The sequence below is a fragment of the Paenibacillus lycopersici genome, from assembly GCF_010119935.1.
In the GTDB taxonomy this organism is placed as follows: domain Bacteria; phylum Bacillota; class Bacilli; order Paenibacillales; family Paenibacillaceae; genus Paenibacillus_Z; species Paenibacillus_Z lycopersici.
This window is the reverse complement of record NZ_CP048209.1, coordinates 5187501-5418186: the sequence shown is the minus strand read 5'-3', so window position 1 is coordinate 5418186 and position 230686 is coordinate 5187501. Positions and strand designations below refer to the sequence as shown.

The following is a 230686-nucleotide window of genomic DNA, read 5'->3' as shown; positions in this document are numbered from 1 at the left end:
ATACGGCACACTTTCCATAGTACCCCCCCAAATTCTGCGTAGTTCAATTGACACACGCCTCATTATATCATTAGAAAATCGCTGTCGACTATGTCGACCATTTGCGCGCATCCTCCTCCTACTCGATCATGCGGCGATTCCGCCTTCGGCGCCTGCATGGCCGCGACCGGCCGCGATCGGCGATGGCAGTTATCGCGGTACGTACTCGGCGTTATGCCGAATTCGCGTTTGAACATGCGGTTAAAGAAGCTTAAATCCTCGAAGCCGACCTCCAGCGAGATGGCCATGATTTTGGCAGGTGACCTTTCCAGCAGCTTTTTCGCTTCCTGCAGCCGGATATGGTTGCGGAATGCGATGAACGTCATGCCGATCCGCTGCTTGAATTTGGACGTGAACGTCGTTTGGCTCATCTTGCAGAGTTGGCTGATTTGCTTCAGGCCGAGGGGCTGCGCGTAATGCTGCTTCGTGAATGCGCACACGGCGTCGAATAGCGCGGCTTCGTCGTCCATGCCGGTCATCGGCGCGAGCGCGGCACGTTCATAGCAGCGGCTGAGGGTGATGAACAGCTGCAGCAGAAGCGTCCGGACCATTAATTCGTAATTGGACTCGCGGACGGAATCCTCGCGAACGAGGCTGTCCAGAATGGCGATGGCTTGGCTGCGCTCCAGCTTGCCCAGATTCATGATCGAGCTGCCCTGCGTCTGCTCGCGGAGGAAAGGCTCCAGGTAGTAGAAGTCGATGAAGCCGTTCACGCCGGCCATATGGGAGAGCTCTTGCTCGAAATAATACGGATCGAAGATGATGTTGTTGACCGTCAGCGGCGTGTCCGGCAACCGTGTGTAGCCATGCGGCACATGGCGGTGAATGATGAAGATATCGCCCTCGCGAATCGGAAGCTGCCGATTCTGGAACAGATGAATGCCGCTCCCTTCCGTCACGTAGACGATTTCGACGAAGTCGTGAATATGCAGCTCGAAGTCCTGGTCGACCGGCGCGCGAAAGGCCCGGAAAGGAAATGCGGGGTTATCCATAAACTGCTCGTTCATGTAATGGTCCATGGCTCAGCCTCCGGCCCGTCAGAAAGTCCCATAGATTCGTGAAATCGTCCAATGCAGCAAGACTTGCGGCGCGTTAAGCTAACTATAGCAGATCGGCCGCTGACCGGAAATCGGCTGCCGCCGGTCTGGATGAGAACGCACCAATTCCAGTGGGGGGAAGCGAATGAATAGGGAGCGCGCAGCAGCGGCCGATCCGGGCGCATTCGATTTGGAATACCATACGGAGGCGTTTTTCCGGGACGGCTTCACGCTTGTCAAGCAGGTGCTCAGCGAGGAATTCGTAGACGAATATCGCATCGCGTTCGAACGGGAATTCACGGAGAAGCCGAATGACGGCTACGGCGACACCCTGCGGACGAAAATGTTCGAGCGGGGCGACGTTTTCCTGCATATGATCGACCGCCCGGAGGCCGTTGCATTCGCGGAAGCGGTGCTCGGCGCCAACTGTCATATGTTTTCGAACAACGGACTGTATACGAAACCGGGGACAGGCATCGATTCCTGGCATGTGGACGAGGATTTGTTCCTGCCCATTCCGGAAGGGGCCGAACTGGACCCGCGGATTCAGGTGCCGTGTTTCATGTTTAGCGCCATGTATTATTTGCAGGACGTGACCGAGGATATGGGGCCGACCCAGCTCGTGCCAGGCAGCCACCGGAGCGGCAGGCATCCGGATTCTCCGAAGGAAACGCCGTACTACAAGGGGCAAGGTCCTGTCTCGATCCTCGCGAAGAAGGGCGACATGCTGCTGTTCAACGGCCAGACCTGGCACAGGGGTGCCCGGAACGGGAGCGACAAGGTCCGTATGGTACAGCAGGTAACTTACGGCCGGCGCTGGGTGTCGCAGCGGTTTTATCCGTTCATCAACTACGTCATGCCGCAATCGGTTATCGAGGCGGCACGGGATCATCCGAGACTGACTCGGCTGCTGGGCTTTCATCCACGCGGTCCATACGGATAAGCAAGAAGGCTGCGCGGGTCCCGCCGATCCGCACAGCCTTTTTGTTCGTTTCGGCGCAAGGATAAGAGAATCTCCAGGCGAATGCGAAAACGAGAAATTCGTTGACAGAGCCGCCGGGCCAATCTACAATCCGGAATATGCAAGGCGGTATCGGCCTGCAGCCGCGAGGGGAGGGAGCGCCGTGAGCGTATCCGCGGTTTCGATCGGGCTTGTGCTGCTGTCGGGGCTTTTCCACGCCGCTTGGAATTTGATGGCTAAATCGAGCGTCGACAAAAATGTCTTTCTCTGGTACTGTCAGCTTATTCCCATCGCGGGATTCATGCCCTGGGCAATATTGAATTGCCGGGAGGCATCCTTTACGATAGGAGCCGTGCTGCTATTAACCGCTTCGGCCGCCATTCACGGCGGCTACACGCTGCTGCTCGCGAAAGCCTATACCGTCGGCGACCTCTCGCAAGCCTACCCGATCATGCGGGGAACGAGCCCGCTGCTCGTGCCGATCGTCAGCGTCGCGTGGTTTCACGAGTCGCTGTCACCCGCCGGCTGGGCAGGCATTGCGCTCATTCTCGCGGGGATCGCGGCGATTAACGGACTGCGGCTATCGGCAAGTCCGGCGGTAACCTTCTATGCCGTTGCGGTCGGTCTCTGCATCGCGGCGTATACGCTTGCGGACAGGCAGGCGCTGGCCTTCGTCAAGCCGCCGCTGCTCAATGAGGTGACGAACGTCGGCAACTTCATCGCCCTGTCGTTCACGGCATGGCGGCCGGCTGCCATGCGGACGGAATGGCGATTGAACAAGCGGTCGATTATCGGCGCGGCCGTGCTCGCCCCGACGGGGTATATGCTGTTTCTGTATGCGCAGCAAGGCGGGCCGCTCGCGGTGCTGGCGCCGATGCGCGAAATCGGGACGGTGTTCGGGACGGTGCTGGCCGTCGCGGTGCTGCGCGAGCAGCAAGGAATGCGCCGTACGACAGCCTCCGTGTTCATAACGGCGGGCATTATCTGTCTAGGCTTTATGTAGCTTATGCATGCATCTTACAACAGGCAGGCGCGATGGCGCCGGAAGGGGCGGTTGCCGTATGAATCATGAATTGACGCTTATCGTGGAGACGCTGGAATCCCGGCAGACGCTTCAAGCCCTCATGCCGAAGAAGGCATGGGACGCGGCGCTGGATCGGCGCATCGCGGATCTTCCGCTCATCACGTCGCGGGCTGCGGGCAGGGAACAGACGGAGCTGGTTGCCTTGATGGCGGGGCTTCACCTGCTGAACGAAAGCTTGGACGCGTCCCATAGTCATGCGCAGGAAATCGAGCACGATTCGACGGGCGCGTACTGGCACGGCATCATGCACCGGATGGAAGGCGATTTCTCGAACGGGAACTACTGGTTCCATAATGCCGGCGCGCATCCCGCGATGCGGAAGCTGCAGGAGCGGGCCGCGGATTGGATCCGGAACAGCACCGTGTTGAGCGATCTGCCGAGCGGGGCGGTTCGGGATGGCATCGCCGCGATCGCCGGCCAAGCCCGCTGGAATCCGAACGCGTTCACTTCGATGGTCGCGCTGCAGGAAAGCGGCAAGGTATCGGAGGAGACGAGAGGCGCGCTGGAGTATATCCAGCATCTGGAGCTCGAGGCACTGTTCGCGTACACGCTGGAAGCCGCGCGGGAGCGGTTGTCGTAAGCACCGGAAGCCTCGTCATCGAATGATGCCGGTATAATCGAATCGCATAGCAAAATAACAAGTCGGCGCGGATTGCAATCCGCGCCGGCTTGGCGTGCTCCAAGGCTGCGGGTTATTCCTGCCGCCTTGCCGTATTGCCGCGTTTGCCCCTGAACCAGTTCGCTTCGCCGAACAGGTTCGCGAGCGCCGGGACGACGAGTCCCATGAACACGAACGCGTATAGAATGAGACCGATGACGATGCCCGCCCCGATCTGGAGCAGGGTGTTGACGCCGGACATCATGAGCGCGGCGAACGTGCCGCCCATAATGACGGCCGCCGAGACGATGACGCCGCCGGTCGTCGACATGGCCTTCGTCATGGCTTGCCGGATTCCGCCCGGCCGGTATTCTTCCTTGAACCGGGCCATCAGGAAGATGCTGTAGTCGACGCCCAGCGCGACGATGATCAGGAAGATGAAGAACGATGCGCTCCACGACAACCCTTCCTTGCCGAGCAGCTTGACGAAAATAAATTCCACGATGCCCATCGTCACCAGGAAGTTGAAGACGAGCGAAAGCAGCAGGTACAGCGGTGCCAGTAGCGAGCGCAGCATGATCATCAGCACGATGAAGATGCCGATCAGGACGAAGCCGCCCGTTCGCAGGAAGTCGCTCTTCGAAATCGCCTTCAGCTCCGTAATTTGCGCCGAGGTACCGGACACGTACACGTTGGCGTCCTTCAAGGCGCTGCCCGCAAGGCTATGACGCAGCGCGTCTCGGACTTGACCGACGGTGTCCTGCGCTTCCGGCGAGTACGGATTGACGGCGAGCACGACGTCGAACTTCGCGGTTTTGCCGTCCTTGGCAATGTAATAGTCCAGCGACTGCTGCATCTCGGGGCTGTCGAGCGCTGCTTGCGGCAAGTTCCAGCCGGGAATTTGGCTGTCGCCGATCGCTTTCGTCGCGTCTTGGACTTGCGCGAGCCCCGTAGAGACGTCGACGAGTCCTTGTGCCCCCGCGCTCAATCCGCCGGTGAGCGCCTTCAGGCCGCCGCGCAGCTTGACGGCGCCGTCGGCGGCTTCCGTCTGGCCCGAGGACAGCTGGCCGAGGCCGCTCGCGACTTGCGCGATGCCGGGATTCAGCTGCGCGAAGCTGGACGACAACCGGTCGGCGCCGCCTTGCAGCTGCTTCAAGCCGTCCGCGAGGCCTTGCTGCTTGCCGAGCAGCTGGCGCATGGACGGATCGTCCTTCAGCTCCGGATGGCTCTTCAGCAGGGCGGTCAGGTCGGTGCCCATGGACGAGGATACGACGGCGCTTTGCTTCAGCCCGCCCGCGAGCGCGTCGGCTCCCTTGGACGACTGCTTCATGCCGTCATGGATTTGATCGAGGCCGGCTTGCGCGTCCTTGGTCTTGCCTGCCATCGTGCGCAGGCCGCCGGCAAGCTTGTCGACGTCGCCTTGCCCGCCGGAGACGGATGTTTCGGCATCGCGCAGCCCGTCTGCGACCCGGTTCACGCCGTCCTTCAATTGCCGCAAGGCCTCGGACGTCTTGGTGAGCTGGTCGGACACCGTCAGATCGGCCAACTGCGCGCCGAGCGGCCGAACCGCGCTGCGAACCTCCTTGACGCCGCTCAGCTTGGCGACGCTTGCGCTGGCCGATTCCATCGCGGCGAGCGCCTCCGGCGTGCGCATGGATACGGACGAGGTAAGCGCGATCGAGAGCGGGAACACTTCGCCGGAGCCGAAGGAGCGCTCGACCTGGTGGAAGCCCTGCACGGACCCGAGGCTCGGGCTGATCTCCGCCAGATCGTCGAAGGAACGCTTGTTGTGATAGAGCAGCGTCAGCGGCGCGAGCAGAATGACCGTGACGAGCACGATCGCCACGGGCCGGCGCGCGGCAAGCGCGGCCATCGCGCCCCAGAGCTTGGAATCGCCGTGGCCTTGGCCGCCGGCGACCTTCGACGGCCAGAACGTCGCCTGGCCGAACAGCATGAGCAGCGCCGGGGTCAACGTCAGGCCGGCGACGAGCGTCACGGCGACGCCGATCGAAACGCCGACGGCGGATTGGTACAGGCCGAACTGGGCGAAGCCGATCAGGAAGAACGCGACGAAGACGGTGCTGGCGGAGAAGGCGACCGTCTTGCCGACGGTGCGGACCGTGCGTACGAGCGCTTCGACCTTATCGCCGTCGCGGCTCAATTCCTCGCGGAAGCGCTGAATGAGCAGGATGCAGTAATCCGTCCCCGCCCCGAACATGACGGCGATCAGGAACGACTCCGTAAACGAGGAGACGGGCATGCCCCAATGCGTGGCGGCGGCGACCAGTCCTCTCGTAATGACGAGCGAGATGCCGATCGTGATGAGCGGGATGAACGGCGCGACCGGCGAGCGGAAGACGATCAGCAGAATGACGAGGACGAGCGCGACGGTCAGGAGCTCGGTCTTCTGCAAGCCGTCCGAGGAGCTCTGCTGGAAATCCTTGCCGATCGGCGCGCTGCCCGTCAGCTCGACCTTGCTCCCCGCCGGCGCATCCTTGATGCGCTCGTTTAAATGGTCAACGGCGTCCTGGGTGACCGCGTCGTTGTCGGTTCCGGCGAAGCCGACGATGAGCATTTCGGTCGTGCCGTCCTTGCTTCGGAACTTGGAGGCGAGCTCCGGCGTTTCATAGGCGGACTGGACGGACTTGAAGCCGTCCTTGCCGCTCAGGGCGGCGATTTCCGCCGCCTTGGCTTTCAGCCAAGCCCGGTCCTGGCCGGTCATGCCGCCTTCCCTGGAGTAGACGAGAATGGCGCTCGACTTGGTCGTCGATTCGGGATTGATCCGGGTCAGCAGGTTCTTGGCGACGACGGACTCGGAATCCGCCGGCACGAATTTCTGCTCGGTCTGGCGGACGATCGAGGCCAGGTCGGGCAGCGCCAGCACGGAAACGGCGGCGATCGCCAGCCATGCCAGCAGAATCGCCCATTTGGCGCGGGCGAGGCCGCGGATGAATCGTTCTAGCATTCGTATTACCTCCTCAGTCATGGCTCTGCTCTATGAATAGTTATAGCGCAGCATCAGATTGTAGTCAATATATTGAACTGACGGTCATAATTATTTCACAACCATCAAACGCTTATCATGTATATGTATTTCATGCTCAGCAAGCATTAAACCGATGAGCGGGATCAATCATATGCGGATAAAAATGACCGACAGTCATAATCGGTTTACGGAAAATGCTCCCTTATGCTACAATTGGCGTACAAGAACGCGCAATCGATGGAGGAACCGAGATATGAATCGCGAGCTTAAGAAAGAACAAACCCGGGCGCGAATCAAGGAAGCGGCGCTTTCCCTCTTCTCCGAACAAGGCTACGAGCCGGCGACGGTCGAAGCGATCGCCAAGCAGGCCGGCGTCGCCAAAGGCACGTTTTTCAACTACTTTGCATCCAAGGATGAGCTCATATGCGATCTGCAGGGCCTGTTTGCCACGAACGAAGCGGCGAAGCTGAAGGACACGCCGGGACCGCTCGTGCCGCGCCTGCAGCTGCTCATCTTCGAAATCGTCAAACGGTTCGAATTGAATAAACCGCTGACCCGCGCTTTGTTCCAAGGCATGCTCGGCAACGGCAGCTCCCTGGTCAAACATAACGAGCTGCTCGGCGCCTTGTCGGAGACGCTGCTCCCGCTTGTGCGGCAAGCCCAGGAGAACGGCGAGATCCGCAAGGATATGCCTGCGGAAATGCTGGCGCAGCAGGCGTTCCAGACGTATTTCGGCACGTTGTTCGTCTGGGCGATGGAAGCCGGCGACGAACCGCTCGCTACCCGCATGACGATGACCTTCGAGCTGTTCTTCAAGGGCATCGCCCCGCAATAGGCCGTCGCAGCCACGCGGCCATACCCAAAAAGCAGCACCGGTTCCGTACCCGCGAAGGGTCGGTCCGGTGCTGCTTTTTTTGGGATATACGCGCCGAGCTTTAGAAGCCGGGAAGCTCGCCGTCGCCGCGGATGGCCGCCGCGCGGCGCGTCGGGTTGGGATGGAAATAGCCGGTACCGGCAAGCGGCCGCCCGCCGGCCGTCACGCCGCTCAAGCCGACGCCGATGTGCTCGGTTTCGCTGAACATGCGCAGCAGCTCGTGCTGCGTCATCCCGTCGACTTCCACGTACCACAGCTTATAGCCGGCATCCGCGACGACGACGAGCCGGGCGGCGCCGAACGACAGCTTGGTCGTCTTGCCGCCGTGCGTAATCGTCAGCTCGGCCACAGGATAGGTTTCCATGGTATTGCCGCCTCCTCATTCGTTGTTCCTGACGATTTCCCCCCATTGTAATGGCGCCCTGCGGAGATTGCAACATAACCATCCGGCGATACGTCAGAAGCTCGAACGGCCATTTACAGTTTTTAACTGTCCAAACAATAAAAAGGGGGACTGAAAAATGAACATGGTTCGGAGGAAGGCTGCGGGAGAGAGCCGTACGGAGGATAGGATAGAGGACACGGAAGCGCCGGGCGTACGCGCCAAAGGGGCAGGCGGGGCGGCAAGAGGAACGGGCTTCGGCCGCATGAAGCGGTCTGCGCTGGTGCTGCTGCTGATCCTGGCGTTGGCGCTAGTACCGTTATTAGGCGGCTGCAGCTCGAACGAGAATCAAAATGCCGGCGACAACGCCGGCAAGGCAACGAGCGATTCCGCCGCGAACGCCAGCTCCGGCGACCGTTCCGGCGGCTCGGACGCGCCTGCCGCAAATTCAGGCGGCGGTTCATCTTCAAGCGCGGCGGAAGGCGGCACGTCGTCGGATGCAAGCAAGGATGGCGGCGCCGGCGATTCGTCCGGCGCGACGGAACCCGGCGGCACGGACGGCGGGCCGATCGTGGATCCGCCCGAGTGGAGCGTATCGCCGCAGTACGATGCCTCGAAGCCGGGTCAGCTGACCGCGGGCGAATGGAATGACAATCAAGCATGGAGCTCATGGGTCAACCTGCTTCAAGCCGGGGGAGGGCGGGATACGGCCTATTGGTCGATGTATCCGCTGCATCGCTTGGAGGTCGATGTCGTAGCGGGCGGCCGTCCCGTCGTGGACGCGACCGTGACGCTGACCGATGACGACGGGGAGGAAGCGTGGGAGGCGCGAACGAACAACGAAGGCGTCGCTTACCTGTACGCAGGCCTGTACGACGAACAGGGACTGCAGGCGAAATACGGCGTTGCCGTCTCGGCCGGCAATCAGCTGAAACGGTACGAGAACGTGCCGGTTCCGCGCGCTCATGCGCTGAAGGTCGAGCTTGAGAAGCCGGTCCAGGCGCCGAATGCGCTGGATCTCATGCTGCTGGTCGATACGACGGGTTCGATGGGCGATGAACTGCAATTTCTGAAGACGGAGCTGAAGGACGTCGTGAAGCGGGTGGACCGGGATAACGGGCAGGGGCTGAACATCCGGACGAGCGCGAATTTCTACCGCGACCGCGGCGACGAATATGTCGTCAAACCGTTCGATTTCACGGACGATATCGACGAGACGGTCGCGCGGCTGTCGGAACAGAAGGCTGCCGGCGGCGGGGATTTCCCGGAGGCGGTGGACCAGGCGCTCGACAATGCGATCGAGAAGCATGACTGGAGCGATAACGCGCGGGCGAGACTGCTGTTCCTCGTCCTGGACGCACCGCCGCATCATGAGCGCAAGGTGCGGGAGAAGCTCCACAAATTGACGGAGACGGCCGCCGCGGAAGGCATCCGGATCATTCCGGTCGCTTCCAGCGGCGTCGATGACCAGACGGAGTATCTCATGCGCGCGATTGCGGCCGCGACGGGCGGAACGTACCTGTTCCTGACGGACCACAGCGGCATCGGGAACGACCATCGCGAACCGGACGTAGGCGAGTACGAAGTGAAAGCGCTGAACGATTTGCTGGTCGACGTGATCAACCGGTATGCCGCTCAATAGAGCGGCTTCCCGGGGGCGAACCCCGGAGTGCCGAGAACGTCCAGCGGACTTTTCGGCACATTTATTTTTTTAGCGGCGGTTCTCAGCTAGATAATGAAAAGGTACTGTTAAACGCTATCCTTTGAATGCGATGGCATCAAGTTGGAATTGAAGTCCATCCTCCCCGCCTCGATGTGCAAACTCGGTTTGTATCGATTTCCGTGCCGGATACTTGCCATTAAATCTTTCTTTGATTACCTTTTCCATCACGGGTATGTTCCAAATATCCCTAAACATACAATCCATCTTAACGACCGATTCTAAAGGTAAACCAATTGATTCCAGCCGGCTCTCCAATTGGTCAAATGCGCCATTAATCTGATTCTCGACAGGTTGACCAATATTCCCGACGCAATAACTCAGGAATGCAAAATCGCCGGCTTCGACAATTCCGGAATGCATCCAATCCTGATTAACATCACTTCTGACAATTTCCCTCAAAAAATTTCCCTCCTATAAACAAGTGGTCATGATTGAGAAAAAAGTATAAACGAGAATGTATGTTCCCATCCGATGATACCATACATTCTCAGATTATTCCATCATTCTGCACGCTTGTTCAGCAAGAAAAAGCCCACATCTAAGCCCTGTGTTCGTATCCTTTTGAATTCGCATAGGAACTGACGCTTTACCGGCATGGCTGCCGAAACCAATTCGACCAATCGGCTTTAGGACCGCTGGGCGGCAGCACTGCGAAGCAAGGCCGGAAGTTCTTCTACACGGCGAATTACGGCCGCTTCCTGGAGCTGCGTGAATATATGGACGAGACGCTGCGCGTCATCGATTGCATCCGCAAGAGCGCGGAGCAGGTGACGAAAGCGCGGTGCGGCGGCAGGGCTAGTACGCGCAGTGAGGCGCTAGCGGCGAATCTGCTGAATCGGACAGGAGATGCGCTATTGACCGGTTTTCCTTGTTTTTCCGTGTGCTTACGGACAGGAGATACGCTATTTCGCTCGACATGCAGACATTTGGTGCTTCCCGGGGGCGATAACGGATCCTGTGTCCGGCCGGTAGCCCAATACGCCGATATAAATAGGAATAGCGGATCCAGCGTCCGTTGCCTCTGGAGGTTATCTCGTTCGGGCGACGCCTTGAAGATTCATCTATTTCCTCGACAGCCCGCTCAATAGAGCGGCTTTTTTGTCGGAAAATTGTTGTGAAAAACCATCTGAAAAGAGGCTGGACAAGTGGCGAGGAATGGTACAAACTAGAAGGGATTAGCTGAGAAAAAGCAACATTTTCCACTCTCATCTCACTTTGTCGAATTTTGGTGAAACATGGAGAATAAATTACAATTGGCGCAAAATTTGGCCTATGACATTTGGCCTTTGGGCGACCGCGCGCTCGTCATCGGGCTGAAGGAAGCCGGAACGGCTCCATTATGGCAATCCGCCGCCGATCTGGCGCGGCGCCTGCGCAGCCATGGCTTGCCGTGGATCGTCGATGCGGTGCCCGCTTACGATACGGTGACGCTCGTCTATGATCCGCTGCTTGTAGGCGGGCATGACGCGGCCGGGGCGCGGCGTTCCAGTGAGACAGTGCGGAACAAAGATCCGCAGCAGAACAAAGAAGCACTGCAAAACAACGAAGCACAGCAGCAAAACAAAAATGCGCAGCAGAACAAAACTACGCTGCAGAACACAGAAGCACTGCAAAACAACGAAGCATCGCAGCAGAACAAAGATGCGCAGCAGAACGAAGCTACGCTGCAGCAGAACGAAGCGCTGCGGCACAGTACGGCGATCCAACTGGACGAAGCACTGCGGCACAGTACGCCGACCCAGCCGGACGAATCGCTGCGAAGCGGCGGCGGGCCGCTGCCTTACGACCGGGTCGTCGCGTCTCTGCCGGCATTGCTCGCGGCGTCTTCCGCCGCGGCCGAAGAGGGCTCTCGCCTCGTGGAGATCCCCGTCTGCTACGGCGGGGCATTCGGCCCGGACCTGGCGGCATGCGCGGCACGCTCGGGCATGGCCGAAGCGGAATTCATCGCTGCGCACGCGAGCATCGATTACAAGGTTGCCCTGATCGGCTTCATGCCGGGCTTCCCTTATTTGACCGGCCTGCCCCAAGCGCTTGCGCAGCCGCGCAGGCCGTCGCCGCGCAGCCGCGTGCCCGCAGGTTCCGTCGGCATCGCCGGCGGCCAGACGGGCATCTATCCGCTCGCTTCGCCGGGCGGCTGGCAGCTGATCGGACGAACGCCGCTGCGGCTGTTCGATCCCGGACGCGGCGAGCCTTCGCTGCTGCGCGCCGGCGACGCGCTGCGGTTCGTCGCCGTCCCGGCGTCGGACGAACGGCTAAGGGGGATGGCGCCGTGAGCATGCGCGTGTTGAAGCCGGGCTTGTATACGACGGTGCAGGACCTGGGGCGGCCGGGCTGGCGGAAGGACGGCGTCGCCGAAGGCGGAGCCATGGACCGATACGCCCATCGCGTGGCGAACCTGCTCGTCGGCAACGACGCGGGCGCGGCGACGCTGGAGCTGACGCTCGCCGGGCCGGAGCTGCGCCTGGAGCGCGACCTGCTGCTCGCCGTCTGCGGCGCGGACATGCCGCCGTCGATCGACGGCGAACCGCTCCCGCTGTGGCGCCCGTTCTGGGCGCGAGCGGGCGCGGTGCTCGCGTTCGGCACCGCCGCGAGCGGCTGCCGCGCGTACCTCGCGGCCGGCGGCGGCTTCGCCGCCGAGGCAGCGCTCGGCAGCCGCGCCACCGATGCCCGCGCCGGCATCGGCGGCATCGCGGGCAGGCCGCTCCGCGCCGGCGACGCGCTGCCCTGCGGCGACGAGCCGCCCCGCGCGGCCGCCTGGCTCGCCGCGCTCGCCGCGCGCACCGCGGCCGATCCGCCGGGCCGCCGCCGCAATTGGGCGGCCCCGCGCTGGGCTGCGCCGCCGCTGGCCTATGGCGGCGCAACCGCAGCCGGCATCGAGCTGCGCGTAATGCCGGGCGCCGAGTACGGGCAGTTCCGCGAAGCGGCCCGTACGGCGCTGACGCGGGAGCGCTATCGCGCGGCTCCCGCGTCGGACCGCATGGGGGTCCGCCTCGACGGTCCCCCGCTGGAGCGGAGCGGCAGCGCGGAACTGCTGTCGCACGGCGTCGTCGCCGGCACGGTCCAGGTGCCGGCCGGCGGGACGCCGATCATCCTCGCCGCCGACTGCCAGACGACCGGCGGCTACCCCAAAATCGCCCATGTCATTATGGCCGATCTGCCGCTTCTCGGACAGTGCAGACCGGGCGATTGGGTAACCTTCAAGGAAGTGAGCCTGGCGCAGGCCCAGCGGATTCAACTCGAATTCGAGCAGGGCATGCGGGTGCTGGCCGCCGCCATTGCGATGCGTAAGATGGAAGGGGTTCAATAACGATGAAGAATGGAGCGCTGCATGCCGATATGAATACTAACGACGGTTTGGAGGCGGAACAGCGCGTTATCGACCTCAACTGCGATTTCGGGGAAGGCTTCGGCGCTTATGCCTTCGGTCAAGACGAGGAACTGCTCGCTTACGTCTCATCCGTGAACATCGCCTGCGGCTTCCATGCCGGCGATCCCCATACGATCCGCGAGGCGGTGGAGCGTTCCGTGCGCGCCGGCGTCGCCATCGGCGCGCATCCCGGACTGCCGGACCGGCTAGGCTTCGGACGGCGCGAGATGGCGGTCAGCCCGGAGGAAGTCTACGACTACGCGCTCTATCAGATCGGCGCGCTGGACGCGTTCGTTCGCGCCGCCGGCGGCAAGCTGCGCCACGTCAAACCGCATGGCGCGCTCTACCATATGGCCGGTCGTTCGCCGGCGCTTGCCGCGGCGTTCGTCCGCGCCGTCCGCGCGTACGATCCGGCGCTCGTGCTGTATGCGCAAGGGGGGAGCGAGCTGCTGTCCGAAGCTTCCCGGCAAGGCATCGGCAGCGCCGCTGAAATTTTCGCGGACCGCACCTATCGGGAGGACGGGACGCTGACGCCCCGAACGGAGCCGAACGCCGTTCACCGGACGGCCGAGGCAGCGCTGGTCCAGACGATCGGCATCATTACCGGCGGCCATGTCGCGACCGCAGGCGGGCAGCGCGTCCCCCTCCAAGGGGACACGGTCTGCCTGCACGGCGACGGACCGCACGCAGCGGCATTCGCCGCCCGTCTTCATCAAGGACTAATCGCAGCAGGAATCGGAATACGCCCGCCTCATCGTTCATAGACTCGCAAATGGGCACGTACGCACCACTGGCTAACTTGTTGAAGGAGGACCACATGTCGATAAACCGGGCGGAAAAAATAACGATGGGGACCGCGCTCGCAGCCATTCTCAGTTTTGCTCTGCTGCAAACCTTCCATCGGGGGCTGTACGGAACGCTTCCGGAGCGTCTCTACCTGTTCCTCCATTCCGGCATGGAGCTGCTTGGCTTTGCCGTCAGTTTTACGATGCTCGTGCTCGGCTGGACGTTCTTCGTGAGGACGCTGTCGAAGCATCGCCTGTATACGGCCGCGCTCTTCGGAGCCGTCGGCCTGTTTGACCTGCTGCATAGTTTAACCGCCGCAGGCATGCCGTTCTACCGGATGATCGGCGCCATGCCGATGTCGCTGCTCTTCTCGAAAGCGGCGCAATTGGCGGGCTCGCTGGGCGTGTTCTTCATTTTCCGCGCGAACGACGGGACGGTTTCCGCACGCCGCAGGCTGCCGGTGTTCCTGACCGCGTTTGTCGTGTCGGGCGCATTCTCCCTGGCGCTGTTCCGGCTGCCGTCCGGCGCGATTCCGCTGCTTGGCGCCGAGGGTCATGTGAAGCTGGTGCGATTAGCGCTGGAATCGCTGATCGCCGTCGCGTACATCGGCACGATCTTCATGGTGCTGTACCGGAACCGGAACGAGCGTCCGCAGGCGCTGCTGACGATCGTGCAGTCCCTCGTGTTCTTCCTCGTGTCGGATATGCAATTCATGCTTTGCGCGGGCGCGCATGACAGCGATCTGCTGATCGGCCACGTCTACAAGCTGGTGGGCTACTATTTTCTTATGAAAGGCATCTATTACGTGACGGTCGAGGAACCGTACCGGCAGTACAAACGGACGGAGTCCCGCATCAACTTCCTGGCCTATCACGATGAGCTGACCGGCCTCTCCAACCGCCGGCTGCTCAAGGAGCAGCTGAACGAGGAGCTGCGGCTGGCCCAGCTGAACAGCGCCCGCGTCGGCGTCTTCCTGTTCGACATCGACCGGTTCAAAACGATCAACGACGCGCTCGGGCATTCGTTCGGCGACCGGATGCTGCAGGCCGTCTCCGACCGGCTGCGGCTGGAGGTTGACGGCGCGAACCGCGTCTACCGGATGGGCGGCGACGAATTCGTGATGCTGATGCCGAATCTTGAGGACGGGGAAGGCGCGGTCGATGAGCGGGCGAAGGCGATCATGGGCATGTTCGACGCTCCGTTCGTGCTGGATGACGCGGAGTATCACATTACGATCAGTCTCGGCGTCTCGTTCTATCCGAAGGACGGGGACAGCGTCGAGACACTCTTGAAGAACGCGGATACGGCATTGTATTCGGCGAAAGCGCATCGCAACGAGTATTCCAGCTACGAGCCCGAAATGAACCGCAAGACGCATGATCGCCTCCGCCTGGAGAGCGATCTGCGGCGGGCGATCGACGAGGAGCAATTCGCCCTTGCGTATCAGCCGCTCGTTAATTTGACCAGCGGCAAAGTCGTCGGCGTGGAAGCGCTCGTGCGCTGGCATCACCCGAAGCGCGGCCTGCTTCCGCCGGGGGAATTCATCCCGCTGACGGAAGAGAACGGACTGATCCTGCAGCTCGGGGAATGGGTGCTCGGCGCCGCCTGCAGACAGAATAAGCTGTGGCAGGATGCCGGTCTGCCGCCGATGATGATGTCGGTCAATCTGTCCATGCGGCAGTTCAGGCAGCATCAGCTGGCGGAGCGGATCAAGGCGATTCTGGAGCAGACGGGCATGCCGCCGCGGTATTTGGAGCTCGAAATTACGGAGAGCATGACGAGCGACGTGGAGTTCGCGGCCGAAACGCTGGCCAGCCTGAAGGAGCTCGGCGTGCAGATCAGCATCGACGATTTCGGCACGGGCTACAGCTCGCTCAGCTCGCTCAAGCGGTTCCCGATCGATAAGCTGAAGATCGACCGGTGCTTCGTGAACGATTTGGCGAAAGGCGGCAGCGATGCCGCGATCGTCTCGACGATTACGGACATGGCGAAGAACTTGAAGCTGAAGGTGACGGCGGAGGGCGTCGAGAACGACGAGCAGATCCAGTTTCTGCGCGAACGCAATTGCGAGGAAGCGCAGGGCTATTACTATACGCAGCCGATTCCGGCCAATTTGTTCGAGAACTGGTTCCGGCATCGCAGCCAGTTGGCTTAACGGAAATGCGGCAAGCGCGCCATGGACGGCGCTTGCCGCATTTCCTATGGGCTGAACGAGGAGGTATCTCGCAGCGATGATGATACATGAAGCGACGGTGTTCGTCTACGGTACGCTGCTGCCCGGGCAGAGCAATCATCATGTCGCGGCACCGTTCGTCAGCCGGATGGAGCCCGGGACGATCAGCGGACGGCTGGTGGATGCCGGACCGTATCCCGCCATGCTGCGGGACGCCGAAGCGATAGCGGGCGACATGCGCGTGAAGGGGCTATGGATGACGGTGAGCGCGCTCGGGCTTCGCCGGATGGACGAGCTGGAGGAGTTCTACGGCATCGAAGAAGCGAATGACTACGAACGGGTATGGGCGCGGGATCTCGACTTGCCCGCAAGACAAGGATGGGTGTACGTGTGGGACCGGCCGCGCGGTTGTCCGGCCATCGATGGACTGGATTGGCCGGACTATTGGGCCCGCAAGACTCGGGTTTAACGGCTATTTGCTCCTGTAGCCGACAGGGGATAGCGTGATCGAGAACGGCAGTTTGTCATTGCGCTCAGCGGCGCCGTCGTCGCTGAGCGTTTTGGCGTTGTTCATCGTATGGATGATGCCGAACGCAAGGAGCATGAACGCCATCGTGATGAACACGATCCGCTTGATGTAATGAACGGCCGAAGTGCCGTCGTCGCGGTGAATCCGCCGGCGGCGGATGGATTGCCGCCAGATGAGAACGGCGGGCGACATGAGCACGAACAAGCCGATGATCAGCACTTGTTTGCGGTGCGCCATGCCGAGGGGGAAGACGTTAATCGCCGCGTACAGCAGCGCTTCGATGACGAGCACCTGGATCGGCACGACGAGCTTCACTTCGGATGCCGCGCGGCGCTTCGTGCGGCTGACGGCCGATTCCGTCAGCCGGGGCTGCAGCTTCGCCAGCTGGAGCAGCCGGGGCAGCGAGAATACGGCAATGGCGGCTGTCGGCGCCATGATCAGCGTCAGGAACAGAAGCGCCGAATCGAGCACGAACCAGCTGCGATAGGAATAGGTCGCGATGAGCATCGTCACTTTGCCGATGGAGATGAGCGACATCGCGCCAAGCAGCGACAGCGTGGCGATGGCGCCATGCCGCAGCGATTCTCCTGTCTTGCGGAAAGCGAGGCTTCCTGTCATGAAGCCGGCGCATAGCGCGAGGAGCAGCAATAGGACGGCAAGAGCCGCGTTAATGACGTATATTTGTTGAGACATATGGAATACCCTCTTTTCCACGTTCTAACTTCTCCGGAAGGAAACGCCTTATGCCGGCAAGATCCGGCATGCTGTTTCACCTCAAGTGTACATGGATGTCCGGTAAACGTGTTAACGGCCGCGGTCTAGTTTTGTTGCTGGACTTTGGTCCTGGCTGCCATTCGGCCGGGGCTGCTCGTGTTTTCGTTTCCGGAATTGCGTAGGCGAGACGCCGTAATAAGCGGTGAAGCGCTTCGTAAACGGATGGATGGACGGATAGCCGAGATCCTCCGCGATCGACGTGATGCTGCGGTTGCTTTCCCACAAGGCGGCCGAGGCTTGTCTCATGACCGAGCGGGTCCAATACGCTTTGGGCGAGATGCCGGCGCTGCGCTTGAACTGCGCGTGAAACTGCGTCTTCTGCAGGCCGCTCTGGGCGAGCCAGCTTTCGTAATCGGAACCGGCATGCGCTTCGCGGTCGATCCGGTCCATGATGGCGGTCATGCGGTAATCGGATGTTCGCCCTTCGGCGGACGCTTGCGCGAACGACAGCAGGAACGCTTTCAACAACCCGTGCGCCGCCTCGTCCGCGAGCGGCTGCTGCTTGCGGTGTTCCTTGACGATCTGGATGAACAGGTCGGTCAAGAAGCCGTGATGCTGCATCGGCGAATAATAAGGCCACGCATCGAGGAACGGCGCCGACCGGATTTCCGTCAGGAGCTCCGGTTCGTAGTCTTCCTCTTTCCAATACAGATGATGCTCGCTCGGCGCATGTTCCGCGTTCCACAGCTCGCAGTACAAGTTGTATGTAGACAACCGATTCTCCCGATCGGTGTAGAACGAATGCAGCTGCAAGGGAGGCACGTAGATCAAGTCGCCTTTCTTCAGCGGATACGATGCGTCGCCGACCGACAGCGTACCTTTGCCGCCGTCGACAAGATGAAAGGCGTAGCAGTAACCGCGGCGTCCGGACTCATGCGCATGGCGTTCGTAAGGAAATTGAAAACGGTGGCCGACCCGAATCGCCGGCTGCAACTGCGCCAACTGCTGCTTGTCGATGTCCAAGGGATCCACTCCTTCGGCCATGTTCAAGACGCTTGCTATCCGTATTGTACCATGAAGCAAGCCATTCCCGAAACGGCCTGCCCCTTGCGGCGAATCGCCGTTACGCGCCAAGGCGGCATGCGAAAAACCGCCCCCTGCCCAGGATACGGGCCGGAAGCGGTCTGCGGTCTATTGTCAATGGTCCTACAGATCGCCCCAGTTGAGGTTGGACGATTTGCTGTAGTTCGTGACCTTTTGTTCGAAGAAGTCGGTTTTCATGCCGTTCATGTTGCTGAAGCTTTCGACCCATTTCATCGGGTGCTCCGTAATTTCCGGATACAAGATATCCAGGTTCAGCTTGCGCAAACGTTCGTTGGACAGGAACTTGATGTAAGCGTCGATAATCTCGTCCGTCAGGCCCGGGATTTGGTTGTTCGTAATGTACTTGCCCCACTCGATCTCATGCTCGACGGCGGTACGCATCATTTGGCGCAGCTCTTCCACGAGAACCGGCGTGAACAATTCCGGATTCTCTCTGCGAACCTCGCGGAAAATCCCTTGGAACAGCGCCAGATGCGTCAATTCGTCGCGTTGAATGTATTTGATCTCGGATACCGTTCCGAGCATCTTCCCTTGACGGCCCAGGGCGTAGAAGAAGCTGAAGCCGCTGTAGAAGTAAATGCCTTCGAGAATGTAGTTCGCCATGATCGTCTTGATCAGGTTCTGCGACGACGGATTCGCGATGAAATTCTCGTACAGGTCGGTAATGAACCGGTTGCGTTTCAGCAGGTTCTTGTCTTCGCGCCACAAGTTGTAGATTTGGTCACGCACTTCCGGAGCGCAGACGCTGTCCAGGATGTACGAATAGGATTGGCTGTGAACCGCTTCCTGGAACGTCTGCACGGTCAGGCACAGATTGACTTCGGGCGCGGTGATGTATTCGTTGATATTCGGCAGATTCGCCGTTTGCAGCGAATCCAGGAAGATCAGGAAGCTGATGATTTTATCGTAGCTGTTACGCTCGGAGTGCGACAGGAGTCTATAGTCCTTGGCGTCTTGGGCGAGCGGGATTTCTTCCGGAATCCAGAAGTTGTTCATCATCGTCCGGTACATCTTGGTCGCCCAATCGTATTTCACGTTGTTCAGCTCGATGAGGTTCGTCGTGTTGCCGCCGATCATGCGGCGCTTACCCCAGTCGCGGTCGCCTTCTTCATTGAAAAGCTTCTTTTTTTGCAGTTCCATGGAACGGGCTGCCTCCTTCTTTTCCTGCTTACCTAAAGTGCTGCAGCGATTTAAGTAATACCGAGAATTGTGAGCCCGGAGGGCGGAACGGAGCCGGAGAAGCGCCAGCGTTCGCCTTTGTAACCGGATTTCAACCATTTCTGAATTTACCCATTCAGGAAATCCGGTTACAACAGCGATCGGAGGCCCGTTCCGCCTGCAGGGCGAATGCACTCTCGTTATTGATTACGAGCTGCAGCTCACGCAATCCTCGACTTCCAAGCTCTTATTCCGGCAATAGTAAACGGTCTTCAGCCCGTTCTCCCATGCGGACATGTACAGATCCATGAATTCCTTCGCCGTATAGTTCGGCGTGATGTACAGGTTGAACGACTGCGCCTGGTCGATGTGGCGCTGGCGGCGGCCCGCCGCGCGGATGCTCCAGTGCTGGTCGATATGGTGCGCTTCCTTGTAGAACCAGAACGTCTCATCGTTCAGGTTCGGCGCCGTTTGCGGAATGACCGCGTTCTTCTTCTCTTCGACGAAGAATTTGTTGAAGATCGGGTCGATGCCCGCCGTGGAGCCGGCGATCAGCGATGTCGACGCCGTAGGCGCGATGGCGAACATCCAGCCGTTGCGGACGCCGTGTTCGGCTACGTCTTGTTTTAGTTTCTGCCAGTGCGGGGCATTGTAACCGCGCGAATCGAAATACGCGCCGGTCTGCCATTCGCTGCCTTCGAAGACGCGGAACGCGCCTTTCTCCTTGGAGATTTCCATCGATGCTTTGACGGCGCAGTAGTTGATCCACTCATACAGCTCGTCGGCGCGGTCCAGATGCTCCTCGGATTCCCACGCGATGCCGTTCAGCGCCAGCCATTGATGGTAGCCGCTCGTGCCGAGGCCGACGGCGCGGTACTTCTGGTTCGTAATTTCCGCTTGCGGAATCGGATAGTGGTTCAAGTCGATGACGTTGTCCATCATGCGCATCTGGCAGGTGACAACCTCTTCGATTTCCTCTTTCGTACGCGTGCGGCCGAGGTTGAGGGAAGAGAGGTTGCAGACAACGTAGTCGCCGCTCTTCACTTGCGTCGTGATGATGCCGTCCTCGTGCGTCGTCGTGATGTATTCGGTCGGGCTCATGTTCTGGCAAATCTCCGTGCACAGGTTCGAGCAGTAGATGATGCCCTTGTGCTTGTTCGGATTCGCGCGGTTGACCGTGTCGCGGTAGAAGACGAACGGCGTGCCCGTCTCGAACGAGCTGGCCAGAATGCGCTTCATGATCTCGATCGCCGGCACTTCTTCCTTGTGCAGCTCCGGATGGTTCACGCACTCTTCGTAGCGGCGTTCCCATTCCTCGCCCCATGCGTCCTCGAGCGAGAAGCCCATGTAGCTGCGGACTTCATGCGGATCGAACAGGTACCACGATTCGCGTTCCTGTACCTTGCGCATGAACAGGTCGGGAATGCAGACGCCGGGGAAAATATCATGCGCCTTCATCCGGTCGTCGCCGTTGTTCGTCTTCAGGTTCAGGAAGTCGAAAATATCCTTATGCCAGACGTCAAGGTAGACGGCCACGGCGCCGGAACGGACGCCGAGCTGATCGACCGCGACGGCCGTGTTGTTGTAGTTCTTGATCCAAGGTACGACGCCGCCGGCAACGCCTTTGTATCCGCGGATGTTGGAGCCGCGGCTGCGCACTTTGCCGATGTAGATGCCCATGCCGCCGCCGAATTTGGACACTTGGGCGAAGCTGGAATCGACGTTGTAGATGCCCCACAGATTATCCGGAACCGTGTCGATGAAGCAGCTCGACAGCTGGTGGAACGGCTTGCGCGCATTCGCGAGCGTCGGCGTCGCGACCGTCATTTGCAGGCGGCTCAGCACGTCGTAGAACTTGCGCGCCCAGCCCAGCTTGTCTTCTTCTTTCATAGCCAGATGCATCGCTACGCCCATGAACAGCTCCTGCGGCAGCTCGAGCACGTCGCCGCCGAAGCTCTTGATGAGATAACGGTCGGACAAGGTCTTGAGGCCGATGTAGTTGAACAGGTAGTCGCGTTCCGGCACGATGTAGTTGCCAAGCTCGCGGATTTCATCGCGGCTGTAGTGTTCCAGTATGTAGCTGCCGTATAAGCCTTTATCGGTCAGGTACGTGATGAGGGAGTAGAAGTCGCCGTAGCCGAAGTAACCGTACTTGCGGTTGATGGCGGACTCTTTATAGAGATCGTACACGAGAAGCTTGGCTGCAACGTACTGCCAATTCGGCTGTTCGATGCTGGTTTTCTCGACCGCGACTTGCGTCAGCGTACGTTGAATTTCTTTGGTCGTGATGTTGTTGCGGAAGTAAGGAAGCAGGGCCGTTTCCAGTTCCAGCGGATCGCAGTCGCTGTAGCCGACACAAGAGAAATCAATAACTTTCTTCAGCTTGGAAAAGATAAGTTCTTCTTTCTGACCATTCCTTTTAATAATATCCACGGGCAGAGCCACTCCTTGTCAAAGGTTGTCGTCTGACAGCCTGTAATACACAATATGTTGTGAGTACTTACCAAAGGTACACCGATATGTAGTGGTTGTCAAGGTAAACAATTCGACATCCAGGCGCTCCGGAACCGGCGTTTCGGGCATGAAAAAACGATGAAAACGTACAGCCGCGCCCTTTGCAAACGATACCGGAAACGCCGTATCCGCGATTCATTTTTATTTGAGCTCTATAAAAAAGAAAGCAGCGAAGAACAATTATAGCACTTCCGGCAGCCGGCGTGTGGTGACAATAATAGGGACGCGGGAACGCACGGCCGATTTCGTCATACAAAAGTTGAAAATTCGGTTGGTGCTCGGCTTTCGGCTCGAGTACACTTAAGGCTAGATATCGGTTCCGGCATACGGAATACGAACAGTGCAGAAGGGACGTGACGACACAAGATGTCGATCGGCAGCAAACCTACATCCAAACACATATCGATTCGCGCCATCGTCAGGACGGCGATGTTGGGCATATGGCTGTGCGCGATGCTGCTCGGAGGAGCGACGGCCGCATTCGCGCATGCCGAGCTCGAGGGCGCCGCACCCGAGCCGAACGCCAAATATGAACAATCCCCGAGCGAAGTACGGCTCGCCTTTAATGAAGCAATCGAAGCGAAGGTCGGTTCGCTCGAAGTGCTTGACGACCAGTCCCGCCGGGTTACGAACGCGAATCCGCAGACAAGCGACGACCGGAAATCGATCTCGCTGGCGCTCCCCAAGCTGGGGGAAGGCGTCTATACGGTCTCGTACGCCATTATTTCGGCGGACGGGCATCCGGTCAGCGGCTCCTACGTGTTCGTCGTCGGCAACCCGCCGCAGGGGGTGGATGCCTCGGCGTTCGACCCGCATAAGGCATTGGGCCACGAGGGTCATGCCGCGTCGACGCAGCTGACGACCAACCAATTCATCATTTACGCGGTCCGTTCTCTATATTATGCGGCGCTGCTGTGGACGGCAGGGCTGATGATTTGGCCGCTGCTGGCGCGGAGCCGGGGAGCCGCGTTCGCGGAGCTCCGGAAGCGGTGGGAGCCGATCGCGCTTCGGACGCTCCTCGTCGCCGTTCTATTGTATATTTTCGTCCATGCGCGCGAAATATTGAAGGGCTACCCGTCCAGCGAATACGGCAAGCTGTTCCTGCAGACGTCGATCGGCCGGGAGTGGATCGCGCTGCTCGCCCTGTCGCTCGTCGGCTTCGCGCTCGTCCGGCTTCATCCGGCTGTCAGAACGGTGTGGGCCGCCGCGATCCTGGCCGTGGAGAGCTGGAGCGGGCACGCGGCGGTCTTCTCGCCGAAATCGGCTTCGCTGCTGTTCGATTTCGTCCATCTTGCGGCGGCCGCGGTATGGGTCGGCGGTCTGACGCTGCTGCTCTTGCTGTGGCAGAAGGAACGCAAGGAAGCGGGCCGGTTCGCCGTCGTGTTCTCGCGGGCCGCGCTGTTATCGCTCGTGCTGATCGTCTTGTCGGGCGTCGGCATGACGTACCTGTTCCTGCCGAGCTTGAAATATTTGTTCTATACGTCCTGGGGCACGCTCCTGCTGATCAAGACCGGTCTGGTCGTCCTTGTGTTCGGCGTAGGGGGGACGCTCCATCTGAAGGTGCGCAAAGGCGATCTGCCTACGGCCGTCCTGCTCCGCGCGGATGCCGCGCTGATGGCGTTGATCATCGTCGTGGCGGCGCTGTTCACGTATATCAGCCCGCTGCCTGCCAACGAGCCCGTCACCTATCATCAAATGGGCGACAAACTGCATGTTTCCTTCCGCGTCACGCCGAACAAGGCGGGCGATAACGAGTTCACGGTCAAGGTATGGCTGCCGGATGCCGCGGGCGCGGCGAAATCGGTTCAGCTCCGGCTGTTCTCGCTGGACCGCAAGGAGCTCGGTCCGATCGCCGTGCCGGTCCAACCGTTCGAGGACACGGAACTGACCGATTTCGACGGCTTCGTGAAATCCGCCTACCAGGCGAAAGGACCGTATATCCCGTTCGCCGGCCGCTGGGAGGCGGAAATCCGCATCATGGATCAAGACGACAACGAGACGGTGCAGAAGGTCGACTTCCGCAACTACTGATGGCAGGACGCGGGGAGGAGCGAGCGTCCGATTGAAACCCGCGCATAGCCGGAAGGGGGCATGGACATGACGTACAAGCGCATCAAATGGCTGATTCTGTGGACGCCGACGCTGACGGTCGCGCTATGGGAATATCTCCGGCATACGCTGCTGCTGCCCTATCTGTCCATGGACCTCGGCAACGCGCTTACGCCCGTCATCGTCATCACGGTGACGGCCACGCTGGTGATCAAGCTGTTTCGCATGCTGGAGGTGACGCAGGAGACGCTGCAGCGGTCCAAGTCGGCCGAGGCGGCGTTCATGGAACGCGAGCAGCTGGCGAGAGAATTGCACGATGGCATTTCGCAATCGCTGTTCTTGGTGTCCGTGAAGCTGGATAAACTGGAACATGCCAAGGATCCCGAGCATGCGGCGGAGACGGCGCAGCAGCTTCGCCGGACGGTCAAGCATGTCTATGAAGACGTCAGGCAGTCCATCGCCAGCCTGCGCAGCGAGCCGTCCCGCACCGAAGTGCAGTGGATGCAGGCGGTGCGGGAGATGGCGGGCGAGCTTGCGCTTGGCGGACTGCGCGTCGAGCTGGATTGGCAATTGGCCGACTCCCGGCTCTCGGGCAAGGAGAAGGTGGAGCTGCTGGCCATCGTGCGCGAGGCGATGCTGAACGTGCGGAAGCATGCTGGCGCGTCCCGTTTGACGGTGCGGGCCGTTCCCGGGGACCGTTCCGATGGCGCGTTCCGGTGCACGGTGAGCGACGATGGCGTCGGCGCGGAGCCGGAGCAGCTGATGGCCAAAGGCCGATACGGCGTTCGGATGATGCAGGGCCGGGCGGCCGATATGGGCTGGCAGTTCTCCGTCCGCCGGGCGGACGATGGCGGGACGATCGTGGAAGTCGTGAAGGAAGGATGAGGACGATGGACGGTAACGGAACGACGGTCAAGGTGCTGCTGGCGGACGACCATCCGCATGGGCGGGAAGGGATGCGCGAGATATTAGCCGGGGCGCCGGAGTTCGAAATCGTCGGCGAAGCGGCGAACGGCGAGCAGGCGGTCATGCTGGCCGCCGATCTCGTACCCGACCTGGTGCTGATGGACATCAACATGCCCGTCCTGTCGGGGATGGAGGCGACGCAGCTGATCAAATCGATCGACCCGTTGATCAAGATCGTCATGGTGACCGTGTCCGACGATATCGCGGATCTGTTCGAGTCCATCAAACGGGGCGCGCAGGGCTATCTGCTCAAGAACCTGTCGCCTTCATCGTGGCTCGACTATTTGCGCGCCGTGGCGCTCGACGAAGCGCCGCTGCCGAAGGAACTGGCTTTCCGCATGCTGCAGGAGTTCAACAGCGGCAGCGGCGGCGGGCAGCAGCCCGCGGAGAAGCGGGACCGGACGGCGGGCGCCGGCGGCCGGGAAGCGGATGCGCCTATCCATACCGCGCTGACCCAGCGCGAGCGCGAAGTGCTGGAGCAGGTCGCATCGGGCAGCTCCAACCGGCAGATCGCCGAAACGTTCGGCTTGTCGGAGCACACGGTGAAGAACCATCTGAAAAACATTTTGCAGAAGCTGCATCTCGACAACCGGGTCCAGCTGACGCGGTACGCGCTGGAGAAAGGGCTTGTGAAGGAGTAGCGGGTTCGGCGGCGGGCTTCGGTTGGGGAGTCGTGTCTAGCGGGCGGTTCCTTTCTCGGGACTGTATAGGCTTGCCGGCTGCCGTTCGCGGGGCCTCGCCTTTGCATCGACGTTGAATCCGCCGCTTTCTGCCTGTTCGCGGCCGATTCAGTTCGACGGGACTCACGGAGGACAGGAAATACACTATTAGCGCTGCAGCCGGTCAAATCCCTCCTGTGAATTGTTGAAAGACAATTGACGATTCGTGAACACGCGACAGCGATAATCTTTGCGCGGCGCGGGCCTTCGCTTTGAGAGTTAAGCCGTTAGCCGCGCCGACACTGGCGGGGGCTTCGTATCGCGAAGCGCACACCGCCGGGCCAGCCGGCAGCTGTGGGCTTTTGACCTTGCATACAAGCCCGCCGACACGCGATCGTAACATTCGCATAGCCCCTTCGAGTCATGCTCCCGGCAGCGCTTTGCAGTATACTCGCTCTTAGAGACGCTGCGCTCGCGACAGCGGAAATACAGGACTGACAGAGAGGGAGTTGGCGATAGGATGAATCGCATGAAGAAATTTTCGATTATTGGAGCGGCGGTAATGTCGTTGTTCCTGTTCGCTTCCATGGCAAGCGCGCATGTAACGGTGCAGCCGAAGCAGACAACGCAGGGGGCGTACGAGGTATTCACCGTTCGCGTGCCGAGCGAGAAAGAGAACGTGTCGACGACGAGCGTGAAAGTGAAGGTGCCCGACGGCGTAGCCGTCAGCCGCGTCGAGCCGAAGCCGGGCTGGAAGTACGAGCTGGAGCAGGCGGCGGATACGAAGGTTATCACGTCCATTACATGGACGGCGGAAGGCAGCGGGCTGGCGCAGACGGAATTCACCGATTTCCGCATGAGCGGCAAAGTAGCCGACGACGCGACGCAGCTGCAATGGAAAGCGTACCAGACGTACAGCGACAAGTCCGTCGTGGAATGGGTCGAAGCCGAGGGCGGCGATCATCCGGCATCGGTAACGACGGTTGCCGCGGGAACCGGCGAAGGCGACGGTCACGGCGCGCCGGCGTCGGACGCGCAAGCTGCGGCCGGCGGCGAGAGCGGAAGCGGCACGAAAGAAAATGTGACGCTCGGCCTGGCGATCGCGGCGGTCGTGCTCGGCGCATTGGCGCTGCTCGCGGCATTGACCCGCAAGAAACGCTAAGCCGGATTGATTACATGCAAATAATAAGCGGAATCCGCCGCGGACGGACTTGCGGACGGATATGGAAATTGCGTATAATAGTATGCATATAACGCAATGCGATGAGGAAGAAGAGTACGCAGTGCTTTCTTGACAGGGAGAAGACGCCGTTGATTGAGAGCGTCTTCGGGAAATCAGGCTGCCGAAGTTCGCTTCCGAGCAGGCTTCTGAACGGGTGCGTCGTCAAGGCGCATGAGGTAGGAAGCTCCGGCCGTCCGGCCGATATCCGGACTTAATGAGGAATTGCCCGGCTCTATGCACCGCGGCCGGCAGTTTGAATTAGGGTGGTAACACGGTTCTTTCGTCCCTTACAGGGAGAGAGGACCGTTTTTTTATTTGTGCACAGAAGGGGCTGGATGGTAATGAAAGAGCGTTTGGAAGCATTGCGCGCCGAGGCGCTGCAAGAGCTGCGGGATGTTGCCGGTCCGCAGCAGCTGAATGATCTGCGGGTCAAATATTTGGGCAAGAAGGGCGCGCTGACGGAAATTCTCCGCGGCATGGGAGGCTTGAGCGCCGAAGAGCGTCCGGTTATCGGGCAGGCCGGCAACGAAGTGCGCGCCGCCATCGAAGAAGTCATCGAGACGAAGCAAGCCGCGTTCCAGCAGGCGGAGACGGAGAACCGCCTCCGCGCGGAGACGATCGACGTTACGCTGCCGGGCAAGAAGACGAGCGCGGGCGCGGTGCATCCGCTGAACAAGGTCGCGCAGGAAATCGAAGACGCGTTCATCGGGATGGGCTACACGATCGCGGAAGGACCCGAGGTGGAGACCGACTTCTTCAACTTCGAAGCGCTCAACCTGCCGAAGAACCACCCGGCGCGCGACATGCAGGATTCGTTCTACATCACGGACGAAATCCTGATGCGGACGCACACGTCGCCGGTGCAGGTGCGCACGATGAAAGCGATGAACGGCAAGCCGGTCAAAGTCATCTGCCCGGGCAAAGTGTACCGCCGCGACGATGACGACGCGACGCATTCGTTCCAGTTCAACCAGATCGAAGGGCTCGTCATCGGACCGAATATCCGGATGAGCGACTTGAAGGGCACGCTGCTGCAATTCGTGCAGCTCATGTACGGCAAGCAGGCGCAGATCCGCCTTCGCCCGAGCTTCTTCCCGTTCACGGAACCGAGCGCGGAAGTGGACGTCACCTGCGTCAAGTGCGGCGGCCACGGCTGCCGGATGTGCAAGCATACGGGCTGGATCGAGATTCTCGGCTGCGGCATGGTGCATCCGCGCGTGCTGGAGATGGGCGGCTACGATCCGAACGAAATGAGCGGCTTCGCGTTCGGCATGGGCGTGGAGCGGATCGCGATTTTGAAATACGGCATTGACGACATTCGTCATTTCTATACGAACGACCTGCGCTTCCTGAGCCAGTTTGTCCGAATGTGAGAAGGAGGCCTATAAACGATGAACGTATCTTACCAATGGTTGAGTCAATATATCGATCTGGACGGCTATAACGGCAAGCAGCTGGCCGAGCTGATGACGAGCGGCGGCATCGAGATCGACGTCGTGGAATCGCGCAATAAAGGCGTGACCGGCGTCGTCGTCGGCCGCGTGCTGACGAAGGAGAAGCATCCCGACGCCGACAAGCTGAACGTCACGACGGTCGACGTCGGCGGTCCCGAAGCGCTGCAGATCGTCTGCGGCGCGAAGAACGTCGCGGCCGGACAGCTCGTTCCCGTCGCCACGATCGGCGCGGTGCTGCCGGGCGACTTCGCGATCAAGAAAGCCAAGCTGCGCGGCGTGGAATCCCAAGGCATGATCTGCTCCGCCAAGGAGCTCGGCTTGAACGACAAGCTGCTGCCGAAAGAATTGCAAGAGGGCATTCTCGTGCTGCCGGAAGGCACGCCGGTCGGCGCTTCCATCCTCGACGTGCTCGGCATCGACGACGAGGTGCTGGAGCTGGACTTGACGCCGAACCGTTCGGACTGCCTCAGCATGCTGGGCGTCGCGTACGAAGTCGGCGCGTTGACCGGCCGCTCGGTTAAGCTGCCCGACAACCGTTTGAGCGATTCCGCGGAACAAGCGTCCGCGCATGTATCGGTCCGCATCGAGGCGAAAGAACAGTGCCCGCACTACAGCGCCCGTTATATCAAAGGCGTGAAGATCGGCCCTTCGCCGCTCTGGATGCAGAACCGCCTGATGGCTGCGGGCATCCGTCCGATCAGCAACGTCGTCGACATTACGAACTTCGTCATGCTGGAATACGGCCAGCCGCTTCACGCGTTCGACGCGGATAAAATCCCCGGCGGCCGCATCGTCGTCCGCCTGGCGAACGAGGGCGAAACGATGACGACGCTCGACGGCCAGGAGCGGAAGCTCGAGCCGCATATGCTCGTCATTACGGACGGCAGTTCGCCGCTGGCGCTTGCCGGCGTCATGGGCGGCGCGGACTCCGAAGTGACGTCCGCGACGGTCAACATCCTGCTGGAATCGGCGCGCTTCGAGGGCGGCTCGGTGCGCAAGACGTCCCGCCAAGTCGGGCTCCGTTCGGAATCGAGCGCGCGCTTCGAGAAGGGCGTCGATCCGGCCCGCGTTATCCCGGCGCTCGACCGCGCGGCTGCGCTGATGGCGCAGTACGCCGACGGCCATGTGCTCGAGGGCGTGGTGGAAGAGATCGTGGAACCGGCGGCGAAGACCGTCGTGACCGTGTCCATCGACAAAGTGAACCGCTACCTTGGCACGAGCATGTCGAAGCTGGAGCTGGAGACGATCTTCGGCCGTCTGCAATTCCCGTTTCAGCTCTCCGAGAATGGGGTATTTACAATAGATGTGCCTAGCCGCCGGGGCGATATTACGCGCGACGTCGATTTGATCGAGGAAGCGGCGCGCCTGTTCGGCTACGACAACATTCCGACGACGGCGATCGAGGGCGCGGCTACGCCCGGCGCCCTGACGAAGCCGCAGGCGATCCGCCGCGAGCTGCGCAGACGGCTGACGGACGCCGGCCTGCACGAAGTGATCAGCTACTCGTTCACCCACCCGGACCGGACGAAGCTGTTCCCTGCCTTGAACGGCGAGGGCGTGCTGCCGGTGCGTCTCGCGCTCCCGATGAGCGAGGACCGCAGCGTGCTCCGCACGAGCTTGCTGCCGCAGCTTCTTGAAACGGCGGCCTATAACCGTAATCGCAAAAACGACGACGCGGCGATTTTCGAAATCGGCAGCGTCTTCCATACGGACGAAGCAGCGCTGACGCGCCTGCCGCACGAGAAGCATCGTCTGGCCGTTCTGCTGACGGGCAACCGCGCGGGCGCCGAATGGAACCGCAAAGCGGAAGCGTACGATTTCTATGATTTGAAAGGCGTGCTCGAAACGTTGACGGACGTGCTCGGCGTAAGCGGCGCGATCGGCTACGAAGCGGCGCAGCCGGCTCATATGCATCCGGGCCGCACGGCGGCCGTCGTCTTCCACGGCGAGCGCGGCTCCGTGACGATCGGCTATCTGGGCCAGCTGCATCCGGCCGTTCAAATCGATCACGATCTCGGCGACGCGTACGTGCTCGAGCTTGAGCTTGCGCCGCTGTACGAAGCGGCAGATTCCGATATCGTGTACAAGGCGCTCCCCCGCTATCCGGCTATGGAGCGCGACATCGCGGTCGTATTGAGCCGCGAGGCGGAAGCGGGCAAGCTGACCGAGGCCGCGGCCGAGACGGCGGGCGAGCTGCTGGAGTCGATCCGCATCTTCGATATTTACACCGGCGAGAAGCTGGGCGCGGATAAGAAGAGCGTCGCGCTGTCGCTCGTGTACCGTCATCCGGAGCGTACGCTGACGGATGAGGAAGTGACGGAGCTGCATGGCAAGGTTGTCGCGAAATTAGAACAATCTTTTGCGGCGGAATTGCGTAAATAGGCAGGAGATGCCCCTGGCCGCATCGAATTAGTTCCGTGCGAGGTGAAACGGCAGTCGCCATCCTTCCGATGGCGCGGCGTGTTTCATTCCGGAGAAATATAAGAAGGTATAAGCGGATGCGTATACTTCCTTATATTTCGGAACGATTCTCGATGCGGCCTTTCTATTACAGCCCGGCGATACGGGATGACGCGGGCAAGGCCGAAGGCATTCGGCCGCGCCCGGTTTGTCTTCCGGAGCCGGGTGAATTGGCGCAAATAAGGCAGCGGCCGTACGGAAATCGTTTGCGATAACGGGTATTCGAATCGGGTTTGCGGCAGACAGGCAGCAGGAGTTGACGGAGACTGGCGGAAACGAAGGATCGGAACGAGAGAAGCGCTCGGAATGGCAAGCAACGAATTTTTCACCCGGAACAATAGGAGGACGCCCTCATGAACGCTGCCGATAGGACACGTGTGACGGTTGATATATACGGTAACCAATTCAAACTGACAGGACATAACAATCCCGACTACATTAAGCGGATTGCCGCGTACGTCGACGATAATTTACATAAACTCGCCAAAGGCTATCCGCGCCTGGACCTGCCGAAGCTCGCGATGCTGGCTTCGGTCCAGATGGCGGAAGAGATGTTCCGGCTGCGCGCCGAGAACGAGCGGATGGACGAGACGGAAGAACGGCGCAAAGCGGCCGTAGCCGAGCTGGAGCAGGCGAAGCTCGTGCTGGATACGCTTCAGGGGCAGCTGGAAGCCGAGCGGATCAGCGCGGATACGGCGCTTGAAGCGGAGCGGGAGCACGCGCGCGCGGAACTGGAACGTACGAGCGCGGCGCTGCAAGGGCGGCACGAAGCGGCGCTGCGCCAGGCGGAAGCCAAGCAGGCGGAAGCGGCAGCCGCCGCAAGCGCCGAATTGGACCGCGCGCGGTCGGAGCTGGAAGCGCGGCATGAGACGGCGCTGCGCGAAGCGGAGTCGAGGCATGCGGCAGCGGAGGAGGCAGCGAGCGCCGAATTGGTACGCGTACAATCGGAGCTGGAAGCTCGGCGGGAGCAGGAGCTGGCTGCGGCGCGTGAAGAGCTGGAGCGCTTGCGGCAGGAGCATCAAGCGGAGCGCGACAAGGAGCTTGCGGAGCAGCTGCGCATGCTCGAGGAGCACGGCGCCGAGCGCGAGGCGGCGGAAGCGGCCTTCGCGCAGGAACGCGAAGCGGTGGAACAGGAGCGCGAGCTCGAACGCGAAGCCGCTCATGAAGAGCTGGAACGGCTGTCCGCGATGCTTCAAGCCCGCTTGGAGCAGGCGCTGCAAGAGGCGGATGCGAAGGCGGCCGCTGCGAGAGAAGCGGCGGCCGAGGAGCTGGCGAGCGTGCGGGCAGCGCTGGAGACCGAGCTGCTCCAAGCGAAGCAGGCGCTGGCCGAAGAGCAGGAGCTGCACGCGCTGGCCGTGCTTGCGGGCGAGGAAGCGCTGGAGCGGGCGCGGCTGTCCGCGGAATCCATGCTTGCCGCGGAACGCGAGGCGGCGGCGGCCGAAGCCGCCCGGATCCGGGAAGAGCTGGCAGCGGAACTGACGCAGCTTCGCGATTCGCTGGAGTGCGAGCTCGAAGAGCAGCGGAGGCTGCTGGAGCAGGAGCGCGAGAACCGGCTGCTGGAGACGCTCGAAGCCGAAGAGGCGCTTGAGGGCGCGAAGCGCGCTGCGGAAGCGCTGGCAGCGACCGAGCGGGAAGCAGCGGCGGCGAAGCTGGCGGAAGTGCAGGCAGAGCTGGGGGCCGAGCTGAAGCGGTTGCGCGAGGAAGCGCAGCTGGAGCTTGATAGCGAGCGCGAGATGTCGGCGTCGAAGCTGGCGGAAGTGCAGGCAACGCTGGAGGCCGAGCTGAAGCGAGTGCGCGAGGAAGCGCAGCTGGAGCTTGATGTTGAGCGCGAGACGTCAGCGTCGAAGCTGGCGGAAGTGCAGGTGACGCTAGAGGCCGAGTTGAAGCGGTTACGCGAAGAAGCGCAGCTGGAGCTGGATGTTGAGCGCGAGAAGTCGGCGTCGAAGCTGGCGGAAGTGCAGGTGACGCTGGAGGCCGAGTTGAAGCGGGTACGCGAAGAAGCGCAGCTGGAGCTGGATGTTGAGCGCGAGAAGTCGGCGTCGAAGCTGGCGGAGGTGCAGGTGACGCTGGAGGCCGAGCTGAAGCGGGTACGCGAGGAAGCGCAGCTGGAGCTGGATGTTGAGCGCGAGATGTCTGTGTCGAAGCTGGCGGAAATGCGGGCAGAGCTGGAGGCCGAGCTTGAGCGAGTGCGCGAAGAAGCGCAGCTGGAGCTTGATGGCGAGCGCGAGAATTCGGCGTCGAAGCTGAAGGAAGTGCAGGTGACGCTAGAGGCCGAGTTGAAGCGGTTGCGCGAGGAAGCGCAGCTGGAGCTGGATGTTGAGCGCGAGACGTCGGCGTCGAAGCTGGCGGAAATGCGGGCAGAGCTGGAGGCCGAGCTTAAACGCGTTAAGGAAGAAGCGGAAGCGGAGCTGGAGCAGGAGTGGGAGCGTCAGGATTTGGCTGCGCAGGCCGCGCAGGAGGCGCTCCAAGCCGTCGAAGCGCGCGCGAAGGCCGAATTGGCGGAAGCGGCGGCAGAGCGTGCGCAAGAGCGCGAAGCAGCCGCTGCAGAGCAGGAGCGCGTCCGCGCCGAGCTGGAAGCGGAGCTTGCGCAGCAGCGCCTGGCGCAGGAGCAGGAGCGCGAGCTCCGCGAATTGACGGAGCTTGAGCTGCAGGAAGCGCAGGAGCGGGCGCTTCGCGCGGCTGAAGCGTATGCGGCGCTGGAGCAAGAGCGCGAGGCGCTGGAGCAAGAGCTGCGGATCTCGCGCGAGCAAGCGGCTGCCGAGTGCGAAGCCCATGCGGCTGCATTCCGTGACGCCGAGGCGCAGGCGGCAGCCGACCGCGGCCATGCCGCGGCAGAACTGGCTGCAGCGCAGCAATCGGCGGCGGCCGAATTGGACCGTCTGCGCGCCGAGCTGTCGCTGCAGCTCGAGCAAGCGCGCGAGCTGCAGGAGCTGTCCGAGCTGGAAGCGCTGGAAGCGCATGAAGTGGAGATGCGCGAGGCGGCGGCCAAAGCGGCGGCGGAGCGCGAAGCGCTGGAAGCGCGGCTGCGCGAGGCGGAAGCCAAGGCCGCAGCGGAGCGCGAAGCCATGCAAAGCGATCTGAGCCTGGTCAGGGAAGCGGCCGAAGCGGAATTGACCGCAGCCAAGGAAGCGGCTGCATCGCAAATGGCCCGCTTGCGCGCCGAGCTGGAAGCGCAGCTGGAGCGGGAATGCGAGCAGCGGGAGCTGGCCGAGCGCGAGGCGCTCGAAGCTCATGCGCGCGAGCTGCGGCAAGCGGAAGCGAATGCCGCCGCGGAGCGCGAGGCTTACGAGGAGATGCTGCTGAGCGCGGCGTCGCGGGCGGCGGAAGGGCGCAAAGCGCATGACGATGCGCTGCAAGCCGCCGAAGCGAAAGCTGCCGCCGAGCTGGAGCAGCTGCGCGAAGCGCTGCAGGATCAGCTCGCCGAACATCGCAGGGCGATGGAAGCGCAGCTCGCGGAGCAGCGCGCAGGCGCGATTGCGGAGCTGGAGCAGGAACGCGAAGCGGCGCTGCTGGAGCTGATCGAAACGCAGGACAAGCACGAGGAGGAATTGCGCCGCGAGCGGGCGCTGCAAGAAGCAACCGCGGCGGCGGCGGCGGAGCAGCTGGCGGAGATTCGCGCGGAGCTGCTTGCGCAGCTGGAACAGGCGCGCGCGGAAGCCGAAGCGGAAGCGGACCGCATTCGCCAGGAAGCGCGGGAGCAGCTGGAACGCATTCGCGCGGAAGCCGAACGGGCCGAGGCGCAGGCCGGCGCAGCGCATGCGGCGGCCGAGGGGCAGCTGCGCGAAGCGCTGCAGCAGGAGCGGACGGAAGCCGCGGCGCAGCTTGCGCAGGAGCGCGAGACGGCGCAGCTGCTGCTGGAAGAGGCGCTGCAGGAAAGCACCGACGAAGCCGCGCGGCTTACGGCGGAGCATCAGCGGGAGCTGGAAGGTATGCGCGCGTCGGCTGCGGAGCGGGAGCAGGCGCTGCAGGCGGAGCTTCAATCACGCAGCGAAGCGCTCCGCAGCGAGAATCGTCGGCTCGCGGAGCAGCAGGATCGCGCGAACGCCGAGCTGGAACGGATGCGCAAGCAGCTGCTTGACGCGCAGGAGAACGGCGAGCTGCTGCTCATGGAAGCAGCCGAACAGGAAGAGAAGCAGCAGCTCGCGATCGAGCGGCTGCAGCAGGAGCTTCGCGAGCAGGAGTATGCCGCGGAGCAGCTGCGTCTGCATGTGGAGCAGCTCCAGCGGAGCGAACACCGCCGGACGGAGGCGTTCCGGCAGCAGGAAGCGCAGCTTGGCGAGCTGAACGAGCAGCTGGCGGAAGCGCGTCGCAGCGCCGAAGCTTACGTGCGGCTGCAAGCGGAGCTGCAGGAAGAACGCGGCCGCATGCAGCAGGAGCTCGAGCTGCTGGGCAGCCGCAACTCCGAATTGACCGCGCGGCTGCAGACCGCCGAAGACCGCGCGGCCGAGCTGATGCGCGAAGCGCGTCGCCAGATGGCGGAAGCGGAGCGCGTCGCCGATGAAGCGGCCGTGGAGTTGGAGCGGCAAGCGAAGACGGCGGAAGCCGAGCTGGAGGAGGCCCGGCAGCAAGCTGCGGCTCATGCCGAGTCGGAGGCCGGCTTGCTGGATCAGCTGCGGCTGATCGAGGCCGAGGCCAGAGAGGCCAAGCAGCAGTCGCAGCAATTCGACGAACGCTTCGCCGAGCTGGAGACGGCGCTGAACGAGGCGGTGCAGGATAAAGAAGAACTGCGGTCCGTTCACGAGCAGCTGCAGATCGAGCATGGCAAGCTAGTGACGGAGTATCGCAAGCTGCAGACGGAATTCAACGATTGGATCGAAATGATCGAGAAGAGCTGATGCTCCTCCCGATCCCGAACAACAGGCATAGGTTACGTAATCATCGCTATAAATGCGAAAACCCACCTCGGAAGAGGTGGGTCAAGCTATCGAGAAAGTTCGACGCCGCATACGCGGCATGTATTTAAAGGAAAGGTTTCTTCTCTAAGACTCGCGGACAGAGGTTCCGTCCCTCTGGTAATAATGGTTTTTCTCACGTATGCTCTCTCATTCGCAGGATTTCAAGTGCATTGGACAGGTGACAGAAGCTAGGCAAGGTAGCCGACTCCCCAAGCAAAGCGCAGGCGGGCATGCGGGAATAGAGGATGCCATAGAAGCTCCTTTGCTCCCTGCTCTGCTGCACGTTTTCTTCACGCTGGCTTGAGGGTTCACCATCCCATGTCTCTACGGGTCTACGCCCTTACCTTCCTTCGTTATACCTACCCAAGCGGTGAAGTCCGATCGCTTTTATTTGACGGGTCTGTGCCCTTGCGGAACTTCCATTCGGTACTCCGTGCTTTCTTTTTCTATCCCGCGAATGGGACAACATACGTAAGTGACGGGGGTTCGCTCTTCAGACTAGGTCGCGTTTCGCAGCGGGGCAGCCTTTTGTTCCTGAAAGGCTTCGCCGCTGTGTGCAAGGGCAACCAGAATGCGGCAGAGCTTGCCCACAAGCTTCAACACCGAGTGTATGCCTTTCTGACGTAGGGTCTTGATGTTGTACGTATGCCAGCGTTTAAAACCCGCATGGTTGCAGAGCAGCATCATGACCGCCAGGTACAGATATTTGCGCAGTTGCCTTCGCCCTCGTTTGGCAAGTTTCACTTGCCCTTTGCAGGTGCCGGAGCTGCGCTCGGCCAAGTTCAGCCCCGCCAGCGCCAGTAATTGCTGACCATGGGTGTAGCGCCGCAGATCGCCAGTATTGGCAAGGATCACGGCCATGAACCAGGGGCTGAGCCCGACTTCCTGCAAGGGACGCAGGACAGCCGGCGGTAGTCGCTCCAGCAGGGCGGCGATTTCCACATCCACCTCGGCTTGCTGAGCCAGTAGATGCTCATACCGCGCAAGGAGCCGTTGAATGCGCCGGCCAAGTTCCGCTGCCTCCGTGACTCCGATGGAGCGCCCGGCGGCCAGGAGCAACTGGCTGGCGATTTGGATGCCCGTTGTTCCTCCAGCTCGCTTCAAGCCGCTCGTCCGCCACCCTTCGATCAGCTCGGGGAGCGTGTTGGCAAGGATGTCCGCGGGCAGGGGGAAGCTGCGCAAGGTCGCTCGTGCACGACTGCCGTCCCAGTGTTTAAAGACCGACCAGAATTCCGGAAACACCTGATCGATCGCCGTCTGAAGTTGATTGTCGATGACGGTGAGGGCATCGCTCATCGCCTCGCGTTCATTGACCAAGGCGTGCAGCTGCCGGTATACCGGATCGTGAACCACCCACTCCGTGTAGTACCCGCGAGAGACGACGTCGCCGATGGTCACGGCGTCCTTTGCATCGTTTTTGGAAGGTTTGTTATCTCGGTTTTCTTTATTCCGTTTCGTCGTCAGCGGATTGACCAGAACGACGGTAAGTCCTCGTTTACGCAGGGCGAAGGCCACATTGAGAAAGTAATGTCCCGTCGATTCGGCGCCGAAGATAACCTCCGTAAACCCATACGCCCGTTGCAAGTCCTGTACCCACCGCAGCAAGCGTTCAAGGCCATCGGCATGATTGGAGAAAACGAGCTTGCGGCCTTGCTGGATCCCGCGGAAGTTCACGGCAGCTGCGACATGCGTTTCTTTGGCAATGTCAATTCCGACGATAAGATGCTGAGGGGTAATTTTTTCAATCCGTTGATTAATGGCGTTCGATGCGTTAAACTTCATGGTATGAGTGTCCTCCTGGTGGATGATGGCGATTAAGGGCTCTGACCCGTTACAATCCATCTTACCAGAGGCACTCTTTTCTGTTCCAAGACGATTTCTTAGCCTCTACAGGAATTTTATTCTGGCGGAATCTTACTTTTGGGGGCTGCGAACGGACACACGATCCGTTATTGGCCGGGATGGTTACCAAGAACATGCTAATTGGCTGATATAACGGATCTCTTGTCCGCCAGCACACGAAAAAACGTCATAAAGCAGCGAATAACGGATCTCCTGTCCGCTTCCTTGCATCGACGGACGCACCGTGAACCAGCCCGATCCGGCTGGTTCGAATCGGTTACAGCAGTCCACGCCACAAGAGGTTGACAGCCGTCATACGCCGCCGCACTTCACTCAGTAGCTGCGCGAAGTGCCGAAACGGTTACAGCAGCCCATGCACGCCGGCGAAGCGGCAGCAGGATCTGTTCGTGCGCCAGGGCGCAAATTGCCACAAGCCTGCTCGAAGCAGCGTATAGTTCTCAACAATCTGGCTAACGTCGCATGATGTCCCACCTCGGCAGAGGTGGGCTTTTTCTTATCCTGCCATCATCATCATCTATACCGGCTCAGCATGTCACAATCGTTCCCGTCGTTCCGAGCGCGGGGAGCGAGGCGAGACGTACCAAACCGGAAGTGACGCTGTGCGGATCGTTGCCCGTGGCATGCATTTCGGAACGGATCGTGCCGGGATTGAACGCGTTGACCAGGATGCCGTAGTTATGCTCCTCGTCGGCCGTCGTGCGCGTGAGCGATTCCAGGCCGGCCTTCGAGGCGCTGTAGGCGGCGTATCCGCCTGCGCCGTTGCTTGCCAGGCCGGACGTAATGTTGATGATCCGCCCGTAACGGGCGCGGCGCATGAACGGCAGAGCCGCCCGGGTCATCAGGAACGGCCCGGTTAAATTGGCCGCGATTTGCCTTGTCCACTCCTGGGCGTTCAGCTCCAGCACCGAGCCGGGCTCGAAGATCGCCGCATTGTTGACGAGGATGTCGATCGCCCCCAGCTCGGCCGCGATCCAGCCGACGGCATGCTCGACGTCCTGCTCGGAGGTAACGTCGGCCTGCACGACAAGCGCCCGTCCGGCCCCGCCCGCGGCGCGAATGGCCGCGGCCGTGCTCTCCAGCTTGTCCGGACGCCGTCCGATCAGCGCGACATGGGCGCCTTCCGCCGCGAAATCGATCGCGGTCGCCCGTCCCAGTCCGCTTCCCGAACCCGTAATAACGGCGACGCGTCCTTGCAGTATGCCAGTTGCCATATGCTCCACCCTCTTCGTTAGCGTTGCAGACATCGTATCAGACATCGGTAAGCGGTTGGAATAGGCGCTATATAAGGATTTCTTATACGCAGCCTGCGGGTTGTCCGATAAATGGACGCATAATCGCCCGAAACGCCGCTTCATCAGCGCAGCTTATGAGCGCAATCAGACAACGGTATACAGCCGGCACTTGCGGCATGACCCCTAAAAAAGCCAAACCCGAGTTCCGGGAAACAAGGACTCGGGTTTGGCTTGTACGGATGTTTGCCTTACTCAACGACGATTTTCGACACCATTTTGGCATGGCCGGTTCCGCACGGAATGTCGCATTGGAATTCGTACGTGCCCGCATCGTTGAACGTGACGACCTTCGGTTTGCCGGAGACGAGCTTCAAATCGCCGAAATCGGGAATTTCGACCCCGTGAACGCCGTCCTCGGACACCACGGTAATTTCCGTCGGCTCGCCTTTTTTGATTTTATACTCGGTCTGGTCGAACTCGAAACGTTTGGCCTTGATCGTTACCTTGGCCGCAGCCGCCGTGCCGGTTTCTTCGACGTTCGAGCTTGAGCTGTTGTTCGTATTGTTCGCGTTCGACCCGCAGGCAGCCAGAACGAAGATCGCGGCGGCAAGCATCATGGAGATGAGCAAGTACTTTTTCATGATTATCGTGTCCCCTTCTCTAGACATGGATTGTTGAACATTTCCAGTATAGCGCGAAAGGGACAAAATTGCTGTGACGATCTGTTGAACCCCTGGTTGGACGTTTAAGAACGGCCCTGGTCTCTGCCGGCCTCATATGGCGTGCTGATCGGAATGAACAAGTCGATGATCCCGATGACGAGCGCCGCCAGAATCGCCCCGAGCCACGTTACCGACACGCCGCCGACGATGAACTGCGCTACCCAGATGACGAGCGCGCTCATCAGGAAGCCGACGATGCCGCGGCCGAAGGGCGTAACTCTCTTGCCGAAAATGCCTTCCACGATCCAGCCCAGCGCGGCGATGACCAACGCCAGGAAGAGCGCGCTCCAGAATCCGCCTACGCTGAATTGCGGCACGATATAGCCGACGACCATCAGCACGATCGCGGCGACGATAAATCGAACGACATGACCTAGAAAATGCATATCGATTACCTCCTGCATAAAGTAGTGGCAAAGCTTCTGGCCTCCATTTGACGCCGATAGCTGCGCGACCTCAAGCAAGGGCCAGATTCCAAGAAGCGTGACACTTCCCGTGTACATGTAGTGTTACCTTTTTCGGCGGCGCCATTCACGGTTCGGCGATCGTGGCGTACGGAGTTCGCATCGGCTATAATAGGAAGCGAGAGGGGTTGTGCTCGCTTGGACACGAAAATACTACAGACATTGGAATATGCGAAAATTGGACATAAATTGGCACAGCATGCGGCGACGGCGCTCGGCAAAGCCGAGGTTGATGCGCTGCATCCGAGCTCGGACCTGGAGGACGTCAAGCATGCGCTGCAGGTAACGGACGAGGCCTATAAAGCCGACCGTCTGAAAGGAAGCGCGCCGTTCGGCGGCGTGGCGGATATTAAGCCGTCCCTCCTCCGTTCCAAAATCGCCGGCACCCTGAATCCGTCGGAGCTGCTCGAAATCGCCGAAACGGTGCGCGGCGGCAGACGCGTCAAGCGTCATGTGCTGCAGCTGCATGAAGACGATCCCGTGCCGTCGCTGGCGGCGATGGCCGAGCAGCTGACGGAGCATAAGGCGCTGGAGGACGCGATCTTCCTCTGCATCGACGAGCAGGCGGACGTCATGGACAGCGCGAGCGTCGAGCTGGCGAACATCCGCCGCGAGCTGCGCGCGGGCGAGTCTCGCGTGCGCGAGAAGCTGGAGAGCATGATTCGCTCGTCTTCCGTGCAGAAGATGCTGCAGGACGCGATCATTACGATCCGCAACGATCGCTACGTCATCCCGGTCAAGCAGGAGTACCGTTCGAATTTCGGCGGCATTATCCATGATCAGTCGGGCTCCGGCGCGACGCTCTTCATCGAGCCGGAAGCGGTCGTCGTCATGAACAACAAGCTGCGCGAGCTGCGGCTTGCGGAAGAGCGGGAGATCGAGAAGATTCTCCAGAAGCTGACCGCGCTCACGGCCGATTACGCCGACGAACTGCTGATCGACCTGGACCTGCTCGGCAAGCTGGATTTTGCCTTCGCCAAAGCGCGTCTCGCTCATCTGATGGGCGCTTCCAGGCCGATGATGAACGACAGGGGCTATCTGAAGCTGCGCAAGGGACGCCATCCGCTTATCCCGCGCGAGAATGTCGTTCCGATCGACGTAGAACTCGGCAACAATTACACCGCGATCATCGTTACCGGTCCGAATACGGGCGGCAAGACGGTGTCGCTGAAGACGATCGGCCTGCTCAGCCTGATGGCGATGTCCGGGTTGTTCGTGCCTGCCGAGGAAGGAAGCCAGCTGTGCGTCTTCGACGCGCTGTATGCCGATATCGGGGACGAACAGAGCATCGAGCAGAACTTGAGTACGTTCTCGAGCCACTTGACGAATATTATCCGCATTCTGAACAACATGACGCCGAAGAGCCTCGTGCTGCTCGACGAGCTCGGCGCGGGCACCGATCCGGCGGAAGGCTCGGCGCTGGCGATCGCGATTCTGGAGCATATGCACAAGCTCGGCTGCCGGATCGTCGCGACGACGCACTACAGCGAGCTGAAGGCGTACGCGTACAATCGCAAAGGCGTCATCAACGCGAGCATGGAATTCGATATCGCCACGCTGAGCCCGACATACCGGCTGCTGATCGGCGTGCCGGGACGAAGCAACGCGTTCGCGATCGCCGAGCGGCTCGGCTTGCAGCGCCACATCATCGAGCATGCGCGCGGCGAGGTGAGCGAGGAGGACGTACGCGTCGAGTCGATGATCGCCTCGCTGGAGGAAGACCGGCTGGGCGCCGAATCCGAACGGCAGACGGCCGAGGCGCTCCGCAAGCAGCTGGAAGCGCAGCAGGCGCGCCACGAAGCGGAGCTGCAGCGCTTCGAGGAGCAGCGCGAGAAGCTGCTCGAGAAGGCGCAGGAGGAAGCGCGCCAAGTTATGCAGCGCGCGAAGCGGGAGGCGGAGGAGATTATCGCCGACCTGCGCAAGCTGGCGCAGGAAGAAGGCGCCGCGGTCAAGGATCATAAGCTGACGGAAGCGCGCCGCAGGCTGGACGAGGCGACGCCGGAGTCGCGCAAGCCCGCCAAGAGCAAGGCGAAGGGCAGCAAGCCGCAGCCGATCGGGGGCGGCGACGAGGTAATGGTATACAGCCTCGGCCAGCGCGGCCATGTCGTCGAGATCACCGGAAGCGAAGCGCTCGTGCAGCTCGGCATTCTGAAGATGAAGGTGGCGCTCAGCGACCTTGAGCTCGTGAAGAGCGCCGAGACGGCGAAGACGCAGCAGCCGAAGCTGGCGGCAAGCCTGAAACGGACCCGCGACGAGAACGTCCGGTCGGAGCTGGACCTGCGCGGCTCGAACCTGGAAGAAGCGATTCTGGAAGTGGACCGGTTCCTCGACGAGTCGTTCCTTGCCGGATTCGGCCAGGTGTTCATCATTCACGGCCACGGAACGGGCGTGCTGCGCAGCGGCATCAGCGATTTCCTGCGCAGGCACAAGCATGTGAAAGGCTACCGCCTGGGACGATACGGCGAAGGCGGAGCGGGCGTTACCGTAGCGGAATTGAAGTAGGAAGGGCGGGGTCAAGCGATGGATAAGGAAGTCGACCGGCTGCTCAGCAATACGTTCGCGGCATCGCTGGCCTATGTTTCCGTAGCGGTGCTGGCGCTGCTCGTGTTCCTGTACGTTTTCGAGCTTGTCACGCGTTATAAATGCTGGCAGGAAATCAAGAAAGGCAATATGGCCGTCGCAATGGCGACCGGAGGCAAAATATTCGGCATCTGCAACCTGTTTCGCTTCTCCATCGAGGCGAACGAAACGGTGTACCAAAGCTTGGTCTGGGCGATGTTCGGCTATGCGCTTCTGCTCGCGGCTTACTTTCTGTTCGAATTTCTGACGCCGGTGTTCCGGATCGACGACGAGATCGAGAAGGACAACCGGGCGGTCGGCTTTACCGCCATGATCATATCCATATCGCTGTCTTACGTCATTGGCGCCACGATCGCCTAAGCGGGCGGCGGGCATAAGCTTGGGGGATAGTTGCACAGATGAAATATTTATGGGGAACGCTGTTCGCGTTAGCCGCGTTGTTCGTTATAATCGGTGTTATATATTTAATGCAGTAGATATTTCAAGCGGCAAGGAGCGACGTTTCTATGAGCAATCAACATAAGCATGAGGAAGCAGGACCGGTAATATGCCCGTGGTGCCAGACGGAAATCGTCTGGGACGAGGAGATCGGTCCCGAGCGGCACTGCCCGCACTGCGAGAACGAGCTGTCGGGCTACCGCACGCTGCAGCTGGATTTGAACGACGACGAGGCCGTCGAAGCGCAGCAGGACGTCGACGGCGAGGATGCGGCCTGGGATACGGATGGCCAGGACGATCTGATTGACTTCCGTGAATACAACCAAGACCGGCTCGTGCTGGAACAGTCGACGGAGCGCGTGCTGGACGACCAGCTGGAAGCGCCGGAATGCCCGACATGCCGGGAGCTGATGCTGGAGGCGGGCACGCAGATCGTCACGGGCGAGCGCTTCGCGCCGCGAATTCCGGCCGCGCTCGGCGAGCCGGTGCTGGCGACGCCGTTTGCGCTCGTGCTGTACGTATGCCCGTCCTGCTTCCATACGGAGAACCGCTTGTCGGTGGAGGATCAGGAACGGCTCGTTCAATTGCTGACCGAGTCTGCCGGCTCCGGCGAGCAGTAAGGGACGGCCGGCACAAGGCAGCATAACAAGGCAACTTAATGAAGAAGGAATTCGCTGGCAAGTTCATGCAATTCGCGATTCCCGGCATGGTTATCCGGCAAGAGGGTACCTTACTCCCATGAGTTTTGACCAAGCGGAGCAACAGGTATCGGATTGTCTTCCGCTGCGCGCATGGTCAGACTCCTGATTTCAGCAGGCAGGAGGAATGCTGCTTGGAGCAGGGTAAACATGCCGTTCAATCGCGCTGGTTCGCAGGCAAGGAGAAATCCCGTATGCGGACCGTCTCGAACGAAGGCGGCGGAAAAAGAGATTACGAAACACGCTCGCTGGACGGTCAAGCCGTCCTGCTGCTCGCCGTTCAGGCGTTGCTTGGGACGGCCAACGCGTTATCGGGGACGTTCCTGCCGATTTATCTGTGGAAATCCAGCCAATCGTTCGCCTTGGTCGGCTGGTTCAATCTGACGCAATTTCTCGTCAGCGGCTTGACGTTCTGGCTTGCGGGGAAGTGGGTCAAGGAACATAACAAGATGAACAGTCTCCGGGTCGGCGTCGCGCTGTCCGGCTTGTTCTATTTCACGGTTCTGCTGCTCGGCAAGTCGGCGGTTGCCTATGCGGTCCCGCTCGGCGTCATGATCGGCATCGGCAACGGCTTGTTCTGGCTCGCGTTCAACGTCGTCTATTTCGAAGTGACGGAGCCGGGCAACCGCGACCGATTCAACGGCTGGGCGGGACTGCTAGGTTCGGGAGCGGGCATCGTCGCGCCATGGATCTCGGGCTGGCTGATTACGATGAGCAAGGGCGAACGCGGCTATTCAATCATTTTCACGATATCGTCGGTCATCTTCGCCATCGCCGTCGTGCTCAGCTTCTGGCTGAAGAAGCGCGAGTCGAGCGGCACGTACGACTGGCTGCACGGCTTCCGCCAGCTGCGCGAGCGGGGCAATCCTTGGCGCCATGCCGTTCCGGCGATCGTGTGCCAAGGCGTCCGCGAAGGCGTCTACATGTTCTTCATCGGCCTGCTTGTCTTCCTGGCGACGAAGAACGAAGGCAAGCTCGGCAACTTCTCGCTCGTGACATCGCTTGTGGCGCTTGTCAGCTTCTGGCTGATCGGACGCTTGCTGAAGCCGGAACGGCGGCGGGCCGCGATGCTGATCGGAGCGATCGCCGTCACGGCTGCTATCGCGCCGCTCTTCTGGCCGCTGTCCTATCGGACGCTGCTCATCTTCGGCATCGGCACCGCGCTGTTCATGCCGCTGTACATCATCCCGATGACGTCGACGGTGTTTGACTTGATCGGCAGCTCGGAAGAGAGCGCCAGGCAGCGCGAAGAGTTCGTCATCCTGCGCGAAGCGGGGCTGACGGCCGGCCGCATCGTCGGCGTTGCGGCATATTTGCTCGTGCTTCCTTTCATGGAGAAGTCCGATTATGTCGTGCCATTCTTGATGCTGGCGGTAGGCGCGTTCCCGATATTAGGCTGGCTGCTGATGCGGGGCCTGCTGGGCAAGACCGTGCAAGGAAGAAAGGAACCCTCGTCATGATTGCATCGTGAGGGGTAGAGAGAGGAAGAAATCGATGCCGCGCATTGTGAACGATATTACGAAATTAATCGGGGAAACGCCCGTCGTGGCGCTCCGGCGCATGAAGGAGCGGGGAGCCGCCGAGGTGCTGGTGAAGCTGGAGCGCTTCAACCCGAGCGGAAGCGTCAAGGACCGGGCGGCATACGCGCTCATCGCGTCCGCCGAAGCGAAGGGCATCTTGAAGCCGGGCGCGACCATTATCGAGCCGACAAGCGGGAATACCGGGATCGGCCTTGCCATGAACGCGGCGGCCAAAGGGTACAAGCTTATTCTCGTCATGCCCGACAATATGACGAAGGAACGGATCGGGCTGCTCCGGGCGTACGGTGCCGAAGTCGAGCTGACGCCTGCGGCCGAGCGGATGCCGGGCGCGATCAAGCGCGCGCTGGAATTGCAGGCGGAGCGGCCGGGGAGCTACATTCCGAACCAATTCGAGAACGAAGCGAATCCGGATATTCACCGCGTCACGACCGCACAGGAAATTCTTCGCCAGACGGAAGGCCGGCTGGACGTATTCGTGGCCACGGCCGGAACCGGCGGCACGATCACGGGCACGGGCGAAACGCTGAAAGCCGCCATTCCCGGACTGTACGTCGCCGTCGTCGAGCCGCTCGGCTCGCCCGTGCTGTCCGGCGGCAAGCCGGGCCCGCATAAGCTGGTCGGCACGAGCCCGGGATTCGTGCCGCGCATCCTGAATACGTCCGTTTACGATGAAATCGTGCAAGTATCGGACGATGCGGCGATCGGTACGATGCGCCGGCTTGCCCGGGAGGAGGGGCTGCTGCTCGGACCTTCCTCCGGCGCCGCCGTCTGGACCGCCATGGAACAGGCCCGCCGGATCGGATCGGGCGGGCGGGTGCTCTGCATCGCCCCGGACAGCGGCGAACGCTATTTAAGTATGGATTTGTTTTAAGCTGCATCACATGCCGTTCGCCGCACAATGCCTGGCGGCAAACCGAGTCGTTCAGCGTCATTCATGCCGGCTTGGCTTGGAACGGCACGGCGAAGCCGTCGGCTTGGCCTTGCCGCTTACGGTCAATTCGTCCACGTACGCAATTCTTCTTTAATAATGGCCCTGCGCTCCCGGATGTAGCTGCGGAACAATTCCGGCTCGTCTTCGAAGGAGTGGAAGGGCCATTTGCGCGTGAAATCGTCCCGGATCGCCGGCGTAATCCGCTCGTACAGGCTGTCGATTTCTGGTTCGATGGCGTCGAGCGTGAATTTGCTTTCCAGCATCGCCGCCAAAATTTTGCGGTATGCCTGCCGGTAAGGTTTGAAAGCCAGCAATTTGCGGGTCAGCATGTTGTAGCCCTTTACGTCGACCAAATCGCTGCCGCAGAGCTTCCCGTAGCAGTTCCGTCCCCAAGTACCCTCGTAATCCCAAGGAATAATCCGGTATTTCCCCGTCGATGCATGTTCGTAAAGCGCGTAATTCTGATCGAACCCGTCATAGTTTCCCGTCAACACCGCGCCTGCCAGCCACTTCAAATAGACCGTTACGTCAAGCCGATTGACCAGAAGAGAACGCAGCGAGCTCTTCCGCAGGCGATTGATGCTGCCTACGAAACGAATGAGCCGCTTCTCCGTGTTCGCGTTTCCTTTCATCACCCGATAGCCTTCCAGCAGCGTTTGCTTGCGCTCGTCGGTTTCGGGATCGATCAGACCGAAATTCGCCTTGTCGTTGACCGCGTAGATCAGCGACTTGGAGCCGATGCTGCGCCTGCGGAAGAAGGCCGAGTCGACCGATTCGATTTCCAGGTACACCCCGTGCGGATAGCCGTTCCATTCCAGCCACATATGCTTCGTGCGCGGCGCCGGCACCCCCATCATATTGAAGAAACGGAACGACAGCGCATTGCGGATCATCGACGGGTCGTCGAACTCCGCGTTCCAATGGAGAATGCCGTTGTCGCCGTAATGGATCTCGTAGGATTTCTTCGGATAGTTGCGTGTGTGGCCTCCGCGAAACCGCAGCTTGGCGTCCATCGTCTTGCCGTTCAGTTCAAGCTTGACGGGCGCGAATTCATTGCTCCATACGTCAGCCTGAAGACGGCGCAGATCGTCCTCGTCAATCGTTATTTTGCGCGTAGGCAGCCCTTCCCCGGACATTAGACCATCTCCTTAGGCAAAAGATAAAGCCTATCGCATTCGATAGGCTTCAGCTTATTTACACTATGCGGGCGATCGTCTATCGGTCACTCCTTATTTGCTGCCCCAGCCGCTGTTATGACCGCGGGAACCGCCCTGAGTGCGGTTGCCCTGGGAGCGGTTGCCCTGGGAGCGGTTGCCCTGAGTGCGGTTGCCCTGGGAGCGGTTGCCGCGATCCCCTTGCGTGCAGTTACCGCGATCCCCCCGCGTGCCTTGCGTGCGATCCCCTCGCGTGCCTTGCGTGCGATCCCCTCGCGTGCCTTGCGTGCGATCCCCCCGCGTGCCTTGCGTGCGGTCCCCTCGCGTGCCTTGCGTCCGGTTCCCTTGCGTGCAGTTGCCGCCTCCATAGTTATTCTTTTGCGTCTTAGCCATCCCAACTTCAACTCCTTTTAATAGATTCTATACAAGCTATGTGTCGAATCTATCAATCGCACCGGGTTATTGACTCAACTTATTAGAAATAGATGACAATCTAGTACCCTATGGATACCGGATACATATAAATACATTATAAATTGTCTCCCATGATAGATTTCACTGGGGCAAGCATTGGAGGGATGAACGCCGAAGCGAGTAGAATGAACCGTTATGACAGCAAGTATCGGATCGTGTTTGCACCCTTTGGTCTTCATGGGGCAAAGTCAGAATCTATTAATGCGGAGGGATTTCAGTATGAGTTTATGCTGGGGTAACATGACTAACGATGCAGTCAGCTACAAACCTTACGGCATGCTTGCCGATCAAGGCATGCAGCAGGAACAAGGAAGCATGCAGCACAATCACCACAAGAGCAGCAAATCTTGCAAAAGCGGCAGCCAATTCATGAACGACAAAGTCGGCATGAACGTGCGCATCAACCGCGGCGGTCCCGAATCGTTGGAAGGTATGCTGATCGGCGTTCAACCCGGCTACCTGGTGCTTAAATCGACAGGCGGACACGTTTACGTCAACTCCAGCCATGTGAAAAGCGTAACCGACCTTGCGGCAGGCTCCGGCGGTTCCCGCGGCTCGCGCGGTACCCGCACGGGAGGAACGCGTACGTATATCATGGCGAACAGCTTCGTCGGCGTGCTTCAACACCTGACGCGCAAATTCGTTCAAATCAACTGGGGCGGTCCTGAGCGCATCGAAGGCTTCATCGCGCAAGTCGGCAGCGAAGCGCTGCTGCTCGTCGTCGGTCCGGAACTGGTGCAAATCCCGCTCTACCATATCAAGACGGTCAACACGGCCGGCATCTACGCAAGCCGCGGCAGCAGAGGCAGCAGCGGTTCCGGCGGCAACCGCAATTCCTCGTCCGGCGGCAATCGCAACTCCTCCGGCGGCAACCGCAATTCTTCGTCCCGGGGCAACCGCAACTCGTCCTCCGGCGGCAACCGCAATGCAAGCAACCGTAACACGAGCAGCCGCAACACGAGCAGCAAGAGCAGCAAATCCGGCAAGAAAAGCGGTAAAACCTCCAGTACGCTGCGGGGCAAGAAAGGCTGATTGCACGCTTCGGCGGATGACGGCAGCTCACATTGATTCGCGGCGGCGATCCGGGCCGGGTCCCTATGGGCCCGGCTCCGGGCGCAAGCCGCCGGCTGTCGAAGCCGCTGCCGGCTCCGCATCTTACCTTGCAATACGGCCGCGAATCGCTCCGTGCTGGAGATTTTGGCGGCGAAGACTCCCTGGCTTCCTCTTGTTTGCGTTCGGTATCTATGTGATTGTGGACGCCTCCGGCGGGGGGCCGGCGATTCCGTCGTCCTCCTGAACAACATGTATGTTATCGCGGCCGGGACGTAGTCGCTGACCGACCTGAATCTCCGTTCACGCCTGTGCAGCCGGCCCGCTGAATTAGAGCCCGGACGCAATTAACTGGATGAAAGGAGGTCGATTTCATGAAACACCGTCACCCGTTGCTAGACCGTTACGTCGAGCTTGATATCTCCGGCAAATCGCTGCCGATCCAAGGCAAGCTCATCGATATGGGCCAAGACATACTCGTTGTTCATAACGGTACGCAATTCCTGTACATCCCGCTCATTCATGTTCAGCAGCTGCGGCTTGCCAAACCCGACTCGCAGGAATTTCAAGTGCCGGATCTGCCTTTCGAGCCGCAGAACGATCCGATTTCCTACCGCAAAGTGCTGATGAACGCCAAGGGCATGTTTTCCGAAATCTACATTACCGGCAATCAATCGATCCACGGTTATTTGACGAGCGTCATGAATGATTTTTTCGTATTCTATTCGCCTGTGTACCATTCGGTGGTCGTGTCGCTCACGCATCTGAAATTTCTCATTCCGTACAATCCGAACGTCACGCCTTACACGCTGACGCCCGAACAATTCCCGCTCAAGCCGTCGCCGATCACGCTGGCCCGCACGTTCGACCAGCAGCTCCGCAAGCTCATCGGCGAGTTCGTCATTCTGGATCTGGGCGAGAATCCGAACAAAATCGGCGTGCTCAAAAGCATCGACCAGAACATCATCGAACTGTCTACCGCCGGCGGCAGCTCCGTTTATCTGCATTTCGACCACGTGAAGACGGTACATCTGCCGTAACGATCGGCCGCGACCGGTTCTTCCCTTCGGGGAAGAAGCGTTACATAGGAAGCAAAGCCCGGGGACATACTACACGAGGGTTAAAAATCCATGGAAACAGGAGGGATTGTCTTGATTCAAGCATTGACAGGCAAAGAGCTGGAGTACTTGGTGGACTCTATCTCGAACGAGGACTTGCTCATCAAGCAAAACGCGGTATTGGCGGCATCCGCCACGAATCCGGCTTTGAAGCAAATCGGCATGCATATGATTCAAACGCATCAACAGCATACGCAGATGCTGCTTCATGCCATCGGACAGCACCAGCAGCTTGCGCCTACGCAGCCGCAGTCGCACTGACGATTACGTACGGCTATGACGGAGTAAAACCATACTTAAGCGACCGGGAGGATTCATCGACATGCAACAACATCAAGGACAAGCCCATTCCCATCCTATGCTGTCGGACGAGGATTTGGCGTATACCGTCCTGGCGGATTTGAAACGCGTCGTTAACGAATACGCAACCGCCGCGACGGAAGCCAGCTGCCAGTCTGTTCGCCAGTTGTTCACGAACCTGCTCAACAGCACGCTGCAGATGCAGGGACAGCTGTATAAAGTCATGGAACAGAACAATATGTACAGCACCTCGTCTCCGGCGCTGCGTCAGGATATCGACAAGGCGCTGCAGCAGAACCAGCAGACCGAGCACAAGACGGAGCAGTTCCTGCATCAGATCGGCTTCGGCCAGTCCGCGTTCCGTAATTCGCAGTATCAAAATCAACAGCAGCAAATGCAGATGCAGATGCAAATGCAGCCCCAATTCATGGGACAGCAGCATATGGGGCAGCAGGGCGGGCAGCATGCGCAGGGTCACAATCCGACATACATGTAATCGGCCGGGATCCCGGAATTCGACAAGCAAAGACCCTTCGGGGTCTTTTTACATATTTTCCGGCGTGGAAACGCGCTGCCGCCGGAGTGGCTGCGTGGATTGTCGCGAATGCTGTATTGGATGATGCCGGATAGCGCAGGCAGTTCGGAGCGCGCTTCGTTAAAGCCGTCGCTTGCCTACTGAACCATTTATTCGATGACCGCCAGTCCCTGTCGATGCCATCCGAGGTGTCGGTCCGGACAGGCGATCCGCTATTGCCTGATTTTCATGTTTTTTCGCGCGCTGCCGGACAGGAGATCCGCTATTTCGCCCGAAAGACTGGTTTTCGGCTCTTTCCGGAGGCGATAACGGATCCTGTGTCCGATTGTGACGTCCAAAACGCCAATTTTGACTGAATAACGCATCCTCGGTCCGATACGCAGGATTCGCGGGATACGTAGGAGGCTATTCTTGTCTTTGCAGGACGATGCGTTCGAAGAAACCTCGCGGAGGGTATCGCTAAATAATAATAAAGTACCGAAAAGTCCGTTGGACTTTTTCGACACTTTGTGCCGCCACAATGATGGCGATAGGCGTTTCACCTTGAAACATAAGCGCCGAAAGTTCCTTTTTTTAGGCTGAGGCTTAAATTTCTCCGGAATGAAACGCACTGCCGCCATAATGATGGCAACGGCCCTCTCGCCTTGGGCGAGCCGGAACGCTTTCTGCTTTGCAGGAAGCTTGGATTCGTTGTAATATAGTTTTTATAGTTATGATCAGGAGGTTTGGCGATGGACGGACGGAAAATGCAAATACTTGAGCTGCTGAAGGAAGATGCAAGACGCACTGCGGATCTGATCGCGACGATGATCGACGCGCCGCTGGAGGACGTGAAGCAGGCGATTGCGGAGATGGAGCAGGATCATATCATCGTCAAATATGCGACCGTTGTCAATTGGAGCAAGGTTGAAGACGATAAGGTTACCGCACTCATCGAAGTACAAATTACGCCGGAACGCGGCCGCGGATTCGAAGGCATCGCGGAACGGATCTATTTATACCCGGAAGTAAAATCGGTTTATTTGATGTCCGGCGCGTACGACCTGCTCGTCGAGGTGCAAGGCAAGACGCTGAAGGACGTGGCGTCCTTCGTGTCCAACAAGCTGTCCCCGATCGATGCCGTGCTTTCCACGAAGACCTTCTTTGTTCTTAAGAAATACAAGCAAGACGGCATTATATTCGAAGAGCATGAGGATGACCATCGTCTTCTCATCTCGCCGTAAGGGGTGCATGCCTTATGATTATCGATGAGCAACAACGAAGCGCTTCGAAGCGAGCATCGATGGCGGACTACTTGGCGCCTCAAGTCAGAGCCATAAAACCGTCCGGCATCCGGCGGTTCTTCGATTTGGCTGCCGGCCGCAAGGACATCATTACGCTTGGCGTCGGCGAGCCCGATTTCGTCACGCCTTGGCATGTGCGCGAAGCTTGCGTATATGCGCTCGAGATGGGCAAGACGCAGTATACGTCCAATGCGGGCACGCCCGAACTGCGCGAGGAGATCGCCTATTACCTGCACAACGAGTTCAAAGTAACGTACGATCCGGCCAAGGAAGTGCTGGTCACGGTCGGCGGCAGCGAAGCGATCGATCTGGCGCTGCGGGCGCTCATCGCTCCCGGGGACGAGATTCTCGTGCCGGAGCCGTGCTACATTTCCTATTCGCCGATCACGTCGATCAGCGGCGGCGTTCCTGTCGGCATCGAGACGTACGCGAAGGATTCGTTCAAGCTGACGGCGGAGTCGCTCCAAGCGGCGATCACGCCTCGCTCCAAGCTGCTCATCCTGTGCTATCCGAGCAATCCGACCGGCGGCATCATGACGTACGAGGATTGGCTGCCGATCGCCAAAGTGGTGGAAGAGAACGATCTGATCGTCATCTCCGACGAGATCTACGCCGAGCTGACTTACGGCACGAAGCATGTCAGCTTCGCGGCGCTGCCCGGCATGAAGGACCGCACGATCCTCGTCAGCGGCTTCTCCAAATCCTTCGCGATGACGGGCTGGCGGCTCGGCTATGCCTGCGGTCATCCGGAGCTCATTGCGGCCATGCTGAAGATCCATCAGTACACGGTGATGTGCGCCTCCAACATGGCGCAGGTCGCGGCGCTTGAAGCGCTTCGCAACGGCATGGAGGAGAAGGACCGCATGGTGGAATCGTATAACCAGCGCCGCAGGCTGGTCGTGAAGGGCTTTCGCGACATCGGCCTGGAATGCCACGAGCCGCAGGGCGCTTTCTATGCGTTCCCGTCCATCGCCGGACTCGGAATGACGTCCGAGGAGTTCGCGACGGGGCTGCTCACCGAGCAGAAGGTCGCAGCCGTGCCGGGCGACGTATTCGGCCTTGGCGGCGAAGGCCATCTCCGCTGTTCGTACGCGACTTCGGTCAGCCAGCTGACGGAAGCGATCGAGCGCATGGGCCAATACGTTAGGAAAATAAAGGGAGAGTAAAATAGCGATAGTCAATACTGTCAGTCTTTGTTATAATTTGTTGTAAATCTTTATAAAATCTTTAGCCGTCGCTCTGCACAAGCGTCGTTGGGTTGCGTTCATTGATGACAGGAGGGATGGCAATGACTTGTGCAAAAACGGGTCTTAAGCTTGTATCCTCATCGTCCATACGTCGGTTGGAAGACGAAATCCATGCGCTGCGCATGAAGATGGAACAATCCTACGCGGAAGAAGCGACGTTCAGTTCAGAGAAGGTCATCGGTCTCAGCCGGCTGCTCGATACGAAGATCAATGAATACATGCGGTACAAGACGAATAAAGGCACGGCGCAGTTGAACTGACGGTTGACGTTCAAGCGCCTAGGAGAGGCCCCTTCCATGGGGCTTCTTTTGTTGTGTATGCCGATACGGGGGATGCGCCTGCGGCGGCAAGCCCGAACGGGACGAATTGTGCTATAGTGGAAGGTAACGAATCGGCGGCCATGGGCCGCGCTTAAAGGAGAGTCGAGCATGAAACTGTATACGCGAACGGGAGACGAAGGACAAACGTCCGTGAAGGGCGGGCGCGTCCGCAAGGACGACAGCCGCGTGGAAGCCTACGGCACGATCGACGAGCTGAATTGCTTCGTCGGTCAGGCGGCGGCCGTCGCGGCGGCAACCGGGCAGCTGGATGGACTGGTCGCGGAGCTGCTGGAGATTCAGCAGGAGCTGTTCGACTGCGGATCGGACTTGGCGTTCCGCGATCCGAAGGGGCGGGAGCTCAAGCTGACGGAGGAAGCGAGCGTCCGGCTGGAGGGCTGGATCGATGCGCATACGGCGGCTGCGCCGCCCATCACCAGGTTTATCCTGCCGGGAGGAAGCGAGGCGTCGGCGCTGCTTCACGTCTGCCGGACGGTCGGCCGCCGGGCCGAACGGCGCGCCGTAACGCTGAGCGCGGAAGTCGAGGTGCCGGCTCCAGTGATGATGTACCTGAACCGACTGTCCGACTACTTCTTCGCGGCGGCGCGGGCCGCGAACGCGAAGCTCGGCGTGGAGGATACCGCGTATATCCGCAGCGCGGACGTGTTCCGCGCAAGCGAATCATGAGCGAGACGTTATATTATCCGCCGCTGACGGTGCGCGTGGGCGAAGAAGACGCCGGCAAGATGGTGCGCACCGTCCTGGAGCGGCGACTCGGCGTCTCTCGCAAGCTGCTGTCGCGTCTGAAGCTGACGGAGCTTGGCATTACGGCGAACGGCGAGCGCGTCTACACGAACGACCGCGTGGAAGCGGGAGACGTGCTGGAGCTGCGGATGGAACAGGAGGAGTCCGACGATATTTTGCCGGAGCCGATGGCGCTCGATATCGTCTTCGAGGACGCGGACGTGCTCATCGTGAACAAACCGCCGGGTCTTATCGTCCATCCGACGCACGGCCATTACACGGGCACGCTGGCCAACGGCGTCGTCCATTATTGGAAGTCGCGCGGGGAGCGGGTGCGGTTCAGGCCGATCCACAGGCTCGACGAGGAGACGTCGGGGCTTGTCGCGATCGCGAAGACGGCTTACGTCCATCAGCAGCTGTCGGAGCAGCTGCAGAACGGGGAAGTGGACAAGCGGTACCGCGCGTACGTCTACGGCGCTCCGCCGGCGGCCGCGGCGACCGTCGACGAGCCGATCGACCGCGACAAGGAGAATCCGCATCTGCGCGTCGTTACGCCGGACGGTTATCCGTCGATGACGCACTATGAGGTGGAAGACATCTATGGCGGCGGGGCTGCCGCCAAAGTGAGCTTGAAGCTGGAGACGGGACGGACGCATCAGATTCGCGTCCATATGAAGCATGTCGGCTGCCCGCTCGTCGGGGACAAGCTGTACGGCTACGCGGGCAGCGGTGCGGCGAACGGGCGGAGCGAGCCGGATGGAGAGAACGGACTGGACAGGCAGAGCGGTAAGGATGAAGCGGGCGGGCGCGGCGGGCCATACAAGCTGGACCCTGAGCGCGAGCGCGGCATACAGAGCGGGCATGACGCCGCAGCCCGTTCTGCGTCCGCGAAGCCGCGTGTCGCGGACGTGCTGGAAGCGGCTGTCGACCGGCAGGCGCTGCATGCGGCGAAGCTGTCGTTCACGCATCCCATCACGCGGGAGCGGATGTCCTTCGAAGCGTCGCTGCCGGACGATCTCCGGCGGCTGGAAGCCGAGATGCTGAAGCTCTAACTGATGCTGCGCGCGGCGGCTGCAACGGCTTCAAACCGGTCGCTTTCACCATGGCGTTTCAATGCACAATAGAAAAGCAATTCGATAGGTTGCTACGATTGGAGATTACGTCACGATGAAGAAATTAACGATCTATGAATATCCCAAATGCGGTACTTGCCGCATGGCGATCAAATCGCTGGAGAGCAAAGGGCATGAGCTGGAGAAGCATAACGTATTCGAGTCGGCGCCGTCCGCGGACGTGCTGGCCGATCTTGTCAAGAAAAGCGGCCTGGATGTGAAGAAATTCTTCAATACGTCCGGCGAGGCGTACAAGGAAATGGGACTGAAGGACAAGCTCCCCGGCATGACGGACAGCGAGAAGATCGCTTTGCTCGCCTCCAACGGGCGGCTGATCAAGCGTCCGATCGTCACGGACGGCACCGTCGTCACGGTCGGATTCAAGGACGAAGATTTCGACCGCATTTGGGGTTGACGGAGACGGGGAGGACGAGCGTTTGACTACGAAAACATGGCGGGCGGACCGGCTGTCGCGGCTCGGGTCGTCGATCTTTGCCGAGGTTGCCGCATGGAAGCGGACCGCGATCGGCCGCGGCCTGGACGTCATCGATTTAAGCATCGGCAGCCCCGACCTGCCGCCTTCGGCCGCGATCCGGGACGCGCTGAGCCAAGCGGCGCTGCGCGATGACGCTTATGGCTATCCCGGCTCGAAAGGGACGGCGGCCTTCCTCGCGAAAGCGGCCGAATGGCTGGCGTTCCGGTTCGGCATTACCGTCGATCCCGAGCAGGAGCTGGTCTCGCTGATGGGCTCGCAGGACGGACTCGGCCACTTGGCGCTCGCCTTGTGCAATCCCGGCGACATCGCGCTGCTGCCCGATCCGGGTTATCCGGTGTACGCGGCAGGCTTGGCGCTTGCGGGCATTGAACCGTATCTGATGCCGCTTCGGGCCGAGAACGGCTATATGCCCGATTTCGGCGCGATCCCGGACGACGTCTGGCAGCGGACGAAATTCATGCTGCTCAACTATCCGAGCAACCCGGTCTCGGCCGTTGCGGATCTGGCCTTCTTCCGCCATGCCGTCGAGACGGCCAAAGCGCGCGGCGTCCTGATCGTGCATGATTTGGCCTACTCGGAGATGGCATTCGACGGTTACCGGCCTCCGAGCATTCTGGAAGTCGAAGGCGCGATCGAGACGGCGGTCGAATTCCATTCGCTGTCCAAGAGCTTCAACATGGCCGGCTGCCGCATCGGCTTCCTGGCGGGGAACCGCGAAGCGGTAGCGGCGATGCGCGAGCTGAAAGCCAACATCGACTACGGGGTTTTTCTTCCCGTGCAGGAAGCGGGCATCGTCGCGCTGGATCTGGATATAGCAGGAGCCGGAAGGAAAGTCGGGGACATGTACGAACGCCGCCGGGACGTGCTGGTAGAAGCGTTGTCAGCGCAAGGCTGGGACATCGCGCGCCCGAAAGCGACAATGTTCCTGTGGGCGAAGCTGCCGCCGATGCATCGGCAGCTGTCTGAGCCTTGGGACGCGCGTCGAATTTCCCGGGAAATGCTCGAAAGGGCGGGCGTCGCGGTCATCCCCGGCGACGCGTTCGGCGCCGAAGGAAAAGGCTATGTCCGCATCGCTCTCGTGGAGCATGAAGACCGTCTGCGGGAAGCCGCGCTGCGTATCGGCGCATTCATTCGCGGCGAGTGCTGATGCCTGCTGCACGAGGGCTGAAATTATAGTTGCAATAAGAAAGGGACATCGACGCAGCTGGGTGCTGGCCGATGTCCCTTTTGTCATGATAAGAGAGCAGGAGTGCGCTTGCGAATGCGACGCAATCACGCTTAGAGGATGCTGTTCGCCATTTCAAGGGGCGCTTGGGCGTGCTTGCCGATCAGCTTCAGCAGCGATGTCAACCGGTACTGTTCGAATACCGGCTGCGCCGTCTCCATGGGGACCGCCAATTGGCAGGCGTCCAGCTCGCAATGAATCGGCACGTCGATGTTGATGCGTGCGAGCGTGCGGGATAAGTGCAGCATGTCGAGGTCGGATTCGATCTTCGCCTTGATGCTCTTGGACAACGATTCCAGATTGTCCAGGATGCCGTCGATCGATTCGTACTCCTGCAGCAGCTTGAGCGCCGTCTTCTCGCCGATGCCTTTGACGCCGGGATAATTATCGCTCGTATCGCCTGTCAGCCCTTTCATCTCGATGATCTGGAACGGATGCACGCCTTTGTCTTCCCGCAGGAAGTCGATGTCGTACACGGCGTAGTTGCCGCGTCCTTTCTTCATGATGACGACATGGACGCTCTCCGTTACGAGCTGCAGCATATCCTGGTCTCCCGTAAGCACGTAGACATGGCCGAGTCCGCTCAGCTTCGTCGACAGCGTGCCGATGCAATCGTCGGCCTCGTAGCCTTCCAGGCCGAGATTCGGAATGCCTAGCGCGGCGACGACGTCTTTCACGAGCGTGAATTGCGGGATGAGATCTGCCGGCGCTTCCGGCCGGTTCGCCTTGTAGCTGTCGTAGATTTCGGTGCGGAAGGTTTTGCTGCCCAGATCCCAGCAGCACAATACATGCGTCGGCTCGAAGCGGCCGACGGCGTCGAACAAGTATTGCAGGAAGCCGTAAACGGCGTTCGTCGGCGTGCCGTCCGCCATTCTGCGGGCGTCGTACGACTGTGCGAAATACGCCCGGAAGAGCAGCGCCATGCCGTCGACGATCAATATTTTGTTCTCGTTCATTGCGAGATCCATCCTGTTCTATCGTAAGATACGTCTATCATAGAATAGGTCGGGCCCGGATCGCAACGAAATTGCTAGGATGATTGCATTTACATGGCATACATGCGGGGCGGTTCCTAAGGTGTGATTGCACGAACGCCGACGAAAGGAGAGCTCCCCGCTTGGAAATGTAGTGTGAAGGATCTTTGCCAATCTGCTGGGCCGGGGCCAGTTGAGCGCCGGGATTCCTGCCCTTGGGCAGCTTTTCGGGAGGTCGAGGTGGTAAAGTTGCCCGATCAGCAATTTTCCTGGCATTTTTGCCGGCCTGCGGCGATGAATTTTGGAAGGTTGTCCGAATGCAACTTTTCGACTTTTTGCTATTCCGCAGCAGGCGTGTGTGATTCTTTGCAAATCTACTGATTTGCGCGGCGATTTTAATGCTTGGGCGGGAAGGAGAATCCCCGCATGAGTGCGAATAACGAAGAAGCGTTGGAAAATCCGGCGCCAACGACCGCAGGCGACCGCTGCTGCTCCCGGATCCGCAGCTTCGTCTGAAAAGAGGAGGTGGAACGTGTTGTCTATGTTCGAACCTGCAGGAATGAAGCCGTTTATCGAGGAAGCGCGCGGTTTCCGCATGCGAGCCGGCAGCGGCGAATGCGCTTATGGCATCGGCTGCGCCTGGCTTGGACGCGATGGTATCGGCCCCGATAAGCTGAGGAAGGATCGGGCCGTTCTCGAGAGGGCTTTTGACCTCGGCTTCCGCTATTACGATACGTCGGCCGCGTACGGCGAAAGCGAATTCGTCGTCGGCAGCTTTCTCTGCGCCTATCCCGAACGACGTTCTTCGGTCTTTATCGCGACGAAATCGCCTATCCCGAAGGAGCTTTCGCCATCGGAGGCGAAGGCTTTCGTCGCCGGCAGCGTGGACGAGAGCTTGCGCAGATTCCGGACGGATTATATCGACTTGCTGCAAATTCACGACGTCTATACGCTCGGCCAAGCGTTAGGCGAGGGCGGCGCGCTCGAAGCGCTGCGGGAGGCGAGGAGCGCAGGGAAAATCCGTTACATCGGCCTCGGCACGCGTCCGCTCGATCTGTTGGCGGAGGCCGTCGCGAACGGGCACGTCGATTCGGTGCTGACCTATTCGGACTATACGCCGATCGATCAGAGCGCGGGGCCGTTGATTCGGCTTGCCGCCGAGCGGAATGCCGGCATCGTCAACGGCAGCCCGCTATCGGCCGGCCTGCTGGCGGGCGCCGACCCGCGGACGCTGCAGGTGCCGGAGGGGCACGAGGAATCCGTCGTTCGGCGCGGATTGGCTGCGGAAGTGTACGATCTATGCGCCGCGCACGGCGTTCCGGTGCTGGCCGCGGCGCTGCAGTACCCGCTGCGCTGTGATGGCATCGCGATGAATTTGACCGGCCCGAGGGACCAGGACGAGATCGTCTCGACGGCGGAGGCGCTGCGTCTGCCCATTCCGGAATCGTTCTGGCAAGCGCTGGCGGATTGGAACGAGGAGCGGAAAGCCCGTACGAAAGCTTAGGCTATAAGAGTCATGCCGAACGAAGCTTATGCTTATGAGGCGGATTTGTTCTCCGTGTCGCATCCCCGACAACGGCTTCGCCCACAAAACTTAAGCTTATGCTTACGAAGCAGTTTTGCTGTTTTGCTTTCGTTGTCGGATTCCCGACAACGGCTTCGCCCACAAAACTTAAGCTTATGCTTACGAAGCAGTTTTGCTTTCGTTGTCGGATTCCCGACAACGGCTTCGCCCACAAAACTTAAGCTTATGCTTACGAAGCAGTTTTGCTTTTGTTGTCGGATTCCCGACAACGGCTTCGCCCACAAAACTTAAGCTTATGCTTACGAAGCAGTTTTGCTTTCGTTGTCGGATTCCCGACAACGGCTTCGCCCACAAAACTTTTAGGAGGTATCATATGCGAATCGCTCTTATCGGCGCCGGTGCCATGGGCACCGTGCACGCCGAGGCTCACACTCGAAACCCGCGCGCGGAGCTTGTCGGAATCGTCGATTCCCGGGAGGATGCCGCCGCCGCTTTAGCGGAGCGGCTCGGCACGCGCGCTTATGCCACGCTGGAAGCGCTCATGGAGGCCGAGCAGCCTGATGTCATCGATGTCTGTCTGCCTACATATTTGCACAGAGACTATGTGCTCCGCGCCGCGGCTTACGGCAAGCACGTCATCTGCGAGAAGCCGATCGCCGGCACGCTTGACGATGCACGGGCGATGATCGAAGCCTGCCGCGAGGCGGGCGTTCACCTCTACATCGGCCATGTGGTGCGCTTCTTCCCGGAATATGCGCAAGTCCGGGATTTGATCAACCGCGGCGAAATCGGCGAAGTCGGCACGGTCCGTGCAGAGCGCGTCGGCTCCTGCCCGAGCGGATTCGACGGCTGGTACCGGGACTTCGCCAAATCCGGCGGCGTGCTGCTCGACCTGATCCTGCATGATTTCGATTGGCTCCGCTGGACGTTCGGCGAAGTCGACCGCGTGTATGCGCGCAGCCTGTTCGCTGCGGGCAATGACGATTTGCCGGATCATGCGTTCGCCACGCTGCGGTTCCGCAGCGGCGTGATTGGATATGCCAACGGCTCGTGGTCCTTCCCGGAAGGCTTCGCGACGCGGCTCGAGGTTGCCGGCAACGGCGGCATTCTGTCCGTCAACTCGGAGGACAGCGTGACGAACCGCTCGCTGTTGGCCGCCAAGGATACGAGCCGCCCTTCCGTTCAAGTGCCGCAAAGCGCGCTCGCCCGCAGCCCGTATGACGTAGAGCTCGAACATTTTCTGCGCTGCATCGAAGAAGGCGTCGACCCGGTCGTGACCGCGGAGGACGCATATGAGGCGCTGCGCATCAGCCTTGCTTGCATCCATTCGGCCGTAACCGGCGCCGCCGTGGAAATGGAAAGCTTCGGAAAGGAGAATGCCTAATGAAAATCGGACTGTTGGGCGTTGCCCACATGCATGTGTACGCCTACGTACATGGCCTGCGCAAACTGGGCGTCGAAATCGCCGGCGTAGCGGAAGCCGAAGAAACCCGCGGACGGCAGGCGGCGAACGATTTCGGCACCTTCTGGGAGCGGGATTACGAGAAGCTGCTGGCGTCGGATATCGACGCCGTCATCATTTGCTCGGAGAATGCCTATCACCGGGAGCTGGCCGTCGCGGCGGCTCAGGCAGGCAAACATATTTTGAGCGAAAAGCCGCTCTCGCAGACGGTGGAAGGCGCCCTCGACATGGTCGCCGCCGCGCGCAAGCATGGCGTGAAGCTGATGACCGCTTTCCCTTGCCGGTTCCACCCGGCTTCGGCGGCGATGAAGCGCGACGTCGAGAAAGGCATTCTGGGCAGCATCCGCGCCATCCAAGGCACCAACCGCGGATCGATGCCGGGCGGCTGGTTCGTCGACCGGGCAAAATCAGGCGGCGGCGCCGTCATCGACCATACCGTTCATGTCGTCGATTTGATGCGCTGGATCATGCCCGGAGCGGAAGTTACTGAAGTGTACGCCGAGATCGGGACGCGTTTCCACGACATACAAGCCGACGACTGCGGCATGCTCGTATTCTCGTTCGACAACGGCGTCATCGCCTCGCTCGATCCGTCGTGGTCGCGAACGAAGTCGTTCCCCACATGGGGCGACGTCACGTTGGAGATCGTCGGCAGCGCCGGCATGAGCAAAGTCGACTTGTTCAAGCAGAACATTGTCGTCCATAAGGACGAAACGATGAAGACGTCATGGGTGAACTGGGGCTCCGACATGGACTCCGGGCTCGTCGCTTCATTCGTTGACAGCATCCGGAATGACAAGCCGGTCGCGATTACCGGGGAAGACGGCCTGGAGGCAGTCCGCGTCGCGCTCGCTGCGTATGAATCGGCTGCGACGAGACAGCCGGTGAAGATCGTTCGATAAGCGTATCCTCGTACGAGCACATGCATAGAGGAGCGTACGAAGCAGCCGCATTCGCGCGGCTGCCCTAACAGCAGAGAAACTCGCGTTTTCATAAAATGCGGGTTTCTCTTTTTTGATTGTTTGGCAGGCACCAGCTCGGGCGAAGAGGTGTACCCGCGGGAAGGCTGAACTGCCTGCGTAACTCGCCTAAGATGTCCTGCGCTGCATCATGACGGCAACCGCCGATCTGTGCAGCGTTTTTTATTCATTTTATGCCATTGGATGCCGACAAATGGGAGAGGAACCCATCCTCGGCCGAACAAGCGCCGTATGGAAACCGAAATGAACCTGCAGAGGAGCCAGTCGCATCATGAAGAAACTGAATTTCAAATCCGCCGCCGCCGTAACCTTGGTGACCGCGCTGTTGACCGTTACGCCGGCGCTATGGACGGCGCAGGCCGCATCCGGCGTGACGGGACCAACGCCGCCGACAGCGCCCGAATCGCCGAGCGTGCCGCCAGCCAAAGCGCCAGCCTCGCCCAAGGCACCAGCCGGATCGGTCGCCGATAGCCAGACCCAAACCGTGAAGCTAAGCTACCCGTCCGCTTCGGTCAAACCGGAAATCGGAAAACAATTTCCCGTCGCTGCCAAGCTGCAATCGTCCGCGAAGGTGCAGCTGCTGTACGCGACAGGCAACCCGGCCGTCGCGAAGGTGAACGAAGCCGGCGTCCTGATGCCGGTCGCCCCGGGCGAGACGATGCTCACGATCAGCGTGTCCACGGCATCCGCGGGGTATACGGGCACCTTGAAGCTGCCGGTCGTCGTCACGAAACCGGCGTCGCCGCTCAAGCTTGCGTTCGAGCCGAAGCTTGAGACCCGCACGGTCAAGGCAGCAGGGAGCAGCTTCACGGTCAAGACCGTGACCATTCCGAAAGGCATGCCGGTCACGACCGGCTACGCCAACCGCAAAATCGGCACGACGCAATCGCTGGCCGGCATGGCCGCCGCGTACCATGCGGACATCGCGATCAACGGCGCCTTCTTCGACTCGTACAGCGGCGTTCCCGATCCGTACGGGACGCTGATCAGCGGCAGCCTGCCGCAGCATATCGGCAACACCGGCACGTCGATCGGCTTCAAATGGGACGGCAGCGCGGTGATGGACACGCTGCGGATCGGCATTCGGGGCACCGTTATCGCGCCGAGCGGCGGGACAAGCTCCTGGTACGCGTATTTCATGAACCGGCTGCCTTCGGGCAAATCGACCGCGACGATCTTCACGCCCCAGCGCGGCGATTCGCTGGGCTTCAAGGCCGAGAACGCCGTCGTCGTCAGGAAGGGCGCGGTGACAGCCATTCGCCACGGCGTCGATACCGCTATACCGCCGGACGGCTACGTGATCGTCTACCAAGGCGGCGAGGCCGGGCAAGCGGGGCGCTTCCAGGTTGGCAGCAGGGTGACCTACAAGGTCAACACGACGAATCTCACAGGCGCTTCCGTCGATTGGAGCGGCGTTCACACGGCGGTCGGCGCGGGCCCGCGGCTCGTCACGGACGGGAAAGTAACGCTCGATCCGACGGCCGAAGGCTTCCGCGATCCGAAAATTTTAACCGGCGGCGGCGCGCGCAGCGGCATCGCCATCCGCAAAGACGGTTCTGTCATGATCGCGACCGTCTCCGGCGCGACGATGAAGCAGTGGGCTGCGGTAATGGTGCAGCTCGGCGCCCGGCAAGCGATGAATCTCGACGGTGGCGCCTCCTCCGGCATGATGTTCCAAGGCAAGACCGTCACGGCTCCGGGACGCCTGCTCAGCAACGCGCTGCTGTTCGGCCAGCAGCTCCGTTTCTAGCTTGCGGATGCGCATCTAGCGCGCAAGATTCGCAGCGTCCGGCGCGAACCCATGCTGCGTCCTCTCTAACGGAGCGTAGGCGTACTAATCGGCATATGGGAAGCGCCAACACCCAGCACGCATAGCGCATAACGAAAAGCCCGCAGGCGTAAGGACGGCCATTCGGCCATCCCCGCCTTGCGGGCTTTAAGCTTCGCTTCGTTGCTTGTCGCTTCTTCTGTCGGTGCGTCGCCGCGATCGGTCAGTCAAGGTTCATCTATGGCATCCGGGTAGCTGTCCTCACCGGGGTAATCGCGGTCAATACCTTCATGCAGCTCGCGGTTCTCGTAATCGAACCGGTTCGGCGCGCGCATGTCGATCCGCCAAGGCGTGCTTTTCCCCAGTGACGCCGACTGGATTCCGGAACCGTACGGGCCCTCCGGAAATTCTTCTGCGGCGAGGTCGTTGCGTTGGGACTCGACCGATTTGAAATCCGTGTACGACTGACGATCTTCTTTTTTGAACAAGCCGGCTCCCTCCTGAAACGGATAGTGTGGGTTGTACCGTTTCAGTGTACCCCGATCAGTCGGTAAAATTCACCGTTCCCACCACGAATTCGAGAAATTGGCGAAGGTCGGCGGCTTCCTCTTCCGTCAGCTTGTAGGCGAACTCCAGGTAGCCCTCCTCGTCCAAGTCATCCTGGCCGACGATCGCGGTGCGGCCGCTTTGCAGGTCGGTAATCAGCTTCTTCCCGTAGAAGCGGTTCGTCGTCATGATAGCCAGGTCGAACCGTTTCAGGTTCGGCGTAATGAACGTAACGAAGCGGGTCGACGTATCTTCGGTCGTATCCGACATAAAATCATAATCAGGCAGCAGCATCGTGCGTTCCTCCTTTAATGCGTCTATCATAGCATCCCGCTCGCGAACCGGGCAACACGCCGGCAGGGAGGAAATGGAACTTCTCTATTGCCTATCCGAGCCGCCTTATGCTATGATGTGAACAATCAAATCGTTGAACGTGAGGAAGCACCTCTTTTCGCCATTGCCATGGCGCGAAGAGGTGCTTTTTGCGCGTTCGGCATTGCGCTGCGCGGACGCCAGGAGCAAGGACGCCGGCGGCCGGGTTTGATCAATTCTATTGCTGGAGGTGCCTGACGATGCAGGTCGTATTTTTGAACACGTTCGAGAGGGCGGGAGGAGAGGACGCGGCAGCCGGTGAAGCCAAGCTGTCGATCTGCGAGCAAGACGGCGTCTGGTCGGTCATTTGGACGGTGGAGGGGGAAGAGGCGGCAAGGAGCCAGCAGGTATGGTACGAGGGCGGGTCATGGGAGGAAATGCTGATCGCTTTCCGGCACGGCGTTTCGGTGCAGATGGGAGATGGCTATTCGCCGTTGATCGACGGCATGCTGGACGAGCGCCGGAGCGTAGAGGGAAGCGGGTCGCTGTACTCCATGATCCAGTGTTACGGCGAGCAGAACAGCGATCCGGATCTGTTCGCCGCGCTGCGCGACTGGCGGCGCGCCAAGGCGGTGGCCGTCAAGAAGTCGGCGTACCTGATCGCGACGAATCGGATGTTGTGGATGATCAGCGCCTTCGTGCCGCAGCAGCCGGAGGAGCTGCTGCAAATTCCGGGCTGGGGGGAGTCCAAACAGACGGCCTACGGGGAGGAAGTGCTGGCGATTACCGGCGCTTTCCGGCGGGAGACGCAATTCCCGCTCGACTGGGTCGCGGAAGCGCTGGATTCGAAGACGTATACGAAATGGGTATATAAACAAAAGGAAAACCGGTTCAAATCGCAGATGGACCGGCAGACGGAGAAGCGCGAGCTGCTTCGCGCGATTGCGGATGGACAATCGATCGACGAGCTGCAGGAGCGGGTCGATCTGCCGCGCCGGGACTTGATGGAGCGGATCGAGAAGCTGGAGACGGAAGGCTACGATCTGGAGCCGCTCATCGAGCGGGAGCTCGCACAGATGCCGGAGTTCGAGCAGCAGCTCGTCTGGGACGCGCTGCAAGCGCTCGGCGACCAATATTTGAAGCCTGTGCTCCGCCAGGTGTACGGGGAAGACGCGGATCAAGGGAAAGGCAAATCGCTTGATATGCTGTATGATCGGCTCAGGCTGATCCGGCTGCGGTACCGGCGATCCAAGGGCAGCCGGGAAAATGTTTCCTAGTTTCAAAGTAACGTAATTCCAAAGTAACGTGATTCCGAAGGATATCATGGTCCCGAAAGCAATCCCGAAGCATCGTAGTTCCAAGTGTCTATCCTAAGGTATGATTGCACGAACGCCGACGAAAGGAGTGCTCCCCCACTTGGAAATGTAGTGTGTAAGGATCTTTGCAATTCTGCTGGGCCGGGGCCAGTGGAGCGCCGGATTCCTGCCTTTGGGAAGCTTTACGGGCGGTCGAGGCGGTAAAGTTGCCCGATTAGCAGCTTTACCGGCATTATTGCCGGTCTGCGGCGGTAAAGCTGTCCGAATGCAACTTTTCGGCTTTTAGCTATTCTGCTGCAGGTGTGTGCGATTCTTTGCAAATCTACTTTCCGAGTGTCGAAGTTTCCTAGCCTCGTCGCTTCCTATAGTCATATCGTCATAGACTCGCAATACTATCGTCGTAACGTTATAGTTTATAGTCTCATAGCGTCCAGATCGGGTCCTCGAACCGGATGGTCAGGCCGCTGTCGCAGTCGCGGCCGGTTTCGTAGGAGCGGTTGCCGATCGCTTGCGCGGCCGTCTCGCGAAGCTGGTGCTTGGATGGCAGGCTCGCGTCCTGCAGGCTGTCCTCCTCCGCTTCGCTGCAACGAAGCCACTGCAGTACCGCCTTCACGACAGGCAGGCTTTCTTCCATTGCGCGGTCCCACAGCGTCCATACGTCGTCGGCATGCCTCGTCTGGCCGTCGGTCGGGTCAAGCCAAGGACGGCGCGACTCGTTCAGAATGTCCAGGGGCGGCAGCTTCCGCTTGTACACGAAGGGATCGATCTGGCGGAACGTCAGCAGCCGCTTGATGCCGGTCGGATCGTGGAACAGCCGCTGAGCGCGAATCATGTCGCGCATGGCGCTAAGCCACGATTCCCGGCGAATCAGCGGCGCCAATTCGGAATAATGAACGGCCGCGATCTGCTCGAAAGCGTCGACGACGGCGCCCGGAACGTCGCCGAGAATATCGATTTCGCGCCATACTTCCGTCTTCCAGGTGTCCACGCCGAGCAGCTTGCGCACGATCAGCGTATCCATCATGACCTCGAACCGTTGATGGTCCCATTTGCGGAAGCCGGAGCGGCTGAACACATAAGGATGCATGACGCGATCGAGCAGATAATGGAGGAGAAATCCGAGCGCATAAGCGAGCGCGGCGTCCTTCGTCGGATCGGAATCGCGCAGGTGATCGACCGTATCGAGCATGTCCATTATGACGGGGCCGCAGTGCCGCTCGTGCATGGCATTGCCGAGCTTCGTCATCGTCCGGTCTTTCTGCCAGGGAAGGAAATGATGATAGAACAGGAAGTCGGGCCCTTGGCAGCCCATGTTGAATAAGCGCTTCCGCGAAGGAAGCGACAGCAGGTGATCTTCGCCGAGCTCGTGCAGGCAGCGCTGCCCGAAAATCAAATGCGTCCATACGTTTGGCACGGTCATCCTCCTAATTGTATAGCCCGGCAAGGAAAGTCCGGCATTTCCTGCTAGGTCGCGAGTAGCTAAAAAAGGATATAATTCGACATTTCTCGCAAAGTTTGTCCCGATTTTATATACGAGATCTGATTTATCTAGTATAATTGGGAAAAGCTTCAAAAGACAATGTCGTAAAGGGGCGTAACAGCAAGATGAAGGCTGAGTATATCAATCCCTTCCTGGAGTCCGCTAAAATCGTGATCGAGCAAGTGGTTCAAGTCAGACCTTCCACCGGACAGCCCGGCATGAAAGAAATTGAGCTTGCGGATAATTACATATGGATTCAAATCGGCATTAACGGTCAAATCAATGGCGATATCGTATTTGGCCTGCATGAGCATGTGGCGCTTAAGATGGTGTCCGCCATGATGGGCGGCTACCCGATCGATGCGATGGACGAGATGGGCAGAAGCGCGATTTCGGAGCTCGGCAACATGATCAGCGGCAATGCCAGCACAATGCTGTTCGGCCAAGGCGTCAAAGTCGACATTACGCCCCCGAAAGTGCTTCATTCCGCGCAATCCGTGCAGTTCAATGTAACTAGAGCTCTGACGATCCCGCTTATCATGAACGGCATCGGTGAGCTGGACATCCAGGTTCTACTAGTATCCTAGCATGATTCAAGCTCCCACGGGAGCTTTTTTTTGCATTTTCGGCACCGTAAGGACTACGCTTCGTCTAAGCACGGATGGATCCCGGCTTGCCGCGCCGCGCTGTCCCGAAAGGCCTAGCCGGTCCGCTTGGCGCACCGATTCGTTTTGCCTATTCGGGTTGCTTGCAGTAAACTGAAAGGCAGGTGATGAGATGTGTTGCATGGGAAAATCGTGTTGATTACCGGCGCGGCCAGCGGAATCGGCGCGGAGACCGCGAAGCTGCTGGCCGCGCGGGGCGCCGTACCGGTCCTTACCGGCCGCAGCATGGAGAAGCTGGGACGGGTATCGCAGTCGATCCCGCAGCGGCACGGATGCTGCGAGATGGACGTGACCGATAACGATTCCGTCCAGGAAGCCTTTCGCCGGATTGCGGACGAATACGGTCGCATCGACGTGCTGCTGAACAATGCGGGCTTCGGGCTGTTCGAGCTGTTCGAGGACGCGCCGGTGGAGCGGTTCCAAGCGATGATGGACACGAACTATATGGGAGTCGTCCGCTGTGCGAAAGCGGCGGTTCCGATCATGCGCGCGCAGGGCGGCGGACATATCGTGAACGTCGCCTCCATGGCGGGCAAACTGAGTACGTCGAAGTCTTCCGGTTACGCGGCGACGAAGCACGCGGTATTGGGATTCACGAATGCCATCCGTTCGGAGCTCGCCCCTTATCATATTGCCGTATCGGCCGTTAATCCCGGCCCGATCGACACCCCGTTCCTGCGGACGGCCGATCCGGACGGCACGTACGCGAGCCGCGTACGGGGCTACATGCTGAAGCCGGAGCAGGTGGCGGCGGCGATCGTCAAGGTCATCGAGAAGCGGACGCCCGAAGTGGATCTGCCCCTGTCGGCGTCCGTCGGCATCCGTCTGTACGGGCTATTCCCGCGCCTGGCCGACCGGGTGGCGGGCAGATGGCTCAACCGCAAGTAAGTATAAGAGGAGTTTGATGCATGTGTCTTGGGAAACGTTGCAGCTGCAGCCGCAGCTGATCGAAGCGTTGCGCAACAACAAAATCGAAGAGCCGACGCCGGTGCAGGCGGAGACGATTCCGCTGCTGCTGGCGGGGCATGATATTTCCGCCAAATCGCAGACCGGCTCCGGCAAGACGCTGGCCTATATGCTGCCGGCCCTTCAGCGGGTCGATTCTGCCAGCAGCGTCGTGCAGGTCATGGTGCTTGCGCCGACGCAGGAGCTGGCGATGCAAATTTTTCGCGTGGCGGAGACGTACGGCGAAGCGATCGGCGTGCGGACGCAGCAGCTGATCGGCGGTGCGTCCATGCAGCGCCAAGTGGAGAAGCTGCGGGAGCATCCGCATATCGTCGTCGGCACGCCGGGACGGATTCACGAGCTGTTGAAGGCAGGCAAACTGAAGCTGCACGGCATCCGGTTCGTCATTATCGATGAGGCGGATCAAGTGTTCAACCTCGGTTCGACGGTCGAGGTGGAAACGCTGCTGCGCGGCATGCTGCGCGACCGGCAGATCGCGTTCTTCTCGGCGACGCGGCCGCGGGAGATGGTCGACGTCGAGGAGCGCTGGATGCGGGAACCGCGGCAGGTGAATATCGACCGGCAGACGGGCGGCTACGTCGCCCATTATTACCTCGTTTGCGACAAGCGGGATAAAGCGGATACCGCGAGAAGGCTGCTTTATTTGCTGAAGCCGGCGTCTGCGCTGCTGTTCGTCAACGATACGGACGAGATCGCCAACTACGAGGCGAAGCTGAAGTACGAGGGCTTCTCCGTGGAGACGCTGTACGGCGATGCCGACAAGCAGCGGAGAGCGGCGACGCTGGCCCGGTTCAGGGAAGGGCGGCTGCAGGTGCTGATCGCGACGGACGTTGCGGCCCGAGGGCTCGACATCGCGGATTTGCCGCTCGTCGTTCATCTCGATCCGGCATCGGATGCCGATCATTACGTGCACCGCTCCGGCCGGACGGGACGGATGGGCAAGTCCGGCACGGTCGTGTCCATCGTGACGCGGAACCAGCAGTTCATCATGGACAAGTTCCGCAAGCAGCTCGGCATCGATCTGCAGGAGCGGACGATGTACAAGGGGGAATTGTGGTCGCCGGACGAGGAACGCCGGCAGCGGGAGCTTGCGCCTGGCCGCGGCGGCGGCTCGCCGCGCCGACCTGGCGCGGAAGCCGCTGCGACGGGCGGCGGATTCGCCGCGGCGCGCAGAGCGCCTGCTCGAGCCGGCGATTCGGCGAATGCGCCTGCAGCGCGCCGCGCGGCGATTGCCGGCGGGCCGCAGGCATCGGCCGCGCCGGGCCGTGCTCCCGGCGCTCCGTCCGGCATGGGCGGCAAGCCGGCCGGAGCGCCGCGCAAGCCCGATCCGAAGCCGGCCAAGCCCGCGAAATCCAAGAAGGAGCTGGAGCGGGAGCGCAAGAACAAGGGCGCGCCGAAGTGGCTCAAAGCGAAGCAGGACGGCGGCGGGCCGCAAGCTTAAACGCGGCGGGAATCGCGCGTCCGCCCGCGAAATGCGATCGCTGACGATTCGCAATCGTATGCGAAATGCGATCCAACAGTTTTGCGGCGCAAAATTGGATGCGAACCGTTGCGAATTCGCAACCGTATTCGAATAGCATCCGTACGCGCGAAATACGCGAACAACAACCGGAATGGCATTGTGAATGCCTTCCGGTTTTTTTGTCTTTTTCGCGATGCCGCGCTTGCCGTTGAGCAGGTAAACACAAGATCCGCGCTCGTTTGCCCGGCACTCCCGGAAACGACACCGGCCGCGTTTCGCTGACAATAATTTCTCTCCGTACCCCCTGAAAGCGATCTCTAGCTCCCGAACGGTATGAGCGAACGTTAATAACGCGGCCTGGACCGCATCGCGAGGAGAGTGGCATCACCATGAAAAAAGGCATGTTGAAAAAAGCTGCAGTCACATCGATGGCGTTACTGACCTTGGCAGGAGGCGCAGGAAGCGCATTTGCCGACGGCAAAGGAAATGGACACAACGAGCGCGATAACCATAACAGCAAGCAAGAAAACAATAAGAACAACAACAATAACAACAACAATAACAACAACAAGGGCAAGAACAACGGCAATTCCGGGATCAACCTCCACTTCAAGGACGAGCAGGACCTTAAGTGGGCGATGGAATATATCATTCGTCTGGCTTCCAAAGGCGTATTCAACGGCTACGAGGACGGCACGTTCAAGCCGCAGCAGCAAATTACGCGTATCGAATCGATCGTCGCGGCCGTTCGCCTGATGGGCTTGAAGGATCAAGCGGAATCGCAGGCGGAGATGAGCACGAAGCTGAACTTCAAGGATGCGGATCAGCTGACGAAGAAATATCCTTGGGCGGTCGGTTACGTCGCTGTCGCCCTGGAGAAGGACCTGTTCTCCGAAACGGACGACGCGATCCAGCCGGACAAGCCGGCAACGCGCCTGTTCGCGGCGACGCTGCTCGTGAAAGCGCTCGGCCTGGAAGCCGAAGCGAAAGCGAAGGTCAACTCCCAGCTTACGTTCAAGGACGCGAAGAGCATCCCGGCCGGCTCCGTCGGCTATGTCGAAGTCGCGCTCGAGAAGAACCTCATCACCGGCTACGAGAACAACACGTTCCGTCCGAACCAGCCGGTAACGCGCGCCGAATTGGCTGCGCTGCTTGACCGCACGGACGAGCAGCTCCCGGACAATCACGACGCGGCCGCGATTACGGGCACGCTGAAGGTTTCCGCTTCGGCAGGAGCGATCACCGTCGTGAAAGCGGACAAGTCCGAAGTCGCGCTGGCGCTCGATCCGAGCGTGTTCATTTTCCGCAACAACGTGAAGGCGAACGTGGCCGATCTGAAAGCCGGCGACGAAGTGCTCGTGCGCACGTACCAGAACAAAGTCGTCTTCATCGAAGTGACGAAGATGGCTCCCGTGCAAGTCGTAACGACGGAAAGCGGCAAATTCGATTCCTCCACGGTGAACGCGCAGGGCAAAATAACGACGATTACGCTGACGAAGTACAAAGCGGACGGCACCGCGGAAAAAGTATCGTACGTGGTATCGCCCAACGTAACGATCGTTCCCGATACGGCGCTGCTCGAAGTCGGAAAAGCGCTTGAGCTGACGGTCACGAACGGCCTCGTCACTTCCATTAAAGTCGGTTAACATAGCATAAATCTCTTTATAAGGAAGCCGGGCGTCATCAATCGCGCACGCGGCTTCGCCTCACGAAGAACCTTCATTTCCGTCTTTCCGGCGGACGCGAAGGTTCTTTTGCCGTGTTCTTATGCAATGCGGCGGTTCGGCCGGTTTTTCATTTCTTCGTAAATTTGGTAGTATTCAAGGTAGAGACAAAGAGGTGATTGCAATGAAACCAGTATTGGAAGTCAAAGGGCTGACGGGGGGCTACAGTCCCCGCAGGCCGGTGCTGCACGATTTGAACTTCGAGGTCGCGGCTGGCGAAATGGTCGGGCTGATCGGGTTGAACGGCGCCGGCAAAAGCACCGCGATCAAGCATATCCTCGGCCTGATGCAAGCGCATGCGGGCGAGATCCGCATCGGCGGGCATACGCTGGCGGAACAGCCGGAGCAATACCGCCAGGCGCTGGCCTACGTGCCGGAGTCGCCGCTGCTCTTCGACGAACTGACGGTGGAGGAGCATTTGCGCTTGACGGGCATGGCCTACGGCGTCGAGGAAGCGAGCTACGGGACGCGGACCGGGAGCCTGCTGGACGAGTTCTACATGACGCCGAAGCGGGGGGCGTTCGCCTCGCATCTGTCGAAAGGGATGCGGCAGAAGATGATGATCATGAACGCGCTGCTTGCGCGGCCATCGCTGTATGTCATCGACGAGCCGTTCCTGGGCTTGGACCCGCTCGGCATCCGCTCGCTCCTCGATAAGCTCGTCGAGGTGACGAAGGAAGGCTCGTCGGTGTTCATGAGCTCGCATATTCTGTCCACGGTGGAATCGTACTGCAGCCGATTCATCGTGCTGCATCAAGGCGTCATCGTCGCGCAGGGGACGCTGGCCGATGTGTGCGAGACGGCCGGCATGGCGCGGAATGCCGGCGCCGGATCGCTGGAAGAAGCCTTCTACCGCCTGGTGGCGGGCGAAGGCGCAGGCGGAGGCGCAAATGGACCGGTCCGTTAGCGCGCTGTGGCGCAAGCGAGCCGGGGATTTCTGGCGCGGAGCCACTCCTTACCTGCGCGATATGACCCAGAGCGGACTGCCGGGGGTCACGATCATGCTGCTGCTCGCCGGACTTGCCGGATACGGCATGCTGCTGCGGGACATCCCGGCGAATTTCCCGTTCACGGTGGTCGGCGTCGTCGTAATGACGCCGATTCTCTGCTGGAGCCCGCTGCGCACTTGGCTGCGCGAGGCGGATATCGTCTTCCTCGTGCCGCGCGAAGCGGAGATGCCCGCCTATATCCGGCGCTCGTTCCGCTATAACGGCTTCGCCGGCGCCGCCGCGGCGCTGCTCGTCTGCGCGGTCTATCTGCCGCTGTATGCGGCTGGGCCGGCGACGACGCCCGTCATCCTGATCGTGATTTTCGCGCTGCTATTGAAGCTGATGAACATGGCCGCGGCGTGGCGCGAGCGGCAGCTGGTCGATCGGATCGGCAGGCGCGCCATCCGGGTGCTGCGCTGGGCCTCGACGGCCGTCGGCGCCGGCGCCTTGCTGCAGGCGGAGCTGTGGAAGACGCTGCTGTACCTCGTCGTCGTCGGCGGGCTCTTCGGCCTGTTGTACGCGCGGCTGTCGCGCTACCCGCTGCCCTGGATGACGCTCATCGCGGAGGAGCAAGTGACGCGCCGGCGCTATACGACGTTCTTCAGCGCCTTCGCCGACGTGCCGACGGAGTCCGCGGCCGTTCGGTCCAGGACGTACATGTCGTGGCTGGCGAAGCTTGTTCCTTATGGCAGAAGCCATGCCTTCACGTACTTATACGCGCATACGCTCGTTCGGACGGAGCTCGGCGGCATCGTTATCCGGCTCACGGCGCTCGGTATCGTGTCCGGCTTGCTGTCCGCGTACGCGGGCCTGTGGCAGGGCTGGGGCTCGGCGGGCGTCTGCCTGCTGTTCGTCTGGCTGAGCGGCATCCAGCTCGGCTCGCTCGCGCAGTCGCACAGGCATTCCGTCTGGCGGCTCGTCTATCCGCTGCCGGAGCAGACGCGGCATGACGCCGTGCTGCGGGTCGACCGCATCGCGTCGCTCGTCTGCGCGTCGCTGATCTGGCTGCCGCACGGCATTCTGCTGCCGGGGCACGGCGAACTCGTGCCCGCGCTCGCGTCGCTCGTCCTGTCCATCCTGTACGTACTGACGCTGCGGCCGTCGCGGGTGCGGAAGAAACTGAGGTTCGATCCGGATGACGATTGAACGGCGCAGGCATGATCCGCCCGCGCCTACTGCGACAATCATGAACAGGGTCGGCCGACAATGATGTCGGCCGACCCTGTTCCGATTATACGAGACCTGCTTATCCCGTCCGCACTTGGCTGCCCGCGCCCCGCCGGCCGCGTCAGCCACGACGATCCCGCCGGTTAAGACAACGGGGCCGCAGCGGCTTTCAGATCGAGCCGGTAGCATTTGACCAGCGTTTCGCCGTTCATGATATCGGCATCGACGGCGCGTTCGAAGCCGAGGCGTTCGTACAAGCCGACGGCGGAGGCCATCATATCCGACGTGTGCAGGTGCAGCCATTCGGCGCCGAGCGAGACGGAGCGGGATACGGCTTCGCGGATCAATGCCGTCGCGATGCCTTTGCCGCGGTGCTCGGGAGGCACGGCGAGATAGCGGATAATCGGGCCGGCGATGCCGAGCTCCGGCGCGCCGTAGGCGGCATCCGAACCGATAAACAGCTGCACGGAGCCGACGATCCGCCCGTCTTCGATCGCCGCGATCTTGGCGATCGGTCCTTCTTTATCGAACGAGGCGAGTATGGAGCTGCGATATGGCCCCCATCTGTCCGCAGGCAGCGCCTCCGAATATTGCGTATAAGCGTCAAGGGTGACTTGCAGCACCGCGTCGCGGTCCGCTGCCGTCGCATCCCGAATCGTCAATTCCATCGATGGTTCCTCCTTCAGCGCCGAAGCCGTTCTACGGCGGATGCTTCTAAGTATACTATAACCTGCGATTCCGGCTCTATGAATGGGTTATAAACAAATTCAATACTTCGATAGAAAATTTCTGTCTGCAGCAATACGCGGCAATGCAGGGAAGATCTTGGGCCCCCTCGGGCGGATTTGATTTGACGATCCGGGCGGGATTGCTTTAGAATACGAATAATTCCTAGTTAACTCATATGAATAATATATATTAAAGGAGCGAGCCCGGGCATGAACATTGAGAACATCGAGGCGTTCGTATACGTGAATCACTACGGGAGCTTCAACAAAGCGGCCGAGGTGCTGTTCCTCTCGCAGCCTTCGGTCACGGCCCGCATTCAGACGCTGGAACGGGAGCTGGACTGCAAGCTGTTCGACCGGCTCGGCAAGCAGATCGCGCTGACGGACAAGGGGAAACAGTTTCTGCCCTACGCCCAGCAGATCATGCAGACGTTTCAGAAAGGCAAGCAGCAGATGCAGCAGCGCAAGACGCTTCCGCACGAGCTGCGGATCGGCGCGACCGTATCCGTCTCGAACTATCTGATCCCGAGCCTGCTGCCGAGACTGAAGCAGCGGTATCCGGACATCCATTTCAAGCTGACGACGGCGGGGACGGACGATCTCGTGAACAAGCTGCTGGGCAAGGAGATCGACCTGGCGTTCGTGCGCAAGGTGGCGCATCCGACGCTGAGCTCTTATAGCTTCTACGAGGATCCGATCAAACTTTACGTGTACGAGGGGCATCCCTTTATGAGACAGGAACGCGTATCGATCTCGGAGATCAGCTTCGAGCCGCTCGTCTTCTTCGAATGCGGTTCGCTCGACTGGCTGCGGGTGCACCGGGTGTTCGACAGCCTGGACCGCCATCCGAACATCGAGTACTTCGTCGATAACTCGGAGTCGGCGAAGAAGCTCGTGCTGGAGCGTGCGGGCATCTGCTTCCTGCCGGGACTTTGCGTGGAACAGGAGGTGCGCGCGAACCGGCTGTTCCCGATCGAGTTCAAGGAGCTGGACGGCATAGCGCTGCAAACGAACCTGATTGCCCGCGGCAGCGAGCATGCGATGTTCGCGGACACGCTCCTCGAGATCGGACAAACGCTGTTTCGATAACTCCGGAAGAGTTCCAGCGTATCGATAGGTTCTCTCCATCGACATATAGAAAATCTCTATTGATGGATGGATTGACTGATGGAGACGCGGGATGATAAATTAAGTTCAATCTAATTCCGATTAAATCGATTGGAATTGTAAAATTAGCATTTGCCAGCGATCTACCATTCCTGTGGAGGTCCGAACGAGACCTTGGCCGACGAGGCGGGGATAGCATGACATGATAAACACACAGCGGAGGTAGATGGGGTTATGAGACAAAGAATGGCCGGTACGGCAGGCTTGGCATTGGTTGCATTGACGGTTATGGCGGCGGGCTGCGGCACGAAGAACGAGGCGGACAACGCAAGCGCGAACGCTGCCGGCAATCAGACAGCGAACGACGCGCAGCACGCAAGCGGCGGGAATAAGGCCGGGGACGTGAAGAAAATCATCGTCGGCACGGGCACGCAGTTCCCGAAAGTGTGCTTCCTGGACGAGAACGGCAAGCTGACGGGCTTCGACGTCGAACTGGTCAAAGAAATCGACAAGCGTCTTCCCGGTTATGAATTCGAGTTCCAGACGATGGACTTCTCCAATCTGCTGCTCAGCCTGGAGACGAAGAAGATCGATTTCGTCGCGCACGAGATGGAGCAGAACCCGGACAGGGCGGCGAAGTACCTGTTCAACAAAGAAGCGTATGCGCACTGGAAGACGAAGATCATCGTGCCGAAGGACAGCAAGAATACGTTCAACAGCCTCGACGACCTGAAGGGCAAGAAGGTGCTGACGACGGCGACGAGCGCCGAGGCGACGCTGCTGGAGCAGTACAATAAATCGCATGATAACGCGATCAAGATCGTCTACACGAACGGGGCGGCGAACGATACGGTCAGCCAGCTGACGAGCGGCCGCGTGGACGCGACGCTGGGCGCCGACTTCACGCTATCCCTGATCGATCCGCAAGGCAAGCTGCAGTCGGAGGGCGAAGCGCTCGAAGAAGCCGACGTGCAATTCGTCTTCCGCAAAGACGACGAGGACGGGCAGAAGCTGGCGGACGCCGTGGATGGCGCGCTGAAGGAGATCAAATCGGACGGCACGCTGAGCAAGCTGAGCGTCCAATGGCTGGGCGCCGACTATACCCAAGATTAATGCCGAAGGAGGGAAACGAAGATGGGCGAGAAGTTCGATATCAGCTATGTCTTCACGTTCTTCCCCAAGCTCCTGAGCACGCTGCAGACGACGCTGTTCATCGTTGCGGGGGCGCTGCTGGCCGGATTGATCGTCGGCTTCGTCGTGGCGCTTCCCCGTCTCTATAAGGTGCCGGTACTGCAGCGGCTCGCTCAAATCTATGCTTCGTTCTTCCGGGGCACGCCGATTCTTATTCAGCTCTTCCTGTTCTATTACGGCCTGCCCGAGGTGCTGAAGCTGGCCGGCATCGACGTCAGCCGCACGCCCGTGCTCGCGTTCGTCATACTAACATACGGCCTGCATACCGGGGCGTACGTGTCGGAGACGATTCGTTCGGCCGTCACGTCCGTCGACCGCGGACAGGTGGAAGCCGCCTATTCCGTCGGCATGTCCGGCTTCCAGGCGTTCAGGCGCATCGTGCTGCCGCAGGCGCTGGCGATCGCGGTGCCGGTGCTGGCCAATGTCACGCTTGCGCTGTTGAAGGATACGTCGCTCGCGTTCTCGCTCGGCGTGATGGAGATGACGGGCAAGACGCAGACGCTGGCGACGCTGACGAATCATTTCGTCGAGAGCTATATCTCGCTCGCGCTGATCTATCTGGTTATCAGCATCGTGCTGGAACGGCTGCTGCTGCTGCTGGAACGGAGGCTGCTGCGTCACGAGAAGCGCCCCGTCGAGTCCTATGCGGCGCCCCGCCGGGGCTGGTTTCCAGGATTCGGCCGGTCGGCCGGCCGGACAGCCGGACGCGAACGAAGCGTACGTCTGAGAGAGGAGGCGAGGTAAGTGAAGCTGGATCCATCGTTCATCTGGGAAGCGTTCGTCGAGCTGCTGCCGGTCATTCCGACGAGCCTGCTCATCACGGCGGTCTCCGTCATACTCGGCTTCATTATCGGGACGGCGGTCGCGTTCATTCGCATCTATCGCGTGCCGTTCCTGCATCCCGTCGCTTCCGCGTACGTCACGTTCATTCGGGGCACGCCGATGCTGACGCATCTGCTGATTATTTACTTCGGCCTGCCGATGCTTATCGATGGCTTGAGCGCGCAGTTCGGCTGGGGCTTCCGCTCGGCGTCCATTCCGTATATCAACTTCGCCTTCCTGGCATTCTCGTTGACCGCGGGCGGATATATGTCGGAGGTCGTCCGTTCAGGCCTGCTCACCGTGAACCGCGGGCAGATCGAGGCGGCATACTCCGTCGGCATGACGACGCCGCAGGCGATCCGCCGCATCGTGTTCCCGCAGGCGTTCGCCGCGAGCATCCCGAATCTGACGAACGCGGTCATCGGCATGCTGCATGCGTCGACGCTCGCTTTTACCGTGTCGGTCGTGGAGCTGTTCGCCAAGGCGCAGATCGTCGCTTCGACGAATTGGAAGTTCTTCGAGGCCTATCTGGCCGCGGCCGTTATTTTCTGGGGACTGACCGTCCTTATCGAACGGGTCGCCGTCGTCCTGGAGAAACGCATGACTATGTACAATCGAGGTGGGGTCGCATGATCAAGCTGACGGGCATTACGAAATCGTTCGGCAAGCACCAGGTGCTTCAGGGCATCGATCTCAAGGTGGACAAAGGCGAGGTCGTCGTCATTCTGGGCCCGAGCGGCTCCGGCAAAACGACCCTGCTGCGCTGCATCAATTACTTGGAGCGCCCGAACGAAGGGCGGATCGCGATCGGCGATTTCGAGCTTGACTGCGCCCGTGCCGGGAAGAAAGACATTCACGCCCTGCGCGGCAAGTCGGCGATGGTGTTCCAGCATTATAACCTGTTCAAGCACAAGACGGTGCTCGAGAACGTCATGGAAGGACTCGTCATCGTGCAGCGCATGCCCAAGGAAACGGCGCGCCGCCGAAGCGTCGAGGTGCTGGAGAAGGTGGGGCTCGGCGAGAAGCTGGACGCTTATCCGAGCATGCTCTCCGGCGGTCAGCAGCAGCGCGTCGGCATTGCCCGCGCGCTGGCGCTCAATCCCGAGGTCATTCTGTTCGACGAACCGACCTCGGCGCTCGATCCCGAGCTGGTCGGCGAGGTGCTTGCGGTCATCCGCAGAATCGCGAAGGAAGGCATCACGATGATCGTCGTTACGCACGAGATGGGCTTCGCCCGCGACGTGGCGAATCATGTGGTGTTCATGGACGGCGGCGTCATCGTGGAAGAGGGCGCGCCGAAGGATATTTTCAACAAACCGCAGGAAGAGCGGACGAAGCAGTTCCTGAAACGGATCATGCCGGAGCCGACCTATTCCATCTAAAAACAAGTCATTCGGCCAACGGTCGTCAGGAGGGATAAGCAATGGGAATCACGCTTAGCATTTTGGATCAAACGCCGATTTATCCGGGCGAGACGGCGACGGAAGCTTTTCGGCACACGGTGACGCTGGCGCAGCGCGCCGAGGCGCTCGGTTACCGCCGGCTGTGGGTCTCCGAGCATCACGACTCCGATTTCGTGGGCGGTTCTTCCCCGGAGGTGCTCATCTCGCATCTGCTGGCCAAGACGGAGCGCATCACGATCGGCTCCGGCGGCATCATGCTGCAACATTACAGTCCGTACAAGGTCGCGGAAAATTTCAACGTGCTGTCGTCGCTGGCCCCGGGCCGCGTCGATCTCGGCATCGGCCGCGCGCCGGGCGGGCTGCCGCGCTCGACGCAGGCGCTTCAGCGGGGCGTCGACCATCCGCCTACGCTGACGGAGAAGATCGTGGAGCTGGAGAAATTCATCCATGACAAGCTCGAAGACGGCCATCCGCTCGCCGGGCTGAAAGCCTCGCCGCTGCCGGAAACGGCGCCGGCGCTGTACGTGCTCGGCACGAGCGTCGGCAGCGCCGAAATCGCGGCGTCGCTCGGACTGCCTTACGTGTTCTCGCAGTTCATCAACGGCGACGAAGAGACGGCGCTGGCGGCATTCGCGGCGTACCGTTCGCAGTTTAACCGCGAGCGCGGCGATCGGCCGCAGGCGATCTTCGCCTTGTCCGTCGTCGTGGCGGACAGCGACGAGGAAGCGGCGGAGCTGGCAGGCAACCTTCAGCAGGTCAAGATTCATCTGGCCAGCGGCCGGACGCTGACCGTGGGCACGATCGAGCAGGCGGAGGAATACGGCAAGCAGTCCAACGAGAAGTACCGCATCGAGGTGAAGGAGCCCGAGGTGACGAAAGGCGCGAAGGAAACGGTGCGCGCCAAGCTGCTTGAGCTGCAGCGCAAGCTCGGCGTGGAGGAGTTCATCGTGACGACGAATATCCCGAATTTCGAGAAGCGGCTTCGCTCGTTCGAGCTGTTGAAGGAAGCGGTGTCCGAGACGGCTGCCGAAGCTTCCGCGGCGCCGGCGGCAGAGCATGGGGCGGCCGCGGTATAGGCTGCGGAGATTGGGATAAGCAGGAGGGATTCGCTTGGTAGAACGGTTGGAAACGAACGGAGCGGCCGGCGTGACGGCTGGGCAGGAGGAAGCGCTGCGGCAGCGGCTCGTCGACATTCGCCGCTGGCTGCACCGGAATCCGGAGCTGTCGCTGGAAGAGTTCGAGACGACGGCGGCCATTCGGCGCTGGCTGGAGGAAGCGGGCATCCGGATCAAGGATTACGGCCTGCGGACGGGACTGGTCGCGGAAATCGGCGGCTTGCATCCCGGCCCGGTCGTGGCGGTCCGTGCCGATATCGACGCGCTGCCGATCCAGGAGGAGACGGGACTGCCGTACGCCTCGGAAGTGAAGGGCCGGATGCATGCCTGCGGGCATGATTTCCATACGGCCGCGGTCATCGGCACCGCGCTGCTCTTGAAGGCGCGCGAGCGGGAGCTTCGCGGCACGATCCGGCTCCTGTTCCAGCCGGCGGAGGAGAAGGCCAAGGGCGCGCAGCAGCTCATCGCCGCCGGCGCATTGGCCGGCGTGAGCGCCGTCTTCGGCATGCATAACAAGCCGGACCTGCCCGTCGGCACGGTCGGCATCAAGGAAGGGCCGCTCATGGCGGCCGCGGACGGCTTCGTCGTGGAAGTCGCGGGGAAGGGCTCGCATGCCGCCGTGCCGGAAGCGGGCGTCGATCCCATCGTGGCGGCGGCCCATATCATTACGGCGCTGCAGACGATCGTGAGCCGCAACGTCGGACCGCTGCAAGGCGCGGTCATCAGCGTCACGAAGCTAAACGCCGGGACCGCCTGGAACGTGATATCCGAGAAGGCGGTGCTCGAGGGCACGGTCCGCACGTTCGACGAACGCGTCCGGGAGCTTGTGCTGCGGCGGTTCCGGGAAGTCGTCGAGGGCGTTGCGGCGGCCTGCGGGACGACGGCGGACATTCGGTGGATTCAAGGTCCGCCGCCCGTGACGAACGATGCATCGCTGGTGCCGCTGGCGCTTGAGGCGGCGGCCGGCGCGGGACTGCGGGCGGTCGCGCCGTCGCCGTCGCCCGCGGGCGAGGACTTCGCTTTCTACCAGCGGGAGGTGCCGGGACTCTTCGTATTCATGGGCACGTCGGGCAGCAGAGAGTGGCATCATCCGGCTTTCGATATCGACGAGGACGCGCTGCTGCCGAGCGCGGCGTTCTTCGCCCGAGCGGCCGAGATCGCGCTGCTGCGCCCGGCGCCGGACAACAACTAATAACGGAGGTCTGAATCATGGCTGACACTACGATCGATAAGCTGCTAGGGGATTATTCGGCGCTGCATGCGCATTTGAAGCAAGCCATCGCGAATTTGAACGAGGATCAATTGACATGGAAGGCGGCGCCCGGCGTATGGAGCGTGACGGAGGTGCTGTCGCATCTGGCGGATCATGCGATCGTCGTCGGTTTCCGGATCCGCGAAATCCTGTCGGCGTCCGTCGCCAAGCTGCCTGCGTTCAGACAGGATCCCTGGGTCGATTCCGCGCGCGCGAACGAAAGCTCCGTGGATGACATTCTCGCATTCTATGAGGCATATGTGAACTATAATCTGCTGCTGTTCAAGCGTCTCGCGCCCGAGGACTGGTCGAAGACGGGCGTCAATTTCAAAGACGAGAACGTCGCGCTTCGCGACGTCGTACAGGGCTTCGTCAAGCACGTGCATCATCATATCGCCCAAATCGAGCGTATCTCGGCGGCTTACGTGGTCGTCTGAGCAGAATCCGCCGGTCACGGGCACTCTTCACCCATTAGGAGGCGTAAACCATGAGCAAACCACGCAAGCAATTGCGATTCGGCGCGATGCTGCACGGCGTCGGCGGCAATCCCGCCCTGTGGCGTCATCCCGACATCCTGTCGGATGCCAGCGTTAATTTCGAATTGTACAAGAGCTGGGTACGGAAGGCGGAAGCCGGCAAGCTGGACCTGGTGTTCGTCGCGGACGGCCTCTATATCAACGAGAAATCGATTCCGCATTTCCAGAACCGGTTCGAGCCGATCTCGCTGCTCAGCGCGCTGGCTTCGGTCAGCACGCATATCGGCCTCGTCGGCACGCTGTCGACCTCGTACAGCGAGCCGTTCACGGTCGCGCGCCAGTTCGGCTCGCTCGACGTGCTGAGCGGCGGCCGCGCAGGCTGGAACGTCGTCACCTCGCCGCTTGAAGGCTCGGCGCTCAATTACGGCAAGAAGGAGCATCCCGAGCATGATCTGCGCTACCGGATCGCGACGGAGTATCTGGAAGTAACGCGCGGGCTGTGGGATTCCTGGGAGGATGGCGCGTTCGTGCGAGATAAGGCGTCCGGCGTCTTCTTCGATCCCGCGAAGGTGCATGCGCTGAATCACGAAGGCGAATTCTTCTCGGTCAAGGGACCGCTCAACATCGCGCGCTCCAAGCAGGGCCGGCCGGTGATCTTCCAGGCGGGCGCGTCGGAGGTCGGGAAGAACTACGCGGCGAAGGAAGCCGATGCGATATTCGCCGGTCACGAGAACATCGAGGATGCGATCGCGTTCTATCAGGATATTAAAGCGCGTGCGGTCTCGTTCGGCCGTTCCGCGGACGACGTGCTCATCTTCCCGGGCATCGGCCCGATCGTCGGCGCAACGGAAGAAGAGGCGGAGCGCAAATACCAGGAGGTCGCCAACCTGATGACGATCGAGACGGCGCTCAATTATTTGGGCCGCTTCTTCGAGCATCATGATTTCTCCCAGTATCCGCTCGACGAGCCGTTCCCGGACATCGGCGATCTGGGCCGCAACAGCTTCCAAAGCGGCACGGACAAAATCAAGCGCGACGCCAAGGAGCGTAATCTGACGCTGCGCCAGGTCGCGCTTCAGGCGGCCACGCCGCGGGGCAACTTCATCGGTACGCCGGAGAAGGTGGCCGACCGGATCGAGGAATGGTTCGTGCGCGGCGCCGTCGACGGGTTCATGATCGCCGAGGCCGTGCCGAACGGACTGGCGGATTTCGTCGATCATGTCGTGCCGATTCTGCAGGAGCGCGGCCTGTTCCGGACGGAATACGAGAGCGACACGCTTCGGGGCAACCTCGGCCTGGCGATTCCGGAGAATCGGTACGCCAGAGAGAAGGCGAAGATTTAAGATGTTGGACAGAACAGCTTCGGCAGGTCGGATGACCGAGCCGAGGCTGTTTGTTATATGCCATCGGCTTGCGGATGTAATTGGACATTATTTCCGCCCCGTAGAGTTGTATTAACGAAAGCTCGACGGGTTGAGCGGATGCGGCTTATACATCTAACACTGAGGAACGGCTATATTACGGGGCAAGGATCGAGAATTATTGCGAAAGTATTACAACATGCCTTGGAGATTCCGCTAACAGACGATGCATTGACAATAAAAATTATTCATCGTGCATTGACGGAAGCCAAGCCGCTTCCTAAGGACAAGATTTGCACGCATGAACATTTTTATGGCTTTGATGCACGACCCCTCAGCATATTCGGCGTATAAAGACATTTGGGTAACAGGGATGATTCGCCAAATCGATGAAATCGGGGGTCAGATTCATCCCGCTATCAATGCCGGAATTACAGGCCAGGCAGGACAATGAATTACTGGTACAAGGAATAAAGGTATCAGTGATGAAGCTTGGGTTGAACGAAACATAGGCAGCGGACACAGGATCCGTTAATGGTATTGAAATTGGTGTTTCGGGTTAGCGATCGGACATAGGATCCGTTATTGCCCCTTTGAAGCACCGAATGTGAGCATGTTGGGTGAAATAGCGCATCTCCTGTCCGGAAGCTCGCGGAAAACAAAGAAAACCGGTCAATAAGGCATCTCCTGTCCGTTCCGTTGCTTCGACGGCAGCGCTGCTGCCCAACTGGTCGAACAGACGACTGATCAAAATCGTTTCAGCTGCTATGCCGGGAAGCGGCAGTCTTAGAGCGTGCTGCCAAGAGGTGCGGGCATCCCGCCGGATCTGCACGAGAATGGCGGTTCAAGCCGCCCCCGCAATATAGGTAAGGCTAATAGGTGTAATTCTCCATCGATCCCACTACAATAAAAGGGGCTGTCCCATAAGTCATCGTTAGATGACAGTGGGACAGCCCTTTCAGTCTCAAACGAATCACCGAGACTTAACTGCCAGCGCAGGTTTTGCGTTAGGGAGCGACTTTGGTGCGGAGCACCACGGGAGTGCCCAACGCAAAACCGGAGCTTGATGAGCCACAGACCGGCGAAAGGAAGCGCAGCGCAGGTTTTGCGAATGGGAGCGACTTTGGTGCGGAGCACCACGGGAGCGCCCATCGCAAAACCGGAGCGCGCGACGCCCCCGACGGTCCAACAAGCGGCTAGCGTAGGTTTTGCGGTTGGGAACGTCCGGTGCGAAGCACCACGGGAGCGCCACGGGAGCGCCACGGGAACGCCCATCGCACAAACCGGAGCTCTAGCCGCGGCTTGCCACGGCCACGTCTTGCACCGCTTTGTAAATCGTATCGAACAGTTCTTCGAGGTTCTCTTCCTCGATGCAGGAGAAGGCGACGCGCAGGTCCGTTTCGCCGAGCGCGATCGTGCCGATGGCGTACTCGTCGAGCAGGCGCGTGCGCACCGTTTCGGCATCGACGCCGTTCAGCTTCAGGCACATGAAGTAGCCGGAGTTGAACGGGTAGTACGACCATACGTCGCCGTAGCGGCCGCTGTCGAGCAGGCTCTTCACCTTGTTGGCGCGGCCTTTCATGATCGCGAACTTCTCATCCTTCTGATCTTCGAATTCCGGCGACTGCAGCGCCTTCAGCACGAACGTCTGCGACGGGTGCGGACCGCTCGAGATCGTCGCGCGGATGATGCCGAGCGTCTTCTGCTCCAGCGCAGAGAGCATCGCATCGGAACCGGCTGCGTAAGTGATGAAGCCGACACGGAAGCCCCAGACGTATTCTTCTTTGGTAGCGCCGTCGACTTTAACCGGCAGGATACGCGGGTGCAGGCCCGCGAGCTGGCCGAACAGCGATTCGTGCAAGGAGCCTTCGAAGAACAGGCCGAAGTACGCATCGTCGGTCACGGCCACGACGTTGATGCCGGCGTCGGCCGCGTCCTTGAGCGCGGCGACGATCTCGACGCCTTCCTGCGCGTCCGGCGTGTAGCCCGTCGGGTTGTTCGGGAAGTTCAGGACGACGATGGCTTTGCCCTTGCTTTGCTGTGCCAGCAGCGCTTCGCGCAGTCCTTGGCTGTTGAAGCGGTTCTCGGCGTTATACAGCGGGTACTCCACGATTTCCGCGCCGCGCCGGACGCCGAAGGTCAATTCGTAGTTTTCCCAGTTTTTGTTCGGAATGATGACCGCGTCTCCCGCGTCCGCAAACAGGTCCGCGACGATGCTGAGACCGTGCGTGAGCGCGTTGGTGACAACCGGATTGCCGTAAGCCTTGTTCGCGAGCGACGGATTTTCCTTCACCATCTTGGCGCGCCATGCGGCGCGCAGCTCGGGCTTGCCGCCCGGCGGCGCGTATTCGTATAGGTCCTTCGGATTATAAGCGGAGAGCGTGTCTTGGATCACTTTCAGATGCATCGGCTGACCGTTCTCGATGGCAATGCCGATCGTTGCGTTATATTTCTTCGCCTTCGCCTTCGCTTCGGCCGATTGGCTCAGGATGCCATCCTTCGGATAGTAGATGGCTTTGCCGAGGGAAGACAACATCTGGATAACGTGACCGTTCTCGCGCTCAATCGTCGCGTTCAACTGTTGGGCAAGTGGATTCATGGACTTTTATTCATCCTTCCGGTAGTTCAGTCTCTTGGTTTGGGCTCCGATTCGGGAACCGATTAGGAGCTATTATAACACTTTACAGCAGTGAAAGGCCATGAAAGTCCATCGATTTTTTTGAATAAAGTTTGTAATTGTTGTCTACTTTATTGACGCGAGAATCGCGAAGTTGGCAAAGGATGCGCAGTGTTGTATGATGGCATCGATATTGTTTTCAAGCAGGGAGGAAGCCGGAGATGCTGCACTGTTCGCCGACATCGTTCGAATTAAAGTCCGCGTTCGCCAAAATCGTCTGCGAGCCGGGTTGGAAATGGGCCAAGCGCGAGAAGCCGCTCGCCAATTACGATTTGTTCTACGTATGGAGCGGCGTCGGGGAAGTGATGCTGAACGGCGTGCCGGTGCCCGTAAGCAAGGGCAGCTGTTTCCTGTTTCGCCCGGGCGACCATACGAGCGCCACGCATAACCCGCAGAAGCCGCTTGTGCTCACGTACATCCACTTTGACGTCTCGGAGCCGGTCGAGCACATTCCCCAGCCTTATCGGCTGCTGCACGAAACCGTCGATTTCGAATACCTTCTCTCCCGTTATGTCCGTCTGTTCCTTGTCAAAACGTATGCGGCGGAGGAAGAGGCGCAGCTCATCCTGAAGCAGCTCATGATTCATCTGCTCCGCGTCGACCAGGAAGGCCCCAGCGAAGAGCGCAAGGCGAGCAACCAGCTGACGGAGGCGATCCACGAAATCGCCAACTACATCCATCAGAACCCGAGCATCGCGCACCGCGTCGAGGATTTGGCGCAGCGCGCCCAGCTGTCGCCGCGGTACTTCTCCATCAAATTCAAGGAATTGATCGGCTCGTCGGTCCAGTCGTACATGATCCGGAAGCGGATCGAACGGGCGCAGCATCTGCTCATGCATGCCGGCATGAACGTGACGGAGGTCGCCGACGCGCTCGGGTATCGCGATATTTTCTTCTTCAGCCGGCAGTTCAAGCAGTATACGGGCAAGAACCCGTCGGAGATCAGGTAGCCCGCCGAGGGATGGCGAATGGCAAACGGCGCGTACGGCGCCATAAATCATATCATAAGGCATAGATAGAAAAAGAACCGGTCAGCGTCTAGTCGCCGACCGGTTTTTGAGCGTGCGGGCAAAATTGCTTCATGAGCGCGATCGTGTCCGCATCCATGGGCAGGCCGCGATCCGCGAGCTGCGTCGTAATCGAATCGCGCTCCGCCTGTTTGAGGTTCTGGCCGAACTTGAACTTCCCGCTGACGCGGTCCGCGTCGATGCGGACGACGGCTACGCCTTTCAGCCGGGGGATGTAATCGGGATCCGACGCATCGATCGTCTTGTAGCCGCCTTCCGGCTGCAGCTTGCGCATGAGCGCCTCCAGCGCGGCGGCCTTTTCCCGCGGATCGTCTACCACGACGGCATGTCCGTCCACCCGAACCGATTTGAAGTAAGCCGTCGCCGGGCAGGCCAGCAGCGGATCGCTGAAGTAGGAAGGGATGATCGCATACTCCTTCGCGGCCATGAAGGTAACTCGCTCGTTGGCTTTCAGCTGCGTCATTTTCTCGCCGATCCGGCTGCCGTGGAAATAGATGCTGCCGTCGACATACACGAAATTGAGCGGCGTCATCGACGGCGAACCGTCAGCCGCGACGGTGCCCAGGAAGCCGAAGCTCATTTCTTCCATGAACCTTGTTATTTCCTCCGGATTCGCATCCGCATTGACTTCGAATTCCGCTCTACGCATCGTAACGACCTCCATTGGCGATTAATAGCTCCTAGCATAACGCGCGCATTGACAACTCAAAAGATCCAATTATGATTAGTTTTATTGAGCCGCTTTGAGATTGAACGGGACTGGCGGGACTATTGGCGGGAGGCGGCAGGAATGGATTTGGATTTTCGCATTGCATACGAACGGTATTACGGCGAGCTGGGGCGCAAGACGGAGGCGTTGTACCAGTCGCTGCGGGACGCGATCGTCAGCGGGATGCTGAGCGGCGGAACCCGGCTGCCGTCCAGCCGAAAGCTCGCGGAGCTGTACGGGCTGTCGCGCGGTTCCGTGAATGCCGCCTACGATATGCTGATCGCGGAAGGCTTTGCCCGGGCCGAGGGCGGCAGCGGCACCTTCGTGGCGTCGGGCGCCTCGCTGCAAGGCAGCGGCATCGCAAGCGGCGCGGGCGCGGCGCCGCTTGTCCTGTCGGCGTGGGGCGACCGGCTCGTGGCGGGGAAGGCGCGGTTCAGCTACATCGAGCAGCATCCGCCGCTGCCGAAGGACGGTATTCGGGAACGGATCAGCTTCCGGCTCAAGGAAACGGATGCGGAGCTGTTCCCCACGGAAGCGTGGAAATCCGCGATGCATGCGGAGATTCGCGACATGATGGCGGCATTCCCGGCGATTACGACGCCCGTGGAGGGCCATCTGCCGCTGCGGGAGGCCATCGCGCGCGACCTGCGGCGCGAGCGGGGCATTCGGGCAAGCGCCGACAATGTGTTCATCACGAACGGCTCCATGCAGGCGATCGCGCTGCTGACGATGCTGCTGGTCGAGCCCGGCATGCCCGTCGCGGTCGAAAATCCGTGCTACGCCGGCATCAAGCGCGCCATTGTTTCGCAGGGAGGCGTGCTGCATAACGCGGCGGTCGACGATCACGGGATCGTGCCGGAAGATTGGGACGCCCGGCTGCTGCTCGTAACGCCGACCCGGCAGTTTCCGACGGGCGCCGTGCTGTCCGCGGCGCGCAGGGCCGAGCTGCTGGCCTGGGCGTCGCGTCACGGCGCCGTCATCATCGAGGACGACTACGACAGCGAGCTGCGCTGGGGCGGGCGGCCGGTCGAGCCGCTGAAGGCGCTGGACCGCGAGGAGCGGGTCGTCTATATCGGCACGTTCTCGAAGACGATGTTCGTGGACCTGCGGCTCGGCTATGTCGTGCTGCCGGATGCGCTGCGGGAGCCGTTTCGGCTGGCCAAGGCTTTGCTGGAGCCGCATCCGGCGGCGCTGATCGAACAGCGGGCGATGGCGCATTTCATTGCAAGCGGCGCATACGCCAAGCATGTCAGGCGTATGAAGCGGATTATCGGGCGCCGGCTGCGGGCGTTCCGGGACGAGGTGGAGGCGCGGCTTGCGCTATGGTTCCGCTTCGTGCCCGCCGACGCCGGGCTGCATATGTACGCCGAGTGGCTGGGTGAGGCCGGGACGTATGCACGGCTGCGGGAGCGCTGCGGCCGGGAAGGCGTGAGCTGGTCGGTCGGCGACTCGTTATGGGAAGGCGCCGCGCCGCGGCGAACGGCGCTGTTCGGCTTCGCTCATTTGCGCGAGGAGCAGATTGCCGAAGGCGGGGCGATTATCGAGCGGGTTTGCCGGGGAATAAGGGACTAGCGGAAGGTTGGACCGGCAGCCATGGACGGCAAGAATGCGGTAATTCTTGCCTGGTAAAGCATGGCGACGATCTTCGTGAACGATTTGGAACGGCCTCGCGCTTCATTTGATGTATAATGCTATATGGAGGCCCCGCATCGACGGCGGCTGAACGAAGGAGAACTTATGACAGCAGAATTGATGACATTCGAACAATTGCAACTGATTCCCGCCATTCTCAAGGCAATGGCCAAGGAAAATTATACGCAGCCGACGCCGATTCAAACGCAGGCGATTCCGCCGGTGCTGGCGGGCCGCGACCTATTCGGCTGCGCCCAGACGGGAACCGGCAAGACGGCGGCGTTCCTGCTGCCGATCCTCCAGCGGCTGAGCGCGAAACAGGAGCGTCCGAGCGGCAAGCGCGTCATTCGTTCGCTGATATTGACGCCGACGAGGGAGCTGGCGATCCAGATTGCCGATAATTGCAAAGCGTACGGCCGCTTCTTGAATCTGCGCAGCACCGTCATCGTAGGCGGCGTCTCGCAGAAGGCGCAGGAGCAGGAGCTCGCGCAAGGCATGGATATTCTGATCGCGACGCCCGGCCGATTGATCGATCTGATGAATCAAGGGTACGCGGATCTGCGGCATGTGCAGATTCTCGTGCTGGATGAAGCCGACCGTATGCTCGATATGGGCTTCATTCATGATATGAAGCGGATCATTGCGAAGCTTCCCGCCAAACGGCAGACGCTGTTCTTCTCGGCGACGATGCCGAATGAGATCAAGTCGCTGGTGGACTCGTTGCTGACCGATCCGGTGAAAATCGAAATCACGCCCGTCTCCTCGACCGCGGAGCGCATTCAGCAATCGCTCTATTTCGTGGATAAGCCGAACAAGCTGTCGCTCCTGATCGATCTGATGCAGGACAAGTCGATCAGCAGCGCGCTCGTGTTCACCCGTACGAAGCGCGGCGCGGACCGGGTCGTTCGCGGCTTGACCAAGGCGCATATTTCCGCGCAGGCGATTCACGGCGACAAGTCGCAGACCGCCCGCCAGACGGCGCTGAACAATTTCAAGAACGGCACGACGCGCCTGCTGGTGGCGACGGACATCGCGGCCCGGGGGATTGACATCGACGAGCTGTCGCATGTCATTAATTTCAATCTGCCGAATATTCCGGAGACCTACGTGCATCGGATCGGCCGCACCGGACGGGCGGGGCTGAGCGGAATCGCCATTTCGTTCTGCGAGCAGGAAGAAATTCCATATTTGAAGGATATCGAGAAGCTGATCAAACGGAAGATTCCGGTAATCAAGGACCACCCGTATCCGCTGGGCCAGACGGAGGAGCCTGCTCCGGCGGCGGTCGGCGCGGCGAAGCCCGGCAGTGCGCCGGTCGGGGCGGCCAAGGCCGGCAGTGCGCCGGCCGGAACGGGCGCGGCACGCGGCTCTCGCGGCGGCAGCGGGCGCGAATCTGCCGGCAGCGGAGGAGCAAACGGCGGCTCCAACGGACACCGCCATCGCAGAAGACGTCCGCAAGCTGGCAAGTAAATAGGGAGGCGACGCCATTGAAGGATCGGCAACGCATCGGCGAGGGCAATACGGCAACCGTTTACGAATGGGAAGCAGGCAAGGTGCTTAAGCTTTTTCGCAAGGGCTACCCTGTGCAGGCGGTTGAGCGGGAATTTCTCAACGCCTGCGCAGTCAATGAGCTGAGCTTCGCGAAGCCCAAGGCCTATGAAATCATTCGTTGCGAGGAGCAAACGGGGATTGTCTATGACAAAGTGGAGGGCGAATCGCTGCTGGATTGGGTGTTGCGAACCGGCGACCTCCAGGAATGCGCGTCGCAGATGGCCAGGCTGCACCAGACGATCCTTCAGCACAGCGTCAGCCGTGTACCGGACTACAAATCGTTCCTGAGCGAGCACTTGGCTAACGCAGCATCGCTGCATGCAGCGGAACGGGACCGCGCGCTGGAGCTGCTGGCACGATTGAAGGATGGAGACACGCTCTGTCATGGCGATTTTCATCCGGGCAACATCCTGCTGTCCGGCGGGCAAACGACGGTAATCGACTTCATGAACCTATGCCAAGGCGACCGGCTGTACGATGTTGCCAGATCCGTGTTTCTGGTCGAATATACGCCCGTTCCGGCAGATTCGGATCGAGCATCGTTGCTGCGGATGAAGAAGACGCTGGCCGAGTGCTATCTTAACGAAATGCAGGTTGCCCGCGAGGAAATCCAGGACTATCTATCCGTCATTATCGCAGCCAGGGCGGGCGAATGTCCGGACGAATTGCGTACGGCTCCCGGCTTGAACGCCGCAGGCGAATAGGAAGGCATAAAAGAAACCGTCAAGCTCTGGGAGCTTGACGGTTTATTCGAGGTTGAACGCTAATGTTCGGCCAGCGTGCCGAGCTTCTCGCCCATGCGCACTTTCAAGCCGGTCTTCAAATCGACGCGCGGGTAGAAGCTGTCGTCCTCGGTCAGCAGCACGACGGTGGAGCCGAATTCGAAATAGGCGAGATCGTCGCCCCGTTCCAGCTTGTCGCGCAGCGGCAGCACGTATTGGATGCTGCTGACGTTCATGGCGCCGACCTTGACGATGGCCGTCTCCGCGTTCGCATGGCGCATGTACGTGATCAGCCGTTCGTTGCGGCTAAGCACCCGGCGCATGTGGCGGAGGCCGAAGTCGTTGACGGGATATACTTTGCCCGGCACATGCTCGCGTTCCACGACCGTGCCGGCGATAGGCGTATGTATGCGGTGATAATCGGTGGGACTTAAGTAAAGGACGATATAGTAGCCATTCTTGTAATTCTCCGTACGCGGCGAGTGGTTCAGCAGCTCCTCGATCGTATAATCCTGCCCTTTGACGTTCAGGATGGTTCCCTGCTCGATCGGGCCGCAGCCAGTAATCAGCGCGTCGACCGGGCTGACAAGCGTGCTCGGCTCCGCGTTGACGGGCCTTGAACCGGGCTTCAGGCGTCTCGTGAAAAATTCGTTCAGCGTGCTATATTCATGCAGCGGTTTCTCGGCTTCCTGGACGGCGATGCCGTACATGCGGGCGAACCTCGGAATAAAACGCCGGCTGGCGGGCGACTGCGCGAAGCGGCCCGTTATGCGCGAAATCCATTTGCGCGAGCTGAGCTCGGTCATGGATCGGAGCAGCCATTTGGTCATGCCGGTAGTTCACGTCCTCTCTTGATTAGGGGCAGGTCTAGATGGTCTGGGACTAGTTTGACATATCGTGGAGCAATTATCAATAGAATACATTCCCACAGGTTTAAGGCGCGCAGCGTTGGCGAATAGTGGGGATGAGGTGATATGCGATGATGGGCTTGATACTGCTTGCCGCCCTCGCAGGCGGCGCGCTGCTGACTTGGCTGAGAGCGGCGTTCCCTGCCGCCAGGCGGCTGCTGGATCTTTTGGGCGCTGCGGCGTACATGATCTTTTTTGCGGAAACGGCGCGTGCCGTCTTGAAGACGCTGCTGGACGATACGGTGTTCATGACGCAGGTGCACGAGATATTGCTGCGGCCGCTTTTTCTGATCTGCGGCGGGTATTTGGGGCCTTATGGCCTCAGCCTGCTGCTGGCCCAGCTGTGGGCGCGGGACAAATAGTTGGGCGAGCGTGAGCGCGGAGAATCAGGCAGATGGCGGTTGCCGGCTTGGCATTGCGGCGTATGCTGTAACAGACATTTTCTATCTGGAGAGGCGGTCTGCGCGCCATGGATAAACTCAAAATCGCATTTGTGACGCCGGGTACGTTTCCCCTGCCGTCCCCGAACAGCAGCTCTGTCGAGCGTGTCGTGGAGAAAACCGTGCCGCTGCTCGTTCCGCATGTCGAAGCGCATATATACGGGCGTATCAGCCGTTCGCTCGGCAAGCGTGGACAGGTGGGCGGCGCGGCGATCGAGCGGTTCCCGGCGGCAAGCAAGCAGCGGTACATTCAATGCGTAAGACGCTCGGTCAGCAAGCTTCGGCCCGACGTGCTGCAAATCGAGAACCGCCCCCGTTATGTGCTCAAGCTGAAGCAGTCACAGCCGAACCGATCCGTGTGGCTGAGCCTGCATTCCAACACGTTCATTCGGGAGCGGGCAATTCCGGTGCAGACGCTGGCCCGCTGTTTTCATGCGGCCGACCGCATTATCGTCAATAGTGAGTTTCTGCGAGAGGATGCGGCGAGACGCGTACCTCAGTGCGCGAATAAGCTGCGGGTCGTTTACCCCGGGGTGGACGTCGAGCGCTTCCCCTCGCAGTATTCGGCCGCCGGAGCGATGCTGCGGGCGGAGCTTCGCACGAAGCGCAAATGGCTCGGGCGCAGCGTCGTGCTCTTCATGGGCCGCCTGCAGGAGATCAAAGGCGTGCATCATCTGCTCAAGCTGATGCCGCAGCTCATTCAAGCGCATCCGTCGGTGCTGCTCGTCATCGTCGGAGGAGCGTTCTACGGCTCGCGCCGGACAACGCCCTACGTCCGCAAGCTCCACCGGCTGGGGCACAAAATGAAGGGGCATGTGACGTTTGTTCCCTACGTCCCCTACTCCGAGGTGCCGAGCTGGTTCCTGGCTGCCGATGTCGCGGTCGTCCCGTCCGGCAGCCGCGAAGCGTTCGGGCTCGTCAACGTGGAGGCGATGGCCTGCGGCCTGCCTGTCGTGGCAACCCGCGCGGGCGGTATGAAGGAGATCATCGAGCACGGCGTGACGGGGTATATGGTCGACCCCGAGCATGTAGTTCCCGAGCTGCGCGCGCGGCTGCTGGAGCTCTTATGCGACGACCGGCTGCGTCAGGAAATGGGCCGGCAAAGCCGAATTCGGGTGGAGCAGCACTTCACGTGGCAGCATTCCGCGAACCGCTGGCTGCAGCTCCTATCGGAGCCTTTGTGACAGACATGACGGAATAATAGATACCGGTTTATAAGAAAAAGCTTGAAAGTTGTCGGCGTTTACCGTAAAATGAAACTAGTTTTTGGGACGAAATGGAAACTGTTGCAGCAGGAAGCACCTGTTTGCAGGCTGGTTTTATTCAGCTTGCATGCGGGTGCTTTTTTGTGCTTGCAGCATGTGTCGCGCGCGGGAAGAGAATCTTTGGCGATTCTTAAGCGCGGCAGGTATCGTCGAAATCTAGTAAACGATGGTAAAATATGTTGGTTATCTGAGTCTATGGAACCATACGCGTGAAGCATAAAAGAAGGTTGATACCAGGGAATCTCATTGGCGGCATCGGTCCGCAATAAACAATACTAAGGAGGGTTTAATGATGAAAATGAACCATTGGGTGCCGGCAGTCGCGGCTGTAGTTATGCTTGCAGGAAGTTTGAGCGGTGGCGGAGCGGCCACTGCTGCTGCGAAATCGCAGCCAAAAGCGGATATGCCGATTAAGCTGCTCTACAATGCGCGCCAGCTCCCGAGCGATGTACAGCCTGAGTCCGTGAATGGTACAACGCTTGTTCCGCTGCGCGTCGTATCGGATAAGCTCGGCGGCAAGCTGACGCTGACAGGGAAGAAGATCAGCATTGTTAAAGGGAAGAGTACGCTTGCGCTTACGATCGGAGAATCGGCGGCAACGATTAACGGGAAGACGACCAAGCTGCCCGTGCCGGTGAAGGTCGTGAAGGGACGGACGCTGGTTCCGCTGCGCGTGGTGAGCGAGGGGCTTGGGGTTGCGGTGGAGTGGGATAATGTAAGCCGGTTTGTCTGGATCGGCAGTCGAACTGTTCCGAAGCTTGAAGATGTATTAAAAGCGGTGGACATTAAACCGTACCTGGATTACTTCAAAGGCAAACAAGGGCAATTGATTATCAACGATGGTTTCAGTCCGAAGAAGACAACGGCAAGAATCATTGAAGAAATGGATTTTCCGCTAGAAATTGCAGGGGATATCTACTACCGAATGGATCTCGCATACTTTAACGGCGAAGAAGTTACGCGATCTGTAACGAATGATAAAGGTGTCATGGGGCGCAGTTTCTATGTGCTGGAAAAAGGGATGCCGGCTCGCGCTCGTTCTGAATTTTCTGGAATAAGAGAATCGATGGGTGATTTCCGTATTCACTATAATCGGATGGTTACACAAAACGACGAAATTAATTTTGGCATAAAAGACTATAAGTCATTCCGCATCAAACAAGCTGCTTTCATTGGCATATTTGCCCCGTCTGACAGTGTCATCCTCGTAGATAACTATTTTGCTCACTAGCTATTATTTACGCGTGAATGAGCACACAACTAGAAAGAAGGTAGTGCTATGAAACGTAGAAAATCAATAGCCATTTCATTGCTGGGGGCAGTATTGCTATCAGTGATGGCTCCTTTCTTTGGATTATTCAGTGCAAGTGCCGATTCCTTGGATTTTGGAAACACTGCCATTAATCCTTATAAAGACACTGCAGGCGATCCATTAAAGCGGTATGCGGTTGGCTTTATGAGTTACGATATTTGGAGTGATTCAAGCGGTAAATGGGTAACGAAGGGGCCAGGTGATCTCATAGGCACCAGTGATCTGAGTCACGCCTACTCGTTCTCTTTTCCAGGACGAACGGTTAAAAGCTTGGATGTCAAACTGTTTATCCCTTCGAGCAAATATGGAGAGTATTTTAATGGTTCCAGGAATACGGATGATTATAGTTTATACCAGCTTTATTTTTCCACTATAACAGGTGGGCCTTATAAAGGGACACCATCTGGACTGGGAACAAGCTCGGTTACTTTCGATGTTTCGCTTGCAGGGAAACTGGAATCGACAAACGTTTTTAATATTAGGGAAGACTCTGCTTCTGATCCATGCTCGGGATGCAGTAGTAATGTCAAAGGTTTACGCTATTATTATCCGATTTTGTTCGAGTTCACACTGAATGGCTATTATGAAGTTCATAGCTATTCAACGTCAGGCGACCCTTTGGATAGCTTATCATCGAGCAAGTCAGGCGATATGGTTGTTGGTCAATCCTACCCGCCTGCACCACCTGTCATTCCTGGCTATACGTACGCAGGGAAGTACAAGAAGACCGCCGATGGCAGCGATCCGCAATATGCTTCTTTTACATTGGGTACACCATCATTTTCGTATGACGGATCATTTGATACCTATAAAGTGAATTACTACTATGAGAAAGATACTCCTGTCGGAAACAAAGACGGCAAAATCATCATCAAGCACTTCGATATGGCAGGCAAAAGTCTCAACGGCGTCGCAGGACTGAATGATCGAGAGGAACCGCTCAAAGCAGGTCAATCCTACTCCTTTAATCACGCGACGAAAGATAACCCAACCAGCGGGTACGCCTATAGCGGCTATAAGAAATCAACCAACGGCAGCCTGCCGAGCGGATCCGTCACGGCCGGCGAATATAACCTCGGTACGTACACCCAGCCGCCTTTTGGCGACACGGTGTACCTGTACTATTACTATGATGCGCTTAAATCGAGCGGCGACGGCACAATTCTGATCAGGCACTTCGATGAAGAAGGTCATAGCCTCGACGGGGTTGGCGGTTTGCATGATAAGCAGCAGACGCTCAAGGCCGGGCAAACCTATGCTTCCGCCGATTTTGCCCATGACGATGCCGACGGCTATACCTACGGCGGCTATAAGAAATCGACTAGCGGTGTCACACCAAGCGGCACCATCCTATCCGGTGAATACGCGCTTGGCCAGTACAAGATACCGCCTTTCACGGACACCGTGTACCTCTATCACTACTACAAGGCGAAGCCCGGACCTTCTAATTTCACAGGCGACTTCGACGTTACCCCAGGCAAGATCGCTTACAAAGATCCGTTCAAGTTCCATCCCAAAGATTTCAAGCTAAACGGCTGCGCCTATACCTCGCATCTGTGGAAGATCGAACGGGACGGACTTGTCTGGACAAGCAGCACCATGACCAATCAGTACGGGGATACTTCGTTTACCTATCCGGGCTATCCGAGTCTTCTCGGTATCGGCGTCCAGAACGTCTACATGAAGATCACGACATCATGCGGAGAGTCGCCTTGGATCGGCCCGAAAACGCTCGAAATTACGGGGCCGGCGAACAATCACCCGCCGACGTTCCAGATCGGCTTCGTGGATCCCGGCAATCCTAAAGTTCCGCTGCATAGGATCACGGAGGGATCGATTCTTAATCTGGTCGTCATTCAGGATCCAACGATTCCGACACCGAATGATCCGGACGGCGATACGATCACCTTTAACGGGTTTGATTTTGGAGCGGGTGACAGCTGGATTAAGTCCATTCCGTCCAAAGGGCAGGATCATTATTTGGAATATGTGAACATTCCGATGGATGGTCCAGGCTATCACACGATTACGGCAACGATGAAAGATCCATTCGGAGCCGTAGCAACGGCATCCACTTATATCGAAATTGTGCCGCCGAATCCGGTGGCTGTCATCGATGGCCCGGATCGGGTCGTCCAAGGAAGACCGCTCAGCGAACCGTTCAAAGGCGATCGCAGTTACAGTCCGATTCCTGCGCGAACGATCAACCATACGCGAGATGAATGGACGAATGTCAAGAACGTATACGCAACGCCGGGGAAGGAGACGATCAAGCTTGACGTTTACGACTCTTTGGGACTGAAATCCTTAAATCCAGGCGTTCATGAGCTAACCGTGTTAGCGGATTTGCCGCCGGTTCCAGTACTGGAGTATTCGAGTCCGAGTATACGAGGGGCGAACGTTGCGTTCGCGAATCAGTCCTACTCCCCGGATGGCGATAAGCTTGTTCAGAATAGCGTATCGTTTCGCTACGACAAGGACAATGACGGGAATTTCACCGAGGAATCGTCAGTATCCATAACCATGAATGCGAAGAACGAGTTTACGTTCACGCCTACACGGGTCGGACACTACAAATTTTACGTCAATTTGAAAGAGGACTGGGGAAAAACAGCGAGCGGGGAATTTGATTTCGAAGTTATCAATGACGCACCATCAGTAGCATTCGATATTTCAACGGAAAGCAGGAATCCGGCTCCAATCGTGCCGATTCCGTTGAAAGGCAGCTCGCTGACTGATCCGGCGGGCGTTTGGAAAAACAGCGATTTTAAAAATGCTTCCAAGGGGAGCAGCTGGAATTATAATACGGCAACCGGAGCGCTTGTCCATTCCCCTACGGATTACGGAAGATTCAGCACAAGTATAGCGCCAACAAAAAATGTATCTGTGGTCGATTTGCATGAATATGCATACTACACGGATATATCCGCCACATACATAAGCGGAAGTGATTGGGATCTAGGCGGCGGATATTTCGCTAGACACGAGCTTACGGCTGACCGGGGTTCCGAAACGACAAGAATCTACCATGTGGATGCCTCCGGTACATTAACATTAGCAGCCATGCATGATAATGTTGTGCGGGTTATCGGTGTGGATTCCATCAACCAGCTTGTCTACGCCTTGGGATACAATGACGGGTTGTCAGGCAGTTCAATAGCGACATATAGAATATCTAGTTTTATAAGTCCGTCAGGTGTCCCTATGACCGTCTCCTATCAGGCAAACATTAATGGCCAGAGAATGGATACGACACCAAGCCTTATCTTGTCAAAATATTTCCCAAGTGCCTTTGGGGATGTAATGTATACTCAAACCTATTTAGGTATCGGTTATTCCTCTGGCGAGAAAAGACTATTTGATTGGGGAACGGATACCCCAGCCAAAACAATCAGCTATGGAAATATGTGGTCGTCGACAAGCAGCGTTTTTAATTATGCAGGCCTTGCCTCTATACCAGACTTGAAAATGCGATTCCATTTTTACTCGAATTACAATTATTACATGTTCGACCCTGTTACCGACGCCAATGAATATAGCGGCGCGTCTCCGTCCACTGGCGACCTTCGGGACGATATGCTGTCAACCAGCTACCCGCTATACCCGACTTATGACGGTAAATACGTTGTATCGGGTCAGGGGAAAGTATATCAAACATCCGATCAAAGACGGGTCTTTACGCTAACAGGCGGAACCTATAATTCGATTTACGGTGTAACTCCGTCCAATATCGCATACGGGTACCTCGGCAACATCCTTAAAGGATTTACGGTGAATAGTAACGGATCGTTAACGCAGATCTGGAACTATATACCGGTCGCCGGAACCACAATAGATGCCTATCTGGCCGATAATTCAGACGGGTTGATCATTTTGGAAAGAAGCTCTACGACAAGCAGCATCATTAGCCGGATAGATTTAACTACGGGGAATAAAACGGTTATCACAGCATTAAATCCGACTACCCGAACCGGAGCCCAACCGGCTGTGCTCTCCTTGCAAGACGACGGGAAGATGAAAGTGGCGTTCGTACAATCCGGATATACGCCGGGCAAGAGTAGATATAATCAAACCTTCCTCATAAGCTCGGCAGATCATACTTCGAGAAATGAAGCATTAAGTTCGCAGAACCAGCTCTTGAATAGCAGTCTGCATCTGAAAAACATCATGATCAACTACAAAATGAAAATGAATCTTGGGGTTGGAGGGGGCGTATTCTCAGGATTTAGCTTCGGCGCGCAGGATCATTCGAACATGTATCGCGTCGAGCATAATTTAGAAAAGATCCAACTGGTCAAAGTCGTAGGCGGGCATCGAACGGTTATCAAGTCCGTGCCGTTCGCCTTTAAGATGTATCAAGCCTATCCGGTGAAAATTACGGCGTTGGATAACCGAATCAAGGTTTACGTCGATGGTGTTCCGCTTATCGATACGACCGATCCCGATGCCACGTTCGGGGATGGCAGCTTTGGCCCGTTCAGCGAGATTCCGCGAACTGAATTCACTTCGATGAGCTATGCGGATTTGAAGGATCTCAGCATTACGTCGAAGCTGCAAGGCGTGGCCCTGGTCGGTCAAGATATGATCTATACGATTACGAATGACGATACCGAGAAAGATCCGATGATCAAGGATTTAACCGAGTGGACCTATACCAAGGTCAAGGAGAAGTTCCTGGATGCCGGCGACGGTAAATCCGGACCGTCCGCCTCCAACGGGATCGCGTACAAGACGCCGCTCGGCAAACTGGATAAAGTCGGCGTGTACGATGTGTCCTACAAAACGGTCGACGATCCGAATTCGGATTACTTGTATCCGTCAAGCAAGTTCGGCGCCTATCGCCAGCCTTCGAACAAAGCGGTTCGTACGCTTATCGTACACCGGCCGCCGATCGTCGATTATGACATTGGCCTGAACGTGGATCGTACCGTGAAGTGGACCGATCGAAGCCGCGATCCGGACCGGTATTTGAGCGCGGCCAACTATTCCAAGGAAGCGACGGGCATTGATTACCTCAAGTCCAAGGGCATCACCGAGAAGAAGTTCTACTATATGACGCCGTCGGGCAAATTCGTCGAACAGAAACTCGTTACGCCAACCGAGGTTGGAACCTACACGGTCGGGCTTGCCGTGAAGGATGAATACAACGCCTGGTCGGACTTTCTGGAGAAGACGATCGCGATCGGCGCGCTGCCTTCGCCGGATGAGCCGCCGCATGCCGGGTTTACGAATCCGGCAACCGCATATAGAGGGGATCCCGTCACCATTAACTCCACGGCTTGGGACAAGGAGGACGGGGCCAGAGATAATTTGCCGCATGAATACTATCTTCAAAGCCTAAGCGACGGTTCGGAGACGATGGCGAGCAATTCGCGGACGTCCTGGACCAAAACGTTCAGTACGATGGGTAAATTTCAATTCCGGCAGACGGTAGAGGACCATGTGGGCCAGGTCGATACCGTCTCTCACGCGATTGATGTCGTGAATCGAATTCCTGTCGCTTCGATCTATATACCGAGCAGTACGGATCAGAACCGTCCGGATAAATTCACGGTAACGAAACCGGTAATGAAGTGGAATTACGGGGATTCCGATAATGATCCTGAAACGAAGTACCAGGTCAAGGTGTACCGGTATGGCGGCGTGCTTGAACAAGATTCCGGCGTCAAGAACGGAAATGCCTTGAATTGGACGCCCGGCGCAGACCTTCCGGAGCGCGTGAACATGTATGTCGTTGTCCGCGTGTTCGACGGCTACGATTGGAGCAGCTACAGCGATCCGCGTTTCTTCTATATCGAGACGAACCGGCCGCCGACCGGCGATTTTGATTGGCAGCCTAAGCCGGTGTACGAGGGCGATTCGATTCGCTTCACGCATGCCGTCGGCGATCCCGATCATGACGCGCTGAGCGTTTCGTATACGATCACGGACCCGGACGGCGTTCCGGCTTCGTACGCGTATACGGTTGCCGATCCTTATTCGAACTCGTCCGGACCGCAGTTTATCGGTGCGAAGGTCGGTACGTACAAAGCGAAGATGACGATTTCCGACGGTAAGGCGCCGCCTGTCGCGGTATCGAAGGACATCGTCGTTCTGCCGCTGGCGGTCGCCGGCGAAGTCCGGCATACCGACTTGTGGGACGAGCGCCGCATCGCGTTCAACCGGAAGGAGAGCGGCAGCGACGATCAACCGCGCGCGTACAGCGTATTTTGGGCGGGAGAACGGTTTCTGCTCCGCGCTTCGACGACCGACACGCTGACGGATACCGACGCGGTCTCGGTCAAGGTGACGATGGACGGCCGGACCGTCAGCCTGACTGCCTCGGATCCGTCCCGTTCAAGCTGGAGCGGAGAGATGTGGGAGACGGATTTCGAGAAGCTGCCGGACGGTCCGCTGACGTTCGCGTTCAAGGCGACTTACAGCAACGGCACCGTGAAAGCTGCGACGGCGACGATTGTCATCGCGAGCAACATGCAGCAAACCGTAGGCGTCCATCGCCGTCAATAACGGGTTATTCCGGGCGCATTCTCGCGGTTTGCGCCTGGAATGGCCGATGTAAAAAGGAACTGCTTCCATTACGGGAGCAGTTTTTACATACAATTTGATTTTCGCCATGTGACCTGCCCATGGGTGAATGCATATGATACCTATGACAATTGAGGTGGAAGAAGGAGAGGGCTATGGCGAAGAGCAGCAAGGGAAAAAGCCCGAAAGGGCGGAAGCCGTTATTTTATGTGGATAATCCGAATGCTTCGGAGTTGAAATGGCTCGAGGAACTGAAGAAGAAGAAACCGGCGGCGGACAAAAGCGAGGAGAAACGCACCGTCCAGGTCAACGCAGCTTCCCCGGTGCTGGAGCCTCCGGCGTCGGAAGCCGCAACCCCGGTTGTCGAGGCGAAGGCAGAGGAAGCGAAGCCGGAATTGACGCGGCTGGAAGAGACGAATCCCGTCCTTGGGCAGACGGAGGAACAGCCGTCCTTGACGTTCGTCAGCACGGCTGCCGTCGAGCAGCCGGGACAGACAGAGCTGCCGCCGTCGGTGCCCGCGGCGCTTGAGCAAGAGGAAGCTGCGGCTCCACTAGCGGAAGCCGTTCAAGCGGTTCCTTCACAGGAACAACCGGAAGCAGAAGCATTGGAGCAGCCGGAAACGATTACACAGGAAGCATTCATTGAAGAGCGCCGCATGCCGAATGCGCCGCTTGCCTTCGTGCATACCGACGATATCGCGGACGATGCGGTAACGACCGAGAAGATCGCATTCGGCGCCGTCGATACGAACCGCATTAAGCCAGGCGCGGTGAAGCCGCAATCGATTGCGGATTTTGCCGTGGAGAGCATTCATATCTCCGAGCACGCCATCGTCGCGTCCAAAATCGCTCCGGAATCCATTACGGGCGAGCATTTGGCGAAGAACGCGATTTCCGGCGCCAAAATACGCGACCGTTCCGTTACCGGCGAGAAGCTGCGCGACAGCAGCATTACGTCGGAAAAGCTGGCGGACCGGACGATCAGCGCCGATAAGCTGGCGGAAGGCTCGATCGAAGCGAAGCATTTGAAGCAGCTGATCGTGACAACGGAGCTGCTCGACGATCAATCCGTTACGACCTCCAAGCTGAAAAGCGCCGCCGTCCGCACGGAAAGCATCGCGAACGAAGCGGTGAGCACCTCGAAGCTGGCCGAAGGCTCGGTAACGCGTTCCAAGCTGCGCGACGGGGCGGTCACAAGCGAGAAAATCGGTCTTGGCGCCATCGAGTCCGACCATTTGCAGCCGGGGCTTCTCCTCGCCGAGCACGTGGCGCCGGGGGCATTGCTGGGAAAGCACATCGCACCGGGCGAAATCGCGTCCAGCCATCTGGCAAAGGGCGCGATCGGAGCAAGGGAGCTGCAGGCCGAGGCCGTCACGTCCGAAGCGATCGCGCAGGAAGCGGTCGGATCGCGGGAACTGCAAGAGGGAGCCGTAAAGGCCCGGCACGTCGCGGCCGCTGAAATCGCGACCGACCATTTGCAGGATCAATCGGTCTCGACGGCGAAGATCGCCGACCTGTCGATCTCGACGATCAAGCTGGTCGATCATGCCGTCACGTCGTCCAAGATCGCCGACAAGAGCATTACCGCGGCGAAGCTGTCCGACGATGCGGTGCAAGGCAAGCATGTAAGCCGCTTCAGCATCAGCGGCGACAAGATCGTGAACGACAGCATCGAAGAGCGGCATCTGACCGAGAATGCGGTCGGCTCCAAACAGCTGATCGACGGCAGCGTCCTGAACGCCCACGTGGCCGACAGCGCCGTCACCGGCCGGAAAATCGCCGCGAACGCCATCCAGGAAGCGCATATCAGCAGCGCATCGGTCGGGCGCGCTCAGCTGCAGGATGCCGCGGTCGTCGAGCAGAAGCTCGCGGAAGGCAGCGTAAGCAGCGCTAAGCTGGCGGAACAGTCGGTGCTGACGAAGCATGTGGCCGACGAGTCGATTACGTTCGACAAGATCGCTCCCGAAGCGATCCGCGCCTTTCACCTCTCGGCCGGAGCGGTAACGGAGGAGTCTATCTCGCCGGAATCGATCAACGCCGACCATCTGCAGCCAGGCGTGATCGATGCCGTCCATATCCGCAAAGCGGCGATCGAAACGAGCGCCATCCAAGACGGCGCGGTCAAATCCGTCAAGCTGGCGAGCGGCGCGGTCACGGAGCGTCATCTCGCGGCGGGCGCGGTCTACGCGCATCATTTGGCGGATCATGTGGTGAACTCGCTCAAGCTGTCGCCGGAGAGCGTATCGACCGATAAGCTGACGGACTGGTCGGTAACCTCCGAGAAGCTGGCCGACGGCAGCGTAACGACATCGAAGCTGGCGAACGGCTCTGTCGCGGGCGAACAAATCGCGGACGGCGTGCTCGGCGCGCGGCACATCGCGCAGCAATCCATCGAAGGCCGGCACCTGGCGCCGGGCGCCGTAAGCGACCGCCATCTGGCGGCAGGCTCGGTCATCGGCGGAGCGATCGGGCAAGGGGCTGTAACCGGCGATAAAATCGCGCCGGGCGCCGTGAACGGCGGCCATCTGGCCAACGAATCGGTCGGCAGCCGGCATTTGGCGGAGCAGTCGATTTTCGGCGCGCATCTGTCGCTCGAGAGCATCCGGGATATTCATCTGGGCAACGATTCGGTCACCGAGGAGAAAATCGCCGAGGGCAGCATTGCGGGCTTCCATTTGCAGAACGAATCCGTCGGTTCGCGCACGATTGCGGCGTCGGCGGTGCACGGGCAGCATATCGCGGCGGCCGCGGTGGATGCGAACCATCTGGCCGAGAGCTCGGTAAGCAGCATGCATCTGAAGGCCGACAGCGTGCTGCGGCTGCATCTGGCCGGCGACTCGGTCGATACGGAGCAGCTCTGCGACGAGGCCGTAACGAGCTCGAAGCTGGGGAATCTGTCGGTGAGCGGCGATCATATCCAGCTGGAGACAATCGCGGGCAAACATCTCAAAGCCGAAGCGATTCAAGGCTACCATATCCGCAAAGGATCGATCTCCCAGGCGCATCTGGCCGCGGAATTCTATACGTTCGAGAAAGCGCCGGACGGCATCATCCACGGCAGCAAAATCAAACGCAGCTCCATCGGCGGCGAGCTGCTGGCGAACGGCGCCGTCGGTTCCGCGCATCTGGCTAACGGGGCGGTCGGCAGCGAGGCGCTCTCCGCAGGCGCGGTCGGCGAAGCGCAGCTGCAGCCGGGCGCGGTAACGCTCGGCAAAATCGCGGCGCGTTCCGTTGCAAGCTCGCATCTGATCGCCGGCAGCGTGAACGGCGACGCGATTGCCGAAGGCGCGGTCGGGAGCGCGAAGCTGGCGAACGGGGCGGTCGGCTCGGCGGCCTTGGCGGACGGAGCCGTGGAAAGCGCGAAGCTGGCGAACGGCGCGGTGGACACGGCGGCGCTTCATGACGGCGCAGTCGTCGGCGCGAAACTGGCGAACAAAGCGGTCGGCGCGGCAGCGCTCGGCGATGGCGCAGTCGAGCGGACGAAGCTGGCGAACGGCGCCGTCGGCACGGAAGCGCTTGGCGACGGATCGGTCGTGAGCGCGAAGCTGGCGAGCGGCGCGGTCGGATCGAAAGCGCTGGGCAGCGGCGCGGTCAACGCGGCGCATCTGGCGAGCGGCGCGGTAGGCACGGAGGCGCTCGGCGACGGAGCGGTCGTCAGCGCGAAGCTGGCGAAGGGCGCGGTAGACGCCATCGCGCTGAGCGACGGCGCGGTAGTACGCGCGAAGCTGGCCAAAGCCGCGGTCGGTACGGAAGCGCTCGGCGACGGAGCGGTCGTGAGCGCGAAGCTGGCGAAGGGCGCGGTCGGCGCGGCAGCGCTGAGCGACGGCGCGGTTGAACGCGCGAAGCTGGCGAAGGGCGCGGTCGGTACGGAAGCGCTGAGCGACGGAGCGGTCGTGAGCGCGAAGCTGGCGGACGGCGCGGTAGGCACGGAGGCGCTGAGCGACAGAGCCGTCGAACGCGAGAAGCTGGCGGACGGTGCGGTAGGCACGGAGGCATTGGCGGATGGCGCGGTCATCGGTACGAAGCTGGCGATTGGATCGGTAGGCACGGGCGCGCTCATTGACGGCGCGGTGGTGAACGCCAAGCTGGCAAGCGGCGCCGTCGGCGAGCATCAGCTGCTGGAAGGCGCGGTAACGGCGAAGAAAATCGCGCCGAAGGCGATCGGGGAGCAGCATCTCCAGAACGGCGCCATAACGGGCAGGGCGCTGAGCGACGGCGCGGTTCAGAGCGGCGCGCTGGCGGACGGCGCGGTAACGGCGTCGAAGCTCGCGGGCGTATCGGTCGGCGAGCAGCATCTGCAGGCCGGATCCGTCACGATGGGCAAGATCGCCGCCCGTTCGATCGCGACGGTGCATCTGATTCCGGGCGCGGTGGAAAGCGGTTCGCTCTGCAACGGCGCCGTAACAGCCGATAAGCTGGCGAACGGCGCAGTCGGCACGGAAGCCATCGCGAAAGGCGCGATCACCGCCGATAAACTCGCTCCGGGCGTGCTGCAGGAGAAGGAGCTCGTCATTGAGAACAACAGCGTTACCGCGGATTGCATCGCGAGCGGCGCGGTACAATCGAGCAAAATCGCCGACGGTGCGGTACAGAACGGCAAGCTGGCGGATGGAGCGGTAGACAGCGCGAAGCTGGCGGACGGCGCGGTACAGTCGAGCAAAATCGCCGACGGCGCAGTGCAAACCGGCAAGCTCGCGGACGGAGCGGTAGACAGCGTGAAGCTGGCGGACGGCGCGGTGCAGTCGAGCAAGATCGCCGATGGAGCCGTGCAGTCCGGCAAGCTGGCGGACGGAGCGGTAGACAGCGCGAAGCTGGCGGACGGAGCCGTGCAAGCGAGCAAGCTGGCTATCGGCGCAGTAGGCAGCTTGAAGCTGGCGGACGGCGCGGTGCAAACGAGCAAAATCGCCGACGGCGCGATACAAACCGGCAAGCTGGTTGACGGAGCGGTAGACAGCTTGAAGCTGGCGGACGGCGCGGTGCAAACGAGCAAAATCGCCGACGGCGCGGTGCAAACCGGCAAGCTGGCTGACGGAGCGGTAGACAGCGCGAAGCTGGCGGACGGCGCGGTGCAGTCGAGCAAAATCGCCGACGGAGCGGTACAAACCGGCAAGCTGGTTGACGGAGCGGTAGACAGCGCGAAGCTGGCGGACGGCGCGGTGCAGTCGAGCAAAATCGCCGACGGAGCGGTACAAACCGGCAAGCTGGTTGACGGAGCGGTAGACAGCGCGAAGCTGGCGGACGGCGCGGTGCAGTCGAGCAAAATCGCCGACGGAGCGGTACAAACCGGCGCCCTTGCCGACGGTTCGGTAACGACCTTGAAGCTGGCCGGTGCATCGGTCGGCGAAAGCCATCTGCTGGCCGGTGCCGTCACGATGAGTAAAATCGCCGCCCGTTCGATTACGACGGCGCATTTGATCCCGGGCGCCGTGGAAAGCGGCGCGCTCTGCAGCGGTTCCGTAACAGCCGATAAGCTGGCGAATGGCGCGGTCGGCACGGAAGCGATCGCGCAAGGCGCCATCACCGCCGACAAGCTCGCGCCTGGCGTGCTGCAGGAGAAAGAGCTCGTTATTGAGAACAACAGCGTCACAACGGATTGTCTTGCCGACGGCGCGGTGCAATCGAGCAAGCTCGCCGACGGCGCGGTGCAGTCGGGCAAACTCGCCGACGGCGCGGTACAAACCGGCAAGCTTGCCGACAATGCGGTAGACAGCACCAAGCTGGCCGATGGCGCGGTGCAGTCGAGCAAGCTCGCCGAAGGCGCGGTACAAACCGGCAAGCTCGCCGACAACGCGGTAGACAGCGCGAAGCTGGCCGATGGCGCGGTGCAAACGAGTAAACTCGCCGAAGGCGCGGTTACGGGCGCGAAGATTGCGCCGCACAGCATCACGGAAGCCCACTTTGCGCCGGGCGTTCGCCTGGCTGCGGACCAAAGCCCGGTCGTCGAAGCGGCGAGCCTGGCGGACGGCAGCATCGGCGCGGAGAAGCTGAGCTTCGCGCCGGTGTCCACGGTCAAACGCGATACGGTCGCCTTGCAGCAATTCGGCCTTGCGCCGTACAACTTCCAAGGACAGGGCGAGCAGCTCGACGTGACGATCGGCTTCGAACAGCCGTTCGCGAACAGCGCCTACGTGTTCGTGGCAACGACCGATTCGCCGTCCTGCTACGCGGTGATCAAGCAGAAGACCGCTTCGGCCGTCCAGCTGACGATCGTCCGCACGCGCATCACCCCCGAACCGATCGGACTGGTCAACTGGATCGCCATCGGAGCGCGATAACACAATCAACGCCTCCTTTTCCGCAGACGATGCGGGAAGGGAGGCTTTTTATTCGCCGCCTTTGCCACCAATGAAGAATATGGAAAAAAGGCAACCTTATTGCCGGCTCATTCGTTTAGGGAACAAATGAATAAGGAGATGAACGAATGAACATGCGGTCTATCCCGCTCAATAGAAGCGGACAAGCCGGCGCCCCAATCCGGCTGCTGCTGGCCATGCTGCTCCTCTTAAGCTTCACTGTCGCCATGATCCCCTATTCTGTGAGCGCTGCCCAAAGCGTCAAACCGATTCAATTGCGGCGCATGGACGGAGGAAGCGAATGGGCGGCCGAGCTGAAGCAGCCGATCCGAACGGCGCAAGGCCGCCTGTACATTTGGATTCAGGACGCCCGAAGCCTGTTCGGCGAGATCAACTGGGTTCAGGCGACGAACGGATCGCAGGTGACGGCAGCCTATCCCGGCACGTTCGCTGTATTTAAGCCGGGCGCCCGTTCGGCGGTCGTCAACGGTAAAGCCGTGCGGATGGACCATCCGGCGCTGCTGCTGCAAAATAACCGGATGTACGTCTCGCTTCGCGTCGTGGCCGATCTGATTCGCGCAGAGGTGCGTTACGACTCGGCGCAACGCGTCATTACGCTGACGACGTACGGCATCCGTTATATCGTCAATGCGGACCGCGACGCCGAGGGGCTGGTATGGCTGGATCCCCGGAAGCAGCAGCTTTACATCGCCAAGCCGGGTCAGGCGCCGGTCCTGGCCGGCACGACTCATGTGAAGCTCGACGGTTACGGATACATCGAATCGGAAAGGCTGGACGCGCAAAATCTCCTCGTTACGCTGAAGGATATATACGGCGAGCCGGGTTTGGGAACGAACGTGTTCAAGCTGCTCGTGCACCAAGGCAGGCTGACGCTGGAAAGCAAGGCATCGTATTACGGCATCCGCAGTACGGACAGCTTGTCCGCATACCCGGGCGGCCTTGTGTTCGTCGACGGCAGCCGTGTGCTGCTCGCCCGTCCCGACGGTACGGTAACGCAGAAGGCGGACATCGGAATGATGCTGACAACGGACGAGGCGGCGACGGTCGTCTATGCGTCCGACGACGCGCTGATCGTGAAGCTCTATAATTCGCAAATGCTTGCCGCCATCGATTTGCGGAAGCAGGCCGGCGCACTGCTGTACAAGCAGCTTCTTCCCGCGGACGAGCAGGAGAAAATCGAGGCTTCGAGCCGCTACAGCATGGACTTTGATTATGTCGGCGACGGCCTCGACTTCGATCGCAGAGAAGGGCAAACCTTTTATTTTACGCACATCGATGCTCCGGAAACGACATACGCGTGGACGTTAAGCTAGGCACTTCAAATCTATGAGCTTCAAATCTATGAACCATACCGACATGCAGCGATGTCCTCTGCAGCTTAATACCCGCCCTGCCGAATATGGCAGGGCATTTTTGCGTATTGGCATATTCGCCGGCTGCAGCGAAGAACTTTGGGGCGGTAAACGTATGCGATGCGTCAGCGTCCGTAGCTGGCGCCGAATACGGGGAACCGCGCGAATTGCAATTCTTTCAAGCAGGCGCGGAACGGTTGGCGAATGGCGGGGTTATCGGTCATCGCTGCAATCATCTCCCTCTGTCGCTCCAACATACGTGAATTGATAGTTTGTATTGATATGCCGGAGTGGGATGCCGGTCAAGGCGAGCGCCTTAACGTACATCAGCCGTTCCTCTTACTCTCATTTGTCCATACACTAACCGGTAACAAGAGATTTAGGGCAGGTGAAAACGATGCTGCAGCCACTTGGCTCCAAAACCTTCCAGCTCCATAACGGTTTGCTGATCATTGCCCAGCGGCCGCTTCATGCGCCGGCTCCGGCAGGCGCCATGCGCATGCACGCGCCTGCGCCGGTCCCGGCGAAGGCCGCGGCCGCGCCGGCGGCCGAGAAGCAAGCCGTTCGCCTGAGCGGCAAGCGGAAGCAGCGTGCGGAGGCCCGCGCGCATATGACCGCCGTACCGAAGCGGCGGACGGCAGCCAAACCCGAAAGGCCGGCTGCGGGAGGGCCGGCCATCGCGAGCAGTCCGAAGGCCGCTTCGCGGAAGTCGGCAAAGTCGGCATCCGCGGGGCGGAAGCAGGCTCGTTCGCCGGTGGCAGGCCGGAAGGCCAACAAAGCTGCCGCGGCAAGGGGAGCGGCTCCCGCAGCCATCGCCATGCCGGCGATTCGCAAGGCTGCGCGCCGCGAACCGCCGTCGGCGCCGATCTTGCAGATGCCGCCGTTCCCGCCGTCTCCGTTTCCGCTCACTCCGTCTCAGCCGCCGCAGCCATTGCAGCTGCCGGTCACGCCGCAGCCGCAGCCGCAAGGAACGGCGGAATCGCGCGGAGAGCCGCTCGTCTCGGTTATCATTCCGGTCATGAACGAGCGCCGGACGATCGGCCGGGTCGTTCGGGAAGCGAAGCGCGTTCATCCGAGCACGGAGGTGATCGTCGTCGCGAACGGCTCGAAGGACGGCTCGGCGGCCATTGCCAGAAGCAGCGGCGCGCGGGTCATCGTCTACGACGAACCGCTCGGGCATGATGTCGGGCGCGGCGTCGGCGCCAATGCCGCCAGAGGGCAAGCGCTGCTGTTCATCGACGGCGACATGGTCATCCCGGCGGCGCAGCTGCGGCCGTTCGTGCAGTCCGTTCTGCAGGGCGAAACGGATGTCGCGCTGAACGACTATTCCGGGCCGACGGATAAGCATGCCGTCCACAGCGTCGTGCTTGCGAAGCATGCGCTCAACGCGCTGCTGGGCCGGCCCGATCTGAAGGGCACCTCGATGACCGCTGTGCCGCACGCGATCAGCCGCCGGGCGCTGGAGACGATCGGCGCGGAGGCGCTCTCCGTTCCGCCGCTTGCGCACGCGAGGGCGGTCCGGCTTGGCTGCAAGGTCAGCGCGGTCAAACATATCAACGTCGGCAAGCTCAACTTGCTGCGGAAGAAACGCGAGCGCACGAACCCGCTCGAGCGGCTGATCGTCGGCGATCACCTGGAGGCGATCGACTGGATGGCCCGGCACAGCGACGAGCGCGGCGGATACGGGGATGCGGAGCGAAAACGCTATTTTGCGAGGTGATGACATGCATTCGACGAGAAGAGGCGGCGGCAGCAGAGGCAAAGGCAGAAGCAGAAACAGCCGCGGCGGCATCGGTTCCGGCGCCCGCGCCGTCATCGGCCGCGGCGCCCGCGCCGGCGCTCGCCGCGGCCGCAGCCGCACCGGTGCCGGAAACGGCGGCAGCGCCATGCCGGCGGCGGCCGCCTTCCCGCGCCCGCCGGGCCGAAGCGGGCATGAAGCGCCGTTGAAAGGCGATTATGCCGCCGGCTTCGCCGCGGCGGCGCTTCATCGCAGCGGCGCCGAGCTCGCCGGCCGGGAAGCCCGTCTGCGCATGAACGAGCATTGGACGCAGCGCTTCATGAACGGAGGGCGCGGGCAGCGATCCGGGAATCCGATGAAGCGCGGCAGGGCGTTCGCGGACGGGTTCGCCGCGGGCTTGCATCGGCCGGGAGGGAATTGGGTGCCCGTCGCGCTGACGAGAACCGCTTCCGCCGTCGTCGTTGTGGGTCCGGGCGCCGGGACGGAGGCGCTGCTGCAGCTGCTCCGGCTGCCGCTCGAAGAGATCGTCGTCGTGCTGGACGGGGCGGGCGAAGCGGATTTCACCCGCATCCGGGCGCTGCCGGACATTACGATCGTCCACTCCCCGGTGCGCATCGGCCCGGACGTGGGCCTGGCGGTCGGCGCGCGGATGGCGGCTTCGGACCTCGTGCTGTTCGCCGACGCCTATGTTCCGGTTGCGGCGGAGCAGCTGGCGGCGATGCTGGCGAAAGCCCAGGCCGGCAGCGAGCTCGTGCTGGCCGATGTCAGCGGACAGCTGGGCGCCTTCCGCAATTGGGACGATCCTGCGCGAATCCGGGCATTCATGAACTGGTCGCTCGGCCGGCCGGATCTGTCCGCCAACTCCGCGGCCGTGCTGCCCCATGTCTGGTCGCGGCCGGCGATGGAACGCATCGGGCTGCGGCTGCTCGCCGTGCCGCCGATGGCGCATCGCGCGGCGCTGGAGCAGCGGCTGCGCATTCGCTGCAGCCCCGTCGCTTCGGCGAAGCCCGCCGGCTGGAAGACCGGCGGGGGAACGGCCCCCGAAGCGCCGGAGCGGCTGTCGGCCGGCGACCATATTGAAGCGCTGCGCGCCGCGATGCGCGAGAAAGGCGCGCGGCTGGCGCTGCCCGACGAAGTCCGGCGCCGGTCGGCGGCGGGAGGAGGCGTTCCATGAACGGAGTGACGAGCATTATCATTCCGACGTATAACGGGCTGCCGCTGCTGCAGAACGCGGTTGCGGCCATTCGGTTGTATACGGACCCGGTACAGACGCCCTACGAAATCATTGTCGTCGACAACGGCTCGGAGGACGGCACGGCGGCATGGTGCGTCAGGGAAGGCGTGACTTGCGTGTCGTCCGCGTACAACGCCGGCTTTCCGAAGGCGTGCAACAAGGGCATGCGCGCCGCGAACGGCGATTACTTCCTGCTGCTGAACAACGATGTCACCGTGTCGTTCGGCTGGCTGCGCGGTTTGCGCCAGGCGCTCGACGGCAGCGCCGGCGTCGGCATCGTCGGGCCGGTCACCAACTATGCGAGCGGCCGGCAGCAGGTCGAGCATTCGTTCGGCTCGATGGCCGACTTTCACCGCGCCGCAGCCGATGTTTTCGCGCACGAAGCGCAGAGCTGGGAGCCGATTCTCCGGCTGGTCGGCTTCTGCATGCTGTTCCCGCGCGCGCTGTACGAACGGATCGGGGAGCTGGACGAACGGTTCTCGCCCGGTCATTACGAGGATGACGATTACTGCTTTCGCGCGCGCATGCACGGCTACGGCTTGCTGATGTGCAGGAACGTATTCGTGCATCACCAGGGCAGCGCGAGCTTCAAACAGCGCAGCGCCCACGAAGTTTCGCAGCTCGTCGAACGCAACAGAGCGCTCTTCATCGCCAAATGGCAGGTCGATCCTGCGAATTTCATGTAACGAGTAATCGTTGGGAGGTCATCGAATTGAAAGCTGTTATCTTGGCCGGAGGAACGGGGACGCGGCTGCGGCCCCTGACGAAACTGCTGAACAAGCATTTGCTGCCGGTCGGCAAAATGCCGATGATCAGCTACGGCCTGATCAGCCTGCAGGCCGCGGGCATCACGGACATTTTGCTGGTCACGGGTCCGGACGCGCTCGGAGATTTCGCATCGTTTCTAGGCAGCGGCAAGGAATACAATGTATCGCTGACGTACCGGGTCCAGGAGGAAGCCGGCGGCATCGCGCAGGCGCTGGAGCTGGCCCGTCCGTTCATCGGCGGCGACGATAAATTCATCGTGCTGCTCGGCGACAATCTGTTCGAGGAGCCGCTGAAGCCGCATATGGATGCGTTCCGCGCGCAGCCGGGCGGGGCGATGGTGCTGCTGAAGCAGGTGCCGGATCCGGAACGATACGGCGTGCCCGCGTTCGGTGCCGACGGACGCATCGAACGCATCGACGAGAAGCCGGCCGCGCCGCAAACGAACAGCTGCGTCACGGGCATTTACATGTACGACGGCACGGTGTTCGATCTCATCGCCGAGCAGTCGCCTTCGCAGCGGGGCGAGCTGGAAATTACGGACGTCAACAACGGTTATGCGGCCAAAGGCCAGCTGGCTTATCGTCATCTAAGCGGCTGGTGGACGGATGCCGGTACGTTCGGCTCTTTGCTGGAAGCTAGCCGGAAGCTGATGGGGGACGGATCATGAACGCAGGCGCCGGGAAATCGCCGATGGACGCAGGGAATCGTCCGGTTCGTCCTGTCCATGCGTCGGCCGCAGCGTCGCGGCCTTCCGCTCGAAGCGCCGCCGGAGGGGGAGCGGGAGCCGCCAAATCCGACGTCAACCGAATCTCGGCCGTGGCAGCCGGGCCCGCGGCCGAGACGCAGCGCACTCCGGGGACCGGTGCCGGGTCGGCCGGCGCCAAGCCGCGCAAGGCCAAATCGCCGCGATCCGAAGGGAAGAAACGGACAAGTGCCCGGAAGAGCGGCGGGCTCAAGCCGCGCGGACGCCGGAAAGGGCGCCGGTATCCGGCGCGCCAGTCTGCCGCGAATCCGCAGCAGCCGGCGGAGCAAGTTCAGGACGGGGGGCCGGTCAGGGACAACTACCAGGAGAATGCCTACACCGCGGGTTATGAGCTCGGTCTGTACGAAGGCGGCGAGCTGCTGCTGGAGCAGGCGATTCCGAGCCATCTGCTGCTGCCCGAGATCGGCCTGCGCGAAATAATCGCGATGGGGACGGAGCAGATCCGCCATCTCTGCCAGCCGCTCATGGACGCGCATCAAGTATTCGCCGAGATGGAGGCCGCTATCGCCGAGCAGCGTCCATGCTCCGTCGTTCGGCTCGGGGACGGGGAATTGCTGACGCTTGCCCAAGGGGGCGTATACGACGACGCAACCATTCAGCGTGAAGGCGGTTTTCTCCCTTACGCCGGCGTCCATCCGCCCGATACGGGCGCGCGGGATCATCTGGCGGATGCCGTCCGGCAAGCGCATATCGTCGGCGTACCGCAGTCGCGGCGGAAGCATTTTCAGCCGTTGCTGCATCCCGTGCTCCGCAGCCATCGCTTGGCGCCCGCCAGCCTGCGGATGACGAGCTCGGCCGTCAATTACAGCCTGCATCAGGCAGGCCTGCTGAACAGGCTGCTCGCCGACAAGCGGCTGCTGGTCATCGGCAACGCGGCGCCGGCGCTCGCGCATGTGTTTGGCCAGCACGGTTTTCACGTTACGGGGATGATCAGTCCGGTCAGAGGCGTGGATGACGTCGAACGGGTCATGAACGAGGTGCGAGGCTTCGATTTCAATCTGGCGATCGTATCCGCGGGCATCGCGGCTGTCATCCTGTGCGTGCGGATCGCGCATGAACTGGGCAAAACCGCGCTCGATTTCGGCCATATGGCGGACGGCATCATCCGGGGCAAATACACGCTGTAACCGACTCCGCGAGCCGGCAAGCAGAGAAGGAGTGGAGTGGAATGAGGAAGCACATGCGCTCCCGGCGCGTAAAGCCGCTTCGGCCGCGCTTGCGCCGCCGGCGCCAAAGCCGTCCGATCCGGGCCGGCGGCGGTTTCGACGCGGGCTTGGCGGCAGGGCACCAAGAGGGAGTCCGCGCGGGAATGGAAAGCTTCGGGCTGCATTTTGAAGGCACGAGCATCATCATTCCGAGCTACAACCAGCTCGATTACTTAAAGAAATGTCTTGCGAGCATCGGCGAATACACGCCTTCGCCGTACGAAATCATCGTCGTCGACAACGCGTCGACGGACGGCACGGCCGATTATCTGCGGACGGTCGGCGGCGTCGTGCGCTACCGGATTCTGGAGCGGAACCGCGGCTTCGCGGGCGCGACCAACGTCGGCCTGATGATGGCTAAAGGGACGACGCTGCTGCTGCTCAACAACGATACGATCGTCACGCCGCGCTGGCTGGACAATATGCTTGCCTGCCTGAACAGCGATCCGGGCATCGGCATGGTCGGCCCCGTGACGAATTACATCAGCGGCGACCAGCGCATCGAGGTGCCGTACACCGACGAGGCGGGCATCCTGCCGTTCGCCAAGCGGTTCAATTACAGCGATCCGGCCAAGTGGCAGCGGACCGACCGGCTGCCGGGCTTCTGCCTGCTGTTCCGGCGCGAGCTGTGGGAGCGGACGGGATACCTGGACGAAGGCTACGAAATCGGCAACTTCGAGGACGACGACTTCAATATCCGCGTCCGCCTGCAGGGCTATGCTCTCGTCATTGCGCGCGATACGTTCATTCATCACTTCGGCAGCGTGAGCATGAAGGCGCTCGGCAGCCAGCTTCCGGAAGTGAACGCGCATAACGAGCATGTCTATATGGACAAATGGGGCAATCCCCACGATTTGATTCATGCCGTCCGCAGCCGCGGCGGCGGCGAGCCGGCGCAAGGGGAGACGTCCTTCTATCCGCAGGGCGTCGTCGTCCGCGGCGTAACGGAGACGCGGTATTGGATCGAGGGAGGCGCGCGCAGGCCGATCGCCGGCGTGACGAGGCTCCCCGCCTTGCGCCTGTCGCAGATCGACATCCGCCGCTGGCCGGCGGGGGAGCCGATCGCGGCGGCGGAAGTTGAAGCGGCTTGGCACGCGCAGCCGCGGATTTGGGAAGCCGATGGCGCCATATATATGGCGGAGAGCGGCGTCCGGCGCCGCTTGTCGAGCGTCAAGGCGGCGGAAGCGTGGGGCTTGCAGCTGCGCCAGGGCGCTCCCATGACCGCCGACCAGATCGGGCGGTTGGGCGAAGGCTTGCCCGTCATCGCGCCCGCGCGCGTGGCGGAGCATTTGTAGCGGCGCCAAGGCGGTGCCGCGCCAGAGCCGCGCCAGAGCCGCGCCAGAGCCGCGCCAGAGCCGCGCCGCGCTTCTGCCGCGCTGCGGCTGGGCTGCGGTTGAGCGGTGCTTCGACCGCGAAGTGGCGGCGGCTCCGCCTCGCCGGCGGCGCCAAAGCCGCGCGAGCCGCGCCGAGGCCGCCTGAAGGCTGCTTCAAGTCCGCGCTAAGGCCGCGCCAAAGCCGCGCCAAAGCAGCGCCAAAGCAGCGCCTCCGCTTGGCGAGCCTCGCACGCGCTGCGGATTTGCTTTGGCGCCGGTTCGGTTGTGCCGCGCTGCGGCTGCCGCGCATATGCTGATAGTGACTGAACGCGCGATGAATGCCGCGTGTCCGATCGCGCGGCCGGACATCTCGTCGCCGGCAAGAATATGGGTTAGGAGGACGGCGTCATGCAGCACATCGTCACCGAAATGATCGAGCATATGTCTCATTCTCATGAGCAGCTGTCGCGTATTCTGGAAGGCAAGCGCCATGTCGCCGTCAGAATGGCGCAGCTCGTTCATGCGCTGCCCGACCAGCACCCCGGTTTCGGCGGCTTTGAAGATTTGATGGACAATTCCAGAGCGGTGACGGGCAGCGTCGTCGCTTATTTGAACAGCATTGCCGAGCTTCAGGAATCGCTTGCGGTGACCCTTGCTGCGGTCATGAAGGAATTCGCGGTCGAAGACGAGGAGTAAGGCGGAGGAAGGGAGCATCGGTTCATGAGTCGGGAAACGGCATATGTCAAAATGCTGGATGCCTCCGCCAAGCTGCAGTGGAACTTGGCGATGATTCTGGAGGCGAAGGCGCTGGAGGCCGAGAAGGTGCGGTCATGGATGATCAACCATGTGACGCCGGACGCGTTCGCTGATCAGCAGGAGCATTTGAAGGCGACGCTTAAGGTGCATGATCAGATGGTCGAAGTCATCGACGGACTGACGAAGCTCAACATGGGATTGACGAGCGTGTTGAAGGCCGTGCTGAATCATCAGGAGAACGATTCGGGGGGCGGATTCGAAGGCATGCTCGGCGGCTCTTTCGATATGGGGGATAAAGGGTAGTGGACCGGAACCGGCTAGAGCGCGAAGCGCGCATCGCACTGCTCGGCGCGCTCTCCCGCAGCCAGACGGCCGTCGCCCGGATTTTGGAGAGCGTGGGAGACATGGCGCGGATCGACCCCGGCCTGGCCATGTCCATCCGGCGCAATCTGAAATCGCTCGCGGCGATGCAGCATTCGCTCAACGGGATGGTGCGCGCCATGGAGCGCCGGCCGGCGCAGCGAAGAACAGGGAAGCCGACAGTCAACCCGGCGGCCAAACCATGGCTGAGCCGGCAAGTCAACGGCGGGCTCCGGCGGAGCGCCGCCGGCGTGCAAAGGAGGAAACCGAAATGGTCGCAGCGGCCGTAAAGGCGAATCAACGGCGCAAAGCAGCGGGATCGAAACGCAGGAGCAGCGCGAAGCCGCGGCAGCAGGGCAAACGGACCAAGTCCTCCCGTGGCAGCAGAACCTCCCGCGGCAGTAACGCCCTGCAGCGCCGCAAGCAGCGGACGCGCCGGACGCAAGGGAATGCCGGCTACAATCAGGCGTTCGACGCCGCCTACAACCAAGGCTACAACCTCGGCTTCGCCAAAGGCTTCGAGGATGGCCATCAAATCGCGTACGAGCAGCAGAACGGATAAGGCAGCGGAACGAAGCGCCCGAAGCAGCGTTCGAGCTTCGGGCGCCCTTACGGCGTGAAATCGGACAGGCTGCGAACGGACAACGAGCCGCCGGCGCGGACGTACGCCACGGCACGAACGATGCTTGAACGGACGACCGCCGCCGGAACGGGCGTATCCACCTGCACGAACGCCGCTTGACGGGCTTGCGCCGCCGGACAAACGCCCGGCCCCGGGACAAGCACCGCCGGAATGGGCGTATCCACCTGCACGAACGCCCCTTGAACGGGCTTTACGCCGCCGGACAAACGCCCCGGCCCCAGAACAAGCGCCGCCGGAACGGGCGTCCGCCGCCTGATGACGTCCCGTTCCCTGCCTAACCCATCATGTCGCTCAGCAGCGAGCCGAGCAGCAGAAGCCCCATGACGGCCGCGGCCAAGTAAGCCGAGACCGTACCGGCTGCGCCGCCGGCCGCCTTGGAGCTGGCAAGGACGGAGCGGCCGTAGAGCAGGAATCCGCCGGCGATTAGCGCGGCTTCCAGCGCGGCGCTGATCGCGGGATGCGCCCACAGGCCGAAGCCAAGCAGCGGAAGATCTCCGAGATTGCCCGGAAGGATCGGCAGGTCGGGGCGATGGACGAGGAGATCGAGCAGCCAATGGCTGAATACGACGAGCCCGATAATGGCGCCGGAGCGCCTGCCCCAGAAGCGCCGTCCCGCCCATGCGGCAAGCAATGCGATAATCAGGGCGCCGGCAAGCGAATGCGTATAGTCCGCATGGATGAGACTGCCGCCATAGCCGCCGACGCCGTCCTCGGCCGATTCGATCGTTTCCTGCCCGGTCAGCAGGAACGGTACGAACAGCACGTCCAGCAGCTGCGTGCCGAGCATCAGCGTCCATACCGGCGTACGCTTATCCGCCGCCTTCACGGCCGCGGCCAAACCGAAATGTCCCGCGAACATCAGCGCGCCTCCCTCGTGCCGGAATGCCGGCCTTTCGGCGCCTTGCCGACGCGGGCGTCGAGCAGTCCGCATACGACCGTGAACAGCAGCATGAATACAATGAAACTCATTGAGCAAGCCCTCCTTGAATTATATTATAACCAATGGTTACTAACCTATGGTTATAATATAACCGTTGGTAACTTTCGTCAACGTCTTTTTGCATAAATGCCATAACTTAAAGAAGTACGAACGACAAAAGGCCGCCCCCGTCCATAGGAAGACGAGAACAGCCTCAGGGCTAGCGGGTCATGCGATCTGAGTTTGAAGGTCTATTTGTCCATGAAGTCCGTGCGGTCCGTCCAAATATCCACAATCGGGACGCGGTTCTCGATTCTGCGTCTGCTCTCCGCAATCCAGTCGATCAGCCATGGATTGCCTGAGCCGGAGAAGGTCTCGTCGCCGTCCCAATCGCGGAACGAACCGACGTAGACGATAAGCTCCCTGAGCCTCAGAAACAGCGGAATGCGGCGCAACCAATACGCGTCCAGGTCGTGCTCGAGCCGATACCCCTTCATAAAATGCGCCATGAACCGGCCGGCTTGTTCCTCCCGCAGCGCCATTCCGTCGTCTGCGTCGCCGAATACGTAAACCAAGTAATACAGCTGAATCGCAATGTCTTCGACAAACCAGCTGTACTGGGCCTCGTCAAAATCGAACAGCGTCACCGTCCCGCGCTCGTCCACCGTGAAATTGCCTACGCCGATATCGCCGTGGATGATCCCGTACGCCTGAGATGCGGTTGGCAAGGCGCGGATCGACTCGAACAGTTCCAGACAGCTTTCGCGAACGACGGTCTGTGAGGCGGGCAGCAGATCGAGATGCCGCAGGAACCAGTTCCGCTGCCAATCATGTCTCCGGACCGCATGTTTCGGAGGCGAGTACGTTCGAGCCAGCGCGTGCAGCTTGCCCGTCAGTCGGCCAAGCCGTTCGTAGAGGCTATTGTCCTGCAGACATTCCGGGTAATGGACTTGCCGTCCCGGGGCCTTCTCGAACGAAACGCAGACGTAATCGCCTTGCGCGGTTCGAATGACTTCGGTCCAGCCGCCGTTGATGGCGGGGATCGGTGCCGACACCGGGATCTCGTTGCTGGCAAGATAAACGATCCAATCCAGCTCGCTCCGGACGAGCGATTCCGAGCGGTTGGCGCATGGCGTTAATCGCAGGATATAGTCGCGGCCGCCATGCGCATACGCATAGACGAGATTTTGCGAACCGCCGATGAACGCGGCTTGGCCGTCGGCGGAATCATGATGGTACAAGCGCATCGCGCTTTGCAGCGTTTCTGGCGAGAGCGGCGAAATAAGCATAGCAAAAAGCCTCCGTTTCATGAGTTGATGACAACGCAAATAATCCCGGCGGGGATCGATCCGAAATTTGCGGTTTAATTCCTCAACTTAATGAAATTCGGGCCTGGTGACATACAGATGCCTCTTTTCTAGCGTGAATACGCGCGTATGCGTTCTTATCGATCTTATCCAAATCATGGGAGGGGTGTCAATCCATCGTCATCATGGCTCGAATAAGCCGAGAACGTCCCGATTATCGTGCACGAGAAGCATCTTGTCCGCATACGCCCAGTTTCGGAGCAGATGGGGCAGCTTCGTCTCGTTATAATCGCGATTCCAGGCAAGCAGGTTGACAATGCCCTCGTACGTCTCGCGCTTCTTGCCCGGCACGGCGCCCGAGACGCGTTCCTCGTAGCGCTTCCAGATGCGCTCTTCCTGGACGTGAAGCGGCGTCATCAGCACGATGATGCGGTCGGAGGCGGCAAAGCTCGGCTCTGCCCACGAGCGGTATACCCCTTCGACGATCCATGCGTCGCGGCCGACGATGTCCAGCAGCCGGCGGTCCCGCTCGGCTTCGGGCGCCTTGACGCCGTACTCGTCCGATCGGGGATCCCAATGAATGTCGTCCAAGTCGTAATGCGCGATGCCCAGTTTCTCGCCAAGCAGCGCCGCGCAGTAGGACTTGCCGCTGCCGGAGCCGCCGATAATATGAATTCGGATCGCTACCACCTCTTTCTTCGCGTCTACGGGTATGTATTCGTTTCGGAGCCTCCATATCCTTCCTGCGTGCTGCCGTGCCCGCAGCCCCGCGCCTGCCGTCTTACCCGCCCATAACGAAAAAAGCTTTCCGGCCGCCGCGAACGACGGATTGGAAAGCTTTTTTTGATGCACTGCCAGCCATCTTAGCCTGTCTTATTGAAAGCCCTGCCTGGAAGCTATTGAAAGCCTCGCTTGGTGCCGTTCGTCAAGACCGGCAGGCTTTTGATGTCGCTCGTCATGCTGGAATGGCAGATCGGGCAGCTCGGGTGCTCCCCGAACGAGAAATCGCTTCGCATCCAACACGTGCAGCTGTCGTTCGTACATGTCCAGATCGGCGTGTCTTCTTCCGGAATCGGCTCCGCCTGCTTCTTAGAGAAATGAATGATCAAGCCCTCCTTCGCTCACTTTGAAACACGGCAAACGCCGCCGCAAGCACGGCGCCGGCGTTTCGATTGCCTCTTTTAATATGTGATCGCGCGACCGGAAATATACTGGTTTTTTTGAAAATATCCCCGTCCCCCGCATCATGCCGCCCAGCGGATCCGAACATGGGCGCAGGCCGCGCGGGCGTACGTTCGCCTTGGGGGGTCATCAGCCAATTTTGCTTCCCGCGCGGACAAGTGACCAAGAGCCTTGCCTGTCATTCGCATATAAATGGTGACAGAAGAAACGATGACTCCAGAGGTGGGACTGTGCAGACAAAGGGACAAACGAACGCCAAGGCGTCAGCGGCGGGATTCGCTTCAGGTTACGAGAACGGTTTGCGGGACGGCGCCTGCGAGTATTTGTACCGGCATTTGCAGCCGGCCGCGCCGCCGAGGAAGGATTGCCGCATCTTATACATCCCGCAGGGCTTCGAGGGCATCGATCAAGGCGTGATCGAGGCGCTGCGGCTGACCGTCCGCGACGTCTACGTGGCGGACCCTGCGCGGATGGCGGAACAGGCCGCGCTTATCCGGCCGGATTGGGTGCTGGTCCTGAACGGGCTGCATGTCTTCCCGGCCAACCATTTGGAACAGGTCGACGCCGTTCGTTCGCTTGGGATACGGACGGCTATTTGGTTTGCCGACGATCCTTACGTCACGGCGGACACGATGTACATCGCGCCGCGCTACGACGTCGTGCTGACGCATGAGCTGAGCACGATTCCGATGTACCGGGAGCGGGGCTGCGCCGAGGTGATTTATATGCCGCTGGCCGTCGACCACGGCCGCTTCAAGCCGATGACGGTCGAGGAACGGTACCGCAGCGACGTCTGCTTCATCGGCCAGGCGTTCTGGAACCGCGTGGAGATGTTCGACGCGCTCGCGCCGTTTCTCAAGAACCGCAAAGTGTTTATCGCCGGCGGGCTGTGGGACCGAATGAAGCATTACAAAACGATGCAGCGGTTCATCCGGCTCGGCTGGCTGCCTGTCGACGAATCGATCAAATATTACAACGGCGCCCGCATCGTCATCAATTTGCACCGGACGACCGAGGTGGGCCAAGACAACAAGAACGTGCTGAACCTGCCGGGGCGTTCCATCAACCCGCGCACGTACGAAATCTCGGCCTGCGGCACGCTGCAGCTGACGGACTGCCGCGAGGACCTGCCGAACTATTACACGCCCGGATCGGATATCGAGACGTATGCCGACGCGGGCGAGCTGAGGTCGAAGCTGGAGCATTACCTGAGCCACGAGGATGACCGAAGAACGATCGCGCTTCGCGGGTTGAAGCGAACGCTGACCGAGCATACGTACGTGCGCCGGCTGCAGCAGATCGCGGAGGTGCTGCAATGGTAACGCGCGCGGGCTTGCCGCCCGTCAGGACGAACCAAGAAAGGAGCAGGGCCATGAAACCAACGCGGATAAGACGAGGACGGCGAGGCAGAGCCGTCCGCGACGCAGGCGTCAATCGGGGCAGAACGGCAGGATTCCGGCTCGGCTGGGAGCACGGCCATTGGTTCGGCCGCTGCGAAGCCGCGCTGCAGGCCGTCGCGCCGCCTTCGCCGCCCATGAAGCAGGTGCATGTCTTGTTCGTGGCGACCGGGAAGGGATTCCCGTATTCGCCGCTTGACGTTGCCATCGCGGACGCGTTACGCGGTCAAGTGGGGCAGTTGACCATCACGGATACGAAGCAGCCGGTCGCCGAGCTTGCGCTGCGGATTCGCCCGGACATCGTTCTCGTGCTGGACGGCCTGGAATTCAACGTCGGCCAAATCGACGCGATTCGGGCGGCAGGCATTCGTACGGCCATCTGGTTTACGGACGATCCGTATTACACCGACATCACCTCCAAGCTCGCGCCGCACTACGATGTCGTCTTCACGCTGGAGCTGGTCTGCGTGGAGTATTACCGCAATCTCGGCTGCCGGGACGTGCACTATATGCCCCTGGGGGCGGACCCCGCGTCCTTCCGGCCGCGCAATCCGGAGCGTTCGCAGCGCCACGAGATTTGCTTCATCGGCTCGGCGTATTGGAAGCGGGCCGAATTCTTCGATCAAGTAACCCCGTACCTCGCGTCCAAGGACACGCATATTTCCGGCATCTGGTGGGAGCGGCTGAAGCAGTTTCACCTGTTGTCCAAGAAAATCGAGCTCGGGCGCTGGATGGGGCCGGTCGAAACGGCGGCGATGTACAACGGCGCCAAAATCGTCATCAACATGCACCGCGCGCATGACGACGACACGTTCAACAACAACACGGCGGGCATTCCCGCGGTTTCGCCGAATCCCCGCACGTTCGAGATTTCCGGCTGCGCTACGCTGCAGCTGACGGACGTCCGGAACGACTTGGCTTCCTTCTATACGCCGGGCTATGACATCGTAACCTATTCGTCCCCGCAAGAAATGATAGAGAAGATCGACTATTATCTGAGCCACGAGGAAGAACGGCAGGCGATCGCGATGCGCGGCATGCTGCGGACAATGCGCGACCACACGTACGGCCGCCGGATCGAACAAATGCTGGGGCTGCTGTTTCCGGTATGAATGCCCGCAGGGGACGATCGTACGGCGAGGACGGACGGCATTTTGTACGTTTGCTGGCGGTTCAAGTGTCGTGCCGCCATAGCGGCCTCCCAAATACTATATAGAAACTAGGATGAAAGAGTAGAGAGCGAATAGGACGGAGGTGAGCGCCTGCTCGTGTATGCGCCGCATACGGGCGAGGCAGCCGATTGAAGCAAACCAAGCCGAAAATGCTGATCTTCTCGCATATCTGCAGTCCGCAGTACGTAACGGGTGCCGAGAAGCTGTTGTTGTTCATGGTCCGCGAGCTGCTCCCGATGTTCGCTTGCACGCTAATCGTGCCTCGCGAAGGCGTCATTGCCGGCAATGCGCGCAAGCTGGGCATTCCCGTCATCGTGCTGGATATCCCGCTGGTCGTTCCGCTCTACTTGGCGCTGCCGCATATGCACGACGAAATCGCGGAGAAGCAGCGGGAGTCGTCCTGGCCCGAATTGCTCCTGCTGCTAAGCCGCGAGCAGCCGAGCTGCATCCTCGTCAACACCTGCGTGCATCCGCTGCCGGCCATGGCGGCCAATGCGCTCGGCATTCCCGTCATCTGGTCGGCGATGGAGGCGCTGCGCGAGACGCCTTACCAATCGCTGGCGGTGTCGGTGATCGAGCAATACGCCGATTTCATCGTCGGCATCTCGGAGGCGACGCTCGCGCCGCTGCGCACGCCGGGGCTGATTCCGAAGACGTCGCTTATTCCGCCCTCGTGGTACCAGCAGGAGCTGCAGCCGGATAGCTGGCCGCAGCATCGCGCGAACAGGCGCAGCCATCTCGGCATCCAGGAGCAGGAGCGGCTGGTCGGCTACATTTCGTCGTCGATCTTCGAAGCCAAGGGGCTGGAGCATTTCATGCAGATGGCGGTGCGCGTCGCGCTGCTTCATCCGAAGGCGAAGTTCCTGATCGTCGGCAATCCCGTCGACGAGCCGTATTTCGAACGCTGCCTCGACATCGCGCGCGGCCCGGGACTGATGGATCGGTTCCGCTGGCTCCGGTTCGAGGAGCAGGTGGCGACGGTCTACCCGGCGATGGATCTGCTCGTCGTGCCGAGCCTGGCGGCGGAAGGGTTCGGGATGACGGCGCTGGAAGGGATGGCCTTCGGCAAAGCGACGGTCGTCTACGGCTCCGGCGGGCTTGCCGAGATCGGCCGGGCGACCGGCAACGAGAATTACGTGGCGCCGACCGGCGACGTCGAAGGGCTGATCGTCCGCGTATCGTCGCTGCTGAACGACGAGCAGGCGCTCCAGGCCGTCGGCGCGCGCAACGCGCGGCAGGCGCAAGCCGTCTTCGGCATCGCGGCTTACCGGGACCGGCTGCGCAAGTTCGCGGACATGGTGAAGGCGCAAGGCCATCGGCGGGCCAAAGTGTTCAAGGGCAGCGGACCCGCGGTGTATATGCCGGACCGGGGCGCGCTGCGGCCGTTCCGGACGATGGAGGCGCTGGCGGGCGCCGGCTGCCGGCCGGAGGATATCAGCAGCGTGCCGGACGCCTTCCTGGCCGCGTGGCCGGTCGGCGAACCGATCGGGGAGGAGGGATCCGCCCCGAGGCAAGCGCGCCGCAGACGCGGAAGACTGCGCAGCGGCATCCGTCGCGGCAAGCGGCGGCGCGGCGGCAAGGGGCGGCGCGCCAGAAGCATCAGAAGCGTCGGAAGCGGCGGAAGGAGGGCCGCCGGCGGCAGGAAGCGGCGCAGGAAGACGTCATAGCGTCGGCACGGCGCTCAGGAACGCCAATCATTCGAAGGGGGGACGAATCATGCGCGTCGTAACGATTTTGGGTACGCGCCCGGAAATTATCCGCTTAAGCCTGATCATCCAGAAGCTCGATGCGCTGGCCGAGAAGCATGTGCTCGTGCATACGGGACAGAACTTCTCGCCGTCCTTGTCGGACGTGTTCTTCCGGGAGCTCGGCCTGCGGCAGCCGGATGTGCTGCTGAAGGGCGCGAAGCAGACGCTCGGCGGCCAGCTGTCGGTCATGTTCGCGGAGACGGAGCGCGTGCTGACGGCGCACCAGCCGGACGTCGTGCTGCTGCTCGGCGACACGAACAGCGCGCTGTGCGCGATCATCGCCGAACGGATGGGCATTCCGGTCGTGCACATGGAGGCCGGCAACCGCTGCTATGATCTGTCGGTTCCGGAAGAGAAGAACCGCCGGATCATCGACGCGGTCTCGACGATCAACATGCCGTACACCTCGTACAGCAAAGGCAATCTGCTGCGAGAGGGCTTCCCGAGCAACCGGATCGTGCAGACGGGCAACCCGATCCACGAGGTAATCGCGCATTACAAGCCGCAGATCGATGCCAGCGGCGTGCTGGAACGGTTCGGCCTTGAAGCCGGCGGCTACGTGCTCGTCACGGCGCACCGCGCGGAGAACGTCGACGTGCCGGAGCGGCTGACGGGCATTCTGGAAGGGTTGAACCGCGTGGCTCGGCGCTTCGGCAAGCGCGTCATCTGCAGCGTGCATCCGCGCACGCGCTCGCGCATCGACGGCGGCTCGGTGCAGGTCGCGATGGACCCGCGCGTGGAGTTCTACGAGCCGATGGGGTTCTTCGACTTCGTGCGGCTGGAGCAGCACGCGCTGCTCGCGATTACGGACAGCGGGACGGTGCAGGAAGAATGCTGCCTGTTCGGCGTGCCGACGGTGACGATCCGGCAGACGACGGAACGGCCGGAGACGATCGACTGCGGCAGCAACGTCGTCTGCGGGCTGAACGCCGTGCGGATCGAGGAAGCGGCGGCGGTCATGACCGCGCTGCCTGCGGCGTGGGAATGTCCGGAGGGGTATTTGGCCAAAGACGTATCGGATAAAGTGGTTAAATTTGTGCTTGGAGGGAAATGGAATGTTTACTAATCAGCGCATACTGGTCACCGGGGGTACAGGGTCTTGGGGCTATGAATTGATTCGCCAGCTGCTGCCCCAGCAGCCCAAACAGATTATCGTGTTCTCCCGCAACGAATCCAGCCAGGTGGCGATGAGCCGTTCGTTCGAGGACCCGCGCCTCAGCTTCTGCATCGGGGACATCCGCGATAAAGAAGCGCTGATGCGCGCATGCGAGCGGGTGGATTACGTGTTTCATTTGGCGGCGCTCAAGCATGTGCCCGTATGCGAGGATCAGCCTTACGAAGCGTTGAAGACGAACGTCATCGGGACGCAGAACGTCATCGAGGCGGCCATCGCGAACGGCGTGAAGCGCGTCATCTACATTTCGACGGACAAAGCGGCGAACCCGTCCAACTTCTACGGCATGACGAAGGCGATCGGCGAGAAGCTGATCGTGTACGCGAACCTGTTGAACTCGAACACGAAATTCGTCTGCGTGCGCGGCGGCAACGTGCTCGGCACGAACGGCAGCGTCGTCCATCTGTTCATGAACCAGATCAAAACGAAGAAGCAGGTGCGCATCACCGACATGCATATGACGCGCTTCTTCCTGACGCTGCAGGATGCGATCACGCTGCTGTTCAAGGCGTCCGAGGAAAGCGTCGGCGGCGAAATCTTCGTCATGACGATGCCGACCTGCCGCATCATCGACCTGGCGGCCGTGCTGATGGAGGACATGGGCATCGACGCGGAAATGGTAGAGACCGGCATTCGTCCGGGCGAGAAGATCCACGAAATCCTGCTTACGGAGCATGAAAGCACGACGACGGTCGCGTACGACGACGAATACCTCGTCATCCTGCCGACGCTCGACATTCCGGGCCTGCGCATGCATTACAGCGCGTATCCGAAAGTCGACTTCGACAGCTACTGCTCCAGCGAGCTGCTGATGACGAAGGACGAAATCCGCGCGATGCTCGTGAGGGGCGGGTTTCTGTCATGAAGCTTCTTATTATCGGCGGCAACGGTATGGCGGGACATATGCTGATCCGGTATTTCCGGGAAGCTCATTCCGGGCACGAGGTCGTCTATACGACGCGCCGGACGGACGGGCAAGGCAGCCTGCCGCTCGACGCGTCGGATGCGGACGCGGTTCTGGAGCTGGTTCAGGAGGTTCGGCCTGACGTAATCGTCAATGCGGCCGGCGTCCTGAATCAGGACGCCGAGTCGTATCCGCTCTCCGCGTACAAGGTCAACGGCTTCCTGCCGCACTGGCTGCGTTACGCGGCGGATACGGTCGGCGCGCGCGTCATCCATATCAGCTCGGACTGCGTCTTCAGCGGTGCGCGCGGCGCGTATACGGAGTCCGACGAGCCGGACGGCACGTCGGTCTACGCCCGCTCCAAGGCGCTCGGCGAAATGCAATACGGCAAGCATCTGACGATCCGCACCTCGATCATCGGACCGGAAATTCGGCCGAACGGCATCGGGCTGCTGAAATGGTTCCTTGCGCAAAGCGGCACGGTCAAAGGGTACGCGAAAGTATACTGGAACGGCGTGACGACGCTCGAGCTGGCTAAAGCGACGGCGTTCGCCATCGACAATCCGCGCATCGGCGGTCTCGTCCATCTGACGGCGAGCGAGTCGGTGAGCAAGCATACGCTGCTGCTCCTCTTCGAGGCGGCGTTCGAAGTGGAAGGAGTACGGATCGTGCCGGACAACGAAATCGAGATCGACCGGACGCTCGTGTCGACGCGGCGCGACTGGAAATACAAGACGACGGGATACATTCCGATGCTCGACGAGCTGGCGCAGTGGATGAAGCGGGCATGAGCCGGCCGCGCCTGCTCGTCACAGGCGCGGGAGGTTTCTGCGGCGAGCATGCCTGCCGGCATTTCGCCGCGCGCGGCTGGCACGTGACGGCCGCGGTTCGCCGGCTCCCGGCCGCGGGCGCGGCGGCGGAGGCATGGATCGGTGGCGTCGATGCCGTCCTAGCCGGCGATCTGTCCTCGCGGAGCGAGACGGAAGCGCTGGTGGAACGCGCGGCGCCGGATTACGTGCTTCATCTCGCGGGCGCCAACGCCGTCGGCGCGTCCTGGAGCGATCCGGCGGCCGTGCTGCAAAGCAACGTGATGGGCACCGTCCATCTGCTCGAAGGCGTCCGGCGGCTCGGCAAGCCGTGCCGTGTGCTGGTCGCCGGCTCGATGCTGCGGTTCCCGCTTGCCGCGTCGGCGGGGACGACCGGCGCGGCCGGCGGAGCGGGAGCGGTTGAGGCAGGTGCCGGAGCGGCCGGTCAAGCGGGGACGCACGGAGCGCCCGGCGGAGCGGGAGCAGCAGAGGCCGGAGCAGCTGGTCAAGCGGGGATGCTTGGCGCGTGCGACGGAGCGGGAGTAGCAGAGGCCGGAGCTGCCGGCCCGCAGCCGCAGCATCCGTACAGCTTGAGCAAGACGATGCAGGTACTCGTCGCGCAGAGCTGGGCGTCGCTGTTCGGGATGGAGATCATCGTCGCAGAGCCGTCCAATCTGATCGGTCCCGGCAGGTCGGGCGGCTTGTGCGGCCTGCTCGCGCGTTATGCCGCGGGCGCCGAACGCGCGGCTGCGGACGGCGCACCGGCACCGGCGCCGTTCCGCTTCTCCTCGCGGAGCGAGCAGCGCGACCTACTGGACGTCCGCGATGCGATCGCCGCTTACGAGGCGCTGCTCCTGGCCGGCGAAAGCGGCCGCGTCTATCCCGTGGCGTCCGGCATTATGCGGACGCTGGAGGAAATCGCCGACGCTTTCGGCGCGCTCGCGCTGCACCCGTTGCGCTGGGAGTTCGGCGATTCGGACGCGGCATCGCCAGCGCCTGCGGACATTAGCGCCGCGCTTGCGCTCGGTTGGTCGCCGCGCCATGCGCTGCGAGAATCGCTGCAGGATGCGCTGAACGCCGCGCGCCATGCGAATCCGTAACCGTACCCAACCCCATATCCATATCCATATCCATATCCGAGAGGCAGGAGGGGAGTATAATGACACTCGCTTCATCCAGACCGGTTGTCTCGATCGTCATTCCGTTCTATAACGATCCGTTCGTAACGGAAGCGATCGAGAGCGCCCTTGCGCAAACGTACCGCGACTTGGAAATCATCGTCGTCGATGATGGCTCGCAGACGCATCAGGACTTGCTTCATCGGTACGAGGGCCGCGTTCATTACATCGGCAAGTCGAACGGGGGCACGGCGAGCGCCTTGAACACCGGGTTCCGGCTGGCCAGCGGCAAATACGTCGCCTGGCTCAGCTCCGACGACCGCTTCTACCCGGACAAAATCAAACGCCAAGTCGACGCGATGGAGCGAACGAACACGATGATCAGCCATACCGGCTTCGACGTGATCGACGGGCGCGGCAAAATGACGGCCTTCGACATCATCCCGCCGGACGTCGTCTCCGGTGATTTCTACCGGGCGTTTCAGAAAAGCAACCCCGTGAACGGTTCGACGGTGGTCATGGCGAAGGAGCTGTTCCGTATCATCGGCGGGTTCGACGAAACGAAGCGGTATACGCATGATTTGGATTATTGGTTCCGCGTGCTCCTGGCGGGAACGCCTTTCCTGCTCCTGCCTGAGCCGCTGTGCGCGTACCGCAGGCACGAGGAAATGGGAACCGTGAAGCACAAGGAAGCGATCGAGCTGGAGGTCAGAAGCACGTTCGCGAAATACGAAGCGCGCTGGAAGCTCTACTTGAAGTCGCTTGGGCTCATTGCCCGGGACAAGGACGACGCGAAGAAGAAGCCGGAGTCCGCGAAGCGCCGCTGACAAGAAGACCGGGCACCGCATGAAGCGATGTCCGGTTTTCTTGTCGAAATGGTTGGGTCTGCTGCGTAATTCGCGGACACTGGCCCTTGGGCTGCGAGTATGGTAGGCAGAAAGCAAGGGAGGTAAGAAGGCAAGCAGGCAGATTCGGACAGAGGATCCGTTATTTTTTCTAAATCGGCAGGTTTGGAAGAGCGGCCGGACAGAGGATCCGTTATTCACCTCGAACAATGCCGAAAGCATGTCTTTTTGACATCATAGCGGATCTCCTGTCCATAAACGCTCGTAAAATCGTAAATTCGGATAAATAGTGGATCTCTTGTCCGCCGCGCTGGTAGCAGCGATCCGACAGGGATTAAGGGGCTGCATGACAAGAGGAAACCGGGTTAACCGCCTGTTAGCGGCTAAGCAGGATAAGCTGGCGGGACTTCCGGTATAAACAGGTTCAGGCTTGGATACATATCCGACCCTTGCACCGTATGCCAAGCCAGCCCGCCGCCGAAGCGGCCGAGCAGCCCGCCGCCGAAGCGGCCGAGCGCCCGCCGCCGAAGCGGCCGAGCCAGGCCCGCCGCCGAATCGGCCAAGCCAGGCCCGCCGCCGAATCGGCCAAGCCAGCTCGCCGCCGGAGCGGCGCCGCGACATAAACAGACTTACGCGAACAAGCTGATCAAGTTGCCGTCCGGATCGGCGATAATGGCGTAGCGCTGGCCCCAGAACGCGTCCCATGGCTCGCGGCGGCCTTCGTACCCGTTCTCGGTGATTTTCCGGTACAGCTCGTCCAGTTCTGCGGCGCTGCCGCAAAGGAAAGCCAGCTCGATCCGGTGCCCGGACGGCGCTTCCCAGGCGCCGTACACGTCTCGGGCGACTTCGACGGTGTCGAAGGCGATGCGGACGCCGTCGTGCTTGATTTCCACATGCGGACGATCGTTCTCCTCCTCGGGAATATCGAAGCCGAGCACGCGATAGAAGTCGAGCGCGCGCTTCATGTCCGCGACGACGATGCCGACCATATCCAGTTTGATGGCCATGTCCATAACCACTCCTTTCGTTTGCCGATAGTATAGCACATATTTTTCCAGATTCCCGGGTTTTCGCGGCTCCGGCTTCTTTTCAAAAGCATGCGCCGGCAGTACAATGATAGTCTAGGAACGAATGTTTGGAGCCGCGGCCTGTGCCGCCGGCTCGTCGGAGGTGTCGGGACGGAGATGGATGCTGCTGCGCCGTTCGCGTTCAAGGCCGGCGATTATCCGGAGAAGCCGGGCTGCTACTTGATGCGGGACGCATCCGGACTGCTGCTGTACGTCGGCAAGTCGAAGAAGCTGCGAAGCCGGCTGCGCTCGTATTTCACGGGGCGCCACGACCGCAAGCGAATCAGCGAGCTCGTCGCGCGGATTGCGAGCATCGAGGTCATTCTCGTCAACAATGAGACGGAGAGCTTGCTGCTGGAGAACAATTTGATCAAAATCCACAAGCCGCCCTATAATCGAGCGCTCAAGAAGGATAACAGCGGGTATGCGTATTTGGAGCTGACGGGGGAGCGCATTCCGCGGCTGACGGTTCATTACCGGGACCGGCGGGCGCCGGAAGCGGGCCAGGCGGAGGCAGCCGCGGCCGATGGAAGCGATGCGGAGCAGCCGCAAGGCGGGCGGAAGGCAGCGGGGAAGCGGGAAGCGAGCCGAGCGGCCGCGAAGGGCGTCGCGAAAGCGGCGGCCTGCGAGCCGAAGCGGTTCGGCCCGTTCCAGAACGCCAGATTCCGCACGGAGCTGCTGGAGTTTCTGGCGGACCATTATAAGCTTCGTTCGTGCGCGGTGCTGCCGAAACGCGCTTGCCTGCTCTACCATATCGGCAGATGCAGCGGCATCTGCGAAGGCCACATCACCGAGGAAGCGTATGCGGAGGACGCGAAGCGGCTGAGCGAGCTGCTGTTCGGCGGCACGAAGGATGCGCTGATCGCGCGCATGTACAGCCAGATGACCCTGTACGCGGAGCAGCTGAAATTCGAGAAGGCCCAGAACATGCTGGAGCATATCCGCATTTTGGAGAAGACGCCGGAGCGCCAGATCGTCGACCGGGAAACGAATCTGAACCAGGAAGTGCTCTATTTCGGCAGCGAAGGCGTCATGATCGCGAAGGTGCAGCAGGGCATGCTGCGTGATTTCCAGCTTCACGAGCTGGAGCGGGGATTCGCGGAGACGGCCTGCGACCGGTTCCTCATCCAGCGGTACAGGACGGAGACGAAGCCGGACGAGCTGATCGTCAATCGTATCGCGGACCCCTCCGCGGTGCGCAGGGCGTTGCGCCGTCCGGGCGAAGGACAAGCCCCCGGCCTGCGCATTACGCAGCCGAAACGCGGCTTGAAGCACGAGCTGCTGCAGCTGTGCAGGCAGAACTACGAGTACCGCAAGGGCAGCGAATGAAGAAGCTGGCCTTAAGCGGCTTCGGCAGCTTCGGCGGCTTGGTGAACGAGCTGCCGAATGCTAGTGTGGTAGGATAAATACGCTTATTCAGGAGGAAACCCGATGAACCCGGTGCTGCTTGATATTCCGACGCAATTCGAAACGGAGCGGCTGCTCATCCGCGTCCCCCGTCCCGGGGACGGACGCGTCGTATGCGAAGCGATGAAGGCTTCGCTGAAAGAACTGCAGCCCTGGCTGCCATTTGCCCAGCAGGAGCCGGTCGAGGAGGAAGTAGAGGCGAATTTGCGCAACGCGTACGCCAGATTCGTACAGCGGGAAGACATGCGGCTGCTCATCTTCGATAAGGCGAGCGGCCAATTCGTCGGCTCTTCCGGCTTGCACAATCCGAATTGGAACGTGCGCAAGTTCGAGATCGGCTACTGGATCGATACGCGGCAGAGCGGCAAGGGCTACATGACGGAAGCGGTGCAGGGCATTACGGTGTTCGCGTTCACGGAACTGCTCGCGCGGCGGGTGGAGATTCGCGTCGACGCCTTGAACGAGCGCAGCCAGGCCATTCCGATGCGGCTCGGTTACTGGCATGAGGGCACGCTTCGCAACGAGGACCTGTCGGCGGACGGGTCGCGGGTTCGGGATACGTATATTTTCGCGATGATTCCCTAACGGTGAATCGGAAGAGAGGCGGGGGGAAGGCCATGGGGGAGGAAAATACGGTACCGCGCGATTCGGCGGAAGCGGCAGGCGCAGCGAGCTTCGTCATCCGGCCGGCGGAGGCGGATGAGATCCCGATCGTTCACCGGGTCATGCGCGAGGCGTTCGAACAATTCCGGGACCGGATGGTCCCGCCTTCCGGCGCCCTGCTGGAGGAAGTCGCCGATATCGAAGCGAAGTTCCGGCGCGGCGGCGGCGCGCTGCTGGCCTGGCTCAATGGCGATGCGGCGGGCTCCGTGCAGGTGGATTTTGCCGCGGACTATATGTACATCGGCAGGCTTGCCGTTACGCCCCATGCGAGAGGAATGGGGATGGGGACGGCGCTCATGGAAGCGGCGGAGCGGGTCGCCGTCAGCCGCGGATATGCCGAGACGCGAATCGGCGTCCGCCTGTCGGTGCCGAAGAACGTCCCGTTCTACCTCGGCATGGGCTATGAAGCGATGTCGCAGGGCGAATACCCGGATCGCACGGATGCTTGGTACGTCATGCGCAAACGTTTGGACAGCGGGCTGCGATGAGCCGAAAGCAGCTCGTCCTGGATGCCGGGGGCGTCGTTATTACGAACCTGACCCTGTTCTGGACACTGATCGGCGAGGCGTCAGGCAGGCCTCATGCGGACGTCAAAGCGGCCTTCGCGGCCGAAATCCGCGACGGGTTCTGGAGCGGAAGCTTGCCGGAAGCGGACTTCTGGCGCTGGCTGGGCGGGTCCTGCCCCGGCTTGCCCGAGCGGGAGGCCAGGGAATGCCTGAGGCGCGCCATCCGGCCGTTGCCGGCGTTTCAATGCATCCCGGCGTGGAGCCGGCTGGCGGATGTTCATATTCTGAGCAACCACCGCGCGGAGTGGCTTTCGCCTTGTTTGGCGCCGATACGGCCTTATGTGCGGCATGTCGTCATTTCGAGCGAGGCGGGCGCCCTCAAGCCGTCCGATGCGATTTTCGAGCGGCTGCTTCGGAAGCTTGACCCGGCCGACCCCGTACTGTACGTCGACGACCAGCGCAAGAACGCCGCCGCCGCCGAACGGGCCGGATGGCATGGCCTGCTCGCGGATGAACGAGAGGCTTGGATCGATCGAGTGAACCGATGGCTGGCGCCGTGAGGCGGACAAACGGCAGCTGAACACGAAACCCGACAAGTAACCCCACATGAAGCCCGACATGGAGACTCCGGCATCAAGCGATTGGCATCAAGGACCGACATCAAGAAGCGGCAGGCTGGACAAGGAGCAGAGAACATGAATGAACCGGTGCTGAGAGACGTAGAGATAACTAACCCCGATTTGCTGCAGCTGATCGAACGGCTGGATGCGTATTTGTACGATTTGTATCCGCCGGTGGAAGTGTTCGTCGTCGATTTGGACGACCCCGGGCTGTCCGGTATTCATTTCGTCGTCGCTTACGTAGACGGGAAGCCCGCCGGCTGCGGCGCGATCAAGGAAATCGACGAGACGTCGACGGAGCTGAAACGGTTCTACGTCGATCCGGCGTATCGCAACCGGGGCATCGCCGGCCGGATCCTTCGGTATCTGGAAGAGAAGGCCAGGGCGCGCCGGTACGCGGCGATCCGCCTGGAAACGGGAGATCCGCAGGTCGAAGCGGTCGCGTTCTACAAGAAGAACGGTTACGCGGCGATCGAGCCGTTCGGCGAATACATCGCTTGTCCGTCGAGCGTATGTTTCGAGAAGCGGCTCTAAGGCGAGGATAGTTGAAGTAGAGAGAACCACACAGGAGGTCATTAACCATGGCTGGCATCGCAAAAAAAATAACCGATCTGATCGGAAATACGCCTATGCTGGAAATCGCGAATTTCAGCGAGAAGCAGGGGGCGCAGGCGACGATCGTCGCCAAACTGGAATATTTCAACCCGGCCGGCAGCGTGAAGGACCGCATCGGCTACGCGATGATCAAGGATGCGGAGGAGCGCGGGCTGCTGAAGCCGGACTCCGTCATCATCGAGCCGACGAGCGGCAATACGGGCGTCGGTCTTGCTTTCGCGGCCGCGGCGCTGGGCTACCGGCTTATCATCGTGCTGCCGGAGAGCTTCAGCATGGAGCGTCGGAAGCTGCTGACGGCGCTCGGCGCGGAGCTGATTCTGACGCCTGCGATCGAAGGCATGGCGGGGGCGATTAAGAAGGCCGAGCAGCTGGCGGCCGAAATTCCGCATTCGTTCATTCCGCAGCAGTTCGAGAATCCCGCGAACCCGGAGGTTCATAAACGGACGACGGCCGAGGAGATTTGGCGGGACACGGACGGCGCCGTCGATATATTCGTGGCCGGCGTCGGCACGGGCGGCACGATATCGGGCGTAGGCGAGGCGCTGAAGGCGAAGAAGCCGTCCGTCCACATCGTCGCGGTCGAGCCTTACGATTCGCAGGTGCTTGCCGGCGGCCAGAAGGGCAGCCATGCGATTCAGGGCATCGGCGCCGGCTTCGTGCCCGGCAATTTCAACCGCGACGTGGTCGACGAGATTCTGCCGGTTCACAACGAGGAAGCGATTGAAGCGGCGAAAGCGCTGGCCAAGACGGAAGGGCTGCTCGTCGGCATCTCTTCGGGAGCCGCGGCATGCGCGGCCGTCGCGTTGGCCAAACGCCCGGAGAACAAGGGCAAAACGATCGTCGTGCTGCTGCCGGATACGGGAGAGCGGTATTTGTCGACGGCGCTATTCGACTGACGACGTTTGTTGCTATAACGACTAAGAGAGCCAAATTGGCCGGAGCGGAGGCCGCGAGCGCAGTCCCATCCCGGCTGCAGGCCATCCCAAGCGAAACTCGTGTGTACCCTTCCGGAAGAGGAGCTGCGCGCTTGCTGACCAATCTGTGGATCGTGTTCGCCATGACGACGATCATTCACACGGCCGAGACGCTGTCGTATGCCGTTCGGCTTGCGGGCGTCCGGCTGAATAAGATCGCCGTCGCCTTGTCGTTGACCGGGATCATCGTGCTCGTCTCGCGGACGGCGAATATGGTGCAGGGGCCGATAGCGGCCAAGTTCGTCGATTACGGGCGGACGCATCCATCCTTCCCGATGCTGCATTATTTGCGCGTGACGCTGCTGGCTTCGTCGGTCGGCACGCTGATCGCGATTATACTGTTCCCGACCTGCGTGAGCCTGTTCGGCCGCATGATCTCAAAGCTGGAGGTCGCCGGTTCGGTGCCGAAAATGATTTCGAGCGTGACGATCGGCCAGCTCAAAAACACCCGGTATTACATTCGCATGCCCCGGCTGCGGCTCAGCCGCTTCCGGTACTTGGGCATCTCGAAGACGTTCATGGTGCTCAGCATGCTCGTCACGTCATTCTATACCGTCGGTGTGCTGGCCGCGCTCTATGCGGCGCATCTGTTCCCGCATGTCAGCACGACGGCCTCGCAAGCGTCCGGCATTATCAACGGCATCGCCACGATCCTCTTGACGATCTTCATCGATCCGCAGCTTGGCCTCATCACCGACAAGGCGCTCAGCAATGCGGAATACCGCACGAAGCTCGGCAAAATCTATGTTGTCCTCATGACGACCCGGTTCTTCGGTACGATGCTCGCGCAGCTGATTCTTTTGCCGGCCGCTTATGTAATCGGGTATTTCGTACAAATCATCTAGCTGGCGCAATGAACGATGATCCGCCGTGCTCCCCTTCCTGCGACGACGGCAGACGAAGGGCGGGGCGCGGCGGATTTGCGTTTATCCGGCACACGCGGTTAAGCCCGGCTGCAAGCGGCAGCCGGGCATGGATTAGCGGGTTATGGTGCATGGCGAAAGTCAGCGCATTGCGCCTGCGCCCGGATCGGGCGAAGCGTTCGCGGGTCACCCCGGAAGCTGGGCGATCAGCGAATCCATCAGCGTCGCATAGGTATGGTTGACGCGGCTGACTTCGTTCAAGATGGTGTCGAAATGCTGAACGGTACCCATTTGGGAATGGCGTCGATAGAGCGTCAGCGGCTCGTTGATATAATGAAAATCCACGCGCGACAAGAGCACGCGGATCCACAAATCGTAGTCATGGGTATACGGGAGTCCTTCGTTGAAGCCGCCGATCCCTTTATACAGCTCCCTGGTCATCATGATCGTGCAGCCGTTGACCGGGCAGCCGTGGCGGAAGGCGCTGATGAACGCTTTGGCCGACGGGTATTTGACGCCTGCGCCGTATTGCGTGATCGCGTTATGCTCGTTAATGACGTGGAAATCGGTATGGCTGATCCGCGCGCCCGTCTGCTCCATATAGGCGACCTGCTTCGCGATTTTGTCGGTGAGAAAACGATCGTCGGAGCTGAGCCAGGCGATGTATTTGCCGGATGCCAGGTTGAAGCCGTAGTTCAGGGCGCTGCCTGTGCCGCCGTTCGCTTTGCCGACATAGTACACGCGCGAGCGATATGGCGCGATTTTGTCCTGATGCCGGGTCGAACCGTCGTCGACGACGATGATTTCCACGTTCGGGTACGTCTGGTAAAGGGCACTCACAATCGCTTGATCGACGTAAGGATCGTTGTAGAACGGGATGATGATCGATACTTTTGGCAGCATGCTCGTGCACCTCTTCTTTCGAATCTCTCCTGATACTATATGAGGACAGGGCGATCGCGACACGGTCAATTGCTCCGGTGCATCGGTCCAACTTGCCGGTCTTCAGCGGTGAAGCCCGATCGCGGCGAGCACGTTGATGAAATCGGCAGCGTAGCGTCCGGGCGAGAAATGCGTCCGGATATGCTGCTGCGCCTTCGTCCGCATGCGTTCGGCAAGGCTGCGGTTGTCCAGCAGCTCGTTCGCTTCGGCGACGGCCTCCTGAACGGTGCGGCTGACGAAGAACTTCCCGGTGCGGTTATGGTCGATGAAGCACCGCACGCCGTCGGAGTCCGTGGACAGCACGGGACAGCGGCAGCTCATCGCCTCGGCGACGGCATAGCCGAACCCTTCGGCGTACGAGGTCGACAGCAGCATGCCGCCGGAATCGCCGATGGCCGACAAGTAGTACGGCATATGGCTGTGCGGCATATTGGAACGGACGACGAGTCGCTGCTGAAGACCGAGCTCCTGGACCATTGCGTTGAACGCCTCCCGCTCGCCTGGGCCGGCGATGAACGCATCCTCGAATATCCAGCCGGTCAAATCCGGCCGATTCGCTGCCAGCGCGGCGAGGATGCGGAGGTAGAGCCGCCAGTTCTTGTTGTGCTCCAGCCGTCCGATCCAGCCGAGGATCGGGGCGCCTGCCGGGTTCAGCCACGGCGCGGCATGATGACTGAACTGCTGCGTGTCGATCATGTTCTGCACGTAGAATCGGGGGAAGTCGCCGAGATAGTGCTGGAACAGCTCCATCATGTGCGAGGTCGGCGGGCTGACGACGCCCTGCGCGTAGGCGCGAATGAACGTGGAGGCGAATGCGATCGTTCCGATGGCGTCCTCCCTCGTGCCCAAGCCTTGGGCCTCGTACAGAACAGGCCCTTTATAGCCGAGACCGCGAATTCGCTGCAGCATGAGATGGTCGCAGATGACGATGACGGCGTCGTAGCTGCCGGATTTCAGCACGTCGATGATTTCGAAATCGTTATTCGTCACGAAATGGGGAATGTCCGCCATGTTTTGCGTTCCTGCGCCGTTCCACAGGTAAAGGGCGTGCGACTCGATGCCGACGGCGCGCAAGGCATGGTAGCGCAGCCGATTGAGCGTCTCGATGCCTCCGCTCGGAATAAAGTACGTGAACAGCAGCTTCATAGCCATTATCCTCCCTATGGACACACTTATCATTAGTTTATGTCCGGGGCCTGCAACCCGATTGGGTCCTTGTCTCTCTCGATTCTGCGAGACTTGCAATCGCCATGATGTGTTAAAATGACGGTAAGCAAGAGGATGCCGGTCGGCGGAGATCAATCCGTTCATCGGCTGCGATGAAAGGGGATGGAAGCGGCATGGAAATCAAAGCGGCTTTACATGAAATCAACGAGGCGGCAGCCCGCCAGCCGGCGGGCATCGTGCACGCGCCGATCGTCATGGACGGCGTGCTGGAGGCGGGGGCGCTTGCGAAGATCGCGCCTTATATAAGGCTGCGGGGCTTCGCGTCCGTCGCGCTCGTCGCCGACGACAATACATGGAACGCGGCCGGGGAACGGCTTGCCGCGTCGCTTGCGGAAGCGGGCATCGCCTGCGCCGTATGCCGTCTGAAGGCGAACGGGCAAGGCGACGTGATCGCCGACGAGCGGACGATCGTGCAGGTGCTGTTGGAAACGCCACGGGACGCGGAGGCGGTGCTCGCGGTCGGTTCGGGGACGATCAACGACGTGGTTCGCTTCGCCTGTTTCCAGACGGGCCGCGTCTTCATCTCCGTTCCGACGGCGGCTTCGGTGGACGGCTTCACGTCCGTCGGCGCGCCGATCATTACGGACGGCTTCAAGCAGACGGTTCCGGCGATCGCGCCGGAGGCGATTTTCGCCGACTTGGACGTGCTTGCGGCGGCGCCGCAGCGGCTGACGGCGGCAGGCTTCGCGGACATGCTCGGCAAGTTCACCTCGCTGGCCGACTGGCGGTTCTCGCAGCGGATGGCAGGCGAGCATTATTGTCCGCTGGCGTACGAGCTTACGGAGCGCGCGCTGCAGCAATGCCTGGACACGGTGGATGAAATCGCGGCGGGCTCGCGGCGCGGCGTCGAAGTGTTGATGGAGGCGCTGCTGCTGTCAGGCTGGTCGATGCTGCTCGTCGGCCATTCGCGGCCGGCTTCCGGAGGCGAGCATCATCTGTCGCACCATTGGGAGATGGCGTATATCGCGGAAGGGCGGAGGCAGCTGCTGCACGGCGCCAAGGTCGGCGTCGCGTCCGTGATGCTCGCGAAGCTGTACCGCGACGCGCTGGGCGAGGCGTACCCGGACATCTTCGGCCGGCTGCCGGAGAGCGGGCAATTGCAGGCATGGCTGCGCCGGGCCGGCGGGCCGGCGGATCCCGGCGAGATCGGATTGACGGATGCGCTGATCGCGGAATCGATGCGGGAAGCGCATAAGCTGCGCGACCGCTACACGGGCTTGAAGCACCTGGCGCTGCGCGGGTAAGAGGCGGGCAGGAGCTGCGTGGGTAAGAGGCGGGCAGGAGCTGCGTGGGTATGGAGCGGGCAGGAGCTGCGTGGGTATGGAGCGGGCAGGAGCTGCGAGGGTAAGAGGCGGGCAGGAGCTGCGTGGGTATGGAGCGGGCAGGAGCTGCGAGGGTAAGAGGCGGGCAGGAGCTGCGCGGGTAAGAGGCAGGCCGGAGCTGCGTGGGTAAGAGGCGGGCAGGCGCTGCGTGGGTACGAACCGGGCGGCGCCGGTCCCGGCGGTAGCGCTTTATGCGAAACATCCGATATTATTTGCGCATGCCAAACAGCGGCAGTCATGGACATTCTGTTCCCGACTGCCGCTTCTGTCCAGAGCGGCATCATTGATGTAGTGGGATCGACGGGGAATTGCATCTAATGGCTTGGGGCGGCTTGAACCGCCATTCTTGGGCAGTTCGGGCGGGCTTCCCGCGGCTACCCGTTTGAATGAGGTTGATAGCCATCACGCGCCGTCGCGGGTAGCAGCGCGAAGTGCAGAAAGACGCTCAGGCTGCCGCTTCCCCGGCATTGCTTGCATTGCTGCCGAAACTATTTTGATCAATCGGCTTTTGGGGCCGGCTGGGCAGCAGTACTGCCGTTGAGTCAAGGAAGCGGACAAGAGATGCGTTATTGGCCGGGTTTCATTGTTTTTCCTTGCGCATGCGGACAGGAGATGCGCTATTTCACCCTGCATGTAGATATTCGGCGCTTCCAGGGGGCAATAACGGATCCTGTGTCCGATTGTCAGCCCAAAATACCGATTTCAATACAAATAGCGGTTCCTGTGTCCGATCGCCTACGGAGGTTATCCCATTCAGGCGCCGCGATTTGAAGATTCGAATATTTTCTCGACAGTCTGAGCGGCAGCAGGGGGGCACTTGTGTTCCGACTGCCGCTTTTTAAGTTTGCTTGCGCTCGCGTTCGCGGCTGACACGAATCGCCCTGCCGGATCGTGCTGCCGGATCGGCCTAGCGGATCGTGCTACCGAATCGTGCTGCCGGATCGGCCAAGCGAATCGGCTACCGGATCGTGCTGCCGAATCGTCCCACCGTTTCCGCCTACCGAATCGCCTATCGAATCGCCTGCCGGATCGGCCTACCGAATCGTCCTATCGAATCGCCTACCGTATCCGCCTACCGTATCCATCAACCGAATCGTCCTATCGAATCGCCTGCCGGATCGGCCTACCGAATCGTCCTATCGAATCGCCTGCCGTATCCGCCTACCGAATTGCCTACCAAATTCGCCTACCGGATTGACAGCTGGAATGTCTCGCTGCGCTTGCCGTCTTCTCCGCAGGCGGCAAGCGTGTACACCGTGCCCTTCTCCGTCTTCATCTCCTCGATCGATTGGCAGTACTCCAAGCGCTTCGCAGGCGACCCGTAGGCATCGTGCGTATTGTCGAACCGGTGCGCGATCGTCCGGCCGTCGAAGGACAGATCGTCGAAGATGGGGTCGCCCTCGATCGTGTAATGGACGACTTGAACGGCGTCGCTGCCGCCGGATTTCACGTTCTGCATGAACCGCTCCCATGTCGCCGGATTTTCGATTCTGCCGATCAGGTTCACGATATCTCCGTTCGCCGCGGCTTGCTTGGAATCGTACCGGATCCCCCAGATTAATTCCATCAGCTCGCGGGTCGATCCGGTCGTTAGCCGGTAGCCCGTGCCCGTGTCGGACACGTAGGTAAACATGCCATGCTCCGAACGCGTGTCCAGCCACAGATGAATGTCCTGGCGCTTGCCGTCATGCTGAAGGACGACATCGTAATCCGGCTGGGCTACGTCGAGGACGCCTTGGATTTGCTCCGCGGACTGGATCGCTTCCGCGAAGGCATCGATCTGCCGCGGTTCGGCGAAACGGCCGTAAGGCGCGGGATTGACCTTCCCGAAGCCGACCGAGCGGCTCACGATCGCTTGTTCGGCCTTGCTCTCGGCAGCGGCTTGCCCAGGCGCATCGGCGGTCTGTTCGGCTGCGGCCTTCGCATGGGCGGGCCCGTTCTTCCCCTGACCATTCCCGCAGCCTGCCACGCCCAGCAGCAGCGCCGCGCCCAGCATAATCGTAACGATACGCATAGCTCTCTCCCCCTTATTGGCCTCTACGACGAAGCGCGCGCAAGGAATGTTGCACGCCAACGACAAAGCGCAGCCTGGCGTACATGCTGTACGCCGGCTGCGCTCTGCTTGTTCCGTCCCGGACCGGATGGCTCAATAACCGGAAGAGGGGCTTATTCTAGATATTTGGCAATAAACGCAAGCGCGTTATCCGGCCGGCCGGCGTTGACGCGGACCCCCGCGATGTACTCCTTGCCGACGACGGGGATGGCTTTCAATAACGGGCTGGCGGAGATGTCGACGCCGTAGACATGCTCCTCGGGAACGTCTTCCGTGGTCGCTTTGTATTCGAGCGCCGGCTTCAGGCCCGCGCCCAGCTTGGCGGCGTTCTCGCCGTCGAGCGGCAGCAGGGAGCCGTCCATGGCCAGTTTCGCGAAATTCGCTTTATCCAGGATGTACACGTCCGCTTTGTTCATCATCAGATCGATGATGCTCTTCTGCATCAGCGCGGAGTCCTGCTCGCTCTGCATCGTCGACGGCACGTACGTGAAGAAGGTCTGGACGCGCTCCCATTGCGGGAACTGCGACAGGAAGTCCGCTTCCAGCGGCTTCATGTCGGTAACGGGATACGTACCGTCCTTGCTGTAATATTCGCCGAAGAAGGAGACGCTTACATCAATGGGCGGAAGCTTCGCGAGCTCGGCCATTTTGTGGCGGTGGTCGATGTAGCCCTTCGTGCTGAAAATAATGATGAGAATGAGCGCGATGGCGCCAAGCACATGGAATTTATAATAGCTGAAGAAATGATCGACCTTCTGCGCGGAACCGGCCATGCCCTTGTATTTGCCATAAGCGGCGGCGTTGAACTGCTCCATCGTCTGCTTCTCTTCGTATTCCAGAATCGTCTTGTACGCTTTGTTGATGCCTTCCAGGCCGGCGGCCTGTTCGCCCGGCTGTTCCGATTCATCGCGCTGCCGGCTGGCGCGCTCCCGGCGGATCAATAAGAAATACCGTTTCTCGACGTCTTCCTTCGACGCGCCTTCCGGCAGGCCGAGCAGCTCGTAAGCCTTCTTCAGTTCATCCATATCAGGTCTACCTTCGCTTTCTATAGGTTCGTATACCTTCTAGTATACCGCCTTTGCCCCCAATCGACAAAATGTAAAACGAACCGGCTGTCCGCACGCGCGATCAAGCCGGTTCGTTCATGCTCACAGCGTCCAGCGCAGCAGCAGCGCCGACTCCGTCAACCCGCCGCCGAAGCCGTACAGGAGCAGGGTGTCGCCGTTCTTGATCCGGTCTTCCTTCAGCGCCAAATCGATCGCGAGGGGGATGGAGGCCGCCGACGTATTGCCGTATTCCCGAATGCTCGTCAACGTCCGCTCCAGCGAAACGCCGGTTCGCTCGCAGACCGATTCGACGATGCGCATGTTGGCGCTGTGCGGCACGAACCAGCCGATATCGTCCAGCGTCAAGTTGTTGCGCGCCATCAGCTCCTGGATGCCTTTGGTCACCGAGGTGACGGCCCAGGCATACACCTGCCGCCCGTTCTGCACGATCATGCCGTTCGTCTTGATCGGCACGCCGTCGATCGCCGAGGCCAGCGATGAACGGTACAGATGGTGACCGTCGCCGCCCGACGTCCGGTTATAGGACGCGAGGAATGCTCCGTCCTCGCGCCGTTCCACGAGCATCGCGCCGGCGCCGTCGCCGAACAGGATGCAGGTGGTGCGGTCGGTGTAGTCCGTCGCCTTGGACAGCGTCTCCGCGCCGATGACGAGAATTTTATGATAAGCGCCGGTGAGCAGCAGGCCGTTCGCCATCTGCAGCCCAGAGACGAAGCCCGCGCAAGCGGCTTGAATGTCGGCTGCGCCGCAGGAGGCGATGCCGAACTCCGCCTGAACCCGCGCGGACATGCTGGGGAAGTACGTGTCCGGCGTGGTCGTGGCGACGATGACATAATCGACGTCTTCAAGCACGGCGCCGTAACGCAGCTGCAAATCCCGCACCGCGCCGAAGCACATGTCGCTGCAGAATTGGCCTTCCGCCGCGATTCGCCGTTCCTTGATGCCGGTACGCTGGAAAATCCATTCGTCCGACGTCTCCACCAGCTGCTCCAAATCGTGATTGGTCAGGACGCGTTCAGGTACATAAGCGCCGAAAGCCGTAATGGCCGCCAGCGATCGCAATGGGTGTTGAAGCATGCCTTCTCAACTCCTTAGTACCAGGTACTAGTATCTGGTGTTATGCGTCAAGCGTACACCTTTTAAGCAATCATGTCCATATGTTTATTTGGCATCGTGACCTGTACATATTCCAGTGCTCCTTATTGTTTCTTAAACGGGGAATATTCAATCGGATGCGACTTCCGGACGCGTTTTCGTTTTTGGGACTGTCAATTGTCTGAGAGAATGTCACCCTAACTGTTCTGTGAAAATGTCACCCCCGTTGAGTTTAAAGCCACCGTCAGGTGGCTTGGTTTCGGCCTTGCATTGTGGTATTCTGAATCTGTTTTTGGTGTACCTGATACGTCCTTTTCCAAGGATGGTCAGCGGCGGGTTTGCGTGGCTGCGCAATACCCGCTTTTTTATTGGGCTTCTTCTCCGCCTGTCGGACCGCTTTCGTGGTCTCCTTCAGCATTAAGGCCTCTCCGTTGTGCCAGATCAGCAAGGCCCCGCTAAGTGTCTCTCGGACCTCGACAACGGATTTGGCATCCCAGTGTCCCGGTACCGCCTTGGCGAAGGTGTAAATCCTCCCGCCGTACGAAAGCGTTCGGCCCGTACCCAGCTTACGATGTTCACGTGTCGTGAATACATGCTCTAAGCGTACGTCCTTGCCAAGCTTGCGGTAAGCGGAGTCGGCAGATACGGGGGCTACGGCAAACTGCTTGTTGTGCTTGGCGATAAGCTTGGGGAGTGCCTTATTGGCCTCCTCGATGGTCGATACACCGAGCAATCGCAGCTCAATGACGAGGCGGTCCTGCAGCGTCACCCAGAGGCGCTCAATGCGGCCCTTGGCTTGCGGCGTGACGGCCTTGATGTGTTCGATGCCCAATTCATGCATAGCCTTGCCAAAGTGCGAGAGGGGCTTGGTCATGCCAGCAAGCTGCTGCTCCAAGGTAAGTTTCTCGTTCGGCGAACGGAAGATGGTGTGGCGATCGCTGTAGAGTCCGAGTGGGATGCCTTGTTTCTTGATTCCCTGCATCATCACAAGCGAATACCCTTCGCGGCATTCAGTGGGCATGAATACGGCGCCTGTCACGATGCCGGTAGCGTCGTCGATGGCGGCGTGAAGGGCAAAGACAGGGGCACGATCCTCGAGCCAAGCATACGGAGTTGCGTCGATCTGCCAAAGCATACCGACTTGGGAGCGACGTTTACGGGGCTGGTGCACCTTCGAACGTCTACGCTGTTTCGCCGATTTCAAACCCTTGGTGAGGAGAATGCGACGTGTGCTGACGCCGCTTAGTTCAATCCCCTCATGCTCAGCAAGCAGTTCGGCAAAGTGACAGCTGTTGCTGCCTTGATACTTTTGTGTGTAAAGTTCCGCGACTCGATCCTTGATTTCCGCGGACAAGGCATGAACGGGCTTACGTCCGCGATTGCCGTGAGCGATCCCCCCAGCGTTTCCGACTTGATAACGTTTTTTCAGACGTTGAACCTGTCTAACCGAAAGCCCCAGCAGGGCAGCTCCTTCCTCATTCGTCATGTGTCCATCCAACACTTTCTCCACAACCAATACCTTCTTCAGCTCTGTGTTCGTCAATGTCATGGTCTCCTGTCTCATAGTGACATTATCTCAGAACAGTTACAGGGTGACATTATCACAGACGAACAACAGTTTTCGTTTTTGGGACTTGCTGTTTCCTTGCTGTTATTGTATAATCAAAATATTGCAGGTCCGTAGCTCAATGGCAGAGCAACCGGCTCTTAACCGGTAGGTTGTGGGTTCGACCCCCACCGGGCCTATTGTTTCGAAATTCCCCTGTCCGCGCTGCGGGCAGGTTTTTTTTGTGCTTCCAGCGTCTTATGGGCCGTGTGTCAGATGCCGAACAAGTATTTGAACAAGCATGCGGCGAATGATCGCAGAAGTTTGTTCCGTTGCTTCCGTGGCAAAACTAACAAGTGACGTACAAATATCTGATATCGAGGCATACCGATGATGGATGAACGATTGCGTGACGTGCAGCAGCAGGCTGCGCATACAGAGTGGGAGCGATGGCTGTCAAGCGGGCTGTTCACATGGCAGTGGTGGTATTTGCTTGCGGGGCTTGTTCTGCCGTGGTTCCTTCTCTTGAAGCTCATTGACCGTAAACGATCGCTCGCGATTTGGGTTTTCGGACTGATGGTGCTGATCATCACTTCGTTTACGGACGACCTCGGTTCCGACACGGGCGCATGGGTGTATCCCATTAAGCTTGTTCCCTGGTCGCTGATTTCATTCCCGTTTGACTTCTCCGTCATTCCCGTCGCGCAAATGCTGATTTATCAATACTGCAGAAGCTGGAAAGCCTTCTTGATCGCATTATTCATTCAAGCTGCCGTATTCGCCTTCATCGGGGAGCCGTTCTCGGTCTGGGCCGGAACGCTGACGTATTTCGGCTGGACGTACCCTTGCTCTTTCCTGTTCTATATATGTACAGGCGCGTTAACGAGAGTATTCGTCGATTATTGGACCCGGCAGCAGAGCCGCCCATAATCATCTTCGATCGGCCCTCAGCATGAGGCTATTCACGGAACAACAGCAACGGAACCGCGCGATCTTGCGAGGGTTCCGTTTTTTTATGTTCGGCAAGGCTCGGAACGGTACAGCGCCAACTGACATGTGCATACAAGTTGGCAGGATGCTATACTAAGGGACACATACATGTTACTGAGGGGGCAACGTATGAAACAGAAGGCACTGCCCAAATACGCGCAGCTGAAGAAAGAAATAACAGCCTGGCTCGACACGGGAAGGCTGCAGCCGAACGAACAGATGCCGTCCGAGAACGAAATCGCCGAACGGTTCGGGATCAGCAGGCAAACGGTGCGGCAGACGCTCGGCGAGCTGGAGCAGGAAGGCAGGCTGTACCGCATCCAAGGGAAAGGGACCTTCGCAGCCGAGCCGAAGGCAAGCGAGCAGCGTCCCGAGGCGCAGACGATCGGCCTGGTGACGACCTATATTTCCGATTACATCTTTCCTTTCATCGTCAGGGGAGCCGAATCCGCGATCCGCGCCAAGGGCTATAATTTGATGCTCTCCAGCACGGACAACGACAAGCGCAGAGAGCGTGAAAGCCTCTCGCTGTTGACGAGCCGGCCGCTCGGCGGGCTGATCATCGAACCGACCAAGAGCGCGGAGGGCAACCCGAATCTGGACTACTTCCTGGCGCTCCACAACCGGCGCATTCCGTACGTCATGATTAACGCCGAATATCCGGAGATCAGCAGCCCGTCGCTTACGATCGACGACGAGGCGGGAGGCTGCGCCGCCGCGGAACACCTCATCGGCCTTGGCCATCGCCGGATCGCAGGCTTCTTCAAGACGGACGACCGGCAGGGCGTGCTGCGTCTCAAAGGGTTCATGCAGGCGCATCAGCGGGAAGGGCACGCGCTTCATCCGGATTTCGTCATCGCCTATCGGACGGAAGAGCAGGCGGAGAAGCCGGTCGAAGCGGCGGCCAGGCTGCTGAGCCGGCCCGAAGGGGAGCGGCCGACGGCGCTCGTCTGTTACAACGACCAGCTCGCTCTGCGGCTGCTCGAAGTGATCCGGCAGCTCGATCTGTCCGTCCCGGGCGACGTCTCGATCGTCGGGTTCGACGATTCCTCGCTCGCGACGGCGACGGAAGTGAAGCTGACGACGCTCACGCATCCGAAGGAGCAGATGGGCGAGGATGCCGCGCGCATGCTGTTCGAGCTCATCGAGAGCGGCGGAGCGTCCGTCCCGGCATCCCGGTCGTACAAGCCGGAGCTGATCATCCGCGAATCGACGCGGCAGATATCCGAACAAGTTTCGAAAATGATCTAGCCAACAGGTACGTACAAGTTTATAATCGAGATGAAACGAAAAGCAGGCGAAAGGATGAGCGGTTTGCTGAAACGGTTGAAGCAGGAGGTTTTGGAAGCCAATCTGGATTTGCCCAAATACGGTCTCGTCACGTTCACGTGGGGCAACGTCAGCGGAATCGACAGGGAGCGCGGGCTGGTAGTCATCAAGCCGAGCGGCGTCCCGTACGAGAAGCTGAAGCTTGACGACCTCGTCGTCGTCGACTTGGACGGGAACAAGGTGGAAGGGGAGCTGAAGCCGTCCTCGGACGCGCCTACTCATCTCGTGCTCTATAAGGCGTTCGCCGGCATCGGCGGGATCGTGCATACGCATTCGCCTTGGGCGACCAGCTGGGCGCAGGCGGGAAGGCCGATTCCGGCGCTCGGAACGACGCACGCGGATTATTTCTACGGGGAAATTCCGGTTACCCGGGCGATGACGCGCGCGGAAATCGAGAACGGTTACGAGCATGAGACGGGCAACGTGATCGTCGAGCGGTTCAAGGGGCTGGATCCGTCGCGCATTCCCGGCGTGCTCGTGAACAGCCATGCGCCGTTCAACTGGGGCAAGGATCCGCATGAAGCGGTACATAATGCCGTCGTGCTGGAGGAAGTCGCCAAGATGGCGCTGCATACATTCGCGTTGAATCCGGGCGCCGGACCGATGGATCAGGCCCTGCTGGATAAGCATTTCCTGCGGAAACACGGCGCGGGCGCTTACTACGGCCAGACCAAATAGCAGCTGCCTGCGCCGAGCCTTCGCCGGGCGGCGGCATGCATACGATGGCGAACTCATTATGGAGGGATACGCATGAGTCATGACGTGATTAACGATATTCGAAGCGGCCGCACCGCGCTTGGCATCGAGCTTGGTTCGACGCGCATCAAAGCGGTGCTCGTCGGCAAGGACCACGAGCCGATCGCATCCGGCAGCCATGAGTGGGAGAACAGCTACGTCAATCAAATGTGGACGTATAGCCTGGATGAAATTTGGAAGGGCTTACAAGAGAGTTACCGGGACATGGCAAGCGACGTGAAGCGGCGTTACGGCATATCCGTGCAAACGATCGGAGCGATCGGGATCAGCGGCATGATGCACGGCTATATGGTGTTCGACGAATCCGGCGAGCTGCTGACTCCGTTCCGCACGTGGCGAAACAACATCACCGAGCAGGCTTCGGCCGAGCTGAGCGAATTGTTCGGCTTCCATATCCCGCAGCGCTGGAGCATCGCCCATCTGTATCAAGCGATCCTGAACGGGGAAGAGCATGTCGCCCGAATCCGTTACCAGACGACGCTCGCGGGCTATATCCATTGGAAGCTGACGGGGCGCAAAGCGCTCGGCGTCGGCGAAGCGTCCGGCGTATTCCCGATCGACATGCATACCAGGGATTATCACGGCGCAATGATCAAGCAATTCGACGGCTTGATCGCCCCGCGGGATCTTCCTTGGCAGCTGACGGACATTCTTCCTCAAGTGCTGGTCGCCGGCGACAACGCGGGCGCGCTCACGGAAGAAGGGGCGAAGCTGCTGGACGCCGCGGGCGAGCTGCAGGCGGGCATTCCGCTCTGTCCGCCGGAAGGCGATGCCGGAACGGGCATGGTGGCGACGAACAGCGTCGCGCCGCGCACAGGCAACGTCTCTGCCGGTACTTCCGTGTTCGCCATGGTCGTCCTGGAGAAAGAGCTGTCCAAGGCATATGAAGAGATCGATCTGGTGACGACGCCGACAGGCAGCCTCGTCGCGATGGCACACTCCAACAACTGCTCGTCGGATCTGAACGAGTGGGTCGGCCTGTTCGGCCAATTCGCGAAGGCGATGGGGATGGAGACGGATTCGGCGGCGCTATACGGCACATTGTACAACCAGGCGCTCCAGGGCGATCCGGATTGCGGCGGATTGCTGGCTTACGGCTACCTGTCGGGCGAGCATATGACGCATTTCGAAGAAGGCCGTCCGTTGTTCGTGCGCTCGTCGGGCAGCAATTTCAATCTGGCCAACTTTATGCGCGTGCATCTCTTCACGGCACTCGGCGCGCTCAAGATCGGCATGGACATTCTGCTCAAGCAGGAAGGCGTGAGGCTGGACGAGATTCTGGGCCACGGCGGGTTGTTCAAGACCGAAGGCGTCGGGCAGCAAATCATGGCCGCCGCGCTCGACGTTCCGGTATCCGTCATGGCCACGGCGGGGGAAGGCGGCGCGTGGGGCATCGCGCTGCTCGCTGCCTACATGACGAACCGGTCCGGGAACGAATCGTTCGAAGCGTATCTGAACGACCGCGTCTTCGCGGGGAAGACCGGCGTGACGGTACAGCCTGATCCGGCGGATGTCGCGGGCTTCGAGGCATTCATGAAGCGTTATATGAAGGGACTCGCGATCGAAAGAGCGGCAGTCGATTATTTGAGCGAATAACGAATAGCCAATAGCGAAAGGGGACATTACCATGTTGAACGTGAAACCTTATGAATTTTGGTTTTTGACCGGCAGCCAGCACTTGTACGGCGAGGAGACGCTGCTCGAGGTCGAGGCGCACTCCAGGGAAATGGTGGATGGCTTGAATCAGGATCCCGCGATCTCGTACCCGGTCGTGTTCAAGGCGCTCCTGACGACGCCGGAGGACATCCGCCGTACGCTGATCGAGGCGAGCGGCAGCGAATCCTGCGCCGGCGTCATCACGTGGATGCACACGTTCTCGCCGTCGAAAATGTGGATCGCCGGTCTGGCGCAGCTGACGAAGCCGCACTTGCATTTCGCGACGCAATACAATCGGGAAATCCCATGGAGCACCATCGACATGGATTTCATGAACACGAACCAAGCCGCGCACGGCGATCGCGAGCACGGATTCATCGGCGCGCGCATGGGACGCTCCCGCAAAGTCGTGTTCGGTCACTGGCAGGACGGGACGGTTCGTTCGCAAATCGGCGGCTGGCAGCGTACCGCGGTCGCGTTCTGCGAAAGCAGGACGCTCAAGGTCGCCCGTTTCGGCGATAACATGAGACAGGTGGCCGTGACGGAAGGCGACAAGGTGGAAGCGGAAATTCGCTTCGGCTGGTCCGTGAACACGTACGGCGTCGGCGATTTGGCCGAGCGCGTCAATGCCGTGCCGCCGGAGGCTGTCGAAGCGCTGGTCGCGGAATACGAGCAGGCGTACGCGCTCGCGGCGGACACCGAAGAACAGCGGCAGGCGATCGCGTACCAGGCGCGGCTTGAGCTGGGAATGCGGAGCTTCCTGGAGGAGGGCGGATTCACGGCGTTCACGACGACCTTCGAGGACTTGCACGGCCTCGAGCAATTGCCGGGGCTGGCGGTGCAGCGGCTGATGGAAGACGGCTACGGGTTCGGCGGCGAAGGCGACTGGAAGACGGCGGCGCTCGTGCGGCTGATGAAGATCATGGCGGACGGCAAAGGCACGTCGTTCATGGAGGATTACACGTACCACCTGGCGCCGGGCAATGAGCTCGTCCTGGGCGCGCATATGCTGGAAATATGCCCGACCATCGCCCACGGCAAGCCGCGCATCGAGGTTCACCCGCTCGGCATCGGCGGCAAAGCGGATCCGGCGCGCATGGTGTTCAACGGACGGAGCGGCCCGGCCATCAACGCGAGCATCATCGATCTCGGCCACCGGTTCCGTCTGCTCGTCAACAAGGTGAACGCGGTCGAAGCGGCGGAGCAGATGCCTAATCTGCCCGTTGCCCGCGTGCTCTGGCAGGTGCTGCCGAATTTGAAGGACGGCGTGGAGGCCTGGATTCTGGCGGGCGGCGCGCATCATACCGGATTCTCGTACGAGGTGACGACGGAGCAGATGATGGACTTCGCCGAGATCTTCGGCATCGAGGCGGTCGTCATCGACGAGCGCACGGACCGGATCGGCTTTCCGAACCAGCTTCGGTTAAGCCAATCGGCTTGGGCAAGCAAGTAAGCTTGCGAGAATCTTATCGGGAACGGCCTTAGTTCGGCGCTCGCCGGACTAAGGCTTTTTGTTATGGGCGTGCCCGGATTCCAGACCGCTGCCCGTTGTCCATCGCCGCCGATCCTCCCGGCGGACAGCGCAGATGTAAATTCGACAAACCATTGTTAGCAACTGTCAAAATTTACACGCTTTCTAATGAAGGAATAGACTTCTTTTTCTAGAAAGTATTGCATAGCGCCAATGAAAGGAAAACGCCCCCATGTACGATCATTCCGATCTGATCCTCAATGCCATCATCATCTTGCTTCCCTTGATATTTTATCGAACCCGTAAAAAAAACGAAAATCCGCTGTATCTCTTTGTGTTGTTTCTTATCCCGCTGATCATCACGATGACGTTCCCGGTCAAAATGTTCAATACGACACTGGATCTCCGAAGCATTCCGCTCGTGCTCGGATCCCTTTACGGCGGCCTATATACGTTCTTGCTCTTATTCGGAAGCCTGCTCGCCTACCGGCAAATTCTCGGCGGCATTGATATGCTGCATTACGCCATTGCGTTCCTGCCGTCGATCGCGCTCATTCTATGCTTCATCAGGCCGTTCCGGAAGGCCGATTCCAAGAAACGGATGCTGATCGTATTCGGTTTATGCTTCTTCGTTCGTTCGACCGTCATCAATTTGTATTTCCTGCTGGAGGGCAATCGAAGCTACTTCGGCGCCAATTACCTTCCCAGTCTGCCGGTCGTATGCGTGCAGTGTCTGTTGGCCGTCATGCTCGCGATCATGATCGATACGGTTCGAAACCAGATTCGGATGCAGGAGGAGATCGTCAAAGCCGAGAAGATGAAAGTGGTCAGCGAAATCGCCGCGTCCGTCGCGCATGAAGTGCGCAACCCGTTGACCTCGGTCAGAGGCTTCATCCAATTGCTGGCCGATCCGGCGCTGAGCGACTTGAAGCGTCAGCAATACTCGTCCATCACGCTGGAGGAGCTCGATCGGGCCGAAGCGATCATTTCCGATTACTTGTCGCTGGCCAAGCCTCAGAACGAGAACCTCGAATGCATTCCGCTCGAGGAAGCGCTCGCCAAGGCAGCCCGGATATTGAGCTCCTACGCGAATTTGCAGAACGTCGAAATCGAAACCGAATTCCATTCGAACGCGACGATCTACGGCAACAAGGCCAAGTTCAGGCAAGCGATCATCAATATCGGCAAAAATGCGATCGAAGCCATGCCGGACGGAGGAAAGCTGGTTCTGAAATCCACGGGGGACGAGCGGACCCGCAAGGTGACGGTCGCGATCAGCGATACGGGGGTAGGCATGAGCCCGGAACAGGTCAACCGGCTGGGGTCGCCCTATTATTCGACGAAGGACAAGGGGACCGGCCTGGGCACGATGGTGATCTACAGCATCATACGCGGCATGAACGGACAGATCGAGGTGCAGAGCAAGGAAGGGGAAGGAACGACCTATATCCTTACGCTGCCGATCGATTCATGTACGCCTTCCAAATGACCGATCTCCAAATGACCGACCTCCAATACGACCGTTCTTACTGAAGACGCAGCCGGAAAATTCCGAACAAGCCGCCGCGGCTCGCCGCCGCCGGCTTTTTTTGCCGTTGCGCGCGTTGTTCGCGGCTGCTTCATGGTCCGCGGCTTGCGGCTTGCCGAGGAAAGCGGGCCGGCGCAAGTCACGGATTAATCCGCTGTCCGATTAGAAATGTTATGGTAAGATGTATTATTGCAATCGCCCGCGCCCGTGCGGGAAGCGCCGATCGCAGCGAAGCAAGGGAAAGAAAGGTGACGCATCGTGTGGCGGAAGCTATCGAGATACAATACATTGCGCAATCAGATGCTGTTCGGGTTCCTTGCCGTCATGCTGGTCATTCTGACGCTCGTCGGCGGCGTCACGTTCAATTATGTCTCGACGCTGCTGAAGAACAACGCGGAGAAGCATATCCAGCAGACGGCCGTGCAAGCCAACGGCCGCCTGGAGAGCGTGCTCGAACAGATCAATTCGTTAACGACGCAGGTCGCGACGAACGGCTACGTGCAGCAGCTCATGTCGAGGGAAGCGCACGGACATCCCGCGACCTTCGCGGAACGGCAGGCGCTCGTGCCGATCGTCACGATCGTGCAGCTGTACACGGACGGGATCCGGGCGGTGGAGCTGTACAATAAAGACCGCGCGAGGATGTTCCCGCTGGACAACGGCAATCTTGGCGATAAAGTCAACGAAGCCTGGATTCGCGAGGCGAACGAGAAGAAGGGAAGCATCGTATGGTTCGGCATCGATCCCTATAATCCTTCCTCGCTGATCGCCATCCGCCGGATCAGTCTCGTGGACCAGTATTTCTCCACGGGCGGCTACTTGCTCATCCGCGCGGAGCGCAGCAAATTCGCCTTGAAAGGGCCGCTTACCGAGGAGGGAGAAGCCGAGACGATGCTGCTGATCGCAAATGACGGCCAGATGATCACGTCGAACGATGCTTCGATTTCGCAAGCGGAGGCGGACCGGATCATGCTGTCGGACGATCAGACCGTCGATATCGGCAGCCGGTCGTTCATCCTGGTCAAGCAGCAATCCGCCGTCACCGGCTGGACGCTTCTCATTCTGACGCCTGTCGACACGATTACGAAGGGCATCTCGATCCTGCGGACGACCATCGTCGTCTCGGCTTGTATCGGCACGCTCCTGTTCATGCTGCTGTCGTTCTTCCTGTCGACGATCATCACCCGGCCGATCTTCCGGCTGATCAAGACGATGCGCGGCACGAGGCTCGGCGTCCTGAAGCCGACGGATACGGTTTCCTCCACGTTCGAAATCAAGGAATTGAATTATTCCTATAATCAAATGGTCGATAATATTAACGGACTGATCAAGCTCGTGTACGAGAAGGAGCTGTCCCGGAGCCGGACGGAGCTGAAGGCGCTCCAGGCGCAGATCCATCCGCATTTCCTGTTCAATACGCTCGACACGCTGTATTGGTCGCTGCTGGAGCGGGACGAGGATCAGCTGGCGGCTTACGTGGTCGCCATGTCGGATCTGTTCCGCTATACGATTACCGGGCCGAACAAGGACGAATGGGTCAGCCTGAAGGACGAGCTCGAGCATGTCCAGCGCTATCTGCTCATTATGAAGATGCGGTTCGAGGAACGGCTCGCTTGGCACATCGACGCCGCTGCCGAATTCGCCGACGTGCAATTGCCGAAGCTGCTGCTGCAGCCGCTCGTGGAGAACGCCATTCTGCACGGCATCGAGAGCAAGATCGAGCCGGGCCGCGTGAATGTATCCGTGACGCAGCCCGCTGGCGACCGGATCGTCATTACGGTCGAGGACGACGGAGCAGGCATCGACGAAGAGAAGCTCCGGCAGCTTCGCGAGGGGTTGGCGCGCGGTCAGGTGCCGTCCTCCAAAAATTCCGGCGTCGGCATCGCGAACGTGCAGCGCAGGCTGCGGCTGTATTACGCGGACGAAGACGAGTCGCATGCGGGCATCGCCATCGAAAGCCGCAAAGGCGCCGGCACCCGAATCAGCATTGCGATACCGCTCAACAGGGAGAGAACGATATGAGAAACCGGACGATTCTGATCGTCGACGACGAGCCGAGATCGAGAGAAGGAATGAAGAAGATGCTGGCGTCATGGGCGGCGGGGCAGTGCGAGCTGTTGACCGCCGACAATGGCTTCGCCGCCCTGCGGATTGCGGAGGGAACCGCCGTCGATCTGATGATCACGGACATTCGCATGCCCCAGATCAACGGGCTGAGCCTTGTCGCCCAGCTGAGAGAGAAGGCGGCGGCGCGCCAGCCGGCCGTCATCCTGATCTCCGGCCATGCCGAATTCGAATACGCCCAGCAGGCGATTCAACTGTCCGTCGTCGATTATTTGCTGAAGCCGATCAGCCGGGAGAAGCTGATCGCCGCGGTGGAGAAAGCGCTCAAGGCGGGCGAGGAACGCGAGCGGATTCTGCTCATGCAGAAGATGGCGGACCCGGAATTGGTGGCCGTCGCCGGCGGCGAAGCAAGCTTGAGCGACCCGGTGCGCGGCGCGATTCAGTATGTGGACGCGCATATGGGAGAAGCGGTCAGCCTGAAGGAAGCGGCCGATCACGTCCATTTGAACGGGAGCTATCTCAGCACGCTGTTCAAGGAGCAGATCGGCATGACCTTCAGCGAGTACGTCGCCCGCAGGAAGATGCAGAAGGCGAAGGAGCTGCTCGTCAAGACGAACCTGCCCATCGCGGCGATCGCCGAGCGCGTCGGCTACCAGACCGCCAAATATTTCAACAAGCTGTTCAAAGAATACGAAAGCATGAGCCCTGGGCAATATAGAACCGAAATGCAGCAGGCGGACGCCGGAATCTAAAAGCAGATCTAAAAATAGTGGAACTTTAAGCAACCGCCGTGCCCTTATCCCCTTGGTGCGGCGATGATAGACTTATCACAGAAGGAAAGCGCATACATCCTTCGCATACGAAACAAGGGGGACAAGACATATGAAACGCAATGTACTGGCAACAAGCACCCTTCTTGCTGCGCTGCTGCTCGTTGCAACCGCTTGCGGAAGCACCGCGGACAACAACGGCAGCAACAACTCGGGCAATCAAGCCGCCGAGGCGGAAAACGCTGCATCCGGCAGCGCCGGCGGCGAGAAAATCACGCTCAAAATGATGCATCTATGGCCGGACGGCAGCAACTCCGCGCAAAACAAAATGGTGAAGGAAATCATTCAAGAATACGAAGACGCGAACCCGAACGTGACGATCGCGACCGAAGTGCTCGAGAACGAGCAGTACAAGAGCAAGCTGAAAGTGCTGTCGGCTTCCAACGCGCTGCCTGACGTCGGCTTTACTTGGGCGGCCGGCTTCATGGATCCTTACGTGAACGGCAACATGTTCGCGCCGATGGACGATCTGCTGCAAGGCGACTTGAAGGACAAGTTCGTCGCCGGCACGACGGAAGCGTACGCCTTCGGAGGCAAAACGTACGCGCTGCCGGTCGAGCTGAATATCGTTCCGGTCTACTACAACAAAGATATTTTCGCCAAATACAACTTGACCCCGCCGCAGACGCTGGACGATCTGAAGAATATCGTCAAGACGCTGAACGACAACAAGGTGACGCCGATCACGCTTGGCGGCAAGGACGGCTGGCCGGCATCGTTCTGGTACATGTATCTCGCCGAGCGCCTCGGCGGCAAGGACATGCTCGACAAAGCGGTCGCAGGCAAGGACTTCAGCGATCCGGCCTTGCTGGAAGCGGCTAAGCAAGCGCAGGAGCTGGTGAAGATGAACGCCTTCGTCAAAGGCGCCAACGGGCTGTCCAACGACGAAGCCAAGGCGTTGTTCATGAACGAGCAAGCGGCGATGTTCGCGATGGGTACCTGGGAAGTGCCGAACTACACGACGGCGGCGGACGTGCCGCAGGCATTCAAGGACAAGATCGGTTACTTCAAGTTCCCGACCGTCGCGGGCGGCCAAGGCAGCGTGGACGACTGGGTAGGCGGACCGGGCGTAGGCCTGTTCGTATCCCAGAACTCCAAGCATGTCGAGGAAGCGAAGAAATTCGTCAGCTTCTTCGTTCAGAAGTGGGGCGAGCACAGCGTAACGGACGCGGGCGTCATCCCGGCCACGAAGGTGGATACGTCGACGCTCAAACTGCCGGCGATGTTCACCGATCTGCTCAACGAGCTGAACAAAGCGAACAAAGTGACGCTGTACCTCGATACGCAAATGAAGCCGGGCGCGTCCTCGACGCATATCAACATGGTTCAGGCGTTGTTCGGCAGCGCCGTCACGCCGGAGGAATTCATCAAGAAGCAGGACGAAGCGCTTAAAGCAGACAAATAAACCGCTGTCTTGGAGACGAGGGCGTACCGCTGATTGGCGGCTGCGCCCTTCGATCCGCAATGACCCGGCAAGGAGGCCTTGACGAACATGAATACGGTCATGTCGAACAAACGCATCATCGCCCTGTACGTCCTGCCGTCGCTGTTCTTGATCCTGGCGATCATTTATGTTCCGATCGTCCTTACAGGATATTACGGCTTGACGAAGTGGGACGGCATCAGCAAGCCGGACTTTATCGGCTTCGGCAATTTCAGCACGCTGCTTCATGACAGCGTTTTCTGGCAAAGCACCTACCATTCGCTCATGCTGGCGCTGTTGTCCACGCTCAGCCTGATTCTATATTTGGCGGTCGCGCTCGTGCTCGCCGGCAAGATCAAAGGCGCCAATCTGCTGCGTAAAATTTACTTGCTTCCGATGCTGCTGTCTTCGGTCGCGATCGCTCAGCTGTGGATGAAAGTCTATCACCCGACGAACGGCATCCTGAACAGTCTCCTGGAGAAGCTGGGCGTGGAGAACACGCCGAACTGGCTGGCTGATCCGCATATCGTGCTCTATGCCATCTTCATTCCGATTCTCTGGCAGTTCGCAGGCTTCTACATTCTCATTTACTACGCGGCGTTGAAAAATATCCCGGCTTCGCTCGACGAAGCGGCCCGAATCGATGGCGCCACCTCCCTGCAGGTCGCGCTGCGCATCAAGCTCCCGCTGATCGCGGAGGTGATCAAGGTCACGATCGTGCTGGCCGTCGTCGGATCGCTGAAATATTTCGACCTGATCTACGTCATGACGGACGGCGGGCCGAACCAATCGAGCGAAGTGATGGCTTCCTATATGTATCACAAAGCATTCAAGGAGTTCGATTTCGGCTACGGAAGCGCGATCGGTTTCTTCCTGCTTATCATCTGCCTCGTTGCAACCTGGATCATTCGGCGCCTGACCGCGACGAAGGACACGATTCAATATTCTTGAACAGGAGGAGATCCCTTTGTCCGGCATAACTACAACATTGAAGCATCCTCGTTCCGAATCGGTCTCGTCCCGTTCATCGGCCAGCCGCATCGGGCATGGCGTCCTGTACGCCATCCTCGGGCTGACGGCGGTGCTGCAGCTGCTGCCGCTAGTATGGCTGCTTCTGTTCTCGCTCAAGAACAACCAAGAGATATTCAACCTGTCGCCATTCGCGCTGCCGAAGCAATTGCACTGGAGCAACTACGCCACGGTATGGTCGCAAGGCAGCATCGGCCGTTATTTCCTGAACAGCCTATGGATTACGGCGGTTTCCGTCGGCTTGACGATTCTGCTCGCCAACTTCGTTACGTTCGCCATGACGCGGATGAAATGGAAGCTGCACAAAGCGGCGCTCGGCCTGTTCATGATCGCGATGATGATTCCCGTGCACTCGACGCTCATTCCGCTCTTCAGCATGTTCAAGCAGGTGCGCCTGACGGACTCCCAATGGAGCATCGTCCTGTCGTACGTCGCCTTCAATATGCCGCTGACGATCATGATTCTGATCGGCTTCTACTATGCGCTTCCGCGCGAAGTGGAAGAAGCCGCGATCATGGACGGATGCAGCGTCAACCGGATGTTCTTCCGCATTATCCTGCCGATGACCGTCTCCGTAAGCGTAACCGCGGCGATCATCAATATGATTTATAACTGGAATGAATTTATTTTCGTCAATACGTTCCTGAGCTCGGAAAGCAAGAAGACGCTGACGGTCGGCATCCAGAATTTCGTGGGACAGTACACGACGAACTGGGGCGCGATCGGGGCGACGCTGATGATCAGCATCTTGCCGATCCTGATCATCTTCTTCGTGCTCAGCAACCGGATCGTGGAAGGCATCGCCGCAGGCTCGGTCAAAGGCTAGACAACTTGATTTCCGGAGGAGAAGCGAGCATGACAAACCCTGTAAAGTCCGCAAAGCCCGCAGTGCCGAACGAACCGATCGTGACGCATATCTACACGGCCGATCCGTCCGCGCACGTGTTCGAAGGCAAGCTGTACATCTACCCTTCGCATGACATCGACCATGACGGGCCGACGAACGATAACGGCGACCAGTATGCGATGGAAGATTACCATGTCCTGTCGCTGGACGACATGAATGCCGCGTGCGCGGATCACGGAGAAGCGCTTCATATCCGCGACGTGCCGTGGGCATCGCAGCAGATGTGGGCGCCTGACGCCGCGTTCAAGAACGATACGTACTATCTGTACTTCCCGGCAAGGGACAAGGACGGCGTATTCCGCATCGGCGCGGCGACCGGCACGAGCCCTGCAGGGCCGTTCAAGGCGGAGGACAATTATATTCCAGGCAGCTATAGCATCGACCCGGCTGTTTTCGTCGACCAAGATGAACGCGCGTATATGTATTTCGGCGGCCTATGGGGCGGCCAGCTGGAGAAATGGCAGACCGGCGAATTCAAGCCGGACGTGACCGAAGGCCCGGATGCGGCGGCGCCGGCCATCGGCCCTCGCGTGGCGGAATTGAGCGACGACATGCTGACATTCAAGGCGGAGCCGGTTGAAATCGCGATCCTCGACGAGGACGGCAATCCGATCGCCGCGGGCGACGAAGACCGCCGATATTTCGAAGGCCCGTGGATGCACAAGTACAACGGCTTGTATTACTTGTCCTACTCGACGGGCACGACGCATAAGCTCGTCTATGCCGTGAGCGAGCATCCGCAAGGGCCGTTCACGTTCAAAGGAACGATCCTGACGCCGGTGCTCGGCTGGACGACGCATCACTCCATCGTGGAATTCCAGGGCAAATGGTATCTGTTCTACCACGACGCGTCCTTGTCCGGCGGCGTCGACCACAAGCGCAGCGTGAAGTTCACGGAGCTGCGCTATAATGCGGACGGCACGATTCGGACGATCGAATACGAAGCGAAGTGAAAATAACTCCCGGCAGAGACGAGTGAGGGCTCTGGCGGGAGTTTTTATTTTGTTGTGACGAAACGCGTTGCCGTACGTATGCTCTATGTAGAACGAACATCGTATAATGATGAATAACGATCTTCGGTATAATGGCAATAATGATGACAGCGTACATTTCCAGCGGAGAAGGGGGATCCTATGAGCTTCTTGAAAGGGTTAGGCCAGTTCGCGGGCGAAGTGACCGGGAAGGTGCTTGGCGGAACCGTGAGAGTGGTCGGCGAAGTCGCGGGCAGCGAGTTCATCAAAGATATCGGCAACAGCGTGGAGAAGGTAACGATTGAGACCGGGAAGACCGTGGGGCAGCTCGCCAGCGGCACGTTCGACGTCGCGAAAGGCGTCATTACGCAGAACGAAGGCGCGGTCGATCAAGGCGTTCACGATATTGGCGGCGCCGTGAGGCACACGGCTGCGGGCGTCGTCTCGTCGGCCCAATACGTGTACGACAACGGCAAAGACATCGTCGCCGGCTTGCAGGCCGACGACATGGAGCGGGTGAAGCAGGGCGCCAAAGGCATTGTCAAAGCAGCGGCCGTCGGCGTCATCGCCATCGGCGTCATCGATTTCGTTGACGGGCCGGATGGGCATGACTCGGCGGGAATAAGCGCGGATGCGGATAATGGCGGGGCCGGCGGAGAGACGTAATAAGACGCATGGTGCCAGATGGAGGCTAATGGCGTACGGCTGGAATACAGAATGCAGATGAAATGCGACTGGAGTGCAGATGAAATGAATCATTACCTACATGCATGCAACAAGCGCCAGCCGGGACATGTCCCTGGCTGGCGCTGCTGTATGTGCGGGCAATCGCGTGATCGTAACTATCCGGCATCCTAACCCAGGCGGATTGGGGTATCAATCGGAAGAACGCATCATATCACAGGTTATGAAAACGCTTCATAATGAGGGGGAGTCCATATCGAAGGAGGTAAGTCATGATTATACGGCAGTTGAAAATAGCGCTGCTCCTGCTGCTGCTTGCCGCGCTGGCATTGCCGGCGAGCTGGCATTCCGCAGCCAAGGCGTACGCGGAGGGGCAGTCCGAACCGCAAGTCTACGAGGCTGAAGCGGCGAACAACGCGATGACGGGCAACGCCTCGGCGAGCGATTGCGCCGCGTGTTCGGGCGGCAAGAAGGTCGGCGGGTTGTATCAGGGAAGCTCTCTGGCATTCAACGGCATTACCGTGAGCGAAGCCGGAACCTACACGATGACGGTCGGTTACTTGTCGGGGGATCCCCGTTCGGCGAACGTCAGCGTGAACGGCGGCGAGCGGCAGTACGTAGCGTTTCCGAAGACGGCGGATTGGGACACGCCGGGCAGCTTCGATTTGACGATCGAGCTGCAGGCCGGGGACAATACGATTCTGTTCGACGATAACAATTGGTATGCGCCGGATATCGACCGGATCGCGATTAATCTTGGCACAGGCGGCAATCCCGGCGATCCGGGCTCCGGCGGAGGCGGCGATACGCCGGCCGGCACGCTCTACGAAGCGGAGTCCCCGGATAACGCGCTGACCGGCAGCGCGTCCGTCAGCGATTGCGGCGGCTGCTCCGGCGGGAAGAAGGTCGGCGATCTGTACAACGGCAGCTCGCTGCAGTTCAACGGGGTGAACGCGGACGAAGGCGGCGATTATCTGATGACGGTCTCGTTCATTTCCGGCGATCCGCGGGCGTTCTACGTGAGCGTGAACGGCGGCGAAGCGCAGTATTACGATGCCTTGAAGACGGCCGATTGGAATACCGCCGGCACGGTGGAAATACCGGTCTCGCTGACCGCCGGCGCCAACACGATACTGTTCTCCGACGGCAGCAGCTATGCGCCGGACATCGACAAGATCGAGCTTCGTTCCGCGGCAGGTCCGGGCGGCCCCGGAACCGATGACGAGGGCGACATCGGCGATCCGATCGCGAAGCAGACCTTCGGCGCCATCGAGGTGACGCCGCACGCGAACGGGCTTGTCATCGGCAATGGGACGTACAATGTAACGTTCCATACGGCTACGGGCTACCTCGACTACGCGTGGACGAACGGCCAGACGCTGCATGGCGTCTTCGCCTCCGTGAAGGTGGGCGGCGTCACGCTGGAGACGAAGGGCTACGGGCGGCATGCGTTCGATATGGCGCAGATCGCGCCGATCCAGAATGCGTTCGGCACCGGAATCGAGCTGAGCTTCGTGCATACGCAGGCCGACAAGCCGACGCTCAAGCAGGTGTATCAGTTCTACGACGGGAAGGCCTACTTCCTGACCCGGCTCGATGCGGTCGGCGAGCAGGCGATTAGCACGAACTACATGGCGCCGATCGTCGTCAACCGCGCGGGCGGCGTCGACACCGGCCATGACGGGGATAACCGCGCCCTGTCGGTGCCGTTCGACAACGACGCCTGGGTACGCTACAAGGCGCAGTCGGTCAACCGCGCCGATGCCAGCTACGAGGTGACGGCGATCTATGACAATGCCTCCCGCAACGGCCTCGTCATCGGCTCCGTCACCCACGATACGTGGAAGACGGGCATCGATTGGACCGGCTCCGGGGGCGCAATCAATCGTTTCGCCGTATACGGCGGCGCGTCTTCAGCGGTTACGCACGATTCGCTGGCGCATGGCAGCGTCAGCGGCACGACGGTGTCTTCGCCGATGGTGATGGCCGGCGGCTTCGCGGATTACCGCGACGGCCTGGAACAATACGGCGACGCCAACGCGCGGATCGCTCCTCCGCTGCCGCTCGGGCCGGAATTGCCGCAAGGCGTGCCGGTCGGCTGGAACAGCTGGGGCGCGTTCGGCAGCGATCTGAGCTATCAGAACGTCATCGACACGTCCAATTATTTCAAGACGAATCTGGCCGCGCTGAACAACGGCGGCGCGGTCTATGTCAACCTGGATTCGTACTGGGACAACCTGACGCAGGAACAGCTGAGCCAAGCGGTGGCGACGATCAAGAATAACGGCCAGCAGGCCGGCATTTACTGGGGGCCGTTCGTCTACTGGGGCAGCAATATGAGCCAGGTAGTCGAGGGCACGGACAATGCCTACACATACGGCGACATCGTCTTGAAGGACGACGCGGGGAACCCGCTGCCGACGCTGGACGGCGCTTATGCGCTGGATCCGACCCATCCGGGCACGAAGGCGCGCATGTCGTATTATTTGAACCGGTTCAAGGATCTCGGCTTCACGTACATCAAGCTGGATTTTCTGACGCACGGCTCCTTGGAGGGGGCGCATTACGACCCGGCGGTCACGACCGGCATCGAAGCCTATAATGAAGGCATGCGCGATATGAACGAGGTGCTGGACGGCTCGATGTTCATCAGCGAATCGATCGCGCCGATCTTCCCGTCCCAGTACGCCAACAGCAGACGGATCGCCTGCGATACGTACGGCGCGATCAACGAATCCGAGTACGAGCTCAACTCGCTCACGTACGGCTGGTGGCAGAACGGCACGATCTACCGCTACACGGATCCGGACCATATGGCGCTGACGCGGGCCCGTTCCTTGACGGAAGCGCGCAGCCGGGTCAATTCGGCCGTCATCTCCGGCACGGTATTCCTCGACTCCGACAACGTCGGGGACGAGACGGCGCGGCAATATATGGCGGAACTGTATACGAATCCGCGCATTAACCAGCTGGCCGTCAAGGGCAAGGCGTTCCGCGCGGCGGAAGGCAATACCGGCGCGAACGCCGCGGATACGTTCGTGCTGCAGGACGGCGGCGACAGCTACCTGGCCGTCTTCAACTACAACGCGAACCAGGCTGCGGACAAGTCGATCGATCTGGCGCGCGCCGGGCTTGCCGCGAATGCGTCCTATACGCTGCTTGACCTGTGGAGCGGGGAGACGTCTGTCGTCAGCGGGGGCACGCTTGCGTTGACGCTGCAGCCTGCGGAATCGAAGCTGTTCAAGCTGACGCCGGCAGCTTCGTCGAACCCGTCGAATCCATCGAACCCATCGAATCCATCGAATCCATCGAATCCATCGAATTCGGACTCGGGGCCGGTTGTCGTTCCTCCGGCACTGACGGAGCCGGATGCCGATGCGGAGAATCATGCGGAGCAAGCCATTGACGGCGCCAAGGGCGGGTCGCTCGCGCTGCCGGGAACGGTTACCATTCAAGTGCCGGCAGGCGCGTTCGCCGGCAGCGGCACGCTAACCGCCCGGCTGCTCCCCGAGAGCGAACAGCCGTCCGCGGACGGCTACCGCGCAGCGAGCGGGATCGTCGATATCGCTTACAGCGGAGATTCGGCGTTCGCCGGCGGCGTGCAGCTTCGGTTCGCCTATGATCCGAACGCCTTAACGGGCGCTGGTTCCGGGCCGGCCGTCTATTATTACAACGAGAAGCAGCAGCGCTGGATCTTCGTCGGCGGAACCGCGAACGGCGACGGCACGATTACGGTGACGGTCAACCATTTTACGCCGTACGCCGTCTTCGCCTACCGGCCGAAGGCGTTCGCCGACCTGGCGAACCACTGGTCGGCGCCGTATGCCGAACGATTGATCGGCCTCGGGAGCATGCGCGGCTATGAGGACGGCAGCTTCCGTCCGGACGCCTCGGTCACGCGCGCGCAGTTCGCGGCCATGTTCGCGAGCGCGCTCGGGTTGAAGCCGGCGGCCGCGGGCAATGCCGGCGCGGCGCCGACGCCGTACGCGGATGCCGCCGACATACCGGCGTGGGCGGCAAGCGGTGTGCAGGCGGCGCGCGAGGCGGGCCTGATGCAGGGCGCTCCTTCCGGCGCCGGGCTCAGCTTCGGCCCGAGCCGGCCGCTGACGCGGGCGGAGCTTGCCGTCATCCTGGCGAAGCTGCTGCCGGGCGCAGCCGCGCCAGCTGCCGTCGGAACGGCTGCCGCGTCTGATGGCGGAACAGCCGGCTCCAAGGCCGCCGGTGCTAATGCCGGTGCTGATGCCGGTGCTGATGCCGATACTGATGCCGGTGCTCTCACCGGTGCTGCCGCCGTCGGCTCTGATGCCACAGCATTCACCGGCTCCGTCATCGCCGATGCGGCCGGCTATAAGGATGCGGCGGACATCCCGGCCTGGGCCGCGGCAGCCGTCGCGCAGATCGGGAAGGCGCAGCTTATGTCCGGCTTCCCGGACGGCAGCTTCCGCCCGTCCGCGGCCGTCTCACGCGGCGAAGCGGCCAAGGCCGTGGCCCTGCTGCTCGAAGCGCTGCACATCTAGAGGCTAATGCCGCGAATAACGGGAATGATAACCGTTCTTATGGCTCAATCTGTCCGTCCGCGCCCGTAGGTGCACAGCGATGTTGCGGGTGCAATGCCAGTGCCGGAGCAGCATGTGTATAACCCCAAAACGACCATTCAGCAGATCGTCTGAATGGTCGTTTTGGGCAGCGTATAGATGAACCCAACCGCAACTACCGGCTGCACAAGCCAGACACTTCACCGGCGTGGACGGGACTGTCCAAGCCGTTGCGACCCAGCCGTCTTCATGACGGCTGGGTCGCGGTGCGTCCGTCGAAGCAAGGAAGCGGACAGGAGATTCGTTATGCACTGCTTGATCTCGTATTTTCGTTTGTTGTCGGACAGGAGATCCGCTATATCGGCCGATTAGCCTGTTTTCGCTGCCATTTTGGGACATTAACGGATCCTGTGTCCGACCGCTACCCTCAAGAGCGTGTAAAGGATCCTCTGTCCGCGAGCGCTGGAGGAGGGCGATCTAATTCACCATATAGGGGTCGAACTTTCTAGGGCCGCCTGCAAAACGCCCATTCAGCAGTTCATCTGAATGGGCGTTTTGGGGTTTTTATATTAAAGGTTAGGGCGTGATTGTGATGTTTGAAAATATCCATGGAGCAGCCAAACGGAGCAAGACGAATGATTCTGAAGAAGCGCCAATGCTTCCGAAGCTGATGAATGCTGCATTCCCCGACATCCGTCGGTGAAAGCAAACCAATCACCTTTAGCGTTCGCCTTTGTTACCGAATATCCACCTTATTAAAATTGATCAAGATATCCGGTAACAACAGCGATCGAAAGAACATTCGTCTGCGCAGTAGGCACCGGTCCATGTTTTTTTCAATGTATTTACAGCACGCCCTGAACCGGCAGCCGGATCTGCACGCTCGTCCCGATCCCCAGCCGGCTGGCGATCGACACGCCGTACGCGTCGCCGAACGCCAGCTTGATCCGCTGGTCGACGTTCGAGATGCCGAAGCCGATCTCGTCCTTGGCGCGCAGCTTCTCGAGCGTCTGCCGCGTCATGCCCATGCCGTCGTCGACGATCTCCACGAGGATATCGTCGTCCGACCGGTAGGCGCGGATGATGATGGTGATGCCGCGGTCGTCGTCCCAGATCGCGTGATTGATGCAGTTCTCCACGAACGGCTGGAGCGCCAGCTTGACGGTGTAATGGACGAGCACGGCCTCGTCGATCTGAAAATGCACGTGCAGCAGTCCCTCGTACCGGATTTGCTGAATCGACAGGTAATATTTCGTCAGCTTGAGCTCTTCGTTCAGCGAGATCAGGTTCTTCCCCTTGTTCAGCGAAATCCGGTAAAACTTCGCCAGATGCGAAACCATGTCCTGGATCTTCGGATCCTTATGCTGCATCGCCAGAGCCGAGATGGAGGCGAGCGCGTTGTACAGGAAGTGGGGGTTGATCTGCGCCTGGAGGATGTTCATCTCCGATTCCTGCTTCGAAATCTCCTTCTTGTACACCTCGTTGATCAGATTTTTGATCCGGCCGGCCATCTTATGCAGCGCGAACGACATTTGGCCGATCTCGTCATGCCCCATCGGGATGTTCTCGAGCTCGAAATCCTCCCGTTCCATGCGGCGGATGTTCTTAAGCAGCGATTCGATCCGTTTGGTCGACATGCGGGCGACCAGATAGATCAAGACGACGCTGAACAGAATGCAGACGGACGCCATGAGCAGAATCCGATTCGACGAGGCGATCGCCGGCGCCATGAAGCCGCTGTAGGGCACGATGGACACGGTCTTCCAGCCGTTCGCGCCGGTGTCGTAGACGACGAGCACCTTCTCGCCTTGGTAGGTGCTCTCGAACCGTCCGGTCGTTCCCGACTTGAAATGCCCGGGAAGGAGCTTGCCCAGGTCCGTGTTCAGCAGGCGCTTGTCCTTGCAGGAGACGATGATGCCGTTCTCGTTCACGATGTAGATGTCCTTGTTGTTGTTCTCTTTGCCCATCAGCGCGTACAGGTCGGATTCCTTGACGTCGATCGTCAGGACGCCGTACGGAAAGTTCAGGCTGTTGTAGTTCAAATACCGGACGAGCGTGAACATCGGCTGCGTCTCGGCCGGCAGCAGATTATCCGCGCCCCCTTGGTTGATCATGAAGATGACGTTGCCGTAGGTGTGTTGGACCTGGGTGAACCACGGCTGGCTGCGAATGGAATCGTCCAGCTTCTTGATGAATATGTTGTCGACCGGCATATTCGGATTGGTCGAGTAGATCGCGATGTCGTTCACTTCCGGATTGGTGATCAGGACGTTGTTCATCACGTTGTCGATATAGCGGTAGGCGTCGAGGTAGTCGGCGCTGCCGTTATACGATTTGCTCAAATATTCCTGCAGCGTCGCGTCCAGATAGAGCGACGCCGAGATTTTCGAATAGTTGTTCAGCTTGTTCTGCAGGTTGCTCGTAATTTGGGACGTGGCGAGCGTCATGCCGGAATAGGTCTGGTTGATCAGCTGCTCCTTGACCGACTGGTACGAGTAGAACACGAAGAACAGCAGCGGCAAAATCGAGACGAGAACGAACAGGCTGAACATCTTGCCCCTCATGCTGAGATTGAGAAACGGCGCGGTCAGATGGATGAACCAGGAACGAAGCATCATGCGGCAATTCCTTTCGCCTACAAGTATTTCTTGCGGTATTCGTTGGGCGTGACGCCTCGGTGTTTCTGGAAGAGCGAGCAGAAGTAGGAGACGTTCTCGTAGCCGGCGGCCCGGGCGACCTCGTGGATCTTGAGCGACTTGTCGTTCAGCAGCTCGGAAGCCCGTTCGATGCGCACCTTCGTCATATATTCCAAAATCGTCTCGCCGGTCTTCTGCTTGAACAAGGTGCGGATGTAATTCGGCGTCAAATAGACTTTCGCGGCCAGGTCGTCGACCGTGAGCGCCTCGCCGTACCGGGCGTGAATCATCGCGGCGATCTGATGGACGACGTTCAAATTCTTATCGTGATCCCTGTCGCGGATGACGGTCATGATTCCGCCGCACCAGGCCAGAAGATAGGCGTGCAGCCGTTCGACCGATCCCGGCTCGGTGATCGTCTTCCAATCGATCCCGAGCGGCGATTCGCCGTGCCCGGCGGGGGGCGCGGCGCGCTGTCCGTCATGCTGCTCCGAACGCTGTCCGTCATGCTGCTCCGAACGCTGTCCGTCATGCTGCTCCGAACGCTGCCCGGGACGCTGCTCGGCGCGTTGTTCCGCACGGGCTTCGAACAGCGGAGCGAACTTGCGCTCGACCTCCGAGATCAGCTGCATCGTGCCGGCGATGATGGCGTCCCTGCTCGTGCGGTTCGCGGCGAACGCGCCGAAATAACCGCTGAGGATCGCCTCCGCCTGCTCCGTCTGCAGATGCGCGATCGCATCGTTCAGCTGCTCGGCGATATCCAGAACGTGCAGGGCGCTTGCCGGCGCGGCAGGCGCGTGGGCGGCATAGCGGATCACGCGTCCCGTGCCGCTGTAGAACTTGTCGCCGTTCGCTTCCCGCGCTTCGCCGAAGCGCTCGTGCAGCTCCTCCAGGTAACGGCCGAGCCGCGAAATGCCGACCGACAGCACGACGCCGAACCGGTTGCCGGCTTCCTCCACGAGCTCCTCCATCAGCGCCGGCAGGCCGACGTCCTCCGCATCGTCGACGACATACGAGAGCGCGCAGAACCGAAGCTCGTCCACGGCCCACACATAGCTCGGCAGGTGCATGACGGCCAGCTTCGCCTCGGTCAGCGACAGGATCGCCTGCCGCTGTTTGCCGGTTAGCGCGGCCGGCCCGGCCGGCAACGGGACCGGCATCGGCGTCTCCAAAGCCGGCAATCCGGGATCAATCGCGTCCAGGCTGCAGCAGCAGACGCGGAAACGGCCGATCGTCGGCAGCGGATGCGGCAGCATGGCGATGCGCTTGACCCATTCCCGGCGCAGCTCCTCGTCCTGCTCGGCGGCCAGGCTGCGGACCAGCTTCTCCTTCGTCGCTTCCGCGGACTCGGACAGCTGTTTATCCTCTTGGCATTTGAGGATGACCCGCTGCATGAGCTGGGTCAGCTCGGCCGTATCGACGGGCTTCAGCAGATAGCCCATCGCTTCGATGGCGAGCGCGGATTTGATGTATTGAAATTCGTCGTGCCCGCTCAGGAAGACGATCTTGACGTTCTTGTCGAGCTGCTTCGCCTTCGAGGCGAATTCCAGTCCGTTCATGATCGGCATGCGGACGTCGGTCAGAATGATATCGGGCTTGCACGCCTCCATCGCCTGAAGCGCCTCCCGTCCGTTCTTGGCGGTGCCCGCGACGACGATGCCCATATCCTCCCACCGGATATAATTGGCGATCGCGTTCAGCTCCAGCTTCTCGTCGTCCACCAGCAGAATTTTGTACAAGCGAAGCACGCCCCTTCATCTATAAAACATCCCGTAAAGCATCCCGGATTCGATTGTTTCATTGTAGTAGTTGTAACGGTTTTCAACAATATCTCCTCCGGAGATGTGTAGGTTTGCGTTGCGTTTCCGTGAATCGGGTTATGGAAACGCTTCAATTCGCGACCGTATAATTAGGCTACGAAATCGGAAGCGGCACTGGAACGGCTGTCGTTCGGAGGAGGAAAGGCATGGAAGCGCACTTAGACAAACGACAATTTCCCGCCATCGGAGGGGCAGCCCGATCGCGCAAATGGCGAAAAATGAAGCAGCAGAAATATTTATACCTGATGATTTTGCCTGCGCTGATCTGCACGATCATTTTCTCGTACGGGCCGATGTTCGGCTTGTACATGGCGTTCATCAACTATTCGCCCGGCGGCGGCTCGTTCTTTCATCAGTTCTTTCACAGTAAATTCGTCGGTTTTCAATGGTTCGATTATTTCTTCACGAACGGCGATTTCTACATGATCATGCGCAATACGCTCGCTCAGAGCCTGTTGTCGCTGTTGATCGGATTCCCGGCGCCGATCGTGCTCGCGATCATGATCAACGAGGTCGGCCGCGGCATGTTCAAGCGGATCGTTCAGACCGTATCGTATTTGCCCCACTTCGTCTCGTGGGTCATCGCCGCGAACATTATCGTCACCGTGCTTTCGTCCGGCGGCGTGATTAACCAGCTGCTGCAGTCGCTGCACCTCGTCGATAAGCCGGTCACCTTCCTGCAGAACGGCCATATGTTCTGGTGGATCATCGCCTTCTCGAACACGTGGAAGGACATGGGCTTCAATGCCATCATCTACCTGGCGGCGATCGCGGGCATCAATCCGGAGCTGTACGAGGCCGCCCGGGTGGACGGGGCGAACCGCTGGCGCCAAATGTGGAACGTGACGCTGCCTTCGCTCAAGCCGACGATCGTCATCCTGTCGATCCTGGCCGTCGGCAACGTGCTGAACGCGGGCTTCGACCAGCAGTACCTGCTGCAGAACACGACCGTGCTTCAATATTCCGACGTCATCGATACGTACACGTACCGGTACGGCTTGCAGAACGGCATGTTCTCGTACGGCGCGGCGGTCGGGCTGTTCAAATCGGTCATCGCCTTTATCCTGGTCGTGCTAGTGAACGGCTGGTCCAAGAAGGTCAACCAGCAATCGCTCTATTAATTCGCCTGAAAGGAGGACGAAGCATTGACAGCATCCAAGAGCTACAGCGACCGCTTGTATATGGCCGGCGTATACGTATTCCTGGCCTTCGTATTCGTTATTACGTTCTATCCCTTCTGGAACATCCTCGTGCTGTCGGTCAACAGCGCGGACGACACGGTCCGGGGCGGCATCTACTTATGGCCCCGCGTCATCAGCATCGACAGCTATAAGCAGATTTTGCAGGACGCGGAAATCCTGAACGGCCTCAAGGTCACCGTGCTGCGGACGCTGGTCGGCACGCCGCTCGCGCTGGCCGTCATCAGCCTGCTGGCCTTCGCGCTCAGCAAGCGGGATTTGGTCGGCAGCCGTATCATCTCGCTCTTCTTCATCTTCACGATGTACTTCGGCGGCGGCTTGATCCCGTACTACATGATTCTGAAGAACGTGCACCTGATCGACAGCTTCATGGTATACATCTTCCCGAACATGATGAACGTCTTCTTCGTTATCATCGTCCGCACGTTCATGCAGGAGCTGCCGATCGAGGTGGAAGAATCCGCCAAGATGGACGGCGCGAACGATATCCAGATTTACTGGCGAATCATCCTGCCGATCTGCGTGCCCGTCCTGGTCACGATCGGCTTGTTCACGGCCATCAACCATTGGAATTCCTGGTTCGACTCCTACGTGTTCACGTACAAGCCGAATCTGAAGACGCTGCAAGCCGTGCTCGTGAAGATCCTCAATCAATACCAGACGGAATCGTTCACGTCCAGCGCCAACCAGATGGCGAATTCCGCCAAACGCAACGCCGTCTCGTCGGATACGATCCGGATGGCGGCGACGATGGTGGCGACGCTGCCGATCATCGTGGTCTACCCGTTCCTGCAGCGGTATTTTGTCAAGGGAATGACGCTTGGCGCGGTCAAGAGCTAGGGGCGAAGGAACGGCGGCCTAGCGCCGCGTTCCTCAAGCTGCTTAAGGAGGTGAGCTTTGCCGGGCTCCGTCGGAGCCGTTCTTGCGGGTCGAACATGTAGTATGCTAGTATACAATTCGCACAGGGGGAATCACCATGCCAGGAATCAAGAAATGGGGCGCGCTGTCCCTAAGTCTCGCTTTAGTCGCCGCGATCGCGGCAGGCTGCGGCAGCAGCGGCAATAACGGCAATAACGCGAATCAAGCATCGAATGCAAGCAAGCCCGGCAACGCCGGCGCAGCGAACGATGCCGGCAGCAAGCCGGACGAATCGCTCAAGCCGCTTAAGATTACGTTCTTCGACAAGAACACCGGCGACGCGTTCACGAACGACGTGGCGCAGGAAATTACGAAGCGCACGGGCGTGACGGTCGAGATCCAGCAGCCGACGGGCAATCCGACGGAGAAATTGAACCTGATGCTCGCCAGCGACGACTTGCCGGACATCGTGCTGATGGACCGCGGCGGCGACATCGTCAACAAGTACATTTCGACGGGCGCGCTCATCCCGCTCGACGACCTTATCGACAAGTATGGCCCGGACGTCAAGGCGATGTACGGGGATACGCTGAACAAAACCCGGTATACGGATGGCAAAAACTATTACTTGTCCAACTGGTACGGGATGTCGGAAGGCGAGCCGGTCTTCGGCTTCAACCTGAAGATGAATTTCCTCAAGGAGCTCGCGCCGGATAAGGCGGCCGGCGGTCAGCCGTTCACGGCCGATGAATTCGAACAGCTGCTGAAGGATTTCAAAGCGAAATATCCGACGGTGAACGGCAAGCCGACGACGGCGTTGACGATGGACGGTTCCAACATGGGCGCCGTGACGGGCACGTTCAAGGGCATGTTCGGCATGAAGACGTATTACGAGACGGACGGCAAGCTGCAATACGACGTCGAAGACCCGAAATACAAAGAAATGATTCTCTATATGAATAAGCTGTACACGGAAGGCCTCATCGATACGGACTGGGCGATCAACAAGAAGGAATCGTGGCTGCAAAAGCTGTCTTCCGGCACCGTATTCGGCTCGACCGGCGCTTACTGGGATCTCGGAACGGCGAACACGGCGCTGAAGAAAGACGGCGGCGAGGACGCGGAATTCTTCGATTATAAAGTGGTCGGCCCGGACGTCGATCCGGCCAAGACGACTTACGGCCCGCAGGGCTCGCTCGGCTGGGACGCGATCGGCATTACCAAGGCGAACAAGAATCCGGAACGCACGATGCAATTCATCAACTTCCTGGCGAGCGAAGAAGGCCAGTACCTGCTGCAATGGGGCGTCGAAGGCAAGCACTGGGATATGGTTGACGGCAAGCACGTGCCGAAACCGGAAGTGCTGCAGGGCTTCAAGGACGATTGGAACAACTACTCCAAGACGACGGGCATCCGCAAATGGACCTGGTTCATCAAGGCGGGCAAAGGCTCGGACGGCACCGTCTACGACTTGGCGGGCCGCTATGACCGCAGCGAAATCGACAAGATGGCGATCAAGAACCTGGGCGATTCCGTCTGGAACACCGACACGTACGATAACCTCGGCCCGCAGGGCGGAACGCCGGAAGCGCTCATCTCGCAGAAGGTCAACGACATCATGACGCAGAACATCACGAAGGCGATCATCGCGAAGAACGCGGCGGAAGCCGGCCAGGTGTTCGACAAGATGCTTGCGGACATGAAGGCGGCGGGCAGCGAGAAGATCGAGAAAATCATCAACGACAACTATCAGGACAGATTGGCGCTGTGGAAATAAGAGCGGGTGAGAGAGGTCGGCCGATCGCGGCCGGCCTTTCTTATTCCCGGCCGACGGGGAGGACGAAAGGGATGACGATAGCGAGAACGGAACAGGAACGGTTCGCGGCGATCGATAACGGGCAGGTGCGCGTAGAGGTCGATCTGGCGAATGGCAGCGCTTCGATCGCTTGGTTGGACGAGGCGGCCGTGCAAGGCATCGAAAGCCGGATTCGGTTGGACGGCCGGCTGCTCACGACGCGGGAAGCGCGGGAGCGCTCGTACCGGATCGCGGATGCGTCCGGCGTCTTCGGGGCAGGCGCCGAGCTGACCGTGCAGCACCGAATGGACGATCGCTTGGAGATCATGCAGCGCTTCACGGTGCATGAAGGGATGAGGGCTTGCCTCGTGCAGGCGGAAGCGCGGCGTTCGGACGGCGAGGCCATCGCCTCGAATTATATCGCGCCGATCTACTGCGCCGACGAAGCAGGCGCGCTTCGCCTGGAAGCCGAATCAGGCGACAGCGAGCAAGATCCGCTGCTTGCGCTGTTCGTGCCGTTCGATAACGACAAGTGGGTGCGCTACGAATCGGTCGCGATGCCGGGGCGGACGGAAAGCTACGAAGCGTCGGCCGTATACCGGGACGGCTCCCGCCGCGGGCTCGTGTTCGGCTCCGTAGCGCATGATACGTGGAAGACGGGCATTGTGATCGACAGCGAGGCCGGGCAAGCCGTGCAGCGGCTCGAAATCTACGGCGGCGCAGCCAGCGAATATACGCGCGATACGATCCCCCATGGCATTGTCAGCGGCACGGTATTATCATCGCCGGTCATCTGGCTGGGCGCCTTCGGCGATTACAGGGACGGGCTGCTCGCCTTCGGAGAGGCGAATGCGCGCATCGAACCGCCGCTGGCCTGGGAAGGGACGGTGCCCTTCGGCTGGAACAGCTGGTCCGCGGTCGGCGCCGAGCTGAGCTTCGACAGTTACGTGCGCGCGTCGGATTTGATCCATGAGGTCCAGCAGCAGGGCTTCCACGACCAAGGGGTCGTCTATTTGAATTTCGACTCCTTCTGGACGAATCTTACGGCCGAGGAACGGCGGCAAGCGGTTGTGCATGTCAACCGGAACGGGCAGAAGGCGGGCACGTACTGGACGCCGTTCGCGTATTGGGGCAAGAGCGAGGAAGCGGGGAATCGGATCGTTGAAGGAACCGATGGACTTTACACCTACGCGGACCTGCTGCTGCGCGACGGGGAAGGTCAAGTGCTGCCCGATCTCGACGGCGGGCTTGCGATCGATCCGACACATCCGGGCTGTCTGATGCGCGTAGAATGGACGCTGCGGAATTTCGTGGAGGAAGGCTACGAATACGTGAAGCTCGACTTCATGGCGCACGGGACGCTGGAAGGGAAGCATCATCGGCCGGACATTCAGACCGGCATTCAAGCCTATCGCTTCGGCATGGCGCATATTTGCGGGCTGCTCGATCCTGCGCGGATCGGCCGGAAGTTCTTCATTCATCTGTCGATCGCGCCGCTCTTCCCGCATCCGTATGCGCACGGCCGCCGGATTTCCTGCGACGCGTTCGGCGAGCTGAAGGATACGGAGTACATGCTCAATTCCTTGACGTACGGCTGGTGGATCCACGATACGCTGTACCGGTTCAACGATCCCGACCATACGGTGCTCTACAAGAGCTACAACCATGAGCCGACGACGGAGCATGAAGGCCGCAGCCGGCTGAACGCCTCGCTGATCGCGGGGACGCTGCTGCTGATGGGCGACGATTTCCGCGAAGAAGAGGCCTGCCGTCGTGCGCGCGCCTGGCTGACGGAACCGGCGCTGCTGGCGATCGCGCGCAAAGGCGGGACGTTCCTCCCGCTCGCCGGGAATACGGGGCAGCGCGCGGCGGACGTATTCTACCGCATGGACCGTTCGGAGGAAGGCGAGGATATCGTCCATGTCGCCGTGTTCAACTACGACGGGGAACTCGCTGCCGGCAAGTCGGTCGATCTGGAGCGGCTCGGCCTGCCTGCCGGCGCGGCGTATCGCTGCGAGGAGCTGTGGACCAAGAAGGTCCGCGACGTCAGCGGCCGTGTCGAGCTGCAGCTGGCTCCTGCGGAATCGGTCATGCTGCGGCTGGAACGTCTCGCGTAAGAAGCACGTGACGGGAGGTGCGCGTAGGTCACGCGTGTACTTCGTGCGTATTTTCCCTTGTTCCTTGTCCTACTTGTCGAAGCGTCGCCTACGACATGCCGGCTAGAATAAACCGCTCCATTTCGCTCCGTTTGGCTTCCGTGTAAGGTCCCGAATTGTCGAAAGCGAGCACGGATTCCGGCGGCAGCGGCCAGGCGATCGTCCGGCGGCGCAGCGTCGTGCGGAAATGCGCCCAGTTGTCGAGTTTCCAGGCATCGAGGGACGAGCCGCGGGCTTGGAGACGAGCCAGGTAGTCCGCCTCGGCAGGCAAATAGACGGCGATCACCTTCACGCATACGTCGTCCGTGGAAGCGCCGATACGGCCGAGCTCCCGCGCCAGCCATGCCGGATCTTCCGTCTCCCGCGTGAACGGACCGACCGCGACGGCGTCCTGTCCGAGCGCGAGCTGCTGCAGCGCGGCGTCCATCGTGATCCGGTAGCCGAGGTCGCGGCAATGTTCCTTATAGAAGGGCGAATCCCGATCCTCGGGATCTTGACCCGCCAGCGTCATAAGCGCCGCCGCCGCCGGCCGCAGCAGCGTATCCATATCCAGATAGGCGCCGCCGCGGCGGCGGACCCAGGCTTCGGCGAGCGTTGTTTTCCCTGCTCCCGCAGGGCCGATGAAGAGAATGAGCTTGCGCATGCGAATGCCTCCCGTGAATGTTACGCGATTTAAGCGTATTGTATCATCGCTCTGCGGCGTATCCAACAAGTCCGATCGCGGGGAAGCGGAAAAGGCGACTTATATATAAGAAGGCAGAATCAGGGAGTCCCCTAATTCTGCCTTCTTGCTTGTTGCGTGCTATCCGCGCTAGTGTGCCAGTTGTTCCAAATCCGCCGGCTGCAATTTGTTCCGCAGTGCATACAGCAAGGTGGCACCGACGAGGAACGCGACGGTATCCGCGATGACGAGCGACCAGACCACCCCGTGAAAACCGTTCATCCGATTCGCGAGATACAGCACGGGAATCAGAGTAATTCCTTGAATAACCGACATAATAAAAGCGGCGGTGCCTTGCGCCGTTGCTTGGAAGATGCCCGTGAACAACGTGGTCATTCCCGTAATGAACAAGGATAAGAACGTTACATGCAGGATATAGCTGCCCATTTCAATCAATTGCGGGTCATTCGTGAATAGTCCGATTAAATGGTCGGAAACCAGATAGACGATGACGCCGAACACGACGGCTAACGTTAGAATCGCTTTGATCGTGAAGCTGATGGTATGCTTCATGCGTAATTTATTCGCCGTAAAAGAGAAGGCGATGAGCGGCACGACTCCCTCGCATAAACCCATCAGAATAACCTCGGGAAATTGCAATAAACGCGATGAAATTCCGAATGCCGCAACGGCCTGCTCCCCGTATTCGACCAGATAACGGTTAAAGATCAGCGACATGGCGCCCAGGAAGAGACTCATAATAAAGACGGGAACGCCGATTTTGAACACATTGCCCAGAATTTCCTTGTTGGCTTTGAACCATTTGAAGGAAACGGTCAAGAATTGGCTCTTGGCTCCCATGTGGAAAACATAATATACGCTCGCGACCAGGTTGGCTATGACCGTAGCGGACGCAACGCCGATCACGTCCCAATGGAAGACGAAGATGACCAGCGCATCGAGTATAATATTCACGACAACGCTCATGATCATACCGATCATCGAAGTCATTGCCGCACCTTCCGAGCGGACGATATTCTCAAGCGTGAAGAATAATACGACGACCGGCGAGCCGATCAGCATAACCGTGACATAGTCCTTCGTGTAGCCGAAGGAATCGGGCGTTGCCCCCAGGCCGTGAACGATCGAATCGATCAACGGAAGGCCGGCAGCCATGACGATTAGTCCGAGCGCCAAACTGCTGTAGAAGGCGAACGAGGATGCATGCTTGACGACGTCATAACGTTTCTCTCCCAGCAAACGGGAGATGAATGCGCTGCTGCCGACGCCGATCAAGTTGCCTAGCGCCATTATGGCCGCGAATAACGGCAAGGTGAGCGCGAGCGCGGTCAGCATGGCCGTATTGCCCAGCGTGCCGAGGAAATAGGCATTCAAGATGGAATAGATGACGCTCATGGACATGCCCAGCATCATCGGTACGGCGAAGTGGGCGACGGCTTTGGCGACCGGTGCCTTTTCAAAGTAATGGAGGTTTTCTGCTTCCATGCGAATCACTGCTTTCTTCATGTATTTTTTTTAATCTAACGGTGTTAGTTTGAGCCTTACAGTGTTAGATGATATCATGAACGTATGGACCTGTAAAGAACAAACTTACACTGTTAGATAAAAGGGTGGATATGATGAAAAAACAGCAGCCTCAAATTTCGGAGGATAAGATCCTGGAAGCCTCGTGGGAGCTTCTGAGAGAGGAAGGCATCGAGAAATTCAGCATGAGACGATTGGCCGACCGGCTGGGAATTCAGGCTCCCTCGCTGTACTGGTACTTCAAGAGCAAGCAAAGTCTCTATCAGCGTCTGGCCAACCAGGTGTCGAAAATGATTCTGGAGGAATTTCGATCCGAAGGGGACTGGAAGGAGCAGCTGACGGCGCTTGCGGTAACGCAGCGGAGCGTGCTCAGCCGGTATCCCTGCTCCACGCAGCTCATGATGATGACGCTCCCCCACGAGCCGGATATTATCCGGTTCACCAACCGTATGCTGCTCTGCGTGGAGTCGACGCCGCTGACGCAAGAGCAGAAGCTGCAAGTGGTCAATACGCTTGTGAATTATGTCTTCTACTTCGTGCTGGATCACTATCAGCATGAGCGTAATGTTACCGCTATCCTTGAGGATCAGGAAGTGGATCTGGGCGTGGATCTGATTCGTCTTCTGGACGACATGAGCGAGACGGAGGCGGGACTGTTCCGAAGGATGTTCAAGAACGGGCTGTTCCAGGTGATGGGGAGCGATGCGTCGTTCGAGTTCGGCTTGAAGCTGATTCTGCTCGGGATTGAGCAGGTGATCAAGGAACATGAGAAGTAGGTTGCCGATACCGCCGATCCGGTGATCCTCAACGGGCGTTCGGGGGGTTAATAAGATCGTGTATAATGATAGTTACGGTGTTGGAAGGAGGGATTGGATGCAACGCATTGCTATTGATATGGACGAAGTGATCGCCGATTTCATTCCGAAGCATTTGCATGTGTTTAACCGCGATTATAACGAGAATCTGACTGTGAACGACTTGACGGGAACGCGTCTCAGGGAGCTGCGTCCGCAGTTTCTTCGTGAAATTAATGCCTATGTGGATGACCCTCTGTTTTTCCGGGATCTGGCGGTCATGCAAGATAGCCAGGAAGTCATGCAACAATTAAGCGAACGGTTTGAAATCTTCATCACCACGGCCGCGATGGAAGTGCCCGCTTCTTTCACGGCCAAATACGAATGGCTCAAGGAGCATTTTCCGTTTTTAGATGAGATGAATTTTGTTTTTTGCGGGGACAAGAGCATTATCCATGCGGATTACCTCATCGATGATCATGCACGGCATTTCGAGCGGTTTAAAGGCAAAGGGATTTTGTTTACGGCACCGCACAATTTAAACGAGACGGGATACGTAAGAGTTAACAACTGGCTGGACGTGCGGGATTATTTTCTGAGATAGAACCGCAATCGTACATGCAAGAGTAGGAGGGCTGCCGACTTGGCGGCCCTTCTTCGCGTTAACCGGCGGTTATGCGTGCTAACGCATCATGAAATTTTCTATTGTAATCGCTCGCTCCGTTCAGTACAATATTGAAAAATATTCCATCGAATGACTAGCCAAGAAGGCTGCTGCTCGTCTCTCTATGTGAGAGGGGCGTTTTATTTTATTCCAAGACGAAGAGGTGTTCTGGGTGAATGAGGTTGCTGCGTATTACGACAGGATTGACGAGGATTCAAGGTTCTCCAAGAATTCCAGGAAAATCGAATTTCTTACGACGAAGCATATTCTCGATAAGCTTATCCCCCAACACGCCAAACTGTTAGATGTCGGCGCGGGAACCGGCGTTTATTCGTTGCATTATGCGGAGCGGCAGCATGAGGTAGTCGCGGTGGACATCACGCCGAAGCATATCGAACTGCTCAAGGAAAAAAGCTTGCAACAAGGGCTGGACGTGGAAGCGTACGTTGATAACGCAACGGATCTAAACAGGTTCGGATCGGACACATTCGATTGCGTATTGTGTTTGGGCCCGATGTATCATCTCACGGATCAGGGCGATCGGCATCGTTGTATCGATGAATGCCTTAGGGTATTGAAACGCGGCGGTTATCTGGCGGTTGCATACATCAATAAATATTCGATTCTGCCAATGCTGGCGACCAGAGAGAAGAGCTATATTCGTAACAGCGTAATTGACAAGGTCCTGGATGAAGGGGTGATTTTTGCAAGGGATGAAGATTGTTTTTGGACCGAGGCTTATTTTACGAGTCCGGATGAAATCGAGGCATTCCTGGGGCAGTATGATGTTACTCCCGTCGAACATGCGGGTACGGACGGAATAAGCCATACGATCAGCAAATTCGTGGACCAGTTGGACGAGCATGAGTTTCAAGCGTGGATGAGCTACCATTTGCGGACATGCAGGGAAAGAAGCATCCTCGGCATGAGCAGTCATGGCTTATACATTTGCCGGAAAAATTAGAGAGGGAGGGAGGCATCATGCAAGGGTTAGCTATTGCGCCCAATTGCGGCTTTCATTTGGTACAAATTCCGGATTTTGAACCTATTAACTCGTACACCCCTTTCAATTTTGTTGTGAAGGATGCGGATGAAGTTCGGGAGAGACTCGGACAACTCGGAGTGGAAGTGTCCGAGCTACGAAAGGGAGAACCTAGACGCTTCGACCTCAAGGATAATAATGGGAATTTGATTAGCGTGATTCAACTATAGATTTTGCTAGTAAGCTATCGAGAAACGATAGTTCCGCTTTAGTTACGTTTCTGTTTGAAAATAGACCATCCTTCATATGGATGGTCAAGCCGTCGAGAAAGTTCGACGCTGCAAATACCGCATGTATGGAAAGGAAAGGATCCCCCGCCAAGTTTCGCGGACCGGGGTTCCGTTATTTTGGGGAAATCGGGCTATTTGGGGCAGCGTACGGACACAGGATCCGTTAATGTCCCCGAATGACTTCGACAACAGGCTAATCAGCCGATATAACGGATCTCCTGTCCGCCGGAACACGAAAACACGTGATTAAGCAGCGATTAACGGATCTCCTGTCCGCTTCCTTCCATCGACGGATGCACCGTGAACCAGCCGCCATGAAGCATGCCGGTTCGAAACGGTACCAGCAGTCATGCCACGCCGGCATGCGGCAACCGGATCTGTTCGCGTTCCGGCGCAGGTTGTCACGAGTCGGGGCGAAACAGCTTATAGGTTACTCGACAATCTGAGACCATCCTCAATACGGATGGTCTTTCTTTAAACGGAACATAGCATGCGATTAAGAAAATCAAAGGAGTAATAGAATGTATACTCGACCCATGGCCCTGCGTTCCGTTCTAGATCCGAAATACTTGGAATATTCCCTAAGCAAACAGTATGAGATCGGCGAATGGACGGAATGTTTGTATTGGCTGCGCGGGTTAAACGATACGTATCGTATTCGAACATCAAGCGGTTTTTACATCCTGCGCGTGTACCGCCTTTCAATTAGCGAGAGCGATGTTGCGTATGAGTTAGCTGTATTAACTCGATTACAAGACGTATTGAGCTCAGCACGTACAAGCGTAGCGGAGCCCATTTCCAAGAAAGACAACGGTTTATACACAATTGTTAATGCGCCTGAAGGGCAAAGAATCGCCGTGATTTTCCGGTATCTGACCGGCACCGAGAATATGCTTCATGACGACAAATCGTGTTTTTCTTTTGGACGATCTGCTGCCGAGCTACATGCGGCGATGGACCAAATCGCTTTAAACCAGCCTAGGTTCAACTTGGACACCAACTTTCTCGTCACTCAGCCGCTGGAACGTATTGTGAATTATATCGGAGCGCACCATCACGCAGCGCCATTTCTGCGTGAATATGCAAACGCAATGATGGAGCGTATTGACGCCGCAGCGAGGCAAGGCTTGGATTGGGGGATTTGTCATGGAGATATGCATGGGAATAACAATGCGTTTCAAGAAGGCGACTCCTTCACGCATTATGACTTTGAATGGTCGGCGCTAGGCTGGCGAGCCTACGATTTGGCACAAGTTCGGGGCAGAAAGCGCCAACTAGAGGATAAAAAGGAATCGCTGTGGACTGCGTTACTCTCGGGTTATCGATCTGTAAGAGACTTCTCCGTTCAAGATGAATCGGCGATTGAACTGTTCATGAAAGCTCGTCGGCTTTGGGTGATGGGACTTGAAGTCACTTTTATCCCGAATGATCTTGGCGTTCTCGATTATTCGGACGATTGGTTAGAAGGGTTCATCAACGAATTTCGCTCATATGGCATCGTTTGATGGCAAGCGGCATAGTCGCTTTGTTCGACTGCCGGACGGCAGTCGAACAAAGCGAGATCAAAGAAAGGGCCATCCAATGAAGGATGACCCTGTGCGATTTGTGCTTGTTAGGTTTGTGCTTGTTAGGTTTGTGCTTGTTAGGATTGTAACAGCTGCGCTTGATATTTTTGAATATCTCCGGCGCCCATGAATACGAGAATGGAATCGTTGTAGGGGTTCAAATCCGTTGTTATGTTATCGGAGATCAATTGCGCGTTCGGAATGCGATTCCTTAAGTCGCCGATGGAGACGCTTCCGGCGTTCTCCCTTGCGGAGCCGAATACGGGACAGAGAAAGATATCATCCGCGTCTCTCAGCGAGCTTGCGAAATCATCCATTAATTTCTCCAAGCGGCTATAGGTGTGCGGTTGGAAAATGCCGACGACCTTCTTCCCGGGATACTTGCTTCGCGCTGCTTCAAGCGTGGCTCTGATCTCGGATGGATGATGCGCGTAATCATCGATAATCACGTTGTTTCCCCAGGCTTTCTCCGTGAACCTTCGCTTGACGCCCGTAAAAGCGGCTAATCGCGATTTGACGAGTTCCAAATCCCGGTCAAGCACGAGAGCAACCCCAATTGCCGCTAAGGCATTCAACACATTGTGCTTCCCGAATGAAGGGATGCTGAACCGGCCGATGCCCGTGTTCTTGTAATCTACATCAAAAAAAGTCGACTCCCCATCGACGGATAGACGGGCGGCTCGAAGTTCATTGCTCAGTTCAAAACCGTAATAAAGGGCTTCTGTACCCGACTTCAGCATACGCACTTGTTCGTCGTCTCCACACGCGACGATATAGCCCGATGTTAGCGAAGCCATCTCTTCGAAGGCATTCCTAACGTCGTCTATATCGGGAAAATAGTCCGGGTGGTCATAATCTATATTCGTAATAACCGCTATGTTAGGCTTGTAGGCTAAGAAATGCCGCTTGTATTCGCAGCTCTCAAATACAAACTGATCAGACGAGGGATTCCCCTTTCCTGTCCCGTCCCCAATAAGACTGCAGGGCGGATTCTCGGCGTCTAACGCATGGACGATCATTCCGGTCGTTGTCGTTTTCCCATGGGATCCCGTTACTGCCACGCTCGTGTAATCCTTTATTAATTCCCCTAGAAAGCGATGATAACGATGAACCGTCATGCCTAGCTGCTTGCATCGAATGATGGATGGATGCCGATCGTCAAAAGCATTCGAGGCGATTACGGTCATGTTGGGAGCAAGAGGAGCATCTCCGAACGCGTAAACGGGAATGCTGCGTGATTCAAGAGCGGCCTGCGTGAATACAAAAGCGTCAATATCTTCGCCTTGCACGTGATGGTTAAGATCCAAAAGGACTTGCGCCAATGCGCTCATGCCGCTGCCCTTGATGCCGATGAAGTGAAAGCTCCCCATGTTGACCTCCTGAAAAAAGTAATCGGAACAGTATATGTCGAATAGCCGATTGTGTTATAGCCTACCTCACAAGTATACAGCTAATCCCAGAAATTTACACGGCTGCAAGCCGGAGAAGGTGCTCAAGTACATATGAATCTCCCAATAGCTCGCTACGATGCAGAGAATCGTATCCTAAGCGATACCGAAATATTTGAGCGGGTAAGGCGGCTGCCGTTACTAAGTCAGGTGTCCCTACATAGTAATAAGCTGATGGGCAAGGCTTCTATCATGAATAGGGACGGTGCACAGCGGATGGCGCACAACCGGAGAAAGACAGGTACACGATTAACCGGAAGGATCGTTTTTCCGGGCAATCCAACCTATAACGCGGCCAGAATGGAGTATAATCGGCGCTTTTCCAAATTTCCCAAGGTCATTGTGTTCTGCCAACGAACCCAGGATGTGATCAATGCCGTCAAATGGGCCCGCGAGCGGGGCGTGCGGATGCGGGTGCGCAGCGGACGGCACAGCTATGAAGGCTTCTCGGCTGTAAATGGCGGTATCATCATCGATGTAAGCGAGATGAATAAGGTTAAGGTTGACCGGAAAAGGATGGTGGCCCTCGTACAGACGGGCAATCCGCTTGCCCGCGTGTACAAGAAGCTGTGGGATAAGCGCGTGGCGCTTCCGGCCGGGACTGCGCCCGACGTAGGCGTAGCCGGGCTGACCTTGGGAGGCGGCATTGGCCTGCTGTCCCGCAAATACGGCCTTACATGCGATAACTTGAAACAAGTGAAGATGGTCGTAGCCTCGGGGCGGTACGGGGCCAAGGCAATCGTGGCGAACAGGAGGAAGCATGCCGATCTGTTGTGGGCATCGCGAGGCGGCGGGGGAGGAAGCTTCGGCGTTGCTACGGCCTATACGTTTCGGGTAAGACCCATTTCAAAGGTTTCGATATACAGCGTCAGCTGGAAATTCGATGATTTGGCGAAGGTGTTGCCGGTATGGCAGCGCTGGGCCCCGTCTGTCACGAACCGCTTAACCTCAACCATTGAAGTGGCTGCCAAACAGGTGGGAGCGATTCTATCGACCGGGCAATTACTGGGCGGCGCGCGGGAGCTCCGCCGATTGATTCAACCGCTCTTGCGGACAGGCACGCCGATGAAGGTGATGGTGAAGACGGTGCCTTTCATTGAAGCGACCCGGTTTTTCGCCGAATCGGATCTGAATTTGGAACCGAAGTTTAAAATAACCGGGGCTTACGGGTTTCAACCTCTGCCTCGCCGAGGCGTACGAGTCATACGCGACTTTCTCTCCAAAGCGCCCAACAAGCATGCCAGCGTGTGGAGTCAAAGCTTAGGCGGCGCAGGAAGCGCGGTGAGCCGCGTATCGCCTACCGCAACGGCCTATCCTCATCGGAAGGCCGAGACCGTCTACGAGCTGTCGGCCCGCTGGAGGAACAACGGGGAGCAGCAGCGGAATATTCGGTGGGTGAGCAGATTCCGCCAAGCGCTGCGTCCCTTTGTGCACGGGGATTATGTGAACTTTCCCGATTTGCAGATCAAGAACTGGCCCAAGGCGTACTACAGCGTCAACTTCGGCAGATTGAAGCAGGTGAAACGAAAATACGATCCTCATAATGTGTTTCGTTTTGCCCAGAGTATCCCCGTGGGGAAACAGGCCAGGAAATGAACGGACAGCCTCGTTACAGCTGAAGGATATAGCAGGAAAAGGACCGGGTTGGCATACGCGCAATCCGGTCTTATTGCTGTCATCAAGCAGCAATCGAATGCATGAGGCAAGGTCGCTTGCCTGATCGCAAGATCGTTAAGTTGACAATGAGAATGATTTTCAATTACGATAAGCTAGTCGTGTAAGAAAGAGGGGGGCATTGCACGTGTCCGACAATCAGAATGAGATGAACCGTATTGGCGAGAACCTCTTGGACAGCCTTTGGTTTAAGCTGCTACGAATCGAGAAGGTCGTCTTCGACGGGGATGAGTGGAAATTCGAGCGAGAACGTATCGAGCGGCACCGGCTTATCGTATGTGCCGACGATACATGCCGGGTTGTCGTAGACGGCGTGCGGATCGCCGTCGTACCCGGATCGGTCGTCGTCTGCATTCCGGGGCAATGGATCGAGACGGGCGGACCTTCGAAAGCGGAACAAACCATGTATATAGTCGATTATGAACGGGGCTATTGGGATAGAAGGACGGCAGAGACAGACCCGAACGGGAAGGCGGGATGCGAATCCGGAACCCGGGAGTATCGACTGGCTTCCGCCGTCCGCATGGGAGAGACGATGCATCGGTACTGGGAGCGGTTCGATACTGCCGAACGGATGCGCGCTCAGGCGGTATTCCACGAATTGCTTGCAGGGATTGCCGAGAAACGGGAACGTCCCGACGCGGACGCGCCCGATCTCGTCAAAGAAGCTATCGATCGCCGCTACGGCGAGGAGCTCTCCATCGAAGAGCTGGCGGAGCTGTCGGGCGTCAATCGGTATCACCTGATGCGCAGCTTCAAGGAGCGTTACGGCAAAAGCATCATCGAATATATAACGGAAGTAAGGCTTCTTCAGGCAAAACGGCTTATGCTGGAAAGCAGCCTGCCGATCGCGGAGATCGCCGGCCGGGTCGGATTCCGGAGCGAAGCTTATTTCCGGACGGTCTTCAAGAAGGAAGTCGAAATCACGCCGGCCGTCTATCTTCGTAACCGGCGCCGCAAAGTCGCGGCCTACAGCTGGCCTGTGTTCGGGCAGCTGCTGCCGCTGAACGTCATTCCGCATGCGGCCCCGATCGACCATTACTGGACCGACGAGTTCAGCCGCAAATACGGAGGAGACGTGACGGTGCCTCTTGGTCATGATTACGAGTTCAACCGCAGCGCGCTGAGGCGGGCGCGTCCCGACTGCATCATAGGGCTGGACAGCACGATCTCGCGCGAGGAAGCGGACAGGCTCGGCGAGATCGCGCCCGTTCTGCTGCTCCCCTGGATGAAGACGGATTGGCGGAGTCATCTGCGCATGGTGGGCGATTTTCTCGGTATGGCGGAGGACGCGGAGATGTGGCTGGAACGTTATGAATGGAAAGCGGCATCCGTTCGGGAGCGAATTTCGAGATTCGTACGGGACGACAAGGTGCTTGTGCTCAAGGTTGCCGGGGACGAACTGCAAATCTGGGGATGCAAGGCGATGTCGGTGCTGTACGACGATCTTGGACTGGCGCCGGCCGCGCTGGCGGAAGGGGTCGACTGGTACAAGCCGATCGAGCTGGAACGATTGTCCGAATGCGACGCCGGCCGTTTCGTCGTCAGCGTGAACGGAGATGTACGTTCCCAAGCGTTCTGGGAGAAGCTGCAGGCCGATAAGAACTGGCGCGGGCTGAAGCAGGTGCGGGAGCAAGCCGTTCATTCGCTGCGGGGGCACTCGGCCTGGGTCCATCCGTGGATCGAACATTCCGCGTTTTATCAGGAGCGTCTGCTCGACGGCGCCGCCCATCTATTTTTGTGAGGCGGTTCAAGAACATTTCCCCACAATCGTGGATATACAGATCGGCATAACTCCGCTATACTTGATTTCGGTGATAATGATTATCAATATCAGGAGGCGCAGTTATGCATCGTCAAAGCTTAAATGACAGGTATTCCAAGAAAGGTCCGCGGCAGCATCGGATGAATGCCGCCTTGCTTCTCATAGCCGTGCTGGCGCTTGCGCTCGTGCTTGGCGGATGTACAAAGAACGGAGGCGATAACGCCTCTTCGGGGACTTCTGCTCCCGATGCCGAACAAGCTGCTCAGCCGGCGCCCGCCGATACCGAGAAAGAACCGGCTCCGGTGCCGGTGAAGATCAAGCACGATTACGGGGAAACGACGGTTCCGGCCGCCCCGGCGCGCATCGTCTCGATCGGAATGGAGGACATGCTGTTATCGCTCGACGTGCCTCTCGTTCAGGCTTTCAGCACGGATGGTTACTATCTGGACGCGCAAATCAAAGAAAAGAACATTCCGATCAACAGCTCCTTCGATATTAATTTCGAGGCGATCCTGGCGGCCAAACCGGATCTGATCATCATGAACACGTACATGACCGACGAGAATGGATACGAGGAGCTTAGCAAGATTGCCCCTACGATCGCCTTTGTCCGGGATAATTGGCAGACGGGGATCGTCGAAATCGGCAAAGCGCTGGGAAAGGAGGAGCAAGCCCAAGCCGTGCTTCAGGCTTACCAGGACAAAGTGAAGCAGGCGAAGGCTGCTATCGTACAAGCCATCGGAGAAGACAAAACCGTAGCTTTCATTCGTCCCGGAACGAAGCAAGTGGAACTGGATTTTCCGGAATATGCTTGGACGTCCGCGCTTTACAACGATCTGGGGCTGTCGCCGGATCCAAAGGTGCTGGAATTCAAGAAAAACACCACGGACGATTGGGGAGGAACGATGCTCTCGCTGGAGAAGCTCCCGGATTTGACCGCCGATTACTTGTTCATGGATTACGGAGCCTCGATGGCGGCCGAAACGGATTTCCAGAAGGATGTCGCCGCTTCGTCCGAAGTCGAGAAACTGAACGTATGGAAGAAGATTCCCGCTGTTGAGAAGGGGCAGGCGTATAAGGTATCCGCCCGTCATTGGGCGCTGAACGGCCCGATCGCCGACGGCCTGAAAATCGACGATGTCGTTCAGGCGTTGACCGGAACGAAATAAGTCGCCGAGCTCCCGGAACAGGATGGAATAACATGCATTACTAACCGAAGAGTCTGCGAGAAACCTTGTGTATGCAAGGCTTTCCGCAGGCTCTTTGCGTGTATCGGACAGCAGTATGGCTTGCTTAAATAATTCCAAAAAACTATATTGGAATTATTTACAAATGGGAACATTTGTTCTATCATGAAGAGAGTGGAGGGGGTTAGGTGAAATATATCATAGTAACCGGCGCGTCACGAGGCATTGGAAGAGCGTTATCCGAGAAGCTTATGTCAACAGGCCACCATTTATTTTGCATTTCAAGAGAGATAAATCATGATTTGCTTTCGCTTGCAGCATCCAAGAATATACCGATGGATTACTTTGCTGCCGATCTGATGCATGTTAGCGAGCTCGACGATTTAATGAAACGCATGATCCGGCAAATTGATGGTGCAGTCGCAGAGTCTATTTATTTGATTAATAATGCGGCAGTGGTTCAACCGGTCGATATTATTAGCCGCAGCGATCCCAATGAGATCATCGCTCATATGAACATTAACTTACTTGCGCCGATGGTCTTAACGTCGAGCTTCATGAAGCATACGGCTCCGTTCAAGGCCGACAAGCGCGTCATGAATATTTCTTCCGGCTTGTCCTTTAATCTGAAACCGATGTTAAGCTGTTACTCTACTTCGAAAGCCGGGCTCGAAACTTTTGTAAAATCAATCGCGGTAGAGCAAAGCGACGTTAAAATAATGGGCGTTAGGCCCGGGGCGACGGATACGCGGATGTACGAAGAGTCGGTAATAACCGATGAACATGCGGATAAAATCAAGTTAGCCGGTACGGGTTATGCAGCGGATCGAATATTAACCTTCTTATTCGAACGATTCGAGCACGGAAAAGTTGTAAAAGGGTGGTAATAGAGAATTTGCGGAGGTGAAAATTTATGCTTACATCACTTGAGCATGTTCAAATTCCCGTGAAGCAAATGGATCGGGCAATCTCGTGGTATACCGAACAGCTGGGGTTTCGATTAAGCAGCCGCGACGGAGACCGTATTGCATTCCTTGCCTTGCCGGACGGTCCGCTCCTTATGCTATGGCAGACGAACGACGATTTGACGTATGCGCAGTTTACTGTGAATGGAACGGATTTCCCTGTGTTATTGTTCCGTACGACCCGGATCCACGAGCTCTATAGCAACTTGACCCGCTTGGGTACGCCGATTCAACTGTATGAAGACGGCGGATTCGCATGGGTGCTCAAATTCTATGATACGGAAGGCAATCTGTGGGGAGTCCTGCAATTTAATCCGTCTGATGATAAAGATAAGCCTGCAGCAGAACATGCTTGATTGGGATAAACGTATTCCGGAAGGATCTGCTCATGGATGAACGAATTTCTTTCGAAAAACACGACGGAATCGTGAAGTTGAACAGAGCCTATAAAGGGCTGTGCAAGCGGCTGGATGAAATCGAAAGGATGCTGATGGGGCTAGGTGCCGTTCTTCAGTTGTCGGGCGTTCACCAGACGGATTATCTCTTTCGATTGCCGAGTCAGCTGTCCGGAGAAGATACCAGAAGAATAAAATTTCGACTTGTGAATGGGGAGCCTTTCGGTATTTATCTCTATGACCGGCACTCCGAAGGAAGCGATATTACGTTCGAATTCATACGTCCTGCTGATCGTACTCTAGTCGAAGCGCTGCAACGCTCGGGGGTCCCCTATGTATGTATTTCAAAAATCAGAACCCGTTTAACGTTCCATAATCTATACATTCATCTGGATCAAGTTGAAGGCTTGGGTGATATCATTGAAATTGAAGCTATTAACGGGGAGAGCATTCCCGATGTAGTCATGTGTGCCCTTGCACCCTATCTGGTTGGAAAACTAACTGGCTCAAACGAAGATTATTTTCAAGCAATCGAGGAGCGGAAGGAACAAGGCTGCTGATCCGACGACGAGAAGGCCGCACCATATGCGAAGTGCAAGAACGCATCGTGCAGCCCCAACGCGTTCGGCTTCACGCGAAGAAGCGCAGCCGCGTATAGCAAGCATACGGCTGCGCTGACCACTTGTGTTCCCCGTTAGTCCAAATATTTTTTAACGAACATAAACGCGTTATCCAGCCGGTCGGGGAAGGCGCTGATCCCCGCAATGTACGCATTGCCGACGAGGGGAAGTCCCTCAAGGAGCGGGCTGGCGGAGATGTCGACGCCGTAGACATGTTCCTCGGGGTCTTCTACCGTCTTCGATTTCAGCTCCAGCTCCGGCTTGAGACCCGGCCCCAGCTTAGAGGCATTAGCGCCGTCGAGCGGAAGCAGGGCGCCTACCGAGGCCAGCCTGGCGAAGCTTGCTTTATCAAAAATATAAACGTCCGGCTGGTTCATCGCCAAATCGATCGTGCTCCGCTGAAGAAACTCGGAGTCCCCCTGTTTATCCATTTCCATATTCAAGTAGGTGAAGAAGACCTGGACCCGCTTCCACTGCGGGAAGTTCGACAAGATATCCGCTTCCGTCGGCTTTAAGTCAATATCGAGTTTGTTGCCGTCCATGCTCGTAAAATCGCCGAAGAAGGAGACGCTTACATCGATCGGCGGAAGCTTGGCCAGCTCAGCCGCTTTATGGCGGTGATCGATGAATCCCATAGTGGCGAAAGTGATAGCGAGAATCAGCCCAATGACGACGAACATATGCAATTTATAATAGTTGAAGAAATGGTCTACCTTCTGGGCGAAGCCCGCCATCCCCTTGAATTTACCGTAAGTGGCGGCGTCGTACCGCGCCATCGTCTTCTTCTCGTCATATTCCAAAATCGTTTTGTACGCCTTGTTGATCTCTTCCGGATTAAAGGGCTGCTCGTCTATCTGTTCCGCTTCAACGCGTTGACGGCTTGCACGCTCGCGGCGGATCAATAGGAAATACCGATTCTCGACTTCTTCTTTCGACGCGCCTTCAGGCAGGCCGAGCAGCTCGTAAGCTTTCTTCCGTTCATCCATAGCGAGTCTACCTTCACTTTCTATTAGGTTCGTATAGGACCAGTTAACTATAATAACTCTTCACCTAACGTACCGTTATTTCCTACATGTGTACTGAACTCTGCCTAATCATAGCAAAAAGCTGCTCCGACTGGAACAGCTTTACTCCAATGAATAGATGAGATGTAAAGCGGCTAGCGAGCAGGATTGCTTTATGACATCATCGAATACCTTTATATGGAAGCGATTACGAGGGATTGGGATGGATTGTTAAGTTTTGCAGCTCGGGCAGCGCTTTTTTGGATTGCTGAGAGGCGATGAGAATATCATCAGAACATTACGACCGAAACCCTCGCAGAACATCTTCGCGCTAATCCGATTGCGGGGGACATCTTATATAACTACTTTTGCGGTAATAAAAGTTTAATACATGCTGATTATCTAATTGATGATAGCGTAAGGAATATCAAACCATTTAAAGGTCATGGGCTATTATTCACAAATCCCTACAATAAGAAGGCAGAAACCGAGCTTGCAAGGGTGAATAGTTGGGAAGAAGTTGCAACGAACCTATTATAGTGCTGGGCCGAGATAGTTGAAGGTTTACGAGGATAGCATGACAGTAGAAAAACCGCTGAGCGCAATTCTAACGATTTATAAAGCAGTCCAGGAACAAACGGAGCGGAGGTTCATTTGAGGTTGAAGATCATTACTGCAGGCGCTTATGTGAATATTGACGGCTATTTTCTGTTCCAGGTAGGGCCGACCAAGTCCGGAACTACTTTGGGAGTCGTGCGGCTGGGCGGCCATCGAGAGGATGGAGAAACGGGTTGGCAGTGTGCGATGAGAGAGGTATCTGAGGAATCCTCTCTTGCAATTAAACCGGTAACGCCGCCTGTTACCTATTGGTACGAGGCTTCCGACGATCCGGATTTAGTACCTGGCGGATGGATGGAGGAAGATCATGCACCGATCCTAGTTGCGAAGCGTCCGGATAGCCAACTCATTACCCCTGTTTTCTTAGCAAGCGCCGATGAAGCTCCTGTCCCCGCTATGGAAACGAAGGGGATCTTAATCCTTAGCCCCGGCAATATCCGGAAAATAAATTCCCGTCGAATGACACTCGGTCAATATCTGGAATCAGGCGGAAAAGCGGTTATGAAGGAAGAACTACCGCCGGATTTATTGCTGGAACCTTTCCCGCATCTCTTACTCTTGGAACTATTGATTGAAAGGCACCCTGAAATCGTTACTCTGAATTAAGGAGTGAATGTTAGTGGAAAGCTTGGTGGTTTGTAGAGCTCAGCAGCAGCATCTCGCTATACTATGGGAGTTTCTTTATCCCGGTCGGACGAGGAATATGCTTTTTTCAATAGGGTCTCTCAGCTCATTGAGGCAAACGACCATCATATAGCGATTGCCTTGTTCCATTCAAAGCTTGTTGGTTATGCCTGGGTTCAAGATTATGGTCCTCACTTGAGGACAGGATTCAAGACGGCTCGTTTTCACGATTTAATTGTCGATGAGAATATGAGAATGAAAGGTATAGGGCGCAAGTTATTCGAATCCATCCGAGATTGGTCACAAGCTGGCGGCGTGCGATGGCTGCAATGGCAGGCGAGTCCTAAGGCGGTTGTATTTTATGAAAGGCTCGGCTTAAAGGGGGACCCTTGCCCTCAGCCCGAATATCCCTTTTTCGAGATTGAATTTCCGGTTGAATAAACGGCTTACGCATGACGAAATCGAAATTGGAGGTGCGAAATGCTGCGTCCGCTGCATGGTGTTTATCCGACGGATAAGAAAATTGCCGGTATCCATAGCATACCCATCACTGAGGATGGCTCCATTATCATGGCATGGGATAAGAACGAGAAGGCGCTCACGACAGTTGGCGGGAGAATTGAAGCGAATGAGGATCTCGATACGGCATTAAACCGGGAGACAATCGAAGAGGCGGGGCTAATTCTAGAATGTGTACGAGTTCCGATTGCTGCCTGGTATTGGGAGAGGACGGATACGTATACGGTTTTCGTTATGGCAAGAGTAAGGCATTATGAGCCCATGCCCGAAGGCTTCGAGACTACCGGGAGAGTAACGATGAATTTCGAAACGGCTCGACAACTCATCACGAGAATAGAAGGAGACGGGTTCAGGCTTGAACTATTGGAAATCGCTGAATCGGTATTTAATCGGCAATTTAAAAAGTAGCTTGCGATGCGATCCATTAGATTTCAAGGAGAAGGTGATCTATATTGCATGCAGATGATTTGGAAATGAGTGAAATTATCGGCAGCGAAGCCGAGCTGCGCTCGCTGATTGGTTACTCCAGCGACCTTGTTCAACACAAAGTCATTGCTAACGTGGATACGCATTGCCGTGCGTTTATTGCAAAATCCCCTTTTCTTATTATTTCTACCTCCGACGCGAGCGGTAGATGCGACGCTTCGCCCAGAGGCGATCATCCTGGATTTGTTCACGTGATGGATGACCGTCATTTAATCATTCCCGAACGGCCAGGCAACAAAAGGATCGATTCATTACGCAACATCATTACGAATCCACAAATTGGACTCTTATTTATCATTCCTGGCCTGGGTGAAACGCTCCGGGTGAACGGACGTGCGTTTGTAACGAAAGACGAAAAGCTGCTGAGACCGATGGCCGTCAATGACCGCCCTCCGATTGTCGGTATTCTTGTTAAGGCAGCGGAATGTTTCTTGCATTGCGCGAAAGCGTTTCTGCGTTCAAAGCTATGGAATCCGGGCTCATGACCCGCAACAGTACCATCTGCCTCGAAAATACTATCGGAGCATGCCAAGCTCTCCGGCATGACGGCAGAAACCATCGCTGCCCGGCTGGAAGACGGCTACACCAATCGGTTGTATTGATCCCCTAAACGGTATTCGCCCGCAGCTGGATGCTCTGGCCGTGCTGCTTCGGCGCGACGCCGACGACTTTCTTGTACAAGCGCGAGAAATAGGCGAGTTCCTGGATGCCGACGCTCTTACCGACCTGCCCGACCGTCATGTCCGTCGTCGCGAGCAGGCGCTGCGCTTGATCGATTCGGTATTTGATCAGGAACCGCTGAGGCGATTCGCCCGTCGCTTTGGTGAACTGCTTCGTGAAATACGTTCGTTCCAGACCGACGTAATCGGCGATGTTCTTGATCGAAATCGGGCTCTGGTAATGCGTTTCGATGAAGCGAAGCGCTTTGCCGACATAATCCGCCGTTTCCGTTCTTGCGGGGAATTGCGGTCGCGACGCCAGATGGGACGTCTCCATGACGGCGAAAATATTGTACAAGGCGCCGTGGATCTTGGATGCGGGCAAATCGCGGCTCGGATAAGCTTCCAGCGTGTCCAGCATCGTGCCGATATAACCGGGGATGTCGGCGCCCTCGCGGATGAATCGCACCGGTTCGTCCATCGAGATGCCGGCCCGCTGCAGCATTTCCTTCGTCCGTCGTCCGCCGAAGCCGAGCCAGCAGAACGTCCACGGATTGTCGGGATCCGTCTCGTAATAGGTGAGCTCGCCCGGGAAGATCGCGAAGATTTCGCCCTCCTTGACCGGATGCCGGATCCCTCTGCATTCGAAGAACCCGCTGCCCTTGATGATGTAATGAATCAAGCAGTTATCCCGAATTGCAGGGCCGCAGGTAAAATGTTGAATGACCTCCTCGATCCCGCAATAATACAAATCCAGATCGGAAACCAACGATGGTATATGGAACTGTTCTCTCCGCACAACAATCGCCTCCTAGTTCGACTCTACCAAACAAACCACATCCGTGCAACAAATACGCACAGCAATTCATAGCGATTTCATCAGCCGGGTCGTACAATAGGGGTGTTGAACCGCCAACTTATCCTAGGAAGAGAAGGTGCTGAAATCATGCCTAATCAATTGATTGCGATCGCGCCGCGAAAAGCGGCTCTGCTGCCCTATGAAGACAACGGGGCGCTTCGCCCCGATCAAGTGAGAGTGCGCGTCGAATACGCCTCTCCGAAGCACGGCTCCGAGCTGGCCGATTTCCGCGGCGTAAGTCCGTTCGTGAACGATTACTATGACGATGCCTGGCATGCGTTCCTGCCTCGCGCCGCAGCCGAACCGCAGGTGTTATTCGGCGAGTGGAATCTGGGCAATCAATATGTCGGCATTATTACCGAGGTCGGTGCCGACGTGCGGAACTTTGCGGTCGGCGATCGTGTGTGCGGTTACTCCGGCATCCGGGAAACCGTCGTGACGCACCCGGATCATCTGCTGCGCATGCCGAACGGCATGTCCTGGAAGAGCGCGGTCTGCTACGATCCGGCGCATTTCGCGCTCTCCGGCATCCGCGACGCCGGCGTTCGGATCGGCGACCGCGTCGCTGTATTCGGCCTTGGCGCCCTTGGCCAGCTCGCAGCCCAGATGGCGCGGCTTGCCGGCGCGTCGTACGTCGCCGTCGTCGACCCGATCGAGAAGCGCCGCCAAGTGGCGATGCGCGCCGGGGCGGACGTCTGCTATGATCCGACGACCGACGACGTCGGTCTGCTGCTGAAGCAGGACACGGATAAACTGGGCGTCGATGTCGTCATCGAGACGAGCGCGAACGAATTCGCGCTGCAGCATGCGCTGCGGGGCTTGGCATACGGCGGCACGATCGCGTTCGTCGGCTGGGCGCGCGCGTTCAAGGGCGGCATGGACTGGGGGCGCGAAGCTCACTTCAACAATGCCAAGATCGTATTCTCGCGCGCGTGCAGCGAACCGAATCCGGATCATCCGCGCTGGGATTTTAAACGGATTCGCGAAGCATGCTGGGACATGCTGGCCGCAGGCAAAATCAACTGCGAAGAAATCATCAATCCCGTCGTGCCGTTCGAGCAATCCGCGGAAGCGTACGAGACGTATGTGGATCAGAAACCGGAAGCCAGCATCAAGCTTGGCGTCTCGTTGACAGGAGAGGGATGCACGCAATGATATTCTCGCCATCGCTGGATGCCGTGTTCGGCAAGTCGGGTCTCTCGTTCGAGCAGCAAGTGGAACGGTGCCGGGAGCTCGGCTATACGTCGATCGAATTCTGGGGCTGGGGCGGCAGGGATTTAAACGGGCTGAAGGCGCTGACGGAGCGGTTGGGCATTCAGGTCGGCTCGTTCTGTACGAAGAACAGCGACCTGGTGAATCCGGCGTCGCGCGACTTATTCCTTGCAGGCTTGCGGGAGAGCATTGCCGCGGCGAAGCAGGTCGATTGCCGGTTCTTGATCGCGACGGTCGGCAACGCCCGCGAAGGCGTCCCGCGTCAAGAACAGCACGACAGCATTGTCGAAGGCTTGCGCGCGGCAGCGCCGTACTTGGAAGAAGCGGGGATCACGCTCGTCTTAGAGCCGCTGAACGACCTGGTCGATCACCGGGGCTATTATTTGGTGCGTTCCGACGAAGCGTTCGAAATCATCGACAACGTCGGCAGCAGCAACGTCAAAGTGCTCTACGACGTGTATCACCAGCAAATATCCGAAGGGAATTTGATTTCGACGATTCGGGCGAACATCGGGCGGATCGGCTACTTCCACATCGCCGACCATCCCGGACGGCACGAGATCGGCACGGGCGAGATCAATTACCGCAACGTGCTGGCGGCCATCAAGGAGGCGGGCTATACGGGCTTCATCGGGCTGGAGTATATGCCGCTGCAGGGCGTCGACGAAGGATTGACGGCCTTTCTGAAGGAGTATGCCGAGTAGGGAACAGAGAGCAAATACTGCGAAGGCAGACGGCAGCTTTGGACGCGGGAAACGTCCGGAGCTGCCGTCTTTTTGCATATAGTTGGCGTCTACTGGAACCCGCCGCCGTTAAATCCCCCACCGGGAAACCCGCCGCCGTTGAAGCCTCCGCCAGGGAACCCGCCGCCGTTGAAGCCCCCACCGGGGAACCCGCCGCCGTTAAATCCCCCACCGGGAAAACCACCGCCATTGAAGCCTCCGCCAGGGAACCCGCCGCCGTTGAAGCCTCCGCCAGGGAACCCGCCGCCGTTGAAGCCCCCGCCAGGGAACCCGCCGCCGTTGAAGCCCCCGCCAGGGAACCCGCCGCCGTTGAAGCCCCCGCCGGGGAACCCGCCGCCGTTGAAGCCCCCACCGGGGAACCCGCCGCCGTTGAAGCCCCCGCCAGGGAACCCGCCGCCGTTGAAGCCCCCGCCAGGGAACCCGCCGCCGTTGAAGCCCCCGCCGGGGAACCCGCCGCCATTGAAGCCCCCGCCGGGGAACCCGCCGCCGTTGAAGCCCCCGCCGGGGAACCCGCCGCCATTGAAGCCCCCGCCAGGGAACCCGCCGCCATTGAAGCCCCCGCCAGGGAACCCGCCGCCGTTGAAGCCCCAACCCGGAAATTGACCTTTTTTCGGGAAGCCGTTGCCGAGAAGGCCGCCGGAGAAGAGGCCGCCTTTGGACAAACCGCCGCCGAGAAGGCTGCCGGAGAGGAGGCCGCCTTTCGGGAATCCGCCGCCGAGAAGGCTCCCGCCAAGCCCCCCGCCAAGAAGGCCGCCTTTGGAGAATCCGCCGCCAAGGAGGCTGCCCAACATAGAGCGCTGCCACCCGTTATTTGGATAAGGATCGATCATCTGATTGTCCTCCGATTAGGCATGAGATGGAATAGTGTATGCCAGCCTGCGCTCATCCGCGACACTTGCCTATACCCGACGCCATTCCCAAGCGTTGCTCGCGTTTGCCAACCGGCCGCCGCCCGGAACTTCCCTGTATCCGCCAGATTAAGGTACACTAAGAGCAGCAAAGGAGTGAGGCCGGCATGAAGATCAAAGTATTGATCGCGGACGACAACTCGTTTATCCGCGAAGGCATGCGCATTATCCTCCATACGTTCGGAGAGTTCGAGGTGCTTGCCGCCGTCGAAGACGGGCAGCAGGCGGTCGAGTACTGCAAGACGCATGACGTCGACGTGGCGCTGCTGGACGTGCGGATGCCGGTCATGAACGGCGTCGAGGCGACGCGGCAGATCACGGCGCATACCTCCGCGAAGCCGCTGATCTTGACGACCTTCGACGACGATGAATATATCCTGGAGGCGATCCGCTGCGGGGCGAAAGGGTACCTGCTCAAAAACAACGAGCCCGAGCGCATCCGCGACGCGATCAAGAGCGTCTATTATGGCAACAACGTGCTGCAGGACATCATTCTCGATAAGCTCAAAGGCGCGATCGGCGCTCCGGCGCCTGCCGAAGCCGCCGCGGATCGCGGGACGCCGGGCAGCCCGATCGACCTCGGCCGGTTTACGGAACGCGAAGCCGAGGTCATGGCGCTGATCGCCAAGGGCTACTCCAACCGGGAGATTTCCAAGGAACTGTTCATATCCGAAGGCACGACGGCCAATTACATTACTTCGATTCTGAACAAAACCGGGCTGGAGCACCGGACCCAGATCGCCATCTACTATTTGACGGGCAGAACCCGCTAGTCTAGAAGAGGAGGCCCGTCGCCGTGGAATTATGGACGATCGGCAACAAAACGATCCTATGGCTGTACGTCATCGCGCTCGCGTATTTCGCGCAGCCGGCCGGTTCCCGGCTGCTTGTGCTTTACTTCCTGCTGTACGCGGCCATGAATTTGCTCCTCCATATCGTGAAGCGCAAGCTTGCGAAGCAGGGGCTGCTCGTGTTGATCCTGGCTTATCTGGTGCTGTGCGGAGGCTATGCGAAGCCTGAATTTCTGCTGCTCCTGCCGCTCGCCATCCTCGAGCTTGCGTCCTTCTTCACCGCCAGTCGCCGAATCATGGCCGTGCTCGCGCTGCTGCCGATGCCGTTCCTGCCGCATACGCTGCTTGTCCATTACGGCTTCATCGCCGTCCTCGGTTTCTTCAATTACGGGCTCGTCCGGCGCTATATCGAGCGGCTGCAGCTGCAAGAGGATGAGCTGGCGCGGGCGCGCAAGCAGCTGCAGCAGCTGGGCAGACAGTTGAACGATCGGGCCGGATTCGCCCAGGCGAGCGAATATCTCGCCAAGCTGGAGGAGCGCAACCGGGTCGCGCAGGAGATCCATGACGGGATCGGACATGCCATTACGGGCGGCTTAATCCAGATGGAGGCGGCGCGGTTGACGATCCGCCGCGATCCGGACGGCGCGGAGACGCTGTTGAACAACGCGATCGCGATTTCCAAGGCAGGCATCGAGCAAATCCGCCGCACGTTGAAGGACTTGAAGCCGCCCGTGGAACAGCTCGGATTCGGCCGGCTGCGCTCGGCGGTCGAAGCGTTCGGCAAGCAGTCGGGCTTGCTGACGACGGCTGTCCATGATGGCGATATGGAGGCGGTCACGCCGCTGCAATGGAAAATCATCCACGAGAACGTCATGGAGGCGCTGACGAACGCGGCCAAATACGCGCGGGCATCCGCCGTGCACGTGGAAGTCCGGGTGCTCAACCGGTTCGTGAAGGCCGTCGTGTCCGACAATGGCCAAGGGGCGGCCAAAGTCGTGAAGGGGATGGGGCTTATCGGCATGGAGGAACGGGCCGCCGCCGTGAACGGGACGGTGACCGCCGACGGCGAGCACGGCTTCGTCGTGACGATGCTGCTGCCGCGCAGCGCGGGCTAGCGATCTACCTGCATGAACGACGCGGCCTGCCGCATCGAAGACTGGCGCCCTACGCATAGCGACGGCTGGCGGCCCCGCCGCATCGCCGTCATGCGATTCTCACGCCGTTCCATGCGGGGTGCCGTGAGATCCCCATCCATCCCCTATGAGATTTCCCATGGAAGAGAGATGAACTTATGCACTGACATAAGGGCATCTCTTTTTTCTATAATGAGGCCAATAGGGATGGAGACACTACTACAGAAAGCGAGTGAGCCATGTGCATGTATTGGAAATACGCGGGTTGACCAAGAAGTTCGGCGATTTCGTCGCCGTCGACAATATGTCGTTAAGCGTGGGGCAGGGCGAGATCTTCGGGTTCCTGGGCGCGAACGGAGCGGGCAAAAGCACGACCATTCATATGATTTGCTCGCTGCTCCTGCCGACGGAAGGAACGATCAGCATTCTGGGCCGGGACATCCGGAAGCAAAGCCGGTTCGCCAAGCAAAGCTTGGGCATCGTTCCGCAGGACATTGCCATCTATGAGGATATGACCGCCTACGAGAATGTCAGCTTCTTTGCCGGCCTGTACGGACTGCGGGGCGCGCTGCTGAAGGAACGGACGGAGGAAGCGCTGGCGTTCGTCGGGCTCGCCGACAAGGCGAAGAGCTTCCCGAAGAACTTCTCCGGCGGCATGAAGCGGCGCCTTAATATCGCCTGCGCGATCGCGCATAAGCCGAAGCTGATCATTATGGACGAACCGACGGTCGGCATCGATCCCCAGTCGCGCAATTATATATTGTCCTCGGTCCGCCAGTTGAACGAATCGGGCTGCACGATCATCTATACGAGCCACTACATGGAAGAGGTCGAGGAAATCTGCTCGCGCATCGCCATCGTGGACCATGGCAAAATCATCGCGGAAGGCACGAAGGAGCAGCTGACCGCTTCCGTGACGGATGCCAAGGACATCGTCATCGAGCTGAAGTATTCGAATGGCGGCGAGGGCGAGCGGTTAAGAAGCTTGCCGGGCGTACACCAGGTCCGCCAGGAAGAAAACGTCATTCATATCCGCAGCGCCGCGTCCGTCGATAATTTGAGCCGCATCCTGAAGCAGCTGATGGCCGAGGAGGCGGAGATCCGCTCGGTCGAGGAGCGGGAGCCGAACCTGGAGACGGTGTTCCTGACGCTGACGGGCCGCAATTTGAGAGATTAACGATGGGAGAGGAGGGCTTCGGATGACAGCTTGGCTGATCACCCTGAAGGAAATCAAACAGCATTTTCGGGATTTCCGCACGCTCGTATTTTTGCTGGCGTTTCCGCTCGTGCTCATGCTCGTGCTCGGTATTACGCTGACGAACGCGTTCAGCAGCGAACTGAAGGTGGACGCCATTCATGTGCTGGTAAGCGACACGAGCAGCGGCCAGTTGAAGCAGTCGTATGAGGCATTCCAGAAGCAGCTCGGCGAGCTGGGAATGACCTTCGATGCGCTGGAGACGGGCGAGGACGGGCGCAAGGCCGTGGAAGACGACCGCTATACGGCCTACGTCGAAGTGAAAGACACGGGCGTATCGCTGTTCGGCAGCAGCATCGGCACCATCGAGAGCAATATCGTACAAGGAATGCTGAGCGCCTTCACGGATAAATATAACGCGGCTGCGGCGGCTGCACAGGGCGGCAACCCGGCGAACATGCGGCTTCTCTTCGACGACAATGATTCGGACTATATCAAGGAGCAGTCCGTCGTGCCGGACCGCACACCGGGCGCAATGGATTATTACGCCGTGTCGATGACCGTCATGATCGGCTTATGGGGGGCCATGTCGGCGGGCGGGCTGCTCCGCTCGGAGATTGTCCGCGGCACGGGCATCCGGCTGCTCTCCGCGCCGATTCGGCGCTTGGATATCTATATAGGCAAAATCGCGGGCAATGTCGTTGCCAATCTGCTATGCATTCTTGCCATCGTATTCTTCAGCAAATGGGCCTTCAAAGCGTACTGGGGCTCGCATCTGCCTGTCGTTATCGCCGTCTTGGTATGCGAGGTGATTATGGCGACCAGCCTGGGGATTGCCGCGAACGAGATCGTCAAGGGCGGCGGCGGCCGGGGATTGGTGATGCTCGTGATTCAGCTCGCCTCTTTCATCGGCGGGGCTTATTTTCCGGTGGCGAATGGCGGCATCATGGGCGTGGTCGCCTGGCTGTCCCCGCTGCGATGGGGGAACGGCGCGTTAACGGACATTATCTACGGCGGGAACATCGCGGCCGCTTGGCCGGCGATAGGGCTTTATTTGGGCACGGCGCTGCTGCTGCTGGCCGCGACGGTCCGCGTTCGCCGGAATAAGGAGGGCTTGTGACATGTGGCAGGAAATTCGTTTTCTCGTGGCTTCGACGCTGCTGCGGCTTTTCCGCAACCGCTCCAATCTGTTAATATTTTTCGGTCTGCCGATCGGTGGCATTCTATTGGCGACCTTCCTCTACGGCTCGCCCTCGCAGGCGGATCTGCGCGTCGGCATCGTCAACGGCGACGGTCAGGCGCGGGCAGCGGCGGATACCGTGCAGTTCGTCCGCAGCATGGGACATATGAAGCTCTCGTTCGTGACGGAGAGCGAATTGAGAACGCAGCTGTCGGCCGGCAAGCTGGATACCGGCCTCATCCTGGAGGAAGGCTATTCCGAGAGCGTCATGTCCGGCAAGCCGGAGCATATCGCGATTCAATCGGTTAAGGGCGCCTCCGTAACCGCCTACTTCAAATCCATGCTGAACAGCTACATCGGCAACGTCGGCGCGATGGCGAAGCTATCGGCCGGAGATCAAGCCAAATTCAACGACATGTACGAACGGTACGCCGGGTCGGCGTTCAAACTGACTACGGAGTCGTTCAACGATCATTCGGCCGCTAAAATGATGTCGTCCCAATCGATCGGATTTCTGCTTATGTTCATGCTGACGTCGGCAGGCAACTTGTCGGAGCTGATCTTGAGGCATCGGGAGAACCGCACGTACTTCCGCATCATTGCTTCGCCGATTTCGGCGAACGTGTACGTGCTCTCCAATATTATCGTCAATCTGATCGTCATGGTCGCTCAGATCGCCGTCGCGTTGTTCGTGATGCGCGCCGTGTTTCATCTGGATGCCGGCATTCCGTTCGGGACGATGGCCGGCCTGCTCGCGCTCTTCGCGCTCGTGGCGGTCAGTCTGTCGCTCGCCGTCGTGTCGTTCGCGAAGAGCTCCGGCGCTGCCGGCGCCATGCTCAATCTGGTCGTGACGCCGACCTGCCTTGTGGCCGGCTGCTTCTTCCCGATTTCGATCATGCCTGAAGCGGTGCAGCGCATCGCCGACTTCCTGCCGCAGCGTTGGGTGCTGCAAGCGATCGACAAGCTGCAGTCGGGCAGCGGGTTGCAGCAGATCGGGCTGCATTTCGCCATCCTGCTTGCATTCGCGGCCGTATTCTTCCTGATTGCCGTATATCGGTTCGGACGCAGCAACGATACGCGCAATTTCGTGTAAGGGCAGGGAATGGGGCGCATTCCAGCTAAAAAGTTGCCAGCATAGCCTCTCGTCGTTCGGCTAACGCTACATCTGGGCAGCAACTAAGCTCAGATGATGAAAACGGAGGATGAGAGGATGCAGCAGCGAAAGTGGGTTTCAGTGCTTGCAGCCGGAGCGATGTTGTCAACGATGCTGGCTGGCTGTATGGAGAAACACGGCGAGCTGGGCAATCGTAACATTCGCGGCAACAGCGTCAAGTACGACATGAACGGCAATCGGATTTTGAATACCCGGTTCGCCAATGATCAGATGAACGAAATGAACCGGGCGGACGGTCATCGGCTGAACAGCAACAATCTGGTAGGCCTCCATAAGAATTACCGGATGGAGACGAGCCAGTCGATGTCGGACCGGATTTCCCAACTGGACGGCGTAGGCGATGCGCACGTGATGCTGACCGACGACAACGCCTACGTCGCGCTATCCTTGAAGAAAGCCGGGCACGGCACCAATGCGTTGAGCTATTACTCGCCGACGACGATCAGCCGTACGCAGCAAGCTCATATGCGTCCTTATTCTATGAAGTCCTCTAATTCGCATGCTTTTACGAGCAAGAGCAAAGGCACGCGGGCAAGCTCGATCGCGACGCCGAACATGCGCCTGAAGCGATCCGTCTCGGGCGCAGGCATCATTCGCGCGAAGTCGTTGAACGAGAATTCGCTGCATGCCAAATCGCTGCCTGCGAAAGCGATCAACGGCAAATCGCTGCACGCCAAGTCGATGCACGGCAAGTCGATGAATGCCGGGAAAACCCGCTTGGCGGACGGCAGAAGCAGCAGCTCGTTCCACAACGTTTCGAACGGCATGCGGAACATGTCGCTCAGCCAGTCGACGAACCATTTGCTGAGCCGCAATATGAACAACATGACGGCTCATCGTTCGAACGGCATGATGTATCTCTCGAGAGATACCTCCCGCGGCTTGACGAATACGTCCCGCGACTTGTCGTTTAACGGCACGAACATGTACTCGAATACAACCGGAACGTCGAATGCCGGCCGTGATCTGTACCGCGGCATGAGCAATGCCGGCACCGATATTGCGCGCGGTACGGCGAACGCAGGCTCGAACCTTCTTCGCGGCACCGCCAACGTTGGCTCCGATATCCTTCGCGGCACGGCGAACATCGGAAGCGACATCCTGCACGGAACGGCCAACGTAGGAAGCGACATCCTCCGCGGCACCGGCAATGTCGGCTCCGATCTGGCGCGCGGTACGGGGAACGTAGGTACCGACGTTGCACGCGGCACGGCGAATGTGGGCAGCGATATTCTTCGCGGTACGGCGAACGTCGGAACCAACGTAGCGCGCGGTACGGCGAATGTGGGCAGCGATATTCTTCGCGGTACCGCTAACGTCGGCACCGACGTAGCGCGCGGTACGGCGAATGTCGGTACGGATGTTCTCCGCGGCACCGGCAACGCCGGAACCGACCTGGCTCGCGGCACGGCGAATGTCGGCCATGATATTGCGCGCGGCGTACGCAATCTGTCCGAAGATACGGCCGATCTGCTTACAGGCAGGGCCGGCGTGACGCATAATGCGGGCAGAGGCGCTTATGGCACCTTCGACACAGGAACGACCGGCATGTACGGCAGCGGAACGACCGGCATGTACGGCAGCGGAATGACGAATCTGTCCAGAAGCACGACGAATCTGTCCAGAAGCACGACGGATCTGTCGAGAGGCATTATGCCGTACGCGGTGAATCCTTCGACTGCCAACAGTGACGTGCCGACGGCGCTGAAGGCCGAAATCGACCGCCTCATCAAGCAAATGTCGCCGCAAATCAAGAACGTCTATATCTCGGCCGATCCCGAGTTCATGGATCGTATGGCTTCTTACACGGCCGATGTCAAGAAAGGCAACACGATACAGCCTTACATCGCCGAGTTCAATGCGATGGTGGACCGGATCTTCCCGGTGCGCGCCCGCAGCTGAGGCGTTCAGGAACGAGATCGGCCTCTATTCGTTAAGATGAACCAATAATGGGCAGCTGATTCATGGCCGATGCCGTGAATTCGCTGCCCGTTCTTTATCTTGCCGGACCGCACCGTCGGCGCTGCTTCAATCCGTCACCATCGATGAGCAAAATTCGCTGAAGCTGGAGCCCATCTTCTGCTTGAACATACGGCCGAACGTATGCACGTCCGCATACCCGACGCGATTGGCGATTTCGCCGATCGACATCTTCGTCTGAATGCCGAGCTCTTTGGCGCGTTCGATTCGTACGCGCGTCAAATATTCGAACGGCGTCATGCCGAACGTATTGCGGAATTTGACGATGATGTAGTTGCGGCTGAGGCCCGCCAGCTCTTCAAGCTCCCGGTGCTTGAGGCCGCGGTCGAAGTTCTCGGCGATGTAGTTGCGAATCAGCACCATTTTCGTTTTGATTTTCTGCTGTCCCGGCGTCGTATGTTCCTGGTCCTGCTTCCAGCCGGCGATTTCGCCGATGATCTGCATGAGCAGACCTTGGCACATGGCGTGATGCGCCAAGCCTGGCTGGTGATGGTGCGTAATGAGCTGCGTCAGCAGCTTCTCGACCGCATGGCCGGCGAAGTTGCCGAGATAACGATCCTGCCCGAGCAGCCGTTCGACGGGATAGAGGATCTCGCCGAAATCGAACAGGATGGAGATGCAGATGTACTTCTCGTCCGGAAACGTCCGCACCTCGTGAACCTGTGACGGCGAGTGATAGATCAAATCGCCCCGCCGCGTCATGATTGTACGGCCTTCGATCACGTATTCGGCTGCCCCCTCCACAACGTATTGGAACTGGTAGCTGGACAGCTGACGGCTTGCAACCCCCCAGAGCTGAGGTGCGTGAAACAGATGCGCGAGCGTAATGTACGGCGGATGAAAATACGAATTCGCCGCGTGATCCGGCAGCGGAATGTGAATGACCTGACTCATCGGCTTCACCCTTTCGCATAGAACGTTATGCCAATCGTCCTGATTAGCCTAACCATCGCACAGGATTGTGATTTCGGCAACCTCTTTGTTACTTTCAACTACATACATGTAGCCTGTGCCCGCTTATACTTGAACATGTAAAGGCATACATTACACGTATGGGAGCGATGGTTATGGGATTGGCCGATGTGGATATTCCGGTCGTAGATGCACGAACGCAGGATGCGATTACTGACGAACAAGCGCAGTATTTCTTGGATAACGGTTTTCTGGTCATTCGGAATGTCATCGTGGGCGAGGAATTGAAGCTGGTGCGGGACGAAATGCAGCAGCTCTATGACAAGGGCGCCGCCGGCGTCGACGACGATCCGGATTATTTGTACGGCGTCGGTGTGAAATCAGGCCAACAAATCTTGCGCCGCATCGAATACGTCATCGCGAAGAGCGACCCGATGAAGGCGCTGCTCGGTCATCCGTTCATTCTTCGCTCCGTCGAGAAGCTTCAGGGACGCAACCTGATCCCGACATGGGATTCGATGGTGCTGAAGGCGCCGGACGAAGGCGTCATCGTGCCTTGGCACCGCGACGCGGCCGTGCCGGACGGCTGCACGGACCCCCGGCCGATCTTCAACGTAGACTTCTACCTGGACGAGGCGGATTTGAAAACATGCCTGTGGGTCATTCCCGGCAGCAACAAGTGGACCAAGGAAGCGTCCGACGAGCGCTGCAGGCAGCCCGGATTTACGACGGAGGATGCCATCCCGGTACCGATGCAGCCGGGCGACGTCATCTTCCACAATATCGAGGTGCTGCACGGCTCGCCCGCGGGCGACGGCAACCCGCTGCGCCGGACGGTCTACTACGAGTTCCGCCCGGGCGAAATCGAGGCCGAGTTCGGGCCGCATACGCTCGAATACCTCGCGCTGAAGCAGCAGATGCTGCTGGATTGTATCGATCGCCGCAAATCGGCGGCTTACGCGCAGGGCGAGACGCCGTACGTCTACAAGCCGAAGGGCGCCTTCGCGATCAGCGAGCCCAAGCAGCCGGAGTCGTACCGGTACGCGCATGAGGCATACTGGCGGAGATAGCCGGTTGGCAGTGCAGCGTAAGGTCATCAGTCAGACATTTGTCTGGCTGATGGCCTTTTTTTTGTGTTCGGCTCCGAAAGACGGGACTGCAAGACTAATAAACTAGTTGAGTCGATAGTCTTGATGTGCTAGAATGATAGCGGAAATTGCTGGAAAATGGAAAATCTACAATAGTTTTGTCGCAAAAAGGAGACGGGGGAAATTGAAGAACAAAATCATCGCAATACTTTGCTTCATGCTGCTCCTGCTGCAGCTTCCTGCTGCAGCAAGCGCGCAGGCAAGCGGCATCGCGATCGCCGTTGACGGCACGAAGCTGGCGCTGCCGCAGCCGGCGGTCGTGCAGAACGGTACGACGCTCGTGCCGGCAGGACCGATTTTCAAGCAGCTCGGATTGACGTTGGCATTCGATAAAGCGAGCCAGACCGTGAAGGGCAGCAAGGAAGGCTTGATCATCAATTTGGGACTGGGCAATCGCGTGGCGAGCGTGAACGGCGTTACGGTCATCATGTCCGTACCGGCGCAGGTCATTAACGGCGCGACGATGGTGCCGCTGCGGTTCGTATCGGATTGCTTGGGCGCAAGCGTAACGTCGGACCCGAAGACGAAATTGATTTCGATCAAGACCGGCAAAGCCGCGACGAAATTCCAGCATGGCTTGCCGCTCGTTATTTCCGGCAATTATGTCCGCAACATAGCCAAGACCAATTTTCTGTACGTGACCTTCGTCGATTTCTTCTACGACACCGAGAAGCAGGCCATCGTCGAATATGAACAATCGGTTTCGGACCTGGGTGCGGGCAGCACCGTGAAGTACACCGAATATCAGGTGCAGAATCTAAGCTACAATGGCGCCGAGGTGTACATGGGCACCGTCGTCAAGCGCGTCAAGGATTACGGGAACAACGTGCAGGAGAACCCGAATTACGACAAAATCAGAGCGTACTACCGTACCGGCGGGTACTTGGATCAAATCCGCAGCATCTACCAGGATTACTCGGATGCGGTGAAGGCCGCATTGAAGAAGGAACTGCAGGCCAACAAAAACAAGCCGCTCAAAGTGACCGATGCCTCGATCAGCTACAACTCCATCGGCATTCCGGAGGCGAACATCACCGTCAAGAACTTAACGGAAAAAACCGTTATCGCCTACGAAATCAGCTTCAGCTGTTACGATGATTTCGAGCGTCCCGTCAACGTCTGGCTGGGCAGCTCGAACCGCGTGGACGGCATCGCGCAGGATATCTCGATCTCGTCCGGCGGCGAGTACGGGGCAAGCTGGACGCTCAACCTGTACACGCTGACGACGCATCTGAAGAACGTCCGCATTACGGCCGTGAGATTTTCGGACGGCACGACTTGGAAGGCCTAATCGCCGCGCGCTCGCAGCCATCCCGGGAACGGGATGGCTGTCAGGCTGTCGGGAAAGCTCGACGATGCATATTTCGCATGTATGGATAGGAAAGGAAGAGTGTGGAAGGGAGTGGACAGAAAGGGATTCCCTTCGAAGACTCGCGGACAGAGGTTCCGCTATTTTGGCGAAATCGGGCTTTTGGGGCAGCGCGCGGACATAGGATCCGTTAATATGCCCGGATGGTACCGAGAACATGTGAATCGGCCGATATAACGGATTTCCTGTCCGCCAGCTCACGAAAAAACGTGTTAAGGAAGCAAATAACGGATTTCCTGTCCGTTTCCTTGCGTCGACGAACGCACCGTGAACCAGCCGTCATGAAGCCGGCTGGTTCGAAGCGGTTCCGGCAGTCCCTGCCGCGCCGGCGCGGCGGCAACAGGAGCTGTTCATGTGCCAGGACGCGGTTTGCCGCGAGCTTGCTCGAAGCAGTGTATAGTGCCCAACAATCTTGCAGCCATCCCGTTTGCCGGGATGGCTGTTTGCATGCGGCAAGCGATGGCCGAATGGCCGAGGGACATAGGCTGCACGACAAATACCCGCCCATTTTTAAGGATAACCGCACCACTCCATTTGCCCTTTCATATGATACTTTGACTGTATCCCTTAACCTTGTTAAACCATAAAAACCCGAGCAAGGAGGGGTGACAAACATCAATGGGTAGCGACCAGAAGAGCAAGTTCTTATTAACTCATCGTGAACGCGAGGTTTTTGAGCTGCTGGTACAGGATAAGACAACTAGAGATATCGCTCAGCAGCTGTTCATCAGCGAGAAAACCGTTCGGAACCATATCTCTAATGTTATGCAAAAATTAAACGTTAAAGGTCGTTCGCAAGCGGTTGTCGAGCTTATAAAGCTTGGGGAATTAAAAATTTGACGTCCTGCGCCGCATACCTTGCTCAACCTTCTAGCATAGATTCCGTTTCCGACGGAACCGATGCTAGAAGGTTTTTTGACGTGGTGCGGGCTACCCCCCACAACATTAACGCGGCCGCGCGGTGAAAATCTGGAAGGTGACGCCGAACTTGTCGGTTACGATTCCGTAAGCGGGACTAAAATAAACTGCTTTGAGCGGCGAGACCACTTGACCGCCTTGCTGCAAAGCATCATAGTACCTTTGGGCTTGATCGCGATCATTCGTCGTAATGCAGATCGATACTTTATTTCCGCTTTGAGTTGATTTTCCGGGAACGACATCGGCGACGAATAGTTCGGCATCGCCCGCCTTTAATATGGAATGGGCGATACGGTCTTTCACGCCGACCGGCAATGGATGATTAGGGTCGGCAGGGGCATCCCCGAACGTTTGCTTAAAGGTGAGTTCGGCATCCAACGCGTCTTCATAGAATCGAATGGCTTCATTGGCGTTTCCGTCCAAAAATATAAAGGGGGTCATTTGCAGCAGCATACGAATACAGCTCCTCAGGTTTAATTTGGACAACATATACGCTCATCCAGGTTTAATCGGCGAATAGTCTTGTGCGCCGCTCGACTGGACTTAATGCCAATTGTAAATCATAATAGTGACATACGTTGTCATAATTAAAATATCGAGGCGAAATAAAATCATGTTAAAGGCGAAACGCATCATGGAATTGATGATGACCGTCAACCGAAAACGGAAGTTCACGGTCAAGGAGCTTGCTCAAGAATTCGGCGTATCGACCAGGACGATAATAAGAGACCTGCAAGAACTGAGCGAGTTAGGCGTTCCTTTATATTCGGAAGTAGGGCCGCACGGCGGATATCAGGTTTTGAAGGAGAGTATCCTGCCTCCCATTGCGTTTACCGAAGAGGAAGCCGCCGCTATTTTTTTTGCAAGTCACGCCTTGCGTCACTTCTCCTCTCTTCCTTTCGAATCGGAGGCTTCTTCGGCATTGAACAAATTTTATTTGCACATGTCCGGCAGCATAAGAGACCGGATCGATCAAATGAAGAACCGGTTTGACTTTGTAACGCCGACGAGACAATTGGGGTCTCCCCATCTGACCGTGTTGCTGGAGGGAGCCATTTCTCAAAAAATCATCGTTATCGATTACGAATCACGCGAAGGACAATCGTGCCGGAGAATACAACCCATCGGCATTTATGCGAGCAACGGTCTATGGTACTGCCCTTCCTATTGCTTTCTTCGAAACGGCTTCCGCGTGTTCCGCTGCGACCGCATTCATTCCGCGGCGCATGATGCTTCGGGATTGGCACCCTTGGATCTTCGACATGTTCACCTTGGCAATTGGAAATCCCATACTCCAGCGATACAGGAGTCTTCGATCCGTTTGCATGTTGAATTGAGCAGGGAAGGCGTGCAGCGCTGCGAGGCTGAGCTATGGTCGGCAGGCAAGCTGCATGCGCGTAACGACGGGACAGGATGGTTGGCAGGGAATTTTCCGCAACGGGAGCTGGCGTATTTCGCCAAGTACTTCATCGGCTTGGGCAGAGAGGCTGTCGTGACAAGCCCGCGGGAACTCGTGTTGGAGATGAAGCGGATGTTATCGGAACTCATGACTCAATACGACGGATAAGGAATTATTTTCCGATGAACGTTACATGTATAACCGATAACCGATAAAATAACCGAAAAAAACGCCGCCGAGGGATCGCTATTATCGATCCTGCGGCGGCGTTCTTCGTATATCGGCTTCCGTCGATCAGCAGCAAGGTTACTTCAGCAGCAGGCATGTAAAATGACTGACGTACTTTTGCGTAATCTGCTCAAGCGTCAAGCGTTGCTCCTTCAACAAGTAGAAGAAGATGCCGGCATCGAAGGCATTCGCGAGCATGAACGCGGCGAACTCCGTGTCCGCGCAGCATCCTTCGCCGCTGCGGTCCGCCTCGTCCAGCAAGCTCTTCAATTTGCCGACGACGTATACGAACGGCTCCGATTTGTAGAGATCCATGCGATCCTCCGCGCAATCGGCGGCCGGTTGAATCGCGCTGAACCAGTCGATTTTCTTGCCGATAAAGGCGATCGCGCGGGAGAGGAAGCCCTCCAGCTTCTCGCGGACAGGCGCGCCCGCGGCCTCCGCCTCCGCGAAATATTGCTCGATGTCGTTCATGAACCGCTGGAAGCTGTCGGCCATCAGCTCCATGCAGAGCTCGGCTTTCGAGGCGTACCGCCTGTACAGCGTGCCTTGGCCGACGCCGGCGGATTTGGCGATTTGGTGCATGCTGACGCTTTCGATGCCGTGCTCGTGAAACAACTGCGAAGCGGTATCAAGGATTAATTCGCGGTGTCTGGCGGCATCTTTCCGTTCATTGCGCTGCTGCATGCCGGTCCCTCCTTCCAAAATCATACGGAAACTTAACACTGTCTTTCATTGACAATGGGTCTGTAGTTAGGTAAGCTGTAAATAGTAAAGCGGACAATTGTCCATTTATAAAAAACCGCACAGTCCGAATTCGTTTCGTAATTGCCTCCATTGTACCCTCACGTTAGTCGGGAGGTCAATGTCAAGCGAACGGGGACGCAGATGCGGAAAACAGATTTGGGTAGGAGGGTATACATGTCGGCACAAGCTTCACCTGCGGCAAGCGTCGAGGAGCCGTTTTCAATCAAGAAAATTTTGGCCCCGCTCGCAGCAATCATTATCGGTATTTTCATGGTTGTCCTGGACGGAACCGCCGTTAACGTCGCGCTTCCCGGTTTGATGAATGAATTCCACTCGACGTTCCAAGTCGTCGGCTGGACGGTTACGGGCTATGCGCTTGCGCAAGCGGCGGCGATCCCGCTCTCGGGCTGGTTGTCCGACCGTTTCGGCGCGAAGCAGGTATTCCTGATTTCGGTCTTCTTGTTCACCGTCGGCTCGCTCCTGTGCGCATTGTCCACGAGCGTGGAAATGCTCATTATTTTCCGTATTCTCCAAGGTCTCGGCGGCGGCATGGTGCTTCCGATCGCGATGGCGTTCACGTACCGTCTGAGCCCGCCCGAGAAGGTCGGCCAGGTCATGGGCATGATGGGGATTCCGATCCTGCTTGCTCCGGCGCTCGGTCCCGTACTCGCGGGCTGGCTGATCGAACAAGTCAGCTGGAAATGGCTCTTCCTGATCAATATTCCGATCGGCGTGGTCGGTATCCTGCTCGGCATTCGCACGCTGCCGCGCATCGAGCGCAAAGCGGTTGCGGCGCTTGACCGTCTTGGCTTCATCCTTGCTCCGCTTGCGTTCGCGGGCCTGTCCTACGGCGTCAGCGAAGGCGCGAACGGCTGGTCGTCCGCGAAGACGATTACGGGCATCGCCGTCGGCGCGATCGCGCTGATCCTGTTCGTCATCGCCGAATTGCGTCAGAAGGAACCGCTGCTGGAGCTTCGCGTATTCCGTTCCTCGGACTTCTCGCGCGGCATCGTCGTGCAGTGGATCTCCCAAATCGCCTTGTTCGGCACGATGTTCCTCGTACCGGTGTTCCTGCAGAACGCACACGGCAAAGGCGCCCTCGACACGGGCTTGATCATGCTGCCGCAAGCGATCGCGGCCGGCGTGTTCATGCCGATCGGCGGCAAGCTGTTCGATAAAATCGGCGCAAGGCCGCTCGTGTTCATCGGCATGCTGCTCGTTACCGTCGCGGCGTTCATTCTGTCCAAGGTCGAAGCGGATTCCAGCATGATGATGATCATGGGACCGCTGACGCTGCTCGGCGCGGGCATGGGTCTGTCCATGATGCCGCTCAACACGCATCTGATGCAGGCGGCGCCGCGCGAGCTCGTCGGCCGCGTAACGTCCTTGACCAATGCGGCGCAGCAAGTCATGACGTCGTTCGCGGTTGCCGGCTTGTCCACGATCCTGGCGAAGCGCGTGGCGACGCATGTCACGGACGGCCAGGATCAGCTGACCGCCTATGCGGCAGGGTTCGGCGACACGTTCCTCGTGCTCACGTTCATCGCCGTGTTCGGCGCCGTGCTCGGCTTGATGCTTCGCCGCCCGGCGAAGGTCGAAGGCATGGAAGGCAATCAGCCGGAAATGATGATGCATATGGGCTGAGCAAGCCCTCAAGATACGCATCGCACCAGAATAAGGGACGGAGCAGCTCGAACTGCTCCGTCCCTTTTTTGACGCCCCGGTTGATCAGAAGATCGACCAATCCAGCGAAGCGGATATCGTTTCGAGCAAATGCACGCCGGCCGTGCTGTTGCCTTTGGGCCCCAGCGCGGGTCCGATGACGCCGATGCCGTAACGGCCGGGCACCAGCGCGAGAATGCCGCCGGACACCCCGCTTTTGGCCGGGATGCCGACTTGGATCGCGAATTCGCCGGAAGCGTTGTACATGCCGCACATGAGCATGAACGCCTTGGCGATCCGCACGTAGCGCCGCGGAATCAGCTGACGGCCGCTGACGGGATCGGCGCCGCCGAGCGCGAGCACGAGCGCCATGCGCGCCAGCTGCCCGCACGTAATCTCGACGGAGCAATGCTGGAAGTAGACGCTCAAGACGTCTTCGACGTCGATCTCCTCTCCGAGCACTTCGTTGTCTTTCAGAAAGTACGCCAACGACCGGTTACGATGCGCCGTCGCGGATTCGGAACGATATACCTCCCCGTTCACGCTCAGGGAGCCGCCTGCCTGGACCCCGGCGGCTTCGCCGAAGAACGACAGGATGCGCGCGACCTTATCCGCCGGCGAGCTGCCGCGGATCAAGGAAGAGATCGCGATCGCCCCGGCATTGATCAGCGGATTGAACGGCTTGCCCGGCTCGACAAGCTCCAGCTTCAGCATGGAATTGAAATCGTCGCCGGTCGGCTCCATGCCGACTTTGGCGAATACGCCCTTCTCGCCGTTGTCGATCAGCGCAAGCAGCAGCGTGAACACTTTCGAGATGCTTTGCATCGTGAAGCGCAGCTCCGTCTCGCCGGCGGAGACGGTCGAACCGTCGCGTCCCATGATCGTAATCCCGAGCGCCTCCCGCGGCGCCTTGGCCAGTTCCGGGATGTAGGACGCCACCTGTCCTTCGTTTGCCAGTGCCCGGCTGGCTTCGACCCATGCGGGCAGCTTGGCGCGCAATTCTTCCATAATAAGGCCCCTTCTTTCTGCTCGTCGGCATGCTAGCTTCCTCGTTAGTGTAAGGCCGCCGCCGGACCGCGCGCAATACGCAATCCGCGCTCGCCCGCCGCAATCCTCGCTATGAGGAAGGGGGCGGATCGTGTACAATGAAGAGAGATTCCAACTTCGGCAAACATCGGGAGGCGCTATGGGGAAGGTATTGATTTTCGGCTTATTATGGTGGCTGACGGGAAGTCCGATTCTTGCGGCAATCGTACTCTTGATTATTTTATACATGCTTGAACGCCGTTACGTCGGTTTGACGCCGAGCGTCGTCAAGCCGCTCCGCCGATTCGGCGCGATCAAGCGGCTGCGGCAGCAAATCGCCATGAATCCGAACGATCTCCCGGCCAAGCACGAGCTTGCGAGGCTGCTGATCGAGCGCAAGCGATATGCGGAGGCGAAGAGCTGGCTGATGCCGCTCCAGGACGCATTGGAGAATTCGGCGGAATTCTGGGACGATCTCGGCGCCTGCCTGCACCATTTGGGCGAGACGGAAGCGGCGGAGGCGGCGACCGGCAACGCGCTGTCCATCAATCCCCGGGTGAAATACGGCACGCCGTACCTGCGCCTTGCGGCGATATACGCGAAGAAGGAGCCGCAGAAGGCGATCGGCTACCTTCAGTCGTTCCGCGGCATCCATTCTTCGTCGATCGAAGCGTATTACAGGCTCGCGGGCCTGTACGCCTTGCTCGGGCAGCACGACGAAGCGAAGCGAATGCTTGCGGAATGCGGGACGATCTACCGTTCGCTGCCGCGCTACAAGAAGCGCCAGGAACGGAAATGGGCGCTGCTCGCCTGGCTGCGAGGCATGCGTTCCTGAACGGAACGCCGCTGATTTCCAGGCGTCTTCGGACAGCTCCGACGAAATCGCTCATTTGTTCCAGAACTGTATAATTCACACATTGTCACTCTTGTCAAAATCATTCATAATGATAGCGTTCGCCGGGCAATCCGCATCCATGAGTGCGCAGAAAATATGGTTTGAATTGGAGAATTGTGACATGTCTCGTAATGCCTGGCTGTTGATCATCGTGTTAATCGCCGTGCTTCTCGGCGTAAACAACATTATATATTACATGACAACGAAGAATTCGTTGGAAGGCGGCCTCCGCCGCGAGCTGAATTCAGTGGCGAAGCAAATTGCCCTGTCGATCGAAACCTCGCGCACCGGCGCGGAAATCTATCAGGAAGAAATCGGACGCGAGCTTCGGGCGGCGTCCATCGCGACGCAATATGCGCTGGACCCCGACGTGGATAACGTTTCGAACGATCAGCTCGAGGAGCTGGCGAAGAAGCTGGACCTGGTCGACATCACGCTGTTGAAACGGACGAAAGACAATATTCTGTTATACAAATCCTCCGACCCCAAGGAGATCGGATACGAGACCAACGGCTGGAAGCCGTGGTACGCGGCGTTCAACCAGCTGTTCGACAAGAAGAACGTGTCGATCGACTGGGGCCAGCGGCTGCAGAACTTCTGGACGGGCCCGTTCGAATTCTCCTCGACGGAAACGAAATCAATCCAAAAATGGGGCTACTATTACGACGGCACCACGAATTACATATCCGACCCGTACATCAGCTACGAGAGCAGGCAGCTGGCGTTCGACCAGGCGACCGGCGTCGATACGCTGATTCATAAGTCGCTCGGCGCCAATGACTGGCTGAAGGAAATCGCCGTGATCAATCCCGCGACATTCCCGGACGGCAAGTCGGAGACGTTGAACGAGAACGGGGAATGGGTGGCGCATCAGACGCAAAATCCGATCATCGGCGGGACATACACGTTAAAGGACCGCAGAGATACAACGAACGTGAAGCTCGCCATCGAGCGGGACGCCAGGATCTACCAGGACGCGGTCATCGGCGGCAAGCATGTCATCAAGCTGTTCATTCCGATCACCGTAGGCACGCAAGTCGCCAGCATGCTCGACGGCGAAGGCCAACCGATTCCGCGTTACGTGCTGACGCTGACCGCGGATTACGGCACGATCCAGCAAACGCTGAACGAGCAGCTCATCAATATCGGACTGATTATCGGCATAGCGACCGTCATCAGCCTGATCTTCCTGTACGGGGTCGTCGCGGCGTATCGCAAGTCGCAGGACAAGCTGGTCAGCAAGGCGCAGGAGACGTATCTGGAGGAGATCAACGGCATGTTCCAGTCCATCCGGTCTCAGCGGCATGATTTCTTGAATCACGTACAGACGATGCATTCGCTTGCGAAGCTCGGCAAGACCGAGGAGCTGACGGCCTACGCCGAAGAATTGACCGGCGAAATCCAGCAGATGAACGACATTATCAATATCGGCAACCCGGCGATCGCGGCGCTCATCCGCTCCAAGATGCTGCAGGCGGAAATGCTGAAGGTCGATTTTCAAACCGAGCTCAGCGACATGAACATGCTGGAACTCGGGATCAAGTCGCTTGACATGACGCGGCTGCTCGGCAATCTGATCGATAACGCCTTCGACGAAGTCATGAAGTACGAGGAAGGCGACCGCAAGGTCAGCATCGCGGCGCTGCAGCAATCCGATTGCTGCCAGTTCGTCATCCGCAATACATGCAGCGGCGCGGCGGAGCTGCAGGACAAGCCGCTGTTCCAAGCCGGTTATTCGACGAAGGCCGGCGGACATTCCGGTCTCGGCCTGCATATCGTGAAATCCATCGTCGACAAGTATAAAGGCGTGATCACGCTGGCCGTCGACGAGCCGAATGTCGTATCGTTCATTATCAAGATCCCGTGCTAATCCCGCTATCATCCCGATTTTTCCAAGCGTTTCTCGGCCCCGGTCCATAACGGACAGGGGCCTTTTTATGTGGCGAGCGCTTGCGCCATCCCGTTCCCGATCTCAATCTCTAATGTTCCTCCAGGGTTCCGTGCCGGATTGGAAAGCGAGAACGGCATGTGTTGTGGTATAATGGCAGGAATGGGTACGAATGAACGGAGGGGCGCCATGAGCAACTTTTTTCAGCTGGACGACGGGCGGCTGCGGACATTGGAAACTGCGTTCGCAAGCAAATTTCCGCTGGATGTGCTGGAGAAAGGCTTCGATTATTATCGCCGCGAGAAAGTGCTGTCGGTTCAAGTCATGGAGGGCTTCTCCGTCTATGGCGTCGTGAAAGGAACGGCGATTTACGCGGTAACGCTGGACAGCGACGATTTCGGGTTCAGCGCGTGCACCTGTCCGGTGAAGGGCGTCTGCAAGCATATGGCGGCCGTCTTCTATGCCTACCAAGCCTATGTCGGGGCCAGTCCGGATGAAGTCCATAACCGGTTATTGAACGGTATCGCCTACGAGCCTCCTGCCGGCGAGGCGGCGAACGGTTCCGATGCCCGCTCGAGCGAGCGCAGCCCGGAACGCTGGCTGGACGAGATGGAGGACAAACACGGCGAGGCATGGAAGCAGTGCCGCCATTCGCTTCATCCGCTGCAGTCCGTGCTGACGTCGATCAAGGCGGTCTCGAAGAATTGGGAGGCCGGACTGCGCAAGCTGCACTGGATGCACGGCGTCGTGTTCGTGCTGGAGCAGGCGGAACGCGCGTATTCGCATACCGACAGCTACAGCCGTTACTACTACGAAATGGCGTTTGCGCGGATGACGGAGCCTTGGGTCAATCAATACCAGGAGCTGGCGTCGGAGCTGGATCCCGCGGCGCTTCATGCGGACGAACGGAAGGCCGTCGAGAGCTTGATTGCGGTCTTTCACGGCCGCGACATGGATCGCGAGCAGCAGCTGCACCGCTGGGAGGCGCTGTATTTCGCGCTCTGGTCGCAGCTGATCGGCGATGCGAAGTGGGCGGCGCGGGAGGAAGCGCTGCTGCGGGAGCGCTTGGAGCTGACGAAAGGCGCGCACGGCATCTTCTTCCTGCCGATGGCGCTCGCTTTCCTGGCGTTCGCGGATAACCGCGACGGGGATGCGATGGCGCTGCTGCGCCGCACGGTATTCAACCGGACGGCGCTCCTCGCCTGCGATTGCGCGCTGCAGCGGCTGGAAGAGCGCGACTGGGGCAAACTGGAAGCATGGATCGGCTATCTGTATGAGGGCCTGGAGGCCGAGCGCAAATCGAAAGCGTTCGGGCCGTTCCTCTCGATGTGCCGGCTCGCCGACCGTCAGCAGCCGGAGAACCCGCGCTGGCAGCGGTATTTGGTCTCGTTCCTGCCGTATTCCTATTCCGCGCTGACGGAGCATTGGCTGGATTTGCGCCAGTATGCGAAATGGGCGGATCTGCAGCTGCTGTTCGGCATCGAGCCCGACGAGATCGACGTTCAGCTGCTGCGGGAGATCGGCAAGGCGGCGCCGCGCGTGCTCTATCCGCTGTATCATCAAGCGATCGACGGCGCCATTCGTTCGCGCAACCGCCAAGGCTACCGGCAGGCGGTCAAGCTGATGAAGCGGCTCGAGAAGCTGTACAAGGCGGAGAAGCAGCACGACGCGTGGAGCCGGTTCGTGGACGGCATCGTGCATAAGCACCAGCGGCTGCGCGCGCTGCAGGAAGAGCTTTGGAGAGGAAAGATTGTCACATGAGAGGGTATACGGGCGCTGAAACAATCGTAATGGACGGTTTCTGGAAGGAAGGCGAGGGCGTCGTGCTCGCCGCCGCGCATGCCGCCGGGTTGACGATTCGGCTGCGGCGGCTGTTGTTCGCCTGGCATGAAGCCTCCTGGTACGGCGCGGAGATCGAGGAGAGCAGCAACGAACGGCTGAAGCGGACGGAAATGGCGATGACGCCGGCTATCGCGATGGATTACCTCTCGTCCCCGAAGCCCGTTCATCTGCTGCAGGTCGAGTGGAGCGAGCGGGCGCTGTGCTTGTCCGAGCTTGCGTCGCTGCTGCGGCAGGCGCTGCTGAACGGCTGGTATACGCCGGATTGGTCGCGCTGGCGGCCCGACGCCCGCGCATGGCGCCTCGAATTGCCGCAGGGCGAGCCCGGGGCGCTGGAAGCGTGGCGCAATCTTGTGCCGCGGCTGGAAGCGCATGGCGATGCGGCTGCCGTGCAGGGCTGGCTCAGCGGCATCGTCGAGGAGCTGATCGCGGCGAATCCGGCCGCGGGCGAAGCATGGCGCGATGCCGCGCATGCCGCGGGCGAAGGCGCGCTGACGATGAAGGCGGCCGACGAGGACGACTGGCTGGTCTCGATCGGGATGAAGCAGGACCAAGTGCCGTTCCGGATCGCGCTGCAGCTGCTGGAGCCGAACGAGCGGCACGGCTGGCGGCTGCGCCCGGCGCTGCAGGACCGCGAATCGGGCGGGGCGTGGTACACGCTGGCGCTGTCCGCGGACGGCCGGGACGGATCGCGCGGCGCTGCGGGCTCCGCCGAATCCGGAAGCGCCGACGCGAACGGCAAGCAGACGCGCTTCGCGCTTCCGGCCGACGCGCCCGAAGCGTGGCAAGCCGATTTTGCCGAACGGCTGGCGAAGGAAGAAGCGAAATGGACGGCGGCGCTGGCGGATTGGAACCAGCCTGCAAGCGCGGACGGCGAGCCTCTCGCCGCGGAAGAGATCCTAACGGAACTGACCGATATGCAGGCGTGGGAGTTTCTGGAGCACGAGAGCGTCAAGCTGCTTGCCGCGGGCTGCTCCGTGCTGCTGCCGGGCTGGTGGGAAGCCGCCCGGGGCCGGAAGATGAAGCTGAAGGCGAAGGTGAAATCGTCCGTCGGCTCCGGCGAACAGTCGATGTTCGGCCTGCAGCAGATCGTCGATTTCGACTGGAAGCTTGCCGTCGGCAACGTCGACATGAGCGAAGCGGAATTCCTCCAGCTGGCGGCCGAGAACAAGCGTCTGCTGAAGATCGACGGCGAATGGGTGCATCTGGATCCCGGCGACATGGAGCGGCTGCGGCGCTGGCTGAAGAAGAACGGCGGCAAGAAAGGCTTCACGATGCGGGATGTCTTCGAGATGCATCTGCGCGGCGGCACGGAGCTGGAGCCGGAGAGCGAGATCAGCGAAGCGCTGACCGCGGAAGTGGAGCTGAACGAGCATTTGGCCGCGTGGATCGCCAAGCTGAACGAGTCGAGCGATCTTCCGCTCGTGGAGATACCGGAAGCGTTCCACGGCGAGCTGCGGCATTATCAGCTGCAGGGCGTATCCTGGCTCGCGTTCCTGCGGCGTTTCGGGCTTGGCGCTTGTTTGTCGGACGACATGGGGCTCGGCAAAACGATACAGTTCACCGCCTATCTGCTCCATGTCATGGAGAGAGGCGGGCTCGGTCCTTCGCTGCTCATCTGTCCGACGTCGGTCATCGGCAACTGGGAGAAGGAGCTGGAACGGTTCGCGCCGGACATTCGCGTGCTCGTCCATTACGGGCCGAAGCGCGCGCGGGGCGAAGATTTCGCGGCTGCGGTCGCGGAAGCGGACCTCGTCATTACGTCGTACACGCTCGCCCCGATCGACGAGGAAGAGATGCAGCGCATTCCATGGGACGTCGTCTGTCTGGACGAAGCGCAAAATATAAAGAACTACTACACGAAGCAGTCCTCGTCCATCCGGCGCCTGCAGGCGAACCACCGGATTGCGCTGACGGGCACGCCGATGGAGAACCGGCTGACCGAGCTGTGGTCGCTATACGACTTCACGAATCCGGGCTACTTGGGCAGCTTGAACGAGTTTCGCAAGGCGGTCGTCCTCCCGATCGAGAAGGACCGGGACGCGGATCGGATCGCCGAGCTGCAGCGCTGGGTGAAGCCGTTCATGCTGCGCCGGCTGAAGAAGGATCCGGCGATTCAGCTCGCGCTGCCGGAGAAGAACGAGATGAACACGTATTTATCGCTCACGGTCGAACAGGGCGCGCTGTACGAGAACATCGTGGCCGAGCTGATGAACGGTCTCGAGAAGGCCGGCGGGCTGCAGCGGCGCGGCCTGATCCTGTCCACGCTGACGCGCCTGAAGCAGGTATGCGATCATCCGAGCCTGCTGCTGAAGGAAGACCGTGCGCTGCCCGGCGCATGGGACCCCGAGCGGTCCAACAAGGTGCTCCGCCTGCTGGAAATGGCGGAGGAGATCGCGGCCGAAGGCGAGCGCTGCCTGATCTTCACGCAGTACGTAGAGATGGGCTTGACGCTGAAGCGGCTGCTGGAAGAGCGCATCGGCTTGCCGACGCCGTATTTGTACGGCGCCGTGCCGAAGGCGGAACGCGATGCGATGATCGCGTCGTTCCAGAATGAAGCCGAGCCCGGCTGCGCGTTCGTGCTGTCGCTGAAGGCGGGCGGCACGGGGCTGAACTTGACGGCGGCGAACCACGTCGTCCATTTCGACCGGTGGTGGAACCCGGCGGTGGAGAATCAGGCGACGGACCGGGCGTTCCGGATCGGCCAGCGGCGCAACGTGCAAGTGCACAAGTACGTCACGCTCGGCACGCTGGAGGAGCGGATCGACGAGATGATTTCGAAGAAGCAGCTGCTCAACGACCAAGTCGTCAGCGGCTCGGAGAACTGGATCACGGAGCTGTCCACCGACGAGCTGCGCGAGCTGTTCTCGCTGCGGAAGCATCGGCTGAAAGGGTAAGGGGAGTCGAATAAGGGATAGTCGGATACAGGATAATCGGATATTAGGGTAATCGGACTATGAAGCGCGGCATGAAGCCGCGCGAAGCGAGGAGGCGCAGCAGTTGGCGGAATCCAATCATGAGCCGGACAACGGGGAACGGGCAGAAGTCCGTCCGCGCCCGGCGGCTGGCCAGGCCGAGGGCGAAGCGCTCGCCGGGAGGCTCGATGCCGGCCGGCCGGGCGCGTCCGACCGGGCGGCCGGCGCGCCGGCCCTGCCCGGAGCCGCCGCGGCACCGGACGCTCCGCCCGCCATCGGACCTGCGGGAGCGGCGCCGCAATGGCGCGATTTTTACCGCGCGGTCCGGGACGCCGTCCGGGACATGCGTTCCGGGGAAGAAGATGCATGACAGATCCTTGAGCGCCTGCTATTCTGTATGAGGGGGAAGGGACAATCTTCCTCGTTGTCCGGTTGCAGCCATTCTCATATCCAAAGGAGTTGTAAACATGAAGTACACTTATTTGGGACGTTCAGGTTTGAAGGTCAGCCGTCTTTGCCTCGGCACGATGAATTTCGGCGTCGATACGGATGAGAAGGAAGCTTTCAAAATCATGGATGCGGCGCTCGACGCCGGCATCAATTTTTTCGATACAGCGAACATTTACGGCTGGGGCGAGAACGCCGGCCGCACCGAGGAAATCATCGGCCGCTGGTTCGCGCAGGGCGGCGGACGCCGCGAGCGCACGGTGCTGGCGACGAAATTCTACGGCGACATGAGCGATAAGAACGACGGCCCGAACCGCGATGGCGGCCTGTCGTCGTACAAGCTTCGCCGTCACCTGGAAGGCTCGCTGAAGCGTCTGCAAACCGATCATATCGAGCTGTACCAGATGCACCACGTCGACCGTAACGTTAGCTGGGACGAGCTGTGGAACGCTTTCTCGGCCGCTCAGACGCAGGGCAAGATCGGTTACGTCGGCGCGAGCAACTTCGCCGGCTGGGACCTTGCCGTCGCGCAGGGCGAAGCCAAGGCGCGCGGCGTACTCGGCCTCGTGTCGGAGCAGCACAAATATAACCTGCTTTGCCGTTTGCCGGAGCTGGAAGTGCTTCCTGCGGCGCAAGGCCTCGGCATCGGCGTCATTCCGTGGAGCCCGCTGGACGGCGGCCTGCTCGCGGGCAACCTCAAACGCGGCGGCGGCGGCAAGCGGAGCGGCGACGTAGCGCGCTTCGAGAAGCATGCCGCGCAGCTGGACGCCTACGCGAAGCTGTGCGACGAGCTCGGCGAGCGCGAGGACGTCGTCTCGCTGGCATGGCTGCTCGCCAATCCGGCGGTAACCGCGCCGATCATCGGCGTTCGGACGCTGGAGCAGTTCGAGCGCTCCCTGCGCGTCGTGGAAGCGGAGCTGGGCGAAGCGACGCTCAAGCGGATCGACGAGATCTTCCCGGGTCCCGGCGGAGAAGCCCCGCGCGCATACGCGTGGTAAGCTGAGCCGTCCGGCGTAACGGAAACTGGCGCAAGGCGAATACGATTCTTTCATTGAACACGGTGCCCACAGGATAATCGCTTCCTGTGGGTTTATTTTCGCCCCGGCTCGCATCGCCATCGAAAAGTCGCCCGGTCCCGTGGTAATTTCGACCTCCTTTTCGTTGTCAGTCTCTTCTATAATTTAGATGGCAAAGGATAAGCAAGGAACGCTAGAATACCATGATTCGCAAGTAAGGAGGTCTTTGCATGAGGAAGAGGTTGGCGATCGCTGCGGCGGCCATAATGTCCGCATCCCTTGTTCTCTCCGCTTGCGGATCCTCGAGCAAGGCTTCCGACCAAGCAGCGAACACGACAACCGACGGCGTCATAACGCACATGTCTGCAGCCAGGGACGTCGCCTTATCCCTCCGCCATACGCAAATCAAAGATACAAGCAAGGTCCGCTTGAAGATCTTTCAGGACGTCGTCGCGAAGACGGAGAAGGAGAATCCCGGGCTCAAAATCAGCATGGAAGGCATCGACGAAGTCGTCAACCGCGATCAGAAGCTGAAAGCGGAGATGGCGGCAGGCAATCCGCCGGATATATTCGAAGTATTCGGCGGCGCCGACTTGAACCTGTACGTGAAGGCGGGGCGCATGCTCGATCTGACGCCGATCATCGAGGAATTGGGCATCAAGGATAAATTCGCGAGCCTGGACGAATTCACCATCGGCGGCAAAGTGTACGGTCTGCCGTTCGGCGGGTACAGCGAGGGCATTTTCTACAACAAGAAAATGTTCGCGGATATGCATCTCGCCATCCCGAAGACGTTCGACGAGCTGCTCCGGCTGGCGGACGCGATCAAAGCGAACGGCAAAACCCCGTTCGCGCTGGCTGCGAAGGACGCCTGGGTCAACGGCATGCTCTGGAACACCGTCATGGAGCGGCATGTCGGCATCAGAGCGTTCGAGGGTCTCCTGACCGGCGCGGCCAAATGGACCGATCCCGATTTCGTCGCAGGGTTCGCGGATTACGAGAAGCTGGTGGATAACGATTACTTTACGAAAGGCGCGCTCGGCCTGGCCTACGCGGAGCAGGGCGCGAGATTCCTGAACGGCGATGCGGCGATGGTCTTCACGGGCACATGGGACGCGAACCGGTTCACGGGCGACGAAGCCGGGAGCCTGAAAGGCAACATCGGCTACTTCTCCTTCCCGTCCATCGCGGGCGGCAAGGGCGACCAAACGTCGATCAACGCGAGCTATTCCAACGGCTTCGGCTTCTCGGCCAACCTGACGGACGATCAGAAGGCGATGGTCAAAGCGTTCATCAAGAACTTCTTCAACGAGGAAATCCAGAAGCGGACGCTGCTCGAAGACAAAGTGCTGCCGTCCATGAAGCTGTCCGATCTGTCCGGCGTGGATCCGCTCATCTCCGAAGTGCTGCAGGTCATGGCGAGCGCGTCGTCCTCCTGGAAAGCGTTCGACGCCATCGTGCAGCCGAGCGTCGGCGCCGACGTAGGCGTAGGCCTGCAGGAGCTGATCGGCAAAGTGAAGAAGCCGGAAGCCGTCGCGCAGGAAATCCAGGCATCGCAAGCCAAGGCGAACGCGCAGAAATAACCGGTCGAGCTTTTTGGTATACTTCACCTAGGATTGCCGATTACGTTCTTCATTCTTCTTGTACATATGCCATCTACCATCTATTCCGCTGGAGTTGGCGATAGAGGAGTTATGGAGGGGCTGCGCGCCGGGACCGTTCGCCGGCATCGTTCTGCCGTTAATCCGTTTCTGCAAGCGCTTAATATCGGCGAGATGACCGCGGAGAGCGTCAAAAGCTACCTTGCTATAGGTCCGGCAAGCCTGATGCAATCTTCCACGGGGTCCGCCGGCTCGACGTCACATGCCATCCGCAACTTGCCCAAGGAGTTCTGTCTATGAATCTGCGCCCCAAGCTGCTGCTAGCTTTCATTCTGTTGATCGTCGTGCCGCTGATCGGGCTCGGCATCGTCTCGTTCCTGAATTCGGAGCGTCTGCTGGAGAAGAAATACAGCGAGCAGACCGAGATTACGCTCAAGGCGGTCGGCGGCAATATCCGTTATTTCTTCCGGGAGCTGGACCAATTGACGAATTCCAGCATCACGAACCCGAGCGTTCAGGGAGCGCTGCGCAGCTCCCGCGATTCCGTCAACGACGCGAGCCGGTTGATCGCCATCAGCCAATACGAGAAATCGCTGGGCACGATCCTCTTCCAGAATCCGGCGCTTAGCATGATCGTCCTGTATGGCAAGGACGGCACGATGTTCCGTTCCTACCGGAACGATCCGACGACGTTCAAACCGATTCCGTACGATTTGCTGCAGCATCATTCCGTTTATCCGGCTATCATGAAGCTGGCCGGCCGTCCGCTCTGGCTCGGCCCTTACGAGCAGCCGAAGCTGACGGGCACCGGCGCCGCGCTGTTCACGCAGATGCGCCTCGTCAAGGATGCCGAGACGCTGAACGATTCCGGGATCATGGTCACGCAGGTCAAGTCGGACGAGGTCGACAGCATGCTGCAGGACTTCACGCTGACCGGCGAACAGCAGACGCAATCGCGCTATTTGATCATCGATCAGGACGGACTGATTATGATGGACAGCCGGCATGAGCTCGACGGGCGGCAGGTCGGCGACGAGACGAAGCTGAAGCTGCAGGCGACGGAACGGTACGCCAGCTATCACGGGATGTTCGGCCAGGAGGATTCCCTCATTTCCTCCTATAACCTCGACCGGAGCGGCTGGGTGCTGGTGTCCGTAAAATCGTGGCAGTCGCTGACCAGCGAGAACGTCCGCTTCGTTCAGTGGATCGGCGGCATTACGCTGCTTTGCCTCGTGTCCGCGGTGCTGTTCAATATTTTCTTCGTCGGCCGGGTAGCCAAGGCGATCATCCGCGTCGTCCGCAGAATGCGCCTTGTGGAGCAGGGAATGCTCGATATCCGCGTCCCTGCCAAGGGCAAGGACGAAACGATGCTGCTCGCCAGCAGCTTCAACAGCATGGTGGACACGATCCGCGGACTGCTGACCGAGGTGCGTACGGAGCAGGAACGCAAGCAGCGGGCGGAAATGATGCTCATGCAGGCGCAGATCAAGCCGCATTTTCTGTTCAATACATTGGAGTCGATCAACGCGATGGCCGCCCAGAACGAAGGCGTCAAAATCATGGCCATGGTGCGCCGGCTCAGCATCCTGCTGCGCACGAGCATGCATCATTCCGAGATCATTACGGTGCGCCAGGAAGTCGAGCATGTGCGAAGCTATCTGGAGATTCAGAAGTACCGCTTCGAGGATGTGTTCAACTACGAGCTGGCAATCGCCGATGAAGCGCTGTCGTGCACGATTCTGAAACTGACGCTGCAGCCGCTTGTGGAGAACAGCATCCAGCACGGCTTCGAAGGATTGCCGTACAGCGGAACGATCCGCATCGTTATTACGGTCGAAGGGGACGAGCTGCTGTTCTTCGTCTCCGACAACGGCATCGGCATGGAACCGGACGCCTTGAAACGGATCAACGGCTTGTCGCAGGAGCGGGAACGGGAGCTGGAGCCGGAAGCGTCCGACGCGCAGCAGGGCGAAAGCCGGGGACTCGGGCTGCACAACGTCGCGGACCGGCTGCGCATCCACTACGGGCCGCAGTACGGCTTGCGGCTTTGTTCCGCGGCCGGGCAGGGGACAGTCATTCGGATCAACATACCGAAGCAGAGGTGAGGGCCTTGAACAACAACGGCAAAGTACTGCTTGTCGACGACGAGCTTCATATTACGCGCAATTTGGAGAAGGTCATCCCTTGGAGCATGCTGGGGCTCGCGATCGCCGGCACGGCGAAGAACGGGGTCGAGGCGCTGGAGCTGCTGAAGGCCGAACAGCCGGATCTGGTGCTGTGCGACATTCGGATGCCCGTTATGGACGGCTTGGAGCTGGTTCGGAATATTCGCGAGTCCGGCATGCAATGCGATGTCATCATGCTTTCGGGCTATCAGGATTTCTCGTATACGCGCTCGGCGATTCAATACGGCGTCAAGGATTATATCCTGAAGCCGATTCCGTACGACGAGCTGACCGGCGTGATCGCCCGCGTCATGTCGGAGCGGCGCAGCAAGCAGGCGCTTCAGAAAGAAGAGCAGCGCAAGCTCGGCCGGATGATCGATCTGGCGAACGAGAAAATTCTGTACGACGTGCTGATGGACTACACCGATATAACG

General features: G+C 59.3%; 191 protein-coding genes, 1 tRNA gene and 1 pseudogene (2 of these 193 only partly in view). 146 read left to right on the top strand and 47 right to left on the bottom strand.

Annotation, left to right across the window (positions count from 1 at the left end):
* A protein-coding gene (locus GXP70_RS23765) for an AAA family ATPase (protein WP_162359120.1) crosses the window boundary here: on the bottom strand, positions 1–18 show its beginning. It extends 1632 nt beyond the left edge of the window; 18 of the gene's 1650 nt are visible here — the first part of the coding sequence; its start codon is at positions 16–18; the stop codon falls past the left edge of the window.
* 44 nt (positions 19–62) lie between these two features.
* Positions 63–1058 carry a helix-turn-helix domain-containing protein gene (locus GXP70_RS23760; protein ID WP_162359119.1) on the bottom strand — a complete coding sequence of 332 codons (996 nt, stop codon included), beginning with the start codon at positions 1056–1058 and terminating at the stop codon, positions 63–65.
* A gap of 163 nt (positions 1059–1221) precedes the next feature.
* Here GXP70_RS23760 and GXP70_RS23755 point away from each other — a divergent pair, with 163 nt between their 5' ends.
* The 3 genes from GXP70_RS23755 to GXP70_RS23745 all read left to right on the top strand — a co-directional run bounded on the left by GXP70_RS23755 (position 1222) and on the right by GXP70_RS23745 (position 3701).
* The gene (locus GXP70_RS23755; RefSeq protein ID WP_162359118.1) at positions 1222–2019 is read left to right on the top strand and encodes a phytanoyl-CoA dioxygenase family protein; all 798 of its coding nucleotides are present in this window, start codon (positions 1222–1224) and stop codon (positions 2017–2019) included.
* Between the two features lie 181 nt (positions 2020–2200).
* Positions 2201–3040 carry an EamA family transporter gene (locus tag GXP70_RS23750; protein ID WP_162359117.1) on the top strand — a complete coding sequence of 280 codons (840 nt, stop codon included), beginning with the start codon at positions 2201–2203 and terminating at the stop codon, positions 3038–3040.
* Positions 3041–3098: 58 nt separating this feature from the next.
* Positions 3099–3701 (top strand): hypothetical protein, encoded by a 603-nt coding sequence (locus tag GXP70_RS23745; RefSeq protein ID WP_162359116.1) that lies wholly within the window; start codon positions 3099–3101, stop codon positions 3699–3701.
* A gap of 112 nt (positions 3702–3813) precedes the next feature.
* On the opposite strand, the gene GXP70_RS23740 is transcribed toward GXP70_RS23745, so the two are convergent.
* Positions 3814–6684: an efflux RND transporter permease subunit gene (locus GXP70_RS23740; protein WP_162359115.1), complete on the bottom strand. Its 2871-nt coding sequence runs from the start codon at positions 6682–6684 to the stop codon at positions 3814–3816.
* A 274-nt stretch (positions 6685–6958) separates the two neighbouring features.
* On the opposite strand from GXP70_RS23740, the gene GXP70_RS23735 reads away from it, so the two are divergent.
* Complete coding sequence (locus tag GXP70_RS23735) at positions 6959–7540, top strand: TetR/AcrR family transcriptional regulator (RefSeq protein ID WP_162359114.1); 582 nt, start codon at positions 6959–6961, stop codon at positions 7538–7540.
* Between the two features lie 100 nt (positions 7541–7640).
* Here the strand turns inward: GXP70_RS23735 and GXP70_RS23730 are convergent, their stop codons facing one another.
* Entirely contained in the window at positions 7641–7943 is a 303-nt protein-coding gene (locus GXP70_RS23730; RefSeq protein WP_162359113.1) for a hypothetical protein, read from the bottom strand.
* A 157-nt stretch (positions 7944–8100) separates the two neighbouring features.
* Here GXP70_RS23730 and GXP70_RS23725 point away from each other — a divergent pair, with 157 nt between their 5' ends.
* Positions 8101–9603: a VWA domain-containing protein gene (locus tag GXP70_RS23725; protein WP_162359112.1), complete on the top strand. Its 1503-nt coding sequence runs from the start codon at positions 8101–8103 to the stop codon at positions 9601–9603.
* 114 nt (positions 9604–9717) lie between these two features.
* On the opposite strand, the gene GXP70_RS23720 is transcribed toward GXP70_RS23725, so the two are convergent.
* On the bottom strand, positions 9718–10083 hold the full coding sequence (locus GXP70_RS23720; RefSeq protein WP_162359111.1) for a RidA family protein: 366 nt from the start codon (positions 10081–10083) through the stop codon (positions 9718–9720).
* Positions 10084–10937: 854 nt separating this feature from the next.
* Here GXP70_RS23720 and pxpB point away from each other — a divergent pair.
* From pxpB to GXP70_RS23695, 5 genes are all read left to right on the top strand, one after another.
* On the top strand, positions 10938–11957 hold the full coding sequence (gene pxpB / locus GXP70_RS23715; protein WP_162359110.1) for a 5-oxoprolinase subunit PxpB: 1020 nt from the start codon (positions 10938–10940) through the stop codon (positions 11955–11957).
* A 2-nt stretch (positions 11958–11959) separates the two neighbouring features.
* Positions 11960–12991, top strand: coding sequence for a 5-oxoprolinase subunit C family protein (locus GXP70_RS23710; RefSeq protein ID WP_162360651.1), 1032 nt, complete (start codon positions 11960–11962; stop codon positions 12989–12991).
* A 2-nt stretch (positions 12992–12993) separates the two neighbouring features.
* Positions 12994–13815 carry a LamB/YcsF family protein gene (locus tag GXP70_RS23705; protein ID WP_318652390.1) on the top strand — a complete coding sequence of 274 codons (822 nt, stop codon included), beginning with the start codon at positions 12994–12996 and terminating at the stop codon, positions 13813–13815.
* A gap of 53 nt (positions 13816–13868) precedes the next feature.
* Complete coding sequence (locus GXP70_RS23700; RefSeq protein WP_162359109.1) at positions 13869–15992, top strand: putative bifunctional diguanylate cyclase/phosphodiesterase; 2124 nt, start codon at positions 13869–13871, stop codon at positions 15990–15992.
* Between the two features lie 76 nt (positions 15993–16068).
* Entirely contained in the window at positions 16069–16479 is a 411-nt protein-coding gene (locus GXP70_RS23695; RefSeq protein ID WP_162359108.1) for a gamma-glutamylcyclotransferase family protein, read from the top strand.
* A gap of 3 nt (positions 16480–16482) precedes the next feature.
* Here GXP70_RS23695 and GXP70_RS23690 read toward each other — a convergent pair whose 3' ends face one another.
* The 4 genes from GXP70_RS23690 to GXP70_RS23675 form a co-directional block, all read right to left on the bottom strand.
* Positions 16483–17232, bottom strand: a complete 750-nt coding sequence (locus tag GXP70_RS23690; RefSeq protein WP_162359107.1) for a hypothetical protein — start codon at positions 17230–17232, stop codon at positions 16483–16485.
* Between the two features lie 111 nt (positions 17233–17343).
* On the bottom strand, positions 17344–18276 hold the full coding sequence (locus GXP70_RS23685) for an AraC family transcriptional regulator (RefSeq protein ID WP_162359106.1): 933 nt from the start codon (positions 18274–18276) through the stop codon (positions 17344–17346).
* 183 nt (positions 18277–18459) lie between these two features.
* Positions 18460–19497 carry a ribonucleotide-diphosphate reductase subunit beta gene (locus GXP70_RS23680; protein WP_162359105.1) on the bottom strand — a complete coding sequence of 346 codons (1038 nt, stop codon included), beginning with the start codon at positions 19495–19497 and terminating at the stop codon, positions 18460–18462.
* Positions 19498–19722: 225 nt separating this feature from the next.
* The gene (locus GXP70_RS23675) at positions 19723–21948 is read right to left on the bottom strand and encodes a ribonucleoside-diphosphate reductase subunit alpha (RefSeq protein ID WP_162359104.1); all 2226 of its coding nucleotides are present in this window, start codon (positions 21946–21948) and stop codon (positions 19723–19725) included.
* Between the two features lie 510 nt (positions 21949–22458).
* Between GXP70_RS23675 and GXP70_RS23670 the strand changes: the two genes are divergently transcribed.
* The 7 genes from GXP70_RS23670 (at position 22459) to GXP70_RS23640 (ending at position 35674) form a co-directional block, all read left to right on the top strand.
* The gene (locus GXP70_RS23670) at positions 22459–24060 is read left to right on the top strand and encodes a copper resistance CopC/CopD family protein (protein ID WP_162359103.1); all 1602 of its coding nucleotides are present in this window, start codon (positions 22459–22461) and stop codon (positions 24058–24060) included.
* Between the two features lie 66 nt (positions 24061–24126).
* The gene (locus GXP70_RS23665; RefSeq protein WP_162359102.1) at positions 24127–24963 is read left to right on the top strand and encodes a sensor histidine kinase; all 837 of its coding nucleotides are present in this window, start codon (positions 24127–24129) and stop codon (positions 24961–24963) included.
* A gap of 5 nt (positions 24964–24968) precedes the next feature.
* Entirely contained in the window at positions 24969–25685 is a 717-nt protein-coding gene (locus GXP70_RS23660; RefSeq protein WP_162359101.1) for a response regulator, read from the top strand.
* Between the two features lie 547 nt (positions 25686–26232).
* Positions 26233–26865, top strand: coding sequence for a YcnI family copper-binding membrane protein (locus tag GXP70_RS23655; RefSeq protein ID WP_162359100.1), 633 nt, complete (start codon positions 26233–26235; stop codon positions 26863–26865).
* Positions 26866–27266: 401 nt separating this feature from the next.
* Positions 27267–28298 carry a phenylalanine--tRNA ligase subunit alpha gene (gene pheS, locus GXP70_RS23650; RefSeq protein ID WP_162359099.1) on the top strand — a complete coding sequence of 344 codons (1032 nt, stop codon included), beginning with the start codon at positions 27267–27269 and terminating at the stop codon, positions 28296–28298.
* An 18-nt stretch (positions 28299–28316) separates the two neighbouring features.
* Positions 28317–30761, top strand: coding sequence for a phenylalanine--tRNA ligase subunit beta (pheT, locus tag GXP70_RS23645; RefSeq protein WP_162359098.1), 2445 nt, complete (start codon positions 28317–28319; stop codon positions 30759–30761).
* A gap of 431 nt (positions 30762–31192) precedes the next feature.
* Entirely contained in the window at positions 31193–35674 is a 4482-nt protein-coding gene (locus GXP70_RS23640; protein ID WP_162359097.1) for a hypothetical protein, read from the top strand.
* 558 nt (positions 35675–36232) lie between these two features.
* On the opposite strand, the gene GXP70_RS23635 is transcribed toward GXP70_RS23640, so the two are convergent.
* The 4 genes from GXP70_RS23635 to GXP70_RS23620 form a co-directional block, all read right to left on the bottom strand.
* On the bottom strand, positions 36233–37516 hold the full coding sequence (locus tag GXP70_RS23635) for an IS110 family RNA-guided transposase (protein WP_162357319.1): 1284 nt from the start codon (positions 37514–37516) through the stop codon (positions 36233–36235).
* Positions 37517–38121: 605 nt separating this feature from the next.
* Positions 38122–38808, bottom strand: a complete 687-nt coding sequence (locus GXP70_RS23630; RefSeq protein WP_162359096.1) for an SDR family NAD(P)-dependent oxidoreductase — start codon at positions 38806–38808, stop codon at positions 38122–38124.
* 269 nt (positions 38809–39077) lie between these two features.
* On the bottom strand, positions 39078–39470 hold the full coding sequence (locus tag GXP70_RS23625) for a cupredoxin domain-containing protein (RefSeq protein ID WP_162359095.1): 393 nt from the start codon (positions 39468–39470) through the stop codon (positions 39078–39080).
* Between the two features lie 104 nt (positions 39471–39574).
* Positions 39575–39937 carry a phage holin family protein gene (locus tag GXP70_RS23620; RefSeq protein WP_162359094.1) on the bottom strand — a complete coding sequence of 121 codons (363 nt, stop codon included), beginning with the start codon at positions 39935–39937 and terminating at the stop codon, positions 39575–39577.
* Positions 39938–40153: 216 nt separating this feature from the next.
* Between GXP70_RS23620 and GXP70_RS23615 the strand changes: the two genes are divergently transcribed.
* The 5 genes from GXP70_RS23615 (at position 40154) to cysK (GXP70_RS23595) (ending at position 46143) form a co-directional block, all read left to right on the top strand.
* Positions 40154–42517, top strand: a complete 2364-nt coding sequence (locus GXP70_RS23615; RefSeq protein ID WP_162359093.1) for an endonuclease MutS2 — start codon at positions 40154–40156, stop codon at positions 42515–42517.
* Between the two features lie 18 nt (positions 42518–42535).
* Positions 42536–42955, top strand: a complete 420-nt coding sequence (locus GXP70_RS23610; RefSeq protein ID WP_162359092.1) for a DUF350 domain-containing protein — start codon at positions 42536–42538, stop codon at positions 42953–42955.
* 146 nt (positions 42956–43101) lie between these two features.
* Complete coding sequence (locus GXP70_RS23605) at positions 43102–43653, top strand: hypothetical protein (protein WP_162359091.1); 552 nt, start codon at positions 43102–43104, stop codon at positions 43651–43653.
* 212 nt (positions 43654–43865) lie between these two features.
* Complete coding sequence (locus GXP70_RS23600; RefSeq protein WP_225442536.1) at positions 43866–45191, top strand: MFS transporter; 1326 nt, start codon at positions 43866–43868, stop codon at positions 45189–45191.
* A gap of 34 nt (positions 45192–45225) precedes the next feature.
* On the top strand, positions 45226–46143 hold the full coding sequence (gene cysK, locus GXP70_RS23595) for a cysteine synthase A (protein WP_162359090.1): 918 nt from the start codon (positions 45226–45228) through the stop codon (positions 46141–46143).
* 122 nt (positions 46144–46265) lie between these two features.
* Here the strand turns inward: cysK (GXP70_RS23595) and GXP70_RS23590 are convergent, their stop codons facing one another.
* Together GXP70_RS23590 and GXP70_RS23585 are read right to left on the bottom strand one after the other, a co-directional pair.
* On the bottom strand, positions 46266–47339 hold the full coding sequence (locus GXP70_RS23590) for a CotH kinase family protein (protein WP_162359089.1): 1074 nt from the start codon (positions 47337–47339) through the stop codon (positions 46266–46268).
* Positions 47340–47432: 93 nt separating this feature from the next.
* A complete protein-coding gene (locus GXP70_RS23585; RefSeq protein ID WP_162359088.1) occupies positions 47433–47750 on the bottom strand; it encodes a c2 calcium-dependent domain-containing protein 4C-like protein in 318 nt (105 codons plus the stop codon).
* Positions 47751–48071: 321 nt separating this feature from the next.
* Between GXP70_RS23585 and GXP70_RS23580 the strand changes: the two genes are divergently transcribed.
* The 11 genes from GXP70_RS23580 (at position 48072) to GXP70_RS23530 (ending at position 57180) form a co-directional block, all read left to right on the top strand.
* A complete protein-coding gene (locus GXP70_RS23580; RefSeq protein ID WP_162359087.1) occupies positions 48072–48863 on the top strand; it encodes a hypothetical protein in 792 nt (263 codons plus the stop codon).
* Positions 48864–49255: 392 nt separating this feature from the next.
* A complete protein-coding gene (locus GXP70_RS23575) occupies positions 49256–49921 on the top strand; it encodes a DUF2642 domain-containing protein (RefSeq protein ID WP_162359086.1) in 666 nt (221 codons plus the stop codon).
* 111 nt (positions 49922–50032) lie between these two features.
* Complete coding sequence (locus tag GXP70_RS23570; protein ID WP_404822285.1) at positions 50033–50260, top strand: hypothetical protein; 228 nt, start codon at positions 50033–50035, stop codon at positions 50258–50260.
* Positions 50261–50321: 61 nt separating this feature from the next.
* Complete coding sequence (locus GXP70_RS23565) at positions 50322–50795, top strand: spore coat protein (RefSeq protein ID WP_225442535.1); 474 nt, start codon at positions 50322–50324, stop codon at positions 50793–50795.
* A 770-nt stretch (positions 50796–51565) separates the two neighbouring features.
* Entirely contained in the window at positions 51566–52057 is a 492-nt protein-coding gene (locus GXP70_RS23560) for an Lrp/AsnC family transcriptional regulator (protein WP_162359085.1), read from the top strand.
* Between the two features lie 14 nt (positions 52058–52071).
* Positions 52072–53283 carry an aminotransferase class I/II-fold pyridoxal phosphate-dependent enzyme gene (locus GXP70_RS23555; RefSeq protein WP_162359084.1) on the top strand — a complete coding sequence of 404 codons (1212 nt, stop codon included), beginning with the start codon at positions 52072–52074 and terminating at the stop codon, positions 53281–53283.
* A gap of 122 nt (positions 53284–53405) precedes the next feature.
* On the top strand, positions 53406–53624 hold the full coding sequence (locus GXP70_RS23550; RefSeq protein ID WP_225442534.1) for an aspartyl-phosphate phosphatase Spo0E family protein: 219 nt from the start codon (positions 53406–53408) through the stop codon (positions 53622–53624).
* A gap of 168 nt (positions 53625–53792) precedes the next feature.
* Complete coding sequence (locus GXP70_RS23545) at positions 53793–54368, top strand: cob(I)yrinic acid a,c-diamide adenosyltransferase (RefSeq protein WP_162359082.1); 576 nt, start codon at positions 53793–53795, stop codon at positions 54366–54368.
* A complete protein-coding gene (locus GXP70_RS23540) occupies positions 54365–55477 on the top strand; it encodes an RluA family pseudouridine synthase (RefSeq protein WP_162359081.1) in 1113 nt (370 codons plus the stop codon). Before GXP70_RS23545 ends, GXP70_RS23540 begins: the two co-directional genes overlap by 4 nt.
* 115 nt (positions 55478–55592) lie before the next feature.
* Positions 55593–55952, top strand: a complete 360-nt coding sequence (locus GXP70_RS23535; protein WP_162359080.1) for an arsenate reductase family protein — start codon at positions 55593–55595, stop codon at positions 55950–55952.
* 22 nt (positions 55953–55974) lie between these two features.
* A complete protein-coding gene (locus GXP70_RS23530) occupies positions 55975–57180 on the top strand; it encodes an aminotransferase class I/II-fold pyridoxal phosphate-dependent enzyme (RefSeq protein ID WP_162359079.1) in 1206 nt (401 codons plus the stop codon).
* 131 nt (positions 57181–57311) lie between these two features.
* On the opposite strand, the gene GXP70_RS23525 is transcribed toward GXP70_RS23530, so the two are convergent.
* The gene (locus GXP70_RS23525; RefSeq protein WP_162359078.1) at positions 57312–58214 is read right to left on the bottom strand and encodes a 5'-3' exonuclease; all 903 of its coding nucleotides are present in this window, start codon (positions 58212–58214) and stop codon (positions 57312–57314) included.
* Positions 58215–58773: 559 nt separating this feature from the next.
* On the opposite strand from GXP70_RS23525, the gene GXP70_RS23520 reads away from it, so the two are divergent.
* From GXP70_RS23520 to GXP70_RS23505, 4 genes are all read left to right on the top strand, one after another.
* Positions 58774–59736, top strand: coding sequence for an aldo/keto reductase (locus GXP70_RS23520; protein WP_225442895.1), 963 nt, complete (start codon positions 58774–58776; stop codon positions 59734–59736).
* 394 nt (positions 59737–60130) lie between these two features.
* Complete coding sequence (locus tag GXP70_RS23515; protein WP_162359076.1) at positions 60131–61141, top strand: Gfo/Idh/MocA family protein; 1011 nt, start codon at positions 60131–60133, stop codon at positions 61139–61141.
* Complete coding sequence (locus GXP70_RS23510) at positions 61141–62121, top strand: Gfo/Idh/MocA family protein (protein WP_162359075.1); 981 nt, start codon at positions 61141–61143, stop codon at positions 62119–62121. The genes GXP70_RS23515 and GXP70_RS23510 overlap by 1 nt, the downstream gene beginning before the upstream one ends.
* Before the next feature lie 349 nt (positions 62122–62470).
* Positions 62471–63949, top strand: coding sequence for a phosphodiester glycosidase family protein (locus GXP70_RS23505; protein WP_225442533.1), 1479 nt, complete (start codon positions 62471–62473; stop codon positions 63947–63949).
* 245 nt (positions 63950–64194) lie between these two features.
* Here GXP70_RS23505 and GXP70_RS23500 read toward each other — a convergent pair whose 3' ends face one another.
* Both GXP70_RS23500 and GXP70_RS23495 read right to left on the bottom strand, forming a co-directional pair.
* Positions 64195–64455: a hypothetical protein gene (locus tag GXP70_RS23500; RefSeq protein WP_162359074.1), complete on the bottom strand. Its 261-nt coding sequence runs from the start codon at positions 64453–64455 to the stop codon at positions 64195–64197.
* Between the two features lie 55 nt (positions 64456–64510).
* Entirely contained in the window at positions 64511–64807 is a 297-nt protein-coding gene (locus GXP70_RS23495) for a DUF3055 domain-containing protein (protein WP_192043384.1), read from the bottom strand.
* Between the two features lie 278 nt (positions 64808–65085).
* On the opposite strand from GXP70_RS23495, the gene GXP70_RS23490 reads away from it, so the two are divergent.
* Complete coding sequence (locus tag GXP70_RS23490; protein WP_162359073.1) at positions 65086–66102, top strand: HRDC domain-containing protein; 1017 nt, start codon at positions 65086–65088, stop codon at positions 66100–66102.
* Between the two features lie 460 nt (positions 66103–66562).
* On the opposite strand, the gene GXP70_RS23485 is transcribed toward GXP70_RS23490, so the two are convergent.
* The gene (locus tag GXP70_RS23485; protein ID WP_162359072.1) at positions 66563–67555 is read right to left on the bottom strand and encodes a zinc dependent phospholipase C family protein; all 993 of its coding nucleotides are present in this window, start codon (positions 67553–67555) and stop codon (positions 66563–66565) included.
* Between the two features lie 191 nt (positions 67556–67746).
* Between GXP70_RS23485 and GXP70_RS23480 the strand changes: the two genes are divergently transcribed.
* From GXP70_RS23480 to GXP70_RS23455, 6 genes are all read left to right on the top strand, one after another.
* Entirely contained in the window at positions 67747–68208 is a 462-nt protein-coding gene (locus GXP70_RS23480; RefSeq protein ID WP_162359071.1) for a chemotaxis protein CheX, read from the top strand.
* A 192-nt stretch (positions 68209–68400) separates the two neighbouring features.
* Complete coding sequence (locus GXP70_RS23475; protein ID WP_162359070.1) at positions 68401–69174, top strand: SDR family NAD(P)-dependent oxidoreductase; 774 nt, start codon at positions 68401–68403, stop codon at positions 69172–69174.
* Positions 69175–69190: 16 nt separating this feature from the next.
* On the top strand, positions 69191–70693 hold the full coding sequence (locus GXP70_RS23470) for a DEAD/DEAH box helicase (protein ID WP_162359069.1): 1503 nt from the start codon (positions 69191–69193) through the stop codon (positions 70691–70693).
* Positions 70694–71103: 410 nt separating this feature from the next.
* A complete protein-coding gene (locus tag GXP70_RS23465; RefSeq protein WP_162359068.1) occupies positions 71104–72360 on the top strand; it encodes an S-layer homology domain-containing protein in 1257 nt (418 codons plus the stop codon).
* A 196-nt stretch (positions 72361–72556) separates the two neighbouring features.
* The gene (locus GXP70_RS23460) at positions 72557–73345 is read left to right on the top strand and encodes an ABC transporter ATP-binding protein (protein WP_162360644.1); all 789 of its coding nucleotides are present in this window, start codon (positions 72557–72559) and stop codon (positions 73343–73345) included.
* The gene (locus GXP70_RS23455; protein ID WP_162359067.1) at positions 73329–74573 is read left to right on the top strand and encodes an ABC transporter permease; all 1245 of its coding nucleotides are present in this window, start codon (positions 73329–73331) and stop codon (positions 74571–74573) included. The genes GXP70_RS23460 and GXP70_RS23455 overlap by 17 nt, the downstream gene beginning before the upstream one ends.
* 164 nt (positions 74574–74737) lie before the next feature.
* Here GXP70_RS23455 and GXP70_RS23450 read toward each other — a convergent pair whose 3' ends face one another.
* Positions 74738–75262, bottom strand: a complete 525-nt coding sequence (locus GXP70_RS23450) for a GNAT family N-acetyltransferase (protein ID WP_162359066.1) — start codon at positions 75260–75262, stop codon at positions 74738–74740.
* Positions 75263–75532: 270 nt separating this feature from the next.
* On the opposite strand from GXP70_RS23450, the gene GXP70_RS23445 reads away from it, so the two are divergent.
* From GXP70_RS23445 to GXP70_RS23405, 9 genes are all read left to right on the top strand, one after another.
* On the top strand, positions 75533–76411 hold the full coding sequence (locus GXP70_RS23445) for a LysR family transcriptional regulator (protein WP_162359065.1): 879 nt from the start codon (positions 75533–75535) through the stop codon (positions 76409–76411).
* 252 nt (positions 76412–76663) lie between these two features.
* Positions 76664–77542, top strand: a complete 879-nt coding sequence (locus GXP70_RS23440) for a transporter substrate-binding domain-containing protein (protein WP_225442532.1) — start codon at positions 76664–76666, stop codon at positions 77540–77542.
* 21 nt (positions 77543–77563) lie between these two features.
* Positions 77564–78364 carry an amino acid ABC transporter permease gene (locus GXP70_RS23435; protein ID WP_162359064.1) on the top strand — a complete coding sequence of 267 codons (801 nt, stop codon included), beginning with the start codon at positions 77564–77566 and terminating at the stop codon, positions 78362–78364.
* Entirely contained in the window at positions 78365–79075 is a 711-nt protein-coding gene (locus tag GXP70_RS23430) for an amino acid ABC transporter permease (RefSeq protein ID WP_162359063.1), read from the top strand.
* Positions 79072–79824, top strand: a complete 753-nt coding sequence (locus GXP70_RS23425; protein WP_162359062.1) for an amino acid ABC transporter ATP-binding protein — start codon at positions 79072–79074, stop codon at positions 79822–79824. Before GXP70_RS23430 ends, GXP70_RS23425 begins: the two co-directional genes overlap by 4 nt.
* A 41-nt stretch (positions 79825–79865) precedes the next feature.
* Positions 79866–80921 carry an LLM class flavin-dependent oxidoreductase gene (locus GXP70_RS23420; protein ID WP_162359061.1) on the top strand — a complete coding sequence of 352 codons (1056 nt, stop codon included), beginning with the start codon at positions 79866–79868 and terminating at the stop codon, positions 80919–80921.
* Between the two features lie 70 nt (positions 80922–80991).
* Complete coding sequence (locus GXP70_RS23415; protein WP_162360642.1) at positions 80992–82152, top strand: amidohydrolase; 1161 nt, start codon at positions 80992–80994, stop codon at positions 82150–82152.
* A gap of 17 nt (positions 82153–82169) precedes the next feature.
* Complete coding sequence (locus GXP70_RS23410) at positions 82170–82649, top strand: DinB family protein (protein ID WP_162359060.1); 480 nt, start codon at positions 82170–82172, stop codon at positions 82647–82649.
* A 50-nt stretch (positions 82650–82699) separates the two neighbouring features.
* Positions 82700–84031: an LLM class flavin-dependent oxidoreductase gene (locus tag GXP70_RS23405; RefSeq protein ID WP_162359059.1), complete on the top strand. Its 1332-nt coding sequence runs from the start codon at positions 82700–82702 to the stop codon at positions 84029–84031.
* A 1309-nt stretch (positions 84032–85340) separates the two neighbouring features.
* Here GXP70_RS23405 and GXP70_RS23400 read toward each other — a convergent pair.
* Entirely contained in the window at positions 85341–86648 is a 1308-nt protein-coding gene (locus tag GXP70_RS23400; RefSeq protein WP_162359058.1) for an aminotransferase class I/II-fold pyridoxal phosphate-dependent enzyme, read from the bottom strand.
* 239 nt (positions 86649–86887) lie between these two features.
* Between GXP70_RS23400 and GXP70_RS23395 the strand changes: the two genes are divergently transcribed.
* Entirely contained in the window at positions 86888–87676 is a 789-nt protein-coding gene (locus GXP70_RS23395; RefSeq protein WP_162359057.1) for a helix-turn-helix domain-containing protein, read from the top strand.
* Positions 87677–87764: 88 nt separating this feature from the next.
* Here the strand turns inward: GXP70_RS23395 and GXP70_RS23390 are convergent, their stop codons facing one another.
* A complete protein-coding gene (locus tag GXP70_RS23390; protein ID WP_162359056.1) occupies positions 87765–88403 on the bottom strand; it encodes a pyridoxamine 5'-phosphate oxidase family protein in 639 nt (212 codons plus the stop codon).
* Positions 88404–88544: 141 nt separating this feature from the next.
* Between GXP70_RS23390 and pdxR the strand changes: the two genes are divergently transcribed.
* The 3 genes from pdxR (at position 88545) to GXP70_RS23375 (ending at position 92350) form a co-directional block, all read left to right on the top strand.
* A complete protein-coding gene (gene pdxR, locus GXP70_RS23385; protein WP_162359055.1) occupies positions 88545–90035 on the top strand; it encodes a MocR-like pyridoxine biosynthesis transcription factor PdxR in 1491 nt (496 codons plus the stop codon).
* 180 nt (positions 90036–90215) lie between these two features.
* A complete protein-coding gene (locus GXP70_RS23380; protein WP_162360641.1) occupies positions 90216–91565 on the top strand; it encodes a DEAD/DEAH box helicase in 1350 nt (449 codons plus the stop codon).
* 17 nt (positions 91566–91582) lie between these two features.
* Positions 91583–92350, top strand: coding sequence for a phosphotransferase family protein (locus tag GXP70_RS23375; protein ID WP_162359054.1), 768 nt, complete (start codon positions 91583–91585; stop codon positions 92348–92350).
* Between the two features lie 59 nt (positions 92351–92409).
* Here the strand turns inward: GXP70_RS23375 and asd are convergent, their stop codons facing one another.
* The gene (gene asd / locus GXP70_RS23370; protein WP_162359053.1) at positions 92410–93198 is read right to left on the bottom strand and encodes an archaetidylserine decarboxylase; all 789 of its coding nucleotides are present in this window, start codon (positions 93196–93198) and stop codon (positions 92410–92412) included.
* A gap of 149 nt (positions 93199–93347) precedes the next feature.
* Here asd and GXP70_RS23365 point away from each other — a divergent pair, with 149 nt between their 5' ends.
* The 16 genes from GXP70_RS23365 (at position 93348) to GXP70_RS23290 (ending at position 119183) form a co-directional block, all read left to right on the top strand.
* Entirely contained in the window at positions 93348–93638 is a 291-nt protein-coding gene (locus GXP70_RS23365) for a hypothetical protein (protein WP_162359052.1), read from the top strand.
* Positions 93639–93745: 107 nt separating this feature from the next.
* Entirely contained in the window at positions 93746–94900 is a 1155-nt protein-coding gene (locus GXP70_RS23360; protein ID WP_162359051.1) for a glycosyltransferase family 4 protein, read from the top strand.
* Between the two features lie 373 nt (positions 94901–95273).
* On the top strand, positions 95274–96212 hold the full coding sequence (locus GXP70_RS23355; protein WP_162359050.1) for a copper amine oxidase N-terminal domain-containing protein: 939 nt from the start codon (positions 95274–95276) through the stop codon (positions 96210–96212).
* 48 nt (positions 96213–96260) lie between these two features.
* Positions 96261–102800 carry a hypothetical protein gene (locus GXP70_RS23350; RefSeq protein ID WP_162359049.1) on the top strand — a complete coding sequence of 2180 codons (6540 nt, stop codon included), beginning with the start codon at positions 96261–96263 and terminating at the stop codon, positions 102798–102800.
* A gap of 173 nt (positions 102801–102973) precedes the next feature.
* A complete protein-coding gene (locus GXP70_RS23345) occupies positions 102974–109093 on the top strand; it encodes a WIAG-tail domain (protein ID WP_162359048.1) in 6120 nt (2039 codons plus the stop codon).
* 146 nt (positions 109094–109239) lie between these two features.
* Entirely contained in the window at positions 109240–110445 is a 1206-nt protein-coding gene (locus GXP70_RS23340; RefSeq protein WP_162359047.1) for a copper amine oxidase N-terminal domain-containing protein, read from the top strand.
* Between the two features lie 436 nt (positions 110446–110881).
* Positions 110882–112204, top strand: coding sequence for a glycosyltransferase family 2 protein (locus GXP70_RS30365; protein WP_404822283.1), 1323 nt, complete (start codon positions 110882–110884; stop codon positions 112202–112204).
* A 4-nt stretch (positions 112205–112208) separates the two neighbouring features.
* Complete coding sequence (locus tag GXP70_RS23330; RefSeq protein ID WP_162359046.1) at positions 112209–113396, top strand: hypothetical protein; 1188 nt, start codon at positions 112209–112211, stop codon at positions 113394–113396.
* Positions 113393–114142: a glycosyltransferase family 2 protein gene (locus GXP70_RS23325; protein WP_162359045.1), complete on the top strand. Its 750-nt coding sequence runs from the start codon at positions 113393–113395 to the stop codon at positions 114140–114142. Before GXP70_RS23330 ends, GXP70_RS23325 begins: the two co-directional genes overlap by 4 nt.
* 26 nt (positions 114143–114168) lie before the next feature.
* Positions 114169–114891 (top strand): sugar phosphate nucleotidyltransferase, encoded by a 723-nt coding sequence (locus GXP70_RS23320; RefSeq protein WP_192043383.1) that lies wholly within the window; start codon positions 114169–114171, stop codon positions 114889–114891.
* Complete coding sequence (locus tag GXP70_RS29910; protein ID WP_225442531.1) at positions 114888–116114, top strand: GT-D fold domain-containing protein; 1227 nt, start codon at positions 114888–114890, stop codon at positions 116112–116114. The genes GXP70_RS23320 and GXP70_RS29910 overlap by 4 nt, the downstream gene beginning before the upstream one ends.
* Positions 116115–116155: 41 nt before the next feature.
* Positions 116156–117487 (top strand): glycosyltransferase family 2 protein, encoded by a 1332-nt coding sequence (locus GXP70_RS23310; RefSeq protein WP_225442530.1) that lies wholly within the window; start codon positions 116156–116158, stop codon positions 117485–117487.
* A 426-nt stretch (positions 117488–117913) separates the two neighbouring features.
* Positions 117914–118201 carry a nucleoside-diphosphate sugar epimerase gene (locus GXP70_RS23305; RefSeq protein WP_162359043.1) on the top strand — a complete coding sequence of 96 codons (288 nt, stop codon included), beginning with the start codon at positions 117914–117916 and terminating at the stop codon, positions 118199–118201.
* A gap of 24 nt (positions 118202–118225) precedes the next feature.
* A complete protein-coding gene (locus GXP70_RS23300) occupies positions 118226–118564 on the top strand; it encodes an alpha-helical endospore appendage domain-containing protein (protein ID WP_162359042.1) in 339 nt (112 codons plus the stop codon).
* Positions 118564–118911 (top strand): hypothetical protein, encoded by a 348-nt coding sequence (locus tag GXP70_RS23295; RefSeq protein ID WP_162359041.1) that lies wholly within the window; start codon positions 118564–118566, stop codon positions 118909–118911. Before GXP70_RS23300 ends, GXP70_RS23295 begins: the two co-directional genes overlap by 1 nt.
* On the top strand, positions 118893–119183 hold the full coding sequence (locus GXP70_RS23290) for a hypothetical protein (protein WP_162359040.1): 291 nt from the start codon (positions 118893–118895) through the stop codon (positions 119181–119183). The genes GXP70_RS23295 and GXP70_RS23290 overlap by 19 nt, the downstream gene beginning before the upstream one ends.
* A 47-nt stretch (positions 119184–119230) precedes the next feature.
* Here the strand turns inward: GXP70_RS23290 and GXP70_RS23285 are convergent, their stop codons facing one another.
* From GXP70_RS23285 to GXP70_RS23265, 5 genes are all read right to left on the bottom strand, one after another.
* A complete protein-coding gene (locus tag GXP70_RS23285) occupies positions 119231–119470 on the bottom strand; it encodes a hypothetical protein (RefSeq protein WP_162359039.1) in 240 nt (79 codons plus the stop codon).
* A gap of 68 nt (positions 119471–119538) precedes the next feature.
* On the bottom strand, positions 119539–120123 hold the full coding sequence (locus tag GXP70_RS23280) for a metal-dependent hydrolase (RefSeq protein WP_162359038.1): 585 nt from the start codon (positions 120121–120123) through the stop codon (positions 119539–119541).
* Positions 120124–120434: 311 nt separating this feature from the next.
* Positions 120435–121472, bottom strand: coding sequence for a phosphotransferase enzyme family protein (locus tag GXP70_RS23275; RefSeq protein ID WP_162359037.1), 1038 nt, complete (start codon positions 121470–121472; stop codon positions 120435–120437).
* Positions 121473–121673: 201 nt separating this feature from the next.
* Positions 121674–122180 (bottom strand): P-loop NTPase family protein, encoded by a 507-nt coding sequence (locus GXP70_RS23270; protein ID WP_162359036.1) that lies wholly within the window; start codon positions 122178–122180, stop codon positions 121674–121676.
* Between the two features lie 206 nt (positions 122181–122386).
* Entirely contained in the window at positions 122387–122599 is a 213-nt protein-coding gene (locus GXP70_RS23265) for a cold-shock protein (RefSeq protein ID WP_404822282.1), read from the bottom strand.
* A gap of 303 nt (positions 122600–122902) precedes the next feature.
* On the opposite strand from GXP70_RS23265, the gene GXP70_RS23260 reads away from it, so the two are divergent.
* From GXP70_RS23260 to GXP70_RS23225, 8 genes are all read left to right on the top strand, one after another.
* Complete coding sequence (locus tag GXP70_RS23260; protein WP_225442529.1) at positions 122903–123994, top strand: CgeB family protein; 1092 nt, start codon at positions 122903–122905, stop codon at positions 123992–123994.
* Positions 123995–124044: 50 nt separating this feature from the next.
* Positions 124045–125181, top strand: a complete 1137-nt coding sequence (locus GXP70_RS23255; RefSeq protein WP_162359034.1) for a CgeB family protein — start codon at positions 124045–124047, stop codon at positions 125179–125181.
* A gap of 188 nt (positions 125182–125369) precedes the next feature.
* Complete coding sequence (locus GXP70_RS23250; RefSeq protein WP_162359033.1) at positions 125370–126908, top strand: glycosyltransferase family 4 protein; 1539 nt, start codon at positions 125370–125372, stop codon at positions 126906–126908.
* 49 nt (positions 126909–126957) lie between these two features.
* Positions 126958–128055 carry a non-hydrolyzing UDP-N-acetylglucosamine 2-epimerase gene (gene wecB, locus GXP70_RS23245; protein ID WP_162359032.1) on the top strand — a complete coding sequence of 366 codons (1098 nt, stop codon included), beginning with the start codon at positions 126958–126960 and terminating at the stop codon, positions 128053–128055.
* The gene (locus GXP70_RS23240) at positions 128045–129028 is read left to right on the top strand and encodes a polysaccharide biosynthesis protein (RefSeq protein ID WP_162359031.1); all 984 of its coding nucleotides are present in this window, start codon (positions 128045–128047) and stop codon (positions 129026–129028) included. The genes wecB and GXP70_RS23240 overlap by 11 nt, the downstream gene beginning before the upstream one ends.
* Positions 129025–129858: a dTDP-4-dehydrorhamnose reductase family protein gene (locus GXP70_RS23235; RefSeq protein ID WP_162359030.1), complete on the top strand. Its 834-nt coding sequence runs from the start codon at positions 129025–129027 to the stop codon at positions 129856–129858. The genes GXP70_RS23240 and GXP70_RS23235 overlap by 4 nt, the downstream gene beginning before the upstream one ends.
* Positions 129855–130973 (top strand): NAD-dependent epimerase/dehydratase family protein, encoded by a 1119-nt coding sequence (locus GXP70_RS23230; protein WP_162359029.1) that lies wholly within the window; start codon positions 129855–129857, stop codon positions 130971–130973. Before GXP70_RS23235 ends, GXP70_RS23230 begins: the two co-directional genes overlap by 4 nt.
* 59 nt (positions 130974–131032) lie before the next feature.
* Positions 131033–131818 carry a glycosyltransferase gene (locus GXP70_RS23225; RefSeq protein WP_162359028.1) on the top strand — a complete coding sequence of 262 codons (786 nt, stop codon included), beginning with the start codon at positions 131033–131035 and terminating at the stop codon, positions 131816–131818.
* A gap of 647 nt (positions 131819–132465) precedes the next feature.
* On the opposite strand, the gene GXP70_RS23220 is transcribed toward GXP70_RS23225, so the two are convergent.
* A complete protein-coding gene (locus tag GXP70_RS23220) occupies positions 132466–132843 on the bottom strand; it encodes a VOC family protein (RefSeq protein ID WP_162359027.1) in 378 nt (125 codons plus the stop codon).
* A gap of 177 nt (positions 132844–133020) precedes the next feature.
* Between GXP70_RS23220 and GXP70_RS23215 the strand changes: the two genes are divergently transcribed.
* From GXP70_RS23215 to GXP70_RS23185, 7 genes are all read left to right on the top strand, one after another.
* The gene (locus GXP70_RS23215) at positions 133021–134232 is read left to right on the top strand and encodes a GIY-YIG nuclease family protein (protein WP_162359026.1); all 1212 of its coding nucleotides are present in this window, start codon (positions 133021–133023) and stop codon (positions 134230–134232) included.
* Between the two features lie 102 nt (positions 134233–134334).
* Positions 134335–134895 (top strand): GNAT family N-acetyltransferase, encoded by a 561-nt coding sequence (locus GXP70_RS23210; RefSeq protein WP_162359025.1) that lies wholly within the window; start codon positions 134335–134337, stop codon positions 134893–134895.
* 32 nt (positions 134896–134927) lie between these two features.
* Positions 134928–135461, top strand: a complete 534-nt coding sequence (locus GXP70_RS23205) for a GNAT family N-acetyltransferase (RefSeq protein ID WP_162359024.1) — start codon at positions 134928–134930, stop codon at positions 135459–135461.
* Complete coding sequence (locus GXP70_RS23200; RefSeq protein ID WP_162359023.1) at positions 135458–136039, top strand: HAD family hydrolase; 582 nt, start codon at positions 135458–135460, stop codon at positions 136037–136039. The genes GXP70_RS23205 and GXP70_RS23200 overlap by 4 nt, the downstream gene beginning before the upstream one ends.
* 135 nt (positions 136040–136174) lie before the next feature.
* Positions 136175–136633 carry a GNAT family N-acetyltransferase gene (locus tag GXP70_RS23195; protein WP_162359022.1) on the top strand — a complete coding sequence of 153 codons (459 nt, stop codon included), beginning with the start codon at positions 136175–136177 and terminating at the stop codon, positions 136631–136633.
* Between the two features lie 47 nt (positions 136634–136680).
* A complete protein-coding gene (gene cysK / locus GXP70_RS23190; RefSeq protein WP_162359021.1) occupies positions 136681–137610 on the top strand; it encodes a cysteine synthase A in 930 nt (309 codons plus the stop codon).
* A gap of 131 nt (positions 137611–137741) precedes the next feature.
* The gene (locus tag GXP70_RS23185; protein ID WP_162359020.1) at positions 137742–138533 is read left to right on the top strand and encodes a lipid II flippase Amj family protein; all 792 of its coding nucleotides are present in this window, start codon (positions 137742–137744) and stop codon (positions 138531–138533) included.
* A 204-nt stretch (positions 138534–138737) separates the two neighbouring features.
* Here GXP70_RS23185 and GXP70_RS23180 read toward each other — a convergent pair whose 3' ends face one another.
* Together GXP70_RS23180 and GXP70_RS23175 are read right to left on the bottom strand one after the other, a co-directional pair.
* Positions 138738–139454, bottom strand: a complete 717-nt coding sequence (locus tag GXP70_RS23180) for a glycosyltransferase (protein ID WP_162359019.1) — start codon at positions 139452–139454, stop codon at positions 138738–138740.
* A gap of 102 nt (positions 139455–139556) precedes the next feature.
* Positions 139557–140639, bottom strand: a complete 1083-nt coding sequence (locus GXP70_RS23175; protein ID WP_162359018.1) for a glycosyltransferase family 4 protein — start codon at positions 140637–140639, stop codon at positions 139557–139559.
* 194 nt (positions 140640–140833) lie between these two features.
* On the opposite strand from GXP70_RS23175, the gene GXP70_RS23170 reads away from it, so the two are divergent.
* Positions 140834–141964: a sn-glycerol-1-phosphate dehydrogenase gene (locus tag GXP70_RS23170; RefSeq protein ID WP_162359017.1), complete on the top strand. Its 1131-nt coding sequence runs from the start codon at positions 140834–140836 to the stop codon at positions 141962–141964.
* A 1264-nt stretch (positions 141965–143228) separates the two neighbouring features.
* On the opposite strand, the gene GXP70_RS23165 is transcribed toward GXP70_RS23170, so the two are convergent.
* The 4 genes from GXP70_RS23165 to GXP70_RS23150 all read right to left on the bottom strand — a co-directional run bounded on the left by GXP70_RS23165 (position 143229) and on the right by GXP70_RS23150 (position 147797).
* A complete protein-coding gene (locus tag GXP70_RS23165) occupies positions 143229–144056 on the bottom strand; it encodes a DUF4362 domain-containing protein (RefSeq protein WP_162359016.1) in 828 nt (275 codons plus the stop codon).
* A 152-nt stretch (positions 144057–144208) separates the two neighbouring features.
* Positions 144209–145120 (bottom strand): J domain-containing protein, encoded by a 912-nt coding sequence (locus GXP70_RS23160; protein ID WP_162359015.1) that lies wholly within the window; start codon positions 145118–145120, stop codon positions 144209–144211.
* A 123-nt stretch (positions 145121–145243) separates the two neighbouring features.
* Positions 145244–146236 (bottom strand): ketoacyl-ACP synthase III, encoded by a 993-nt coding sequence (locus GXP70_RS23155; protein ID WP_162359014.1) that lies wholly within the window; start codon positions 146234–146236, stop codon positions 145244–145246.
* A gap of 262 nt (positions 146237–146498) precedes the next feature.
* Positions 146499–147797, bottom strand: a complete 1299-nt coding sequence (locus GXP70_RS23150) for an ISNCY family transposase (RefSeq protein WP_162360403.1) — start codon at positions 147795–147797, stop codon at positions 146499–146501.
* Between the two features lie 131 nt (positions 147798–147928).
* On the opposite strand from GXP70_RS23150, the gene GXP70_RS23145 reads away from it, so the two are divergent.
* From GXP70_RS23145 to GXP70_RS23075, 15 genes are all read left to right on the top strand, one after another.
* A tRNA-Lys gene (locus GXP70_RS23145) sits at positions 147929–148000 on the top strand.
* A gap of 190 nt (positions 148001–148190) precedes the next feature.
* Complete coding sequence (locus GXP70_RS23140; protein WP_162359013.1) at positions 148191–148730, top strand: CBO0543 family protein; 540 nt, start codon at positions 148191–148193, stop codon at positions 148728–148730.
* A gap of 189 nt (positions 148731–148919) precedes the next feature.
* Positions 148920–150041, top strand: a complete 1122-nt coding sequence (locus tag GXP70_RS23135) for a GntR family transcriptional regulator (protein WP_162359012.1) — start codon at positions 148920–148922, stop codon at positions 150039–150041.
* Positions 150042–150104: 63 nt separating this feature from the next.
* Entirely contained in the window at positions 150105–150797 is a 693-nt protein-coding gene (araD, locus tag GXP70_RS23130; RefSeq protein ID WP_162360636.1) for an L-ribulose-5-phosphate 4-epimerase, read from the top strand.
* A 72-nt stretch (positions 150798–150869) separates the two neighbouring features.
* Complete coding sequence (locus GXP70_RS23125; protein ID WP_162359011.1) at positions 150870–152471, top strand: xylulokinase; 1602 nt, start codon at positions 150870–150872, stop codon at positions 152469–152471.
* A 31-nt stretch (positions 152472–152502) separates the two neighbouring features.
* On the top strand, positions 152503–153984 hold the full coding sequence (gene araA, locus GXP70_RS23120) for an L-arabinose isomerase (protein ID WP_162359010.1): 1482 nt from the start codon (positions 152503–152505) through the stop codon (positions 153982–153984).
* A 250-nt stretch (positions 153985–154234) separates the two neighbouring features.
* A complete protein-coding gene (locus tag GXP70_RS23115; RefSeq protein ID WP_162359009.1) occupies positions 154235–155491 on the top strand; it encodes an ATP-binding protein in 1257 nt (418 codons plus the stop codon).
* A gap of 297 nt (positions 155492–155788) precedes the next feature.
* Positions 155789–157552, top strand: a complete 1764-nt coding sequence (locus tag GXP70_RS23110; protein ID WP_162359008.1) for a sensor histidine kinase — start codon at positions 155789–155791, stop codon at positions 157550–157552.
* Positions 157549–158346, top strand: a complete 798-nt coding sequence (locus tag GXP70_RS23105; RefSeq protein WP_162359007.1) for a response regulator transcription factor — start codon at positions 157549–157551, stop codon at positions 158344–158346. Before GXP70_RS23110 ends, GXP70_RS23105 begins: the two co-directional genes overlap by 4 nt.
* A gap of 130 nt (positions 158347–158476) precedes the next feature.
* Positions 158477–159829: an extracellular solute-binding protein gene (locus GXP70_RS23100; RefSeq protein ID WP_162359006.1), complete on the top strand. Its 1353-nt coding sequence runs from the start codon at positions 158477–158479 to the stop codon at positions 159827–159829.
* 87 nt (positions 159830–159916) lie between these two features.
* Positions 159917–160798 carry a carbohydrate ABC transporter permease gene (locus GXP70_RS23095; RefSeq protein WP_162359005.1) on the top strand — a complete coding sequence of 294 codons (882 nt, stop codon included), beginning with the start codon at positions 159917–159919 and terminating at the stop codon, positions 160796–160798.
* 25 nt (positions 160799–160823) lie between these two features.
* Positions 160824–161702 carry a carbohydrate ABC transporter permease gene (locus tag GXP70_RS23090; protein WP_162360635.1) on the top strand — a complete coding sequence of 293 codons (879 nt, stop codon included), beginning with the start codon at positions 160824–160826 and terminating at the stop codon, positions 161700–161702.
* A gap of 29 nt (positions 161703–161731) precedes the next feature.
* Positions 161732–162736: a glycoside hydrolase family 43 protein gene (locus GXP70_RS23085; protein WP_162359004.1), complete on the top strand. Its 1005-nt coding sequence runs from the start codon at positions 161732–161734 to the stop codon at positions 162734–162736.
* 180 nt (positions 162737–162916) lie between these two features.
* Positions 162917–163420: a hypothetical protein gene (locus GXP70_RS23080; protein ID WP_162359003.1), complete on the top strand. Its 504-nt coding sequence runs from the start codon at positions 162917–162919 to the stop codon at positions 163418–163420.
* A 290-nt stretch (positions 163421–163710) separates the two neighbouring features.
* A complete protein-coding gene (locus tag GXP70_RS23075) occupies positions 163711–167955 on the top strand; it encodes an S-layer homology domain-containing protein (protein WP_162359002.1) in 4245 nt (1414 codons plus the stop codon).
* A gap of 863 nt (positions 167956–168818) precedes the next feature.
* Here the strand turns inward: GXP70_RS23075 and GXP70_RS23070 are convergent.
* Positions 168819–170591: a sensor histidine kinase gene (locus GXP70_RS23070; RefSeq protein WP_162359001.1), complete on the bottom strand. Its 1773-nt coding sequence runs from the start codon at positions 170589–170591 to the stop codon at positions 168819–168821.
* 17 nt (positions 170592–170608) lie between these two features.
* Positions 170609–172348: a response regulator transcription factor gene (locus GXP70_RS23065; protein ID WP_162359000.1), complete on the bottom strand. Its 1740-nt coding sequence runs from the start codon at positions 172346–172348 to the stop codon at positions 170609–170611.
* Between the two features lie 299 nt (positions 172349–172647).
* Here GXP70_RS23065 and GXP70_RS23060 point away from each other — a divergent pair, with 299 nt between their 5' ends.
* The 4 genes from GXP70_RS23060 (at position 172648) to GXP70_RS23045 (ending at position 178398) form a co-directional block, all read left to right on the top strand.
* On the top strand, positions 172648–173550 hold the full coding sequence (locus tag GXP70_RS23060; protein WP_404822367.1) for an ABC transporter permease: 903 nt from the start codon (positions 172648–172650) through the stop codon (positions 173548–173550).
* A 24-nt stretch (positions 173551–173574) separates the two neighbouring features.
* Complete coding sequence (locus GXP70_RS23055) at positions 173575–174468, top strand: carbohydrate ABC transporter permease (protein ID WP_162358998.1); 894 nt, start codon at positions 173575–173577, stop codon at positions 174466–174468.
* A 136-nt stretch (positions 174469–174604) separates the two neighbouring features.
* Positions 174605–176263: an extracellular solute-binding protein gene (locus tag GXP70_RS23050; protein WP_162358997.1), complete on the top strand. Its 1659-nt coding sequence runs from the start codon at positions 174605–174607 to the stop codon at positions 176261–176263.
* Positions 176264–176334: 71 nt separating this feature from the next.
* Positions 176335–178398 carry an alpha-galactosidase gene (locus GXP70_RS23045; protein WP_162358996.1) on the top strand — a complete coding sequence of 688 codons (2064 nt, stop codon included), beginning with the start codon at positions 176335–176337 and terminating at the stop codon, positions 178396–178398.
* Between the two features lie 88 nt (positions 178399–178486).
* Here the strand turns inward: GXP70_RS23045 and GXP70_RS23040 are convergent, their stop codons facing one another.
* Together GXP70_RS23040 and GXP70_RS23035 are read right to left on the bottom strand one after the other, a co-directional pair.
* Entirely contained in the window at positions 178487–179080 is a 594-nt protein-coding gene (locus GXP70_RS23040; RefSeq protein ID WP_162358995.1) for a P-loop nucleotide/nucleoside kinase family protein, read from the bottom strand.
* Between the two features lie 168 nt (positions 179081–179248).
* Positions 179249–180604: an MATE family efflux transporter gene (locus tag GXP70_RS23035; RefSeq protein WP_162358994.1), complete on the bottom strand. Its 1356-nt coding sequence runs from the start codon at positions 180602–180604 to the stop codon at positions 179249–179251.
* Between the two features lie 134 nt (positions 180605–180738).
* Here GXP70_RS23035 and GXP70_RS23030 point away from each other — a divergent pair, with 134 nt between their 5' ends.
* The 5 genes from GXP70_RS23030 to GXP70_RS23010 all read left to right on the top strand — a co-directional run bounded on the left by GXP70_RS23030 (position 180739) and on the right by GXP70_RS23010 (position 184878).
* Complete coding sequence (locus GXP70_RS23030) at positions 180739–181419, top strand: TetR/AcrR family transcriptional regulator (RefSeq protein ID WP_162360634.1); 681 nt, start codon at positions 180739–180741, stop codon at positions 181417–181419.
* A gap of 97 nt (positions 181420–181516) precedes the next feature.
* Positions 181517–182041, top strand: coding sequence for a 5' nucleotidase, NT5C type (locus GXP70_RS23025; RefSeq protein ID WP_162358993.1), 525 nt, complete (start codon positions 181517–181519; stop codon positions 182039–182041).
* A gap of 232 nt (positions 182042–182273) precedes the next feature.
* Entirely contained in the window at positions 182274–183065 is a 792-nt protein-coding gene (locus tag GXP70_RS23020; protein ID WP_162358992.1) for a class I SAM-dependent methyltransferase, read from the top strand.
* Between the two features lie 17 nt (positions 183066–183082).
* Positions 183083–183313 (top strand): VOC family protein, encoded by a 231-nt coding sequence (locus GXP70_RS23015; RefSeq protein WP_162358991.1) that lies wholly within the window; start codon positions 183083–183085, stop codon positions 183311–183313.
* A gap of 581 nt (positions 183314–183894) precedes the next feature.
* Positions 183895–184878 carry a phosphotransferase gene (locus tag GXP70_RS23010; protein ID WP_162358990.1) on the top strand — a complete coding sequence of 328 codons (984 nt, stop codon included), beginning with the start codon at positions 183895–183897 and terminating at the stop codon, positions 184876–184878.
* 137 nt (positions 184879–185015) lie between these two features.
* On the opposite strand, the gene murC is transcribed toward GXP70_RS23010, so the two are convergent.
* Positions 185016–186308: a UDP-N-acetylmuramate--L-alanine ligase gene (murC, locus tag GXP70_RS23005; RefSeq protein WP_162358989.1), complete on the bottom strand. Its 1293-nt coding sequence runs from the start codon at positions 186306–186308 to the stop codon at positions 185016–185018.
* 294 nt (positions 186309–186602) lie between these two features.
* On the opposite strand from murC, the gene GXP70_RS23000 reads away from it, so the two are divergent.
* The 6 genes from GXP70_RS23000 (at position 186603) to GXP70_RS22975 (ending at position 192932) form a co-directional block, all read left to right on the top strand.
* A complete protein-coding gene (locus tag GXP70_RS23000) occupies positions 186603–187982 on the top strand; it encodes an FAD-binding oxidoreductase (protein ID WP_162360633.1) in 1380 nt (459 codons plus the stop codon).
* Between the two features lie 205 nt (positions 187983–188187).
* Positions 188188–189804: an AraC family transcriptional regulator gene (locus GXP70_RS22995; protein WP_162358988.1), complete on the top strand. Its 1617-nt coding sequence runs from the start codon at positions 188188–188190 to the stop codon at positions 189802–189804.
* 104 nt (positions 189805–189908) lie between these two features.
* Complete coding sequence (locus tag GXP70_RS22990; RefSeq protein ID WP_162358987.1) at positions 189909–190994, top strand: iron-siderophore ABC transporter substrate-binding protein; 1086 nt, start codon at positions 189909–189911, stop codon at positions 190992–190994.
* A 206-nt stretch (positions 190995–191200) separates the two neighbouring features.
* Positions 191201–191899 carry an SDR family NAD(P)-dependent oxidoreductase gene (locus GXP70_RS22985; RefSeq protein WP_162358986.1) on the top strand — a complete coding sequence of 233 codons (699 nt, stop codon included), beginning with the start codon at positions 191201–191203 and terminating at the stop codon, positions 191897–191899.
* Positions 191900–191925: 26 nt separating this feature from the next.
* The gene (locus GXP70_RS22980; RefSeq protein WP_162358985.1) at positions 191926–192333 is read left to right on the top strand and encodes a VOC family protein; all 408 of its coding nucleotides are present in this window, start codon (positions 191926–191928) and stop codon (positions 192331–192333) included.
* Positions 192334–192365: 32 nt separating this feature from the next.
* The gene (locus tag GXP70_RS22975; protein ID WP_162358984.1) at positions 192366–192932 is read left to right on the top strand and encodes a CYTH domain-containing protein; all 567 of its coding nucleotides are present in this window, start codon (positions 192366–192368) and stop codon (positions 192930–192932) included.
* Between the two features lie 134 nt (positions 192933–193066).
* Here the strand turns inward: GXP70_RS22975 and GXP70_RS22970 are convergent, their stop codons facing one another.
* Positions 193067–193978: a J domain-containing protein gene (locus GXP70_RS22970; RefSeq protein WP_162358983.1), complete on the bottom strand. Its 912-nt coding sequence runs from the start codon at positions 193976–193978 to the stop codon at positions 193067–193069.
* Between the two features lie 315 nt (positions 193979–194293).
* Here GXP70_RS22970 and GXP70_RS30360 point away from each other — a divergent pair, with 315 nt between their 5' ends.
* From GXP70_RS30360 to GXP70_RS22945, 5 genes and pseudogenes are all read left to right on the top strand, one after another.
* Complete coding sequence (locus GXP70_RS30360) at positions 194294–194536, top strand: 5' nucleotidase, NT5C type (RefSeq protein ID WP_162360632.1); 243 nt, start codon at positions 194294–194296, stop codon at positions 194534–194536.
* A gap of 120 nt (positions 194537–194656) precedes the next feature.
* Positions 194657–195220: an NUDIX domain-containing protein gene (locus GXP70_RS22960; RefSeq protein ID WP_162358982.1), complete on the top strand. Its 564-nt coding sequence runs from the start codon at positions 194657–194659 to the stop codon at positions 195218–195220.
* Between the two features lie 63 nt (positions 195221–195283).
* On the top strand, positions 195284–195679 hold the full coding sequence (locus GXP70_RS22955) for a GNAT family N-acetyltransferase (RefSeq protein WP_162358981.1): 396 nt from the start codon (positions 195284–195286) through the stop codon (positions 195677–195679).
* A 39-nt stretch (positions 195680–195718) separates the two neighbouring features.
* Positions 195719–196165, top strand: coding sequence for an NUDIX hydrolase (locus GXP70_RS22950; protein ID WP_162358980.1), 447 nt, complete (start codon positions 195719–195721; stop codon positions 196163–196165).
* A 44-nt stretch (positions 196166–196209) separates the two neighbouring features.
* Positions 196210–196845, top strand: a pseudogene (locus GXP70_RS22945) (pyridoxamine 5'-phosphate oxidase family protein).
* A 4-nt stretch (positions 196846–196849) separates the two neighbouring features.
* On the opposite strand, the gene GXP70_RS22940 reads toward GXP70_RS22945, so the two are convergent.
* Positions 196850–197701, bottom strand: a complete 852-nt coding sequence (locus GXP70_RS22940) for an AraC family transcriptional regulator (protein WP_162358979.1) — start codon at positions 197699–197701, stop codon at positions 196850–196852.
* A 147-nt stretch (positions 197702–197848) separates the two neighbouring features.
* On the opposite strand from GXP70_RS22940, the gene GXP70_RS22935 reads away from it, so the two are divergent.
* Complete coding sequence (locus GXP70_RS22935; RefSeq protein ID WP_162358978.1) at positions 197849–198916, top strand: zinc-binding dehydrogenase; 1068 nt, start codon at positions 197849–197851, stop codon at positions 198914–198916.
* Entirely contained in the window at positions 198913–199677 is a 765-nt protein-coding gene (locus tag GXP70_RS22930; protein ID WP_225442528.1) for a hydroxypyruvate isomerase family protein, read from the top strand. Before GXP70_RS22935 ends, GXP70_RS22930 begins: the two co-directional genes overlap by 4 nt.
* Positions 199678–199766: 89 nt before the next feature.
* Here the strand turns inward: GXP70_RS22930 and GXP70_RS22925 are convergent, their stop codons facing one another.
* The gene (locus GXP70_RS22925; RefSeq protein WP_162358976.1) at positions 199767–200507 is read right to left on the bottom strand and encodes a hypothetical protein; all 741 of its coding nucleotides are present in this window, start codon (positions 200505–200507) and stop codon (positions 199767–199769) included.
* A gap of 224 nt (positions 200508–200731) precedes the next feature.
* Between GXP70_RS22925 and GXP70_RS22920 the strand changes: the two genes are divergently transcribed.
* From GXP70_RS22920 to GXP70_RS22895, 6 genes are all read left to right on the top strand, one after another.
* A complete protein-coding gene (locus tag GXP70_RS22920; protein WP_162358975.1) occupies positions 200732–201397 on the top strand; it encodes a response regulator transcription factor in 666 nt (221 codons plus the stop codon).
* A 23-nt stretch (positions 201398–201420) separates the two neighbouring features.
* On the top strand, positions 201421–202530 hold the full coding sequence (locus tag GXP70_RS22915) for a sensor histidine kinase (protein ID WP_162358974.1): 1110 nt from the start codon (positions 201421–201423) through the stop codon (positions 202528–202530).
* 259 nt (positions 202531–202789) lie between these two features.
* Positions 202790–203725, top strand: a complete 936-nt coding sequence (locus GXP70_RS22910) for an ABC transporter ATP-binding protein (protein WP_162358973.1) — start codon at positions 202790–202792, stop codon at positions 203723–203725.
* A 22-nt stretch (positions 203726–203747) separates the two neighbouring features.
* On the top strand, positions 203748–204863 hold the full coding sequence (locus tag GXP70_RS22905) for an ABC transporter permease (RefSeq protein ID WP_162358972.1): 1116 nt from the start codon (positions 203748–203750) through the stop codon (positions 204861–204863).
* Between the two features lies 1 nt (position 204864).
* Positions 204865–206016, top strand: a complete 1152-nt coding sequence (locus tag GXP70_RS22900) for an ABC transporter permease (protein ID WP_162358971.1) — start codon at positions 204865–204867, stop codon at positions 206014–206016.
* A gap of 117 nt (positions 206017–206133) precedes the next feature.
* On the top strand, positions 206134–207999 hold the full coding sequence (locus GXP70_RS22895; RefSeq protein WP_162358970.1) for a YhcN/YlaJ family sporulation lipoprotein: 1866 nt from the start codon (positions 206134–206136) through the stop codon (positions 207997–207999).
* Positions 208000–208125: 126 nt separating this feature from the next.
* Here the strand turns inward: GXP70_RS22895 and GXP70_RS22890 are convergent, their stop codons facing one another.
* Positions 208126–208971, bottom strand: coding sequence for a helix-turn-helix transcriptional regulator (locus GXP70_RS22890; protein ID WP_162358969.1), 846 nt, complete (start codon positions 208969–208971; stop codon positions 208126–208128).
* Between the two features lie 173 nt (positions 208972–209144).
* Here GXP70_RS22890 and GXP70_RS22885 point away from each other — a divergent pair, with 173 nt between their 5' ends.
* From GXP70_RS22885 to GXP70_RS22875, 3 genes are all read left to right on the top strand, one after another.
* Complete coding sequence (locus tag GXP70_RS22885) at positions 209145–210059, top strand: phytanoyl-CoA dioxygenase family protein (protein WP_162358968.1); 915 nt, start codon at positions 209145–209147, stop codon at positions 210057–210059.
* Between the two features lie 202 nt (positions 210060–210261).
* A complete protein-coding gene (locus GXP70_RS22880; protein ID WP_162358967.1) occupies positions 210262–211428 on the top strand; it encodes a stalk domain-containing protein in 1167 nt (388 codons plus the stop codon).
* 696 nt (positions 211429–212124) lie between these two features.
* Entirely contained in the window at positions 212125–212346 is a 222-nt protein-coding gene (locus GXP70_RS22875) for a helix-turn-helix domain-containing protein (protein WP_090641524.1), read from the top strand.
* 105 nt (positions 212347–212451) lie between these two features.
* Here GXP70_RS22875 and GXP70_RS22870 read toward each other — a convergent pair whose 3' ends face one another.
* Positions 212452–212877 (bottom strand): VOC family protein, encoded by a 426-nt coding sequence (locus GXP70_RS22870; protein ID WP_162358966.1) that lies wholly within the window; start codon positions 212875–212877, stop codon positions 212452–212454.
* A 160-nt stretch (positions 212878–213037) separates the two neighbouring features.
* Between GXP70_RS22870 and GXP70_RS22865 the strand changes: the two genes are divergently transcribed.
* Complete coding sequence (locus GXP70_RS22865; RefSeq protein WP_162358965.1) at positions 213038–213991, top strand: helix-turn-helix transcriptional regulator; 954 nt, start codon at positions 213038–213040, stop codon at positions 213989–213991.
* Positions 213992–214129: 138 nt separating this feature from the next.
* Here the strand turns inward: GXP70_RS22865 and GXP70_RS22860 are convergent, their stop codons facing one another.
* Positions 214130–214738, bottom strand: a complete 609-nt coding sequence (locus GXP70_RS22860) for a TetR/AcrR family transcriptional regulator (RefSeq protein WP_162358964.1) — start codon at positions 214736–214738, stop codon at positions 214130–214132.
* Between the two features lie 234 nt (positions 214739–214972).
* On the opposite strand from GXP70_RS22860, the gene GXP70_RS22855 reads away from it, so the two are divergent.
* The gene (locus GXP70_RS22855; protein ID WP_162358963.1) at positions 214973–216442 is read left to right on the top strand and encodes a DHA2 family efflux MFS transporter permease subunit; all 1470 of its coding nucleotides are present in this window, start codon (positions 214973–214975) and stop codon (positions 216440–216442) included.
* A gap of 84 nt (positions 216443–216526) precedes the next feature.
* On the opposite strand, the gene glsA is transcribed toward GXP70_RS22855, so the two are convergent.
* Positions 216527–217468 carry a glutaminase A gene (glsA, locus tag GXP70_RS22850; protein ID WP_162358962.1) on the bottom strand — a complete coding sequence of 314 codons (942 nt, stop codon included), beginning with the start codon at positions 217466–217468 and terminating at the stop codon, positions 216527–216529.
* 178 nt (positions 217469–217646) lie between these two features.
* On the opposite strand from glsA, the gene GXP70_RS22845 reads away from it, so the two are divergent.
* The 9 genes from GXP70_RS22845 to GXP70_RS22805 form a co-directional block, all read left to right on the top strand.
* A complete protein-coding gene (locus GXP70_RS22845; protein ID WP_162358961.1) occupies positions 217647–218321 on the top strand; it encodes a tetratricopeptide repeat protein in 675 nt (224 codons plus the stop codon).
* Between the two features lie 181 nt (positions 218322–218502).
* The gene (locus tag GXP70_RS22840) at positions 218503–220251 is read left to right on the top strand and encodes a sensor histidine kinase (RefSeq protein WP_162358960.1); all 1749 of its coding nucleotides are present in this window, start codon (positions 218503–218505) and stop codon (positions 220249–220251) included.
* A gap of 207 nt (positions 220252–220458) precedes the next feature.
* Complete coding sequence (locus GXP70_RS22835) at positions 220459–222030, top strand: SWIM zinc finger family protein (protein WP_162358959.1); 1572 nt, start codon at positions 220459–220461, stop codon at positions 222028–222030.
* Positions 222027–225005 (top strand): DEAD/DEAH box helicase, encoded by a 2979-nt coding sequence (locus GXP70_RS22830; protein WP_162358958.1) that lies wholly within the window; start codon positions 222027–222029, stop codon positions 225003–225005. Before GXP70_RS22835 ends, GXP70_RS22830 begins: the two co-directional genes overlap by 4 nt.
* Positions 225006–225108: 103 nt before the next feature.
* Complete coding sequence (locus GXP70_RS22825; protein WP_162354587.1) at positions 225109–225393, top strand: hypothetical protein; 285 nt, start codon at positions 225109–225111, stop codon at positions 225391–225393.
* Positions 225394–225490: 97 nt separating this feature from the next.
* The gene (locus tag GXP70_RS22820; RefSeq protein WP_162358957.1) at positions 225491–226468 is read left to right on the top strand and encodes an aldo/keto reductase; all 978 of its coding nucleotides are present in this window, start codon (positions 225491–225493) and stop codon (positions 226466–226468) included.
* 248 nt (positions 226469–226716) lie between these two features.
* A complete protein-coding gene (locus GXP70_RS22815) occupies positions 226717–228069 on the top strand; it encodes an extracellular solute-binding protein (protein ID WP_162358956.1) in 1353 nt (450 codons plus the stop codon).
* Positions 228070–228383: 314 nt separating this feature from the next.
* Positions 228384–230192, top strand: coding sequence for a cache domain-containing sensor histidine kinase (locus GXP70_RS22810; RefSeq protein WP_162358955.1), 1809 nt, complete (start codon positions 228384–228386; stop codon positions 230190–230192).
* A gap of 5 nt (positions 230193–230197) precedes the next feature.
* On the top strand, positions 230198–230686 hold the start of the coding sequence (locus tag GXP70_RS22805) for a response regulator (protein ID WP_225442526.1). It continues 1200 nt past the right edge of the window; the window shows 489 of its 1689 coding nt (coding positions 1–489); the start codon lies at positions 230198–230200; the stop codon falls past the right edge of the window.

What these genes read in the sequence shown, in the direction of transcription:
- GXP70_RS23760 (WP_162359119.1), bottom strand. Translation starts at nt 1,058, where the DNA reads ATGGACCATTACATGAACGAGCAGTTTATGGATAACCCCGCATTTCCT.
- GXP70_RS23755 (WP_162359118.1), top strand. Translation starts at nt 1,222, where the DNA reads ATGAATAGGGAGCGCGCAGCAGCGGCCGATCCGGGCGCATTCGATTTG.
- GXP70_RS23745 (WP_162359116.1), top strand. Translation starts at nt 3,099, where the DNA reads ATGAATCATGAATTGACGCTTATCGTGGAGACGCTGGAATCCCGGCAG.
- GXP70_RS23740 (WP_162359115.1), bottom strand. Translation starts at nt 6,684, where the DNA reads ATGCTAGAACGATTCATCCGCGGCCTCGCCCGCGCCAAATGGGCGATT.
- GXP70_RS23735 (WP_162359114.1), top strand. Translation starts at nt 6,959, where the DNA reads ATGAATCGCGAGCTTAAGAAAGAACAAACCCGGGCGCGAATCAAGGAA.
- GXP70_RS23730 (WP_162359113.1), bottom strand. Translation starts at nt 7,943, where the DNA reads ATGGAAACCTATCCTGTGGCCGAGCTGACGATTACGCACGGCGGCAAG.
- GXP70_RS23725 (WP_162359112.1), top strand. Translation starts at nt 8,101, where the DNA reads ATGAACATGGTTCGGAGGAAGGCTGCGGGAGAGAGCCGTACGGAGGAT.
- GXP70_RS23710 (WP_162360651.1), top strand. Translation starts at nt 11,960, where the DNA reads ATGCGCGTGTTGAAGCCGGGCTTGTATACGACGGTGCAGGACCTGGGG.
- GXP70_RS23705 (WP_318652390.1), top strand. Translation starts at nt 12,994, where the DNA reads ATGAAGAATGGAGCGCTGCATGCCGATATGAATACTAACGACGGTTTG.
- GXP70_RS23700 (WP_162359109.1), top strand. Translation starts at nt 13,869, where the DNA reads ATGTCGATAAACCGGGCGGAAAAAATAACGATGGGGACCGCGCTCGCA.
- GXP70_RS23695 (WP_162359108.1), top strand. Translation starts at nt 16,069, where the DNA reads ATGATGATACATGAAGCGACGGTGTTCGTCTACGGTACGCTGCTGCCC.
- GXP70_RS23690 (WP_162359107.1), bottom strand. Translation starts at nt 17,232, where the DNA reads ATGTCTCAACAAATATACGTCATTAACGCGGCTCTTGCCGTCCTATTG.
- GXP70_RS23680 (WP_162359105.1), bottom strand. Translation starts at nt 19,497, where the DNA reads ATGGAACTGCAAAAAAAGAAGCTTTTCAATGAAGAAGGCGACCGCGAC.
- GXP70_RS23670 (WP_162359103.1), top strand. Translation starts at nt 22,459, where the DNA reads ATGTTGGGCATATGGCTGTGCGCGATGCTGCTCGGAGGAGCGACGGCC.
- GXP70_RS23665 (WP_162359102.1), top strand. Translation starts at nt 24,127, where the DNA reads ATGACGTACAAGCGCATCAAATGGCTGATTCTGTGGACGCCGACGCTG.
- GXP70_RS23660 (WP_162359101.1), top strand. Translation starts at nt 24,969, where the DNA reads ATGGACGGTAACGGAACGACGGTCAAGGTGCTGCTGGCGGACGACCAT.
- GXP70_RS23655 (WP_162359100.1), top strand. Translation starts at nt 26,233, where the DNA reads ATGAAGAAATTTTCGATTATTGGAGCGGCGGTAATGTCGTTGTTCCTG.
- pheS (WP_162359099.1), top strand. Translation starts at nt 27,267, where the DNA reads ATGAAAGAGCGTTTGGAAGCATTGCGCGCCGAGGCGCTGCAAGAGCTG.
- pheT (WP_162359098.1), top strand. Translation starts at nt 28,317, where the DNA reads ATGAACGTATCTTACCAATGGTTGAGTCAATATATCGATCTGGACGGC.
- GXP70_RS23640 (WP_162359097.1), top strand. Translation starts at nt 31,193, where the DNA reads ATGAACGCTGCCGATAGGACACGTGTGACGGTTGATATATACGGTAAC.
- GXP70_RS23635 (WP_162357319.1), bottom strand. Translation starts at nt 37,516, where the DNA reads ATGAAGTTTAACGCATCGAACGCCATTAATCAACGGATTGAAAAAATT.
- GXP70_RS23630 (WP_162359096.1), bottom strand. Translation starts at nt 38,808, where the DNA reads ATGGCAACTGGCATACTGCAAGGACGCGTCGCCGTTATTACGGGTTCG.
- GXP70_RS23625 (WP_162359095.1), bottom strand. Translation starts at nt 39,470, where the DNA reads ATGAAAAAGTACTTGCTCATCTCCATGATGCTTGCCGCCGCGATCTTC.
- GXP70_RS23620 (WP_162359094.1), bottom strand. Translation starts at nt 39,937, where the DNA reads ATGCATTTTCTAGGTCATGTCGTTCGATTTATCGTCGCCGCGATCGTG.
- GXP70_RS23610 (WP_162359092.1), top strand. Translation starts at nt 42,536, where the DNA reads ATGGATAAGGAAGTCGACCGGCTGCTCAGCAATACGTTCGCGGCATCG.
- GXP70_RS23605 (WP_162359091.1), top strand. Translation starts at nt 43,102, where the DNA reads ATGAGCAATCAACATAAGCATGAGGAAGCAGGACCGGTAATATGCCCG.
- cysK (WP_162359090.1), top strand. Translation starts at nt 45,226, where the DNA reads ATGCCGCGCATTGTGAACGATATTACGAAATTAATCGGGGAAACGCCC.
- GXP70_RS23590 (WP_162359089.1), bottom strand. Translation starts at nt 47,339, where the DNA reads ATGTCCGGGGAAGGGCTGCCTACGCGCAAAATAACGATTGACGAGGAC.
- GXP70_RS23585 (WP_162359088.1), bottom strand. Translation starts at nt 47,750, where the DNA reads ATGGCTAAGACGCAAAAGAATAACTATGGAGGCGGCAACTGCACGCAA.
- GXP70_RS23580 (WP_162359087.1), top strand. Translation starts at nt 48,072, where the DNA reads ATGACTAACGATGCAGTCAGCTACAAACCTTACGGCATGCTTGCCGAT.
- GXP70_RS23575 (WP_162359086.1), top strand. Translation starts at nt 49,256, where the DNA reads ATGAAACACCGTCACCCGTTGCTAGACCGTTACGTCGAGCTTGATATC.
- GXP70_RS23565 (WP_225442535.1), top strand. Translation starts at nt 50,322, where the DNA reads ATGCAACAACATCAAGGACAAGCCCATTCCCATCCTATGCTGTCGGAC.
- GXP70_RS23560 (WP_162359085.1), top strand. Translation starts at nt 51,566, where the DNA reads ATGGACGGACGGAAAATGCAAATACTTGAGCTGCTGAAGGAAGATGCA.
- GXP70_RS23555 (WP_162359084.1), top strand. Translation starts at nt 52,072, where the DNA reads ATGATTATCGATGAGCAACAACGAAGCGCTTCGAAGCGAGCATCGATG.
- GXP70_RS23550 (WP_225442534.1), top strand. Translation starts at nt 53,406, where the DNA reads ATGACTTGTGCAAAAACGGGTCTTAAGCTTGTATCCTCATCGTCCATA.
- GXP70_RS23545 (WP_162359082.1), top strand. Translation starts at nt 53,793, where the DNA reads ATGAAACTGTATACGCGAACGGGAGACGAAGGACAAACGTCCGTGAAG.
- GXP70_RS23540 (WP_162359081.1), top strand. Translation starts at nt 54,365, where the DNA reads ATGAGCGAGACGTTATATTATCCGCCGCTGACGGTGCGCGTGGGCGAA.
- GXP70_RS23535 (WP_162359080.1), top strand. Translation starts at nt 55,593, where the DNA reads ATGAAGAAATTAACGATCTATGAATATCCCAAATGCGGTACTTGCCGC.
- GXP70_RS23525 (WP_162359078.1), bottom strand. Translation starts at nt 58,214, where the DNA reads ATGAACGAGAACAAAATATTGATCGTCGACGGCATGGCGCTGCTCTTC.
- GXP70_RS23520 (WP_225442895.1), top strand. Translation starts at nt 58,774, where the DNA reads ATGTTCGAACCTGCAGGAATGAAGCCGTTTATCGAGGAAGCGCGCGGT.
- GXP70_RS23515 (WP_162359076.1), top strand. Translation starts at nt 60,131, where the DNA reads ATGCGAATCGCTCTTATCGGCGCCGGTGCCATGGGCACCGTGCACGCC.
- GXP70_RS23510 (WP_162359075.1), top strand. Translation starts at nt 61,141, where the DNA reads ATGAAAATCGGACTGTTGGGCGTTGCCCACATGCATGTGTACGCCTAC.
- GXP70_RS23505 (WP_225442533.1), top strand. Translation starts at nt 62,471, where the DNA reads ATGAAGAAACTGAATTTCAAATCCGCCGCCGCCGTAACCTTGGTGACC.
- GXP70_RS23495 (WP_192043384.1), bottom strand. Translation starts at nt 64,807, where the DNA reads ATGCTGCTGCCTGATTATGATTTTATGTCGGATACGACCGAAGATACG.
- GXP70_RS23490 (WP_162359073.1), top strand. Translation starts at nt 65,086, where the DNA reads ATGCAGGTCGTATTTTTGAACACGTTCGAGAGGGCGGGAGGAGAGGAC.
- GXP70_RS23480 (WP_162359071.1), top strand. Translation starts at nt 67,747, where the DNA reads ATGAAGGCTGAGTATATCAATCCCTTCCTGGAGTCCGCTAAAATCGTG.
- GXP70_RS23470 (WP_162359069.1), top strand. Translation starts at nt 69,191, where the DNA reads ATGCATGTGTCTTGGGAAACGTTGCAGCTGCAGCCGCAGCTGATCGAA.
- GXP70_RS23465 (WP_162359068.1), top strand. Translation starts at nt 71,104, where the DNA reads ATGAAAAAAGGCATGTTGAAAAAAGCTGCAGTCACATCGATGGCGTTA.
- GXP70_RS23455 (WP_162359067.1), top strand. Translation starts at nt 73,329, where the DNA reads ATGGACCGGTCCGTTAGCGCGCTGTGGCGCAAGCGAGCCGGGGATTTC.
- GXP70_RS23450 (WP_162359066.1), bottom strand. Translation starts at nt 75,262, where the DNA reads ATGGAATTGACGATTCGGGATGCGACGGCAGCGGACCGCGACGCGGTG.
- GXP70_RS23445 (WP_162359065.1), top strand. Translation starts at nt 75,533, where the DNA reads ATGAACATTGAGAACATCGAGGCGTTCGTATACGTGAATCACTACGGG.
- GXP70_RS23440 (WP_225442532.1), top strand. Translation starts at nt 76,664, where the DNA reads ATGAGACAAAGAATGGCCGGTACGGCAGGCTTGGCATTGGTTGCATTG.
- GXP70_RS23435 (WP_162359064.1), top strand. Translation starts at nt 77,564, where the DNA reads ATGGGCGAGAAGTTCGATATCAGCTATGTCTTCACGTTCTTCCCCAAG.
- GXP70_RS23425 (WP_162359062.1), top strand. Translation starts at nt 79,072, where the DNA reads ATGATCAAGCTGACGGGCATTACGAAATCGTTCGGCAAGCACCAGGTG.
- GXP70_RS23420 (WP_162359061.1), top strand. Translation starts at nt 79,866, where the DNA reads ATGGGAATCACGCTTAGCATTTTGGATCAAACGCCGATTTATCCGGGC.
- GXP70_RS23410 (WP_162359060.1), top strand. Translation starts at nt 82,170, where the DNA reads ATGGCTGACACTACGATCGATAAGCTGCTAGGGGATTATTCGGCGCTG.
- GXP70_RS23405 (WP_162359059.1), top strand. Translation starts at nt 82,700, where the DNA reads ATGAGCAAACCACGCAAGCAATTGCGATTCGGCGCGATGCTGCACGGC.
- GXP70_RS23400 (WP_162359058.1), bottom strand. Translation starts at nt 86,648, where the DNA reads ATGAATCCACTTGCCCAACAGTTGAACGCGACGATTGAGCGCGAGAAC.
- GXP70_RS23395 (WP_162359057.1), top strand. Translation starts at nt 86,888, where the DNA reads ATGCTGCACTGTTCGCCGACATCGTTCGAATTAAAGTCCGCGTTCGCC.
- GXP70_RS23390 (WP_162359056.1), bottom strand. Translation starts at nt 88,403, where the DNA reads ATGCGTAGAGCGGAATTCGAAGTCAATGCGGATGCGAATCCGGAGGAA.
- pdxR (WP_162359055.1), top strand. Translation starts at nt 88,545, where the DNA reads ATGGATTTGGATTTTCGCATTGCATACGAACGGTATTACGGCGAGCTG.
- GXP70_RS23380 (WP_162360641.1), top strand. Translation starts at nt 90,216, where the DNA reads ATGACATTCGAACAATTGCAACTGATTCCCGCCATTCTCAAGGCAATG.
- asd (WP_162359053.1), bottom strand. Translation starts at nt 93,198, where the DNA reads ATGACCAAATGGCTGCTCCGATCCATGACCGAGCTCAGCTCGCGCAAA.
- GXP70_RS23365 (WP_162359052.1), top strand. Translation starts at nt 93,348, where the DNA reads ATGATGGGCTTGATACTGCTTGCCGCCCTCGCAGGCGGCGCGCTGCTG.
- GXP70_RS23360 (WP_162359051.1), top strand. Translation starts at nt 93,746, where the DNA reads ATGGATAAACTCAAAATCGCATTTGTGACGCCGGGTACGTTTCCCCTG.
- GXP70_RS23355 (WP_162359050.1), top strand. Translation starts at nt 95,274, where the DNA reads ATGAAAATGAACCATTGGGTGCCGGCAGTCGCGGCTGTAGTTATGCTT.
- GXP70_RS23350 (WP_162359049.1), top strand. Translation starts at nt 96,261, where the DNA reads ATGAAACGTAGAAAATCAATAGCCATTTCATTGCTGGGGGCAGTATTG.
- GXP70_RS23345 (WP_162359048.1), top strand. Translation starts at nt 102,974, where the DNA reads ATGGCGAAGAGCAGCAAGGGAAAAAGCCCGAAAGGGCGGAAGCCGTTA.
- GXP70_RS23340 (WP_162359047.1), top strand. Translation starts at nt 109,240, where the DNA reads ATGAACATGCGGTCTATCCCGCTCAATAGAAGCGGACAAGCCGGCGCC.
- GXP70_RS30365 (WP_404822283.1), top strand. Translation starts at nt 110,882, where the DNA reads ATGCTGCAGCCACTTGGCTCCAAAACCTTCCAGCTCCATAACGGTTTG.
- GXP70_RS23330 (WP_162359046.1), top strand. Translation starts at nt 112,209, where the DNA reads ATGCATTCGACGAGAAGAGGCGGCGGCAGCAGAGGCAAAGGCAGAAGC.
- GXP70_RS23325 (WP_162359045.1), top strand. Translation starts at nt 113,393, where the DNA reads ATGAACGGAGTGACGAGCATTATCATTCCGACGTATAACGGGCTGCCG.
- GXP70_RS29910 (WP_225442531.1), top strand. Translation starts at nt 114,888, where the DNA reads ATGAACGCAGGCGCCGGGAAATCGCCGATGGACGCAGGGAATCGTCCG.
- GXP70_RS23310 (WP_225442530.1), top strand. Translation starts at nt 116,156, where the DNA reads ATGAGGAAGCACATGCGCTCCCGGCGCGTAAAGCCGCTTCGGCCGCGC.
- GXP70_RS23305 (WP_162359043.1), top strand. Translation starts at nt 117,914, where the DNA reads ATGCAGCACATCGTCACCGAAATGATCGAGCATATGTCTCATTCTCAT.
- GXP70_RS23300 (WP_162359042.1), top strand. Translation starts at nt 118,226, where the DNA reads ATGAGTCGGGAAACGGCATATGTCAAAATGCTGGATGCCTCCGCCAAG.
- GXP70_RS23290 (WP_162359040.1), top strand. Translation starts at nt 118,893, where the DNA reads ATGGTCGCAGCGGCCGTAAAGGCGAATCAACGGCGCAAAGCAGCGGGA.
- GXP70_RS23280 (WP_162359038.1), bottom strand. Translation starts at nt 120,123, where the DNA reads ATGTTCGCGGGACATTTCGGTTTGGCCGCGGCCGTGAAGGCGGCGGAT.
- GXP70_RS23275 (WP_162359037.1), bottom strand. Translation starts at nt 121,472, where the DNA reads ATGCTTATTTCGCCGCTCTCGCCAGAAACGCTGCAAAGCGCGATGCGC.
- GXP70_RS23255 (WP_162359034.1), top strand. Translation starts at nt 124,045, where the DNA reads ATGAAACCAACGCGGATAAGACGAGGACGGCGAGGCAGAGCCGTCCGC.
- wecB (WP_162359032.1), top strand. Translation starts at nt 126,958, where the DNA reads ATGCGCGTCGTAACGATTTTGGGTACGCGCCCGGAAATTATCCGCTTA.
- GXP70_RS23240 (WP_162359031.1), top strand. Translation starts at nt 128,045, where the DNA reads ATGTTTACTAATCAGCGCATACTGGTCACCGGGGGTACAGGGTCTTGG.
- GXP70_RS23235 (WP_162359030.1), top strand. Translation starts at nt 129,025, where the DNA reads ATGAAGCTTCTTATTATCGGCGGCAACGGTATGGCGGGACATATGCTG.
- GXP70_RS23230 (WP_162359029.1), top strand. Translation starts at nt 129,855, where the DNA reads ATGAGCCGGCCGCGCCTGCTCGTCACAGGCGCGGGAGGTTTCTGCGGC.
- GXP70_RS23225 (WP_162359028.1), top strand. Translation starts at nt 131,033, where the DNA reads ATGACACTCGCTTCATCCAGACCGGTTGTCTCGATCGTCATTCCGTTC.
- GXP70_RS23220 (WP_162359027.1), bottom strand. Translation starts at nt 132,843, where the DNA reads ATGGCCATCAAACTGGATATGGTCGGCATCGTCGTCGCGGACATGAAG.
- GXP70_RS23215 (WP_162359026.1), top strand. Translation starts at nt 133,021, where the DNA reads ATGGATGCTGCTGCGCCGTTCGCGTTCAAGGCCGGCGATTATCCGGAG.
- GXP70_RS23210 (WP_162359025.1), top strand. Translation starts at nt 134,335, where the DNA reads ATGAACCCGGTGCTGCTTGATATTCCGACGCAATTCGAAACGGAGCGG.
- GXP70_RS23205 (WP_162359024.1), top strand. Translation starts at nt 134,928, where the DNA reads ATGGGGGAGGAAAATACGGTACCGCGCGATTCGGCGGAAGCGGCAGGC.
- GXP70_RS23200 (WP_162359023.1), top strand. Translation starts at nt 135,458, where the DNA reads ATGAGCCGAAAGCAGCTCGTCCTGGATGCCGGGGGCGTCGTTATTACG.
- GXP70_RS23195 (WP_162359022.1), top strand. Translation starts at nt 136,175, where the DNA reads ATGAATGAACCGGTGCTGAGAGACGTAGAGATAACTAACCCCGATTTG.
- cysK (WP_162359021.1), top strand. Translation starts at nt 136,681, where the DNA reads ATGGCTGGCATCGCAAAAAAAATAACCGATCTGATCGGAAATACGCCT.
- GXP70_RS23180 (WP_162359019.1), bottom strand. Translation starts at nt 139,454, where the DNA reads ATGCTGCCAAAAGTATCGATCATCATCCCGTTCTACAACGATCCTTAC.
- GXP70_RS23175 (WP_162359018.1), bottom strand. Translation starts at nt 140,639, where the DNA reads ATGAAGCTGCTGTTCACGTACTTTATTCCGAGCGGAGGCATCGAGACG.
- GXP70_RS23170 (WP_162359017.1), top strand. Translation starts at nt 140,834, where the DNA reads ATGGAAATCAAAGCGGCTTTACATGAAATCAACGAGGCGGCAGCCCGC.
- GXP70_RS23165 (WP_162359016.1), bottom strand. Translation starts at nt 144,056, where the DNA reads ATGCGTATCGTTACGATTATGCTGGGCGCGGCGCTGCTGCTGGGCGTG.
- GXP70_RS23160 (WP_162359015.1), bottom strand. Translation starts at nt 145,120, where the DNA reads ATGGATGAACTGAAGAAGGCTTACGAGCTGCTCGGCCTGCCGGAAGGC.
- GXP70_RS23155 (WP_162359014.1), bottom strand. Translation starts at nt 146,236, where the DNA reads ATGCTTCAACACCCATTGCGATCGCTGGCGGCCATTACGGCTTTCGGC.
- GXP70_RS23140 (WP_162359013.1), top strand. Translation starts at nt 148,191, where the DNA reads ATGATGGATGAACGATTGCGTGACGTGCAGCAGCAGGCTGCGCATACA.
- GXP70_RS23135 (WP_162359012.1), top strand. Translation starts at nt 148,920, where the DNA reads ATGAAACAGAAGGCACTGCCCAAATACGCGCAGCTGAAGAAAGAAATA.
- GXP70_RS23125 (WP_162359011.1), top strand. Translation starts at nt 150,870, where the DNA reads ATGAGTCATGACGTGATTAACGATATTCGAAGCGGCCGCACCGCGCTT.
- araA (WP_162359010.1), top strand. Translation starts at nt 152,503, where the DNA reads ATGTTGAACGTGAAACCTTATGAATTTTGGTTTTTGACCGGCAGCCAG.
- GXP70_RS23115 (WP_162359009.1), top strand. Translation starts at nt 154,235, where the DNA reads ATGTACGATCATTCCGATCTGATCCTCAATGCCATCATCATCTTGCTT.
- GXP70_RS23105 (WP_162359007.1), top strand. Translation starts at nt 157,549, where the DNA reads ATGAGAAACCGGACGATTCTGATCGTCGACGACGAGCCGAGATCGAGA.
- GXP70_RS23100 (WP_162359006.1), top strand. Translation starts at nt 158,477, where the DNA reads ATGAAACGCAATGTACTGGCAACAAGCACCCTTCTTGCTGCGCTGCTG.
- GXP70_RS23095 (WP_162359005.1), top strand. Translation starts at nt 159,917, where the DNA reads ATGAATACGGTCATGTCGAACAAACGCATCATCGCCCTGTACGTCCTG.
- GXP70_RS23085 (WP_162359004.1), top strand. Translation starts at nt 161,732, where the DNA reads ATGACAAACCCTGTAAAGTCCGCAAAGCCCGCAGTGCCGAACGAACCG.
- GXP70_RS23080 (WP_162359003.1), top strand. Translation starts at nt 162,917, where the DNA reads ATGAGCTTCTTGAAAGGGTTAGGCCAGTTCGCGGGCGAAGTGACCGGG.
- GXP70_RS23075 (WP_162359002.1), top strand. Translation starts at nt 163,711, where the DNA reads ATGATTATACGGCAGTTGAAAATAGCGCTGCTCCTGCTGCTGCTTGCC.
- GXP70_RS23070 (WP_162359001.1), bottom strand. Translation starts at nt 170,591, where the DNA reads ATGATGCTTCGTTCCTGGTTCATCCATCTGACCGCGCCGTTTCTCAAT.
- GXP70_RS23060 (WP_404822367.1), top strand. Translation starts at nt 172,648, where the DNA reads ATGAAGCAGCAGAAATATTTATACCTGATGATTTTGCCTGCGCTGATC.
- GXP70_RS23050 (WP_162358997.1), top strand. Translation starts at nt 174,605, where the DNA reads ATGCCAGGAATCAAGAAATGGGGCGCGCTGTCCCTAAGTCTCGCTTTA.
- GXP70_RS23045 (WP_162358996.1), top strand. Translation starts at nt 176,335, where the DNA reads ATGACGATAGCGAGAACGGAACAGGAACGGTTCGCGGCGATCGATAAC.
- GXP70_RS23040 (WP_162358995.1), bottom strand. Translation starts at nt 179,080, where the DNA reads ATGCGCAAGCTCATTCTCTTCATCGGCCCTGCGGGAGCAGGGAAAACA.
- GXP70_RS23035 (WP_162358994.1), bottom strand. Translation starts at nt 180,604, where the DNA reads ATGGAAGCAGAAAACCTCCATTACTTTGAAAAGGCACCGGTCGCCAAA.
- GXP70_RS23030 (WP_162360634.1), top strand. Translation starts at nt 180,739, where the DNA reads ATGAAAAAACAGCAGCCTCAAATTTCGGAGGATAAGATCCTGGAAGCC.
- GXP70_RS23025 (WP_162358993.1), top strand. Translation starts at nt 181,517, where the DNA reads ATGCAACGCATTGCTATTGATATGGACGAAGTGATCGCCGATTTCATT.
- GXP70_RS23015 (WP_162358991.1), top strand. Translation starts at nt 183,083, where the DNA reads ATGCAAGGGTTAGCTATTGCGCCCAATTGCGGCTTTCATTTGGTACAA.
- GXP70_RS23010 (WP_162358990.1), top strand. Translation starts at nt 183,895, where the DNA reads ATGTATACTCGACCCATGGCCCTGCGTTCCGTTCTAGATCCGAAATAC.
- murC (WP_162358989.1), bottom strand. Translation starts at nt 186,308, where the DNA reads ATGGGGAGCTTTCACTTCATCGGCATCAAGGGCAGCGGCATGAGCGCA.
- GXP70_RS23000 (WP_162360633.1), top strand. Translation starts at nt 186,603, where the DNA reads ATGGCGCACAACCGGAGAAAGACAGGTACACGATTAACCGGAAGGATC.
- GXP70_RS22990 (WP_162358987.1), top strand. Translation starts at nt 189,909, where the DNA reads ATGCATCGTCAAAGCTTAAATGACAGGTATTCCAAGAAAGGTCCGCGG.
- GXP70_RS22980 (WP_162358985.1), top strand. Translation starts at nt 191,926, where the DNA reads ATGCTTACATCACTTGAGCATGTTCAAATTCCCGTGAAGCAAATGGAT.
- GXP70_RS22975 (WP_162358984.1), top strand. Translation starts at nt 192,366, where the DNA reads ATGGATGAACGAATTTCTTTCGAAAAACACGACGGAATCGTGAAGTTG.
- GXP70_RS22970 (WP_162358983.1), bottom strand. Translation starts at nt 193,978, where the DNA reads ATGGATGAACGGAAGAAAGCTTACGAGCTGCTCGGCCTGCCTGAAGGC.
- GXP70_RS22955 (WP_162358981.1), top strand. Translation starts at nt 195,284, where the DNA reads ATGGGAGTTTCTTTATCCCGGTCGGACGAGGAATATGCTTTTTTCAAT.
- GXP70_RS22950 (WP_162358980.1), top strand. Translation starts at nt 195,719, where the DNA reads ATGCTGCGTCCGCTGCATGGTGTTTATCCGACGGATAAGAAAATTGCC.
- GXP70_RS22935 (WP_162358978.1), top strand. Translation starts at nt 197,849, where the DNA reads ATGCCTAATCAATTGATTGCGATCGCGCCGCGAAAAGCGGCTCTGCTG.
- GXP70_RS22930 (WP_225442528.1), top strand. Translation starts at nt 198,913, where the DNA reads ATGATATTCTCGCCATCGCTGGATGCCGTGTTCGGCAAGTCGGGTCTC.
- GXP70_RS22925 (WP_162358976.1), bottom strand. Translation starts at nt 200,507, where the DNA reads ATGTTGGGCAGCCTCCTTGGCGGCGGATTCTCCAAAGGCGGCCTTCTT.
- GXP70_RS22920 (WP_162358975.1), top strand. Translation starts at nt 200,732, where the DNA reads ATGAAGATCAAAGTATTGATCGCGGACGACAACTCGTTTATCCGCGAA.
- GXP70_RS22905 (WP_162358972.1), top strand. Translation starts at nt 203,748, where the DNA reads ATGACAGCTTGGCTGATCACCCTGAAGGAAATCAAACAGCATTTTCGG.
- GXP70_RS22900 (WP_162358971.1), top strand. Translation starts at nt 204,865, where the DNA reads ATGTGGCAGGAAATTCGTTTTCTCGTGGCTTCGACGCTGCTGCGGCTT.
- GXP70_RS22895 (WP_162358970.1), top strand. Translation starts at nt 206,134, where the DNA reads ATGCAGCAGCGAAAGTGGGTTTCAGTGCTTGCAGCCGGAGCGATGTTG.
- GXP70_RS22890 (WP_162358969.1), bottom strand. Translation starts at nt 208,971, where the DNA reads ATGAGTCAGGTCATTCACATTCCGCTGCCGGATCACGCGGCGAATTCG.
- GXP70_RS22885 (WP_162358968.1), top strand. Translation starts at nt 209,145, where the DNA reads ATGGGATTGGCCGATGTGGATATTCCGGTCGTAGATGCACGAACGCAG.
- GXP70_RS22875 (WP_090641524.1), top strand. Translation starts at nt 212,125, where the DNA reads ATGGGTAGCGACCAGAAGAGCAAGTTCTTATTAACTCATCGTGAACGC.
- GXP70_RS22870 (WP_162358966.1), bottom strand. Translation starts at nt 212,877, where the DNA reads ATGCTGCTGCAAATGACCCCCTTTATATTTTTGGACGGAAACGCCAAT.
- GXP70_RS22865 (WP_162358965.1), top strand. Translation starts at nt 213,038, where the DNA reads ATGTTAAAGGCGAAACGCATCATGGAATTGATGATGACCGTCAACCGA.
- GXP70_RS22860 (WP_162358964.1), bottom strand. Translation starts at nt 214,738, where the DNA reads ATGCAGCAGCGCAATGAACGGAAAGATGCCGCCAGACACCGCGAATTA.
- GXP70_RS22855 (WP_162358963.1), top strand. Translation starts at nt 214,973, where the DNA reads ATGTCGGCACAAGCTTCACCTGCGGCAAGCGTCGAGGAGCCGTTTTCA.
- glsA (WP_162358962.1), bottom strand. Translation starts at nt 217,468, where the DNA reads ATGGAAGAATTGCGCGCCAAGCTGCCCGCATGGGTCGAAGCCAGCCGG.
- GXP70_RS22845 (WP_162358961.1), top strand. Translation starts at nt 217,647, where the DNA reads ATGGGGAAGGTATTGATTTTCGGCTTATTATGGTGGCTGACGGGAAGT.
- GXP70_RS22840 (WP_162358960.1), top strand. Translation starts at nt 218,503, where the DNA reads ATGTCTCGTAATGCCTGGCTGTTGATCATCGTGTTAATCGCCGTGCTT.
- GXP70_RS22835 (WP_162358959.1), top strand. Translation starts at nt 220,459, where the DNA reads ATGAGCAACTTTTTTCAGCTGGACGACGGGCGGCTGCGGACATTGGAA.
- GXP70_RS22830 (WP_162358958.1), top strand. Translation starts at nt 222,027, where the DNA reads ATGAGAGGGTATACGGGCGCTGAAACAATCGTAATGGACGGTTTCTGG.
- GXP70_RS22820 (WP_162358957.1), top strand. Translation starts at nt 225,491, where the DNA reads ATGAAGTACACTTATTTGGGACGTTCAGGTTTGAAGGTCAGCCGTCTT.
- GXP70_RS22815 (WP_162358956.1), top strand. Translation starts at nt 226,717, where the DNA reads ATGAGGAAGAGGTTGGCGATCGCTGCGGCGGCCATAATGTCCGCATCC.
- GXP70_RS22810 (WP_162358955.1), top strand. Translation starts at nt 228,384, where the DNA reads ATGAATCTGCGCCCCAAGCTGCTGCTAGCTTTCATTCTGTTGATCGTC.